The following is a 181,819-nucleotide window of genomic DNA, read 5'->3' as shown; positions in this document are numbered from 1 at the left end:
TCAACACCTTTTTTCCCTTTTTTCGCCCTTTTTACCCCCTTTTCTTTTTTACTTGCGCCACACCCCTTTTATCGCTATTTCGTTCGGATATTATCTGGAATCACCCCTATAATCACTAACATCATTCGACTAAAAAAGACACCCTAGGGTGTCTTTTAAACTTACTTGTCATCTGTTAATTCTGGCGCATCCGTTTTATAGTCGTTTACCTTACTTTTATTACCATTCTTGGCAAATACGCTCGACGGATTAGTTGTCTGATTTCGTTTTAGATTTGATAATCCAGTATCCACTTTATAAGTAATTTTTGATTTATCTACTTTAGCAAAGTCCGTTCGTTTATCAAATCGTAGAAGGTCACCCGTGACAACCTTATCAGAGTACTTTAGGACCTTATCCACGTAACTTTGTGTTTGTTTAACATATTGCTTCTGTTTATCCGTAAAATCGCTCTCAGTGATGGCCTGACCAGTCTTAGTATTATAGTAGTCACCATTGAACTTCATCATGTTTGGTGTAATCCAATCACCATCTCGCAAGGGCACAATTCCCTTATAGTTTTCAGATAACATGTCTTGACCAAACATTGTCAAATTGTTATCGGGTACGCCCATAATATCCAGTAAGGTTGGCATCATATCGATTTCTCCACCATATGTATGATTAATACCACCCTTAAGGTCTTTACCATGAATCATAAACGGTACCTTTTGGAATTGTGCTAAATCATAATTGGTGAGTTTATCCTTACCTAAAAGCTTCGCAATAGCTGGTTGATGATTCTCAGATATACCGTAATGATCACCGTATAGCATCAAAACTGAATTATCGTACAGCCCTGCTTTCTTCAAATAACTCACAAACTCAGCAAAGGCTTCATCTAAATAATGCGCAGTTTGAACATATCCATCAACAGTACTATCACCCGTTTTCGTAGCTGGGAAATTGATGTTTTCTTTATCCAACTGATAAGGATAATGGTTTGTCACTGTTACTAACTTAGCATAAAAAGGTTGTGGTAACTGTTCAATATATTTAGCAGAGTCTCTCAGGAATATTTTATCTTTCAATCCATAACCAACGTTGTAGCTTGGCTTATCTGCATTAGAATAATACCCTTTTGAGAAGTAATAGTTATATCCCCATGACTTATAGGTATTATCACGATTCCAAAAGCTGGCAACATCCCCATGAAAGGCCGCAGTAGTATAGCCTCTTTGTCCCATAATGGCTGGCAAAGCTTCAAAAGTGTTATCTGTACCATATTTAACCATTGCTGAACCAGTTGGCAAGCCATACAAAGAATTTTCTTGCATAATTTCAGCGTCAGAGGTTTTACCTTGGCTTACTTGATGATAAAAATTATCAAAGCTCAACGTATTTTGGTCATGATAAAACTTATTGAGATTAGGTGTTACTTCTTTGCCATTCACTTTATAGTCAATCAAGAATTGTTGGAAAGATTCTAAATGAAAGACAAAGACATTTTTACCCTTTTGAGTACCAAAATAAGAAACATTATTAGGTAATTTTTGTGATTTAATAAAGCTCTGAATTTCTTTAAAATCCGCTGGCTTAGCATGACTGCGACTTTGCGTTTGATTATACGTTTGCACAGCATTAAATGCGGCATATTCATTTAAGCCCAGGTATTTCACGATATAGTTATTATCAAATGATCGCGTTAGTAAACCACTACGATCCGCAGAAGCAATACCATAACCAACAAACATCAGCACAATCCCTAACAGGGTTGTCAAAACGGCAAACTTCTTTTGCACACCACGCCGGTCAATTGTCAGTTGTCGAAAGAGCAACAAAACAACTAAAACTAAGATATCCACAAAGACCAGCCAATCAGACCAATGCATAATAGCCGTGATTGATTTGCCTAAGTTATTACCCGTTGAACTTGATGAGCCTAAGATACCCATTGATAAGAAATCAGAAAATTCACGATAATAGAGAATATTGGCAAACAGCCATAACGACTGAATAAAGTTAAGTAGCACAGCTAACCAATAGCTGAGTGCACCTTTAAAATACAGCGCAATACTCAAGAAAATGATAGCTGTTGGCAACGGATTAAGGACAAGCAAAAAGTTTTGAACCGAGCCACTTACGCCTAATCGAAAATTCATATGGTAATTCACATATGTTTTCAACCAAACTAACGCCACATTAAGTACGAAAAACCATACTAATGGTGCACTGGTATCCATTGTTTGTTTTATTTTAATCCATATTTGTTTTGGGGTTGGAAAGTACTTCACAAGATGTTTCATGTCTTCACCTAAAATATTAACTTAAAATCGTGCAGCACATCATAAATTTCAATCGCAACCAAATCAATATCATCGAATTGAAACTGCCTAGATTCACGATGCTCATGAATCGTCCACACTTTTGCGTCTTGATTGTACTCAACTTGTAGGGCTTCAATACCAAATGCTTCAAACCGACGTGTTTGATTATGCCCATCTTTAGCATCAACCATGGCACGTAACCTATTGATGATTTGATTGAGTTCACTTATTTTTTCAACGTTTTTGTTCATAAGTATCCTTTACTACTTTATGGCTTGGCCATACATAAGCCACTAAACCAGCAAATAGGCCAAAGTAATAAGTAATGATACGCCAAATTAAAATGACCAATATCAATGTTGCTGGATTTTTGACAAATGGCGTAAATAGGAGCTGGAAACTTAATTCAGCGCCCCCAACGCCACCTGGAATTGGAAATAAAGAAATGACCATGACTATCATAATATGCATGGCGATAATTAACCAAGGATTAACATCTTCATATCCGAAAGCCCGAATGACAAAATAAGGAATAGTATAGAAGATAATTAATTGTGCCATTGTGAAGGCCGTCGCACTAATCAATGATTGCCAACTCCCCACCACACGCCTTGACTCTTCATGAAAATTGTTCACTTTCACTTTAATTGCGGCAATGACTCGCTGGTATCGCCTACGCGTCATCATTTTTTTGAAAATAGGACTGATAACATCCACTAATCGTAAAGTTAATGCAGGCCAAAACATGACTAAAGCAATGCCAATAATCACAACTGCATGAATCGCAATTGCAAATGGAATAAAGGTTGCAAATGTTGGATCAACTTGTGAATATATAAAACTATCTGCACTGAAATAGCCAATAATAAAGAAAAGAACAACGACAATTTGGTAAACTAAAAATTTCATTAAAACAACCGACGTTGCCCGTCCACCCTCTACACCAGCACGTGACAGTCCATATAGCTGGGCTGGCTGCCCTCCGGTAGCAAATGGTGTCAATCCTGTCCCCAATAGATTAAGCAAGGGTACTCGTAGCAAGGCTGCTAACGAGGTTTTCTTTCGATCTGATCGATTGAGTAAAGACCAAGCAACCCCTGCTTCTAAGAAAATGGTAATGATCATCGCAACCATTCCAGCTGCCAACCATCGCCAATCTAAGTGACGTAATGCTGCTTCCAACTGCCGACCACGACCGTCTAATTCGTGCCACAAAAAGTAAACCACAATTGCTGTTAACAAACCCACAACAATAATTGATAATCTATCTCGTTTAAGCATGACTAACTCCTATGCTTTTAGCGTTTTTTCATAAACTTTTTGGAGTTGTGCCCCAATTTTAGGTAAATCACGTGCAACAGCTAATGCGTGACCGGCATCTCTAACATCAGATACTTGCGCATTAAGAATACTTTGCATTTTTTCATCAAACTCATCTACATTATCCGCCTTATATACGTTAACACCTTCTTCTAGCCAATTTTGGTAAACAGGAATGTTACGAACAAGAACATGTTGCCGAGAAGCGAGTGCTTCTAATACGACAATCCCTTCTGTTTCCTCAAACGAAGGATATAAGAAAAGATCAGCACCTTGGAATGCACCCAAAAGTACATCTCCTGTAATATATCCTGGGAAAATCAGATTTTTATAGGTGTTATTTTTTACGAGGTGACGAATATCTTTTGGTACCAATCGTAAATCAGTGTAGCCAAACCAGATAAATGTATATTCTGGATGTCGCTTTGCTAATTCAGCAAAATCAAAAATGCCTTTTCGTTCAAAAAAAAGGCCGACACTCATAATGACCTTTTGTTTATCACCAAGTTGAAAATACTCACGAAACGCGCGCACTTTATGCGTATCATATTGATATTTTGCTAATTCAACACCATTAGAAATGGCGGTAATTGGTTGTGTCAAACCGTAGTTTTGTAATAATGTTTTAGAATAGGGTGTTGGCGTAATGAGTCCATCAGCCTTACCATATAGTGAAATCAAATAACGTCTATACCACGGCGCTAATAAATTAGAACCGGTAAATGAATTGCGGAAATCTTCATAGGTTGAATGCCCGTGATAGACGACTTTTTTACCCAATTGGTGTGCTTTTTTGACCATGCGATGGCTTTTGATACCATAAGTATTAATATGTAATACATCATAGTCTGTCGATTTATCATCCGTTGTTACCACAACATCAGTATAAGATAGTGATTTTTTCTGTAAGGACAGCGCGCGTCCAATACCTGATTTTGCAATCATTTTCTGATTCTCAAAGTAAAGTAAAACTTTCATGACCCTCTCCTGAATGGATTACGTAATAACTTTTTAGCATAGCCCACTTCTTCCTCATTAGGAAATTGGTCATTACCATCCGTTGGCTGATGATGATGAATAGCAGCATTATAGCACGCAAGTACGCGCTTACCAAATGTCACTGCATCAACATCGGCCATTTTTTTAATACGTTGTGCTTGATCTCGCTCATTAAATGGTCGATTGAGATAAAAAATTACAGCAGTCGTGAAATCATCAATATTGTCAACCAGCTGGCCAATTGCCACATCATCTACCAAATTATCTAAATATGGTGAATGAATTGCAACAAAGGGACGATTAGCAAACATTGCCTCAACAAAAGTTAACCCTTGTGTCTCCGTGTTGGAAGAACTCACAAAAACATCACTCATAGCATAATAATCGGCAATACAGTCATGTTCAACCATTCCGGTAAAAGTGACATATTGTGTCAAATCTAAATGTTCAACCTGCTCTTGCAAATCTTTTCGTGCTGGGCCATCCCCAACAATCACCAATCGTGCTTGTGGATATTGTGCAATAATTTTATCAAATGACGTAATTGTCATAGCAATATTTTTCTCATAAGCCAAACGTCCCAACGACAAGATGACTAAGTTATCGTCAGTAAAACCATAAGTTTCACGTAAATTCTGGTTATCCTCTTGCCGTTTTGGCAAAGCGACGCCTGTTGGAATAACGGTGATTGGTGCTGTAACACCATATTTTAATAACGTATCTCTTACTAAATCGGACGGTGCAATCACACTATCAATACTTTTCATGTAAGCTTTCATTAAAACGCCGACACCATTTGCCCCAATAAGCAAACCTTTAGCAACATAATGCGTATAATCTTCATACATTGTATGATACGTGTGAACCGCCGGTATTTTTAATTGTCGTGCAACAAATTTACCCAGTAAACCAAGAGAAAATTCTGTCTGTGTATGGACAATATCTAACTTCACAGATTTTGCAATTTCCACAGCCTGTATCAAGCCACGAAAAGCCAATCTTCTATCTTTAAATCCGACATATGGCACGCTTGAAAAACGATAAATATGCGGTTCGAATTTGTTTTTAGAAACTTTAGGATCAGTTGAAGTGAAAATATACACCTGATGTCCTTGCGCTTCCAATGATTCCTTCAACGTTTTAATTGAGGTTGCTACCCCACTAACTTGTGGAAAATACGTATCTGTAAATAAACCGATATTCATCGTTTCCTCCAGCTACCTATACTAAATTTAGTTTTTTTAATCCCCATTTGCGCGTTAAATCCCCACTGAAATTTAAATACAATACTCCTAGTATAACATTTTAAATTTAATGCAAACAACTCTCGTTTCACTAAACTTAACAAGCCATCAAGTATTTATAGATAATAAAAAACACCTCACCGGTGTTTTCCAAAAATTTAAATTAATGCACTGCGTTCTTAACTAAAGCCACAACTTCATCGTTTGTTTCAAGATCCAAAGCCTTTTGAGCAAGTGTTGCCATCGCCTTAGTGTCTAGCGTCTTCATGAGTGAGCGCGTTTGCAGTATAGATGGTGCACTCATTGAGAATTCATCTAATCCCATACCCAATAGTAACGGTACAGCAATTGGATCGCCCGCCATCTCACCACACATAGCTACAAACTTGCCTTCTTGGTGAGCAGCTTGGATAACTTGGTTAATCAAACGTAGAATTGAAGGATTATAAGGCTGGTAAAGGTATGATACACGATCATTACCACGATCAGCCGCCATTGTATAACCAATCAAGTCATTCGTACCAATTGAGAAGAAATCCACTTCCTTAGCAAACTTATCAGCTAACATTGCCGCAGCAGGAATTTCTACCATGATACCTAATTTGATATCACCAACTTGAGTACCTTGTGATTCAAGCTTTTGGCGTTCTTCCAAATAGATTTGGCGAGCAGCCCTAAATTCAGCTAAAGTTGCAATCATTGGGAACATAATCCACAATTCACCATAAACTGAAGCACGAATCAAAGCACGCAATTGTGTTCTAAATATTTCATCTTGATCCAAAGAAATACGAATTGCACGATAGCCTAAGAATGGATTTTCCTCTTGCGGCAATGTCCAATAATCAAGATGTTTATCGCCACCAATATCCATAGTACGCACAGTAACTGGCTTACCAGCCATTTTCTCGACTACTGTTTTGTAAGCTTCGAATTGTTCATCTTCAGTTGGTAAGTGATCTGATTCCATGTACAAGAATTCAGTTCGATATAAACCGATACCTTCGGCACCGTTTTCTAATACGGCATCCATGTCTTTAGGGGCACCAATGTTAGCACCAACAACGAAATGTTGTCCATCAGCCGAAACAGATGGTTCATCTTTTAACTTAGACCACTCTGCACGCTGTGCTTCATAATCCGCTGCCTTTTGTTGGTAATCAGCCAATGTCTGGTCATCAGGATTCACAATAACGTCTCCAGTCAAACCGTTAACAATCACCATATCACCTTCACAAACTTCTGATGTAGCAACATCAGAACCAACAATGGCTGGAATCTCAAGCGTCCTAGCCATAATTGAAGCGTGCGCTGTTCGCCCACCTAAATCAGTCAAAATACCTTGTACAAACTGACGATCTAATTGTGCAGTATCAGACGGTGTTAAATCCTTAGCAATCAACACAACTGGTTGATTAATTAATGCAGGATTAGGTAAGTTTACATTTAATAAATGAGACAAAATACGCTTAGTTACATCACGCACATCAGCTGCACGTTCTTGCATATAAGCATTATCTGTCATTGCCTCAAACATTGAAATATAATTGTCCGTGACTTCCTTCAATGCTTGTTCAGCATTAATCTTGTCATCAGCAATTTTTTGCTTAATGGCGCCAGACATTTCCGGATCAGCCAGGACCATCAAATGTGCTTCAAAGACTTGAGCTTCAGCATCGCCCAAACTTTTAGCAGCCTTCTCTTTAATTGCAGTTACATCTTCACTAGAAGCAGCAATAGCTTGATCAAAACGTGCTTGTTCCGCTGTAACATCATTAATTGCGACATTGTCAAAAGATAAATCTGGATCTACCAGTAAATAAGCCTTGGCAATTGCAATACCGTTACTTGCTGCAATACCACTAAACTTTTTTGTCATAATTACTTTGCGAGTCCTTCTGAGCTCATTGCTTCAACGATAGCAGTCATTGCAGCTTCTTCGTCTTCGCCTTCTGTTTTGATTGTAACGTCAGAACCTTGACCAACACCAAGTGACATCACACCCATAATTGACTTCAAGTTAACGTCCTTACCTTGGTATGACAATGTAACGTCAGAAACGAACTTTGATGCAGCTTGTACTAGCAATGTAGCTGGACGTGCGTGGATACCTGTTTCTGCGATAATGTGAAAGTCTTTTGATTGTGCCATGATTTTAATTCTCCTTTTTTTGTTGTAAAACAACTTCTGAAAACAGTGTATCAAAGCGCTTACAAAATAGCAAGTGAATTTATGCGCAAATCATTGATACAGCGGGGTGATGGCTTCAAAATGCCGATATAACCACTATTGTTTTGAAACCGGTTACAATAAAATGATATTTAACCTTCTGCGAATAGCAAATTAGGCTTTTTCATACGTAATGTGCCCATTTTGATGCGCCACACCTCGAATCGCACTTTGATAATCAAATGAAGCCCATGCTTTTTGAAAATCTGAAAATACTTCAGGTGTCACTTCAAAGGATGTTAATTCACCAGAACGCACTTGGTTAAGTAAACTTAGATAATCTGCCATACTTCATCACCTCCTACTTAATTATATCACGCTACTTTAAATGGTTATATGAATAATTTAGCACTCTTTTACAAAGAGTGCTAAAAGTGTTACAATAAACTTATCCAGAAAGGAGTACACTTTTTATGGCAGCACAAGATCCATTTGGTTTTAACAATTTAGATGATATGTTTCGTGCAATGAATGACGAAATGCAACGAACACAAGGACAACAACAGAATAATAAAAAAGGCGCATCAAAAAAGCAAAAGACATTATTAGAGGAATTTGGTATTAACCTAACGCAACTTGCACGCGAAGGTAAGCTAGATCCTGTCATTGGTCGTGATAACGAAGTATCACGTGTCATTGAAATATTAAACCGCCGTACTAAAAACAATCCTGTTCTAATCGGAGAACCCGGCGTTGGTAAAACTGCTGTGGTAGAAGGTTTAGCTCAAGCAATTGTTAGTGGTAAAGTACCAGATAAGCTACAACGAAAAGAGATCATTCGCTTAGACATGGTCAGCATGGTCCAAGGTACGAGCATGCGCGGTCAATTCGAGGCACGTATGCGACAGTTAATGGAAGAAGTCACTGATAATGAAGATATTATTTTATTCATTGATGAAATCCACGAAATCATGGGTGCCGGTAATGCCGAGGGTGGTATGGATGCTGGTAATATTTTGAAACCCGCTTTAGCTCGTGGTGAATTCCAGCTTATCGGCGCAACGACGCTTAATGAGTATCGTAAAATTGAAAAAGATGGTGCTATTTCTCGACGTTTCCAACAGGTTCAAGTCGAGGAACCAACCCAAGAAGAGACCCTCACAATCTTGCAAGGTATTCGTGAGAAATATCAAGACTATCATCACGTTACCTATACTGATGATGCATTAGTATCAGCTGTTGACTTATCTGATCGCTATATTCCCGAAAGATTTTTACCAGATAAAGCTATCGACTTAATTGATGAAGCTGGATCACGTAAAAATTTGACCATGACCGTAGCTGATCCAAAAACAATTCAAAATAAAATTGATTCTGCCGAGAAACTCAAGCAAGAAGCAATTGATAAAGAAGACTTTGAAAAAGCAAGTTATTGGCGTGATCAAGTCAACCAACTGACATCACAAAAAGCCCAAGTTGAAGCACATCCTGAAATGAGTCAACCACAACAAGTGACTGAAAAGGATATTCTTAAAATTATTGAAGACAAAACAGATATACCGGTTGGTGAGTTAAAAGAAAACGAAGCTAATCAGCTGAAAGATTTGGATAAAAATTTGTCAGATCATGTCATTGGTCAGGCCAATGCTGTTGAAAAAATTGCCAAGGCGGTCCGTCGTAACCGTATTGGTTTAACAAAATCTGGTCGGCCAATTGGTTCCTTCCTGTTTGTTGGACCAACTGGTGTCGGTAAGACAGAAACAGCTAAGCAGTTGGCTAAGGAAATGTTTGGTAGTAAAGATGCTTTGATTCGTTTTGACATGAGTGAATATATGGAAAAGCACTCTGTATCAAAGATGATTGGCGCACCTGCCGGGTATATTGGCTATGAAGAAGCTGGTCAACTAACAGAACAAGTTCGACGTCATCCCTACTCATTAATTTTATTAGATGAAATCGAAAAAGCGCATCCAGATGTGATGAATATGTTCTTACAAGTTCTAGACGACGGTCGTCTAACAGATGCACAAGGTCATACGGTGAGTTTCAAAGATACCATCATCATTATGACTTCTAATGCGGGTTCAACAGATACAGGTAATGCACCAGTTGGTTTTGGTTCAACCAGTGCGCAGAATCGTTTAGTTGCACGATTGGAAAACTATTTCCGTCCAGAATTCTTGAATCGATTTGATGATATTATTGAATTCCAATCATTAGACCGCGATAGTTTACTCAAGATTGTAGACTTACTACTAGCTGATATGAACGACAACTTAGCTGATAATAATTTGCATATCAATGTTGACGCGGATGCTAAAGCCAAATTAGTTGATTTGGGATACAATCCTGCTATGGGTGCACGGCCTTTGAAGCGTGTTTTACAAGAACACATTGCTGATCAAATTGCTGATTTCTATTTGGAAAACCCAACTGTTCACGATTTACAAGCAGTATTAAATGACAGTACAATCGCAATTAAAGCTGCATCAGCAACAGCTAACGCTGATGTCAAATCTTAATTAACCTAATTTCATATGATTGCATTAAAAATGCTACCCGTCTTAAAGATGAGTAGCATTTTTTTAATTTAATCTAATACTGTAATTTTAAATGTTTTATCGTCTTTATTGCGCTGCAATATTGCCTGCGTCTCATTAGACGTCTTGATTACCATACGAATGGGTACATTACTTGGTAAATAACGCAACCCTTCTTGTGCAACAAAGTTTGCAAAACTACTAATCTCTGTTTGACTATAGAATTGCGTTGTAATGGTCACATTCATATTCGTTAACTGTCCATTCTTAAACGAAGCGACAGCTGTTGCCCCAGCTATATTAGGGAAGAAATCTTGAATTTCCGTTTTAAAGTTAGAAAAACCATTATTTTCATCACTACCAAGACTTGATGTGTCTGTGGATAACTTAGGTAAAACAATTGATTTTTGATCAATCGATTGCCACTCACTCAGATCCGTTCCCTTGGTACTTTTCGCTTCAGCATAAAAGTTACCAGGCGTTAATGAATCAGCAGGTGCATTAGCATACATTGCAAGCACAATAGGAACGCTATCACTAATCCCCTTTAGTTGGCGTATACGAGAAATAATTTTAGGCGCAATTTTCTTACCATAAGCTTTCATATCCGCTGTTGAAATGTCTTGAGTATAAGTTGCACCATATTTTTCACGTTGGTACTGATCTTGTGTATTCATCGCAACACCGATAACCATACCCGACAATTTTAGGCTATCACCACTTTTAACCATAAAGTCTTGTTCAGTCAGACTTTGTACATAAATTGGCTCACGATCACTATCTTTTTTACCATTGTCTGCTGGATTTAATCCAACTTTATCATCCGAACTTCGGCTTAACCATGAAGTAACCGTATCTGAGCTTAAATACTGTCCTTCTTGAAAAACATATTGATTAGTCTTGAAATGATTTTTAGCTAAAGATAATAAGCCGGATTCAAAATGTTTTGTGTCTAAACTGTTGGCTTCCGAACCCGCCGTAATACCTCGTGCTTTACTTGTCAAATAACGTCCGTTCTTGATTACTGTCTGATAATCACCATCCCCTGAACTAGAAGTCACTTGTACACTACTTGTTTTTCTAGAAGTTGGTGTAATCCGATTCATATTAAAAATATACAACGATAATAACGCTATAATCAAAATTGATATCGCTATAATGACATAGCCACGAAAACCTATGCGCTTCATGATTGATTATCCTCTTCTTGCTTAGTATCAATAAATTGCTGTTCCTGCCACACTGGTATGCCTAGACCTGTTGCTTTATCTAGCTTGCTACCTGCCGAATGTCCAGCAATAACCAAATCTGTTTTGGCAGAAACAGAACCGACAACACTTGCACCATGGTTTTCGAGCCACTTAGCAATCACTGGACGACTCATTTGTTCTAGTTTACCAGTTAAAACGATCTTTTTGCCGAAGAAAAATGAATTTTCATCAATTTCTACATCAGATAGATACTTACCGTTAACACCAGCAGCCATTAAATCCTGCACTAACTGTTGTGCTTGTGGCGTACTAAAAAACTGCACCATAGAATCAGCAATCGTGCTACCGATACCATCAATACTTGCAATATCAGCTGAAGTGGTATGCATCAGTTGTGTTAAGTCTTTAAACTTTTTAGCAATTAATTTAGCAGCCTTGGCACCAACCATGCGAATACCCAGACCGAATAACAATCTTTCTAACGAATTTTGCTTCGATTGTTGAATGGCATTAAATAGATTATTCGCTGATTTCTCTTTAAATTTATCTAGTGATAATAACTGTTCTTCCTTCAGTGCATAGATTGACGCAACATCTTGAATCAAGTTATTTTTTAAGAGTTGCGCAATCACCCTTGGCCCCATACCATCAATGTTCATCGCATTTCGGGAAGCAAAATGCGTTAAACGTTCCTGAATTTGTGCTGAACAAAATGGATTAATACAGCGCAGTGCAACCTCACCTTCAATATGCACTAATTCTGATTGACAAGCCGGACACATAACGGGGATGACATAAGGCACACTGTCTATTGACCGCTTTTCTTCAATCACTTGCCCCACTTCTGGAATAATATCGCCAGCCTTATGTAAGGTAACAGTATCTCCAATTCGGATACCTTTAGCATTGAGGTAATCTGGATTATGCAAGCTCGCTCTTTTAACCACAGTACCAGCGAGTTGTACTGGATCCATCACTGCTGTGGGGGTTACGGCACCTGTACGTCCCACCGTCCACTCGATATCTCTAACAGTTGTCAGTGCTTCTTCGGGCGGAAATTTATAGGCAATCGCCCAACGCGGAATTTTAACGGTATTACCAAGGTCCAACTGTAAATCTAAAGCATTAACCTTAACCACAACCCCGTCAATACCATAATCTAAGGTATCTCTTTGTTGCGTATAGTGTGTAATATATGAAGAAATATATGACATTACTGAAATAACTTGATTCGTCGTATTAGTTGGTAATCCTAATGCTGCAAAACGTTGTAAAGCACCGCTTTGTGTCTCAGCACCAAGTGTTTCAAAGTCAGCCGTATAGTACACGAAAGCAGATAACTCACGCTTTTTGGTAACTTTAGCATCTAATTGTCTCAAAGACCCCGCTGCGGCATTACGCGGATTAGCAAATGGTGCCAATCCCTCCAACTCACGTTGCTGATTCAGCTTGGCAAAACTCTTTTTAGGCATATAAATTTCGCCACGCACCTCAATTGTTAATGGTTCACTCAACCTTTGAGGAATAGCTTGAATAGTCTTAACATTAGCCGTCACATCTTCGCCAATTGTTCCATTACCACGTGTAGATGCCTGAACCAATTCACCATTTTCATAATCTAAAGCAACTGCCAAACCATCAATTTTCAATTCTAAATTATAATCACTTTGAAAACCTAAAGCTTTAGTTGTTCTAGCATCCCAATCTTGTAGTTCTTCTAAACTAAAAACATCCCCTAAAGACAACATTGGTACCGGATGGGTAATTTTGGTTAACTCTGACTTAACATTAGTACCACCGACCCGTTGTGTCGGTGATTCTGGTGTCATAAATTGTGGAAATGCTGCTTCTAAATCAACTAAACGTGCATAAAAGGCATCATAAACATGATCTTCAACACTCGGATTATCATCCTCATAATATTCAACGCCATAACGGGTTAAATCATCTTGCAGTTTTGCAATTTCCTGTTGTGCTTGAGCTGTCGTTAGCTCACTCACTGCTTTAAATTCAGGTAACATTGATCACCTCATCATTCAATAAAATTTTTATTTAGTGGATCGTATATGATCGACATTCAACAATCTCCTATATTCTATTCCACTCGTGTAATTGGCGCAAATGCTGCAAGCAATTGTTTAATGCCGTCGGCAGGAAAAGCAACTTTCAGTTCTTGATCTTGTTGATTACCAGAAACTGCTACAACCGTACCAATACCCCATTTCTTATGTGATACTTTATCACCAACTTGCCAATTCACCTTGTCCGCACCAGATTCTCCAGCTGTTGTCTTCTTAACAGGCGTTGCTTGATAAGTTGTTGCAACAGCACGTTGTGTTTTGCGATCAAATGGTAATGATTGAGAGGCACTAACCCCACTATATTCATTAAATAATCGTTTTGGATCAATCTCATCAATGAAGCGAGATGGTTGATTACTCTGGGTACGACCATACAACAAACGTGAGAAAGCATTAGTCAAAAATAGCTTTTTCATCGCTCGTGTAATACCTACATAAGCTAATCGGCGTTCTTCTTCTAACTGATCATCATCTTGCGTCGCTCTGGCTAATGGGAAAATACCTTCTTCTAACCCAACCATAAAGACAACTGGGAACTCCAAACCTTTGGCCGCATGCAATGTCATCAGAGTCACTGCACCATCACCTTCTTCAAAGTCATCCAGATCACTCATCAGTGCAGTACTACCTAGAAAATCAATCAATGGATTCACAGCATCGATATCATCCGCATTATACTTATCATCAAATTCTTTGGTAACGGATAAGAATTCTTCCAAGTTTTCTAAACGTGCTTGGCTATCTGGATCATTTTTATCTTGCAACATCTTACGATAACCACTACGTGTCATTACCATTTCAGCTAATTCTGTTACCGTCAAAAATTCAGCTTGCTGCTGCAATGTATGCATTAAGTCAGCAAATGCCAATAATTTAGTGACCGCACGGGCTGTCAGTTCTGGTGCTAATTCAATACTGTCAATTGCTGTCATGTATGACCACTCCATACGATTAGCAAACTCACGTAAGTGATTAATACTTGTTGGTCCAATACCACGCTTTGGTTCGTTAACAACCCGTTCAAAAGCAGCATTATCGTTAGGGTTAGCAATTAAATTTAAATAAGAGATAATATCCAGAATTTCTTTTCGCTCATAGAACTTATGTCCACCAACCATGGTATATGGCATATTGGCTTTTACCAAAGCTTCTTCCATATTACGTGATTGTGCATTTGTTCGGTACAAAATGGCAAAATCACTATATGCATGTTTTTGTTCTTCACGTAATTTTTGAATTTTGGCTAGTACAAAATTAGCCTCGTCACGTTCAGTTTGCGCACGGTAATAAGTGATTTTTTCACCTTCCCCGTTTTGTGTCCAAAGCTGTTTAGGCCGACGCTCATTATTATTCGCAATGACGTCATTTGCTGCATCCAAGATATTTTGTGTTGACCGATAGTTTTGCTCCAATAAGACAACATGAGCATCTGGATAGTCCTGTTCAAAGTTCAAAATATTATTCATGTTAGCACCACGCCAACCATAAATCGATTGGTCGGCATCCCCAACAACGGCCAAATTTTTAGAACGTGCAGCTAGCATATTCACAATCGTATATTGGGCATCATTGGTATCCTGATATTCGTCTACATGTAAATATTCAAATTGATTTTGATAACGTTCTAAAACATCCGGTGATTGTCGAAATAATTCAATCGTCAACATAATTAAGTCGTCAAAATCAACACTTTGTGCGCGCTTTAGTTCGGCTTGATAAGCAGCATATGCTTCAGCCACTGTTTCCTGATAAATATTACCAGCTTGTTTGGCGAAATCTTGAGGTGATAGCATATCATTTTTAGCGTTTGATATAGCCCCCAAGATTGCTCGTGGATCATACTGATTTGTGTCTAAGTTTAAATCGTTGATCACACGCTTCATCAATGTTCGTTGTGCACTAGTGTCCACAATTGTAAAATTACGTGATAAACCAATTTTCTCACCATCTCGACGTAAAATACGCACAGCTAACGCATGGAATGTTGAAACCCATATATCACGCGCAACATCTTCATCAACTAAACGCGCAATACGTTCTTTCATTTCTTTGGCTGCTTTATTAGTAAATGTAATAGCTAAGATACGCCAAGGAAAAATATTCAAATCTTCAATTAAGTGTGCAATACGATGTGTCAACACTCTCGTTTTACCAGAGCCCGCACCAGCCATAATTAATAATGGCCCTTGTGTTGTTTGCACAGCCTCGGCTTGCTTATCATTCATACCCGCAATCAGTGTTTCAACTGTCATATTTGCCTCTTTTATCACTAAAATTTATCTAATCTATTATATCAAATAAAAAAACGAACACTAGTTCGCTTTTGGAAAAATTTATACTTAAGTTTTACGATCAAATCGATTCAGATGCCACGTGTTAATAATTTCAATGAGCTTTTGTGCATAAGTTGGATCCGTTGCATAACCATCTTGTGTTAAAGCTTTAGCCGCTGTTGCATAATCTTTCGCACTTAAAACATGTGCATATTGCTGTGGATTCCAGCTTGTTCCATGCGCTAATAACTTTGCATGTGCGTGCATGCTATCCTGCCAACTATTATATACAGCAAATCGACCGTTAATGGTTACCCACTCACCGTTTTCATACTCCTTAGTTGGGAGTAGCACACTGCGTTGATTAGCATCAGCTTTGACACCGTATAAATTATGATACTGGCTCGCCAAATCACTACTATTCCAATTAGACTCTAAAATAGCTTGCCCAATACTGATTGACGCTAACACGCCATATTTTTTTTGCAATTCACGTGCATAAGGGGCTAATTCGTTAATCCAAGCAACCCGTGCATCATAGGTTTGATTGGTCATATTCGTTGGTTTCTCAACCACCTTTTCTTCTGATTTAAACATTCCTGCAATAATGAGTATCACAAAAATAGACAACGCACCCAGCACTAACCACTGTTTCATCACTTTTTGATTTTTCTTGGGTCGCCGCCCAGTAGGTCGTCGTTTTTTAACATATTTTTTTCTAATTTGAGGAGACGGTTTTCTTTTTGTAGCCATTTTAATATTGATCAAGTTTTAATAATTGTTGGAATCGCGGTGATTCTTGCGCTAACTTTTGCGGTGTACCTGACAAAATGAATTGACCATCCTCTAAGAAATAAACATGATCAACATTTTGAATACCTGTTAAATGATGGGTGACCCAAATAATCGTACGCCCAGATAATGCTTTAAATATCCGATCAAGCACTTCTTGCTCTGTTTTCGGGTCTAAAGCAACAGTCGGTTCATCTAGTATAACAATAGGTGCGTCTTGAAGCAAAATTCTGGCTAGAGCAAAACGTTGCCGTTCGCCACCGGAAAAACGAGTACCCGCTTCATGCATAGGTGTATCATATCCTTGCGCTAAGCTTTTGAGTAAATCAGATAAACCAGCCTGTTCAACCGCCTGTTCAATCTGTTCTTGTGTTGCAGAAAGATTACCCATTCGAATATTATTACGAATAGTCGTATCAAATAAATAAGTTTGTTGATCTAAAATAGCAATTTGCGGATGCAAATCATGATACTTTTTCTTATTTAGATAAATATGACCGGTATCTGGTTGCAAATCACCAGATAATAACTTAAGTAATGTTGTTTTACCTGCACCTGATCGGCCAAGTATTGCAATCTTCTCACCAGCCGCAATGTTTAAATCTAAGTGTTTTAAAATCTGTCGATCACCGTAACTAAAACTCACTTGGTCGAACTGAATCGCTGCGTGTTGTTGTAGTGGTTGTGCTATTTTCTGCTGTTGACGTGGTTCTGGTAAATCATTTAGTCGTCGAATACTATCTTCATAAAATGTTGCCTCACTCATCCCCTGATTAACACCCAAAAAACTATCTGCCAGAGTAAAAATAGCTAACGTAAAGGCAGCAATATAATTAATCAATTGAGATTGCCCAGCAAAATAGTGATTACTCCAATAAAGTGTCACGACAACTAAAATTAACACAAGCATTTGAATGGCAAAATCACGCCACCATCCAAAGTGCATACTCTTACCTTTAATTTTAGCTAACGACCGCATCGTCGTTTGTTGCGACGCGACTAAATCAGCTTGTCTACCTGCTAATAACCAATCTTGTAAGCCTAACACTGCATCGGTGGCATCAGTATAAAGTTGGGATTGTAACTGCTTTTGCTTTTGAATACGTTGTCGGTTCATTAATAAGCTAAAGATCGGTACAGCCAGTAAAATAATGGCTAACATCAGCAACCAAAATAACATTAACCACAGGCTCATGGTTCCCAAAGCAATAATGATAAAAAGATAAAGGATAATGCCTGTTCCCAATGGGAATAGTGTTCTTAAGTACAAATTTTGCAAGCGGTCCAAGTCATCAGCTAACAGGCCTAATACTTTACCTTTTTGAATGCTACCGCGAATATAATCTGCATGACTTGCAACACTCTCATAAAGCGCCCGTCGTGTTTTAGAGACAACATTGAGTACCCAATTATGTGATACAAGACGCTGTGTATAACGAAATACGGGTCGCGAAATACCGAATAACCGTGTCAAGACAATGGGAACGTAAATAATTAAAATGTTTGAAGGCCGCTGCGCTGAACGTGAAATTAAAAAACCAGAAACAAACATTAAAGCCCCTGCCGAAAAAATCATCATAAAGTTCAAGAAGATCGACCAGAATAAAGACATTTTGCGTTGTCTTAATAGTGGCATCACCCACTTATCATGTTTAAGTAACTGTTTTAAATTATGCATGTGTCAGACCTCCATCACGTAATTGATGGCGTAATTGATTAAGCTGACTATTATCTTGTGCCAATAATACTTGAGGCTCACCGCTTTCCACAATTTTCCCCTGCTTCATGACGAGTACATAATCCATCTGATTGAGCCAGTGTAAACGATGCGTCGCAAAGAATACCAAATGATTATCTAGCACCATTTTCATTGTCTTTTTTAAGTCGATTTCTGTTTCAATATCTAAATGCGCTGTGGGTTCGTCAAATAATAAAATGCGGCGTGATGTATCCAGTAACATGCGCGCTAATGCTACGCGTTGGGCTTGTCCACCAGACAATTGACGGCCACTTTCACCAATCACCGTATCTAACCCCTCTGGTAATGCTTGTATTAAATCAGCTAGGCCAGCACGTTGTGCAGCCTTTTTAATATCTTCACGATTTGCCTTTGGGGTATAGAAAGCAATATTTTCGCGTAGGGTTGTATGGAAAATGTATGGTTGCTGTGGCATATAGAAGAATTGACGTTGCCAATCTTGTTGTGCGAGTTGCGTTAACGGCTGATGGTTGATTTCAATCCTACCGCTATCAGGTTCTAGAAAGCCACTTAATACATTCAATAGCGTTGATTTTCCTGAACCACTTTCACCTACAATCGCAATTTTTTGATAACCGCTGGCCGATAAAGTAATTGCCTTGAGCGTTGCTGTTTCTTGTTTGGGATAAGTTAATTGCAAATCAGAAATTGTCAACACGTCCTGTGCTGACCACTGCGTTAATGTTAGTTGTTGCTGTTGAACAATACTCGGTGTGTCTAAAATATCTAATACATCAGTTAAGGCATTTTTACCATCCAATGTCGCATGATAATCATCCGCAAAATTACGTAGTGGCAAAAAATACTCGGGTGACAAAACTAAAATAATAAGCGCAGGTTCAAATTGCATATGCCCATTCAATAAATCAAGGCCTAAGAATACCGCTACAATGGCAATTGATAATGTTGTAAAAAAATCTAGTGCAAAAGTTGATGTAATCGCAATACGTAACGTGCGCATCGTTGCCTTACGGTAGTCTTCAGATATGTTATAGATTTCATCACTATACTCATCAGCCAATCCCAACTGCTTTAAGGTAGGTAAACCTCTTAACGCATCCACAAAGCGATTATTTAAATTCTTAAAATTGGCAAATTCAGTATCTGCTTTACTTTGTGCTGCTAAACCAAGAATGATAAAGAATAAAATGACAACTGGGAAAATGAGAAGTAAGAAAACACCTTCATCCCATTTTAAATAAAAAATATATAACAGCACAACCCATGGAATAATGCTTAAATCAAAAACCTTAATTAAAAGTAATTGAAAATAATTTTTGACATTATCCAAACCACTGCCTAGCATTGTCACAGCGCTTCCTGTTCCTGACTGCGCAATTACATTCGGTCCTAAATCTGTATACTTTTTAAGTAGTTGTACACGATATTTCTCTGCTGCAACGTCAGCAAAATGCGCCATATAGCGATTTTTTAAAACAACAATTAAATATCGCACAATATAAGCAATAGCAAAAATAATGACACTATTTATCACCATATTAAAAGCCAGTCCTTGCCATAAACCAACAATGGCTTTTGATAGGAAAATAGCTTGCAATAATATAGCAAAAGCTTGTAGTCCAGTTAGAACTACAAGCCCGAATAGTGTTTTAAATATGTTTGGCAAAGCGAATAGTCGCCGATCAATCATGTTAAAACCTCATATCAACATATATAGTACTACGCTCTTAATCATAGCACGTTTATTTATTCAATAACTTTATGACTCACAATACGCTTACGGAAAACGTAAAAGCTCCAAATTTGATAGCCCAGCGTCAAAGGTAAGGCTGTAGCCACAACATATGTCATCACACGTAACGTATAAGGTGTTGATGAAGATGTTGCAATAAGCAAAGAATGCGCTGGATTATGAGCAACCATTAGACGTGGGAATAGACCCGTGAATAATAGGACAACAACAACTACCAAACCAAACCCTGATAATAAGAAGGGGAAAGTTTTACCATTATGGTAAGTTGAATACCAGCCTAGTAGCGTCATAACAACTAATATTGCCAATAAAATTACCGTGAGTAATGGTTTCGTTTGAATAAAGTCAGTATAGAAAAACAACAAGATAGCAAACAGTACCTCGCCTGCTAATAATACAGGATAGAGCAATTTCAACTGTGCCGTAGCGCGTGTGGTGATTTTACCTTCAATTTTCAATCGTGTAAAATTCAAGCCATGAATATAGCTCATCAATGTAACGGCAATACCTCCGACTAATGTAAATGGCGTTACGTAATCAAAGAAACCAGCCGTCAAATCACCATGTGCATCAATGGGCATACCAGATGCCATAGCTGTAAATATCATCCCCAAGAAAAATGGCGCAATGAACGATGATAAGACAATCAACCGTTCCCAAAGACGTGTTCCTTGTATGGTGGGCATGTGTTCCCTAAATTCAAAAGCACTACCACGATAAATTAAGGCTAAGAGTACGACCAATAACATCAAATAAAATCCAGAAAACAATGATGCATACCAATATGGAAATGCCGCAAACATTGCACCACCAGCTGTAATAAGCCACACTTCATTTGCATCCCAGTTAGGGCCAATAGACTGATAAAGGGCTTCACGATCATGATCATCTTTAGCTAAGCCAAAGAACTGCATACCTACACCAAAGTCGAATCCTTCTAGGAAAAAGAAGCCCGCCCACAATATTGCAATTAAAATAAACCATAGAATTTGTAATAAACTCATTATTTCTCAGACTCCTTTTGTGCTTGTAGATGTTCATAAGGATCTTGTGGTGAAAGTATTTCTTCTTCCTGTACATCTGGACCAGCATGCAAAACACGGCGTGATAGCCAGATCATCAAACCACCTAATGTTGAGAAAGTCAAAAAGTAAACAATATTTGAAATTAATAATGATGCCGTTGATACGTTCGGTGATACAGCATCGGCAATTGTCATCAAGCCATAAACGACCCATGGGTAACGACCAAGTTCAGTTACAAGCCATCCTGCTGTATTGACAACAAATGGGAAGAAAGTCATGACACCTAAAATCCATAAAAACCAGCGTTGTGTCAAAATCAAGTTCGACTTTTTACGATTAAACCATAGTGCGACAACAGCGATTAATCCTAATAATCCTGCTCCCATAGCCATCACGCGAAAGGCATAAAACAATGTGTTTTCAGGTACATAGTAATTTGCTACACCATCTTTGGGTTCACCATACTTCGCCACAAATTCTTTTTGTAATTCGGTTGTCCCAACTGTTTTACCACCAGTTAAAGAATGGTTACCTAGAATCGAAAGTACATAAGGAATTTCAATTTTGGCAATAACCTTATGGGTCTGAGGATTTGTCACAGAAATTAATGACCATGGCTGCGCTTTATCCGAACGCTTTGATGAATCAATTGTCTCATCAACACCTTCCATTGCTGCATACTTCATTGGTTGCATCGTTTGTAAATCAAAGGCATGCTTATCACCCGTAATTACAGCACCACCAACACCAATAAGACCAACAACTAAAGCTATATTAATCGATTTTCTAAATAGAATAATTTGTGGATCGCCAGGCTTTAGCTTGAGTAACTTAAACGCTGCCATACCAGCAACAATGAAACCACCAGCTACTAATGTCCCAACAATAACGTGTGGAAATTGTACCCATAATTGTTTATTGGTTAACAATGCACCAAAATCTGTGAGTTCCGCACGCCCCATATGATTATTAATAGCATATCCCACTGGATTTTGCATGAATGAATTTGCTGCTAAAATCCACAAGGCCGAAACACATGAAGCTATAGCTACAATCCAAATAAATAGGACGTGTACGGCAGGTTTCATACGATCCCAGGTAAACGACCACAACCCAATAAAAGTTGATTCCGCAAAGAAAGCAACCAAGGCCTCCACCGCTAAAGGTGCACCAAAAATATCACCAACATAACGCGAATAGCGTGACCAATTCATTCCGAATTGGAATTCTTGAATAATTCCAGTTACCACACCAACAGCAAAGCTGAGCAAAAATATTTTACCCCAGAACTGTGCCATTTTTTTGTATGTTTCATCCTTTTTGATAACATACATTGTTTCCATTACTGCAACCACAACCGCTAAGCCAATTGACATTGGCACAAAGAAGAAATGGAAAATTGTAGTCATGGCAAATTGAAAACGTGCTAACTCAAGTATGCCCACTAATGTCACAATAAATTCCTCCAACATTTTTTAAACTATACGTCTCGTTAACAGTTTATCACTTGATAAGCAAGTAATAAAGTATTATACAAAAAAAGCGCCTCAGCGCTTTTATTGGAAATTGCTATCGTCATCTAAGAAAGTATTCAATACTTCCTCAACCATGTCCCATTCTTTGTCATCTTCAATGGGTTGTAACTCGCCTTCAGTCGCTTCACCATCTTCATCTGGATCAAATACAAAGGCTTGAATATCTACTTCTTCGTCTTCTTCAACACCCTCAGGAACTAACAAAATATAGTTTTTGTTATATTCATCTGAATGAAAAGTAAACAATACTTCATGAAGGGTTTCATTCCCATCATCATCAACTAAAGTGATCTTTTGGACTTCTTCGTTATTATCGCTCATATTTAGCTCTCTTTAAATTATTTGGTTAATTTACCATTACGGTCAAGATAATTTTGTAAAATAAATTCCGCAGCAATCTTGTCGATGACCTTTTTACGCTTCTTACGTGAAACGTCAGCTTCTTCAATCAACATTCTTTCTGCTTGGACTGTTGTGAGTCGTTCATCTTGAAAATCTGTTGACAAACCAAAATTATCTTCAACCATTTTAGCATAATCTCGGGCTGCTTGGGCTCTAGGTCCTTCAGTATTATTCATATTTTTTGGCAAGCCTAATACAACACCTTTGGCCTTTGTTTCTTGAATGATTTCGCCTAAACGCTCTAATCCAAATTCTTTAGCCGCCTCATCAATTCGAATAATTTCAACACCTTGAGCCGTCCATCCCATGGGGTCAGAGACAGCAACACCTACGGTGCGACTACCAACATCTAATCCTAATATACGCATTATTTCTCCAAATAGGCATGTACAAGTTCTTCAATAATTTCATCACGCTCATGACGCTTAATCAAATTACGCGCATCATTCAAACGTGGAATATAGGCTGGGTCACCTGATAATAAATAACCAACAATTTGATTAATGGGTTGATACCCTTTCTCTTCTAAAGCTCCGTACACAATCTGCAGTGTTTCATGAATATCTTTTGGCATTTGATCGTTAAAATCAAATACTGTTGTTTCATCATTTACTGTCATAGGTACACGCTCCTTTCTCAATCATCTTCATTTTAGCATGATTAAATGTCTAATCCATTACAGAAGTAAGAAACAAGAATAACGTTTTACTTAGCAGATAAGAAATCGTTTACAGCAGCAAAAGCATCGGCAATACCTGCTGGATTCTTACCACCTGCCTGTGCCATATCAGGACGGCCACCGCCACCGCCACCAATTTTAGGTGCTATCGCTTTAATCAAATCGCCTGCCTTAATACCCGCCTGATTGCCTTTAGGTGAAACGGCAACAATCAAATTAGCTTTTCCTGACACCTCTGCAGCTAATACCAAGATATCTGATGGATAATCTTGTTTCCAATTATCAGCAACTTGGCGCAGACCATCCATACCGCTAACATCAAGTTGAGCAGTAATATAAGTCAAGTCGTTAACGCGTTCAACATGATTGAAAACTTCTGATGCTGCTTGATTGGCTAGTTGTGCTTCAAGTGATTCGTTTTGTCGCTGTGCTGCACGTAAATCATCTTGCAATTGTTGTACTTTAACACGTGATTCAACCGGTTTTTGCACCTTCAAATCAGCTGCAATCGCCTTTAAAGTATCTGATTCTTCACGATACTGTTGTAAAGCAACCAATCCCGTAACCGCTTCAATACGACGGATACCAGCACCGATACCAGACTCACTCACAATTTTGAAGAGACCTAATTCTGCTGTCGACTTGGCATGCGTACCACCATCAAATTCTTTATTAAAATCACCAATTGAAACAACACGAACCGTTTCGCCATATTTTTCACCAAAGACAGCAACTGCTCCCATCTTCTGTGCCGTTTCAATATCTGTTTCAACCCAAGAAATAGGTAGATTTTCGGCGATTTTTTCATTCACGAGATCCTCAATGGCTAGTAACTGTGTTGCATCAACTGGTCCATCATTAGTAAAATCAAAACGTAAATAATCAGGCTCGACTAGTGAACCAGCTTGATGAACATCGCCACCTATTATAAGACGTAAGCTTTGGTCCAGCATATGTGTCGCCGTATGATTCTTTGATACCGCAATATGGCGTGCCATATCAACTTGTAAGTCAACAATATCATTAACTTGAAAATCTTTGGTAACCGTTACCGTGTGTAAATGTTGACCATTAGGTGCACGTTGTACGTCCACAACTTGTGCAATGACTTCATTTTCAAATAGCACGTCTCCTTGATCGGCAATCTGCCCACCCATCTCAGCATAAAATGGTGTCTGATCAAAAATAACCTGCACAGTCTCTCCAGCCGTTGCCGTATCCAGCAAGGCATCAATACCTTGTGTATCTTGCCCAACAATAGCTGCAATTGTTGCCTGCTTTACCTCAGTTTGTGTCCAACCGACATATTCTGATGGTACATGCAAATCGGTTAGTACTGCATTTTGAACACCCATTGACTTATCATTTGAACGTGCAGCACGCGCACGCTCTTTTTGCTCTTGCAAAGCTTGATTATAGCCTACAACGTCTACATCAAGATTAGCATCCGCTGCCTGCTCTTGTGTTAATTCCAATGGAAAACCGTAGGTATCCGATAACTTAAAGGCTGCCGCACCACTAATACGCTTTTCACCACTAGCTTTTGCTTCAGCAATCACATCACGCAATAAAGCCAAACCACCAGTCAAAGTTTGATTAAAACGCTTTTCTTCACGGGCAATGATTTTTTGAATTTTATCTGTGTTTTCTTTTACTTCAGGATAATAACTAGCCATAATATCCGCAACAATCGGCACTAGTCCTGACAAAAATTCACCTTGAATATCTAATTTACGGCCATGTAATACAGCTCGACGAATGAGGCGACGAATAACATATCCACGTCCCTCATTTGAAGGAAGGGCACCGTCACCAATGGCAAAGGTAACAGCACGAATATGATCTGCAATCACTTTAAAGCTTGTATTCGTTTCTGAATCTTGTGTTGTATCGTAAACTTTATCTGTCAATTTTTCAGTTGCACGAATAATTGGCAAAAACAAATCAGTATCAAAATTAGTGCGACCATTTTGGAATACAGAAACTAAACGCTCTAGTCCCATCCCTGTATCAATGTTTTTATGTGGTAATTCTGGATATTGCGTATTATCTGTCAGACCAGGTAAATGATTAAATTGCGAGAACACAATATTCCAGATTTCCAAATAACGTTCATTCTCACCACCTGGATACATTTCAGGATCATCATCCGGCAAATCTTGGAATGCTGGTCCTCTATCAAAGAAAATCTCTGAGTCAGGGCCTGAAGGTCCCTCACCAATATCCCAAAAATTATCTTCGACTTCATAGACATGTCCGGCTGGCAAATCAGTATCATTTTCCCAAATCGTCTTAGCTTCTTTATCTCGTGGGTATACTGTGACATAAAGCTTTTCTTTATCCAATCCATACCATTCTGGACTTGTTAACAATTCCCACGCCCAAGGAATGACCTCTTTTTTAAAGTAATCGCCTACCGAAAAGTTGCCCATCATTTCAAACAATGTATGATGTCGTGCTGTTTTACCAACATTTTCAATATCATTTGTTCGAATCGCTTTTTGCGCATTCGTAATGCGTGGATTCTTTGGTACGACTGAACCATCAAAATATTTTTTTAATGTTGCAACTCCTGAATTAATCCACAACAATGTTGGATCGTCAACCGGAATCAAATTTTTTGAAGGTACGATTTCATGACCTTTAGACGCAAAGAAATCCAAAAACATTTGGCGAATCTCTGCCGATGATAATTCTTTCATATCAGCTAATCTCCTTAAATATTAAAAAACGCCTCTGCATAAGATGCGGACGTGTTACCGTGGTACCACCGCACTTTGCAAAGACGTTGTTTGTCATTTACCTTAAAACTCATAACGCTGAGACGCGGTGTGGATGAGCACACTTTTTCGTTGGGAGCATAAGTAAGCTATTGTGCACCTCACAGCTACCGGTACATTTCTGAATGTCAACTAACTTACCTATATATCCAACGATTAAAAATAATTCTCACAGAAAATTATTCTACTGTTGTCTATTCTATCACACTTACCAACCAATATGATTATCAGATTCAGGTAGCGCTAGCTGATGTGCATTTAACTCATCAAATACTTGCGCCAATATGGTTAATGCCTGATTGAGCTCTTCTTCCGTTATGACCAATGGCGGTTGAAAACGTAAAATATTGCCTCTTAAACTAATGATAATCACACCAAGTTCAAAAGCACGATAAATGATTTTAGTTGTTGCCTCAACATCTGCTTCTCCTGCTTGATTGACAATATCGACGCCACCATTTAAACCATAAAAACGAACATCCCCAATAAAAGTATACTGCGCTGCCATTTGATGGAAAAATGTCTCAGCAATCTGGCCTAGTCGTGCTGAACGTTCAATCAAATGTTCTTCTTCTATAACGTCTAGTGTTGCTAAAGCCGCTGCAGATGTGACAGGATTTCCAGCGGTTGTATATAAATTAGCTGGTGCATCTAAACTATCCATAATATCGCGTCGACCAATAACCGCACTCAACGGTAAGCCACTAGCAATCGATTTACCAATGCTCATCATATCAGGTACAATGCCGAAATGATCAATACTCCACATTTTACCAGTACGGCCTAATCCCTGATTCACCTCATCAACAGCAAACACAATACCATGCTGACGTGTAAATTCATAAACTAAATCCATATATTGCTGGGGTGCTTTAACGATGCCACCATCTCCTTGAATGGCTTCAATTAGAACCAATGCCACTTCTTCAGCTGGTAAGTAAGTTTCAAAGGGTAATTTGAATTGTTCAAATAAACGTTTTGAAAAGGTATCATCATCTTCCCCATCCAAGCGCTGATTTTGGTCAGGATAAGGTACCTTAACAATATCAGGTAATAACGGTCCCATTTTTCTGGACATGTTCAAGCTCACACCAGAAACTGACATTGATCCAAATGTTGATCCATGATAAGCACCAGTAAAACTAACAATGTAAGAACGACCAGTATAAGCACGCGCAAACTTTATAATGGCATCATTAGCGTCTGAACCTGAATTACCAAATGCTACCTTTTTATCACCATCTCCCGGTGCCAATTGAACTAACCGTTGTGCTAATGTAGCTGTCGTTGTGTTAGCAAAATACGCAGGTGTATATTGTATCAACTTGGCAGCTTGTTCTTGAATTGCTCGAACAACTTTAGGGTGTGAATGACCTGTATTGGTTGCACTTGCGCTGGCTAATAGATCAATATATTGATGATGATCTACATCAGTAATGATGGCGCCGGCACCTTTTTCAAGCACAATATCATAGTATTTAATGCGTGCTGTTTTTGCTAGATCTTGATTTTCTTGAGCTAAAATACGTTCATTATTAGACATACCATTTCTCCTCAATTGAAAACAAAAACAGCCAGTTTGTAAACTGACTGTTTGACCGTTATTTAACCATTTTGCTTACTGTGTCGTACACCATATAACAAGTAAACTAATAATCCAATTATGAACCAGACACCGGCATAAAGTTGTGCATCTCTACTTAATCCTGAGAAAACCCACATGCTCAGCAAACCAGCAATGGCAGGCGTAACAGGGTACCCTGGCATTTTAAAACCGGCTTCTGGTAAGTCAACACCTTCTCGTTTACGTAATGCATAAATACCAAATGAAACAAAGATAAACGCAATTAATGTTCCTGCAGAAATCAATTGTGCCAAGAAAGTGAATGGGAAGACACCACCAATAATCACTGCAACAATTGTTAATACAAGTAGTGCATTATTAGGTAAGCCTTTCTTATTCAACGTACCCAATGATTTAGGTAATAAGCCATCTCGACCGAATGAGTAAAGCAAACGTGAACCTGCCATCATCATACCAATCAAGGCAGTAAACATTCCGATTACGGCAATACCTTGTACAACTGTGGCCACACCACCAAATCCAGCTTCACGCAATGCCCAACCAATAGGTTCCGCATTGTCTTTATAGTTCGTATATTTAAACATTCCCACCAAAACTAAGGAAACGGCTGAGAATAATGAAACGGCAATAACTAATGATCCCAAAATACCACGTGGCATTGTCTTTTGCGGATTTTTAGCTTCAGCTGAATTGGCTGCAATCGAATCAAATCCGATATAAGCCAAGAAAATCATTGCGACACCAGCTTGGATTCCAGCCCAACCACCAAATGGTGTGCCATCAGGATTAGTACTTGGTGCTGGAATGAATGGGTGATAGTTAGCAGGGTGTACAGCGGTTAAACCAACAACAATGAAGATTAGCACTGCAATAACTTTAGCAATTACTAATATCATTTCAACACGTGATGTAGAAGATACTGAAAGTGATAACAAAACTGCGACAATAAGAATTGCAACAATGGCAACTAAGTCAACAACCCCACCACTAGGACCAGAAATTGATTCGGACCAACCAAATAGCCCATGTGTATCGAGTGCGCCCGCCAAGTTATCGGGTACTTTAAGACCTAGCATTGCCAATTCTGCACGGAAGTTAGCCGATAACCCTGATCCCACGAATGCGACAGCAATGAAATATTCAGCCAATAAGGCCCAACCGGCAATCCAACCAAATACTTCGCCAAAAATGACGTTAATCCATGAATAGGCTGATCCCGCAAATGGCATAGTTGATGCCATTTCAGCATACGCCAAGGCAACGAAGCCTGCGACAATGGCTGCTGCCAAAAATGACAATATTACAGCTGGTCCAGCATGCTGCGCTGCTACGACACCTGGTAAGGTGAAAATGGATGTTGATACAATTGTTCCGACGCCCAGCGCCAAGAAATCTTTAACGCCTAACACGCGATGTAAATGTTTATCTGATGCTAAATATCTATCTGGCGAATTCTTTTTGATGATGCGTTGCCATATGCCCATAAATTTTCTCCAACTTTAAAATATAATGAGACTATTATACACAATTATTAATTTATTTTCAAGTTACCGTTGAAACCACTGATTATAACTATCATTATATTATTATTATTTTTTAACTATAGCTAATTTCATCTAGATATAGGCCGGCCGCAGCTGCCGTAAAACGTGCTTGCGAACGATCTTTGACTTCAATTAAGCGTTGAATATCATGAACTGGTCGCTTCCCTGTCCCAATTTCCAATAAAACACCAACCATAATACGAATTTGATTATACAAAAAGGCGTTGCCTTCAAATATAAAAACAATTTCCTGTTCATCAGGCTTATTAATAATGTCGGCACGTGTAATCCGACGGATTGTTGTTTGAGTTTGATTACCAGAAGCCGCAAAGCTCGCAAAATCATGTTCTCCCAATAAGTCAGGTAACGCTTTCTCAATGCGTTGAATATCTAATGGCCAGTGAAAATGACCAGCATATTTCCGCTTAAATGGATCGACAAAATCTTGCGTTGATAAACGATAAAAATATCTCTTATGATGCGAATTAAATCTCGCATGAAAGTCATCGTTAACAATTTCAACCTCTCGAATCATAATGTCACGTGGCAATAAAGTATTCAACCCTTTGCGTACACTAGCTGCAGGTATATTAAACGGCAAGTCAAAATTAATAACTTGTCCAAGTGCATGCACACCAGTATCTGTTCGAGAAGCACCAATGACACGAATTGGTGTTGCTGGATTTTTGGCCATCTGATTGACGACTTTGTTGAGCTCTCCTTGAACTGTTCGCACATCATTTTGTACTTGAAAACCAAAAAATCCTGAACCATCATAACTTACAATTGCTTTATAACGCGGCATACTCATACTCCTTTGTACTCTAAAAAAGACGCTTAGTGCGTCCGCCTTTAAAATAAGTCAAATTAAATTAAATACAAAACTGAAAAGAAAATAATAGAAAACAGAAGTAAACTTGCAAAAGCTTGATAATCCTGTTTTTTATATTTTAAAATGCGATATTTAGTACGATGCTCGGCATCTTTAAATCCCCGGACTTCCATGGCATTAGCTAAGTCTAGTGCGCGTTGTAAGGCACCAACAAACAGCGGAATCAGTAGTGGTACAATCGCCTTAGCACGTTTCACCGGCCCACCTGTTGAAAAACTCATACCTCGTGATTTTTGAGCATTCATAATTTTTTGTGTCTCATCCATTAATAATGGTACAAAACGTAAAGCAATTGAAAGCATCAAAGCCATTTCTGCAACTGGTACTTTAAGCGATTTTAATGGTTTTAATAGCGATTCTAGCGCATTTGCAATACTGGTGGGTGGTGTTGTCAATGTCATAATTGTCGACATTAAAATAATTAAAACAAAACGAAACATGACAAACAAAGCATTAATCACACCAGGCAGGGTAACTTTAATAAAACCAAAATGTAGTAATACCGGTGTACCCCCAGTGAAAAATATCTGCAACACAATTGTGAAGGCTAGTAGCCAAAAGATTGGCTTTAAACCATCAATATACATTTTAAGCGGTTGTTGCGTTAATAAAATAGTGAACCAGACAAATATCGCCGCTACTAGATAAGTTGACCACGTATTTGCCCATAACATGAGCAAGATGAATACAAAAGTACCAATAATTTTTGTTCGAGGATCTAACTGATGAACGACTGACTTTCCAGGAACGAAACGACCAATCATAATATTACCCATGCGTTGTCCCCCTAGAATTAATGAGATCTGTTAATGCTTTAATGGTTAACGGCCTTTGCTCAAACTGCCAGTCTTGCTGTCTAAGCTTTTCGGCAAATTGCCCAGCTTTTGGTAAATCCAACTTCATGTCAGTAAACCATTGTATATCACGATTAAACAATTGTTCTGGCGCTTCTTGCGCTGCCACTTTACCTTCATGCATAACAATGACCTGATCTGCAATTTGAGCCACATGATCCATTTGATGTGAAATTAAAATCACTGTTTTATTCAACGTCTTTAATTCAATAACCAAATTTAATAATTCTTGTTGACCCCTAGGGTCTAGCCCGGCTGCAGGTTCGTCCAAAACAACGATATCAGGATTACTAGCCAACGCACCAGCAATGGCAATACGCCGCATTTGCCCACCCGATAGTTCAAACGGAGATTTCTCCCATAGCGTCTCAGATACATTTAGACGCTTTAGGGCAATTTCTGCGGCGTTTTTGGCATCAGATCGACTGTATCCAAAATTAATTGGCCCATACATCACATCTTCCAGAACAGTATTTGCAAACAGTTGATTTTCTGGAAATTGAAATACCATGCCAACCTTTTCACGAATGCGCATCAATTCTTTTTCTTTAGTGTTTGCGGTGATGTGGTGATCTGCAACGGTTACCTGCCCTTCAGTGGGCAACAATAAACCATTAATATGCTGAATCAGTGTCGATTTCCCTGATCCAGTCTGACCAACTACAGCCGTCACTTGCCCTGTTGGAAAGTTCGCCGTGATGTCAAATAGGATCGGCTGTTCAAGTGACGTCCCTGCACCATAACTAAAATTTACTTGTTGGAAGTTGATAGCCAAGAAATTAATTCACTTTCATTTAAGTATTTTTGGGGTTTTTGATTCAAATGCGCAACTACTTCACCAGAAAAAGGTAAGCCCAACCCGTTGTGATGCAAAACGTCTGCTTCTGAAAAGACTTGCGCGGGTGTACCATCTAAAATCAATTGTCCATCATTAATCACAACTACGCGATCAGCTAGTGCTGCCTCATCCATGTCATGCGTAATCGTCACCAAAGTTAATGCATCACCAAACTGCTCTTTTAACTGTGTCAGTGTTGCCATTACTGCCTGCCGTCCTTCAGGATCAAGCATTGCCGTCGCCTCATCTAAAATAATGATTTTAGGTTGTAAAGCGAGCACACTAGCTAGTGCTACGCGTTGCTTTTGACCACCAGATAACGTATGTGGTTCTCGATCCTGATATTCAGACATCCCGACAATTTCGAGCGTTTTAGCAATCATTTTTGGCATGAGTTTTGTATCAATTTCATTATTCTCTAAACCAAATGCCACATCATCAGCGACGGTAGCACCAACAAATTGGTTATCTGGATTTTGGAAAACCATACCAATTTGGCTACGAACGTCATTAACCGTTGATTCAGATAAAACTTGATTGAATACGGTAATTCCACCTTGTGTTGGCGTTAACAACCCCATAATTAATTTTGCTAAAGTCGACTTGCCAGAGCCATTATGGCCGACCAAAGCCACCCACTGTCCAGGATCAATCGTTAAATTAAAATCCTGAAATAACGTCGTCTGATTTTGGTACTGATATGTTAAATTGTTAATCTTAATCGCATTTTCCATTAGCTATTATTTTATCATAATATTATCGTATAGGCCGTAATAAAATGTAAAGCTACTTTCACAAACTTTTCAAGCGATAATTCTTTTAAAATAGCTTTTATAGCGCTATAATTGTATTGGCTTTACTATTATCATATTACATTTTTCACAAAGGAAGAGTTTTTATCATGCCAAAAAAGAACATTGTTGTCGTCGGTGCGGGGTTTGGTGGTGTTTTTGCAGCCAAACTCCTATCTCATAAGTTAAAGTCACAAAAAGATTATGACATTATCCTTATCGACAAACATTCTTACTTTACTTATATGACAGAATTACATGAAGTGGCCTCACAACGTGTGGCACCACAACATGTCCAAGAAGATCTAGAACATCTCTTTTACCAACATAAAAACGTTAAGCTTTTAACTGCCGAAGTTAATGGTGTTGATAAATCTAAACGAATCGTCAGTACAACCCAAGGTGATGTCCCCTACGAAAAGTTAATCTTAGCTGTCGGTGGCCAATCCAATGACTTTGGTACCCCTGGCGTTAAAGAACACGGATTTGAACTATGGTCAATGGAAGAATCTCTAACCATTCGTAATCATATTGAAAACACCGTTGGTCAAGGGGCTGCGGAATTAGATCCAGTTAAGCGTGAACAGATGCTAACAATAGCTGTTGTTGGTTCTGGGTTCACAGGAACTGAATTAATGGGTGAGTTCATTGAGCAACGTAAGGTCCTCGCTAAGACTTACAAGCTTGATGAGAATGAAATTAAACTTGTCATGTTAGAAGCCTCACCACAGATTTTAAATATGCTAAAAGATCGTAAATTAGCTGACAAAGCATACCGTTATATGACTGAACACGGTGTTGATATTCGCACCGATTCACGTGTTACATCAGTTGATGAAACCGGTATTACGTTTGCAGATGGTTCACGCTTAGCCACGCGTTCATTAATTTGGACAGCTGGTGTTAAAGCTAAATCATTCATCTCTGATTGGGGATTCAAATATGGCCGTGGTGGTCGTATTGAAGCAGATGATTATATGCGCGCTACTTCAGATGACGACAGTGCAGAGGAACATATTTATGTTGCCGGTGATACTTTGTCTTATGTCGATAAGACAACTGGTCCGGTGCCACAAACTGTTGAAGGTGCAGAGAATGCCGCGAAAACAGCAGTCATTAATATATTAGCTGACTTAGGATTAGGTTCACGTAAGACATTCACCGATGTTGTGAAATATCACGGATTTGCTGTATCGATCGGTTCACATTATACAGTTGCCAGTCTTTTAAAGAATATCAACATTTCTGGCTTTATGGCCGGTATGGCTAAACACGCCATTAACTTGTATTTCTATTCTCAAATTCGTTCTGCGTATTCTATTTTCAACTATACTTTGGATGAATTCTTCCGTACTGAAAATGGCCGTAATCCATTTAGAGGTACAATTTCTCGCTTAGGTAACGTTTTGTGGGCAACCCCGCTACGTCTATTACTCGGTGTTTTCTGGATCCTAGCAGCACTTGGCAATCTAAATACCGGTATGAACGACCTCTTCTGGCAACAAGGTATTGCCAGTTTCTTAGAACTTATCGTTGGTTCTGGTTTGATTTTAGGCCTATTCACTTGGCCCCTTGGTTTAGTTTCAATCATTTTGGCAATTAGTGCTTGGGCAATGAATGGTTTTGATGTCATCCATTGGTTCTTAATCTTAGGTAGCCTTGCCATCATGAATGGATCCGGCCGTGGTATTGGTTTAGATTTCTTTGTTGTACCTTTACTCCAAAAATGGTTTGGTCAATTATGGTATGGTAAAGCAAAATCATACTACGATGAAATTCATAAATAAGTTATAATGATAGAGTGTGGCAGTGATGCTACATTCCGTACATAAAGAGTTGAAAAGAGAAAACTATGGCGACGTCACCTACATTGCCAATAATTTGGGATGAATTTCCAGAATTAAAAAAACCACTAGAATTAGTGCTTCAGCAAGTTTCTAGTAGTTGGACAATTGGCTTCAAAGATATTGACACTGCGATCAAATCACAATTAAACGCTGGTAAACTTGTTAGACCTGCATTAACATTACTATTTTCTGAGTTAACTGATGAAGCTTACAATGAAAATGCTATTACATTGGGTGCTAGTGTCGAATTACTTCACTTAGCGACACTTATTCATGATGATATTATTGATGAATCTAAGTTAAGGCGCGGTCAGACAAGCATACAAACACGTTTTGGTAAGGATACCGCCGTTTATTCGGGTGATTATTTACTGACTGGTATGTTTACTTTGCTTAACAAGGTTAATAATATTGAAGTTAATCAGTACGCAAATGAGTCCTTAAAAGAAATACTATTTGGTGAATTATCACAAAAACAAAATCGTTATCGACTAGATATGACTTTTGACGAGTATCTTCTTCAAATTAAAGGTAAAACAGCTGCGCTGTTTAGAATGAGTACGTTATTTGGTATAATGAGTCGTCCAAATGACGAAATCAACAACTTTCGCGATTTAATGCAAAAAATTGGCGAAACTATGGGTATGACATTTCAATTATTAGATGATTATTTAGATTTTTCTGAATTAGGTGATAACCTCGCATTAGGTAAACCAACTGGTCAAGATATACAAAATGGTATCTACACCGCTCCCATATTGTTTGCCTTGCAAGATGAGACAAAACGTAATGACTTAAAAAAACTTCTTGCACTACGTGATGCCATCACGCCAACGCAATTAAATCAATTACATGAACTTGTTGTTAACGCGCATGCTATTGAACAATTAAATGATTTATTGATGCACAATAACGAGCAATTAAATGCTTTAATTGAATCATTGCCTGATACCAAAATCAAACAACAATTACAGTTATTAAATACCAGATTACTTCATCGACATCAATAAAAAAACGTATTGCTTATTAGCAATACGTTTTTATTTTAATAATGATTAGTCAACGAGTTCCAAGATGACCAATTGAGCGGCATCGCCACGACGTTGGACAGTCTTGAGAATTCGTGTATACCCACCATTACGCTCTGCGAAACGGGGTGCAACATCATCAAACAACTTTTGTAAAGCTGTTTGTACCTTTACATTATCATCATTTTCGATAACATCAGCAACTTCATTGCGAACGAATGCAGCAGCCTTACGACGTGCTGACAAATCACCGCGCTTACCTAATGTAATCATTTGATCAGTAGTCTTACGAACTTCTTTTGCGCGAGCTTCAGTTGTTGTAATACGACCATTAATTAGTAAATCAGTAGTCAAATCACGCAACATCGCTTTACGTTGTGAGCTTGTACGACCCAACTTACGATATGTCATTGGTGAATCCTCCTTTGTATTAGTAGTTTAAAGTCATGCGTTAATCTTCCTTGCGAAATCCAAGACCCATTTCAATGAGCTTTTCTTGGATTTCATCAAGTGATTTCCGACCGAGATTACGTACTTTCATCATGTCGGCTTCAGAACGATCAGTCAACTCCGATATGGTGTTAATGCCGGCCCGTTTAAGACAATTATAAGAACGAACTGATAAATCTAAATCTTCAATTGGTGCAGAATCCTGTACAGAAGAAACTGTTTGTTCAACATCTACCATTACTTCAGTCTCTGCAGCAACACTAGAAATATCAGTGAACAAATTCAAATGTTCAGATAAAATCTTCGCACCTAAACTCAAAGCATCACTTGGCTTGATAGAACCATTTGTCCAAATATCAAAAGTGAGCTTGTCATAATCATCACGTTGACCAACACGAGTATTCTCAACTTGATAATTAACACGTTCAATTGGTGTATAAATTGAATCAACCGCCAAAACGCCGATTGGCATTTCATCACGCAATTGCTTGTTTTCATCAGCTGATGAATAACCACGACCCTTTACTGCCGTGACTGTCATATGCAATGACTTACCTGCTGCTACAGTAGCTAAGTGCAATTCTGGATTCAAAACTTCAATATCAGCACTGCCCTGTAAATCAGCGGCAGTAACTTCTGCTGGACCTTGAACATCAATTTCAAGGCTTTTTTCTTCATCAGAATCAATAGCTAGCACAACTTTTTTCAAATTTAAAATTAGTTGAGTAACATCCTCAACAACGCCATCCACAGTCGAAAACTCGTGGACAACGCCATCAATCTGGACCGTATTAACGGCTGCGCCTGGAAGCGATGACAACAAGATGCGACGCAAGGAATTACCAAGAGTCGTACCATAGCCACGCTCAAGAGGCTCTACAACAAACTTGCCGTAGCGGGCATCCTCTTCGATGTTATGAATGTTTGGCTTTTCAAATTCAATCATCTGTTAATTATTTACCCCTTCTTTCACAGCAAGAGCAATGAAATTCGATTAAACACGACGACGCTTTGGTGGACGTGAACCGTTGTGTGGTACTGGGGTAACATCTTTAATTGATGTCACTTCCAAGCCTGCAGCTGCCAAAGCGCGAATAGCTGATTCACGACCTGAACCAGGTCCTTTAACAGTTACCGCAACAGTGCGCATGTTTTGTTCCATGGCACTTTTAGCTGCTGCTTCAGCAGCTAATTGAGCTGCGAACGGTGTTGACTTACGACTTCCTTTGAAGCCAAGTGCACCGGCTGATGACCAAGAAACTGCGTTACCTTGAACATCTGTAATCATGATGATGGTGTTATTAAACGTTGAATGGATGTGAGCCACACCAGTTTCAATATTCTTTTTCACACGGCGCTTACGCGTTGTACGACCTGCCATCTATCTGCCTCCTTTTCAATACTTTATCTATAATTTCTCGGATTATACTTTATATAATCAACAATACGTAACTAATGGTTACGATAATCATTTGCAGTATCGGTGAGGATGACTGCAGAAAAAGGTCATTATATTTATGTAAGAATAGTTTCCTATCCTATTAAAAAATAATTACTTCTTCTTACCAGCAATTGCTTTAGCTGGGCCTTTACGTGTACGGGCATTATTTTTCGTGTTTTGTCCACGAACTGGTAAGCCCTTACGATGACGAATGCCACGGTAAGCAGCGATTTCTTGCAATCCCTTGATATCAAGTGATATCTTACGACGCAAATCACCTTCCAATTGTAAGTTCAATTGGTCCACAGCTGCACGGATAGCATCTTCTTGATCAGAAGTTAAATCACGTACACGAACATCTTCAGAAACTTTTGCTTCTGTTAAGACCTTCTGTGCTGTAGTATTACCGATTCCGTAAATGTAAGTTAAGCCAATGACAATACGCTTGTCACGTGGCAAATCTATACCTGCAATACGAGCCATAACAATTTACCTCCTTATAGTATGTAATTAAGGCTAAACCTTAATTGATTTTATTTTTACTTGCCTGCACGTTGCTTATGCTTAGGGTTAGCTGAGCAAATAATCATTGTGCGACCATTACGCTTGATAACACGACAAGCATCACACATCTTTTTAACTGATGGACGTACTTTCATAATCTATTCCTCCTATTCGGTTAACTGATTATTTCAATCGCCTATTTGAAACGATACGTAATACGACCCTTCGTTAAGTCGTAAGGTGACATTTCAACAGTAACACGATCTCCTGGCAATATTCGGATAAAATTCTTACGAATCTTACCAGATACATGCGCCAAAATAACCGCACCATTTTCAAGTTGTACTTGGAACATTGCATTAGGTAATGTTTCTTTTACTTTACCTTCAATTTCGATGACATCATTGGCCACGCACTTAACCTCCTGTGCTTCATGTTATATCAAATGACAGTGTCCAACTAGCATATTCTACCAGAAAAAACAATGATATTCAATATTTTTAGTGTTTAGAAATGAATTAATCCAAACTATCTAAAACTTTTTTCACATCATGATACACGTCGTTAACTTCGCGACCACCATTAATTGCATGTAACACACCTGACTTTTGATAATAATCTACCAAAGGCAAGTTTGCTGCTTTATTAACAGCTAAGCGATTGTCAATTACTTCTGGTGTATCGTCTTCACGTCCACGTCCAAGTAATCTTTCACGCAAAATATCATCAGAAACTTCGAAATAAATAGTTGCCGAAATTTTCTTGCCGTTTTCAGCTAAATATTGATCTAAGAAAATTGCTTGTGCTTCATTTCTAGGATAACCATCTAGCATAAAGCCGGCTTCGACATCATCTTTTTCTAATCGATCAGCAACCATTGCATTAGTAATTTCATCTGGAACTAAATCACCTGCGTCCATAAAAGCTCTTGCTTTTTGGCCAAGATCAGTGTCATTTGCCAAGTTAGCACGGAAAATATCGCCCGTACTAATATGAACAAGTGGATAGTCCTTTACTATAAGATCTGCTTCAGTACCTTTACCGGCACCTGGCAAACCCAATAAAATCAAATTTTTAGCCATTAGTTGCCTCCCGAGCTGCTAATTGTTCCTTTTTAATAAATCCAATATAATTACGCTTTTGCATTAATCCATCGATTTGACGAATCAAATCTAGTGCAACACCAATAGTAATCAGTAAGCTAGTACCACCTAATCCAATGCGTTCGTTTAGCCCCCAAATATCTCCAGCGATTAATGGCACTAATGCTACGAATCCCAAGAACAAAGAACCAACAAAACTCAAATTAAGTAGTAATTGCGAAACAAAGGCTTTTGTTTCTTTTCCGGGGCGAATACTTACAATATAAGCACCCTGCTTCTGTAAATTATCAGATAGCTTTTCAGGATTAACTTGAACAAAGGCATAAAAATAAGTAAAGACGATAATTAGAACAGTATATAATATAGCACCTGGTACAGTTGTCATACTAAACAACTGTTGCATCACTTGATACCATCCTGCCGAACTGTATTTATCCTGGAAAGCAAATAAGACGGTTTGTGGTGTTGAAATAAATGATGATGCAAAGATAACCGGTATCACACCAGATACATTGACCTTCAGTGGCAAATAGGCTTCACTCCCATATGCTGCTGCTGATCGCGTATACTGCATCTGTAATCGGCGAGTGGCTTCATAGAACCATGTCACAATTGCAATGACTAAGACAATCGCAATGAGTAACACAATCATAAACACCCAACCGTTTACTTTTTCATTTGCACTGGCTTCTAATATATTCTCCTTAAAGAGCTCATATAAGCCAGATGGTACTTGTGAAATAATACCTGCAAAAATGACCATGGAAACACCGTTTCCTAATCCTTTTTCAGTAATCATTTCGCCAAGCCAAACTGCAAACATTGTTCCAATTGTCATTACTGATCCAATAATCACAAATGAACTCAAACTATTAGTTTGACTCACCAATCCGTATGCTGACAGTGAATTAAATCCAGCTGTTATACCTACAGATTGGACAAAAGCAAGTACAAGGGTCAACCATCGTGTGGCGTTGTTCAACTTTCGTCTTCCAACTTCACCTTGCTTACTCCATTCCACAAAGCGAGGCACGATATCTAATTGCAAAAGTTGCACAACAATTTGTGCCGTCACGTATGGTGAAACACCCATTGCAAACAACGAGTAATTCATCAAGCCGCCACCAGAGAATATGTTTAATATATTCATTAACCCAGAATTGGCCATATTCGTCAAAGCAGCAGGATCAACACCAGGAACTGTAATATGTGTCCCTATTCTGTAGACAAACAGAATCAAAAATGTCCATCCCAACTTCTTTCGAATATCTTTCTCACGTACTGCATTAAATAACGTGCTAAGCATTAAATCACCTCAGTAGAACCACCGGCTTGTTCAATTGCAGCAACTGCGGCAGCTGAGAACTTATGTGCTTTAACTGTTAACTTCTTTTCAAGTTGACCAACAGCAAGAATTTTAACACCTGACTTTTGGTTTTTAACAATACCGTTTTCAATCAAAAGTGTTGGTGTTACTTCATCACCATCATTAAAGCTGTTTAACTTGTCCAAATTAACAACTGCGTATTCTTTACGTGAAATATTTGTAAATCCACGCTTTGGAATACGACGGTACAAAGGCATTTGACCACCTTCAAATCCCAAACGTGTCTTACCACGAGCCTTTTGACCCTTTTGACCACGTCCGGCTGTTTTACCGTTACCAGATGATGTACCACGGCCAACACGGTTACGTACTTGACGTGAACCTTCAGCTGGTTGTAATTCATTCAACTTCATTTTCGGTACCTCCTATTTTAGTGAGTAACTTTTTAGTTAAATTATTTAACTTCTTCAACGTTAACTAAGTGTGCAATATGGAAAATTGCACCACGAGTAGCTTCGTTATTAGGCTTCACCACTGAACTATTAACGCGACCTAAGCCAAGTGACTTAACAATCGCACGTTGCTTAGGTAAGCGATGAGCCGCACTTCTGATCAAAGTGATTTTTAAATCAGCCATATTATCGCTCCTTATTCAGCTAAGTGTTCCAAAGAAACACCACGCAACTTTGCTACTTCTTCAGCATCTTTCAAGCTAATCAAAGCATCGAAAGTTGCACGAACAACGTTAACAGGAGTTGCTGAACCCAATGACTTGGCAGTCACATCAGCAATACCTGCAAGTTCCATTACGGCACGTGCTGCACCACCGGCAGCAACACCAGAACCTTCTTCGGCGGGCTTAACCAAAATCTTACCGCCGCCCCATTCACCAAGTACTTCATGAGGAATAGTTGTCTGAACTGTTGGAACAGTAATCAACTTACGCTTAGCATCTTCAACAGCTTTACGGATTGCTTCAGGTACTTCTTGTGCTTTACCAGTACCAAATCCAACGTGTCCATCCTTGTCACCAACAACTACCAAGGCAGCAAAACGCAAACGACGTCCACCCTTGACAACTTTTGTAACACGGTTAATAGCAACAACGTTTTCTTCTAATTCACCAAGTGACTTAGGATTAACGAATTCAACCATTATTTATTCCTCCTTTCTTTAGAACTTCAACCCGTTTTCACGAGCTGCTTCGGCCAAAGCCTGAACACGACCGTGATATAAATATCCACCACGATCAAAGATAACATCGCTGATACCCTTTTCTTGACCGCGTTGTGCAATCAAAGTACCAACTTTTGTTGCTTGTTCTGTTTTTGAACCACTTGAAACTTCTGTGTCAAGTGTTGAGGCACTTGCTAGCGTTACACCCGCTACGTCATCAATTAATTGCGCGTAGATGTTTGTATTAGAACGGAAAACGTTCAAACGGGGGCGCTCAGCAGTACCAGAAACCTTTCCACGAACGCGCTTATGGCGCTTTGCGCGGAGCTTATTCTTATCTGGTTTTGAAATCATAGCTGTGCTTTCCTTTTCTTAAAGACTAATATATAGCCGATTATTATTTAATCAATAAATGAATGCGTTAGGCACATAAGTAAAATAAATTACTTACCTGTCTTACCTTCCTTACGACGAACAACTTCGTTTTCGTAACGAATTCCCTTACCCTTATAAGGTTCAGGTGCACGAACAGCGCGAATTTCTGCGGCAAGATCACCAACACGTTGCTTGCTGATACCTGAAACAATAACAGTTAATGAATCTGGCACTTCAACAGTCAAATCTTCACGATTTTCGAATTCCACAGGATGTGAATAGCCAACGTTCAAAACAAGCTTGTCGCCTTGTTTTGAAGCACGATATCCAACACCAACTAGCTTCAAAGTCTTTTTGAATCCAGTTGAAACACCTTCAACCATGTTATGAACGTTTGCACGAGTTGTACCGTGCAAAGCTTTTGTACGGTTGTCATCGCTTGAACGAGTAAAGATAGCTTCTGTTTCTTCAACTTTTAAAGTAATTGCTGAAGAAATTTCGCGTGATAATTCGCCCTTAGGGCCTTTAACAGTAACAGTTGCACCATTTTGTGTAATTTCTACATTTTCAGGGATAGCAACTGCCTTATTTCCAATACGGCTCATGGTAAGTCTCCTTTCTTAGATGTATTACCAAACGTAGGCGATAACTTCGCCACCAATTTGCTTTTGACGAGCTTCCTTATCAGTGATAACACCTTCTGATGTTGAAATAATTGCAACACCCAAGCCATTTAACACTTTTGGAAGTTCTTCAGCCTTGGCATATTTACGTAAGCCAGGCTTTGATACACGCTTAATACCTGTGATAACACGCTGACGGTCTTCGCCGTACTTCAAGAATACACGGATAACACCTTGCTTATTGTCATCGATATATTCAATATCACGAACGAAACCTTCAGACTTCAAGATTTCAGCAATGCTCTTCTTAATTTTTGATGCAGGAGCTTCAACAACTTCGTGATGCGCCAAATTGGCGTTACGAACACGTGTCAAAAAATCTGCAATCGGATCAGTCATAGACATCTATCGATATCCTCCTTCATATTTTTAAGCGAGCCGCACATTACGACCCGCTTTTAACTATGAGAGAATAATTATTACTCTAACATAGTTAAAAACGCATCGCTCTATAGAGCTTCACTGCGTTTTTAAACTAATTATTACTTAGTAAATGGCATACCTAATTGTGACAACAATGCACGACCTTCTTCGTCGTTTTGAGCTGTTGTAACAATAACGATATCCAAACCACGAACACGATTAACTTGATCATAATCGATTTCTGGGAAAATCAATTGTTCGCGAATACCTAATGTGTAATTTCCACGACCATCAAAAGCTTTTGATGATACACCACGGAAATCACGAACACGTGGTAATGAAACATTAATTAACTTATCCAAGAACTCAAACATACGCTCACCACGTAATGTTACCTTGGTTCCGATTGACATACCTTCACGCAAACGGAAACCAGCGATTGACTTCTTGGCTTTTGTGATAACTGGCTTTTGACCAGAAATCAACTTCAATTCTTCAACCGCTTCATCTAAGTTCTTTGAGTTTGAAACAGCATCACCAACACCCATGTTCAAAACAATTTTATCAATTTTTGGAACTTGCATTGATGATGTGAAATCAAACTTTTTGATTAAAGCAGGTTGAACTTCATTAACATATTTTTCTTTAAGACTGTTAGCCATGAAAATGATTTCACCTTTCGAATATTAGCCTAATACATTACCAGACTTTTTAGCAACGCGAACTTTTTTACCATCTTCTACTTTAAAACCAACACGAGTTGGTTCGTTAGTTGAAGGGTCAAGCAATTGCACGTTTGAAACATGGATAGGTGCTTCGATATCGATAACACCACCTTGTGGATATTCGTTAGAAGGCTTTTGATGCTTCTTAACGATGTTCACGCCTTCGACAACGACACGGTCTTGAGAAGAAATAATTTTATTAATTACGCCTTCTTTTCCCTTATCCTTACCTGCAATGACGCGAACCTTATCACCTGTTTTTACAAACATGATTGGCTCCTCCTTGTCATTATTAGAGCACTTCTGGTGCCAATGAAACGATACGCATATAATCACTGTCACGCAATTCACGTGCAACAGGACCAAAGATACGTGTACCAACTGGTGACTTATCGTCCTTCACAATAACAGCAGCATTTTCATCAAAATTGATGTATGAGCCATCAGTACGACGAACATCTGAAACTGTACGAACGATGACTGCCTTTACGACGTCACCCTTCTTAACATTACCACCAGGAATAGCTTGCTTAACAGTTGCAACAATCATGTCACCCACACCAGCAAACTTACGGCCTGAACCACCGAGCACTTTAATCGTCAAGATTTCACGTGCACCGGAGTTATCGGCCACTTTTAAACGACTCTCTTGTTGAATCATGGTTCTTCCTCCTTATTAGCAATTAATTACGACGATTGAAAAAATCGAATTAAAGAATAACTGCCTCTTCAACGATCTTTACCAAACGGAAGTGCTTAGTTGCAGACAATGGACGCGTTTCCATAATTTGAACAATATCACCCATCTTGGCTGAGTTGTTTTCATCATGAGCCTTAAACTTCTTGGTATACTTAACGCGCTTACCATAGGTAGGGTGGTTAACATAAGTATCAACAGCGACAGTAATTGTCTTGTCCATCTTATCTGAAACCACGTGACCTTGGTAAACCTTACGAGCATTACGATCTTCACTCATCTTTCAGCTTTCTTCCTTTCGTCTTATTGTTTGGCAGTTGCCAATTCTTGTTGACGGATAACTGTTTTTACCCGTGCAATGTCCTTACGAACTTGTGCGATACGCGCCGTATTCTCTAATTGACCAGTAGCCAATTGAAAACGTAGGTTGAATAATTCTTCCTTGAATTCGGCTTCGCGCTTTTGCAAATCCGCAAGTGACAATGACTTTAATTCACTTGCTTTAGCCATTATTCAGCCTCCCGAGTAACAATTTTCGTACGTACAGGCAACTTGTGTTGTGCCAAACGCAAAGCTTCACGAGCTGTTGCTTCTGGAACGCCACCAACTTCAAACATGACCTTGCCACGCTTAACTGGTTCTACCCAACCTTCGGGAGCACCCTTACCATTACCCATTCGTACACCGACACCTTTAGATGTATATGACTTGTGAGGGAAGATTTTAATCCAAACCTTACCACCACGCTTCATATAACGTGTCATTGCAATACGAGCAGCTTCAATCTGACGATTTGTAATCCAACTTGAAGTTGTAGCTTGCAAACCATACTCACCGAATGTTACAGTCTTGCCGCCTTTAGCCTCACCACGCATGTGGCCACGGTGTACACGACGGAACTTAACACGCTTTGGTACTAACATGTTTGCTTCCCTCCTTACTTATTAGTCTTGTTTGCCTTTTTAGGCAAGATATCACCACGGTAAATCCATGTCTTGATACCCAAGTGACCATAAGCTGTATCAGCTTCGTCCCATGAGTAATCAATATCAGCACGCAATGTGTGCAAAGGTACTGTACCTTCAGTATATTGTTCAATACGAGCAATATCTGCACCATTCAAACGTCCTGAAACCATGATCTTGATTCCCTTTGCGCCAGAACGCGTTGCACGCTGAATAGCGCCACGCATTGCACGACGGAATGCCACACGGCGTTCCAAGTCTCCGGCAACTTGTTGTCCAACCAAGTGGGCAGACAAGTCAGGCTTCTTGATTTCAACAATGTTAATAAACACGCGCTTGGCACGTCCTTTTTCATCAACATCTGTTAACTTTGCCAACTGTGTACGAAGCTTTTCAACTTCAGATCCACCCTTACCAATAACCATTCCTGGCTTTGCAGTATGAATAGAAATATCAACACGTGACTTTGTACTACGTTCAATTTCAACGCGATCAACTGAGGCGTCAGCTAAATTCTTTTCGATAAATTTGCGAATACGCAAATCTTCGTGAAGTTGGTTAGCATAATCAGCCTTGTCAGCAAACCACTTTGCATCCCAGTCGCGAATAACGCCGACACGGAATCCAGTAGGGTTAATCTTTTGACCCATTACTTTGCCTCCTTCTCAGCAACCACAATTGTGATGTGGCTAGTACGCTTGTTAATAGGTGAAGCTGAACCCTTGGCACGTGGACGGAAACGCTTAAGCGTTGGTCCTTCGTTAGCAAAGGCTTCCTTCACAATTAGATCTTCTCTATCAAGAGAGAAGTTGTTTTCAGCATTAGCAACTGCTGAGTTCAAAACCTTATAAATATCTTCTGAAGACGTGTTAGGTAGGAACTGCAAAATTGCAAATGCTTCGTTAACACTCTTGCGACGAAGTGTATCAAGAACTAAGCGTGCCTTACGTGGGGCAACGCGAACAATCTTGGCTGTCGCGCGAGCTGAAGTAACTTGTTCAGCCATTTCTCAATTTCCTCCTTATTATTTAGCGGTCTTCTTGTCGTCGTTCTTGTGACCTTTAAACGTACGAGTTGGAACAAATTCACCCAACTTATGACCAACCATATCTTCTTGTACATAAACTGGAACGTGCTTGCGACCATCATAAACGGCAATTGTAAAGCCGATAAAACTTGGGAAGATTGTTGAACGACGTGACCAAGTCTTGATCACAGACTTCTTTTCAGAGTCTTGTTGTGCGTCAATCTTCTTAAGCAAGTGTGGGTCCGCAAATGGTCCCTTTTTTAAACTACGAGCCATTATTTGTCTCCTTCCTTACTTGCCTTTACGGCCGCGAACAATTAGCTTTGAAGACTGCTTCTTAACGTTACGAGTCTTCTTACCTGCTGTTTTCTTACCCCATGGGCTCATTGGACTTGGACGACCGACAGGCGCCTTACCTTCACCACCACCATGTGGGTGATCGTTAGGGTTCATAACTGATCCACGTACGTGTGGACGCTTACCACGCCAACGGTTACGACCAGCTTTACCCCAGTTAACCAATGAATGTTCTGCATTACCAACTTCACCAATTGTTGCACGGTTTGTTGCCAATACCATACGAACTTCACCTGAAGTCAAACGTACAATCACATACTTACCATCTTTACCCAAAATTTGAGCAGATGTTCCAGCTGAACGTGCCAACTGTCCACCTTTACCAGGCTTCAATTCAATATTGTGAATTAAAGTACCTTCAGGGATGTTAGCTAATGGCAAGGCATTACCAATCTTAATATCGGCATCAGAACCAGATTGGATTTTTGCACCAACCTTAAGTCCCTTAGGCGCCAAGATATATGACTTAACACCATCTTCATATACTAACAAAGCGATGTTTGCTGTACGATTTGGATCATATTCGATTGCCTTAACCGTAGCAGTCTTGTCATCCTTAATACGTTTGAAATCAACCAAACGATAAGCTTGTTTATGTCCACCAGCGTGATGACGTACTGTCATACGACCAGATGCGTTACGTGCGCCAGTTTTTGATTTTTTGGCCAACAAACTCTTTTCCGGTACACTCTTTGTGATTTCAGCGAAATCCAAAGATGTCATATTACGACGACCGTTTGAGGTTGGCTTGTATTTCTTGATAGCCAATGTCTTTTCCTCCTTTTAAGATTAACCTTCGTTAAAGATTTGAATATCTTTTGAATCTTGTGACAACGTTACCGTTGCTTTCTTCATCTTACGTGTGTAACCAACATAACGTCCTTGGCGCTTCTTCTTGCCGCGTACGTTTGCTGTATTCAAACGTGAAATTTGTACATCGAAAATTGATTCGATAGCCTGCTTAATTTGAGGCTTTGTAGCGCGCACATCAACTTCGAAGACATAGCGCTTGTTTTCTGTTTGCGCCATTGAAGCTTCGGTGATGATTGGGCGACGGATAATATCGCGTGCATCCATTAGGCAAGACCTCCTTGGATTTCTTCGATTGCTGACTGAACAATCACTAATTTGTCAGCGTTTACCACGTCAAGCACGTTAATACCCTTAGCTGTCATAACTTGTACATTGTTCAAGTTACGAGCTGACAAGATTGCGTTATCATTATCTTCGTCAACGATAACTAATACTTTTGAATCAACTGACAAGTTAGCCAAAACTTGGCCAAAAGCCTTTGTCTTTGGTGTTTCAAAACTCAAAGCATCAACAACAAGTAACTTGCTTTCTGATACTTTTTGGCTCAAAGCTGATTTCAACGCTAATTGATATGATTTACGGTTGATACGGTAAGCGTATGAACGAGGTGTAGGTCCGAAGACAACTCCACCGCCACGCCACTGTGGTGAACGCGTTGAACCCTGACGGGCACGTCCAGTACCTTTTTGTTTCCAAGGCTTCTTACCACCACCGCTCACTGCTGAACGGTTTTTAACAGCGTGCGTTCCTTGGCGAAGTGCAGCACGTTGCATCAAAACAGCGTCTGTCACAACCGCATTGTTTGGTTCAACACCAAACACCGCATCGTTCAATTCGATTTCTGTAGCTTGGCTACCATCTTGCTTTAATACAGCAACTTTAGTCATGATTGTTCTCCTTTCTAAATAATTTATATTAAGCTTCGTCTGCAGCAGCTGCTTCTACACCAGCCATCTTGATTGCAGGATGCTTTGCATTAACTTTTACAGTAGACTTAATTGTTAATAGACTCTTGTTTGCACCAGGTACGTTACCCTTTAGCAACAATAGGTTGTTTTCAACATCAACATGTACGATTGCAACGTTTTGCATTGTACGCTTGTTGTTACCCATGCGACCAGGCAAAAGCTTTCCCTTGAACACACGGTTGATGATAGCACCCATTGAACCAGGGCGACGGTGGTAACGAGATCCGTGAGCCATAGGACCACGTGATTGTCCCAAACGCTTGATAGCACCTTGGAAACCATGTCCCTTAGTGATACCAGTTACATCGACGTAATCACCAGCTTGGAATGTATCAACTTTAATCTCATCCCCAACGTTAAATTCGCCTTCCGCGTCACGGATTTCACGAATGTAGCGCTTAGGGGTCGTGTTTGCTTTTTTAGCGTGACCTTGTTCAGGTTTGTTTGACAAAACTTCGCGCTTATCTTGGTAACCAAGTTGCACTGCACTGTATCCGTCTGTTTCTGCATTTTTTAATTGCAAAACAACGTTTGGTGTAGCTTCAACTGCAGTAACTGCGATTAATTCGCCAGTTTCAGTGAAAACCTGAGTCATACCGACTTTGCGGCCTAAGATACCTTTAGTCATGACTATACTCCTCAATAGTTTAATATATATTCTCGTAATTTATATCAATTACAACTTAATTTCGATTGCTACGCCGCTTGGTAATTCAAGCTTACGTAATGAATCAACTGTTTTATCAGTTGGGTTCACAATGTCAATCAAACGCTTATGCGTGCGCATTTCAAATTGTTCACGGCTATCCTTGTGCTTATGTGGTGAACGTAGAATTGTATACAATGTACGTTCTGTTGGCAAAGGAATAGGACCTGCAATTTCAGCGCCCGTACGCTTAGCTGTTTCAACAATCTTTTCTGCTGATTGATCTAAAATACGGTGCTCGTATGCCTTCAAGCGGATACGGATTTTCTTTTGTGCCATTTTCGTGCCTCCTCGTTGATTTTCAAAACCAGCTAACTCCGTTTAAAAACCGACAACATATGCTTGTGTTTGCGCGCCCATGGCAACGCGGCCGCGCGTGTCGCAACCTTAAACATCATTGCTAAACATTGATACACCAGTGTTTTAGAGCACTTATACTCGTGCTCTTACAAAAGCGTACTTGTATATAATACTAGAAAAACCTTGCAATAGCAAGGCTTTTCTAGTATTTTTTTATAATTAATCAACGATTAACCATCTTAAACTCTAAGAAGGCATCATTGTACTTTTCAGTCCATTTCTGTCCTAAATCATCATAAACTTGCAAATGTGCGATTGTTTTATCATCTGGATAAAATTGTCGATCATTCCGAATCGACTTTGGTAATAAAGCCAACGCCTTTTTATTCGGTGTCGCATATCCAATATATTCAGCATTTTGTGCTGCATTCTTTGGCTCGTTCATAAAATTCAAGAAAGCATAGGCTGCTTTTTTATTTTTGGCAGTCTTTGGCATCACTATATTATCAAACCATACATTGGATCCTTCTGAAGGTACCGTATAACGCAAATGCGAATTATGACTCATCGCCTCTGCGGCTTCACCAGAATAAGTGACCGCAACATCAGCCTCACCTTGTGCCATATACATTTTAATCTCGTCTGCAATAATCGCCTTAACGTTAGGCATCAAAGTAGATAACTTGCCTTGTGCCGCAGCTAAATCAGCAGCCGACCGTGTATTAACTGACTTACCTTGCGTAATCAAAGTAAATCCAAGTACATCTCTTGCTGAATCAATCAGCATAATACGTTGTTTAAATTGAGGTGACCACAATTGATCCCAGTGTTGCACTTCTTTTGCACTCACGGTGTCTTCATTATAAATAATGCCCAACGTTCCCCAAAAATATGGTAAAGAATACTGGTTTCCTAAATCAAAATTCTGATTTAAAAAGCGCTGATCATAATTTTCAAGTCCTTTTAGACGATGATGATCCAACTTCAATAATAAATGCTCACGTTTCATCTTAGAAATCATGTACTCTGATGGAATGGCTAAATCATAATGCGTACCACCTTGTTTAATTTTTGTATACATCGCTTCATTAGAATCAAATGTTTCGTAATTAACTTGATAGCCTGTTTCGGCCGTGAAACGTTTCAATAACGCCGGATCAATATAATCGCCCCAATTATAAAGGTTTAAGGTTTTACTCGATTCACGTGTATTACCTGTACTTGCCAATAAATAATAACGCGCGCCAAAAGCTAATCCAACCAGCAATAAAACACAAACAATAAAAGCTAATATTTTTTTCATATTAGACGCCCTCCGTCGCTGAAGTAATTAAGCGCGTCGTGTGCTTTTTATTCTGTGATCGTGTTGAAACAAAGTAATACGTTAACACAAGTAACAATGATACAACAAACATCAAAGCACTTAAGGCATTAATTTCAAGACTAATTCCTTGACGAGCACGCGAGTATATTTCGACTGATAGCGTAGAGAAGCCATTCCCCGTTACAAAAAATGTGACCGCAAAGTCATCTAATGAATAGGTAAAAGCCATAAAAAAGCCTGCTAATATGCCCGGTGAAATAACCGGTAAAATAACGCGTGATAACATCTGCCAATTATTGGCACCCAAATCTTTTGCAGCAGCTACTAAAGATGTATTCATCTCTTTTAATTTGGGTAAAACCATCAACACGACAATTGGAATCGAAAACGCAATATGTGATAACAACACACTCATAAAGCCCAATGAAAAACCAACAACCGTAAAGAGTATCAAAAAGCTCGCACCAATAATAACGTCTGGAGAGACTAACAAAACATTATTTAACGACAAAACAATATCCTTCATCGTCCGACTGCTCTGATTATAAATATATAATGCACCTGCAGTACCAATCACACTCGCAATCAAAGAGGATAACAGCGCCACCACAAATGTATTGAGCACAATTTCAATAATACGAGTATCGGCAAAGAGTTCTTGATAATGTTTTAAAGAAAAACCGTCCCAACCTTGCATCACATCGCCAGCGTTAAAAGAATATATAACTAGGAAAAAAATAGGTAGATATAATAATATGAAGACTATCCATAAATATAGATTTGACCATCTGACTTTTTTCATTTTAACGCCTCTTTCTAGCACGATCTCGTGTCAAAATCATAGTGATCACCATCGCAACAATCAAGATCACGCCAATCGTTGAACCTAATTGCCAATTTTGTGTCACTAAAAAATGTTCCTCAATCGCTGTACCTAAAGTAATGACGCGGTTACCGCCAATTAATCGTGTAATCATGAAAAGACTCAAGCTGGGAATAAACACTGCTTGAATACCTGACTTCACACCTGGCATCGACAGCGGCACAATGACACGCCGAAGTGTTTGCCACTTATTAGCACCCAAATCATGACTCGCTTGCGTTAACTTAGGATCCAATTCAGCTAATGAATTAAAAATAGGTAAGATCATAAAAGGAATTTCAATATAACTTGCCACTAGCAAAAAACTCCAGTCGCTAAATAATAACTGTTGCGGTGCAATACCAAAAAAAGATAAAAACGCATTAACTGACCCAGTATGACTCAACAAGCCAATAAACGCATACGTCTTTAATAATAAGTTAATCCATGTTGGCAAGATGACCAGCAACAACCAAAATTGACGTTGCTTTAACTGATTTAGCAAGTATGCCGTGGGATAACTAATAACTAAAGTGATTAAGGTAATCACAACAGCATAAAAAACTGAATTAAAGGTCATACGCAGATACGTACCTGACCCAAAATAAGTCATATAGTGTCGTAATGTAAAGTGCCCGTCCGCCGTAGTTAGACTTTGCATCAATAATAAAACCAACGGTGCAATCACAAAAAGCACAAGCCAAAAGCCATAAGGAACCAGATAAAATAATCTTCGTTGTTGCTTACTATTCATCATCGTCCTCATAACTTTCTAAACGTGCATCAAAGTCATCTTCTGATTCATTAAAACGCATAATATGAATATCTTCTGGATGAAAAAATAGCCCCACACGTTCACCAATTGTCGCTGAATTTGTCGCTTGTACTTGCCATTCATTACCATCATCATCTATTGCCGTGATTTCATAAAAATCACCTCTAAATGACTGAGTTTCGATTGTAACAACCAACTTCCCCTCATCAATGGGAACTAAATCCAAATCTTCCGGTCGCAGCACAACCTCCACACGTTCGTTGGCACGCATACCAGCATCGACATTTTCGAAATCCTTACCCACGAAATGCACTAAATAATCTGAGCGCATGCTACCTTCAACAATATTACTTTCACCAATAAAATCAGCAACGAAATGATTAATGGGTTCGTCATAAATATCCTCAGGTGTCCCATTTTGTTGGATAACACCATCGTTCATAACAAAAATCCAATCTGACATCGCTAACGCTTCTTCTTGATCATGAGTCACGAAGATAAATGTAATACCTAAGCGCTGTTGGATCTCTCTTAATTCGTACTGCATTTCTTTACGCAACTTATAATCCAGTGCAGATAGTGGTTCATCCAATAACAATACTTGAGGTTCATTAGCTAACGCCCGCGCAATCGCAATACGTTGTTGCTGTCCCCCAGACAGTTCATCTATTTCACGGTTAGCAAATTCACGCAACTTAACCAAATCCAGCATTTCATACACCTTGGATTTGATTTCTTCCTTATTTAAGCCTTTAAGCCGTGGCCCAAAAGCCACATTTTCAAAAACATTCATATTAGGAAATAGCGCATAATTTTGGAAAACTGTATTCACACGGCGGTGTTCAGCAGGCACCTCATTAATACGCTGGTTTTCAAATATAATATCACCATTATCCGCCATTAATTGTCCAGAAATTAATTTTAAAATCGTTGATTTCCCTGATCCGGACGGTCCCAATAATGTGTAAAATTTCCCAGATTCAATTTCAAAATCAATATTCTTCAAAACTTCTGTATCATCAAACGATAGCGATACCTTTTTGAATTCAATCACTGGTTTCTGCTCTGTCAAAATCTCTCACCTCATTCATCTTATCCAATGTATTTCTTAATCATACAAAATTAGTGCTTGAATAGCTAGCTATGCATTTTAACTACAAACAACATTTTTATTGCTCTAATATGACAGGACAAGTGATCATATTTGTCCAAATAAAAAACCGCCGAAACGGCGGCCTTTCGTTAGAATGTGCTTATTCAGCAGCGTTCTTTTTAATAATATCTTCTTGAATGTTCTTAGGAACAGCTTGATAGTGATCAAAGACCATTTGGAAAGTACCACGACCTTGTGTTGCTGAACGCAAAGTAGTAGCATAACCAAACATTTCAGCCAAAGGAACCTTAGCCTTAACAGCCAAAACAGGACCACGTGCTTCTTGTCCTTCAATCAAACCACGACGTGCTGAGACATGTCCCATAACATCACCAAGGTTTTCTTCAGGCACAACAATGTCAACAGCCATAACTGGTTCCAAAATAACGGCACCAGCTGTCTTAGCAGCTTCCTTCAAAGCTAATGAAGCAGCGATCTTAAAGGCAGCTTCAGAAGAATCGACATCGTGATAAGAACCATCATACAACTTGGCCTTCAAGTCAACCAATGGGAATCCAGCCAATGGACCAGCATTCAAAGCATCCTTCAAACCAGCTTCAACTGAAGGAATGTATTCACGTGGCACAACACCACCAACAATAGCGTCTTCGAATTCGAAGCCAGCACCTTCATCGTTTGGTGAGAATTGAATCCAAACATCACCATACTGTCCTTTACCACCAGACTGACGCTTGAAGAATCCACGCGCTTCAACAGTCTTAGTGAAGGCTTCACGGTAGGCAACCTGAGGTGCACCAACAGTCGCTTCAACGTTAAATTCACGCTTCATACGATCAACCATGATATCCAACTGCAACTCACCCATACCAGCGATCAAAGTATCACCAGTTTCTTGGTTAGTTGTTGCACGGAATGATGGATCTTCTTCAGCTAACTTTTGCAAAGCGTTGGCTAACTTATCTTGGTCAGCCTTTGTCTTTGGTTCGATAGCCAATTCAATAACAGGATCAGGGAATTCCATTGACTCCAAGATCAACTTGTTATTAACGTCTGTCAAAGAATCACCAGTTGTTGTATTCTTCAAACCGATAGCCGCAGCAATATCACCTGAGAATACTTCTTCAATTTCAGTACGGCTAGTAGCGTGCATTTGTAGCAAACGACCAACACGTTCACGTGAATCTGAAGATGTGTTTTGTACGTATGAACCTGACTTCAAAGTTCCAGTATACACACGCATAAATGTCAAACGACCAACGAATGGGTCTGTCATGATTTTGAAGGCCAAAGCAGCGAAAGGCTTAGCATCATCAGCAATCAAATCAACTTCTTCGTCAGTGTCAGGGTTATGCGCAATATATGGCTTAACATCCAAAGGACCTGGCAAGTAGTCAACAACCGCATCCAACATCATTTGCACACCCTTATCTTTGTAGGCAGAACCTGCAAGGACTGGGTAGAATTGCAATGCCAAAGTAGCACGACGGATCGCAGCTTTCAATTCTTCAACTGAAATCTCTTCACCTTCAAGATACTTTTCCATCAAGTCATCATCAACATCAGCAACTGCTTCAATCAATGTACTACGCTTTTCTTCAGCTAAATCTTTCAATTCAGCAGGAATTTCGCGTGGTTCCCACTTTTCACCCAAATCATCAACTGGGTAATAAGCTTCTTGTGTAATCAAATCAATAACGGCTTCGAAATCATCTTCAGCACCAATTGGCCATTGGATAGCTTCAGCATTAACTTGCAAACGTTCGTGCATTGAGTCAACTGACATTTGGAAGTTAGCACCCATCTTGTCCATCTTGTTAACAAAGACAATACGTGGTACGTCATATGTTGTTGCTTGGCGCCAAACTGTTTCAGTTTGTGGCTCAACACCAGCAGCACCGTCAAGAACGGCAACAGCACCATCTAGCACACGCAAAGCACGTTCAACTTCGATAGTGAAGTCCACGTGTCCTGGTGTATCAATGATGTTAACACGGTAAGGTGTTTTTGCAAATTGATCAAAGAAACCGTGCCATACAGCCGTTGTAGCGGCTGATTGGATAGTAATACCACGTTCTTTTTCTTGATCCATGAAGTCCATTTGTGAAGCACCATCATGTGTTTCACCAATTTTATGGATTTTACCTGTATAGTACAGAATACGTTCAGTAGTGGTTGTCTTACCCGCATCAATGTGGGCCATGATACCAATATTACGTGTCCGTTCTAGCGGATATTCACGTTTAGCCATTTTGAATATTTCTCCCGATTTTTAGTCTATAGGCAACAAAAAGCGACATCTACATGTACGCTTTTTGATCTTGTTAAGTGGTCAAACACAAAACAACATCTCATCTATCGCTAACGACAGATTACCAACGATAATGAGCAAAGGCACGGTTGGCTTCAGCCATCTTATGTGTATCTTCGCGCTTCTTAACTGAAGCACCAGTATCATTAGCAGCATCGATAATTTCTTTTGCTAAACGTTCGTCCATTGTGTGTTCGTTACGCAAACGTGCATAGTTAACCAACCAACGAAGACCTAAAGTAGCACGACGTTCTGGACGTACTTCGATTGGCACTTGATAGTTAGAACCACCAACACGGCGAGCCTTAACTTCCAATACTGGCATGATGTTTTCCATAGCTTGTTCGAAAACTTCCAATGGTTCATTACCAGTTGTTTCTTTAATGCGGTCAAAGGCATCATACAAAATTGTTGATGCAGTTCCGCGCTTTCCATCAAGCATCAACTTGTTAATCAAGCGTGATACTAATTTTGAGTTATAAATTGGGTCAGGTAAAACTTCCTGACGCTTTGTGTATCCTTTACGTGGCATAGGTCAGTTTTCTCCTTAATTACTTCTTTGGACGCTTAGTTCCATACTTAGAACGTGAAGTCATACGGCCATCAACACCGGCTGTATCCAAAGCTCCACGAACGATGTGATAACGCACACCAGGCAAATCCTTAACACGACCACCACGAATCAAAACAACTGAGTGTTCTTGCAAGTTGTGACCAATACCTGGGATATAAGCTGTTACTTCGTATAAGTTTGACAAACGTACACGAGCGTACTTACGCAAAGCTGAGTTAGGCTTCTTAGGTGTCATTGTACCAACACGTGTTGCAACACCACGCTTTTGTGGCGCAACATTGTTAGTTGACTTCTTCTTCATTGAATTGTAGCCAAAGTTCAAAGCTGGTGACTTAGACTTTGAAGCTTGTGACTTACGTGGCTTACGAACCAATTGGTTAATTGTAGGCATGCTACAAATCTCCTTAATTTTTTATTATTCACAGTTCCAGGTGTATCATTAATGTTATCAAACAAAAATGCTCACTGGAATACTGCCGACATTTGCCTTTATACTGCAGTTCAGCACGTCACGCGTTATGCATGGCGCTGATTTCCTAAAAGCACGTCAAATATGATATCAGAAATACAATAAAAGTCAAGGGCACATTTAGCAAGTAAATGATGTTAATTTTACGTAATATGGCATATGATAATTTTTTACTTCATAATCAACGCTACAATCGTTTCAACTATTATGTGTCTTGCCGACCGCATCAATCACCATATCCCTTTATCAAAGCAACGCTCTTTTTGCTTTAACTGCCAACATCAATTGAAATGGTTTGATACACTTCCCATTGTTTCAGCACTGTTAACCTTAGGAAAATGTCGTTACTGTCACTACTCTTTTGGTTTATACTACGCAATCATCGAAGGTTCAGTTGCCTTTTGGTTGACCCATGTTGGGACACATCCCCATCTTTACATCACAATGCTACTATTATTATTTCTCAGTATAGAAGATCAATTTAATCATACCGCGCACACTTGGATTTTATACCCTTGGCTAGGATATTTAACCCTTCGGTATTTTAATCATCTTAATTTATGGCTTATTTTGTTTCTCGGCTTACTTCTAATTTATTTAGCTCTTTTTCGTCGTTCACTTGGTAGCGGCGATATCCCAGTCATTTTAGTCATCGCAGTAATATCCAATACCGAACAATTAATATGGATACTGTTATTAAGTAGTATCATTGCGATTATTTACAGCAAAGCAAAAGCAAAACATGTCTTACCTTTTATTCCTATAGTAACGTTAGGTTTCTCACTCGTCACAACCTATGTTGACGCTATTACATGAACAAAAAATCACACTGATTAATATCAGTGTGATTTTTATTTAATGCCGACTAGAGGACTCGAACCTCCGACCCCCTCATTACTAGTGAGGTGCTCTAGCCAACTGAGCTAAGTCGGCTTTTTGAAGCACTCGGGTATTACCTAAGTGTAATACTAGATACTTCTATACAGGTGACAGGAATCGAACCTGCACGGGTTGCCCCACTGGAACCTAAATCCAGCGCGTCTGCCAGTTCCGCCACACCTGCATTGTGCTAACACAACTCTTTAATATTATTTGATTTTACCGATTTTGTCAATAGATTTTTCAAATGAAATTTAAATATCATTTTCCAATCGATGTTCCACGTGATCCATAGCGTTTTTTAGTAAAGTTAAAACGTGTGAATCACTTAAAGCATAGACAACTTTTCGTCCCTCGCGTTTTGGTTGAACAAGTTGCGCCTCACGTAGTAATTTCAATTGATGCGATACTGCCGACTGTTCCATATCTAATATATCAATGATTTCGGAAACGGTATATTCATGTGCTCTGAGTAAAACTAGGATTGTTAGCCGTTGTTTATTACCTAATAATTTAAATATTTTTTCAGTTTCTATAATTAATTTCTGATCCATATCTTTATTATACCAACCATCCCTATGAATTAAAGACTTTACTGAACAATAAAAAAGCCTCTCACATGATGTGAAGGGCTTTTACCTTAATCGATTATATCTTAATACCAACCAGTAGCGTTGTGGTGTGCCAATGCAGCATCAGCAGAACCATAACGTGCTGAAATGTATGACTTCATAGCATTCAATTGGTCGTTATAATCAGTTGAGTTACCACCGTAAGTTGCACGTGCTTGTGGTGACAATTGCCCGATACCGTAGTAACTACCATTAGTAGCATTAACATTACCACTAGATTCACGACTAATCAATTCATTCAAAGCAGATGAGTTGTTAGATGATGAAGTTGTTGCACGGGGTGTTTCAACTTGAACTTGTTGTGCTTGTTGTGGTGCCGCAACAACTTGTGTTTGTGCTTGAGGTTGTGTTTGAACTGTCTGTTCTTGCACTTGTGCCTTTGGTGCTTCAACTGCCTTTGAGCTACCACCAATTGTTAATTGCTCACCAACATAGATGAAGTTAATATCCTTAACAGAGTTAGCACTAGCAATATCATCAACAGATGTATTAAAGTTTGCAGCAATTTTGTTTAATGTGTCACCTGACTTAATTGTATAAGTTGTGTCAGCACTTGCATTAGTTGCGCCAAATGCTAAGGCACCAGCAAATCCTGCTGCAACGGCTAAAGTCTTCTTTGTGTTATTAAACATGAATAATCATTCTCCCAAAATATAATGTTTTTAATTTATAATATACGATTTGACGTTGACTATTTATCTCAACGCCTCAACGTTTACTAGTGTATGCGTTGAATATGTACATAAAACATCTGTTGCATTTCAGAATGATTACATAATGTTATTTAATATACATTTAATAACATTATGTTTAGTATTTAAGCAAAAATTGTAAATCAGGCGTCTTCGGTAATTGATTATGCGTATCAAAATATGCAACTAATAGTTCCTGGACAGACTGATCACCAGTCAAAATGGTTTCAGATTGTGCGTAATCTTGATAATTACCACCACCAACAGCCCGATAATTATTCATTGCAACATCAAAATAATCATCTTCTTGCACATCTGTACCTTTATATTTTAACTTTGTAACACGTTGCCCCAATGGTCGCGTTATATCAAAAGCATAATCAATGCCAAAAGCCAGATCATAATTGTAATGCTCTACTTTGGGCGTTAGCCAAGCTGGATTAACAACTAATACACCATTTTCCACTGCAAAGTATTGCGCTGTATGCTCGAGGCTAGCTCTTAATACTTTGCCACTCACCCGTTTTTTAACCAACGTATTATCAAACGGATAATTTTGTAGAATATGACGTAATGTTAACTGTTGCGGTAAACTTGACGGATTATTATTTAAGCTCACTAAAGTAATATCAGCATTAGATGTTGCTAATTGAACATTAGCAATCCATTTCAAAATGGCATTACCATATTGCGCTAAATATAACGGTGCTTCCACTTTAATTGCTGAATCTAGCTGTGTTATAGGTTGATCTAGCCATGTTTCTACTTTTGATTGTAGTGGTTGTAATGCATCAACTATGTCTTGTCGATGTTGTACACCAGCGGACTTCGTCTCAGCCTGAAATTGCCATTGACCATGTTTCAAAACACCATTAATTTCAGCATACATTTTAGCCTGATTTGGCATTTGTAACGTCAAAACATCATTAATCACTTGCGGTTGTACGTTACCGTGTTGATGTCCGGTTAGCAAAATATCTAAATCAAGTTCTTGTGTTAACTGCCAAGCAATATTTTCCGTTGTGTCACTGACTAGTTTCCCTGTTGATAAATCACGTTCATAACCACCATGATAAATACCAATCACAACATCAGCTGTTTCCCGCAATTTTTCAATTGTTTTGGCTGCCTTAATGCATGGTGATTCAATTTTAATACCTTGTAAATGTTCTGGGCTTTCCCAAACATTGATATAATCGGTTACCAAACCAACCAAACCAACCTTAGTACCATCTCCGAGCACTTTAACTTGTGCTGGATATAGCGTATGCCCTGCATTATCAGTAACATTTTCAGCAATCACAGTTGCCTCTAATTGTGACAAATGCTTTTGAAGCTCACGATAGCCAAAATTAAAATCATGATTACCTAATGTTACATAGTCGTAACCTGCCATATTCATAGCTGTACTTACGGCATCAAAACTGTCGCTATGCTTTTGTAAATACTGTAATAAAGGTGAGCCTTGGTACATATCGCCACCATCGACGATAATGGTCTGTTCATCCTTGTGATAATTAGCGGCAACGTTAATTAACCCAAGTGGTTGTTGATTGGGTTGAATATAATCAGTTGGAAATAAATAGCCATGAACATCTGACGTATAATACAGTTTAAAATTTTTCATTTTCCCTCCAAAAAAAGACGACTGCAGTCGTCTCATTGCTTAACCATGTAAAATCTTTTGACGTAATTTGTCTGATAGAATTTCAACAACAAATACTAAAATAAACAACCCAATCAAAATAGCGCCAACTTGATGCCAATGATAAGCACTTAAAGCAAAAATCATTGGTGCACCAATACCACCAGCACCTACCAATCCTAAAATCGTCGCTTCACGTAAATTCATATCAAAACGATAAACTAAAATTGAAATAAAGTCAGTCCCTAGTTGTGGCAAAATACCGTAACGGATTTTTTGAAATAATGTTGATCCGAAAGCATCCAAAGACTCTAAAATACCTGAATCTAAATCCTCAATTGTTTCAATAAATAACTTCGATATCATACCAATTGATACAATAGCCAATGTCATCACACCAGCAAACGGTCCTGGTCCGGTCACACGAATAAACATTAAACCATATACCAATGATGGCACTGTCCGAATCGCCATAATAATGAAACGCGTGATAATGACAACTGGACGTGGCACAATATTTGTCGCCGAAATAAATGATAACGGCACAGCAATAATAGCACCAACTAAAGTCCCGAGAAAAGCAATCGCAATGGTTTGCAAAATAAGATAGGCAACACCACTATCTCCCAATCCAAATAACAAACTCGTATCCGGTGTTAAAATACCACCCAAGATATTGCGGCCCATTTCAAAACCTTTAGCTGTAATATCAGCACCACCTAATGCCGGCATCGAGGATGCGAGCAGTATCAAAACAATGATAATCGTAATACCGTACTGAACACCACGTCGTGGCTCTTTACTGAGAACAGCTTCTAACTTCTCACTCATGTTGTTCTCCCCTTAACTCAAATGTTTACGCAACTGCTGACTTACCGTTTCGATAATCACAACAGCCACAAAAATAGATAGTAATATCATGCCCACACTTTGGAACTCGCGCCAGCCAATCTTTTCATTCAAAATCATACCAATACCACCAGCACCGACATATCCCAAAATGGCTGCATAACGAACATTACCTTCAAAAGCAAATAACGATGTCGAAAGATATGTTGGTAAAATTTGTGGAAAAATCGTCGTTACAAAAGCACGTGATGAATTCGCACCAGTTGCAGTTAACGCCTCGTAAGCTCCCATATCAACTGTTTCGATATATTCAAATAATTGCTTACCTACGAACGAAAAACTAAATAAGAAAATGGCAACTGTTCCCGCAAACGTACCCAAGCCAAAAATATATGTGGCGATCAACGCTGATACTAATGTTGGCATTGTGCGTACAACAGTTAAAATAAAACGTGCGGTTAAATTAATTGCACGATGATTCGTCATATTACTGGCTGCTAAAATAGCAATCGGCAATGCCAATAATGCACCGAAAAATGAACCCAATAATGACATTTGAATTGTCATTAACAGTGGTCGCCAAACCTGGACAAAATACGATAGTTTTGGTGGGAACATACTACCAAAAATTTTCCAAAAACCCGCAAAATTTTCGAAAAGCGTCACAATGCTAAAGCCAGTAACCCAAACCGATACAACAATACCAATCAGCAGTAAGAAGAGAATTAATGGCAAGCGAGTAAATTTTTGTGTTACAGTTTTACCATTTTCAAGTGTAAAACTTTCAGCTTCAAATAATTTATCATACCAACCCATTATTTAGCCTCGTCTTTACTATAAATCAAATCTAACATTTCTTGTGTCACACCATCTGCTGGTCCATCGTACACGACCTTACCAGAGCGGATACCAATAATACGCTTAGAATATTCAAGAGCTAAATCAACATGATGAATGTTAATCAAAACAGTCTGTCCCAACTCTTCATTAATACGCTTAAAATCATCCATCACCTCGTGAGCTGTGACTGGATCTAAAGCCGCAACTGGTTCGTCTGCCAATAATACACTCGGATTTTGTGTTAATGTTCGTGCCAATGAAACACGTTGCTGTTGACCGCCAGACAATTGATCAGTACGCACAAATGCTTTATCTAGCATCGATACTCGATCTAGTGCTTCTAACGCGCGCATTTTTTCTTCCTTAGAAAACAAACCTAATAGTACGCGACCAAATGGCATATCCGGTACTAACGAACTCATGACATTCTTAATTACTGAAATACGAGGAACCAGGTTATATGATTGAAAAATCATCCCCACTTTACGTCGGTACTGGCGCAAAGCCTTACCTTTTAGCTTTGAAATCTCCACGCCATCAACTGTTAAGTGGCCCTCAGTAATGTCATTAAGTCGATTAATTGTTCGAATAAACGTTGACTTTCCTGCACCAGACATACCGATAATTCCAATAAACTCACCGTCTTCGATTTCTAAATTAACATCCTGTAATCCCTTTACACCATTAGCGTATGTTTTTGAAACGTGTTCAAATTTAATCATAATTGCCGTCCTAAAGTTTTATGTATGTGAGCCGTATGGGCTCAAACGCAAGAAAAGCGGCACATAATCGCGCTGCTTTTCCGACGTTTTGAAATGCGTTAGGTTGTTACTAATACCAAGTATCATGTTCTATCAACAAATACTATTGATTAATACATCACCCAACATTATTTTTGTGATGATTTCAGCAACTTTTGTGCCGCACGTTCACCATCGTAATTAGATGATTTCGCTGGTTCATATCCCTCATGTGAATACACTGCAATAACCTTTTTACCTTCTTTAGTCTTAGCTAAATTAATAAATGCTTTTGACAATGCCTTTTCAAATTCAGGTGTCATAACCTTTGATTTCTTTGATACAGAAATTGTGTCATTATAAATTTCTTGTGATACACCAATAACATTTGTTTCTTCCCAAATTGACTTTGGTTGTTTGTAATCAGTTGTCCACATTTTAGCAAAATTAACACGCGCATCACCATAAGCTGGCATAACATCAATTTGTCCAGAGGCTAAACGCGCCATCCCTGATCCATATGAATCAAGTGTGACAGTGTTCTTCAAATTCGAAACTGTTTTATTGTAATTTTTATTCAACCATAATGAAGGATAGATGTATCCAGCTGATGATGTTGTTGATGATAAGCCCCATTTAGCGGAGTTCAAATCTTCCCATGTCAACTTTTCACCAGCATTAACTTTCTTAGCTAATGCTTGTCCCTTAGCAGATGGACCTGCAATAAACAATGAACGGTACTTTGATGACTGACCATTAGTTAATTCTGTTGCCTTACCGTCATTCCATTTCGCAGCATCTGAAGAGTCTTTATTCAATGCCGCACGTGTTGCTGTCAACAAAACTTTAGCACCATCTTGATACATCACATACGTACCACCCGGAATGAAGCCAATATCAGCTGTTCCTGATGACAAAGCTTCACCGGCAGCTTCATAGCTCGTACCAACTTTGATATCAACTTTCTTAACGTCATACCCTTCTTTTTTCAATTCGTCCTTTAACAACGTCTTCATTGGCGCTGTCATCGTTACGATTTTATCAGGCTGCGTTGACGGAACAAAGTAAACCTTCAAATCTTTGATAGTCTTATCTGATGCTGCCTTTGATCCTGTATGTGTAAAGCCAAAATACGCCGCAATTGCAACAATAATGACGATAACAATACCCGCTAATGTTTTTGCATTCTTGCTCATGACACTCTTCTCCCCATTTGCCTAATGACAATTTTTCTGTAACAAATATAACTCACGGCATGATAAGCAAATGCTATCGCTGCACTATTTACTTTTAAAAGTCATTGTATATTTATCCCGCTTATTAATATAACAGAAAATTAGGCCATTAAGTTCCTTTTATGATTAGAATGTACTCATTTTGAAATGAAACGTCCGGTACATAACGAACATTATATCCTGATATGTCCTTTATTCCGAACGTTAATTTTAAAAGCGTTTTCTTTTTATCGGTGTAACAAAAAAAGCCGAATGCTACCATTCAGCTTTTTATAGAAATAATCTATTTACCTTGCTTTGCAGCAGCAACATGAATACGATTAACAGCACGCATCAAAGCCACGCGAGCACGCTTTAATTCGTCCTCGTTATGCACTTCTTGTGCATGTTGAATACGCGTTTCCGCACGATCTCTTGCGCTTTGAGCACGATTAACATCAATTTTATCTGATGTTTCCGCACTATCTGCAACAACCGTTAATACGTTATTTGAAAACTCTGCAAATCCACCATTAACAGCTAAAGAAACCGTTTTACCGTCTTTTTTTACCAATAATTCATTGATATCTAACGCTGCTAATACTGGTTCGTGATGCCGCATTAATCCAAATTGACCACCTTTAGTGTTCACAGTAGCAATTTCAATACTTTGCTCATTGTAAACATCACCTTCGGGTGTCACAATCTGGACTTGAATACCTTGAGTTGTTGTCTCATCAGCCATTATTCAATACCCCCTTATTGGGCCATTGTTTGGGCTTTTTCTACAGCTTGCTCAATCGCACCAACGTTACGGAATGCATCTTCAGGTAAGTTATCGTACTTACCATCCAAGATTTCCTTAAATGAACGAACAGTTTCAGAAACCGGTACATATTCACCCTTAATGCCAGTAAATGTCTCCGCAACAGAGAATGGTTGTGACAAGAAGAATTGAATACGACGTGCACGGTTAACTGTTGTTTTCTCTTCATCAGATAATTCGTCCATACCCAAGATAGAGATGATGTCTTGCAATTCGCGGTAGCGTTGCAATGTACGTTGTACTTCAGTTGCAACTTCATAGTGCTCTTGACCAACAATTTGTGGGTCCAAAGCTGATGAAGTTGAAGCCAAAGGATCAACGGCAGGATAAATACCTTGTTGTGTCAAGGCACGTTCCAAGTTAGTTGTCGCATCCAAATGGGCGAAAGTTGTTGCAGGCGCTGGATCAGTATAATCATCGGCAGGCACATAAACAGCCTGAATTGATGTAACAGAACCCTTCTTAGTTGAAGTAATACGCTCTTGTAACTGACCCATTTCAGTTGCTAACGTTGGTTGATATCCAACGGCTGAAGGAATACGTCCAAGCAAAGCTGATACTTCTGAACCAGCTTGTGTGAAACGGAAAATGTTATCGATAAACAACAACACGTCCTTTCCTTCATTGTCACGGAAGTTTTCAGCCATTGTCAAACCAGTCAAAGCAACACGCATACGGGCACCTGGTGGTTCGTTCATTTGTCCATAAACCATGGCAGTTTGAGCCAAAACACCTGACTCTTTCATTTCATGGTACATATCGTTACCTTCACGTGTACGTTCTCCGACACCCGTAAAGACAGAAATACCGTTATGGCCTTGTGCGATGTTATGAATCAATTCTTGAATCAAAACAGTTTTACCAACACCAGCACCACCAAACAAACCAATCTTTCCACCACGAACATATGGTGCAAGCAAATCAATCACCTTGATGCCTGTTTCCAAAATTTCGGTAGAAGTTGTTAGTTCATCATATTGTGGTGCCTCACGATGAATGGGGTTGCGCTTTACACCAGCATCAATATCGCCGGCATTATCCACAGGATTCCCTAACACATTGAAGACACGACCCAAGGTTGCTTCACCAACAGGTACTGAAATTGCTTCTCCAGTATCTGTTGCTGCCATACCACGTTGTAGGCCATCTGTTGAATCCATGGCAATCGTACGGACAATACCGTCACCTAAAGCCAATGAGACTTCAACTGTCAATGTTGTATTATCACCTTTATCAATAACTAATGCGTTATTGATATCAGGAACTGTTTGCCCTTGTTCAAACGCAACATCGACGACCGGACCAATCACTTGTACGACTTTTCCAGTACTCATTGTCGTTTCCTTTCCAATTTTAACGTGTGACTGATACTTATTTTTTATCACACTAATTGTCTTACAGTTGTTAAACAAACAAAAGAATCGTCAATAAGACTATCCTAATGCTGCCATACCACCTGTAATTTCTGTAATTTCTGTTGTAATTTCAGCTTGACGTGCACGGTTAAATTGTAACTCTAAGCGACCAATAAGATCCTTAGCGTTATCCGTTGCAGCTTTCATCGCTGTTGATGAAGCTGCATGTTCAGCCGTCTTCGCATCAAGAACTGCTTCATACACTAAACTCTGTGCAAATTGTGGTAGCACAACATTCAAAACTGCTGTGGCATCTGGTTCGATGTCATAAACACTTTGAACATCTAGCTCTGCTTTATCCTCATTAGTACCACCCATTGCATGTAACGTATCTGCAGTCAATGGTAATAACTGAACATCACGAAATTCGCTAGTTAATCTGTTGACAAAGTGATTATAAACGACGTGAAGTGCATCAAACACCTCAGAATCATATAGACTTGTCACTGTATTTACAACATCACGAATTTCGTTATAACTTGGCACATCGCTTACACCGCGATGTTCAAGGACAATGTCAAATCCCAACTTCTTATAAAAGTCGGCACCATTGCCACCAATTGCCAAAATAGCAGTGTTATCTTGTGTCAAACCAAGGCGTTCCATTAAAGCGTTAGTCTGTTTAATGATATTGGCGTTATAAGAACCAACTAAACCACGATCTGATGTTACTACCAAAATGCCAGTCTTCTTAATTGGCCGTTGGTTAATCAAAGGAATATGTGCGGCATCAGCATTATCAAATAGATGTGCTGATACAAGATGTTCCACAATTGATTCCAAACGAGCCGCATAAGCTGAATAACCACTACCAAAACGTTGAATTTGACTCAACTTAGCAGTCGAAACCATCTGCATGGCACTTGTAATTTGGCGAGTTTTTTTAGTTGAAGCAATTCGACGCTGAATATCTTGCAAAGAAGCCATATCAGCGCCCCCTCTTATTCTTGTTCATCTGAGACAGAAGATGCAAAAGTTGCTTTAAATGACTCAATTGCTTGATTCATATCTGCTTCTTCTGGCAAACTCTTGGTCTCAACAATTGTCTTATATAAGTCAGCAGCGTTCGCATCAACATAAGCAATGAGTTCATCTTGGAAACGCTGGATATCTTCAACTGCTACATCATCAATATAACCATGCGTCAATGCGTACAATACAAGTACTTGTTGTTGAACAGGCATTGGCTTGTTCAATGGTTGCTTCAAGATTTCAACAGTACGGCGTCCACGTGCTAACTTAGCTTGTGTCGCAGCATCCAAATCGGAACCAAATTGCGCGAAGCTTTCCAATTCACGGTATGAAGCCAAATCCAAACGTAGAGTTCCAGCAACCTTCTTCATCGCCTTAATCTGAGCATCACCACCAACACGTGAAACAGAAGTTCCAGCATCAATAGCAGGACGCACACCAGCGTAGAATTGATCAGCATCCAAGAAAATCTGACCATCGGTAATTGAAATAACATTGGTTGGGATATATGCTGAAACATCACCAGCTTGTGTCTCAATAAATGGCAAAGCAGTCATTGAGCCACCACCTAGTTCGTCAGACAACTTAGCTGCACGCTCTAACAAACGTGAGTGTAAGTAGAAGACATCACCAGGATAAGCTTCACGTCCAGGCGGACGACGAAGGATCAAAGACAGCTCACGGTAAGCCGTTGCTTGCTTTGACAAATCATCATACACGATCAAAACGTGCTTGCCATTGTACATGAATTCTTCACCCATTGCTGCACCAACATAGGGTGCAAGGTAAAGCATTGGTGCTGGTTCAGAAGGACCAGCATTCACAACGATAGTATAATCCAACGCACCCATTTGACGTAATGTTTCAACTTGTGTACGTACTGTTGAATCTTTTTGACCGATTGCAACATAAATAACAATCATATTTTGGTCTTTTTGGTTCAAAATTGTATCAATGGCCAAACTTGTTTTACCAGTTTTACGGTCACCAATAATTAATTCACGCTGTCCTCGACCAATTGGTACAAGGGCATCAATTGCTTTAATACCTGTTTGCAACGGTTCAGAAACTGACTTACGTTGCATAACCCCAGGTGCTTTTACTTCAACAGGTCGTGTCTTATCTGTCTTGATTTCACCCAATCCATCGATTGGTTGTCCCAAAGCATTCACAACGCGACCAATTAGTTGTTCGCCAACCGGCACTTCCATAATACGTCCGGTACGCTTAACCGTATCACCTTCACGAATGTCGTCATACTTACCTAAAATAATAATACCGACATCGTTAGATTCAAGGTTTTGAGCCATTCCATATGTGCCGTTGGTAAATTCTACCAATTCGCCAGCCATAGCATTTGCCAAACCGGTTGCACGGGCCACACCATCACCTACATAAGTGACAGTTCCCACCTCTTCTACAGTTAGCGTTGTGTCGAACTTTTCGAGCTGTTGCTTAATTAAAGCAGAAATTTCTTCAGCTTGAATAGCCATTTTTCATCCTCACTAACCTAATAATTGTGCCTTAAACTTGGCGATTTTTGTTTTCAAGCTACCATCAATCAAGGTAGACTCTGATTGTAAGATAACACCACCTAAGATGCTCTCATCTATAGTGTTTGAAACATTAACTTTCTTTGCCCCTGTTTTTTGTGCAAAGACTTTTGCCAAACGCTGTAGTCGTTCCTCATTAAGAGGGACACTAGTTGTCGCTTCAACATCAACGATACCATGCATTCTGTTATAAGCATGCATAAACTGTTCTATAACTAAATGTAAAATATTTAATCGCTCATTATAAGCCAATAGCTGAATTAAATTCTTCACACTTTCTGGTGCAAAATCAGTTAATGTAGCCAACAAAGATTGCTTAATATCGTCAGTTACCTGAGTAGATGTTAAAATCTTTACCAACGTTTGATTATCCTGCAAAACAGTTTGAATCGTTTGCAAACTTACTTTAATTGTTTCGACATTATCTTGTTCGCTTGCTAATTCAAAAATTGCTTTAGCATATTGGTCAGCAATGTCTTTATTATTCTTTGCCATCCCAATACTCCTTATTCAGACTTTTCCAAGTCCGAAATATAGGCATCAATTAATGCTTGTTGATCATTTAACGATAATTCTTTTTGCATTAACTTTGACGCAATTGCAACAGATAATGCTGCGACGTCATTCTTTGCGCTAGAAATCGCATCATCCTTGAGTTTTTGTGCCTCAACTTCAGCTTGGCTGTTAATTGCTTGTGCACGATCACTAGCTTGACTAACTAAGACATCGCTTTGCTTTTGTGCACTTGCTTTTGCATCAGCAACCACTTTTGTTGCTTCGTTGCGCGCATTTGCCAATTCACCTTGACGTTTTGACGCTAATTCTTCTGCTTGTTGACGTGCAGTTTCTGCACCATCTAAATCAGAACTAATTTTGTCCGCACGTTGATCAAGAATGTTCATCAGTGGCCCGTAAGCTACCTTAGATAAGACCCACATCAGTAAGAGGAATGCAATCAAGACAAAGAGCATTGAGCCTAACGGCACGCTCGCTAAAATTGTTGTCTCCAACATGATTCTCCTCCGCTAATCTTAATTATCTGTTCATCAACATGAAGGCGAAAACGATTGACAAAATTGGCATAACTTCGACCAACGCAACACCCAAGAACATACGCGACAACAAACGACCTTCTAATTCAGGTTGACGGCTCATACCGGCCAAAAACTGTGAAATTAAAACACCGTTACCAATACCACCACCAATGGCAGCTGCGCCGGCAGCAAGTCCGGCAGCAATAACACCTAAGTGCTCCATGAGATTATCTCCTTTATCCTCTAGCACACTGAATTGATTCATCAAATATCAGTGTACTATTCAAAAAAATTATACTTACTAATTATTGTGGGCAATAGTCTCACTATTTTTCCACTATCACACTTCATTACTTATTCGTCCCCACTCAACTGGGCGATGAATACGCCTGTCAATATGACAAAGACATATGCCTGAATGGCACCAATAAAGAGTGAAAATCCTTGCCAAATCATTTCAATTGGCAAAGCTACTACTGACCAAAAACCATTAAAGTGACCTGGCCAAGCTAGGCTGTTAGCCACCAATGTTAGCAACATTTCACCAGCGAAAATATTTCCAAACAATCGCAATGACAACGTTAAGAAATTGGCCAGTTGCTCAATGATATTCAAAGGCAACATCCAGGCATATGGCTTGAATAACATATTTTTAATATATCCACCAAAACCAAGTTCCTTAACACCAGTTCCATGAGCCACCATTAATGACATAATGGCTAAGGTCATTGTTACCACAGGATCTGCAGTTGGTGATTTAATATAAGTTACATCACCAAATTTAATCTGCAACAATAAGCCCATTTCGTTTGCCACGATTATGAAGAAAAACAACGTAAACGCGTACAAACCAAAAGTTCTTGCCTGCGACTTGCTTAATTGGCCACCAACAATATTGTTAGTGAAATCCAACAAATATTCAATTGCATTTTGCTTTTTACCTGGTCTAACACTCAAGTGACGTGTCAGCAACCAAGCGACTAAAACAACAATTGCACTCGCCAGCAACGTTGAAAGAATGGTGGTCCAATCAAATGTTAGCCCAATAAACTCAAACGTTGCCGTAGGTTCATCCATGCGCTTTCTCCTTTCTTGCTATTTGGCGAAATGGTCGAAATCGGCTATTCGTCATAAATACATAAATTTATAATACTCTTTTGAATTAAAAAAACAACATAAAAACCACATTTTTCACAAACCCTTATATCTTTACCAAAGCCACTATTAATGATAACGTTTTCATTATCTCTTTTATATTTGCCATACCCTTTAGCGTATATAAAAAAGCAACACACTAACGTGTGTCACTTTTTTAATCTTCTTTTTCAGATGCTGCAACACGTGGTAAGCAAATATTCAAGATAATCCCAAGAACAGTTGCAATTGCGACACCAGAAAAGTCCATTTGTGAACCAAGTTGCAAATGAAAGTTACCAATACCAACAACCAGTATAGGTGCTGCAATCATTAAATTACGTTTACGACTATAATCAACTTTATTATCAACAATAACCTGTAATCCTGCTGCTGCAATGACACCATACAACATAAAGCCAACACCACCAGTGACTGCACCAGGAATCGTTGAGATTAATGCAGAAAGTTTACCAACAAAACCAAAAATAACGGCGAAAAAGGCAGCACCACCAATCACCCAAACAGAGTAAACACGACTCAATTGCATAACGCCAATATTTTCACCATATGATGTCACAGCAGGACCACCAATTAAACCAGCAACAACAGAAGCTGTCCCATCTCCTGTCAATGTCCGCTTCAATCCCGGATTTTCAAAAAAATCATGTCCAGTAATTTTATTTAAGACCATTAAGTGACCTAAGTGTTCTGATAATGTAACCAAAGCAAGTGGTGCCATACTCAAAACAGCTGCCGGATAAAATTTGAAACCATCCTTATCCATAAAGCTTTCAAAATTCGGTAACGCAAACCATTGCGCATTAATAACTGGCTGTAAATCAACAAGACCGACAATCAAGGCGACAATATACCCAAAAATAATACCAAGCAATACTGGCATTAATCCCCAAAAGCCACTCAAGAACATATTAAAGCCAATTGTCGCTAGTAAGGTCACCAACGCTACCAAAAAAACACGAATATCATAATGGTTATTCAACATCGTGGCTGAGCTCGCAGCTGATCCTGCCAAGCTCAAACCAATTACCATGATAATAGGACCAACAACTTCCGGTGGGAAAATCTGATTAATCCACTTCGTTCCAGTTACTGTCACAAGTAAAGCAACTAGCAAATACACGACACCAACAGATATAATCCCCTGGGCCACTGCCGGATAGCCAATCGTCTTCATCAGTGAAGCCATTGGAATGATAAATGCAAAACTCGATCCCATATAAGCCGGAATTCGGCCACGGGTGATTAACAAGTGAAGTAATGTCCCTACACCAGATGTAAACAGCGCAACACCTGGATTCAACCCCACAAGCAAGGGTACCAATACCGTTGCACCAAACATGCTAAATAAATGTTGTAATGATAGACCAAACCACGTCCAAAACGGTGGTCGTTCTTGCACATCATAGATTGCATTACTAGCCTTTTGTCTCATGACATATCTCCTAAATTCATACTGCTTACCATTATAAGCAAAAATAAAACAATTAGCATCTATAATATTATTTTTTATAAAAATCAGAATAATAAAAAAGCACAACCATGCTTACCATCATTGTGCTTTTCCATTATTCTCATGTGAAACACGCTGCAAACGTGTTACTTAAATACGCCATTCAAATGTTATCTAGCGTGTGTTATCGGTAATTCATTCCCCTACCAGATTGTCTATCAATCAGCGCTTTCATTCACGAATTAGTGTTCACGTATCATTGACTATACATGCTATCATTTCGCTTATTGATTCGACCACCGGCTATTAAACATCTCAATTGAAGCGTTTTGTTCAAGTTGTCTTTGCGTCATCTATAGCCTCCTCTTATTTGTTAACTTAATTATAGCACACAATGTTAGCGCTTTCAATACTACTAAAAGTACTTTTTAAGTATCTAATCGAAAACATTGTATTTTAATCTTAAAAAGTATTGCATCATCAAAAAAATCATGTTATATTATTATCTGTTGTTAAAGACATGGACAGTTAGCTCAGTTGGTAGAGCAACGGACTCTTAATCCGTGGGTCCAGGGTTCGAGCCCCTGACTGTCCACTTTTTGCTCCATAGTTCAGCGGTAGAATAACGCACTGTTAATGCGCAGGTCCCTGGTTCGAATCCAGGTGGAGCAGTTCCAAACGAGTAGCTTTTGCTACTCGTTTTTCTATCATTAAAAACACCCACCATCTCATAAAATGGCGGGTGTTTTTTATCTAGCAACATTTATAATTTTTGATTAGCTGTACGACGCTCCAAAACTTCAATACCATCGTCATTCCCTACAATAACACGATTAGCAATACCCAAGAACAAGCCGTGCTCAACAACACCAACCCTACTTTCTAAATATTGCGCTAACTCATATGGGTTATTGATTACATCCAGTACCAAATCAATAATATAGTGCTGTGCATCTGTTACAATACGTCTGCCTAAATTATCGACACGATAACGTGGATTCAACCCTTTCAATGCAAATTCACGATATAAACGCCCACTGCCAAATGGTACAACTTCAACCGGAAGCGGGAAACTACCTAAAATATTGTGAACCTTACTTTCATCAACAATCCAGACATTTTCCTTTGAATTTTTGGCAACAATTTTTTCCATTAGTAATGCTGCCCCACCGCCTTTAATGCCATTAAGATAAGTATCCACTTCGTCCGCGCCATCAATCGTTAAATCAATACCATCTGTGTCATCAATATCAACAATTCGGATACCAAGTTCTTTGGCACTCAACGTTGTCTTTTCAGAAGTTGTTACGCCAACAATATCCAAATGTTCTTTTTTAATCCTTTGTGCTAAGGCAACTAAGAAATAAGATACTGTCGTGCCAGTACCAAGCCCTACCGTGGTATGATTTTGCACTAACTTTGCTGCATAATTACCAATTTGTTGCTTAATGTCGTTTTTACTCATCAGCAAGACCTCGTTCCACTAACAATGCATCAACTTCTCGCTTCAAAGGAATCGCTGCAATAGCCCCCGGCCTTGCTACAACAATAGATGATGCAGCGGTTGCGCGTGTCAATAACGCTTCGATTGACAAATCACTCGACCAGTTCGCAGCTAAAGAACCAATAAAGGTATCACCCGCAGCCGTCGTATCAACAACTTTGGCAGGAATAATAGGGACAATACCCTGCTGTTGCTTCACATCGTAATAAACACCATCAGCACCCAAAGTCACAACAATATCTTTAAATCCTTTGTCATGTAAGATATCAATAACCTGTTCTAATTCTTTTCGATCTGTTGTTGCAGGAACACCCGCCAATGCAGCCGCTTCTGTTTCGTTTGGCACCACAAGGTCTGTGTGATCAATAATTGCTTGTTCAATATAATGCGTGACAGGTGCTGGATTCAAAATAGTTGTTACGCCGTGCTGTTTGGCAATTTTAAACCCCTCTTCAATCGCTTCACGAGGAACCTCCAACTGCGCGACAACCACATCGGCTTCAGCAATGACTGATTCAGCCCGTCTGACATCTTCACGCGTCAAACTCATGTTCGCGCCACCATGTACCAATATTGTATTATGACCATCAGGTTCCAACATAATTGTTGCCGACCCTGTATGTGGTGCTTTTGTCGTAATATAACGATCATCCATTTTTTCATCTGTCATCAATTGACGAAAAGCCAAACCACGATCATCATCCCCGATCGCACCAATCATCGCCACTTGGCTACCTTGACGTTGTGCCGCAATGGCTTGGTTAGCACCTTTTCCACCAAAGTTACTCGACTGGTCGGTGACACCCAGCGTCTCACCTTGTCGTGGCAAGCGTGGCACCTTTTGAACGATGTCAATATTTAAACTCCCAATCACAACTACATTACGCATATACGCCTCCAGTTTCTTTAATCGAGTAAACCATTACAATTTCATATTAGCATTTCAACACCGATGTGTAAACGCTTTCACATTACGACATTAAAAAAGCCGGTGGTGCCGGCTTTCAAACTATTTATGAGGCATCCGTAGCAAGGGTTTTGTTCCAAACCGCACGTTGGTGCACACGATAACTGATGACAATTAACATCGTTAGGACTAAAAACCAGATAATCACAATCAATATATCGTTGGTCACCTCACCACCAAATACAGCAGACTGAATAGCAGACTGAATTTGATGTAAGGGTAATAATTGATGAAGCAATTGAAACGGCTTATCTAAAATGGCCAAATGATATAAATCAGTTGCCATAAAAGTCTGAATAGTCAGCAATACCGTTGCCAACCACCAACCAATTTGTCCTAAATAATGCTTAAATAACCAAACAATACTGGTCAACAACCACAAACCAATTACATTAATGCCCATCAGCAACCAGATATTCTCAAGTGAAATGTGCCACAATAACGGTAAAGCACCCATAACCACAGCGCTTATAATCGATAAGAGACCAACAACACGGAAAGTCTGCCACCATTGCTCAAGCGCTAATGTCTCGGCTTTAACATGTGATACTTTCAAGATAATACCAAATAAAATAGCTTGTATTGTTAAAGCAATTGCTGTAATCGTTGGCAAAGTCACTTGTCCGGACTGCTTAATCGGCCGCTGATCCACTGTATGCATGGCAATCATCTGATTTGTTCCATTAGCATCTTGATTATCTGCCTGTTGCCCCAACATTGTTTTTAATGATTTTTGAATACCATTTTGACCATCAGCAATTGTTTTAGCACCCGCTTGGATAACGCTATCTTGACTGCTTAGCATCTTCGTATCATCCAGGCTCGTGGCAATACCCGCTATTGAACTAACAATATCAGTTTGCATTTTATAAGATAATGTATTGATTTTAGTAGCCAATTCCGACATTTTTTCTTTATCATCACTAGCAACGGCTGCATTTAATGCTGAAGAATATTGTGCCAAGTCATTGGCTGTATCTGTTGCATCTTTTTGCAAATCTGCTGCCTTATCTGTGTCTAAATTACGCCCAACTGCACGTAAATTAGTCTGTAAGTCGTTAGCTTCATCCTGTAGTTGTCCACTTTGTTTGACAAGATTTTCTAAAGTACTAGCACCAGTATTTCCCATCAGCAACTGCTCACTTAATCCAGTGACAATATTAGTCAACCGACGCTGGATCTGTTCTGTCGCAAAGGCGTTACGACCAGAATCAATATATTGTTGAACAACGATAGGCTTTCCAGAGTGCTTAAATTCAGATAATCGCTGTGTTGTATTCTCTGGCCAAACCAAAACAGCCGATACTTGTTTTTGCTCGAGCTTCTGGCGCGCTTGCTTCACCGTATTGACAGATACAAAATCAAGTTGCTTTTGAGCCATGAGCCCCTGGCTTAATTGCGCACCAATATTTTGATTTTTACCTTGATACTTAGCGCCCGAATCCTGGTTAACAACAGCCACTTTTAAACGATTAGTATGTTGTGCCACGTGGCTGGTCACCCCAAGCCAACCGCCAACTAATAAAGTAGGTACAATAAGTGCTAAAAGCCAGCCATAGACTGCTCGCCTATTGTCTAAAACGGTTTTCCAACCTAACATTTTTTCATTCTCCTCATGATAACAATACTTATTATGTTACCTGCAAATTCATTGCGTTGTGAAGAACTTTATAAAATCTTAGGATTTTCCAGATTATTAGGGTAAATCATGACCAGCAGCAACGTATAAGTCATACCATTCTTGATTTGTTAAGTCATAATCTAAGTCTGTCATCTGTACAATACGCTCAACATTCATTGTGCCAATAGTGACTTGAATTTTTGCAGGATGATGTAAAATCCAAGCGACGGCGATGCTACTTTTTGTCACATCGTATTTAATGGCTAATGCTTGCAACGTTGCATTCAATTCAGGAAATTGTTCGTTATCGACAAAAACACCACCAAAATAGCCATATTGCAATGGTGACCAAGCTTGAATCGTCATTTTATTGAGACGCGAGTAGGATAAGATATCGCTATTATCCCCAAGAGTATGTGTACTATCAACGTTAACATGCAACTCATTATCAATCATATTGGTATGTTTCAATCCAAATTGTAACTGATTAATTTGTAGTTTTTGCGATAAGGCACTTTGTAACAGCGTCACTTGACCCGGATGCATATTCGACACGCCAAAATAGCGCACCTTGCCAGATTGTTCCAACTGTTGGAAAGCCTCGGCAACATCATCTAAGACCATTAATGCATCTGGACGATGTAACAAAAAGGTATCTAAATAATCTGTTTGTAGCCGACGTAATTCTGTGTCCACTGTCGCTATCAGATGTCGCTTACTAAAATCATAGCGTGGTCCCTTTAAACCATCACCATCAATTTGACCATCAGCCAAAATAACACCAGACTTAGATTGAATATAAATGTCGTGACGGGCAATACCGGTTGTCTTTAATGCATCACCAAATATTTTAGAGCTGCGCCCTGCACCATAAATATCAGCTGTATCAAAAAAATTAATGCCATTACCATAAGCTGTCTGAACAATCTTCTGGGCTTCAGATGCAGATTTATCGTTAATCCGCATAACACCTAATGCAACCTTGCTCGCTTGAATATCCGTTTGTCCAATTTGAATTTTTTGCATAATTTTCTCCCTGTTCACGTGCTTTCGCCTACAGTATACACACATCAATGTCAGAGTAGTTAAAATATGACTGCTGAACAAACTAAAAAATGAGCTGTCAAAATGACAACTCATTGATCGTACTTTTAAATATGGCGTGTAGCTTGTAAATACTCTTGTCCACCCATGTATGGCTGCAATACTTCTGGAATCGTCACTGTACCATCCTCATTTTGATAATTCTCTAGAATGGCCGCAATTGTACGTCCAACTGCTAAACCTGAACCATTGAGTGTATGAACAAGTTGTAACTTACCCTGTTCATCACGATAAGTAATATGCATGCGTCGCGCTTGGAAATCTTCGGTATTAGAGACCGAAGAAATTTCACGATAAACTTGCTGTTGTGGCATCCAAACTTCTACATCATAAGTCTTGGCTGCACTAAAGCCCATATCTCCCGTTGACAAAGCAATCACATGGTAAGGCAAACCAAGTTTTTGCAGAATATTTTCCGCATTGGCAGTCATTTTCTCTAATTCATCATATGACTGCTCTGGCTTTGTAAATTTAACCATTTCAACTTTATTAAATTGATGCAAACGAATCAAGCCACGCGTGTCTTTTCCGGCAGCACCCGCTTCTTTTCTAAACGATGGTGACAAGGCTGTAAATTTAATTGGCAAATCTTCAGCAGGCAAAGTTTCACCTGAATAGTAATTCGTCAGTGGCACTTCAGCTGTTGGAATATATGTTTGATCTAAACCAGCTACTCGATACGCATCTTCTTGAAACTTAGGGTATTGTCCCGTACCAAACATCGCTGAATCATTCACAACAATCGGCGTAATCATTTCCGTATAACCTTCTTTACGATGTTCATCCAACATAAAGTTATACACAGCGCGTTCCAAACGCGCACCATCGCCAACGTAATACAAGAAACGCGCACCTGAAACTTTAGCACCACGTTCAAAGTCTAAAATACCCAGTCTTTCACCAATATCATAATGCGCCTTAACCCATTCTGGTGTTGGTGCTAATGCTTGTGGCCGATGACCATAAACCGCTGGTTCCCACTTTCTTTGCTCAACGTTAGCTGCTTCGTCTGGCCCAACCGGTACGTCCTCATGCGCCAAATTAGGCAAATGAGCTGCCAATGATTGTACCTGTTCATCCAATTGCGCTTGTTGCGCGTCCAATGTTTTAATTTCAGCGCCAACTTCTTGCATTTGCGCAATAGCTTCACTTGCATCCTCTTTATGACGCTTAGCAAAGGCAATTTTTTCAGTTACATCATTGCGCTGTGACTTCAGTGATTCAACTTTTTGAATCGTATCACGACGTTGTTGATCAACCGCCAGCAATTCATCTAATTTTTCTGGTGCAACACCACGATCTACTAAACGCTGCTTCGCTTCTTGTGTTGATTTGCGTAAATATTTGATATCTAACATTGATTTTGCTCCCTTTTATCTCAAAATGAAAAGCGCGCTCACATCCCAAAGGGACGAAAGCGCGCTTCCGTGGTACCACCCAACTTTCGTATATCACATTCACAATATACGACACTTCATTCAACCAAATAACGGTGGTAACCGAGTGGCATTACCCACTAAACGATAATTGCTGGAGTTTCGATCGTGTTATTTCTCATCAACCAATAACTTTCTGAAGCGGATCTACTTATGGCAAACTGTAAATTCATTCTAGCTTATTTTAAGCTACTCCGCAAGGTATGGCCAAAAAATAGATGTGGTTATGATGCCAATTCAATCAACATTAGAACTGATCAAGTAATAATTGACGGATTTCTGATAGGCTTGGTTGGCGTGGATTACCAGGTGTGCACTGGTCATTGTAGACTAGATCTGTCAACTTATCCAATGACTTTTCTAAGTCAGCCTTAGATACACCGTTTCCTGATAAGGTAGTATCCACTTCAACACTCTTTACTAATTCTTGAATCTTCTTAATCAAAGCATCAACCAACGCTGCATCGTCCTTACCACTCAAACCAATGTGACGCGCAATATCAGCATAGTCCTTTTGTGCTGTGTAGGTTTCATAACGTGGGTATGGTGTGCGCTTAACGTTACCAGTAACCGCGTTGAAACGAATCACATGTTGCATAGCGATTGAGATAGCCAAACCGTGTGGCAAACCAAATTCGCCACCTGTCTTGTGGGCAAGAGAGTGATTAATACCCAAGAATGAGTTGGCAAATGACATACCAGCTAACGTTGAAGCATAGTGCATCTTTGTACGTGAATACTGTCCTTCTTTTGTCGGATTCTTAGGATCATACTGGTAAGACGCTGTTAAGTTCTCAAAGATTAACTTAATCGCTTGAAGTGCCCATGGCCGTGTGAATTCAGAAGCCATGACAGAAACATAACTTTCAAAGGCGTGTGACAAAGCATCTAATCCTGACAAAGCCACTGTTCGCTTTGGTACTGTCATAACAAACTCAGGATCAACAATTGCAACTTCAGGTGTTAATTCATAATCTGCTAATGGATACTTAACATGCGTATCATCGTCTGTAATGACGGCAAATGGTGTGACTTCTGAACCAGTACCTGATGTCGTTGGAATAGCTACCATCTGCGTCAAGCGTGCATGATAGAACTTCACAATACGCTTACGGATATCCATAAACTTCTGTTGGAGTTCCATAAACAATTCTTTAAGTGCTGCTGTATCTTCAAGGATACCCTCATGACGTGATGAGTATTCATACATGAATCGCGCAATTTTACCAGCATCAAGAGCAGAACCACCGCCCAATAGGATCACTGTATCTGGCTTAAATTCAGCCATTTGACGTGCAATATCAATAGCTTGTGACAATGTTGGATCTGGCTTAACAGAACCATAAATTGATGTCTGGACTTGATCTTGACGCAATTCTAGTTGGCCTAATACACGGTCAACAAATCCAAACTGTACCATACCAGGATCAGCAACAATGAATGCGCGTTGAACGCCTGGCAAATCTTGTAGATAAGTCAAAGCGTTGGATTCGTAATAAACTTCCTTAGGCAAACGTACCCATTGTGGTCGATTACGACGGCGTGCAACAGTCTTAATATTTAGCAAATCATAAGTTGACAAGTTATGTGACAATGAATTCTTCCCCCATGAACCAGTTCCTAGTGTTAATGATGGTCGCATTGCATCTGTATAGATATCACCGACACCACCAATTGAATCAGGTTGATTAACTAGGATACGTGAAGCACCGATAGCATCAGCATATTCCTTAACAAACGGATCATCTTGCGCACCAATTTGGATGGCTGCGTTATGACCAGCACCTTGATAATTCAATAACTTTTGAACAGTTTCGATGGCTTCTTGACGAGTATTCACTTTATAGATTGACAATAATGGGCTCAACTTTTCAGATGAAAGTGCTTCACCGATATTCTTTTGGTCTAATTCAAATAACAAGACATCAGCGTCATCTGGCATCTTTACACCAGCTTGCTCAGCAATCCAACGACCACTCATACCGGCAACTGGTCCGGCTACACCATAGCCCTCAGCATTTGCCTTAAAGACAAAGCTGGCAATCTTATCGTAGTCCTTCTTAGGGACAACATAAGCACCTTGTGCTTGTAACTGTGCTAACACGGCATCGTAAACGGGAGCTTGAATAACTGCTGAGTTTTCAGTGGCACAAATCATACCATTATCGAAACGCTTTGATAATAGCAAATCTTCAACTGCTCGGTCAACATCAACCGTCCCGTCAATATATACAGCACCGTTACCGGCACCAACACCCATTGATGGATTACCTGACTTCAAAGCTGCATTAACCATTGAAGGACCACCGGTTGCCAAAATTGAGGCAATGTGTGGGTTTTGAATTAATGCTGATGTGGCATAAAGTGATGGCTTCTCAATCCACTGAATAAAGTTCTTAGGTGCTCCGGCTGCAACAGCAGCTTCGTAAACCACCTTAGCTGCAAGTACTGACGACTTCTGAGCTTGGGGATGGAAAGCAAAGATAATCGTATTACGTGTCTTCGCTGTTAGCATTGACTTGAAAATAGCTGTAGAAGTTGGGTTGGTCGTTGGCACGATTCCAGCTAGAATACCTAGCGGCGCTGCCAATTCAACCTTTCCTTGGATTTTATCTTCATTAATAACACCAACGGTCTTATCAAATTTAATCGCGTTATAAACAGATTCCGATGCAAAACGATTCTTAGTATCTTTATCTTCAACAACGCCTCGACCTGTTTCATCATGGGCTGCATGAGCTAATCGTAATGAATTTTCAGAACCGGCTAACGCCATAGCTGCGACAATTTCATCAACCTTTTCCTGTGAGAAAGTTGAAAACTCAGTCAAAGCCCTTTGTGATTTTTCAATCAATCCGGCGATCATCGTCTCTGCTTGTTGGGTTAATTCTGCTTTTTCTTCTGGAGTTAAAACCTTTTTTACTGGCTTCTTTGCTGTTGTTTGTACCATAATTTGTACTCCTTTTTATATTGCTCATTTCTTAACAATATAAGTATATATCAGCTTTTTTAAAAAAGCAACTTTTTAATCAAAAAATCTGTGAACGCCTTAATCTGCATGCGCTTTCAACGTTGCTATAATGCTATTTACAGTTTGTAAATAAAGTCACAAAATAAATAGATTTATCTTTTGTATTTGTTCAGTGCAAAAATTTGCTATAATTTTCCTATTGTAACCAAATAAAATAATGTCTCGAAAGGACAATAAAATTATGTATATTGTAGACGGACAATATTTTGAACTCACGTTAAAACAGAAACTATTTTTCTTTGTTATTTCATTAGTCATTAATGCCTTTGGGAACGGTCTTAGTGTCGCAACTGCTATGGGTTCGGCCCCATGGACAGCAGCTGGTGCTAACTTATCCAACGCAACGCAGTGGCCAATTAGTGTTTTTTTGGCCATTATTGCTGTTAGTATTGCTTTGATTAATATGATACTTTTACGCAAAATTGATTGGCCACGATTCTTTGGCAATATCATCTTTGGTCTTTCTTTTAGCTGGCTTGTCGGCGTCTTCTCAAAGCTATTTATTGCGTATGGTATTCAAAATATTTCCTGGACACTACGCTTACCTATAGATATTTTTGCTGTTTTCTTGATTGGTGTCGCCATCTCCATTTACCAACGTGCTAACTGGATTATGCATCCTTTAGATGATTTGACCAATATCCTACGATTCAATTATTTTTTTGGTAATGCATCTAAAGCACAAATGAGCAACTTCGTTATTGCGATTACATTATCCCTCATCGCCTTTCTGTTTAGTCATCAACTTGTTGCACTAGGCGTGGGCACTGTTTTTTCATTTCTATTACAAGGTCATAATATCGCTTGGACTGATCGTCATCTCTTCAAACGCCTTGTCCATGGTGATGTTTATAAAAAAGAAGCCTAATAAAAAAGCTAAACAATGTTTAGCTTTTTTTGTTAAATAATTCAGTGATTAAATGCTTAATAATTGCATTATTTAAGAAAATATAAGTAATCAAAATCTGTATTGGCACGAAAATAATTTGCTTAATCAAACGTGGTGTAATAAAAGCATAAAATGTTTGCCAATTCGATATTGGATGATACATCATTTGCAACCACAATGTATTTGAAATTAAGTTAATAATGATTGAGACCAAGATGACGGCAATGACAACTCGCAATAACCGTGTATGTTCATAACCATAGTATGCTGTGCCATAAATCAAACCCGCCACAATAGCAGATAAGGTGAAACCAAAAAAGAAATTACCATTAGGACTAATAATCGTTGCACCAACGATATCCAAAACCGCTGCAACTAACATCGTCCATAATGGGCCGTACAACTTCGCAATCAAAGATATCGCAACAAACCCGAAGCTAATTCTAAGCATATTAGTACCGACACTTAAGCGCCCTAATACCATATCTAATGCCATCAACAAGGCAAGCACAACCAGCTGCTGTGTCCCTAATTTAGGCAGCGAAAACGACCGAAACAACGTACTTCTATTCATAAATCTGAACCTCCATTTGGAGTGGTTCACCTATTTATTGGTGAATGTGACAATGATATCGCGTAAAGCAACTGCTTCACTTCGTCGATGGCCCACATTCCGTTTCCATCACACTTAACGCATCAAAGTCTACCCCTGTTTATTTTTGTCTCCCGACAAGTCTATTTTAACACGAAAATCCGTACTTTAAATGAATAATCAATGAGAATTTAAGGATTCTATTGAAAATATCCATTTTGAGCATATTATAAGTGTTTTACCATTCGCTTTGCTACAATTAGGGTGTAGTAAAATTTAGCTAGGAGGATATATCAATGCCATTAGATGATAAGATTGACAGCACTAAAGATAAAGTAAGTGGTACTGCTAAGGAAGTCGAAGGTAAGATTACTGACGACAAAGCGCGTGAAGTCGAAGGTAAGGCACAAGGCTTCTTAGGTAAGGCCAAAGATAAACTCAGTGATGCTAAAGATGCAGCTAAGGACTTCGTTGACGATGCGAAAGAAAAAATGGAAGACGCAAAACACAAGTCTGACAAGTAATCGTCATTAATAAAATAAGAAAAAAGCCTGTTCTTCGATTGAAGGACAGGCTTTTTTATATTATGCTTCGGTTGGAAATAGTGCTGATGCATCTTTTGGTACACGTACAAGATTCAGTGCCACGAGTCTTTCGGCAATCTGAACAGTATTCCAAGCTGCTCCCTTTAATAGATTGTCTGATACAACCCACATATGGAAGCTATCATCATTTTCAACATCTGGTCGTACGCGTCCCACAAAGGTTTCGCGCTTACCTTCCGCATTAATCGGTTGTGGATAAACTTGGTGTGCCGGATCATCTTGCAAAACAACACCATCTGCTGTTGCCAAAGCCTTTTGTATTCCAGCGGCCGTGGCTTGCGTCCCACTCTCTGTTTCAAAGTAGACTGTTTCACCGTGTCCAATTGGAACAGGGACACGTACAGCCGTGGCCGTCACTTTAATTGCCTTGGTATTTTTATCACCAAACATAATCTTCTTGGTTTCATGAATCATTTTCCACTCTTCATGCGTGTAGCCATAATCTTCGAATACATCAATCTGTGGTAATAGATTAAATGCTAATGGATAATGTTGCTTATCCCCTTTGACAGGCAAAATATCAGCCGTCATTTCTTCGCCGTTAATATAAGCTTGCGATTGCGTCATTAACTCCTGCCAAGCAGTTTGACCCGCACCAGAAGCGGCCTGATAAGTAGAAACAATCACGCGCTTCAAGCCAAATTGTTGCTTGATTGGTGCCAAAGCAACCACCATTTGAATTGTTGAACAATTTGGATTAGCAATAATACCATGATGTTGATACAAAGCATCCTCATTTACCTCAGGAACCACCAATGGTACCTGATCATTCATCCGCCAAAAACTAGAGTTATCAACCACCACAGCACCGCGCTTCACAGCTTCCGGTGCAAATTTTTTCGACACCGATCCACCACCTGAAGCCAAAACCAGATCAATACCATCAAAACTCTCTGGTGTTGTTGCTTCTACGACAATATCTTTTTGCTTAAACTGTAAAGTTTTCCCAGCCGAGCGCGTTGAGGCTAACAATTTAATTGATTTTACCGGTACATTGGATTGTTCTAATTGTTGGATTAATCGTGTGCCTACAGCACCGGTTGCACCCAAAATCGCTACATTGTATCCTACTTCTGCCATGATTTTTCTCCTCTATTATCTTTAATCTACTAATATACGATGTAAACGTTCTTGGAAGCCGGTCACAATTTCCCAAGGTGCTAAATCAGCATGCGTCGCCACGTCTTCAAGCGTATTTTCTAATGCACCATCACGGCCAATAAACGTTACTGTCGTCCCGAGTGGATATTCTCTTGGTAAACGAATCATGAGTTGATCCATCGCGACTTGTCCAACAATCGGCACATACTGGCCATCGACAATGACATTAAATCCCATCATCTTTCGTAACCAACCATCGCCGTAACCAATGGGTACAGTGCCAATCCACTCATCATCGGTGGTTGTATATTTATGAGAATAACTGATACCCTCTCCTGCTGGTAATTGCTTCATAAAATTAATTTCGCTACGCAATGTCATCACAGGTTGTAAATCCTTGCCATCATTGAGTTCGCCACGTGATGGTTCCATGCCATAAACGACCGTACCAACGCGCACAACATCATGTGGTACTTCGTCAGCATGATACATTGCCGCACCGGAATTAGCCACATGATAAAATTTAGGGGCTGGTAATCCGTCCGTTAAGGCATGCCAACGTTCTAATTGCTTATGAAAATACGCAACTTCACTAGAATCGGATTCTGAAAAATGTGTAAACAAACCAGTATATTCGAATTTATCTTGATGTTGCTGCAAATAATCTATCGTCTCAGCAAGCGCATCACGATCTCGAAAACCAATGCGCCCCATACCCGTGTCGACCCCAATTGATACCGCTAAACGTTGTTCACCACTCAAATTCTGCGCTGCGGATTTTAACCAATCAAGTGAGACAACTGTTGTGATAATATTTTGAACCGCCATAAGCTCAGCTTGTTCTGCTGGCGAAATGCCTAGAATTATAATTGGCGCAGTAATTCTGGCATCGCGTAATGCCAAGGCTTCATCCATCAAGGCTACGGCTAAGCCATAAGCCCCGCCAGCAACAGCTGCTTGGCTAACTGGTACTAATCCTAAGCCATAACCATTTGATTTCACCGCTAAAAATAACTTTGTAGCGCCCGCTGTTTGTTTGACAACTTCAATATTGTGCTGGATAGCACTTTTAGAAATTTCGATGCGTGTCGGGCGTGTGATTGCTTCAACCATTATTACTCCTCAAAATTTTTATAAAAAAACCATAACGGCTCTTGGCAGTTATGGATTCTACATCATCATCGAACTGTCATAGCACCCCGCTAACGCGACAGTCTGCTAGTTATTCACTAACAGCCCAACAACTCGATCCTACAGTATCGGTGTTTCGGCTACATCCCCTTTATCCCTGTTTCACCATGTCTGTAAACATTCCACAGGATACTCATGTCAGTAGCAACCTCTATGATTTTAATCTGTTTTTATTATATTTTAATTAGATTTAGATGTCAAACACGATGACCAAAATATATGAATTTTCTTAATCTTCTTGCTTATAACTTAATGCAGCAACGTTTAATTCTTTATCAACTAATCCTGCCGTAAATGATGATTCGTGACTGACAACGATCAGATTACCTGGGAATTTGCGCAAAGCTTGTTTCAAAGCTTGTTTAGTTTGTTCATCCAAATGATTCGTTGGCTCATCCAAAATCATGAAGTTGCTGGGAACCATTTCCATAATGGCAAGCTTAACCTTGGTCTGCTCACCACCGGATAGTTGTTGCATCGGCTTCATCGCATTTTCTGCGTTAATACCAGCAGCAGCTAAACGCGTACGCAACGCCTTAGGCTCCATCGTCGGAAAGCGATCTTGCATTTCTTGTAGTGGTGTCTTTTGATCATTATCCCATTCCAAATCTTGATCAAAGTAATTAATCTTAGCTGATGGTGAAAATTGTGCTTCACCACCAAGACTAGGAATAACACCCAAAATTGACTTGATCAACGTTGATTTACCCGCACCATTAAAACCTTTAAAGGCAATTTTTTGATGCGTTGTAATACTAAACGTTACGGGTTCAAGAACTGGTGTGACGTATCCAACCGATAGATCAGTTACTGTCAAAGCATTGGCAGACTGACTTTCCACATAAGGAAAATTAAATGAAGCCTTCAAATTTTCAGATGGTGGATCAATTTTATCCATTCGCGCCAACATCTTTTCACGCGAACGCGCTTGCTTTGAAGTACTTGCTCTCGCTTTGTTCTTCGCGATAAACTTTTGGGCTTTATCGATTTCAGCTTGCTGTTTTTCATAAGAACGCAACTGTTGTTCCGTACGTTCTGCCTTTTGGCGCATCGCCTTTTGAAAACTACCACGATATTTATTGATTTTACCAAAGGCAACGTCAATAATTGCGTTAGTGACCTTGTCTAGAAAATCGAAATCGTGCGAAATAATCATTGCTGCACCTTCAAATGATTGCAAGAAATCCTGTAACCATTCAATATGAGAAACATCTAAATAGTTGGTTGGTTCATCTAAAATGATCACATCATCGTTTTCCAAGAGTAACTTTGCCAAAATAACTTTAGCACGCTGCCCACCAGACATCTCTGCCAAGACACGGTCACGACCAATGGCTTCTAATCCCAATCCCGTAATAACACGTTCTATTTGCGTATCAAGTTCGTAGAAATCTGCTGCATCCAATTCTTCCTGCATTCGTGCTGCGCGTTCTAAAAGCTTATCGTCAAAAGTGTTACCATAAGTTGCATATAACTCATTCATACGTGCTTGCTTATCGTACAAATCTTGATAAGCAGTGTGTAAAAAGTCAACGAGTTGCATTTCTTCTGGAATTTCAGCATATTGATCTAAATAACCAATTTTCAAGCCTTTTTGCCATGTTATTTTACCTGATAAAGGTAATTCTTGGCCTGTCAAGATCTTGATAAGTGTTGATTTACCAGCGCCATTTTGCCCAACAATGCCCATATGTTCATTGAGATTAAGGGTAAATTCAGCGTCTTCATATAATGTTTTTTCTGCGTAGGCCATTGATAGGCCACTTACTTCTAATAATGCCATGTTCCCATTGTACCCTATTTTCCAGCTGATACCGTAATGTTTTTCATGAAATTTCAGATAACATGACATGGCTTCATGCTACAATAAATATATTATGAAACCACGTAAATTAAATCTCAAAACAATTCCAGCTCGTAATATTGATCGCGCCTATCGCTTTTGGCGAGATGTCTTTGATTTACCGCAGTCCGGACATGAATCACAACGCCATTTAACAATTGATGGCCAAGATATTCAATTTGTTGTTGGAGAACCCACTGCTGATATTGAATTACTTGTCCGCGATCATCAAGATGTTCTCAAAGCGCACTTGCGTAATAACTTTATTCAAATCGTGCATAGCGATACACGTTTCAACCACAAAATCGCCTTTCAAATCTACGATTCAGAACATAATTTAATCACAATTGAAGCCAATCAATAAAAAGGAGCAGATTAACTGCTCCTTTTTATAAGGAAATAAATATACTAAAGTACATTAACCCCGCACCCACAAGGACAAAAACATGCCAATAAACATGACCCATTGGAATTTTGGGAACCAAATAGAAAATCGTGCCAAGAGAGTAAACAATACCACCAGCTAATAATAACCAGAAAGCTGTATGCGATAAAATCCCCCACAATACTGGCATAGCTAAAATAATCAGCCAACCCATGACAAGATAAATTGTTACCGATACCCATGGCCACCGCCCAACAAAAAATAAATCATAAGTCAGGCCAGCAATAGTTAATGCTAGAATGGCACCCCAAATACTCCATCCAATCCAATTCCCCAGCAGTAACCATGTATAGGGGGTATAGGTGCCTAAGATGACAAGATAAATTCCAGCATGATCAAAAAATTGAAATACTTTTGCAGCTTTTGTAAAAATCAATGAATGAAATAATGTTGATGCCAATAAAAAGAAACCAACCGTACCAATATAGATTGCAATGGCAACAACTTCAAGAACACTAACTGGTTCTCTGAAAATATGTAATATTAACGCTATACCACCAATAACCGCCATAATAAATCCCAAGCCGTGCGTGACAGCATTGAGCACTTCATAGACGATCTGATATGTCTTTGATCGTTTCATCGTTCTGTTCACCGCCTCAACCAATTTACTATATTTTAACCTATTTCGATAGCATTATGCAGTCAACCATTATCTAGCATGTGCATTAACTGACATCTACGCACATTTTGATAGTGTACCTTGCTATACTAAATGCATTGTGCATTATACTAATTTAACAGAAAGATCATAACTCATCATGAAAAAAGCGTCCGGTCACAGTCCATTGTTACTCTTGAGTATCGTTTTTGTTGCGGCAAATATGCGTTTGCCTATCACATTGATGCCACCGTTGCTTGATACAATTAAGCAAACCTTCCATATTCCAACTGCTTTATCTGGCCTCTTAACAACCATTCCGCTATTAACTTTTGCCATCATGTCACCCTTCATTGCTAAACTAGGAAAACGCTTTGGCAATGAAGTTATCATCTATATTTTGTTAATTGTTCTTGCCATTGGTAGTGCTGTTCGCATTATCCCCGATGTGATTGCTCTTTTTTTAGGTACATTATTCATTGCCATTGGTATTGATGGCGGTAACGTCTTAATACCAGCTGTTATTAAAGATCATTATGCCCATCGTACCGAAGCAATCACCGCAATTTTCACAATGTCAATGCTTATTGTGGGTGCCTTGGGTACTGGTTTAGCTGGTTGGCTGATTGCACGAACAACATTGTCATGGACATTAGGGTTACTCTCAATCATTGCCATCATCAATTTGATCCTTTGGTTCCCCAATTTACACTATCGTCAGACTCAGAACATATCGACAACCGCCACAGCAACCGCAGCACCCGGAGATTCCCCTTCTGTTTGGCGATTACCGACAGCGTGGTTAATTACGTTATTTTTCGGTCTGCAGTCACTTGTTTTTTACTCTTTACTCACTTGGTTACCTAGTATCCTAACAACGCAAGGCTTTTCTACAATTGAAGCTGGTAATATCGCGACCATCATGCAAGTTGGCACTTTACCCGCAGCGATTTTAGTGCCAATGTTGGTTCGTTATCACTATGGGGTACCATCTATACTCGGCCTGGTATTCATTGGCCTGTCTTTAGCGGTCGTCGGGTTATTACTGCCAATACAATCGCTCCTCATACACATGATATTGGCATTTTTAATCGGTCTTGGCTGTGGTGCATCCTTTAATTTAGCTATCATCTTTTTCACAAGTAAGACACAAACCGGGCATCAAACAGCAGACTTATCTGGCATGGCTCAATCTGCTGGCTATTTATTAGCTGCATTTGGCCCTTTGGCTTTTGGATTACTACAATCATTAACATCTTCATGGATCAGTACCATATTAACTATTGCTATATTGTCAGTTATTTTAGTGCTATGTGGCATCTCGATTCATCGTCGTGATACTATTATGCAACAAAAAACGCAGTGATTACACTGCGTTTTTTTGATCGGTTAATAACTCTTGTATCGTTGTTTCAAAACTTTTAGGTCGCGTCATTGGTGCATACCGTTTAAACAATTTACCCTCACGATCAATGAGAAACTTCGTAAAGTTCCATTTTATCGGTCCTTTTCCTGAAACTTTTTTTAAGTATACAAATAACGGATCGGCATCAGCTCCATTAACTCGTACTTGCTGTGTCATTGGAAATGTCACCCCAAAATGTAACCGACAATAGTCGTTCGTCTCTTCATTTGTTGCCAATTCTTGATGAAATTGATTGGACGGGATACCAATAATTTCAAGACCTAAACCATGATATTGCTGATATAACATTTCTAGCTCTTCCAATTGTGGCGCAAAACCACATTTACTCGCCGTGTTCACAATAAGTATTACCTTACCTTGATAGCTAGATAACTTAATACGTTGTCCACTCATCTCTGTTAGTTCAAAATCGTAGATTGCCATATTGATTAACCTTTCTTATCCATATCATTAGCAAACAACTCAATCCCAACTTCATTTTAACGAAATCTCTTTCACAATACGAATTAAAACTACGGGTTATTTCATAAATATTGTGATATAATGAACATAAAAAAGACAAGAAAGAGGTAATTTCATGAGTAAAGTTGCATTAGTCACTGGTGCTGGACAAGGTATTGGCGCTTCAATTGCTATGCGTTTAGCCAATGATGGTTTTGCAGTCGCATTGGTTGGTAGAACATTAAGCAAGGTTCAAGATGTTGCTGATAAAATCACAAGCAACGGTCAAAAAGCTGTCGCTATCGCTGCAGATGTACAAAATCGTGATGATATGTTCCGCGCAGTAAATGAAGCAACCGAACAACTCGGTGATTTCAATGTGATTGTCAATAATGCTGGCGTTGCGCCTACAACACCAATTATGGAAGTAAACCAAGACACTTTAGACAGTACTTGGAAAATTAATGTTGGTGGTACAATTTGGGGTACCCAAGCTGCTGTTGAAAAGATGCGTGCTTTAGGTCATGGTGGTAAAATTATCAACGCCACTTCTCAAGCTGGTGTCCTTGGCAATCCCAACCTGACTGTTTATGGCTCAACAAAATTTGCTATTCGTGGTATTACACAAACAACTGCACGTGAATTGGCGGCTGACAACATTACAGTCAACGCATTTGCACCCGGTATCGTTAAAACACCTATGATGAACGATATCGCACAAAAAGTAGCAGATAATGCAGGTAAAGACTTTGACTGGGGTATGCAACAATTTGCACAAGATATTTCTTTGAAGCGCTTAGCAGAACCAGAAGACATTGCTAACGCCGTTGCCTTCTTAGCAAGCAAAGATTCAGATTACGTTACTGGCCAAACACTGATTGTTGACGGTGGTATGGTTTTCCAATAAGAATATATTCACCAACCATGACTATTTCTAATCGTCATGGTTTTTTTATTGCCCAACCCTTTTTCTGGACGTATATCAGTAGACATTGTTACACTGAAAGCAAGATGATGGTAAAAGGAGGACTGTACTTTTGAAATATGAAGCACTTACAGATAACCAAGCCAAACAAGCACTGATACAATTTGGCCCCAATCGCTTAAATGAAGCACCACCTGAATCTATAGTTCATAAAATAGTCAAGCACGTTCGTGAACTCCCTTCTCTGGTCTTGCTTTTTGCACTGATTTTATCGTTTTATATGGTTCTTGCAGGCCATGGACAGTGGCTTGAGGTGATTGTCATTGCCGGTGTTTTACTCCTCAATATCGGTCTGGGCATGTATCAAGAACACGCAGCCGCTGTATCGTTAGCCAGCTTACAAGAATTTAGTATTCAAGAAGTTCTGGTATTACGCCGTGCAACAGCGGATGCTATGCCTCAAACAATCAAAATCTCAGCTGAAAATATCGTTCCCGGTGATATTTTGTCATTGAAAGCTGGCGATAAAATATCTGCCGATGCTGTATTAGTCAAAGCAGAGAACTTTAACGTTGATGAATCTATTCTAACTGGTGAAAGTGAATCAGTGACTAAAGCAGTCACTGATGACATTTATTCAGGAACACACATTGTTAGTGGTTCTGCTTTAGCAAAGGTAACAGCGACTGGTATGTCAACTCAAATTGGTAATATTGCAGAAAGCTTATCTGAGAATACTGTGCAAGAGACTAATTTGAACAAAAAAATGAATCAATTGATTCGTTATCTTAGCGTTATTGCCTTAATATCTGGTATTGCAATTGTTGTGTTACTACAGATTTATCAAGAGAGCTTTACCGAAGCATTATTAGCAGGAATCGCCCTTGCCGTAGCAGCTGTTCCAGAAACATTACCAGTCATTGTTACGATTAGTTTTGCTGTTGGTATTACACGAATTGCTCGGCGTCAAGCACTTGTTACAAGAGTTAGCGCTGTGGAAACAGTTGGTAATATTGATATTATTTGTTCCGATAAAACCGGTACCCTAACACAAAATAAAATGACCATTGTTAATTTTTGGACTGTATCTGATGGTAATATTTCACTTCAAAATGATCTTTCTCAAAATAGCGCGTTACAATATTTATTACTCAATACTGATGCCGTTTTTCAAGATGAGCAAATTTTAGGAGATGCCACTGAACAATCTATTTTGAAGTTAGCTGCTGAACATCATTTAAAACGACAAGACTTGGAAATCACTTATCCTCGAATTGCCGAATTGCCTTTTGATTCGGCACATAAATATATGGTCACCATTCATCAACTAAACGATGAAGAAAATTTACTACTTGTTAAAGGGGCACCAGAAAGTGTTCCGCTCCGTCAAAATATTTTGCCTGAACAACTCATCAATGAATGGAGTCGTCAAGGTCAACGTATTTTAGCCTTGAGCGCACGACGTATTCCACGAGACAGTGATTGGCGTGATTATCTTCAAGGTTTGCCACTAACCGCTATGATTGGTATTATGGATCCACCGAAATCAGGTGTTGCTGAAGCTATTCAGCAATTCCATCAAGCTGGTATTCGCACGATTATGATTACGGGCGATCACGTTAAAACAGCAATTGCCATCGCTAAACAGCTACATATTTATCGAAACGGTGATCTCGCATTAACAGGCCAAGATATCAGCGACCTTTCAGATCAAGCGCTGAGTCAGCGACTCACGAAAGCAACTGTTTTTGCACGTGTTACACCCCAAGATAAAATTCGACTCGTACGTTTGTTGCAAGAGCGGGGGCATACTGTGGCAATGACTGGGGATGGTGTCAATGATGCCCCAGCCTTAAAACAAGCCAATGTCGGTATTGCAATGGAACAGACTGGTACTGATGTTGCTAAAGAAGCCTCGGATGTTATTTTAATGGATGATAATTTCACGACTATTGTACCGGCTATTGCCGGTGGCCGTGGTATTCATAATAATATTATGAAAGCGACTGAGTTTCTAGTTGGTGTAAACTTTGCTCAAATTTTATTGATGTTAATTATGACATTTATCACACAATCACCACTACTAACAGCAACACAACTGTTAGTCATCAATATTTTGGCAGACGGTATTCCTGGCTTTTTCCTTGCCTACGAACAACCCGAAAAAAACATTCTCGATGCTCCACCACTTCGCAATCAGTCTGTATTTGGTGGCGGATTAGGTCACCGGTTAGCTTTTAGAGCAACAGCGTATACATTTATTCTACTCATACTCTATGTGATAACAGATATGTTAGGTTATAGCCTAGCTGTCAGCCAAACGATGAGCTTCTTAGTTCTCGGTCTCGGATCGATTATTGATATATATGCTATTAAAACAAGAGCACCCTTGACTTTAAGCGCAATCGCTCGTAATATCCGCTTAAATATTGCAGTTATTGTGGCAGTTATCATCATGATATCTACTGCTATCATACCTATCTTAAGAGAGGCGTTATCATTAACAACTTTAGATGGACAGGCTTGGGTCATCTGTACGATTGCCATTTTCCTACCTTTAGTCTTATTGGAAACACGCAAACGTTGGGTACTAGCTGCTCATACCCGTTAAAAGTAATAAAAAAGGCGAACAAATTTAAATTTGTTCGCCTTTTTTTATGATTCATTATGATTTAATAATTCTGCTTGTAGCTGCGCTAACGCTTTTGAAATATAAACTGGATAATCTGTTCGTTCTGCTAATGTTTGGGTAATCGCCGTTACATTTTTATTTTTAACCTGTTGAATATGCAAAACGTCAGGGCTTTCATACACAACTTGCCCTTGATTAAATACTTGTTGTTGCAATGGTATCGCAATAAAATGCGTTAGTGTTTCTTCTTGAGATTGAACTTTGCCATTGATTCTCTGTCCAATAATTGTATCCATCACCTGTTCATGCTTAAGTGCAATAAGATCGCCAACCATTTGCTGTGTTACACGATCGTACAATCGGTACGTCAACTTTTCTCCAGGTAATGTCACTTTACTAGCTGTACCACTAATTTTAATTTTAGGTATCACTTCTCCATGACGCCTGATGGCAGACAATTTGAACACACCACTTAATACGGGCGATGTTGCACTAGTAATCAATTTCTCGCCAACACCAAAACTATCTAACGGCACATCATCATTGATCATGTCGTGAATAATATGTTCATCCAAGGCACTTGATGCTGTAATTTTAACTTTATGCAAACCAGCCTGATCCAAAACTTGACGCACCTCGCGTGCCAATGCGGCAATATCGCCAGAATCAATCCGAACACCGATTGGCTGGTGGCCATCGGCTGCTAATTGTTTAAAAACTTGAATCGCATGTGGCAAGCCAGAACTTAAAACATCATACGTATCAATCAGCAATAAGCAATTATCAGGATAAATCTCAGCCCATTTTTTAAATGCAGTGAGTTCATCAGGAAAAGCTTGAATCCAGCTGTGTGCCATTGTTCCTGAAATAGGCAAGCCATATTGTTTAGCAGCCAAAACATTTGACGTGCTACTGCATCCACCAATAATAGCGGCGCGCGCACCCAAAACGGCAGCCGAAGGTCCTTGTGCACGACGGGAACCAAATTCCATCACCGCTCTTCCTTGAGCAGCACTCGTAATCCGATGTGCTTTAGTCGCAATTAATGATTGATAGTTAATCAAATTTAAAATAATTGTTTCTAAGAGTTGTACTTGTTCAAGTGGTCCACTTACGGTCAATAAAGGTTCACGAGGTAAAACTGGTATTCCTTCTGGAATTGCTGAAATATCACCCGTGAACTTAAAATTAATCAGCATATCAATAAAAGAGGGCGTGAAAAGATTTAAATTTTTAATATATTGAATATCATCCGCATCAAAGTGAAAATCGCGAACAGCTGTTATGACAGATTCTAATCCTGCTGAAATAACAAAATCTCCGTCATCTGGTACCTTACGATAGAACACGTCAAAAACACCCTCATCTCCAGCTAGTGATTGCTGGAAACCGTTGGCCATTGATAACTCATAAAGGTCCATCACCATTGATAAATTCATTTTTATTAACTCCTAGTGAATTGTGCTATTGCAATTCATTTTTTAGGTATTATTTACTTTTAATAGTAAAGTATAGTCGTTTCTATACTATTAGTCAAAACTTAACGCTTCAATCGGTAAAGCTTTGCTGGTCTCCCCTTCATTCCTGTCGGTTCAATACCCACTTCTTCAAAAATATGCGCATGTGTTTTACGAAAATTCGAATTATCAATTTCTTGATAAGACACACGTAAGAAAACCGCATACACTTCTCTAGCTGTCCGTAGCGTAAAATGATGACCCAAAATGTGCAAAATAGATGGTGCATAATCTAACTTATTGCGAACCCGAATAAAAGCTTCTTTCAAAATTAATCGATGATCAAAAGCTAAACGCTGATTTTCCGGTAAATCATGTTTATTTTGAGCGTAGAATTGTTCATCATTGGTATATTCAGATACCGTCTCAAAACGGTATTGCCCGTAAATGAGGTTATAATTATCATCATTAGCAAAACTCACATCAAACCAACGGGCATCCTTAGCACCATATCCAGGTACTAATTTTGGTGCGCCAGGTAAAAATGTCATGTAGGCTAATGAAAGATGACGAACAGCATTATTCACAAAGCGATTTCGATTGGTAAACGTCTTCAATTGCTCTGTATGAAATTTTGTCAATTGAATACCAATTTTATCTCGAATTAAGCGTAGTGCTGCCTCATCAGCATCTTCAGTAACACGTAGAAATGTCTCTGGTAATCCCCAATAATTTTTAAAAGGTGCTTCACTTTTTTTGACTAATAGAATTTGTATTTTTTTAGTTTCTTCTTGATATGTCCAAATCACATTATCAATGGCGACAACCGGACGTTCAATAATATCATCAATCATACTTTCTCCAATAAACTGTAGTGATTAATATTTTTACTATACCATACTCAGTTTACTGATCCAGGAATTTATCAATATGTAGTCATTAAAAGTTAAAATAAAAAATATCTTCATAGCTAGAATCACATACTTAACTTAAAGATATTTTTTATTAATAGTAATTTTGGGAATATACAACCCATTCACACTAAATAATGTTGTTATTCATAGATATAGTAACTCATCCGATTATTGATAATTTGGATAATTTTTTGTGATCCATGCCTGATTTGATTGATTATTATAAATATTAATTATCTTATCAACAAACATTTTTTGCTTATCCGGACCATCATACGCCTCATATTGACAAACCGCACTCGTTATCAAGCCGCCTTGCTTTAATCCCTTATAACCTGTTAACCCCTTAAATTCATCATGTGTTGATGCCAAAGGTACGATGCCGGTCTTACCTTTTGCGACAACACTTGGATTATGATTAACAGTATCAATATTTTGTTGCGTTAAGCCAATGCCAAAGAAAACATCTTGGGATTTCAAGGCAGATTCTAACTGTTGGACGCTATTAAATTGTTGCACCGTAATTTCATACTGGTTACCACCCAGATTTTTTACCTCGTCAGCATTTACCACGTATTGCCAAATTTTAGTTTCGTCATTGGTGAGCGTTCCCAAAGATAAGTAAACTGTCGGATTATCTGACGTTTTTCCAGGTGAATACGTCGTTAAACGATGATAAATATTGAATCCAACAATACTAATCGTTAAAATAACCAGAAGTCCTATAATACCTATTAACCATTTTTTCATGACTTAATCCTCTATAAATTCGTAACATCGATTACTTCATCAACACGTGAATAAACATTTGAATCGTGTGTTGCGATAATGACATACGTTTCTTGACTGACTTGATTCAATAAGATATCAATTATTTCTGCGCCTGTTTTCTCATCCAGAGCGCCCGTCGGCTCATCCGCTAAAATAATCTTCTTTTCCTTTAAAATCATTCGTGCAATTGCAACACGTTGGGCTTGTCCTCCAGACAATTCATAAATTTTTGATTTTAAATAGGTGTTATCTAATCCAACTTGTTCTAAAGATTGGCTGATCTGTTGGCTGTCTTTATTGACTAATTTTAAATTTTGTAAAACCGTTTTATTATCAAGTAAGGCATAGTTCTGAAAGACGTAACCCAAATAATTTTTAAAAAAGCGTTTTTCTTTAATCTGCCATATATCTTCATCGTCAATTGTAATTTTCCCGCTAGTGGGGCGATCTAATCTACCAATTGCATTTAATAAAGTTGTTTTTCCTGATCCAGATTGTCCAACCAATGCATATGATTTATTAGGCTCAAAAGACAATTCAACGTTTTCATAAACCGTTTTATGATTAAACTTTTTGCTAAGAGATTGAATAGTAATCATATGTCATTTCCTTTAAGAAGCGTGGTGTAATTATTTCTGATTTTTTGATTAAAAATAGTTGTTGTCATGATTTCCAGAATTATGATAATCACAAATGTTATAATTGCGAGCATTTTTTGTCTCTCGAATGTAGCTATGACCAAAGTCGCAATACCCACTGTTAGCATTAACGGCCACAAATAAGGTATGTAGGTTGTAATTATCGTTGTGCCAATCATTTTCTTCTTGACTATTGTGAGTAACTCAAATTTATAAATCGTGATAATATACGCTGTCACACTAATAATGACTGCACTAAACATCACTACCTGTAATATATTTGCAATTAGCAGTTGATTTTTTAAATCTTTAATATTCAAAATAACTGCCTGATACGGTTCCACCGTGCTACTCGTTAAATGGTCCTGTTCTTGACTAATCATTTTAATTGCTTGCGGACTCAAAATGCCTTTTGTATTTAAGATATTGTTGGCAAAAGTTGCGGCATTATGTTCTAACAATAGACGATCGTTTAGCCGAACTAAAATCTGATTACGTAGACTACCGTAACTTTTAGATAAGTCGTCTACACTACCTGAAAAACGAACTGCATTTTCGTTATACAAAAAAACCATTTGGCTTTCAGGAATAACCTTGATTTCAATATCATCTTTTGAGAAATTATAATATTTTAATTGTTCAACGTAGACAGTATTAATTAAGGACTGTTGCTTATTTTGATACCGTTTGGGGATATATATTGTTGCTGCTTTATTCATATGATAGGGATATGTTTGCGATGGATAATCTATCGCTTGTCGATTTATGGCAGTGTTATTTAGATACCACAATTTTTGATTCAAATCTGGATCAGTAATGCCGTCTCTTTTCAACTGATTAACAAATCCATCCTTTGCATCGCCTACCATGAATGGTGCAATATTAGCTGTAGACTGTGTCATATAAATATAGTGATGACTGCCTAATTTTTTAACTAAATCTACATCCCTTTGACTGTTTCCGCTACTATGTAGTTGACCATTTTCTGAAGTTTGGGCGGCATCAAAAGGTTGTGTTTTTTGCCAGCCTTTTAGTGCATACCAAGGCTTCAAATGATTGATTTGAGCACTTAATTGTTGTTTATTACTTTGAACCTGTTCGTTAAGTTTACCGACAGCAATAACCATGATACAGATTAATAAAAGCCAGATAACAAAGATACTTTTACCCTTGGCTTTATTCTTAATCACGTTTAATGGCTTTTCCAAATGAATCATAAATTTCACTATCACCAACGACAAAATGATCATACTACTAAAAATAATGATGTCAGTCATCACTAATGCCATAAATAATTGGGTACTAAGCGTTCGAAATCCCTGACCAAATATTACAGCATAACACAGTAGCATGGCACTACCAATTAATATAATCAATACAACAGGCGATAAAACATCATTGATATTGATAACATTTTTACCAAAAGCAAAACGGATCATACGCTCTCTCATAGATCGTGCATCGAAAATAAAGATACCAGTGAATGCTAGTGCAAACAATATTACTGTTACCACTGTCCTAAATTGCCCATTAAATTGTATCAATCCACCAACAAACCAAGGATAAGATTGATTCGCACTAACCGTAATACCCCTTGTTTTTAGTGCTTTTAATGACTGATCACTCAATTTACCTGAAGTATAGATAATCCCATTTGCACTCACCTTATGTAAAAAATGCTTCTTAGGATATTCAGATAAATTATAGTAATCAACCTCACCTGAAGTATTCACATACGACTTATACATATTTATATTGTCTTTTTTTGTGATCTCTTGTAGTGTCTGATAAGTTTTATCATTTGAGGTATTACCAACCATTAGAGAAATAGCACCATCCACCGGTAAAGGTGCTGGCATCGTCGTATTATTAATTGCTATAACCCCAATCATGACAAGCAACGCAAAGACCGTGCCAAGAAAGGTAAATTTTATTTTCAAAATTCTATCCTGTTCACTTTCGTAAAAAATATATTTACAATAGATTCTTCATATATACTCAAAAATGTCATTTTTTGACACAGTATTGAGTATAACGAACCGCAAAATAAAAAGTTACGCCCAAATGGCGTAACTTCACTTTAATTTAAGTTGGGTATGCACTAACAAAGTCGGATTAATTTCAAAATGCGTTGCGATATGAAATATTGTAAACACATCCGGTGTCCGCCTTCCAGTCTCCCAATTTGCAATAGCCTGTTGCCCGACATGAAAAATCTCTCCCAATTTTTCTTGAGATAATTTTTCTTTCTTACGCAAATATCTTAGGTTCTCCCCCAAATGAACGCCCATACTGCTCCCCCTTTTATGCTATAGCACGTTGTCTACAACGATAATCATAATAATATCATATAATACGTCACTACTATTAGGAAGTATTAACATCAAAACGCACCTACCAACATCCCATTGGATGATTTATCTTTGGATAAATTAGTCAATCTATATTCATCAATAGGCGTGTTCAAATAAAAACAGGCGCCATGTATTGCTATAATGTCAACACATGGCGCCTGAATAAAAGGAGCAGATATTTAATTTGATCGTTAAGTATGCCCAACACACCATAAGGTTCTATCTAGGATTCGTCTCTACAGTGTGATTAAAATAATCATTTAACGCCGCTGTGACGTTATTAGCAATCTGCTGCTGATAACTGACCCTGCGTATATATCTGAAATCCTTATCATTGTTGATATAACCATTTTCTAATAATACTGCCGGCTGTTGATTATCACGTAGCACTTGGAAATTACCAAAGTCAACACCACGATTCTTTAATGGCAACTTATTTAGACGCTTTGAAAGATATTGCGCGATGATCTTAGAATGATTTTGTTTATGATAATAATATTGTGTTATACCAGAAGCCGTATTAGCTTCATCTGATGAATCAAAATGAAATGAAATAAAAACATCGACATTTTGTTTGCGAGAAATTTCTGGTCGTTGTGCTAGCGAGACGAAATGATCATCATCACGCGTTAGAACAACACGGGCACCGCGTTGTTCTAACAATTTTTGAACCCGTTTTACTGTTTTGAGCGTGTAAGTTTTCTCAAAACTCTTACCATTATTTGCAATAGCACCACTATCTGAGCCACCATGACCAGCATCTAGTTGAATCGTTGCCTCACTCAAGGGCGTGCTACGCTTTAAATGCTTAGACTGTACAACCCAGCTTGCAACCCAACCGACGGTCTGGTCATCATTTTTATCGTCTCGACGCACTTTATACCATGCACTTTTGTTATCAAGTACAATCAGCTTCGTCCCCTTAGGTACTTTTGCCAAAGATTTCGCCGTTGGTTGTGGCGATTGGCGAATCTGTAAATCATCTACCTGATTCACAATCACATTAATACGTAACAATAATATTAATATCACGATAAATATTGTCAATATGACAAAGGTAATCGCAAGACCAATTTTATTATTCAAGATATAATGTTTTATCTTTGACATATGACACCTCCACACCACAATACAGTGTATTAATCGGTTACCTGATCATCATTACGGCATAAATTACATAATCCATATATCTCTAATTTATAGCCCAACACAACATAATCCGTCAACTGAGATTCAAGGTGGTCATCGATTGGTGATTCAATTTTAATGACACGACCACAATTTTGACAAATAAAATGACCGTGATGAGGTGAATGAAAATCACACTGGAATTTAACATATAATTGTCCATTATCCAAGCGTTGTTCCAATAGCCCAAGCTGTGTAAACTCTTTAATATTACGATACGTCGTCGCATGGCTGGCGTTAGGATAAATATCTTGCATATAGTGATCAACATCAATCACTGACACATAATTCTCTTCAAATGTTGCCAAATACTTTAAAAGATCCATCCGCTGTTTTGTCACTTTAAACGCACTCTTTTTTAAAATATCTAATGCTGTATCGTACTCCGTCACCATTCCCATGCCACGCCTACCTTTCTAATTATCTACCTTGTTCCAAGTCAAAGCTAAAGTATAAATCACACCTTCAATAGCTGTAATAAAGAAACTCACTGGCCAATTCGTCAAATAACTCAAGTATAATCCTAACCATGTACCGATTAAAGCAAATATAAACGTTAGAATCATCATCCCAACAACGGTTTTAGCCAAATATTTAGCTGCCGAAGCGGGTATCGTGAGTAAAGCAAAAATTAATAATGAACCGACAACTTGTGCAGTAACACTAACTGTACAAGCAACCAGTACCAAAAATAAAATTGAAACATACATATTAATCGTAGAATTATACTGCGCACCAACACCATCAAACGTTGTGTACTTCAGCTTACGATAAATTAGTGCGACCACTACTAAAATTACTATACTCAATGCAATTAATTCATGCAAGCCATGAATGTCAATTCCTACAATACTCCCAAATAAAATATTTGTAGCATAGCTGGATTGTTTATCAGACAAGGATAGAAATAAAATACCAAGACCAATAAAAATAGCGGAGAAAACGCTAATAGATGATTCGCGTCGGCTAATTTGATTACCAGAAACACCCACAAAAAGCGCACTCGTTATTGTAAACAAAATCATACCACTAATGGGTGAAATTCCCATAAAGACACCAAAAGCTGCACCTGAGAAGCTAATTTCTGACAGTGTATGTGTGAAAAATGCCGTACGTCGTGCAACAACAAAGACCCCCATCACACCACATAATATTGAAATAAACAGGCTCGCAATAAATGCATATTGCATGAAAGCATATTCAAACATCAGCATCCTCCCCCGTCAATTTTTTGAAAGTTCCTGTTTTATTTTCAATATGTAATTCATAATCACCAAATAAATCAACCAATTCAGGATCATGAGTAATGAAAATAACTGCCAAGCTTTTATTTTTAATAATTGTTTTGACTAACGCCAACAAAATATGCCGTGACTTTTTATCTAAATTGGCAGTACTTTCATCTAATATTAATAAACGTGGATCTGTAATTAATGCTTGTGCCAGATAGGCACGTTGCTTTTCACCACCAGAAGCACGCCCTAAACTTTCATTAGCAATATCTGTTAGGTTAGTATCCGATAAAACCCGCTTTAAACGTATTTTTTCTTCCTTTTTTAACCAAGGTAACATCCCTTTTTGTAAGCTGAGGGCGACAAAATCTTGGATGCGTAAAGGATATTCGTCATCGATATCTCTAAATTGCGGTACTAATTGTATATCAGACTTTTTCACTGAAAAATCAATCTGCTCATTTTTGGTTTCAACTGATCGTAATAATGTCTTAATTAATGTTGTCTTTCCAACCCCATTATCTCCAGTGATACAAGTTAATGAACCATCAGAAATCACAAAAGAAAGGCTCTTAATTAGGAGCCTTTCTTGAACAGAAATATTGAGATTGTTAACAGCTAACACGCTCTGTTTCATAACTATTTCTCTGTTTCTTGTATTTTTTTCAATTGATTATATTGTGATAACATCCATTGCTTATAATTTTGTCCCTTTGGCATTGTTTCTGTTACCTTAAGTACCGGCACATCATTTTTCTTAGCCAAACTTACAAGACTATCAACTGTCTTATCCGTTGCCTGTGTATTTTGCACGAAGAACGAAATCTTCTTAGACTTGATGTCATCTTGCATTGCCTTAATATCCTTAGGTGAAGGATCAGTACCATCTTCAACAGACTTAGAGAAGTGATTGTTATTCTTACGGTAACCCAACTCTTGCAATGAATAATCGAAGACTGGTTCGCTGACATCAGCTAACTTATTATCACTATTAGCCTTTAATTCGTCAACTGTTGTTTGAATTGGCTTCAAGCTAGCAATATATTTTTTAGCATTTGCTTCAAACTCTTTTTTGTGACTTGGCTCAATCTTACCAAATTCTTCAGCTAAGTAGTTAGCAACTGCTGGCATTGTCTTGGTACTGTACCACAAGTGTGGGTTATCACCATCTTTTTTGTTCAAGATGTCTTCACCAACACGGACTTGCTTGACTTTACCATTTTTAGCTAATTTTTTCATCCATGAATCATAGCCTATACCATTATACAAGACTAAATCAGACTTTGCGACGTTTTTCGCAACTTTGGCTGTTGGTTCATAATCATGAGGATCCAAATTAGGATTATCAATAATTGATGTTACCTTACCATGATCGCCCAACACTGCTTTCGCGGCTTCGCCATAAAAATCAACTGAGGCAACAACCTGAATTTGGTCTTTATCTTTTTGATCATTGGCATCCTTTTTATGGCCACCAAAAGCAAAAATTAATCCCAAAATAACAACCACTGCAACTAAAATCACACCATAAAATGTTTTACGCTTCATTGTTCTTTCCTTCTATATTAAGTAACAAACTTATGTATGCTAATATGACAAATTATTGTTGCCGACGCTTAGCATCTTTAATAATTTTCAAAGCTCTTTTACGTGTCTTAATATTAGGACTATGTAATCGGCGCTGTGCACTGCTGACATCTTCTCTTTCTGCCATCTGCTCACTCTCTTTCCCATTATTTTTAACTTATCACTTACCGCAACATTATCATTATAGTAATGATTACTTTTAAAGTCAACAAAAAGTAATCATTACTTTTTGAAAAAATAAAAGAACCCATCGGCGGGTTCTTTTATTTAGATAGAAATCGTGGGTGTAAGTTAATGAATGTAAATAAATCACAATGAGGATCAAAACACATATGCATGTCGCTTTGTTCCAAATGATAATGATTACTATCTATAACCAATACTATAGCACCTCTTCATTTAAATATCAACATTAAATAGTAATTATTACTTTTTAGTGTCCGTTATGGTTAAAAAATGAAAATATTCAGCAATCGAATATGACTAATTTTTGAAAACATTCAGGCTGATTTAAGCTGTGTCGTATAGATTTATCTTTTAATTTTCAGAAACTATTGCGTTTTTAATTGGAAGGGCTTACAATGCTTATATCATAATTTAAAGGAGCATTATTAATGAAAGCAGCTGTGTGGCATGGTGTCAAAGATATCCGTGTGGAAGACGTTGAGTTAAAGGCACATAAGGATAACGAAGTCGTTGTTCGTGTGGCATGGGCCGGAATTTGTGGTAGTGACTTACATGAGTACTTGGAAGGCCCTGTATTTATTCCAGTAAACAAGACTGATGAATTGACTGGTGGTCAAGCACCCTTAACTATGGGTCATGAATTCTCTGGTGTTATTGAAGAAGTTGGTCGTGATGTCACACGCTTTAAAGCAGGTGATCACGTTTCCATCAACCCAACAGTGACACGTGGTATTCATGATGATACTGTTGACGTTTATGATGGCTATAGTTTTATCGGCTTAAGTACAGATGGTGGTTTCACATCATTTGTTAATGTACCAGAAGACAACCTATATGCATTACCACAAAATTACGATCTCCGTACTGCCGCTGTTATTGAACCAAGTGCAGTTGCTGTTCAAGCAGTTAAAGAGGGTGACCTGAAGTTCGGACAAACAGTTGCAATCTATGGTGCTGGACCAATTGGTGTTCTCGTCGCTGCCGCAGCTAAAGCAGCAGGCGCAACGAAAATTATCGTTGTAGATTTATCAGCCGTTCGTCTGCAAAAAGCACTTGAAATGGGCGCAACCGATGTGATTAATCCTGCAGATAGTAATGCTGTTGAGGCCATCAAAGCCTTAGTTCCAGGTGGTGTTGATGTTAGCTTTGAAGTAGCCGGCGTACAACCAACATTCGAGCAGGCCATTGCTTCTACAAAACCTCGCGGTAATATGGTCATTGTTTCAATCTTTGCCCGTCCAATTCAATTTGATCCAATGCAATTGATGAATGCGGGTGTCAAGCTCACAACAACGATTGCCTACTCCAAAGAAACATTCCAACAAACTGTTGATTTAATTACAAGTGGACAACTAAAAGTTGAACCTGTCATTACTGATGAGATTGCATTAGACAATATCGTCACTGATGGTTTTGAATCACTCACACATGATAAGTCTCAAGCTAAGATTTTAATTAAATTAGACGAGACGCTTTAATTAACAAAAAAGAACACGATATGATATCGTGTTCTTTTTTGTTGGTTAAGATGCTTTTGGTGTTCTAAAAAATAGCCAGCAACGCCACAAAATGACGATCAATGCTAAGAATAAGACAAATAGTGCCAACTGTGAACCCAAGACTGTTGCTTTTTGATAACCTAGTTGACTGTGATTTTGAACAACATTAATAATTGTAGCAACTAGCGATGTTGCCACTGCACCTGAAAATTGTTGTAATGTATTAAAAATCGCGTTACCATCGCCACGCATTTCATCAGAAACAGCGCTCATCCCCGTTGTCATAAGGTTACTGTACGCTAATCCAGAACCCACCATATATACAACATGGCTAAACACAAATCCCCATAATGGATTAACACCAAGAATAAGCGTTAATAATCCCCAACCCAAGCTGGACAATCCTAGACCAAACAATATCGGTCGTTTAGCACCCCAGTTATCTAATAATTTACCGGATAACGGCGAAAGTAATGCGCCTACTGTGGCACCTGGTAACATGACTAACCCAGCAATAAAAGCACTTTTTCCATTTACAATCTGAATTAGATTAGGTAATACAAACGAGATACCTAATAATAAAAACTGACACACAAGAAAGCCCAACAAAAATAGCCGAAATGTTCGATTTTCCAACACTTTAATGTTAATTAGCGTTTGATCACGATGTCGTGATTGGTGCCAAAAAATCCAAGTGCCCCAGATAGCAAAGGCTAATGCTACCCACCCAAACAGAGTACCTATTTGGCTTAAAAAGATTAATGTACCCGTAAATAATAAGCCTAAGCCAAATAAGCTGACCATATCCAGCCGACCCGTTTTTTCAACCTGATGATAAGGTATAACCTTTAACCCTAATACTAACGATAAAAGTAAAACAGGTACTAAGAAAATAAAAATAAAATGCCAAGACAGTTGTGTCGTTAAGATACCACCATAAGTAGGGCCGATTGCTGGTGCAATTGATGTTGTCAATGTACCAATGCCCATCATTGTACCGCGTTGTCTAATTGGCGCATATACTAAGATGATATGAAACATTAACGGTAATGCTATGCCTGTTGCCACACCTTGCAATAACCGACCAGCCAGCAATAATAAGAATGACGGTGCTAGAAAATCAATTAATAATCCGATTAAAAATGTTAAATTAGCAAAAATAAATAATCCTCGAATACTATAATTCCTAAATAGATAAGTAGATAATGGCACCGTGACAGCAATCGTTAATAAATAAATCGTTGTTACCCACTGGACATCGGCTGTTGCAATGTTAAATTGCTGCATCAATGTTGGAAAAGTAACATTCATTGCCGTTTCAATCAAGACGCCCGCAAAGGACATCACCCCGATCGCTAATATCGCTAATCCTAAATTCATTTGCTTGTTGTTTGTCAAAATCAATTACCTCAACTTTACTATCTCGCAAAAAAGGAGAGACCATTTCTAAATTAATAGAAATCGCCTCTCCTTCTCGACATGCTATGTAGCATGTTATCTGTACGACTAAACGTATATTACTGTAACATGTTCGAAATAGATACGTCAATCACTTCTTAAATTGCGTGTTGGTTATTTGTAATAACTCGTTGTCCCGTCATCGATGGTATATGGATTTTGCCAAATACCTGCAATTTCTTCAAAGTCTAACATTAACATTAAACCAACAAATTGTTCGGTGGACAAATCATTCGTAATCAATTTCTTTTGCTGTAATTGTAATTCAAGATGCGAACGATATTGCTCCATATCAGCATTTGAAGCTAATCTTTGAACATATATCAATTGACTAAGTGCGTAATCAATTGCATCATCTGACAAATCTAACACATCGTGAAAACGATGAGATATTTTTTCTAATTTACTGCGCCGCTGCATAATATTAAAATTACTCATAATATTTCCCCTTTCGCATCCGTTCCTTATACTTATAAGAATACGCTATACAAGGGCATATCGCTAAACATATGATTTTTTTAATAAAATTATGCGTATTAATGATTATTAGCCGATTCATGCTTTGAACGTGTAGCAAAATAAATGATTGACATGATAATCAAAAAGGCAATTCCTACTAATAATGGTACTCGTGTTTCATCATTAATAAACATAAATATCAATGTGATCACCAATGATAATAGGGCAAAATAGTTACTCATAGGATACCACGGCATCTTAAAGGGATGATCCGCCATTTCGTGTAGATGACGATGTCTAAACTTCAATTGACTAATTAGAATAATAAACCAAGGCACCATTCCTGGTAACACACTCGAACTATAAACTAACACAAATATATTTGTACTGCCCTTTAGGAAATATGGTAATACCTCGTTTAAAATCATACCAATAAATATACCAACCGACATCACGATTACTGGTAACGTTGGGACACGGTGGCGTGACAACTTAACAAAGCGTTGTGGCAACTCTTTGCGTAATCCTAAAGTATATAACATACGACTTGAACTAAAGATACCAGAATTACAACCCGACATCGCTGCTGTTACCATAACAAAATTAATGATTGCGGCTGCAGCTGTAATGCCAACACGTGAGAAGGTTTCCACAAACGGAGAACCGACTTTATCCAATTGGTTCCACGGATAAATCGTTACAATCACAAAAATTGCACCAATATAGAAAATTAAAATTCTAGCTACAATAGATTTAATTGATTTTACCACGGTCACTTTCGGATTTTTGGCTTCGCCTGCCGTAATACCAATGACTTCAACACCTTGATAGGAAGCCATAATGATAGATAGCGCAAAAATGAATCCTTTAACACCACCTGTGAAGAAACCACCATGTGACCACAAATTAGAAAAGCCAATCGGTTGCCAATGATTGCCAAACCCTAGCAAAATTACCAAGGCACCCAATATCAGCATAAAGATAATCGTAACCACTTTAATTAACGCAAACCAAAATTCCAGTTCACCGTAGGCCTTCACGGAAATCAAATTAGCAATACACAACGTTACCACTACGATGGTTCCCGTAATCCACCCTGGAACACCTGGCCACCAGTAATCTAAATATTGTCCAACTGCGATAACTTCACTAATACCCACAACTAAATACTGAAAAACATTACTCCATGCTGTTAAATAGCCAGCTAATGGATGAATATATTCGGAGCCATACTTGGCAAAGGAACCTGTGGATGGGTCAAGATACAACATCTCACCCAAGGCACGCATAATAAGATAAAGGACAAAACCAGCAAAAGCATATGCTAGCAACACAGATGGCCCGGTCCATTTTATTGTGGCTGCAGACCCCATAAACAAGCCCACGCCAATCGTTCCACCAAGCGCAATCATTTGCATTTGACGCGAGGATAAATCTCTACTTAATTGTTTTTTGCTCTCCATACTACTTTCACCTGTTCGTTCTACTCATCATTTCCAATCAAAAAGCGTCCCTAGATATGCAATATATCTAGGGACGCTGACACGTGGTACCACCCATATTTAGTCAATTAAAAAATGACAACTCTATATTATTAGGATAACGGCTAATTTCCGATGATAATTTCAGTCATTAAACCAACCTAATCCTATCATAATACAAAGGTAGTTTTCATAAGTCATTGCCAACTATTCACACCAACCATAGTCTCTCTGTTCGACAAAAATACTTACTACTCTTCCTTCTCGAATTTATTACGGTTAATTGTAATATACTTTGACTCATTTATCAAACTGCATTTATTTTCCGTCATTAGTTTGTGAAATAACTTACTTATATTCACAAGCAAATTTGTTCAATTGTGCGCAATATCCTGATATATTAAGAATACGGTGATTACTATCTAAAAATTAGTAGCCACTAAAATCTCATATAATAAAGGATGAAAAATGATGAAAGTTATTGTTGTTGGTTGTACTCATGCTGGAACTGCTGCCGTTAAAGGCATTTTAAAAAACAACCCCGATGCTGAGGTTGTTGTCTATGAAAAAAATGATAATATCTCATTTCTATCTTGTGGTATTGCTTTGTATGTTGGCGGCGTTGTCAAAGACGTTTCTGGCCTATTCTACTCAAATCCTGAAGAACTAGCATCACTTGGTGCCGAAGTTCACATGGAACACGAAGTTGAAAATATTGATACTAATGCAAAGTCAGTCAATGTCAAGTCGCTTTCAACGGGTGAAACTGAAACAGTATCTTATGATAAATTGGTTATGACAACCGGTTCTTGGCCAATTATTCCGCCAATCGAAGGTATTGATTCAAATAATATTTTGTTATGCAAAAACTTTAATCAGGCTAACGATATCATTGCTCATGCCAAGTCAGCACAAAAAATTACCGTTATTGGTGCTGGTTACATTGGTATTGAATTAGTTGAAGCCTTTTCCTCATCTGGTAAAGATGTCACATTAATTGATGGCGCTGATCGTATTTTAAGTAAGTACTTAGACAAGCCGTTTACCGATGTCTTAGAAGATGAGTTACGTCAGCATAATGTTACATTAGCACTTGGCGAAAATGTTGCCTCATTCCAAGCTAATGAAAATGGTGATGTGACGAAAGTCGCAACCGCCAGTGCGGAATTCGAAGCCGATCTTGTGATTATGTGTGTCGGCTTCAAACCAATGACTGACCTGCTAAAGGGACAAGTTGACATGCTACCAAATGGTGCAATCAAGGTCAACGCGTATATGCAAACTAGCCTACCAGATGTCTTTGCTGCAGGCGACAGTACTGTCGTGCACTACAATCCTAACCATTCTGACCAATATATTCCCTTGGCAACGAATGCTGTTCGTCAAGGCATGCTCATCGGTTACAATTTAACTGAACAAAGACTAGCATATCGTGGCACACAAGGTACATCCGGTTTACATCTTTTCGGTTGGAACATTGGTTCAACTGGTATGACAATCGAAAATGCACGTTTGAACCAAATTGATGCTGCTGCAACAACATTCGAGGATAATTATCGTCCGGAGTTCATGCCAACCACCGAGAACGTATTGATGACCTTGGTCTATGAAAAAGGCACTTCACGTATCATTGGTGGACAACTCATGTCAAAATATGACATCACGCAATCCGCCAATACATTATCACTTGCAATCCAAAATCATATGACGGTCGAAGACTTAGCATTGTCTGATTTCTTCTTCCAGCCTAACTTCGATCGACCATGGAACTATCTTAATTTGTTAGCTCAGGCAGCAATGGCTGATATTGAAGCGACAGAATAAATAATTTCAACATCATTTTACGAGCGCTCAGCTTTATATTTCAATCAATTCGCTGTATACTAGTCGTAGGTAATGATAACGCTTTCAATTAATTGGATTTGGAAAGGATGTTTTCTATGATAAATACGATTGTAATTCCCACAGATGGTAGTGATACTGCACTTCGTGCTATAAAATACGGTATTGGATTAGCAAAAAAGTTTGATGCTAAAATCATTATTGTGTCCGTGATTCAGTATCCTATTGTCACCGCGCATACTGGCGGTCCAATTCTTTATGAACCAATTAGCGACGGTTTTGATAAAGCTGCCAATGAAAATGTGAGCGAAGCCATTGATCTTATCAAAGCAGAAGGTGTGGCTTACGATGCATTAATTGAGAAGGGTGATCCTCGATTCGTATTAACAACACAAGTTGTCGACCAATTCCATCCCGATTTGATTGTTATGGGAAAAACCGGAACAAATGCTCTGACACGATTATTAATTGGATCAACTGCACGTTATGTTGCTGAAAATGCTGAAACCAATGTTTTACTTGTCAAATAATGATTTTTATACACGAAAAACGTTGTTCATATGAACAACGTTTTTTAGTATCTAGCGATTCAAGTATGATGAGCGTAGCTGTTTTGTTAACTCTTGATGTTGCTGATCATTCGTTATACTTTCAATTTCAAAACGCGGTCGATGCTTTACTTCAGTAAAAATCTTGCCAATATATACACCAACGACACCAATAGCAATCAAATTAAAGCCACCTAACAACCAAATTGATATCATTAATGAGGACCAACCCGCTTGCGTGTTACCAATTATTTTTTGAGCTAATGTATATATAATTTCTACACCCGCCACACCGAGTACAATCAGACCTAAGCCAAATAAGTACCGCATCGGCTGAACACTAAAACTCGTGATACCGTCAAGTGCAAAATTCAACATTTTCTTAAGGGGATACTTAGATACACCACCTTGCCGGCGACCTCTTTCATAGAACACTTGGCTAGACTGATACCCTACTAGCGGTACCATCGCACGCAAGAATAAGTGTCGTTCTGGCATCTTTAGTAATGCTTGCACCGCTAATCGACTCATTAGGCGAAAATCAGCGTGGTTTGGTATGATCTCAACACCGAGAATAGAGAGCGTTTTATAAAAACCTAATGCCGTATATTTTTTAAACCACGTATCTTGTTCTCGACTTGAACGAACAGCGTATACAATTTCATTACCTAACTGATAGTCTGCCACCATACGGCTAATAATATCAGGATTATCTTGTAAGTCTGCGTCCAGAGTAATCACGATGTCGGCTAACTTAATGCCCTCTGACATGCCAGCAATTAGCGCTGGCTGATGACCAAAATTACGTGATAATTTAACACCTAGTATATTAGGATGTTCCTGATGAGCCGCATATATAATATCCCAAGTCGTATCTGTTGAGCCATCATCGACAATCAGAATAAAGCTATCTAATCGAACCATCCCCTTTTTAATTAAATCCGTTTTAATCTGAACTAACTTATTTAATGTCGTAGCTAAAACGATTTCTTCATTATAGGCTGGTAAAATTAAGCCAAGTCTTGGTCTTTCACTTCGCATCACCATATTCACCACGCCTTTCCTTTATTGATATATGGTTGACAGGTCATATAGTTGACTATTTTGACCTTGTCCCATGGTATTTTGGTTATTCGTTTGCTTATTTTTACTGTAATTAACTTTTACACCGTTTTTTTGTACCCAAGAGAGAATCTTACCAATCTGCCCAGAGGAACTGGTGCCTTTATTCCCCATCACGAAGTATTTGACCTGCCCTGACTTAACAAGTTGCTTAAATTCTGATAATGTCATGGTTGGATCGGTGCCATTATAACCGCCCAGTGCCATGACAGCCTCCCCAGACTTAATAATATACCCAGAAGCGGAATTAGAATCAGTTGTCGCAAACAAGTATTTTGCTTGCCCTTGACGCTGTTGTGTATAGCTTAATAGCTGAGCATCAACTTGGCTCCCCATGCTATCACTGCCACCTTGCGTCAATAATGTTGGACTGGCAAATGGTATTGCTGCCGAATTATGAGACAAGGTTGGTGTGAATGACCACCAAGCAGCCATAACACATATCGCAATAATAGATATGACTAATCGCATTTTGGCAAATAAACGCTCACCTAGCCACCACCAGATAGCTAATATAATCGCCACAATGATTAATGCAATACTAATCATTGGATAGTAAGACCATACATAATAAGCTTGTAGTGCTAATGTTGAAACGATACCAAAGCTGATCAATGATTTAGCAAAAATCCGCGTCTTAGCTGATGAATTTTGGTACATTTTGTGCGTTGCTGCAGCACCAATGGCTGTCAAAGCAGCAATTGCTGGAGCTAGCATAATCGTATAGTATGGATGAAAGAAACCAGCGATTGAGAAGAAACCATAAACCGGCACTAACCATGCAGACCATAAAATCACGTGACGCTGTTCTTCTGAAATGGTATACCATTTACTATTGCGTTTACGATAACCAAACCAACCAGCAATGATGCCTAAGATAGCTAGCGGCAAGAACCAACCAATTTGCGATCCCAAATCTGATTGGAATAATCTAAATGGACCAGCCGTTCCAATAGCAAAGGCATTGTTCATACCTACACTGCCACCCTGCTTCTGACCTTTACCATTACGCATTCCAGATGGCTTTTCTTGAGTGGGCTGTTGACCTATCGTTTTCTTCAAATCCTTTGGTGCTTGCCCTGTTGGCATATTTTGAGGCGCCTTACCTTGAGATGGTGCTTGACCACTCGGTGCTGTACCCTTTGTTACGCTCTTTTGGTTAGTTGGTACTTGCTGAGTTGGCTGTCCATTCTTTTGACCGGTTGGCTGTTGGCCAACTTTATTCGACTTTTTGTTATTCGTTGTACCGATACCCGGAAAGGCACCGCCTGTCCCGGTTGATTGACCAAGTAACCGTTCAGTACCATTGTATCCAAAGGCCAATTCTAACAACGAGTTATGCTGTGAACTGCCAATATACGGTCGATTAGACTGATCAACCGAATCAACTGCGACAGGATAAGCTAAAGTGAAGACGGTTAACGATAACAAACCTGCCCCCAACCATAGGATTTTCTTCTTCCATGGCACTTTAATAGCGATCCAATAATAAACCAACATCGCTGGTAGTATCATAAAGGCTTGCAACATTTTGACATTAAAGCCAATACCAACCAAGGCAAAGCTCATCATAACGAGCCATATGTTCTTCTTTTCAACCGCTTTTTGTAATACATATACGGCTAGCAGTAGAAAGAAGACAAGTATGGCATCCATGTTATTCGTTCGACTATTCGCAACAACTGTTGGTGTGAAAGTCAAAACCAGCGCACCTAATCTACCAGCCCATACACCAAATTTTGGTGTTAACATCTGATACATAAGATAAACGGAGCCGATACCTGCCAAAACACTCGGCAATACAACAGACCATCCATGTAAGCCAAATATCTTGGCAGATATGGCCATCAACCATAATGCTACTGGTGGTTTATCAACGGTAATAAATCCCGCTGAATCAAACGCACCATACCAAAAATTGTGCCAGCTTTCCAGCATCGATCTGATTGCAGCGGTATAGTAGCTGTTGGCACTACCAGCATCCCAAATACCCCAGCCATATAGAATGGCACTTATCAATATAATAATGACAAAATACCAATCCATATTCTTTAATTTTTTTAATATCACATGCCTACCTCCACTAATGCTAATATCAATTATCATAATGGCGTAGATTAAAATAAACTTTAAGCCTGATTTAAATGAAAATAAAAAACTGAAGTCGATGACTTCAGTTTTTTGATTCATTATATTTAAAATTAATACCAACCATTAGCTAACCAGAAGCTCTTGGCATTTGACCATGAACCATAACGATCGCTAACGTAGCTGTCCGCAACCTTTTCTTGGTTGGCTGCAGAATAATCACCGTTTAAGTATGATGCGCTTAATTGGTATTTACCAATATATTGGCCATTACGGGCGCTATAAGAATTTGTTGATTCCTTGTTAGCAATCCATGATTTGGCTGAGGCATCACTACCTGAAACAGAACTTGAGCTTGTTGCTGTTTCTTCTGTAGATGCTGCTTGCTGTGTTGATGCAGCCTGTTGCGTTGAAGCTGCTTGCTGTGTTGATGCAGCCTGTTGCGTTGAAGCTGCTTGTTGTGTTGAAGCGACTTGCTGTGTTGAGGCTGCTTGTTGTGTTGAAGCGGCTTGCTGAACAGCAGGTGCTTGTGTTTGTGTTGTCGTTGTATTACCTGAAAGGCTAGGGATAACTAGTGTTTCACCAACGAAGATTGAGTTAATATTAGAAATGCTGTTAGCTTGTGCAATTGCTGATACACCAGCTGAAGCTTGTGCGTCACCGTAAGTTGCAGCGGCAATCTTGTTTAATGTGTCGCCAGATTTGATTGTATAGTTTGAGTCAGCAGATGCTGCGCTACCGCCTGCGATAAGTAATCCTGCAGCTGCGGCTGTTCCTAAAATAGCTTTAGTAATAATAGTCAATTTGTTTCCTCCATGTGCATATCAATAACAATGTAATGATTAATATTTTGCACGATAACTATTACAGTGACATTACCCTCATTTTTTCAAATCAAGACAAAAAGTGTATTTTTTTAAACGTTTGACATATTCTTAAACTAAATAGCTCAATTAAGTCGTCTAGATGACAGCCATAATAAGAGAACTCCTGTTCGTAATATTTTATGCGATAAACAAAATATCTTCAAACGCATTTTGTAGCTTAACAATGACATCTGTCTGCATTTTCATTGCTTGTTCTTTATCCTTTGAATTACTTATGCCAATTTTAATTGAAAATAGCGCCATTTCAGCATAACCTTTGGCAATAAATAAAATCGGATATTTCGTCTTTACGTTGCGACCAGTTAAGTATTGATATGCCTCACCATATAAAATTTGTCGTATATTTTCTTCCAAATCCATATTCAAAATATGAATCTGAAAAAGCAATTGTAACGCATAACTATTGTCCTCTAAATCATTCATTATATTCAGTATGACGACATGCGCATTGTTATCATCAATGGCTTTAAACCTGTCTTTTATCATTTTTTCGAATTTTTTTGTGTAATCATGGACCACTTGTTCTAGTAAAGCAAACTTATCTTCAAAATAAGTATAAAAAGTTGATTTACTAATTAATGCTGTTTCACATATCTCAACAACAGTAATACGCGCAAAATCTTTTTTCGCAAGCAGTTCAAGAAAAGTACGGTAAATATTATCTTTAGTTTTTATAATACGTCTATCAATCATCCTATCAAAATACTCCAATCTGTTGTTTATCATACTTTTTAACGCATACCGTTTGATAACGGACATTATGCGTTAAAAAGATGATTGTTCTATCCTCTACTTTTGCCTATTCTATAGGTATTAAAAAAAAGAGGTACTATATTATGTTCAAACATTATGTTGATAATGAGCAATTCAATTTACAAATTAACCGTTTTATAAATGATGAGTATGAAAATAATCCATCTGTTCAGCAGGACTTAAAAATGATTATACCAAACTTAACAGATACTGAAAGTTGGTACCAACTGTGGTTAGAACGTGCGCAATACCGTGAAAAATTAAATGATGACGCAATCGCCGCCACTTATTATCAAGCAGCTGAATTTTACTTGGATCAACAAGATCCTAGATCAGAAGCAGCATATCAAAAATATCGTGATTTATTCTATCGTTCATACAAAGATTTTAAATATGAAAGTTATCAAGTGCCATATGAGGACCATTATCTTCCGGTAACAAAATTAATTAATCCTAACGCTACCAAAAATTTAATTATGTTTGCAGGTTATGATTCCTACATGGAAGAAATGATTAAATCTGCTAAATATCTAAAAGGCATTGATTATAATATTTATGTTCTGGACGGTCCAGGACAAGGTACGGCATTACGTAATGGTCTTCATCTCATTCACAACTGGGAAAAACCTATATCGACAATCATTGACTATTTTGATTTTAATAAGGTTAGTGTCATTGGTGTGTCATTAGGTGGCTACCTCGTCATGCGGGCCGCAGCATTTGATAAACGTATCGATAAAATTGTTGCTTTTGACATATTCTATAGTATTATGGATACCTTAACAATGCGTATGCCCCAAGACTTAACTGCCAAAATTAACATGTTACTTGACTCACACCAGGCAATTGAAGTTAATGAACTTTTTCAAAATCTAATGGATCAAAATATTGATTTAAAATGGAAAATAAACAAAGGTATGGAAAATACAGGTACGTCGTCACCTTATGATTTACTGATTTCTTTTAAAAAATATACTGTAAAAAACATACTATCACTTGTAAATCAAGAAGTTCTATTATTAGCAGGAGAAAATGATCAATATGTGCCTAGTTCACGCCTAGTCGATATTGAAAAAGGACTCATAAATGCCGGTAAAGTATCATCCATTCTATTCTCTAAAGAAAGTGGCGGTGACCAGCATTGTCAGGCTGGGCATCGTGAGTTAGGATTTAATGCCATCAAATCATTCTTAGCCTAAAAGTAATTAAAAAAGTATTCCTCATCAAAAATAATGAGGAATACTTTTTAATTACTTCTTTTCTTGATAATGAATACCGATGCCTGTAAATCCACTCAACGCAGAAAACAACGGTGATAATAGGCTAAAGAATACAAACGGCAAGTAATCCATTGTCGCAACATGGAATGTCCCTGCCACAAAACTACCAGCAACCCCCCAAGGTATGAGGTAATTAATAACTGTTCCACCATCCTCTAGCACACGGCCCAAGACAACTGGTTTCAAACGGTGCAAATCATAAACTGGTTTAAAGGCATTCCCTGGTAAAATAACCGACAAGAATTGTTCACCAACGAAAATATTAACACCAATAGCCGAGAATAGTGTTACCAATACTAATGAACCTGTTCGCTCTAGCTTTTGAGCTAAAACTGTCATTAATGGTGAAATTAATTCTAACTTCATTAATATGCCACCCAATGATAAGGTTACAATAATTAGTGCGACTGTTGGCATCATACTTTCAATACCACCACGTGATAATAGAATATTGACTTCTTCATTACCTGTGTGCGCTACATATCCATGCTCAAGCACTTTAGCAATTTCAATGATATTAAAGTGATCATTCTGAATAGCCATAATCACAATTGTTAATAAAATATTGAGTAAAATAGTGAAAATAGCTGGAATTTTTCGCCAAGCACAAAGGAACATGAAGAGAATTGGAATCACAGCTAACCATGAAATGTTGAAATTTGTCATCAAAATAGATTTAACATGTTCAATTTGATCGATTGTGGCATTACTATTCGTTAGTCCAAAGAACGTAAACAATATCAAAGAAATAATAAATGCTGGTACAGTTGACCACATCAAATTTTTAATATGTTCAAACAAATCAGCACCAACTACTGCTGATGCTAAATTAGTAGATTCTGACAATGGCGACATTTTATCACCAAATACCGCTCCTGATACGATTGCACCAACAATTAAAGGTTGGCTCAATCCTAATGATGTCCCAATACCAAAAAATGCAATCCCAATCGTTGACATAACAGTGAACGCACTACCAATCGCACTACCAACAACAGCACAGACAATGAAGACCGACGGCACAAAGAACTTAACACTCAAAATATCAAAACCAAAAACCATTAATGAAGGAATAATACCAGCTTTAATCCAGACAGCAATCAAGGCACCGACTAAAATAAAGATAAAAATTGGAATAATACCCGGCTTCACACCCGCCATAATCCCTTCATTCAGCATTGATAACGGGTAGCGTTTTACAAAAGCGTAAATCATGGTAATGACCACGGCAAAGAGTACCGCGATAACTGGTGACAAATGCAATCCAATAACCGACACAGCAATACATGTAATAATAATGCCCAGTATTATAGTAGATTCAATTAAATTATGTTTTTTTTGCATCATATTATTTTCCTATCGTTTTAAAATGACTCAATATAGCCTAACTATTACTACAATGAATAATAATATCGGCAAATACCGCCACAACCATGGTAAAATTCTTGAATTGTCATGCGTACTACTCATTTCCTTTCAAAATAAAAAGCCCTTAGCATTAAGTAAGCTAAGGGCGAATTGATCCACGGTACCACCTTATTTTAAAGACAAATGTCTTTCTCAAAAATATTGAATTGTTAAAGTTTATTTTAGTGTAATTCGATGATTAAATCTGATCGGTTCGCAGTGCCCACCGATTTCCTGATACTCAAAATATTAATCTCTACTAATCCAAAACGTTCGTATGCTTATTCTAACATCAAACGCAACAATTGCAAACTCTTAATTTACTAGACAATGCGACTAGCGCATATTAAATAATGGATACAACATGACAATGATATGTAAAATATAGTATATTTTACATATTAATTCTTGGGAGTAAAGGTATGGAAAAAAGAAAATTAGGTTTGGGTCTAGCAGCAGCTGGCCCCGTTTTATGGGGAAGTTCTGGTACAGTTGCACAAAATCTTTTTGATCATCATGATATTTCACCAACTTGGTTAGTCGCTATTAGAATGATTTTCGCGGGATTTTTATTGCTTGTTTATGGGGCAACACAACATCAAGATATATTAGCCGTTTTCAAAAACAAGCACGATAGTTTTAAACTACTCCTATTTACATTATTTGGTATGACCGCTGTACAGTTAACCTACTTTATGGCAATTAGTACAGGAAACGCTGCAACGGCAACCATCTTACAGTATCTTTCACCAATCATGATCATTCTTTATCTGGCCATTAAAGATTGGGTATTGCCAAGTCGTATCGATGCTTTATCAGTGATCATTGCTATCATCGGTACTGCCCTCATTGTTACGCAAGGTAATTTCCAATCACTGGCACTTCCATTGCCTGCCATTATTTGGGGAATTTTAGCTGCCGTAGGTGCGGCTGTTTACACTTTAATGCCACAGCAATTGTTACGACGCTACGGTGCTATCGCAGTTGTTGGGTGGTCCATGTTTTTGGGCGGTATTATAACCGGTATTTATTATCGCGTCTGGGAAGCAACACCATCAATGAATTTGAGTGCCTTTATTCAAATTCTCTTTGTCATTATTTTTGGTACAATGTTAGCTTATCTCTTTTTTTTACAGAGTCTCGAATATATATTACCAACAACCGCTAGTGTTCTCGGGGCAATTGAACCAATGTCTGCTGCCATTTTAAGCTTTTTATTTCTCCATGTTTCGTTTAACCTTTATGGCATTATTGGTATTCTGTTTGTCATCAGTGTGACCTTTTTACAATTCATTTACGCACAAAAAATGACACAAACAAATTAAACGAACATTCATTAAACTGGCTTAATCTTTTGATGTGTGTTGCTCTAAGTAAAACACATCACCCGTAACACCCAACATTTGTTCAATATGCTCTTTTAATTGGTCCATTGCCGGTGCCAATCGTTGTTGCTGTTCATCGTTAATGGCTTCCATTACTAAGATGGCATCCGTTGTTGCTTCGGTAAGCATTGTCCTTTGGGCATCACGCCAATTTAGGCAACGGCAAATCGCACCGGTTTGATCATAATAAATCACTTCACCATTTAATGCAGGTTGATCTTCATCCTCACCTAATGGTCTAAACGATTCACCGCCTTCAGCAATACCTAAGCGCATCGTACCATCTATTTTGTTTAAGTCTTCACCACCACATGGCATGGCAAAAGATAAAGAAACACTATTATAGATATCCACTAAAGGATTAATTGATTGTAACGCATTTCCTTGATCAATCCGCTTTAAAAGTGCCTCAATCGAAGAACGCGCACCCTTCTTCTTTTTAAATTGTGTAAATGCTGTTCGCCATTGACTAATCACTGCATTATCACGGAAAACATCTTCTACCAAAAATTGGCGTGACTTCTCTGCTGATGCATCTAATAGTTCCTGAAAATGATTTGTCTGCTCTGCTTTGACATGATTATCAATACCGTGAACAGTCAGTACACCAATTTTGGCATCTGGAAATAGTTGCCAAAAACCTTCATCTACATTAATTGTTGTCATATTGTCATCCTTCTTATATGTATCTTGGTTGTCAACAAGTTATAATCACAAAATTATGACCAGTTGTTTATGATTATAGGCTATAATCGTTCATTCTATCAATACTTGATATAATGCTTACCTATTTCATTACTACTTAATCATAAATCACTTAACACCTTGACTCATGTACGTTAATTTGTAACAATGGATTTAATATTTAACACCACCGGGTGTCATAGCATTTGTATAGCTCATTAGGTCAATGAAGAGCTGTATAGGTGCTTTTTATTTTATTTAAGGAGATTATACAATGACTTGGATATATTTAATCATTGCAGGTATTTTTGAAGTTGTCTGGGCAACTACTATGAAATTGAGCCATGGTTTTACTAATACTATGTTTACCCTTGCAACACTGGTTGGCATGATTTTAAGTTTTGGTTTTTTGGCATTAGCAATCAAACATTTACCATTAGGTATTGCTTATCCTATTTGGACTGGTATTGGTGCCGTTGGTTCAATTATAGTTGGCATCATCTTTTTTAAGGACCAAATTCCATCTATCACTTGGCTTTTCATTACGCTACTCATTATTGGTATCATTGGGATTAAAGTCACAACCGGTCATTAATCGACATGCAAAAAAGAGCTGTTCCGAAGAACAGCTCTTTTTTATGGAATATCCCAAAGGTCGCCAACTTTACGTCAGTGCTCCCACTAGGACTCGAACCTAGGACCTTGGGATTAAAAATCCCCTACTCTAACCAACTGAGTTATGGGAGCAATCTCTTGTGCCTTAGCACATTTATATATAATACGCCTTTTATAAAAAAATGCAAGCAGTTTTTATACTTTTTATGAATTAATTGTTGTTGTACGAACTAAATCTTGCCAATCATGTTCCCAAACAACGGCAATTGCGCCAGCACCAGTATGAACCGCGATTGAAGGTGCCATAGCACTACGTTCAAATTGGATGGTTGGGTACTCTTTTTGTAGTTCTGCTTGCCATTTATCACCAAGTTTTTGGTTATTCGCATCAATTACTGTAATACGAACCGGATAGGCTACGGTACTCAACGCTTCGGTAAGTGCTAGTTTAATTTCTTTCAGCGCCCCGCTCATTTTACGTGACTTCCCTACTGCCGCAATTTTACCATCTAGCACCAAATTAATAGATAGAATTGGTTTAATATTGAGCAAACCACCAATTAAGGCCTGTCCCGTACTAATTCTACCAGTACGTTGTAAATGGGAAATATCATTTACTGCAAAACGCACACCCATGGTTTGTCTCAATTGGTTTAATGCAGCCATAATGCGTTCTGCATCAACACCTTGATCAGCCAATGTTGCTGCTAATAAGGCTTGGTGTCCAGCAGCAATAACTGTGATGCGCGAATCCCATGTATAAACAGCCATCCCCTCATAACTGGCAGCAACATTCGTCACTGTTTGGTAACTACCAGATATACCTGACGATAGCGTCATCAAAATAGCAGTATCATAGCCTATTGCTTTGGCTTGATTTAAAGCTTCAATCCACTCACCTGGTGATGGTTGAGAAGTGGCCGGTAGATCTTTCTTTTCATCGATAAGTTTAATTAAAGCAGCAACATCTTGAATATCGCTTTCTTCGCGATAAGCTTCATCACCAAAAATAATAGGCAAGCTCACTTGCATAATATGATAACGATTGCGTTTTTCTAACGGAATAGCAAATGAGCTATCAACGATAATGGCGATTTTTGACATATTATTATATTTCTCCTAAATTAACATATTTCTTTTATCGCAAAATAAAATGGCTGAATAACAATCCTAAAGCTAAGCTGAAACATCCGCAAATTGTTTGCAATAGTAAGTAGCCAATTTGCCGTCGTAGACGCTTTTGAGCACTCTGCGTCATCATGGTACTAAATGTTGTAAAGCCACCTAAAAAGCCGGTAATCAGGATTTCGCGCCAAAAAGAGGCATGCACCTGTGTTAGGACTATTCCCAAAATAAAAGCACCGATAATATTAACCACGAAAACTGCCGTAAAATATTGAAAATGCGGTGGCCACCAGGTCATCACGGCAAATCTTAGCATCGAGGCAATGCCCGCACCTAATGCAATCCAAAGTAATGTCATCATTATGTCCTATTCACAATTCTTCTCGCAAACAAACGTCCCCAAACAACCATTAACATACCGCCGACTATTGTCATCACTAAATATAGTACGGCTTCCTCTGGTTCATCCATTAACAACTCATAGCTCTGTAAAATAAGCGCACTGAATGTCGTAAAGCCACCAATAACGCCTGTTCCAATAAATGATTGCCAATGGCTTAATCGACTATCCGTCAATAATAAGTATTCACCCAACATTGCCAAACAAAAAGTGCCGAGTAAATTAATAAAAGTAATCATGATTGGCCAATGACCAATATGCGGTATTAATTGTAGTAAATAACGTAAACTACCACCAATGGCTCCACCCAAACCAATAATTAATAATTTAATTATAAAATCACTTTGTTTTTGCATACTTTATATTCTAACAATTTTAAAGTTATTTGCCAAAAATAGTCTTGACATTTAACATATTTCTTAGTATTCTTAACCTATTCAGAAAACTTGGAGTAATATAATGCACAATTTATTATTAATTTCTAATAAAGCCTGGTGGCGTCGGTAAAACAGCTTGTTCTTAAAAGGATAAAGCTGGCGGATTTCAGTTTTATCCATACCGACTATTTTGTGTATAACTCAAAGTCTGTATGGTAATGACCATACAGACTTTTCTTTTGACCTTGAATTGTCCTGTATGGCAAATCAAGGTCATTTTTAATTGAAATAATATTCTAGGAGAAACATTATGAATAAACGACTAATGAGTGTAATAAGCATTATTGTAATCTTCTTGGCAATTGCTTTTGTCACAACTAATCGTACACAAAAAAATAAACAACAAGTACCAACGGTTGGTATTTTACAACTGGTCACCCACCCCGCACTCGATCAAATTAACAAAGGCGTAGTTGCTGGTTTGAAATCAGAAGGTTTTGTTAATGGTAAAACCGTTAAGATTGATTATCAAAATGCGCAGGCTGATCAAAGTAACTTAAAAACCATGGCCGAGAAATTTGCTAATGAGAACGCTGATATCACGGTCGGTATCGCGACGCCTGCTGCTCAGTCACTTGCTAAATCTGCTAATGGCCAAAATCCTGTCATTCTAGCTGGTATCACTGATCCAGTAGGTGGCGGACTCGTCAAATCTAATAACCGTCCCGGCGGTAATATTACAGGTACTTCTGGTGAATCACCCCTTGCCTCTCACCTTAACTTAATTAAGCGTGTTGTACCGAATGCTAAAAAACTGGGCATTATCTATACCTCCTCAGATCATGGTGGTGAATATAATGCTAAAAAAATGCAAGCTCTTGCCCAAAAAGCTGGCTACGATGTGCATATGTACACTATTTCAACCACCAATGACATGCAGCAAATTGCCGAAACAATGGCTAATCAAGTAGATGCTGTCTATGCACCACAAGATAATGGTGTGGCGTCAGCAATGAAGACATTAGTTGGCGTAACAAATAAGGAAAAGGTACCCGTCTTCCCTGCTGTTAACACAATGGTCAAAGATGGTGGTCTTGCAACTGTCTCAGTTAATCAATTTGAACTGGGTAAAGCTTCTGGTATTATGGCCGGACGCGTTCTTAAAGGTAAGAACCCAGCCACCTATCCCATTAAGTTTATTACCAAAGGGGATATGACAATTAATACTTCAACTGCTAAAACACTAGGCATCACCTTACCCGACGACATTGTGCGTGAAGCTGAAAATAAAGGAGAAATTTACAAATGAGTATGATTGTTTCCAGTATTGGTCAAGGCCTCTTATGGGCTGTCTTAGGTGTCGCTCTCTTCTTGACTTTCCGTATATTAAATTTTCCAGATATGACAGTTGAAGGTTCTTTTCCACTTGGTGCCGCAACAGCCGTCACTTTAATTAGTCATAATGTTTCACCAATTTTAGCCACGATCATTGCCTTTGGTGTTGGTGCCTTGGCTGGTTTAGCGACAGGGTTACTTTATACAAAAGGTAAAATCCCAATTTTACTAGCCGGAATTCTTGTTATGACTGCTTCTTTGTCTATTAACTTACGTATTATGGGATCAGCCAACATTTCCTTGTTGGGTAAAGATACTCTCTTTTCTGCCCATTTCTTGTCAACACTACCTAAATATTTTGACTCTGTCTTGGTTGGCTTTATTATTATCAGTGTTATTACTGCATTACTTGTCATTTTTCTACAAACAGAAATTGGTCAAGCGTTCATCGCAACTGGTGATAATCCAACAATGGCACAATCTATTGGTATTCGTACAGATCGCATGACTATCATGGGCTTAATGATATCTAATGGTTTGATTGCCTTTGGTGGCGCTGTCATTGCCCAAAATAATGGATACGCTGATATTAACATGGGTATTGGTATTATTGTCATTGCCCTTGCTTCAATTATTATCGGCGAAGTCGTTTTCGGCGAATTGACGCTAACAGAACGTCTCATCGCTGTTGTTGTTGGTTCCATTTTATACCGCCTTGTATTATTAGCTGTCTTAAGACTTGGTTTTTCAACCAACGATCTCAATTTATTGTCAGCCATCGTCTTAGCGATTGCCATGATGTTACCGCAAATCAGCAAAGCACTAAAGTTGGATAAAGTAATTAAGAAAGGATTGGCTAACCATGACTGAACCCGTATTTAGACTTCAAGATGTTGATGTTACTGTAAAGCAAGGTACATTAGCTGCAACTAAAATATTAAAAGGTATTAATTTTGATATATATGAAGGTGATTTTATCACTGTATTGGGAACAAACGGTGCTGGTAAATCCACTTTATTCAATGCTATCGCTGGCAATCTCCAATTGAGTCACGGCCACATCTTGCACCACGGTACTGACATCACACAAAAAAGTCCAGTTGAACGAACAGATTACATTGCGCGCGTTTTTCAAGACCCTAAGATGGGTACTGCCCCTCGTATGACTGTTGCAGAAAACCTGTTGCTTGCCGAAAAGCGAGGCGCAAAACGACGCTTACGCGGACGTAATCTATCTAAAGAAAAATTAGCGCAATATCGTGAATTAACGCAAACAATGGGGAATAACCTCGATACCCGTTTACAAACAGCCACTGGCAATCTATCCGGTGGACAAAGACAAGCCCTAAGCTTCTTAATGGCAACGCTTGTTAAACCAGAATTATTGTTATTAGATGAACATACTGCTGCTTTAGATCCTAAAACTTCCGAACAACTGATGACAACAACTAATCAGCAAGTCACACAAAATCAGTTAACCGCCCTTATGATTACGCACAATTTAGCTGATGCGCTAAAATACGGTAACCGTTTAATTGTTTTGAATGCTGGAGACATCGTGCTGGATGTTCGTAATGAAGAAAAAGCAAAATTATCCGAAGAACAATTACTCAAATATTTTATTGCATAACAACAAATAAGATGGTATTGTTTCCCATCTTCAAAGACCACTTTTTAGATCAAACAGGTAATATTTCTTTTGAAAAAGCTTTTGAAAAAGCTGTCACGTAAAATTTAGTTTGTTCGTTTTTTAATAAAAAGCATACTTAGGTATGCTTTTTATTTTGCTTAAAGGTCATCATAAACAAACCACCACTAATCAGAATCATCATGATAAACACTGACAAAAAAAGAGCCCTCATCCAACCTCGGTCCATCATAAATCCTGAATATAGCGGACCAACCACGCGTCCTGAACTAATCATCATTGTCACAAAACCTTGTGCCTGCCCAGCAACCGACTGTGGCGTCATTTGAGCAACCCACGCTGGAACTTGTGGACTTTGCAACATTTCACCCACAGTTAATAGTTCAAATACAATCACAATTTGCCAAAAATCTCGAACAAAAATTAAAAAGAAAAAACTAGAAGCAAAAATGACGCTCCCAATCAAAATGGATACTTCATAGCGATGTTTATTAGCCCAATTAGAAATAACTCTTTGGAACAAAATAATCGTAATGCCGTTAATCATCCATAAATCCGCATAATTTCTTGTCGGCATCCCCAATGTCTTCATATGTGGTGCCATCACTGTCTCCCATAAGATATACGACAAGTAAGTAATAAATAGTAAGGCACCAATGGCAATTAATAACGGTGTGAGTTGCAATTTCTTTGGTGTGAGATTTGTATGACGATCAGTACGTACAACAGGAACTGTTGGTATATCAACGCTCACATTGAACTTAAAAAAGACAACCAACCACAATAGTAAATAAATAAAGCTCGAAATGATCATTAGTAGATAAAAACCATAGTCAAAAAGGTAACCCACAACTAATGTACCTAAAACCATCCCTACATTTAATACGATATACAGATTATTAAAAACAACACGCGTCTTTTCAGATCGAATCGTTGTTGCATAAGCATTAACTAAAGTTAATTCGATTCCCATACCAAAATTCGCAACCCATATTAAAATCGCAAACATTGGCCAGCCATTCCAAAAAATCAGGCTTGCGACAGCCAAAAAAATAATAGCAATCGTTACTAGTAACGCCTTATAAGGTTGCCAGTGATCAAATAATTGCCCACCAATGAAAGAACCAAAGACGCTTATCATTGATCCTATCATCAAAACAAGACCTGCAGTCATAAAACTTTGATGTAGCTGGCCTGTCATATATAGGGTAGATACCGGCCATATCATTGAATTACCGATATTAGATAGCAATGTTCCAATAAGTAACCATTTTTCATCTAATGTGTGATTGACCATCTGCTTTTGTTCAATATGCATAAATCCTCCAAAACTTTAATTAGTATAGCATGAAAAAGGATTCGCTCAGCCTAGCACCATAAAAGTATGGTTTGACGTCCAAATGTACCCCTAACCCTTCTGATTTATACAAGCTTTGACATAAATTACGCCTTACAATGATGTAACCGTTTTATTCTCGTTGTTCAACAGTGAACATTTGCGTTATACTAGTACATGAAAACGATAAACTTTTAAGGGGAACATCATGGTTTCAGAAATTAAAACTTTGGTAACTTTCTTTGGTGGTACTGGTGATTTAGCAAAGCGTAAGCTTTACCCATCAGTCTTTAACCTTTATAAAAAAGGCTACCTACAAGAACACTTTGCCATTGTCGGTACAGCACGTCAGGATTTAAGCGATGCTGAATTTAAGCAATTAGTTCGTGAATCTATCGCAGACTTTACTGAAGATCAGGCACAAGCAGAAGCCTTCATCGAGCATTTTTCATATCGTGCACACGATGTAACCGATGCCGCATCATATAATGTCTTAAAGCTCGCGATTGAAGAAGCAGCACAAAAGTTTGACATTGAAGGCAATCGTATTTTCTATATGTCTGTTGCACCACGTTTCTTTGGTACAATTGCACAATATCTGAAATCAGAAGGATTGTTAGCCACAACTGGTTATAACCGTTTGATGATTGAAAAGCCATTTGGTACATCATACGCAACCGCCGAAGCACTACAAAACGATTTGGAAGATGCTTTCGATGATAACCAACTATTCCGTATCGATCACTACTTAGGTAAGGAAATGGTTCAAAATATTGCGGCGCTACGTTTTGGAAACCCAATTTTTGATGCTGCTTGGAACAAAGATTACATCAAAAACGTACAAGTAACCCTTTCAGAAGTACTTGGTGTTGAAGAACGTGCTGGTTATTATGATACTGCTGGTGCCCTACTTGATATGATTCAAAACCATACAATGCAAATTGTTGGTTGGCTAGCAATGGAAAAGCCAGAATCATTTAATGACACAGATATCCGTGCTGCAAAAAATGCTGCCTTTAATGCTTTGAAAATCTATGACGAAGCAGAAGTTAACAAGTACTTTGTGCGTGCACAATATGGTGCTGGTGATTCTGCTGACTTTTTGCCTTACTTAGAAGAAAAAGATGTCCCTGCTGATTCAAAGAATAACACCTTTATCGCCGGTGAATTACAGTTTGATCTACCGCGTTGGGAAGGTGTGCCTTTCTACGTCCGTTCAGGAAAGCGTTTAGCTGCCAAGCAAACACGTGTTGATATCGTCTTCAAGGCTGGTAAATTCAACTTTGGTTCAGCCACACCTGCACAAGAATCTGTTTTGTCTATTTTGATTGATCCAAAGGGTGGCGTTCAATTCACAGTTAATGCCAAGCGTGTATCAGACGCCTTTGATACACGAACAATTGACTTAGGTTGGCAAGCATCTGCCGAAGATAAGCAAAACACACCAGAACCTTACGAACGTATGATTCATGATGCTATGGACGGTAATGGTTCTAACTTCGCAGATTGGAACGGTGTTGCAACTGCATGGCGTTTCGTTGATGCTATCTCAGCCGTTTATACAGCTGATAAGGCACCACTTGAAACTTACAAGTCAGGTTCAATGGGACCAGATGCATCTGACCAACTACTTGCTGCTAACGGCGATAAGTGGTTCTACACTGGTCAATAATTTATTACCTACTACAAAAACGTTGATTCTCAATTGAATCAACGTTTTTTATTGACTTTATATCATAAAAAAACGGTAGCATCAAATGATGCCACCGTTTATTTTGTCATTAATCCATTACTGCACTAATCATAATCTTGCCGTCCACAAGGTCCGCTTGTAGCTGCTTCTCGCCAGGATTATCCAAGTAGAAATCCGTCACCTGATCACGAATTTGTTGCTCGATCACACGACGTAACGGCCGTGCACCAAGCGCTTCATCGTAGCCAAGTTCAATCAATTCATTTTTGGCTGCATCGCTGACGGTTAACGTTAGCGATTTTTTGGCTAAGGTCTTATTGACATCGTCTAACATCAAATCAACAATCTGCTTCAAATCATCCTTTGATAAGGCGCTAAATTCAATCACGCCATTAAATCGGTTCAAAAACTCTGGACGGAAGTAAGGAGCTAATCGGTCCATCAATGCCATATCATCATTGTCATGACCAAATCCTGCGTTAGATGTTGCAATCACAACAGTGTTCTTAAAGTTAACCACATTACCCTGACCATCTGTTAAACGACCATCATCCATTACTTGTAGTAATAAGGTCAACACTTGTGGATTAGCTTTTTCAATCTCATCCAACAAAACAATGGAGTATGGATTACGGCGAACACGCTCAGTTAACGTATTACTGTTATCGTCATAGCCCACATAGCCAGCCGTCGTACCAATCAGCTTCGATACCGCCGTCAAATCGGAATACTCACTCATATCTAAACGAATGATATTATCTTTTGACCCAAACATATCCAAAGCTAACTGCTTAGCTAACTCAGTCTTACCAACACCTGTTGGTCCTACAAATAAGAATGAACCAATTGGTCGGTTTCCTTCATCAAATCCTGCACGATTACGACGGATAGCTCGCGCAACCATTTTGACTGCTTCTTCTTGACCAATTACCTTACCTGACAACCGATCACCGATTGTCTTTAAGCGTTCAATATCAGAAGCACCCATTTGTGATACCGGAATACCCGTTAAGCGTTCCACTGCTTCAGCAACATCATTTGGCGTTGCTTTCACATTGACATCCTTGTCTGAATGCTCAAGCTTTTTTTGAATTGCTTCAATATCTTGCTTTGCTTTTAATGCTGTTTCGAAGTCCTCTTCTTGTACGGCTTGATCTTGCTTTACTTTGGCTTCATCTAATTGCTTTTGTAGTGAAACAGCATCTGAGGCTGGATACTTTGCGCTTAGATGTGCAGCAGTGACATCCAACAAATCAATTGCCTTATCAGGTAATGAACGTTGTGGAATATACTGTACGGCGTAGTCTACTGCTGCCTTCAAGACATCGTCTGGTAGTTCCACATGATGATGCTTCTCATACAACTTGGCAATCCCCTTCAAGATAAGTAATGTATCTTGTGGACTTGGGGCATTAACTTGCACTTCGTTAAATCGCCGTGCCAAAGCCGCATTCTTCATAATCGTATTACGATATTCATCCTGGGTTGTAGCACCAATCAATGAAATTTCACCACGACTTAATGCTGGCTTAATAATATCAGCCAAACCCTTACCACCATCTTCGCCGCCAGTAGAACCTGCACCTAATATTTGATGAATTTCATCAAAGAATAAGATAATGTTACCAGCAGTCTTAACTTCTTTTAATAAGTTTTGAATATTTTCTTCAAAAGCACCTCGGAATTGGGTTCCTGCCTCCAATGAAGAAATATCAATTGAATAAATCACCTTGTCTTTAATTGCAGCTGGGACATCGCCATTCACAATGGCTTGTGCTAAGCCTTCGACAACAGCTGTTTTACCAACACCGGCATCACCAACGAGCACCGGATTATTCTTAGTACGACGGCTCAAAATTTCTGCTGTTTCCTGAATCTCTTTATTACGGCCGATTACGGGATCCAATAAACCATCACGTGCTTCTTGTGTCAAGTTACGACCCAATTTAGCTAACATACCTTCTTGTGCCGGTCCTTGTGGTTGTTGGGCAATCGGACGCCCATTACCTGCTACTGGTCTTGGTTGACCAGTTACACCAGAATTACCGGGTAACTGACCGTTTTGTCGATAAGCCATAAATTCTTCAGGTGTCACTTCACGACCATTAATTAAGTAACGACGCTCAGAATTCATCCCATTCATGTTGCCCATCATATTGTTAAAAATATCATTCATGTCTGATCCAAATGGATCGTTAAAAAAGTTATTTGCCATAAATTGAACTCTCCTTTTTAATCATCTATATATAATCGTTCAAGTTCCCTCAATACCTCCCACATTGCTTTATGTTGTACTTTGGCTAATGCATCAAGGTCTCTTAAATTTAAGGGTGTCGCATCAGATTGTGCTTTATTAAACGATTTGTGAATTGTTGTATAGCCATACCCAGACTCCTTCGCTACACGATATATCGTTAATGAATTGTCGTCCAGATAAGCCTTAATATCAAATCTCATGTCATATTCGACCTCTTTTCTTTAATATATGCAGTAGCTGCATGGGTGCTTATTTATCAGTTCATCTGTCAGTGATGCACACCACTTCTGAACTTCTCTACATCATTATTATACCACATATGTGATATAACACAAACGTGTTATACTTTTTCAAAAAAGATTATCTCATGTTATGATAGAATGATTGTTTACATTGACTGCCTTTGTAGAAAGAAAGAGAAATAATGGAAAATAAAAAGAAGAAATCTTACCGTCCTTATTCACATAAACGCTCTACTCCAAAAGATGTACTGGTTAAAGTCGGCCAGAAGTTCCCGCTCACCATTAAAAGATTGGGTATTAACGGTGAAGGTATTGGTTATTATAAAAAGAAAATTGTTTTCGTGCCCGGCGTATTACCTAATGAAGTTGCTGTGGTTAAAGTAACCGAAGTTTCGCCAAAGTTTTTGAGTGCAAAAGTGATGAGTATCCGTGAAAAATCACCTGATCGTGTAACGCCCTTGGATGAACATGCGAATATTGTTGGTGGCTTTGAACTAGAACATATGACATACGCAGCGCAATTGGCATTCAAAAAAGACGTCATTGCACAAGCATTAGAAAAATTCCAACCGCGTGATTGGCAATCCATTAACTTGCGCGACACAATTGGTATGCAACACCCCTATGAATATCGTAATAAAGCCCAATTCCCCGTTCGTAAAATACAAGGTGAACTTAAAATGGGTATGTATGCTCGTGGTAGCCATGAACTCATTGATTTGCCAGTCGTACATACACAAGATCCGTTGACAATGACAGTAATGCGTAAAGTCCGCGATTTATTAGAAAAGCAATCCATCAGTATTTATAATGAAGAAAAGAATAAAGGGACCGTTAAAACTGTGGTTGCCCGTGCCTCACAAACCAGTGGACAAGTCCAACTGACATTTGTAACAAATACTGATGGTTTCCCCGGTGATAGTGAATTAATCCAAGCAATACAAAAAGAACTACCACAAGTCGTTGGTATTTTCCAAAATTATAATCCAGGTCGTACTAGCCTCGTTTGGGGTGATGAAACCATTAAGCTATGGGGACAGGATTATATTGAAGAAACAATACTCGGTAAAACATTCCAACTCTCTCCTAGAGCATTTATGCAGCTCAATCATACACAGATGACTGTTGCATATGAAACAGCTATTGCAGCACTTGATCTCAAGCACGCTGATAGATTGGTGGATGCCTATGCCGGTGTCGGTACAATTGGTATCACCTTAGCAGATAAAACCGGTGAAGTCCGTGGTATGGAAGTCATTCCGGAGGCCGTTGACGATGCCATGATTAACGCTCAAATTAATGGCATTGACAATGCTACTTATGAAGTGGGTACTGCCGAACAACTATTACCACAATGGCAAAAAGAAGGATGGATTGCTGATGCATTAGTCGTTGATCCACCACGTCCTGGCCTAGAACCCGCCCTTAAAAAAGAAATTTTACGTACTAAGCCAGAAAAATTCGTCTATATGTCTTGTAATCCTTCAACACTAGCACGTGATCTCGTTGAATTATCTAAAGTATATCGTGTCGATTACATTCAATCGATTGATATGTTTCCACAGACACCGCGTTGGGAGGGAATTGCCAAATTAACGAGAAAAAAATAATACAAGCAACAAAAAAGCTCACCGGACGGTGAGCTTTTTTATTATTCAGCTTTTGCTTTTTTAGTAAATGTTGCGAGATACTGTTGGTTCTTTTCCATATCGAATTCTTTTTCAGATTTACCAATAATCATGGCAGCCAAAGAGTTACCAACAACGTTGACCACTGTACGACCCATGTCTACTAGTCGATCAATACCAGCAATAAAGGTAAGCCCCTGAACAGGAACCCCAATAGATGAAACAGTTGCTAGCAATACGACGAATGATGCGCCTGGTACACCAGCCATACCCTTGGATGTAATCATTAATATCACAACTAAGGTAATTTGTTGACTAATCGACAAATGAATATTGTAAGCTTGCGCCAAGAACAGTGCAGCTAAGGATTGATAAATCGCTGAACCATCTAAATTAAACGTATATCCAGTAGGAATTACAAAGGAGACAATGCCCTTGCTAACACCAAACTTGTCCATTTTATCAATGATACGTGGTAATACTGCTTCCGAACTAGCAGTAGAAAATGCCAAAATCATTTCATCTTTAATCACTTTAAAGAGATCCCAAATATTTAAGTGATAAATTCTGGCAACTAAGCCCATCACAACAATAATGAAGAAAGCCATCGAAGCGTAAGCCAATAAAATAAAGTAACCCAAAGGCGCTAAGGATTGAAGCCCCATTTGTGCAACAGTTGCACCAATTAAGGCACAAACACCGATTGGCGCTGTATGCATCACCCAACTGGTCACTTTGAACATGACTTCAGAAACAGCACGTAAGAAATCAGTTAATATTTCGCCACGTTTACCAACTGCAGCAATACCTAAGCCGAAGAAGACTGAAAAGAAAATGACTGGAATCATATCACCTGCTGACAAAGCCTTGAAAATATTAGTTGGTATGATTTCCATAATTGTTGACCATATTCCAGTATGTGATGCCGTTTTGGCTGTTGCCATATACTGACTAATATTTTGGCTATGTAATTGATGAATATCAATATAGTGTCCCGGTTGGAAAATATTTCCCACCAGCAACCCTAATATAATCGCCACAGTCGTCATTAACTCAAAATATATGAGTGTCTTACCACCAACACGACCCAGTTGATGCATATCTCCCATATTGGCAATACCAACCGTTAAGCAGGATACCACAATTGGCAAAACAATCATTTGTATCAAGCTAATAAACATTGTCCCAATGTTTTGCATCGCAGTAATGGCCATCTGATTTTCATAGAAAACAACGCCCAATATCACGCCCAAAAATAAGCCAACTAAAATCTGCCATCCTAAACTTATCCGCCAAACGCGTCTTGGTTTCATTTGTGCTTTTTCAGCCATCCCAACCGTCCTCACATTGTCCGTTGATTTTCACATACGTTTATAATATTACCACACTTAATCGTTAAAATTAACTCTAATTCCGATAGATTAATTAAAAAACGCAGTAAACATTCTTTTAATCATGCTGAATTAAGTGTTATTCCTATATTTTTATGCTAAATGTTAACGTTTTGTTGTGTCATCTAAATGCCAATAGCACTAAAACAACGCAGAAAAAAAGGACAATAGCATGTATTGTCCTAAAAAATATGTCAATTACCGATTAATATCAACCTCAAGCTCGCTAAAAATTGGTCGGGCCATACTCAAATAATCTGCAATTGTAATATGCTCACTGCTGCGCAATACGTAAAAAACACCTGCTGGAATCGTAGCAGTATAGCCACTTTCCAAAATGCCATTCTTTTGATAAAATCTATAACGCTTTTGTCGTTGCTCATAATTATCTGCTGTTTCATCTAGATATTCACACTCTAATACAAAGCCATCTGGAAACATCGATTTAAAACATGATAACGCTTGTGCACCCAAACCCTCGCCACGTAAATTTGGATCAACTGCAAAAAACAGAATAAAGGCTTGATGCACATTCTGCGTATTGAGTTGATAAACGACTAATCCCACTGGTCGTGCGCCATCCAAAATAATCCCCAGATTAAGACCCTCGTGTTGTCGGGCCAATTGCTGTAGCGTTTCAAACTCAAAACGTTCAATTGCAGGGAACGCTTCTTCATATAATTGTTGCCAATACGCATTATATTGGGGCGTTAACGTTGCCACTTCTAACATACATACCTCTTAACGTTTATCTAAAATTCAATACTAATTTACCCACAGTATGCTTACGATCGTGGAATTCTCTTAAGTTATCTACATTAAATGGTTTAACTTCTGCTATTTTAACGATTAAATTATCATGAGCAATCGCTGATAATACAGCAGATAAACTCTTCCCACTAGATTTCAAGAAAAAACTAGATACACGAGGGTCATCATTACTGCCTAAAGTAGACACTAATTGACCTGTTGGCGATAGGATTGTCAAAGAATCCGTTAACGTCTGCCCACCAACTGTATCCAATATCTTATCAACAGTATCAATGACCTGATTAAACCGTACTGCTTTATAATCAATCACTTTCAAACTATGATCAAACTGCTTCAGAAAGTCCGCACCTTTACCACTGGCCGTAGTATAGATAGGTGTAGCACCAATCTTCTTAGCAAATTGAATTGCTGTAAATCCTACACTACCTGCACCACCATGAATCAAAATGCTTTCATTTGGCTTTAATTGCAACGCATCATAGATCGCTTGGTAGGCTGCTTGCGCACCCAATGCTGAAGCTGCCGCTTGCTCATAAGTCACATTATCAGGAATTTTAGCCAATAAAGATTGTCCTACTGGCACATATTCCGCATAACTTTTATGATGTGGATTAGCTGCCACACGATCACCAATATGAAAACCAGTGACTTCATGACCAACAGCAACAATATCTCCAGCAACAGAAGACCCACCAATCAGTGGCATCTCACTATCAGTACCCATTAACCCTGCTCTAAACTTAACATCATAAGGATCAATGGCCGTTGCATGTTGCATCACCAAGACCTGTTTGGGTTTAATCTCTGGAGTCGCTACATCCGCTTCAGTCAATACACGCACATCACCATAACCTGTCATTTGAATTGCTCGCATTATGTCGTCTCCTTTACTTTCTATTTTAAAGTAAAGTACTCCCAATTGCTTACGATACGTTTAATTCCCTTTGATTCGCTGCCAGAAGGATTTTTTATCTTCCTTTACTTTTGATTCATCATGACTTTCTTCTACCGATTCATGATCAATCACTGCATCACCATCTTTATCTTCACTCTTTTCATCGTCCATCGTCAATCTCAATTGCAGTTGCTGCGACTGATCGACCAATCGCGTTTGATTCGTTAATAGTTGTTTGAGGTATTCATTAGTGCTGCGCAGTTCGGCAATCAATTCTTCTTGTTGCTCAATCGTATTTTGCAAAACATCTGCAGATAAATCCTGTGTTTCTTCTGTTGCTACTTCTGTAATTTCATATTGTTCAGCCAAGGCAGCATAAGTTTTTTGACCATATTCGTTAACCTGCCGCTTATTTCTAACCGTTCGTGAAGAGTCATCTGACAAATCATGGTCTTTAATAAAACGATTGAGTGTTGATGAACTAATATTAAAAATTTTCATTAACTCATCTTTTGTATATTTTTCTTGTTTAGACATATTATCACCTTTATCATTGCTTTATCTCGATTATACAATGAACCACCTATCATATACCAGCGATAAATCATGAATATGACACAAAAATTCAAAATAAAATAATTAAACTAATATATGACAAGCTGATCATTTGTGAAAAGATTAGCAATAGGCATATAATGGTGGTGTTATTACAATATAAGTCATGGAGGAAAGAAAGATGACGCAGAAAGTTGCAATTATTACTGGTGGTGGACAGGGTATTGGTGAAGGTATTGCGCTCCGCCTTGCTGATGATGGTTATGCCATTATTATTAATGGTCGAACACAATCCAAGCTTGATAAGGTTGCCAAAAAGATTACGGATAAGGGTGGCAAGGCTGTTACCTTTACCGGTGATGTTTCTCAACGTCAAACCAACGAAGATTTAATTGCTCTGGCAGATAAAGAATTTGGTCGCCTAGATATATTTGTTGCTAATGCGGGTATTGATTGGGTTGATAGTATTGAAGAGACCCCTGCTGAAGAAATCGATACAATTCTGAATATCAACCTCAAATCACAAATTTGGGCTCTTCAAACTGCGCCATCTCTCATGCGTAAAAGTGGTGATGGTGGGTCAATTATTTTAGCTTCCTCAATAGCTGGTATGGAAGGTATGGAATTATTGGGTATCTATTCAGCCACAAAGTTTGCGACACGCGGTCTAGTGCAAGCCGCAGCTAAGGAACTCGCTACTGATAAAATTCGTGTCAACGCCTACAACCCTGGTATTGTATTGACGCCAATGTGGGATGACATCGATCAACGTTTTGCTGAACGTAAAAATGTACCAATCGGCGCAACACGTCAAGCCTTTATCGATGGTATTCTGTTAGGTCGTGGTGAAGAACCAGAGGACGTTGCTAAATTAGTTAGCTTCCTAGCCGGTGATCAAGCCGATTACATTACTGGCCAATCTATTGCTGTTGATGGTGGTATTAAGTTTTCATAAACCTGAAATAAAAAAGCAATCCTGTGTGATTGCTTTTTTATTTGACCCTCTTGTCCTCATTAAAATAACAAAGCATGTCATATCAAAATATTGAATGTAATGCCTTGTTTCACGTGAAACACTTGTAATCACTAATCCCATCTTCTGTAGCATCTAATGGTTGCATGACGATTTATAACAGATGTAAACAATCTAGTTGCAATAAATAGACTACAAATGTAGACTAACAATATGAACAATACAGAAAAAATGACGACAAGTGAATGGGAAGTTATGCGCATTGTCTGGACTCTAGGGCAAGCAACTAGCCGAGAAATTACTGATATTTTACAAAAAAAGCATTCTTGGCAGCCCTCAACAATCAAAACCTTGATTGCGCGTTTAGAACATAAAGGCTATCTCCAGCACAATGGCGCGGTTCGTGACCGTCACTATCAATCTACTATAACTGAAAACGTAGCGATGAAAAGTATCTTGATGGATACGCTTAATGCTATGTGCGCCATGCATATTGGTGCCACTTTGGCAGACATTATAAAAGATATCCCTTTATCACAAACAGATATTACCCATTTAGAGGTGCTCTTAGCAGACAAAAAACAGACAGCACCTCAAACCGTTGCCTGTAACTGTTTATCAATAGAAAGGAAGTGTTGAAATGGATCATCACAATATGGACCATCATAACCATATGTCCATGCAAGAGCAGCAACATACACCGTCTTCGCACAATAATCATCACCATAATAGTATGGATATGGATATGGATGACTTAACCAAACGTTTTTGGTGGTCTCTAATCTTAATGGTGCCAATTATTATTATGGCGCCATTTATGGGTCTAAGTCTCCCATTCACATGGACTTTTACAGGGAGCATATGGCTGGTTACAGTTTTAGCTACTATTTTATTTATCGTGGGTACACCGCCTTTTTTCAAAGGCGCTAAAATGGAACTTAGTCATCGCAAACCCGCAATGCTGAGCTTAATTAGTATGGCCTTAATTGTGACTTATTTTTATTCCATATACACCGTTATTGCTAATGAAATGTTCCATATGCATCCACATATGATGGATTTTTTCTGGGAATTTGCCACACTAACTGTCATCATGTTATTGGGTCATCGTATTGAAATGAGTGTCACTATGCAAGCTGGTGACGCCACGTCTAAACTACAAGCATTGTTGCCACGCATCGCGCATGTTAAACACGATGATATGGTTCATGACATGCCTTTGGCCGAAATTAAGCAAGATATGATACTGCAAGTGTTAGCTGGCGAAAGCTTTCCCACAGATGGCATTGTTTTGGAAGGACATAGTCAAGTTGATGAGTCATTAATGACTGGGGAAAGTCGTTTAATTGATAAGCAAAAAGATAGCGCCGTAGTAGGTGGTACGATTAACGGCAATGGTACCTTATTAGTCAAAGTAACGTTTATCGGTGATTATTCATTCATTGGTCGCTTGCAACAGGCACTTACTACTTCCCAAGATAACAAATCTCAAATTGAAACAGTAGCTGATCGTGTGGCTTCATGGTTATTCTGGGTAGCATTAGTTGTCGCTGTGTTGGCCGTTGTGGTCTGGTTACCAATTACTGGCCTCAGCAATGCAATTAATATTGCAGTTACCATACTCGTTATTGCTTGTCCCCATGCTTTAGGCTTGGCTGTTCCCATGGTTATTGCCCGAACTAAGTCATTAGCTGCAGCACGTGGCATTTTGATTAAAAACCGCAAAGCTTTACAAAATACTGACATGCTGCGCTATGCCTTAATGGATAAAACAGGTACCCTAACAACTGGTCAATTTACGGTAACTGCAGTGACAACTTACGACTTTGATGCGCAAAGGGCATTAGCTATTATGGCAGCTCTCGATCAACAATCAACGCATCCTCTAGCGGCATCCATCGTGGCACATGCAAAAGCAAAAAAAGCACCACAACTAATCGCCCATGATGTGAATAATATTGCTGGTATCGGTGTTAGTGGCATCATTGATCAGCAACGTTATATCCTAGCCTCATCTCGATATCTTGATGAACACCATATTGACTACTCACCAGTAGATACGACAGTTGGTAACAGCGTTTCTTACTTACTTGCTGATACAAAAGTTATTGGTGCTGTGAGTCAAGGCGACGCCATTAAAGAATCGGCTAAGGCCTTCATTGATCATTTGAAAGCACAACATCTGATACCAGTCCTTGTAACCGGTGATAATCTCAGTAGCGCGCAAAAAGTTGCGCAAGCATTAGATATTGATGACGTGCACGCCCTTGTTTCACCACAAGATAAAATCCAGTTGGTCACACAATATCAGCAAGATGGTCCTGTCATGATGATTGGCGATGGTATTAATGATGCACCTGCACTAGCTCAGGCAGATTTGAGTATCGCTATTGGTGCTGGTGCAGACGTCGCACAAGCTTCTGCTGATACTGTCTTAGTTTCCGACCATTTACCACAAATTATGAGTTTCTTAACACTTTGCCAACGCTCACATCGTAAACAAATTCAAAATCTCTGGTGGGGCGCTGGTTACAATATCTTTGCTATTCCACTAGCTGCTGGTGTTCTCGCACCAATTGGTTTTTTGTTAAATCCAATGATTGGTGCTATTTTGATGTCGGCCTCAACTATCTTGGTTGCATTAAATGCCTTAAGTTTCACAGAAAAATAGCATAAAATGTAAGAAGTGAGTGTATTATTTAACAACCGTTTAATCTACTATTGTATAATGGATTGTGTTATTAAATTTGTGCTTTGCACATTCATATAAGGAGAGTTAATTCATGCGTAAATATATCGCAGAGTTTATAGGAACTTTCATCTTGGTAGCAATTGGAACAGGAAGCGTTGTTTATTCAGCCGCTACTGCACAATCTCCTATCACTATTGGATTGTCATTCGCCGTTGCATTAGCTGTTGCTATCTATGCTTTCGGCCCAATTTCAGGTGGTCACTTTAACCCAGCCGTGTCATTATCAATGGCTATTCAAAAGCGCTTGAGTTGGATTGACTTCATCGGTTACATCTTCGCACAGTTCTTAGGTGCTATTCTTGCATCTGCTGCTATTTACGGTGGTGTTGCCCCTTACTTAAAGTCATCAACTGTGACTTCTGCACTTTCAGGTCAAAGTATGACTGTTTCACAGTTCGTTAACTTAGCTGGTTTGGGACAAACAAACTTCTCAAATGGTCAAGAATGGTATGCATTAGCCATTGAATTTGTGATTACTTTCTTGTTCGTATTGGTTGTTTCTATCTTAACTTTGCAACGCCATACACCAGCACCAATTATCATTGGTCTTTGGCTCGGTATCTTAATTATTGTTGTTATGCCAATCACTGGTGGCTCACTTAACCCTGCTCGTGCATTAGCTCCTGCATTGTTCGTACAAGGGAAGGCATTAGCTCACATTTGGGTTTACTTGATTGCTAACTTTGCTGGTGGCGCATTGGCTGCCGTTGTAACAAAGTTCTTCTTGACAAAGGAAGAAGAAACAGAAGTACAAGCTGAAGCTTAATCTGTTAATAAAAATCGTCTATGGACGATTTTTTTGTTGCTCTAAATCAGTGATTTGTCATGATCAATCATCGTGCATTTATTTTAATATAAAAAAGAGGACGCATATGCATCCTCTTTTTTACTCGAACTGTTTATTTTAATCAATTAATACGGTATTTTATAGCGGTCATCTAGTTCATACGTTAGTTTTTTAGAGACCATGTATAGTTCTTCTATATATTCCTGTGCCAAAGCATTTACAATTTTAACGATATACAAGTCCTTAATATCAGCAAATAGAGGGTCTACTTTAGCAAAAGATTTCCTAAAGTCATCTATTGAATATTCACTCACATCTTCAGTATTAACTAGTAAATTAGTTGAACTCAGTATCTTACTAAAAGTTTCCCAAGTGCCTCCCATATCACCTAAAGCTAAAGCCAAAGATACTGGGCGCCTAAAAGAGTCCCCTAGTTGGTCTGCCATCTCACTGACCGCCTGAGATAGTAACCTTACATCTTCTATCATTGTTCCCCCTAATAATATTATTCTAATTGCTTAATAATTATACAACATCATCAATGCCTAGTTATAATGCGCTTTCTCTGTAACATGCCATTATGAATCATTTGTTTATAATCGTTTTGATAATACAATAAATACTTTTTAATTTGTGCTTTTTTACGACCAGATATCTTGTCTTCCGAACTCAAAAAATGACCTTCTTGATCTACGATAACTTTAGCACTAAAGGTTATATCAGAGTCATTACTTTCCGATAGAATCACTTCAAAAGTGTCCCGTCCATGAACATCAACGGTTAACTTTCCTTTTTTAACAATAACATCAATCTTTTGCTCAGATAATGGAAAACCAATGAACCCCGCTGGTAAAATATAAGTCCAATACTTTGTCCCATTTTGATATAATTCATAGGCATTACCGCCTGAAGCAGGATTCGTATCTAATTTCCAACCATTGGATTGGAGATTCGCACGATAGATCGTTTCATCATGCTTTAACTTCTGATTATACCCAATATACGATACAACAATTATACTTAATATAACGAATGCAATTTTATATAATTTAAAATGTTTCGCTTTTTTACTTGTTTCCCTGACCATTATACTATCCTCTCTCAATAACTTATCAAGAGATATTTCAAAAAGATCACTAATAGCTACAATAGTCTCTAAGTCTGGATAATTGCGTCCAACTTCCCAACTTGAAACAGTGGAGCGTGATACATTTAAAAAATGAGCTAACTGTTCTTGGGTCCAAGATTTATATAAACGCTGTTCTTTAATTCTATCACCAATGTTCAACTGAAATACCTCTACCATCTATTATGAAGACAATTATCTAGTAAAACGAGCTATCAATTATACCATGGCTATAAAATCGTGATACGTAGCGTATCATGTCTCCAAAAATCATGTCAAATCAACGAACTAATAGTCATTTAAAGCATATATCTTATCTTTATCATTCAACTACCATTTCTTGGATCGCCTGGGAAAAATGTACGGTATTTTTTAGTGTTTGTTTTAATGCTTCTTCTGATGAGGTATTTACACTCAGATTATCATGTTTTTTAGAATAAGTGAGTTGATTAATCGCTGCAACATTACTTTTCGACACCGTATTGACCGCTTCTCCCGGCACAATTCTAGCTATTTTAACGTAACTCCCCTTGTGATATGCCATAACATATGGTTCCTTTAATCCTGGATTCAAACCGGTTGTCACTGTTAATTTCGACCATGATGTACCCATCTCATTATCAGAAAACCATCGTGTCCAATAACCTCTATTGATACGATTACGAGGATTAATAACATCATCATTTGGTAACTTCGTATAGCCGACTTGGTACTGCAAAAACGGATTAAAGCGATCAATTTGACTAATACCATTATGATAGCCTATCGCTAGTGTTATAGCCCAAATGGCTACTAAGCTTAATATGACACCCAAGAAAAGCGATATTCGCTTATATTTATGCTTTAATAAAATATCTGTGTCAATAGTGGTTGCAATGTTAACTTCTTTGTTGTCTGCCATAGTTGGTTTCTCTCCAAAAATAATTTGTTCGAAAGATACGTTGAATAAAAGACTTAAACTCCGCAAAACTTCTAAACTAGGATAGTTCTTTCCTGTCTCCCAAGTAGAAACTGTTTGACGGCTAACATGAATACTCTCTGCTAGCTCTTGTTGTGTTAGCCCCTTTTCTAGTCGCATACGTTTAATATCTTGTTCAAAGCCCATATCTTTCCACCCTACTTTATCTGAAGTCCCTCATCCATACTAGCAATCAGTAATAGCGTTTGTCACGCAAATAAAACTAGCGTATTTTTCATTATGGTGTTGCTTTCTTGATAGTAAGCGCATTATCTAATGACGTTTTGTGTTTTTACACTACATCGTGATGATTTATCATGATTAATCAATAATCAATACATGCGCAATCTTAATTGCTCAAAAAAAGTGGTGAATGTCATTCACCACTTCACCATTAGGCTATTAGTTTTATATTACTGTCTTTTAAACTCGTACATATAAATAAAAACACCACATTATTTACTTCATAATTTCAGTTGATTAGGAAAGTCTTTAGGTAAAGTCCCCGTTACAAAATGAGTTTGCCGGCTAAATGGCATAATCATACCAATGCTCATAGCGTGTAATAACATCCGAGGATAGACATTTTCGTCACCATATAAGCTATCCCCAACAATTGGATGTCCATGGAACGCGAGATGAACTCGAATTTGATGCATACGACCTGTATCTAGTTTCAACCGCAATAGTGTATTTTGATAAACGGCGTGCACACGATACCAGTTCGTAATCGCTGGTTGCGCTGCCAGCCCATTGACAGCCCGTTTACGCTCATCTCTTTCATCTATACCAATTGGTTCATTCATCATACCTGATCGAGCTGGTACACTTCCCGTCACCCAAGCTAAATATGTTCGTTGAATTTTTTTGTCGGCTAATAAGCGGTTCATAATAGGTACAACAACTGGATTTTTCGCCACGATAACTAGCCCGGATGTTTCACGATCCAAACGATGAATCATATAAGGTCTAGCTACCGTACCCGCGCTTGTTGTTTGCTGCACTTTAAAATATCCTGCAAGATAATGCAATAATGTATCTTGTTCAGTAGGTGAATGCGGATGCATCTTCATTCCAGCAGGTTTATCCACAATGACTAAATCATCATTCTCAAAAATAATGGGCACGGTACATGCTGTATTGGGCTGATACTGTGAATCTGATGTTCGAAAAAAGTCCGCCAAAAAATCAATTTTCAAGTCGTCGTCCTGCTTTAATAAGTAATTAGTTGGAACATACTGGCCGTTAACTTGATAAGTCCGATGAATACGTAAAGCACCCCGAATGCGTTGTGGTAGATACCATGCTTCCCACAATTCTTTAATTGTTTTACCGGCTTCCACCGCATCGATTTTAAAGTGATATGTCCACATTGTCATACATCTCCACATAAAAAAAGCCCGTAACTGATACGTGCTTTTTACATCTTTTCTTCTAATTCAACATCAGGATATTTATCCATAAACCAATTCATCGCAAACTTATTTTCAAAGAGGAAGACTGGATTATCAAAGCGGTCCTTTACCAATAAATTACGTGTTGAACTCATTTTCTCATCTAATTGATTTGGATCAATCCAACGTGCTACCTTACTACCCATTGGTTCAAACTGAATCTCGGTATTATATTCGTTTTCCATTCTGAATTGGAAGACTTCAAACTGCAATTGCCCTACAGCACCAATAATATAGTCACTACCCAACCAAGACTTATACAATTGAATCGTTCCTTCTTGCACAAGCTGGTCAATCCCTTTATGATATGATTTTTGTTTCATCACATCCTTGGCAATGACCCGATTAAATAATTCAGGCGTAAAAGTAGGTAATTCAGGGAATTGAACTGCTTTTTTACCTGAGAAAATTGTATCCCCAATTTGGAAATTACCAGTATCGTAAAGGCCAATAATATCACCAGGTACGGCTGTTTGCACGTTTTCACGTTCCTCGGCCATGAACTGTGTCACATTAGACAAGCGCATTTTTTTACCATTGCGTTGCAACGTCACATCCATGCCACGATTAAACTCACCACTGACAATACGAACAAAAGCAATACGATCACGGTGCCTTGGATCCATGTTGGCTTGAATTTTGAAGACAAAGCCAGTAAACTGTTCATCCTCTGGCTGCACTTCACGGTCATCTACTGTCTTAGCAGCAGCCGGTGAAGGGGCATAATTCAAATATTCACGCAAAAATTCGGTAACCCCAAAGTTCACCAATGCTGATCCGAAGAATACGGGTGTTAACTTGCCCTTCGCAATAGCTTCTTGGTCAAAGTCATTCCCCGCATCTTGCAATAATTCCACTTCGTCCATCGTCTCATCAACAACTTCTGGATGAGGCGTTGCATTCGGAAAATCGATTAGTTCTTGGCGACGCAAATCATAAATGCCTTGTAATATATGACCTGAACCTACTGGCCAATTCATTGGATAAGCTTGAATACCCAAGGTACTCTCTAGCTCGTCAACCAAGTCCAATGGATGACGTGCATCACGATCAATCTTGTTAAAGAATGTGAAAACTGGGATACCACGCTGTGAAACAATTTCAAATAGCTTTTTTGTCTGTGGCTCAATACCCTTTGCGGCATCGACAACCATAACAACTGAATCAACTGCCATCAATGTTCGATAAGTATCTTCAGAGAAATCTTCGTGTCCAGGTGTATCCAAAATATTAATGCGCTTACCTTCATAATCGAACTGTAAGACAGAGGAAGTTACTGAAATACCACGCTGTTGTTCAATGGCCATCCAGTCAGAAGAAGCTAACTTGTTTGAGCCACGGCCCTTAACTGTTCCAGCTTCGCGAATCACACCACCATGCAAAAGTAATTGTTCTGTTAATGTTGTTTTACCGGCATCAGGATGAGAAATAATCGCAAAAGTACGCCGATCTTTTAGTTGTTCTTGAAAGTTTTCCATAATCAATAGTTTACCTTAAAAACGTTGGTAACACTAGCCCTCGTGCCATAATTATTCATCAACATCGACCGTCATGGCCGCTGGTTCTGGTGAGACAACTTGATGTCCAGTTTGTTGTTGAATGGTTTCAAATAAAATACCTTCACGCAAGCCACTTTGTGAGAAGATAACCTGTTGACTTACCAGTCGTAACGATAGCTCAATCAATGGTAAAAGACCGCCAACAATGATATCTGCACGTTCTTTAGCTAATCCCGGTACTTGTTTACGCGCTTCCAACCCTTTACTGAGAATGCTGTGATAAATCTTTGTCGCGTCTTGACTACTCAAATGATAACCATGAATTGGCAAGTCGATATCTTGACCTTGCCGCCGAGATATCTTGGCAAGGGTTCGATTACTACCGCCCAATGCAATGATGGGCAGTCGTTTAGCATCGGCTAGCCATGACACATCGTTGAATAGTTGGCGCAATGCCAATGATGCTTGAAACAATCCAGCAGCAGAGATTATGTCCTTTTCTAAGTAGGCCTCACTAATAGATACAGCGCCCACTGGTAAGCTGATGACATGGGCTGCTTGGTTCTGACGAACTAATACTAATTCAGCTGATGCACCACCCGTATCTAGAATCAATGCATTCGGCACCTGCAACGTATTCACAATACCCACATAATCATAATAAGCTTCTTCCTCGCCTGTCAGTACCCGCAAGTCCATTTCAAGTTCTTCTTTAAAGCATGATAAGAACTCAGCCTGATTACTAGCTTGCCTTACTGCAGCTGTCGCAACTGCTACGACCTGTGCCTTTGGGTAATCCTTTAATGTCATTTTAAAGGATTTTAAAGCTTTCATCGTTCGAGCTATTGCTTCGGGCTGTAAGATCTTATGCGTTCCCATTTTTTTGGATAAGCGTACCATTTCTTGACGACGTGCCAAAACACGATACGAACCATCTTGATGATATTCGCTAACTGTCATTCTAACAGAGTTGGAGCCTAAATCAATTATTGCTATTATTGCCATATTATACCTTTCAGATGACTAAATTTATTGCGTAAATGGATTATTTAGTGGTTCAAATTTGGGTATTGTTTTTTGTTTTTGCTCATGGCGCACACGTTCTACCTGCACTTCGGCTTGTTGAATAAAGGCCTGTTGTGCATTAACAGTTGCAACGCCACGACGGTCTCTTTTGGCATAAGTGCCATCCGTTTGTGCAACGCGGGTTTTGACATTATCTTCCCACATCGTATTAAAAATATTGAGTGCTTCGTCACGTAAAGTTGCCTGTTTAATGGGAAATAACAACTCTACACGGCGATCAAGATTACGCGTCATCAGATCAGCACTGGATAGATAGATTTGTGGATTACCATTATTATGAAAACCATAAATACGACTATGTTCCAAGAATCTGCCAACAATAGAATGTACTTCGATATTTTCGCTAATACCTGGAATGCCAACTTTTAACATGTTAATACCGCGAATAATAAGACGAATTTTAACACCAGCTTGGCTAGCACGATATAGATGACGAATCATGCGCTCATCAGACAAAGAATTAAATTTCATAAAGATTTCAGCTGGGTTACCTGCTTGCGCATTTTTAATTTCATCATCGATTTTACGATAAATATACTCACGAATACCATCTGGTGACATATGCAATTGATGGAAATATTCAAGATCTGAATAGCCAGTCAAAATATTAAAAATGGCGGCCACGTCAGCTCCTATTTCACTATCAGATGTCAAAATTCCCATGTCCGTATAGAAATTGGCCGTGACATCATTATAATTCCCTGTTCCCAAATGAACGTAGCGACGAATAGTATCGTCTTCACGACGTACAACCAAGGCAGCTTTGGCATGTGTTTTGAGACCACGAAGACCATAAATCACATGAACGCCACGCTTTTCAAGTTCACGGGCCCAATGCACATTATTTTCTTCATCAAAACGCGCTTTAATCTCTACTAACACCGTCACTTGCTTGCCTTGCTCGGCAGCATAGCCCAACGCCTTAATAATAGGTGAGTTTCCTGAAACACGATACAATGTCATTTTAATCGCTAAAACCTGCGTGTCTAATGACGCCTGTCGGATGAAATCAACAACTGACTTAAATGTATCATATGGGTGATGTAATAGATAATCATGCACATGTAGATTTTCAAATATATGTTCCGCATCTAATCCAGGATTTTCATAAGCTTGAAACGGCTTATATTCTAATTCTGGTTCATCTATTAACTTAAGCCAGCTCTTAATGAATGATAAATCAATCGGACCGTTAACATCATAAACGCGTGATTCATCAATGCTTAATGGATTCAAAATTTGTTTTCTGAGATGTTTACTAGCCCGCGAACTAAACATCACACGAATCACTTGACCGCGTTCACGTTCTTGGAGCTTAGTTTGTACCTCTTGCAAGATATTTGGTGTATCTTCGTCATCGGCGACGTCTAACTCCATATCACGCAAAACATGAAAAACAGCCGTTTCTTTTACGATAAAGCCAGGGAATAATGAGGCAATGAAATGTTGAATAATATCTTCAACTAAAATACTTTGTCCCGCTTGCGGTAATTTAATAACACGCCCGGACGTATTAGGCACTTGTAACACGGCAAATTTTTTATCATCATTATTATCATTTTGCTGTTTTAAACGTACCGCAATATTCAATGTGTCGTTAGCCAAAAAGGGAAATGGTCGCGTGCCATCAATTGCCATCGGCGTTAGAACCGGTAATAATTCTTTTTCAAAAAAGCGTTGTGCAAAGGCAATTTGATCCGGCGCTAACGCTTCTGGCTTTACCAAAGTATACCCTGCTCGTTCCATTGCCGGTAGAATGCTACGTGCCAGCGTTTGATATTGATTTTTTACTTGTTTCCCAGCTAAGGCACTAATTTGTGTTAGTTGTTCGAGCGGTGTCATCCCCGCTGCATCTAACTTAGTATGTCCCAACTTCACTTGTTGACGCAAACTGGCAACACGTACCATGTACCACTCGTCTAGGTTACTTTGCGTAATAGCCAAAAACTTGGCACGTTCGAGCAATGGATTCTGTAAATCACGGGCTTCTTCCAAAACACGATCATTGAATTTTAGCCAGCTTACCTCACGATTAACGTAATATTGTGGATTTTTTAGTTCATTTGTCATGAGAAATGTTGCCTCCGTTGCTTCAATTTAACCGCACGACCAAACACAGACTCAAAAAAGCGCGCTTTTTGATTAAACACTAGGATTTCTAACTGCAAATCTTGTTCACTACTAGCCACAACGACAATATTTTGATCTTTTAATGAGATACTTAATTTCGTTATTTTTTGCCGACGACTATCATCTAATGCATCAGCTAATCTGAGTAATGCTGATAATTTAGCAATGCGAATACGCTGAACCGGTGAAAATTCTTGTACCTCTTGTAAATTACTATCTGGCACTTCTGCACTATGATAACGCGCAATGGCAGCAATCATGCGTTGTTCAGTGGTTGATAAGCCATAAAAATCAATGCCCTTCAAAATTTCTTCTGAATATTGATAGTGGCGCTGAGAATTGATAAAGCTCCCCACATCATGGACGAGCGCGGCAACACCCAACAATAAACGGTCTCTATTTTCTAAACGATGCACTCTTTTTAACCGATCAAATAGTTGCCATGCAAAATCCAAAACAACATCACGATGTTGTCGTTCCACCAAATAACGATCTGAAATACCACGAGCAGCTGTCATGATATCTTTTTCACCATTTTGATGGCGGGATAAGTTTGCTACGATACCGTCTAATACATTAAGGCGCACGATATAAATTTGCTTGGCACCAATTGCCTGACGCACATGTTCGACTAAAAGCATCTCTGTTAGTGCAAAGGGTACTTGGCTCACTTCAATATGATAGCTATCACTCACAGCTTGATCAGACATGAGATTAAAATCATGCAATAACGTATCAAGATGTTGCTGATTCAAAAATGTACTGCTGGCTTGATCCGACAGCAATATTTTCTGTAACATTTCGCTACCTTGAATAATCAGCGTTTCACTTTTCTGATGCTCAGGCAACATATGCCAGAAATCAGCCATTTTACTACTAATGTATTCATTTGTGAACGCCATTTGATCAACTGTCTCTACAGCTAATTGGTTAATCGTTTGAGCTAAACGAATTGGCCCTATCGCTGAATGTTGATTAAAGCGAAATTGTTGTGCTTCATAATAACCCAAGTCTAGTCTGTCGGATGTCATCCCCATAACAAACACATTTTGTGCCAACATATCATTGATATTATCACCGTTAGCGCGCATTGCAATTTGTCGGTAATAACTCTCTTGATTCGCATTTAACCATTTTAACCGTAAGCCTGTCTCACTTTCGATCTGATCCACTAGATAAACAGCATTGACAATACGACTCAAACGCTCAGTACCAAACAAATAAACCTCGATTACGCCATAATCACGTAAAAGTTGGTTAAAACGTTGCAGCTGTTCTAATGTACGTTGTACCAAATCAGGCGAAAATTTCTGTTTACTTTTCCTCAGGTCAACTTCTGTAAGGTTACGTTTCACAGCTTCAATTATTTTGCCACTTTGATTAGAGATTTGTAACTCCGCCATGTTACTACTTAATAAGATATTGCCAATAAAATGTTTTACCATTGCCGCTCCCTCTGACACTAGTATGCAATAAACGTGTATTTTAAATTAATCTTACCATATCCTAAAGGGCTTTATAACAACATTTATGCATTATCTGGATTGAAGTCGCACCCCACTTCATGATCATTAATAATACCAATACTCTGTAAAAACGCATATATCGTAACCGGTCCCGTAAATTTAAAGCCACGTTTTTTCATATCTTTAGCAACACGTTCTGAGAGTGCATCTTTAGCCGCTATTGCGTTATAATCGGTAACCTGATGGTTTACCACTGATCCTTGCGTAAAATGCCAAATATAGTTCGAGAAGCTACCAAATGTCTCTTGAATGCTTTGAATACATGTGGCATTGTGAACTGTTGCTTCGATTTTCATACGATTACGGATAATACCAGTATCTTGTAACAAAAGTTCAACTTCATCTGCTGTCATGTCCGCAACACGACCAATGTCGAATTGATGAAAGGCCTGTCGCAAGTTTAGACGTTTATGTAAGACAATCCGCCAATTTAAACCAGCCTGAAAAATTTCTAAACTCAACATTTCAAATAAGTCTTGATCTGTTTCATCTTGAGGATTCCCCCATTCTTCATCATGATATTGCGTCATTAATGCATCAACTGGATAATGTGACAGCCATGAACACCTTTGTACCATTTTTACGCTCACTCCTTATCATATGTACTAAAAAATCGCCCCGAAGGACGATTCTTTATTGTCATGATTACTTGCTTTGAATATTTTCGCGAGCTTGTGCTGATAAGTTATAGAATGAATGAATACCCTTATACTTAGCAACGTCACCCAACAATTCTTCAATGCGAATCAATTGGTTATACTTAGCAATACGATCTGTACGGCTCATTGAACCTGTCTTGATTTGACCAGCGTTTGTAGCCACAACCAAGTCAGAAATTGTTGTATCTTCAGTTTCACCTGAACGATGTGAAACAATCGCTGTATAACCAGCTTCCTTGGCCATTTCGATAGCGTCAAGTGTTTCTGACAAAGTACCGATTTGGTTAACCTTAATCAAGATTGAGTTAGCTGCGCCCATCTTAATACCCTTAGCCAAGTAGTCTGTGTTAGTAACAAAGAAGTCGTCACCAACCAATTGAACCTTCTTGCCTAATTCAGCAGTAATTTGTGCCCAATCATCCCAGTTGTTTTCATCGATAGGATCTTCAATTGAAATGATAGGATACTTGTCTGCCAAGTTTTCAAGGTACTTGATGAATTCTGATGTTGTAAATTCTTCTTCTGTTGACCAACGTAGCACATACTTTGACTTGTCAGCATCCCACAATTCTGAAGAAGCAACGTCAACAGCAATAGCAATATCTTGACCTGGCTTGTAACCAGCAGCTTCGATGGCACGAATCAAGTATTCCAAAGGTTCTTCGTTGTTAGCAAAGTCAGGTGCGAATCCACCTTCATCACCAACTGAAGTTGCCTTACCGTCAGCTTCCAACAACTTCTTCAAAGCGTGGAAAGTTTCTGAACCATAACGGATAGCTTCCTTGATTGAAGGTGCACCAACTGGCATGATCATGAATTCTTGGAAATCAACCTTGTTAGCTGAGTGAGCACCACCGTTGATAACGTTCATCATTGGTGTTGGCAATACGTATGAATTCATACCACCAATGTATGAGAACAAAGGCACACCTAATTCATCGGCTGCAGCACGTGCTGCGGCAATTGAGACAGCCAAAATAGCGTTGGCACCTAACTTACCTTTGTTTTCAGTACCATCCAAGTCGATCATAGCTTGGTCAATTGCACGTTGGTCTGTAACGTCATAGTTACCAACCAAAGCCTTTGCGATAACATCGTTAACATTGGCAACGGCCTTTGTTGTACCCTTACCACCAAAGCGTGCTTTGTCACCATCGCGTAATTCGACAGCTTCGTGTTCACCAGTTGAGGCACCTGAAGGTACCATACCGCGACCAAATCCGCCTAATTCAGTAATGACTTCTGCTTCAAGTGTTGGGTTACCACGTGAGTCCAAGACTTCACGTGCGATAATATCAGTGATTAAAGACATGTGTCCATTCTCCTTTTGTTTGCTGGTTTTAATGTTTAATACCATGTACATTATATCACTATTTATAAAACATTTAATAGTGAAACCTATAGGTTTGTTTACTTTACACCACTCGCCACATCAGCATGGTAAATATATGAACGTGTCATTGGCAAATTCGCACTTGATGGTCCCTTGGTCATTAAGTACTGCACAACGTCAATATTACCGGCTTCAAATGATGCTGCACAAGCTTGAAGATACAAATCCCACATTCTGTAGAAACGCTCACCATAATGCTCTAAGACATGATCTTTAACGGCATGAAAATTATCCGCCCAAATTTCAAGTGTCTTTTGATAATGACGACGCAGTGGCTCCAAATCATCAATCTGAAGTGATGTGCCCATGATGTGTTCAATATTTTCTGACAAGCCTGGAATATAACCACCTGGGAAGATATATTTGTTGATCCAGGCATCAACGCCTTCACCCTTTTGTTGACCAGTAATACCGTGAATTAAGGCAGTACCATTATCCACTAGTAATTTATCAACTTGTTCAAAATATGCTTCTAGATTTTCTTTACCAACGTGCTCAAACATGCCAACTGATGTAATGTGATCATATTGTTGCTTCACTTCACGATAGTCTTCTAGTATGACGCTGACTTGCCCTTCGAGGCCTTCAGCCGCAATTTTTTGATTAACAAGATCATATTGCTGCTGGCTAAGCGTCACGCCGGTTGCTTTCAAACCATACTCTTTAGCTGCTGTTAGGACTAATGTCCCCCAACCACAACCGATATCGAGCAATGTTTCGCCTGGTTTAACGTTTAACTTATTAAGAATATGGTGCACTTTATTCGTTTGTGCCATTTCCAAAGTATCTGATTCATTGGCAAAATAAGCACATGAATAGGTCATCGTTGGATCGAGCCACATCTTATAAAATTCATTACCAATGTCATAATGACTTTGTACATCCTCTTTGCTTGCCTTTTCACTATGGCTACGCTTAGGAATAAATTTTGCAAATTTTGAGCCACGCAAGAAACTCTGGCTTGAGAGATAAGCTGAGGTAACTAATTGCTGTAAATCACCTTGAACTTCAATTTTGCCATCCATATAAGCTTCACCCAAAGTAAGAGAAGCATGGGCCATGATGTCCTTGATAGATACTGGCTCGTGCATAATGATTTTGGCAATAGGTGTTCCCTCACCGTAGGCTTGTGTTTCCCCATCCCAAAATTCAACAGTTACTGGACTCTTGAATGACGTTTTAAAAATCTGTTTATATGCTGCTTTTTCTAACATACTTTTGTCCTTCTTGATATTTAGTTCCAATAACAAAGACTTTACGCTTACAGTTCCAAAAATTCAATATGATTTTGCATATCCATGTAAAAAAGCAACACCTAAACGGTGTTGCAATATATTAAATCACGACCTAAACTTCATCAGTATCAAATTGACCAGGCATGCTTGGTTGCTTGGCAATGTTAATTAATTCCAAAAATTTAACTGGATCTAAAGCAGCTGTTCCTACCAAGACACCATCAATATCAGGTTGTTGCAACAATGCACTAGCATTATCTGGCGTAACCGAACCGCCATACAGAATTCTTACTTGTTCAGCAATCACTGGCGAATAAAGCTTAGCCAATGTTTGTCGAATAAGGTGCGCAGCCTTTTGCGCCTGTTCAGACGTTGCCGCCTCTCCAGAACCGATTGCCCATGTTGGTTCATAAGCAATCGTGATGTTACGGATTTGATCAACAGATACACCAGCCAATGCTGAAGCAACCTGAGCAACAGACGGCTCAGCATCCATAAACTGAGCATATTTACTCATGTCTTCATCCACATCAATAATGGGGCGTAAGCCATTACGTAAAGCAGCCATAACCTTTAAGTTGACGGTTGAATCATTTTCATTGAAAAATTTACGACGTTCAAAATGACCGATTAAAACATACGTTGCACCGATATCTTTTAAAGCACGTGGTGATGTTTCACCTGTATACGCTCCCGCGTCTTCCCAGTGCACATTTTCAGCAACAATATGAATCGGTGAGTCTTGCGTTGCTCTCACCATATCAGCCAAAAATAGATCTTGGGCTGCAATACCAGTTTCAACAACTGTTTGACTTGGCACTTTACTGTTCACATTATCCAAAAATTCAGCGATTTCTGATTGTAGCTTATTAATTTTCCAGTTAGCAACGACAAAGGGAATGCGTCGTGTTTTTGTCATTTTTCTTCACCTCGTAACATCATAAACATGAATATTGCCTCAATTAGTAAAATAAGGACAATGCCATTAGCTGACTCGTTTAACCAATTAAAAAGAACATAACTTGCTAATAATACCGCTAATCCAATACTCGTTTTCACCAAAGCTCGGTGGTATTGACTATGATTCAATTGATCTGATAAGCGCTGATTTTCTGTTTTCAGTTCACTCACATCAAGCTTCAAAGCTTCAATTTCATCTAATAGTTGATCATTTTCACTTTGTAGTTGTTCTGTTTGTGTCAACATATCATCATGAACTTTTGTTGATGATTTACGATGCCACATATCATAAATTAATCCCATAGTGTCTCCTGCCTGCTACATTAAGATACTGTTTGCGCTAACAGGTCCAACGTTTCTTGATGTTGTTTACCGTCAAAGTACTGCTCTAAAGCACGCTGATACAATGATTTATCATGTGCAACATATGCAAATAAGGTTAAGCTAGCCTGTAACTTTTTAGCATCTACTTGACCAAATACTGCAACTGGATCCGTCGTTTCAAGTGACAATAGTACATTGAGAACCTTCTCTAAACGTTGCCTTAATAAGTCATCGACTAAATAAAATTTGGCTTCAGTGGCGTCCGCTATGCCATAGTAGCGTGCCCGTTCACTGCTACCTAAGCCACGTAACTGAGGCAAAACAAACCACATCCAATGGGTTTGCTTTTGTCCAGCTGATAATTCTGCCACAGCTGATACATAGTCACTGACGGCTGTCACTTTACCATCTTGAGCATCGACAAATCGTTGTAATTGACTAGATGTCGTTAATATTTGTGCCTGCTGCGTTATTTTATAATGGCGATAAATTTGATAAACTGCGCGACCCGAAAAAGTAAGGTGCATCGCTTCAATGTCTTGTGGTGATACCCACTTTTTACCGTCAATTTCACTTTCGTCAATCATGTCAGATTCAAAGGACCAGTTCTGCAATAAGAAAATATTTGAAAAGAGCTGTGTCACATCCCCATTTGGATAATGCCCCTGATAATCGGGACCTGATACCATACCAATAGCGATTAAATCGTCAGCTGCTGCATTAATGCCAGATTCTTCAAGTACTTCACGCGCTGCATTTTCCGGCCATGACAATTCAGGCTCAACATAACCACCAGGGAATGCCCAGCCATCAAAATCACGATTATAAATCATCATTAACTGACCCGCGTCATTTTCAATCACAACGTCAGATGTTGGCATAATTAATTTGAAATCATGACCAATTTTTTCACGAATTTTAGCAACATATGAATCTTTATAAGGCATTAAACTCCTCCTAGCTGATGAAGTACCTACTTCATTACTTACTTTCCTTAGCAATATAAATCGGTCTATTTTTGATTTCAAGATAAATCTTGCTAATGTATTCACCGACAATACCAAGTGATGTTAACTGTATACCACTCATAAACAAAATAACGGAAACAAGTGAGGCCCACCCATCGACACTGCCACCATACAATACTTTTCTAAGGATAATAAAGGCGATAGCAATTGCGGACAAAAGCGCAATAGCAATGCCTAATACAGAAACAATGGCTAATGGTACAACAGAAAACGATACAATACCTTCAATCGAGTAGGCAAATAATTTACCAAATGACCATGATGAACTGCCTGCAGTCCGATCAATATTTTTATATTCTAAATATTTTGTATTAAAACCAACCCAGCTAAACAGTCCCTTAGAGAATCGGTTGCGCTCTGCCAATGACAAGATTGCATCGACGACTTGTCGTGTCATCAGACGATAATCACGGACGCCAGATGGCATTGGTGTCGAAGAAATACGATTGATTAACTTATAAAACAATTCCGCAAAGAAAGAACGAATTGGCGGTTCACCTTCACGAGTTGTTCGAATCGTCCCAACAACATCATAGCCATCATTTTCAATACCATTTAGCATTTCTGGTAGCATCTCTGGTGGATCTTGCAAATCTGCATCCATCACCGCTACATAATCACCCTGTGCTGACTGTAAACCAGCATATAAAGCGGCTTCTTTTCCAAAATTACGCGAAAAGAGCACATAATGTACTCGGTCAGGATATTGCGCATTGAGACGGCGTACGACATCGGCCGTTTTATCTTTGGAGCCATCATCAATAAACCAATATTCTATGCTGTATCCTGCCGGTAACTTGACGACTTTTTCAACTGTATCAAAAAAAGTCGTAATTGTTGTCTCTTCGTTATAGGCTGGCACAACGATCGACAATACCTTATTCATTAATGTCTCCCCACGTTCTTTTAATTAATAATCTCCTTTATTATACCAGACTTCCTATGACAAATTGCGCTTGTGCATACGCGTGCGTGCAAAAAAAGCAGCCAACTGGCTGCTTTTAAATTAATAATCTTGTTGTGCTAATGTTTTAAATCCAGGAATGGATAACATCACAACTAAACTAATGATATACATTGCTGCTAAACTCATTAATACTGCAGAAACGCTGAAATTATCCATAATCCAGCCGATTACAACAGATGAGAAAGCGCCAAGTGCACGACCTGAGCCCATCAATGTATTAGCAGCTGTTGCACGAATCTCTGGTGGATATAATGCACTAATCACCGCACCATAACCGCCGTACATACCGTTAGAAAAGAAACCAACAATTGCCCCTAAAATGGTCAATGTCCACATGTTATAGGCAAATGTAAAGGCATAAATCATTAATGCCGATGCAATCAAGAAAATAGCAAAGACCCGGCGAGGGCCAATTCGATCTAGGATTGTACCAAATGTCATCATACCTGCAGCCATACCCAAAATAATTGGAATCATACCAAGATTGACATATCCAGCAGTCACTGTTGCTGTAATACCTAACTGCTTACGCATAATCGTAGGCAACCAGTTCATCAAACCATAATAGCCAGCAGTTTGTATCGTTAACATGATAATCAAGGCAAATGATGTATACGCCTTTTTAGGTGTGTTAGCAATGATAGCCAAATTGAATTTCTTTTTGCCATCTTTATATTCTTTTTGTAACGTCTTAAATTCTTGTGTCTCTTTCAAGTGTCGTCGCACAATGTAAACAACGATTAGCGGTAGAAAACCAACCAAGAATAACGCGCGCCAACCAAAGGCTGGCATAATTAATGTTGCCAATATGGCAGCTAGAATCGCACCAACTTGTCCACCGATTGCTGTAATTGAGCTCATTTTACCAACGCGACTTGCGCGAAAACTCTCAGCAATCAATGCCATACTAACGCCATACTCACCACCGGTTCCCATACCAAGTAAGAAACGTGATGCATATATTGTGTGTGCGTTATCTAAAAACGCTAGGAGGACGGTTGCAAAAGTAACCAAAAGAATTGTATAAGATAAGACCTTAACGCGACCAATACGATCAGCTAAAATACCAAATAATATACTACCAAGTAATGCACCCCAGTTAGACATTGCAGCAATTACACCTGCTTGTGTCCCTGTGATATTTAAATCAACGATCATTGGTGCTAATGCAAATGATAAGAAAGTTGCATCCATGTGATCAAGGGTGAAACCTAGTGTTGTAGAGCCCAAAACGACCTTTTGTTCTGACGTCATTTTGTTTGTATTTGTTGTCTGTTCAACATCAATGGACTGACTAATTGTCATGTTCTATTTTCCTCCAAAATGTGTGCTCGCTGACACCCGTTATTTTGTCCGTTAAATATTAAACCATAATTGACTGCAATACACAATTAAACGTTTAACATTTTAAAAAAGCATTTCTCATTGAAGACACATAAAAAAGGCTTAATGTTATTTCATTAAGCCTTTTTATTAGAATCATATCATGATTATTTTTCAGAAATAGAAGCAATACCTGGTAATGTCTTACCTTCAAGGTATTCCAATGAAGCACCACCACCAGTTGAGATATGAGATAACTTGTCTGCAACACCCAATTGTTGTACTGCGGCTGTTGAGTCACCACCACCAACGATAGTTGTGCCACCATTTTCAGTAACTTTAACAAGGTCTTCACCAATAGCCAAAGTTCCCTTAGCAAAGTTAGACATTTCAAACACGCCCATAGGACCGTTCCAAACAACTGTCTTAGCATCTGCCAATGTGTCTTGCAACAATTGAACTGACTTAGGACCGATATCAAGACCCATGTAACCGTCAGGGATACCTGCTGCTGCATCAACAACTTCAGTCTTTGCATCGTTTGAGAAAGCATCAGCAGTAATTGAATCAACTGGCAAAACAAGCTTGTCACCGGCTTCAGCCATTAATTCTTTTGCCAATTCAACCTTATCAGCTTCAAACAATGAGTTACCAATCTGATGTCCCTTAGCAGCATCAAATGTGTAAGCCATACCACCACCAACAATCACCTTGTCAGCTTTGTTTAACAATGACTTAACAATTTCAATCTTGTCAGAAACTTTTGCACCACCAATAATGGCAACAAAAGGACGAACTGGGTTAGCAACAGCATCACCCAAGAACTTGATTTCCTTTTCCATCAAGAAGCCAGCAGCTGCTTGTGAAACATTTGAAGCAATACCAACGTTTGAAGCGTGGGCACGATGTGCTGTACCAAAGGCATCGTTGATGAACAAGTCATCACCCAATGATGCCCAATACTTACCCAATTCAGGGTTATTCTTTGATTCGTTCTTGACAACTTCGCCGTCAACAACATCTTCAAAACGTGTGTTTTCAACCATCAAAACTTCGCCATCTTGCAAAGCATTGATTGCTGATTCTAGTTCTTCACCGCGAGTTTGTGGCACGAACTTAACGTCCTTACCCAATAATTCACCCAAGCGTGCAGCAACGGGTGCCAATGATAATTCTTTCTTATCATCTTCAGACTTGATACGTCCCAAGTGAGAGAAAAGAATTGCACGGCCATTGTTTTCCAAAACATACTTGATGGTTGGCAAAGCGGCCACAATACGGTTATCGTTACCAATAACACCGTCTTTAATTGGCACGTTAAAGTCAACGCGCATTAATACTTTCTTACCTGAAAGTTCCAAATCTGAAACAGTCAATTTAGCCATGATAGCCTCCAATTTTTTTAGTTACAACAACATTATAAGTCATTTCTTACTATTTGTGTTGCAAACTGTGAACTTTTGAGCAGGTAAAATAACGCAACAAAAAACGTGCTACATCGTAGCACGTTACTTCTCTCTATCATTGCCCCTGCTGGATTCGAACCAGCGCATAGCGGTACCAAAAACCACTGCCTTACCACTTGGCCAAGGGGCAATAATGATATTTTACAATATCATTATATGGGAGCGGTAGGATTCGAACCTACGAACCCGAAGGAACGGATTTACAGTCCGTCGCGTTTAGCCAGACTTCGCTACACTCCCATGTCGTCTCAAACAACTATATTATAATAACAAATATTTGCATGGTTGACAACCCTATACATCGATTTTTTTTATATTATTTTTATATGAGTTTCTAAATAGCATAAATGCCGTCCACAGTGACACAACAATAATGAGTATTTGTAATAAAGTAACGTTCAAACTCGTAAAAAATTTTGCGGCCATGAAGACACCCAAAACACCACCGACCACCATGCCTGCTAGTCCTTGCCAGGATACTCGCTTCATCTTCACAACATTCCACGCCGTCGTTGGCATAATCAATGCAGCGTCCAACATCATCACAGGAAACGCAATACTTGGATTAACACCCATCAGTGAAAAGAAAATTAATTCTGGTGCATAATTACCAAGCCCCATCGTCATTAATATACCAATGCCAAAATTGAAAGCAATACCTAACACTAACCACCACCCATGTAAGCCATGAACGCTCAAAGCATTGTTAGCACCTGGCGTTGTTACCATTCTAACGACCATAATCACGATAGCAATTAATAACGCAAACGCCATTACACGTTGCACAGTTGGTGCATGCCAGTTTTTGGTAATATGGGTGCCAAAATAAGCCCCAAGTACAGCTGCTGTCGTCATCGGAATCAAAGTCATGAGCTCAACTTTTACGGCGGTAATAAAGAATAGCGCTTCTACCATGACGGGAATAGCGTGCATCGTATTAAGCGTCCCTGGTAATTTCCGACCATCATCAATAAAGTGAGTTGCTTGAAAGGCTGCCGTTGTGGTTGCAAAAGAGCCAATACCTAAAGTATCACCAAAATCAGTAAAAAAGCCAATCAATGCCCCCAAACCAAATTTCTTAAATATGGGTGCCTTTGCTTTAAAATATTGCCAAATAAATAAGCTTAATGTTGCTAATAAAGTTATAACCAAGAGCAACTGAATCACTCTCAAGACAATGGTTTCTGTCATTTCCGTCTCCTAATCACATCTTTATATTCTATCCTGTTCTACTTTCTGCGGTCAATAAAAAAAGAACCAATCGGTTCTTTTAAGCACTTACCAAATTTGTACCCGATCCTTCGGTGATCGCCACATGCCATCTTTTTCAGTAACATGAAAGATATCAAAGAAAGTATCAAAGTTTTTCACTTGAACATTCACACGTAAGCGTGCCGGCGCATGTACATCCATTGCTGCTAACATCGCCGTATACTCTGGCTTTGCTTTTTGACGCCAAATTTTAGCATAATTCATAAAGAATTGTGTTGCATCAAATCCGACATCTTGCTTAGCGGCAGCCAAAGCAGCACTAAGTCCGCCCAAATCAGCGACATTTTCCGAAAGCGTGAGATGGCCATTAATCTTAGTTTCCCCAATCATTAAACCATCAAATTGCTGTTCAACTTTTTTCGTTCGTTCCTCAAAGTTCTCAAAATCACTGGCAACCCACCACTCATTCAAATTGCCCTTTTCATCAAACCGCGCCCCATTAGTATCGAATGCATGGGTCACTTCATGTGCAATAACCGTACCAATACCGCCAAAGTTCTGAGATGGCGTTTGCTCTAGACTGTAAAACGGTGCCTGTAAAATGGCGGCTGGGAAAACAATTTCATTATGCATCGGATCATAATAAGCATTCACTAAATCTGCAGGCATTTGCCAAATATTACGATCTGGTGCTTTGTGCCATTGACCTAAACTGTAAGCAACAGCTGCTTTAGCAAATTGCATAATGTTCCCCATAATATCTTGTGTACTATCAACCTGCCGTTGTGCCAAATATTCGGGTAATTTATCAGGATAACCAACGTGAATTGTCAAAGCACTCAACTTCTGTGCTGCTTTACGCAAAGTCTCTTGGGTTAACCATGTGTTGGTCGTAAAGCGCTGTTGATAGACACCAATCATTGTTTCAACCATTTTGATAACATCGTTTTTTGCCTTTTCACCAAAGTATGTTTTACCATACCAAAGCCCCACTTGATCTGCAAAGAATAAATGCGCCTGTCGATAAGCTGCCTTATTTTGATCAGGTGCTTGCGCTGTACCCGTCAATGTCCGACGATAAGTGCCAGCTAAGATACGGAGCTCGTTCGTCAAAAATGGTGCCGTTTCATAAGCGGCTTGTGCAATCATCCAAGCCTTAATCATATCAAAATGTTGTGCACGATAAACTTCGTTTGCATGTTCCCAAAATGGTTGATCAGACACGATAATTTTTTCTGGCGTTTGTCCCAATAATGACGTCAAAATGGTTTTCAGATCAACATCTACTACTGACTGTGACAATTCACGCAGCTGCTTTGGGTGATAAAGTTGCCAATAATCAGAAGCTGCCTCATTGCTCATTTTGTATTGTGCAATTAAGCGATCAAATGCCAGTGCTTGATCTACGATGTGTTGTGCCCACTCTTGATCACAACCTGTTGCTAAGAGCAATTGTCGTATCATATCACGCCAAACATTTAATAAAATATCTCTTTGCGGATTATCGTCAGCATACGATGTTGTATCCGGCAAAATTAATTGTGGCGCTGAGAGCCATAATTCATTAAAATCAGCCTGCTTAAAATCAGGTGCTACACCATAACTCAATGGTGTTGTATAAGCATTCTGAATTAAATCAGACCAATGTTGCTGTAAATCAGACCAGCTTTTTAGCGCTTTTAGTGGCTTTAATACGTCGACTAAAGGTTGCACACTATCTGCTTCACGTTGTTGCCAATTAGCCGTCATTTTATGAAATTGTACAAATTCTTTTAATAAATCAGGTGCTACTTGTTTACCATCATGAATAGCTTGTAAGACCCGTCGTTCTTCATCTTCAATGTCTTGATTCAAATCTATAAAGCCACCTGTAACGGGGCGATCTGCGGGAATTGTCGCATTTTGAACCCAATCACCATTAATTGTGTCATAAAAATCATCTTTTATTGCAGTCATTTATTTCACACCATTTCATATTATTTATAATTTTATTATAACGATTTTGTCATTTAGATAACATTCACTTTTATTACTATATCTTAGCCACTGTTTGCCCCATTAGCAGATGATTCGCAATACGAGTGGTATAAAGCGGTTGATTTGCCATTATATTTTGAATAATCATCCTAGTTGCCACTTCACCCATCTGATGAAAATCCTGCTGAATGGCTGTGATTCGCGGCCGTGTTAATTGCGTTAAATTAGTACCATCAATTGAGATTAAAGATAGCTGTTCTGGAATGCTAATCCCCTGATCTTTAGCGGCATTCATCACACCAAGCGCAACCATATCAGAAGCCGCAATAACGGCTGTAAAACGTTCTAATATCGTCTCACGCTGTAATAAGCGTTCTCCACTTTCATAATCAAAGGCACCAGGAAAAACAAGTGCCTCATCAAAAGAAATCTGATGTTCAGCTAATGCCTGTTGATAGCCTTTTAACCGCTGAGTTCCAACTGTTTGATCATTAACTTGGGGACCAACTAGAGCAATGCGCCGATGTCCCTGTGCAATTAAAAATTGACAAGCTTGATAGCCCAAATCAAAATCATCCGAAGTCACTGTTGCAATATCATACGGTAATGTAACGGATACTGAGATGAATGGTAATTTTGAATGTTGCAGTCGCTTAACATGTTCAACTTTTAGTTGAATCGACAGTAGTAAGATCCCTGCAATATTACGACTGACTAAGTTTTCAATGGCGGCTGATTGTGCTTTATCATCATCCCCACCCATATACGAAATGATGATATCAAAGCCATCTGCTTTTGAAGCATCATAAATCCCCTGCATTAAAGAATCAGCAAAATTTGTGTGTGATTGTGGCATAACAACGCCAATCACACGTGGGGCATTCGAGGATAAATCTGAGGCTGCTTTATTTTTAAAATAACCCAATTCAGCAGCAACTTTTCGAACACGTTGTGCCGTTGCTTCACTAAACCGACCTTTATTCGATAATATTCTAGATACTGAAGCATAAGATACCCCTGCTTCGCGGGCAACATCTTTAATTGTGACAGACATCATTAACTCCTAGTGGTTGACTTCTTAAATGTAAACGCTTACAATACTACTTGAGTAAACGTTTACTCAATTTTATTGCACAAGCACTGGAAAGGATTTGAATGGCAACATTATGACTAACACAAGTAAAAAAACCGCCGGATTACCGAATCTATCAGCACTCCAATTGTTTCTGATCACATTCGGTTATGCCGGTGTTCAAGTCGCTTTTTCACTACAAACCGGCAGTATGGGCCGTATATTCCAAACCATTGGTGCAGACCCTAATAAGCTAGGATTCTTCTTTATTCTACCACCTTTGGCCGGTATGATTGTTCAACCACTCATTGGTTATTTTTCGGATAAAACATGGCTCCCTCGTATCGGTCGACGTATGCCTTATTTAATCGGTGGGACTCTCGTCGCCGTTATCGTCATGCTCTTGCTACCCAATACCGGTTCCTTTGGTTTCGGTTATGGTTCCATGACCGCATTATGGTTTGGCGCAGTCACGGTTTTATTTATGGATTTATCTTCTAATGCTGCGATGCAGCCATATAAAATGATTATTCCTGATATGGTCAATGAATCTCAAAAAGACAAGGCTTGGACTTGGCAAAACATTTGGGGTAGCGTTGGTTCCATTGTAGCCTATATGTTTCCTTATATTTTGACACTTGTGGGTGTCGCTAACGTGGCTAAGCGTGGTTCTTTACCACCTTCAGTTATTATTTCATTCTATATTGGCGCAGCAATCTTAGTTGTTGCCAGTATCTTTACAATCGTTAACGTTAAAGAATATAACCCTAAAGACTTCGCTGCTTATCACGGCTTGAAAGAAGGTCAGCACAACAATGACCCAATTTCCGTTATTTTGAAGAAAGCACCTACTGTTTTTTGGACATTAGGATTAGTGGAATTCTTTGCTTGGATTGCTATTCAATACATGTGGACATATTCTACTGGAACACTTGCACAAAACATCTGGCACGTGAGTGATCCTGCGACACACGGTTATCAAGAAGCTGGTAACTGGTTTGGTGTTTTGCAAGCGTTATACGCCTTTGTTGCGATTCTCTGGGGATTAGTCATTCAGCGTATTAATAAGAAGACACGCAAGCCCGCCTTTTCATTTGGTATGCTTTGTGGTGGTGTTGGCTTCATTGTTCTAGCATTGGGCCATACCCAACTGATGTCATTACTTGCGTTTGCACTGATTGGAATTGCTTGGATTAGCTTAATTACCATTCCCTTTACTATTTTAACGAATGCATTAGACGGTCAACACGATGGGATGTATTTGGGACTCTTCAACTGCTTTATCTGTATTCCACAGATTTTTGCCTCTGTTGTGAGCTTCTCTCTCTTCCCTGCTTTGGGTGAATCAATGCCACATATGATTATGATTTCAGGTATCTGCTTCTTTATTTGTTCAATCTTAATCTGGGTGGTTAAAGAAACATCCGCCGAAAATCAATTATCTCAACTTTAATTAAAACAAAAGGAGTTTTCATCATGTCAGTAAACACTATCAAATGGTGGCAAAAATCTGTTGTCTATCAAGTTTATCCACGTTCATTTCAAGATACTAATGCTGATGGTATTGGCGATATCGCTGGTATTACACAACGATTAGACTACATCAAGACATTAGGCGCCAACGTTATCTGGTTGAATCCAATATACGCTTCACCCAACAAAGATAATGGTTATGATATTTCGGATTACGATAGTATCAATCCTGAGTTTGGTACAATGACTGAATTCAAAACATTGTTAGATAAGGCCCATCAGCTTGGTATCAAAATCATCATGGACTTAGTCGTTAATCATACATCCGATCAGCACGATTGGTTTATTGAAAGTCGACAATCCAAAAATAGTGACAAACGTGATTTCTATATTTGGCGTGACCCAGTAGACGGTCACGAACCCAACAACTGGGGCTCTTATTTTTCCGGTTCAGCCTGGAAATTTGATGAAGCAACTGGGCAATACTATCTACACCTTTTTGTCGATGAGCAACCAGATTTGAACTGGGAAAGTCAGCGTGTTCGTGACACTATTTTTGATATGATGAACCGCTGGGTGGATCGTGGCATTGATGGCTTCCGTATGGATGTGATTTCATTAATTTCTAAACCAGATGGTCTACCAGATGGTCATATTGCAGACGGCGCGGAATATAGTAATTCTGACAAGATCGTACCGAATGGTCCACATGTCCACGACTATATTCAAGAGATGCGACAAAAGGTGCTCAATCGTGCTGATTTAATTACCGTTGGTGAGACAACAGGTGTTAACGTTGAAAATGCATTAAAATATGCTAACCTTGACGGCTCTGAACTGAACATGGTTTTTGAAATGGAACATGTGAGTTTGGATCACAATCCTAATCCCGCATTACAAAGATGGTATGATCAAAAAGTTGATTTAAGAAAACTAAAAGCCAACATGTCAAAGTGGCAAAATAAGCTATATGGTGTTGCTTGGAACTCGCTATTTTGGGGTAATCACGATCAGCCCCGTGCAGTTAGTCGTTTTGGGGACGATCGCCCTGAATACCGTGAACGATCAGCTAAGATGTTGGCTACGTTATTGCATATGCAACAGGGAACGCCTTATATTTATCAAGGTGAAGAGCTTGGCATGACCAATGCACATTTTGATCAATTAGATGATTACGATGATGTCGAAACTAAAAACGCCTATCACTATTTGGTAGAACGTGACCATCTTATTGACGGCGAAACGATGATGCGCTATATTCAAGCACAGTCTCGTGATAATTCCCGTACACCCATGCAATGGGATAATACTAACAATGCAGGCTTTACAACCGGAAAGCCTTGGTTAAAACTCAACGCTAATTATCCGAAAATCAATGTCACAGAATCACTGAAAAATCCGGATTCCATTTTCTACTATTATCAAAAGTTAATTCAGTTGCGCTATAATGAACCACTTGTCACGACAGGAAAATACCAACTTATCGATGAAGACGATGCTGCTGTTTATGCATATCTTCGCCAAGGTAAAGATGACGCTTTGTTGGTTATCAATAATTTCACCGATCAGACCTTAACCCGTCATTATACGCAATATACGGATCAAAAACATGTTGACCTATTACTTGCCAATTATGCAGATGATACAGGCGAAACGTTACGCCCTTATGAAGCTAGAATTTATAAATTAAGTATCTAAAAAATCAATATAAAAAGCACTGTAAATACAGTGCTTTTTATATTGATTACTTTTGGTCATTGGCGTATTGCTTTGCCTCTTGTGGCGTTGCTAGAACAAAATGCCCAGGATTCACTTCAATCATTTCACGTGCTTGACCATCTGTTTCAATGCTTGCGTCATATTCAATATGCTGGCGTTGCATTTCTACTTCAGGATCTGGCACCGGTATTGCGGATAATAAGCTCTTAGTATAAGGATGCAGCGGATGATTATAAACAGCATCTGCTGTGCCAATTTCTAATAACTTTCCCCAATGCATAACCCCAATCCGATCAGAAATATACTTTACCATACTTAAATCATGCGCAATAAATAAATAAGTTAGGCTGTGTCTATGTTGCAATTCTTTCATGAGATTAACAACTTGCGCTTGAATTGATACATCTAAAGCTGAAATGGGTTCATCCGCAATAATAAATTTAGGATCGACAGCTAAAGCTCTAGCAATCCCGATACGTTGCCGTTGCCCACCAGAAAATTCATGTGGATAACGCGTAACATGATCTTCGTTCAAGCCAACAAGTTTCAAGAGTTCTTGTACTTTGTCATGACGCTCTTTTTTGCTTTTAACAAGGTGATTAATATCTAATCCCTCCGCAATAATGTCGCGCACTTTCATACGCCCATTCAAACTCGCTTGCGGGTCTTGGAAAATCATTTGTGCATCTTTTCTAAATTCAGATAGTGCTTTGCCTTTTAGATTCGTAACATCTTCATGATTAAACTTAATTTCACCACCAGTTGGCTCATAAAGTTTTAGAATTGTCCGTCCGATGGTCGTTTTCCCCGATCCAGATTCACCAACCAAGCCAAAAACTTCACCTTCATAAATATCAAAGCTCACATGATCAATCGCTTTAACTTCGTTACTTTTCCCTGGATTAAAACTCAACTGTAAATCATTTAACTCAACTAATTTCTTAGGTCTTGCTTGTGTTTCAGACATTAATTAAGCCTCATTTCCTTTTAGTTGTGCCCAATGGGCCCAGCGATTCTGAATTGGAATGGGTGGCGTCACTTTCGGCGCACGTTCATCTAACAACCATGTCGCTGCATAATGTGTCTCACTCACTTTAAAGAAAGGGGGCTCCTCTTGGCGATCAATTGCTAGAGCATATTGATTCCTTGCTGCAAAGGCATCCCCTTTAGGTGGCTCTAGCAAGTCCGGTGGCGTCCCTGGAATTGCCTGTAAGCCACCACTTTGCGTATCTGTTGTTGGCATGGAATTCAGCAATCCCCATGTGTACGGATGTTGTGGATTAAAGAAAATTTCATCTACTGTTCCGTATTCAACAATCTTTCCTGCGTACATCACGGCGACACGGTCCGCCATTCCGGCAACAACACCTAAATCATGAGTAATGAAAATAATGGCGTTATCAGTTTGTTGTTGAATATCCTTCATTAATTTCAAAATTTGTGCTTGGATTGTCACATCTAATGCCGTTGTTGGTTCATCCGCAATCAAAATCTCCGGATCAGCGGCCAGTGCAATCGCAATAACTGCACGCTGACGCATACCACCAGACCATTGGTGTGGATAATCATCAATATGTTCCGCCGCAGCTGGAATACCAACCCCTTCCATCAATGCCAAAGCACGCTTTAATGCTGCTTCCTTTGACAATTTCTGATGTTTCATTAAAGGTTCCGCGATCTGCATACCGATTTTCATGGTCGGATCTAAACTGGTCATGGGGTCTTGGAAAATCATCGCAATTTCGTTACCACGAATCTTTTGCCATTCTGATTCTTTAAGATCAAGTAAGTTTTGACCTTTAAATAATAATTGACTGCCTTCTGATATTTCAGCATTTTTGGCATTTAGCCCCATTAACGTTTTGGTAGTCACTGATTTACCAGAACCAGACTCACCAACAATTGCTAACGTCTCACCTTTTTCTAGTGAAAAAGAAACATCCCGGATGGCTTTTACTTTTCCTGCGTACGTATTGAAATCAACATGTAAATTTTCTACTTTTAAAACTTCACTCATGCTCTACTCCTTAATCCTCACTCGCACGTGGATCAAATGCATCGCGTAAACCATCACCCAATAAGATAAAGGCTAACGAAATTAGCACCAATACAAATGATGGCAATAAAATCTGATAAGGATAGAATTGCAGCATATTTTGGGCATCAGAAATCAAAGATCCCAATGATGATGTTGGTGGCTTAACCCCCAAGTTAATCGCTGACAAAACCGCTTCAAACATAATAGCAGTTGGAATTGTCATCATCACTTGCACAATGATTGTACCAGCCATATTTGGAATTAAATGCTTGAGTGCAACCTTTGTAGAACTCTCACCTAACGACTTAGCAGCTAATACATAGTCTCTTTCTTTGAGTGACAACGTCATATTTCGAACTTGACGTGCCATATTAATCCACCCAGTCATGGCAATCGCTAAGATAATTGAGAAAATACCGTTGCCTAACAATAACCCTAACATCGTCACGATAATTAAGTTTGGAATTGAGGAAACCACTTCAATAATACGTTGTAGCACTGTATCAATCCAGCCACCTTTCCAACCCGAAAAGACGCCGTATGACACACCAATAATCAAATCAATAAATGTTGCGGCAACCGCAACTAACAAAGAAATACGCAAGCCAACCACGATACGTAATCCCAAGGAACGCCCAATGGTGTCCGTTCCTAATAGGAATTTATCCTTACTGGGAACATTTTGCGTAGTATAAACATCGGTTTTTTCTGTTGCTCCTGGCTCTTTAATTTGACCATCCCATCCAGGAATGGGTAAGCCAGATTTAGGTGGTAAATTCTTATATGTCCCCACTTGATTAGAGTCAAAGGCGTTAGCTTTGCTCTGTGGAACAAAAATCGTTGACAATATGGCAAACCCTAGAATCAAAACTAAGAACCATAATGAAATCACCGCCAATTTATTGAGTTTTAATCGTCGCCAAGCATCCTGCCAGAAAGATAGTGCTGGTTTAGAGATATGTTCGTTGGCCTCTGAATTTTGGGCACCAACAATCACAAAATCATTTGTATTTGCAGCCATTTTTCAGACCTCCTATCGCAAACGAACACGTGGATCAACCACTGCCGTCAAAATATCTGTAATCAAAATCATCACCATTAACATCATGGCATATACAATTGTTGTACCCATAATAACTGGGAAGTCCTTAGATGGAATAGACGTCACAAATTGTTGACCGATTCCTGGAATGGAGAAGATATTTTCAATCAATACAGACCCCGTTAATAAATTAGCCGCCATCGGGCCAATTAACGTTAACACTGGAATCATTGAATTACGATAAGCATGCTTGTTAACAATTTCTTTGTCGCTTAAACCCTTGGCTTTAGCAAGCTGTACATAATCAGATGATAACACTTCGATCATTTCCGAACGAACGAATCGCGTTGTTACCGCTGCAGGACTAACAGCTAAGGCTAAAGTCGGTAGAATTGTTTCAGAAAAGGAATCGCCCCAGCCTGACACAGGGAACAACGCCCACTTAAAGCCAAACAAATAAACTAAAATAATACCTAATATAAAGCTAGGTACTGAGATACCCAATGTTGAAATAATCCCTAATGTACCATCAATTTTGTTGTTCTTATTTCGTGCCGAAGCAGCCCCCATAAAGAGGCCGGCGATGACACCAACAACTAGGGCTTGGGCGCCCAGTTGTGCTGATACAGGGAGACGTTGACCAATTAACATCCCCACACTTTGGTTTTGATATTGAAATGACGTTCCAAAATCACCAGTAAAAGCATTAGCAAGATAGTGCAAATACTGTTGCCACACTGGCAAGTCAAGTCCATACGCTTTATTCAATTGTGCTAACATGTCTGGCGTTAATTTAGGGTTATTAAATGGCGTTCCTGGCATAACTTGCATCAAGAAAAATGTTGCCGTAACCACTAAAAATAACGTGAAGACTAAAAGTAGTAATCGTTTCGAAATATATTTAACCATGAGTCGTCTTCCTAATAAATAAGAATTGACCATAACCATATGATCAATTCTTATTACTAATTAATGATAAGTTAATAATAGCAAAATTTTGTTATTGACGATATGCTTTTGTGACATCCATTTGTAAGCCAGTTGTGTTAATCAATACACCCTTTACATTTGAACGTTGTAATGCATATTGTGAACGGAAGTAAAGTGGGTTAATATTTCCTTCATCAAACAAAGCTTTTTCAGCTGTCTTATAATTGCTATCTCGCGCTGCATCATTCAAAGCATTCTTTGTTTCAGCTTCTTCGAGTGCTTTATCATAAGTCGTATTCTTGAATTTACCGTTGTTATATGAAGAATCACTCTTGAACAAGTCATAGTATGTTGACCCTTCAGGATAATCACCACCCCAAAGAGTAACAACTGCATCAAAGTTTTGTGTCTGTGAGTCTTTTAGACGTTGGGCAAATGGTACAAACTTTTCTTCAACCTTTAGATTAGGCAAAGCTTTTTGCAAAGAACCTTGGAGGTAGTCCAATGTCGACTTTGCAGCTGGTCTGTCTGCATCAGAAGTGATAGTGAGCGTCATTTTTGATTCACCAACTTCTTTTAATCCTTCTTTAAATAGTTCTTGAGCCTTCTTAGTGTCATAGCTATATCCTGGGTTAACATAAGCAGCCAAATCTTTGCCATTAGCTGTCTTTGCCAAAGCTTCTGGTGCTAGTCCAGTAGCGGCTGTTGAAATACCTGACGTAACCTGATCCGTCAATTCTTTACGATTTGTCGCATAGTTTAATGCTTGGCGAATCTTTTGATTAGCTAAGAACTTATTTTTACCTGTTTGATTATATTCAATAAATGATGTTGTAGCCTCCGGTTGCTTAACGGCATCCTTATTATTTTTATTGGCCTTATAAAGTTCGGGTGTATCAGAAATAGTTGTTCGATCAAGCTTACCTTGTTTATACAGTTGAACAGCTGTTTCGGGCTTTTTTACAACTTGCCAAGTAATTTCATCAGTTTTGGTATTCTTGGCGTTCCAATAATTATCATTTTTTACCATCTTGAAGCTATTATTAGTCCCATTCCAACCTTCAAACTTATATGGTCCGGAATATAACTGCGTCTTAGCCGTTGTCGCATATTTCTTACCTTGCTTATCCACAAAGCTTTCTTTTTGCGGCATAAAGTTAGCAAATGTCAGCAGATACTTAAACTGTGGCAATGGTCGTTCCAAAGTGAACGTCAATTTATTACCATCCGCCTTAACACCTAAAGTATCAACAGGTGCTTTTTTGGCTGTAATTTTATCTGCATTCTTAACACCAGAGGCGAGATAAGCATATTGTGATGCTGTTTTTGGATCAACTATGCGTTGCCAAGAATAGACAAAGTCTTGAGCCGTCAATTTTGAACCATCTGACCACTTCAACCCATCACGTAGTTCAGCTGTATAGGTTAAGCCATCTTTCGAAGCGGTAACTGACTTGGCCAAATCCATCGCTGGCTTACCGTCTTTATCAATTCTCATTAAATTAGAACCAGTGTTACCAATTATGTTACCAGAATAAGTATCTGTATTTTTTGAAATATCTAGTGTTTGAATTTCAGTAGGTAAAGTGAAATGTAGTGACTTTGAATTCGCACCGTCTTTACTATTGCCCCACAAACCAGCGGCACGTGTACCACCAGCTACGACAACAACGGCCGCAGCGCCTAGGGCTACTTTTTTCCATGTATCCATATAAAATATCCTCCCGAGACATTTCTTAACAATGAGAATATTTTATCACATCAATATCTCATATACAACTCATTATATGACACAATGAAAACGCATACAAATAAAAAACACTATATCTACTGTATAGTGTTTTTTAATAATCATTCATTTTTCTTATCTTAAGCTAATTTTGAATCAAACCATTTAGCTAATAATGATAGGCCATAGTTGACAACAAAGTACATCGCCGCAATCAATAGCAAAATCGGTACCATGTACGTATTATCTTGTCCGTAGACAATTTGTGCACGATACATTAACTCAGGTAAGACAATGGCCGTTGCCAATGATGTATCCTTAACCAAAGAAATAAATTGTGAAATCAATGGCGGAATCATCGTCTTATATGCTTGTGGCAAAATGATATGCCACATTGTTTGCGCGTTGGACATACCGGTTGAACGTGCGCCTTCTGTTTGACCAAAATCAATTGACTTTAAGCCACCACGGATAATTTCGGCAACCATCATCGATTCAAATGCTGTCATCGCAATAATTGCTGATGTCAGGATGGAAAGATGGACGCCAAAACGTGGTAAGGCGAAGTACGTAAAGAAGATAATTAACAAAAGTGGTAAGTTTCGAACAATATCAATAATCAAACCCACAAACCGTGAAAAATATGGTATTTTTTCATATCGGATAACACCTAAAATGGATCCGATAACGAAAGACAAAACAATTGATACGACTGAAACTAAAATCGTGATCCCTAGACCGCCTAGCAAATACTTTAAATTATCAGCACTGAAGGCAGAAAACATTGAAGATAAAATTATCATAATTCCTAAGCCTCCTATGCGCTTTTCTTTTCAAGATGTTGCATGTAATAAGATAGCGGCAACGTGATAATCAAGTACAAAATACCTGCAACGATATATGTGTTAAACGGATCAAAATTCAAGCCCGCAATGACGTTCGCCTGGTACATAATATCAAATCCCGCAACAAAGGCAAGAATCGAAGAGTTTTTAACTAAGTTAATAAACTGGTTCGCTAGAGATGGTAAGGCAACCACAAATGCTTGTGGCAGGATAATTCGTGACATCGCTTGTCCGTATGACAATCCGTTAGCACGCGCCCCTTCCATTTGACCACTATCAATCGATTGAATACCGGCTCTCACTGTCTCTGCAATAAATGCAGAAGTATATAGTGTCAAACCTAACGTTCCCGACCAAAATCCGGAGATTTTAATGGCGTTTGAAATCACAATATAGAAGAACATTGTAATAACCAACAGCGGTATATTTCGGAAAATTTCCACATAAGTGTGACCAAAAATGGACAACGCCTTATTTGGTAAAATTTCTAGAATGGCAAACAGCGTACCTAAAATCATCGATCCGACAAGGGCAATTAACGATGCAAGGAGTGTATAACCGAATCCTGATAAAAATGTTGAGAGATTATCTGTAAATATCGTCGTCATTTTTGCAAAGTCCTCCAATCCAATCCGGGTACATTTGAGAACCATTTCTTGATCAAACGATTATATGTGCCGTTTTTTTCTAGTTCATCTAGGGCCTTATTCATCGCCGCAATCATCCGAGGTTGGTCATTATCTGTAGCCAATCCATAAGGTTGGTTCGTAAAGTTACCACCGACAATCTTATAGCCCGGATTTTGTTGCGCTAGTCCATATAATATCGCATTATCAGTTGTTAACGCATCACCTTGCCCAGCCTTTAAAGCTGTCATGCTCTGTGCATAATCAGCTAATGAAAGCACTCTGACTTTTGGCGCAAATTCCTTCATGGTTGGTATCGCTGTAGTACCAACTGCTCCGATAACTGTTCGACCCGGCTGATTCAAATCTTTAACCGAACGAATGTCCGAATTTTCCTTAACTAACAAAGACTGTCCGGCTGGGAAATAAGGTTGCGTAAAATCAACTTGATTTTCTCGTTCCTTGGTAATTGTCATAACCGAGGCCGTTGCATCAATGTTGGCATTTTTAAGCAACTGAATTTTCGAGCTAGAAGAAACTTGAACCAGTTCTGCCTTAAGTTTAATGTTTTGGTCTTTAGCGATTTGTTTCGTCACTGCGCGAGCAATATCAACATCGAAACCTTCATATTCACCAGTTTTAGTATTCATTAAACCAAACAGGCGCGTATCAGCTTTAACACCCCATACAATACGATGCTGTTCCTTAATACGATCAAATGTATCCACATGTTTTGCTTCAGAAGCACCTTTGGCTAAACCGCCCCATACACCCAAGACAATCAATAACGCTAAAACAATCGCAGCGATTAAACCAAATCGCTTTTTTTTAGCCTTTTCCATATTATCCCTCCATTAATGACGTTCTACTTGACTCAAGAACTGCTTGGCTCGAGGGTCGTCTGGATTCGTAAAGAATTTCTCAGTTGTACTATCTTCCAAAATTTCGCCGGCATCCATAAAGATAACACGATCTGCAACCTGCTTGGCAAAGTTCATTTCGTGCGTCACGACTAGCATTGTCATATCAGAATCCGAAGCAATATCCTTCATAACATCCAATACATCACCAATCATTTCTGGATCCAAAGCAGATGTTGGTTCATCAAACAACAACGCTTTTGGCTTCATAGCTAATGAACGAGCGATGGCTACACGTTGCTTTTGCCCACCAGACAAAGCAGAAGGCATACTATCAGCTTTATCAGCTAAACCAACCTTATCAAGCAACTCCATAGCAACTTTTTTGTTCTCTGCCTCATCACGCTTCAAAACTAAGCGTGGTGCCAACATGATGTTCTCTAGCGTTGACTTATTATTGTAGAGATTGAAATGCTGGAAAACCATTCCAACATTTTTACGAATACGATTGATATCCGTTTTCGGATCATGCAAATCATACCCATTAACGATTAGCTGTCCTTCTTGAATTTCCTCTAGCCCATTAATTGTTCTAATTAACGTTGATTTACCTGAACCTGACGGTCCAATAAGCACAACGGTTTCACCAGCATCAATGGATAGATTTACATTTTTTAAAGCATGGAAGTCACCATAGTACTTCTCAACATTTTTGAATTCAATCATTGACATGATTAATCTCCTCTCTAGTACAAGGTTCTAGTATAAATTAAGAATATAAGATATTTTTCCCATATTGTATTATCAATTAAACCTTAACTATTATTGTACTAGTAAAACCTGTAAACAGTCAAAGTTAAACCACTATAAATTACAGAAAACACATAAAAAATTAACATTTCATCTCATTTTGTTTGGAATAAATGCATAAATTAAAAAAGCAAGGTTAATTTGTTAGTATTTCACCAATTAAACCTCTTCATTATCGTACATCAACAGCTCTAAAATTATTTTCATTTGTATAAATATACATTGCTTATATAATATATTGTGAATGTGATCACTAATGCCGCGTATATAAAATTTACTTTTTGCCAGATTTTAATCATACCCGAAAATTCACGTAACAGCGCAAACATTTTATATGTATATTTCGTATGTGCTCCTCTGACCGAAACATTAAGTCCCTGCTGCTTAGCCAACATTAGCGCCCTATATAAATGATAATTGCTTGTATATAGCGTAAAATTTTCCCGAATGATGCGATAAGTTAACGCTATATTTTGAAAGGTATTACGTGAATGTTCTTCTAGAATTGTTTTTTCTAACGGTATTTTATATTTTAAAACTGCATAATCCCGCATTGCCCGCGCTTCACTTAGTATTTCATCCGGTCCTTGTCCACCCGAAAACACCATTATGGGCCACTCACCAGTTGTTTTATAAATACTATGTGCATCCTGCGCCATGAGATCCACTCGTGCACCTACAATTTTGCCAACATACTGTCCTTGAACTAAACCACCACCTAGCACAACTAATGGCCCAGTCTGCGGTTGCCTAGTTAAATTCATCATTATATTACGTACTATAAAATATCCAAATTCTACAACGATTAGAAAAGAAATTGCATTAACAAGATAAATAATATTTTTATCTACTTGTTGGTAGAAAGACCAGGCATTAACAGAAATATTAGTACCTATATACATTACTAGTAAGGCTACATATCCCAATACGAGGCGTTTCATCGGATTTTTTCGCCAATATTTAAATGTATAGTAAATAATGAACGTTGTTAACACTAAACCAATAATATTTAAAACACTCAATAGCAACATTATACGCACCTCTATTCTAGAGTTACATTATAAAACAAAAAAGAAGGGAAAGAAAAAGAGAGTTACAAGAACTCTCTTCTTTATCATGGGCCTGACGGGACTCGAACCTGTGACCCCTGCGTTATCAACACAGTGCTCTAACCAACTGAGCTACAGGCCCATAAGCGAATGACGGGAATCGAACCCGCATAGCCAGCTTGGAAGGCTGGAATTCTACCATTGAACTACATTCGCAGGCTTACCTTGTCGCTTCAGTCAATCTCTTGACCTATGGCGCGGGACGGAATCGAACCGCCGACACATGCAGCTTCAATGCATTGCTCTACCAACTGAGCTACCGAGCCATCTAAGTATCTTCATACTTAAACGGTCACAACGGGGTTCGAACCCGTGATCTCCTGCGTGACAGGCAGGCGTCCTAACCAGCTAGACCATGCGACCAATTGCGGGAGCTGGATTTGAACCAACGACCTTCGGGTTATGGGCCCGACGAGCTACCAGACTGCTCCATCCCGCGATAATATTATGTCTTACCCTCTATATTTAAGGGTTAAGGAGGATGGGGGATTCGAACCCCCGCGCCGGTTTCCCGACCTGACGGTTTTCAAGACCGTTCCCTTCAGCCAGACTTGGGTAATCCTCCACTATCTCTGAAGGCCCTCTCAATGGACCTTGTTGGACTCGAACCAACGACCGGACGGTTATGAGCCGTCTGCTCTAACCAACTGAGCTAAAGGTCCTTTATCGACCTATCGCGGCGGGGGGAATCGAACCCTCGACCTCTCGGGTATGAACCGAACGCTCTAGCCAGCTGAGCTACACCGCGATCGTGCTAAACCATATCACATACGATTTAATCGGGACGACAGGATTCGAACCTGCGACCCCCTGGTCCCAAACCAGGTGCTCTACCAAGCTGAGCTACATCCCGATAGTTTCTCGAGAGCTTCAGCTCCTCAAAAACTTAAAAAAGAGATTAAATTACTCTAACCTCTATGCACCTAGCAGGAGTCGAACCTGCAACCTCCTGATTCGTAGTCAGACGCTCTATCCAATTGCGCTATAGGTGCATATATGCCGGCGACCGGGATCGAACCGGTACGATATCTCTATCGCAGGATTTTAAGTCCTGTGCGTCTGCCTATTCCGCCACGCCGGCATATTAAGCGGACAACGGGATTCGAACCCGCGACCCCCACCATGGCAAGGTGATGTTCTACCTCTGAACTATATCCGCATGTTCATGCCGACTAAAGGACTCGAACCTTCGACCCCCGCTTTACAAGAGCGGTGCTCTACCAACTGAGCTAAGTCGGCGCTACGTTTCCCGTTCGCCAGTATCTTCAGCCTTTTCCGGCTATGGAAGTTACAGGGATCGAACCTGTGACCCCCTGCTTGTAAGGCAGGTGCTCTCCCAGCTGAGCTAAACTTCCATATCTATGGAGAGGAAGGGA

General features: G+C 38.9%; 177 protein-coding genes, 21 tRNA genes, 2 riboswitches and 1 other annotated feature. Of the genes, 29 read left to right on the top strand and 169 right to left on the bottom strand.

Annotated elements, in window-relative coordinates; translation table 11 throughout:
* Window positions 1-161: 161 nt before the first annotated feature.
* From C5L23_RS03760 to C5L23_RS08500, 8 genes are all read right to left on the bottom strand, one after another.
* On the bottom strand, window positions 162-2,285 hold the full coding sequence (locus C5L23_RS03760; RefSeq protein WP_010008124.1) for an LTA synthase family protein: 2,124 nt from the start codon (window positions 2,283-2,285) through the stop codon (window positions 162-164).
* Between the two features lie 8 nt (window positions 2,286-2,293).
* Window positions 2,294-2,557, bottom strand: coding sequence for a YkuJ family protein (locus C5L23_RS03755; protein ID WP_010008125.1), 264 nt, complete (start codon window positions 2,555-2,557; stop codon window positions 2,294-2,296).
* Entirely contained in the window at window positions 2,541-3,587 is a 1,047-nt protein-coding gene (locus C5L23_RS03750; RefSeq protein ID WP_133264305.1) for a lysylphosphatidylglycerol synthase transmembrane domain-containing protein, read from the bottom strand. Before C5L23_RS03750 ends, C5L23_RS03755 begins: the two co-directional genes overlap by 17 nt.
* A 9-nt stretch (window positions 3,588-3,596) precedes the next feature.
* Window positions 3,597-4,604, bottom strand: a complete 1,008-nt coding sequence (locus C5L23_RS03745; protein ID WP_133264304.1) for an LTA glycolipid anchor biosynthesis glycosyltransferase, IagA/BgsA family — start codon at window positions 4,602-4,604, stop codon at window positions 3,597-3,599.
* The gene (locus C5L23_RS03740; protein ID WP_010008126.1) at window positions 4,601-5,830 is read right to left on the bottom strand and encodes a glycosyltransferase family 4 protein; all 1,230 of its coding nucleotides are present in this window, start codon (window positions 5,828-5,830) and stop codon (window positions 4,601-4,603) included. The genes C5L23_RS03745 and C5L23_RS03740 overlap by 4 nt, the downstream gene beginning before the upstream one ends.
* Window positions 5,831-6,032: 202 nt before the next feature.
* Complete coding sequence (ptsP, locus tag C5L23_RS03735) at window positions 6,033-7,748, bottom strand: phosphoenolpyruvate--protein phosphotransferase (protein WP_133264303.1); 1,716 nt, start codon at window positions 7,746-7,748, stop codon at window positions 6,033-6,035.
* Window positions 7,749-7,750: 2 nt separating this feature from the next.
* Window positions 7,751-8,020 (bottom strand): phosphocarrier protein HPr, encoded by a 270-nt coding sequence (locus tag C5L23_RS03730; RefSeq protein WP_010008129.1) that lies wholly within the window; start codon window positions 8,018-8,020, stop codon window positions 7,751-7,753.
* Window positions 8,021-8,212: 192 nt separating this feature from the next.
* Window positions 8,213-8,386 (bottom strand): hypothetical protein, encoded by a 174-nt coding sequence (locus C5L23_RS08500; protein WP_010008131.1) that lies wholly within the window; start codon window positions 8,384-8,386, stop codon window positions 8,213-8,215.
* Window positions 8,387-8,511: 125 nt separating this feature from the next.
* On the opposite strand from C5L23_RS08500, the gene C5L23_RS03725 reads away from it, so the two are divergent.
* Window positions 8,512-10,560, top strand: a complete 2,049-nt coding sequence (locus C5L23_RS03725) for an ATP-dependent Clp protease ATP-binding subunit (protein WP_010008132.1) — start codon at window positions 8,512-8,514, stop codon at window positions 10,558-10,560.
* 68 nt (window positions 10,561-10,628) lie between these two features.
* Here the strand turns inward: C5L23_RS03725 and C5L23_RS03720 are convergent, their stop codons facing one another.
* The 18 genes from C5L23_RS03720 to C5L23_RS03635 all read right to left on the bottom strand — a co-directional run bounded on the left by C5L23_RS03720 (window position 10,629) and on the right by C5L23_RS03635 (window position 33,276).
* Window positions 10,629-11,768: a CamS family sex pheromone protein gene (locus C5L23_RS03720; protein ID WP_010008133.1), complete on the bottom strand. Its 1,140-nt coding sequence runs from the start codon at window positions 11,766-11,768 to the stop codon at window positions 10,629-10,631.
* Complete coding sequence (gene ligA, locus C5L23_RS03715; RefSeq protein ID WP_010008134.1) at window positions 11,765-13,810, bottom strand: NAD-dependent DNA ligase LigA; 2,046 nt, start codon at window positions 13,808-13,810, stop codon at window positions 11,765-11,767. Before ligA ends, C5L23_RS03720 begins: the two co-directional genes overlap by 4 nt.
* 74 nt (window positions 13,811-13,884) lie before the next feature.
* A complete protein-coding gene (pcrA, locus tag C5L23_RS03710) occupies window positions 13,885-16,122 on the bottom strand; it encodes a DNA helicase PcrA (protein WP_010008136.1) in 2,238 nt (745 codons plus the stop codon).
* A gap of 87 nt (window positions 16,123-16,209) precedes the next feature.
* Window positions 16,210-16,800, bottom strand: coding sequence for a glycoside hydrolase family 73 protein (locus tag C5L23_RS03705; protein WP_133264307.1), 591 nt, complete (start codon window positions 16,798-16,800; stop codon window positions 16,210-16,212).
* 97 nt (window positions 16,801-16,897) lie between these two features.
* Complete coding sequence (gene cydC / locus C5L23_RS03700) at window positions 16,898-18,613, bottom strand: thiol reductant ABC exporter subunit CydC (protein ID WP_010008142.1); 1,716 nt, start codon at window positions 18,611-18,613, stop codon at window positions 16,898-16,900.
* Complete coding sequence (gene cydD / locus C5L23_RS03695; RefSeq protein ID WP_133264302.1) at window positions 18,606-20,345, bottom strand: thiol reductant ABC exporter subunit CydD; 1,740 nt, start codon at window positions 20,343-20,345, stop codon at window positions 18,606-18,608. The genes cydC and cydD overlap by 8 nt, the downstream gene beginning before the upstream one ends.
* A 56-nt stretch (window positions 20,346-20,401) precedes the next feature.
* Window positions 20,402-21,412 (bottom strand): cytochrome d ubiquinol oxidase subunit II, encoded by a 1,011-nt coding sequence (gene cydB / locus C5L23_RS03690; RefSeq protein WP_010008143.1) that lies wholly within the window; start codon window positions 21,410-21,412, stop codon window positions 20,402-20,404.
* Complete coding sequence (locus tag C5L23_RS03685; RefSeq protein WP_029508686.1) at window positions 21,412-22,890, bottom strand: cytochrome ubiquinol oxidase subunit I; 1,479 nt, start codon at window positions 22,888-22,890, stop codon at window positions 21,412-21,414. The genes cydB and C5L23_RS03685 overlap by 1 nt, the downstream gene beginning before the upstream one ends.
* Before the next feature lie 99 nt (window positions 22,891-22,989).
* Complete coding sequence (locus C5L23_RS03680) at window positions 22,990-23,289, bottom strand: DUF1292 domain-containing protein (protein WP_010008145.1); 300 nt, start codon at window positions 23,287-23,289, stop codon at window positions 22,990-22,992.
* A 17-nt stretch (window positions 23,290-23,306) separates the two neighbouring features.
* The gene (ruvX, locus tag C5L23_RS03675; protein WP_010008146.1) at window positions 23,307-23,738 is read right to left on the bottom strand and encodes a Holliday junction resolvase RuvX; all 432 of its coding nucleotides are present in this window, start codon (window positions 23,736-23,738) and stop codon (window positions 23,307-23,309) included.
* Window positions 23,738-23,989 (bottom strand): IreB family regulatory phosphoprotein, encoded by a 252-nt coding sequence (locus C5L23_RS03670; protein ID WP_010008147.1) that lies wholly within the window; start codon window positions 23,987-23,989, stop codon window positions 23,738-23,740. Before C5L23_RS03670 ends, ruvX begins: the two co-directional genes overlap by 1 nt.
* A gap of 86 nt (window positions 23,990-24,075) precedes the next feature.
* Complete coding sequence (gene alaS / locus C5L23_RS03665) at window positions 24,076-26,751, bottom strand: alanine--tRNA ligase (protein ID WP_133264301.1); 2,676 nt, start codon at window positions 26,749-26,751, stop codon at window positions 24,076-24,078.
* 286 nt (window positions 26,752-27,037) lie between these two features.
* Complete coding sequence (locus C5L23_RS03660; RefSeq protein ID WP_010008148.1) at window positions 27,038-28,372, bottom strand: aspartate aminotransferase family protein; 1,335 nt, start codon at window positions 28,370-28,372, stop codon at window positions 27,038-27,040.
* A 62-nt stretch (window positions 28,373-28,434) separates the two neighbouring features.
* Window positions 28,435-29,898: an APC family permease gene (locus tag C5L23_RS03655; protein WP_010008149.1), complete on the bottom strand. Its 1,464-nt coding sequence runs from the start codon at window positions 29,896-29,898 to the stop codon at window positions 28,435-28,437.
* 112 nt (window positions 29,899-30,010) lie between these two features.
* A complete protein-coding gene (gene truA, locus C5L23_RS03650; protein ID WP_010008151.1) occupies window positions 30,011-30,763 on the bottom strand; it encodes a tRNA pseudouridine(38-40) synthase TruA in 753 nt (250 codons plus the stop codon).
* Between the two features lie 62 nt (window positions 30,764-30,825).
* Window positions 30,826-31,626, bottom strand: a complete 801-nt coding sequence (locus C5L23_RS03645) for an energy-coupling factor transporter transmembrane component T family protein (protein ID WP_010008153.1) — start codon at window positions 31,624-31,626, stop codon at window positions 30,826-30,828.
* Window positions 31,619-32,479, bottom strand: a complete 861-nt coding sequence (locus C5L23_RS03640; protein ID WP_010008155.1) for an energy-coupling factor transporter ATPase — start codon at window positions 32,477-32,479, stop codon at window positions 31,619-31,621. Before C5L23_RS03640 ends, C5L23_RS03645 begins: the two co-directional genes overlap by 8 nt.
* Window positions 32,455-33,276 (bottom strand): energy-coupling factor transporter ATPase, encoded by an 822-nt coding sequence (locus C5L23_RS03635; RefSeq protein ID WP_010008157.1) that lies wholly within the window; start codon window positions 33,274-33,276, stop codon window positions 32,455-32,457. Before C5L23_RS03635 ends, C5L23_RS03640 begins: the two co-directional genes overlap by 25 nt.
* A 167-nt stretch (window positions 33,277-33,443) precedes the next feature.
* Here C5L23_RS03635 and C5L23_RS03630 point away from each other — a divergent pair, with 167 nt between their 5' ends.
* Window positions 33,444-35,120: an FAD-dependent oxidoreductase gene (locus tag C5L23_RS03630; RefSeq protein WP_133264300.1), complete on the top strand. Its 1,677-nt coding sequence runs from the start codon at window positions 33,444-33,446 to the stop codon at window positions 35,118-35,120.
* Between the two features lie 65 nt (window positions 35,121-35,185).
* Window positions 35,186-36,190: a polyprenyl synthetase family protein gene (locus tag C5L23_RS03625; RefSeq protein ID WP_133264299.1), complete on the top strand. Its 1,005-nt coding sequence runs from the start codon at window positions 35,186-35,188 to the stop codon at window positions 36,188-36,190.
* 45 nt (window positions 36,191-36,235) lie between these two features.
* Here C5L23_RS03625 and rplQ read toward each other — a convergent pair whose 3' ends face one another.
* From rplQ to rpsL, 35 genes are all read right to left on the bottom strand, one after another.
* Window positions 36,236-36,619 (bottom strand): 50S ribosomal protein L17, encoded by a 384-nt coding sequence (rplQ, locus tag C5L23_RS03620; protein WP_010008160.1) that lies wholly within the window; start codon window positions 36,617-36,619, stop codon window positions 36,236-36,238.
* Between the two features lie 40 nt (window positions 36,620-36,659).
* The gene (locus tag C5L23_RS03615) at window positions 36,660-37,604 is read right to left on the bottom strand and encodes a DNA-directed RNA polymerase subunit alpha (protein WP_010008161.1); all 945 of its coding nucleotides are present in this window, start codon (window positions 37,602-37,604) and stop codon (window positions 36,660-36,662) included.
* Window positions 37,605-37,652: 48 nt separating this feature from the next.
* Window positions 37,653-38,039, bottom strand: a complete 387-nt coding sequence (rpsK, locus tag C5L23_RS03610; protein WP_010008162.1) for a 30S ribosomal protein S11 — start codon at window positions 38,037-38,039, stop codon at window positions 37,653-37,655.
* A 171-nt stretch (window positions 38,040-38,210) separates the two neighbouring features.
* Window positions 38,211-38,582: a 30S ribosomal protein S13 gene (gene rpsM / locus C5L23_RS03605; RefSeq protein ID WP_010008163.1), complete on the bottom strand. Its 372-nt coding sequence runs from the start codon at window positions 38,580-38,582 to the stop codon at window positions 38,211-38,213.
* 56 nt (window positions 38,583-38,638) lie between these two features.
* Complete coding sequence (gene rpmJ / locus C5L23_RS03600; RefSeq protein WP_002816013.1) at window positions 38,639-38,758, bottom strand: 50S ribosomal protein L36; 120 nt, start codon at window positions 38,756-38,758, stop codon at window positions 38,639-38,641.
* A 41-nt stretch (window positions 38,759-38,799) separates the two neighbouring features.
* The gene (gene infA, locus C5L23_RS03595) at window positions 38,800-39,015 is read right to left on the bottom strand and encodes a translation initiation factor IF-1 (RefSeq protein ID WP_010008166.1); all 216 of its coding nucleotides are present in this window, start codon (window positions 39,013-39,015) and stop codon (window positions 38,800-38,802) included.
* Between the two features lie 106 nt (window positions 39,016-39,121).
* Entirely contained in the window at window positions 39,122-39,685 is a 564-nt protein-coding gene (locus tag C5L23_RS03590) for an adenylate kinase (protein ID WP_010008167.1), read from the bottom strand.
* On the bottom strand, window positions 39,678-41,012 hold the full coding sequence (gene secY / locus C5L23_RS03585) for a preprotein translocase subunit SecY (RefSeq protein ID WP_010008168.1): 1,335 nt from the start codon (window positions 41,010-41,012) through the stop codon (window positions 39,678-39,680). The genes C5L23_RS03590 and secY overlap by 8 nt, the downstream gene beginning before the upstream one ends.
* Window positions 41,012-41,446 carry a 50S ribosomal protein L15 gene (gene rplO / locus C5L23_RS03580; RefSeq protein WP_010008169.1) on the bottom strand — a complete coding sequence of 145 codons (435 nt, stop codon included), beginning with the start codon at window positions 41,444-41,446 and terminating at the stop codon, window positions 41,012-41,014. Before rplO ends, secY begins: the two co-directional genes overlap by 1 nt.
* Before the next feature lie 41 nt (window positions 41,447-41,487).
* Window positions 41,488-41,670, bottom strand: a complete 183-nt coding sequence (rpmD, locus tag C5L23_RS03575) for a 50S ribosomal protein L30 (RefSeq protein WP_010008170.1) — start codon at window positions 41,668-41,670, stop codon at window positions 41,488-41,490.
* An 11-nt stretch (window positions 41,671-41,681) separates the two neighbouring features.
* Window positions 41,682-42,188, bottom strand: a complete 507-nt coding sequence (rpsE, locus tag C5L23_RS03570; RefSeq protein WP_010008171.1) for a 30S ribosomal protein S5 — start codon at window positions 42,186-42,188, stop codon at window positions 41,682-41,684.
* 18 nt (window positions 42,189-42,206) lie between these two features.
* Entirely contained in the window at window positions 42,207-42,563 is a 357-nt protein-coding gene (gene rplR / locus C5L23_RS03565) for a 50S ribosomal protein L18 (protein ID WP_010008172.1), read from the bottom strand.
* Between the two features lie 89 nt (window positions 42,564-42,652).
* Window positions 42,653-43,189, bottom strand: coding sequence for a 50S ribosomal protein L6 (gene rplF, locus C5L23_RS03560; RefSeq protein WP_010008174.1), 537 nt, complete (start codon window positions 43,187-43,189; stop codon window positions 42,653-42,655).
* 24 nt (window positions 43,190-43,213) lie between these two features.
* Window positions 43,214-43,612 carry a 30S ribosomal protein S8 gene (gene rpsH / locus C5L23_RS03555; RefSeq protein WP_010008175.1) on the bottom strand — a complete coding sequence of 133 codons (399 nt, stop codon included), beginning with the start codon at window positions 43,610-43,612 and terminating at the stop codon, window positions 43,214-43,216.
* Window positions 43,613-43,749: 137 nt separating this feature from the next.
* Window positions 43,750-44,292 carry a 50S ribosomal protein L5 gene (gene rplE / locus C5L23_RS03550; RefSeq protein ID WP_010008176.1) on the bottom strand — a complete coding sequence of 181 codons (543 nt, stop codon included), beginning with the start codon at window positions 44,290-44,292 and terminating at the stop codon, window positions 43,750-43,752.
* 24 nt (window positions 44,293-44,316) lie between these two features.
* Window positions 44,317-44,625, bottom strand: coding sequence for a 50S ribosomal protein L24 (gene rplX, locus C5L23_RS03545; RefSeq protein ID WP_010008179.1), 309 nt, complete (start codon window positions 44,623-44,625; stop codon window positions 44,317-44,319).
* Between the two features lie 22 nt (window positions 44,626-44,647).
* Window positions 44,648-45,016 (bottom strand): 50S ribosomal protein L14, encoded by a 369-nt coding sequence (rplN, locus tag C5L23_RS03540; protein WP_010008180.1) that lies wholly within the window; start codon window positions 45,014-45,016, stop codon window positions 44,648-44,650.
* Window positions 45,017-45,065: 49 nt separating this feature from the next.
* Entirely contained in the window at window positions 45,066-45,332 is a 267-nt protein-coding gene (rpsQ, locus tag C5L23_RS03535) for a 30S ribosomal protein S17 (protein WP_010008181.1), read from the bottom strand.
* Window positions 45,333-45,355: 23 nt separating this feature from the next.
* Window positions 45,356-45,562, bottom strand: a complete 207-nt coding sequence (gene rpmC / locus C5L23_RS03530; protein ID WP_010008183.1) for a 50S ribosomal protein L29 — start codon at window positions 45,560-45,562, stop codon at window positions 45,356-45,358.
* Window positions 45,562-45,975, bottom strand: a complete 414-nt coding sequence (gene rplP / locus C5L23_RS03525) for a 50S ribosomal protein L16 (protein WP_010008184.1) — start codon at window positions 45,973-45,975, stop codon at window positions 45,562-45,564. Before rplP ends, rpmC begins: the two co-directional genes overlap by 1 nt.
* Before the next feature lie 14 nt (window positions 45,976-45,989).
* Window positions 45,990-46,667: a 30S ribosomal protein S3 gene (gene rpsC / locus C5L23_RS03520; RefSeq protein WP_010008186.1), complete on the bottom strand. Its 678-nt coding sequence runs from the start codon at window positions 46,665-46,667 to the stop codon at window positions 45,990-45,992.
* Window positions 46,667-47,023, bottom strand: coding sequence for a 50S ribosomal protein L22 (rplV, locus tag C5L23_RS03515; RefSeq protein ID WP_010008188.1), 357 nt, complete (start codon window positions 47,021-47,023; stop codon window positions 46,667-46,669). Before rplV ends, rpsC begins: the two co-directional genes overlap by 1 nt.
* An 18-nt stretch (window positions 47,024-47,041) precedes the next feature.
* The gene (gene rpsS / locus C5L23_RS03510) at window positions 47,042-47,320 is read right to left on the bottom strand and encodes a 30S ribosomal protein S19 (protein WP_010008189.1); all 279 of its coding nucleotides are present in this window, start codon (window positions 47,318-47,320) and stop codon (window positions 47,042-47,044) included.
* Window positions 47,321-47,335: 15 nt separating this feature from the next.
* Window positions 47,336-48,169, bottom strand: coding sequence for a 50S ribosomal protein L2 (gene rplB, locus C5L23_RS03505; protein ID WP_010008190.1), 834 nt, complete (start codon window positions 48,167-48,169; stop codon window positions 47,336-47,338).
* 21 nt (window positions 48,170-48,190) lie between these two features.
* Window positions 48,191-48,478, bottom strand: a complete 288-nt coding sequence (gene rplW, locus C5L23_RS03500) for a 50S ribosomal protein L23 (RefSeq protein WP_010008192.1) — start codon at window positions 48,476-48,478, stop codon at window positions 48,191-48,193.
* Entirely contained in the window at window positions 48,478-49,101 is a 624-nt protein-coding gene (gene rplD / locus C5L23_RS03495; RefSeq protein ID WP_010008193.1) for a 50S ribosomal protein L4, read from the bottom strand. The genes rplW and rplD overlap by 1 nt, the downstream gene beginning before the upstream one ends.
* A gap of 28 nt (window positions 49,102-49,129) precedes the next feature.
* A complete protein-coding gene (rplC, locus tag C5L23_RS03490) occupies window positions 49,130-49,810 on the bottom strand; it encodes a 50S ribosomal protein L3 (protein ID WP_010008195.1) in 681 nt (226 codons plus the stop codon).
* Window positions 49,811-49,858: 48 nt separating this feature from the next.
* Window positions 49,859-50,167: a 30S ribosomal protein S10 gene (rpsJ, locus tag C5L23_RS03485; RefSeq protein ID WP_010008196.1), complete on the bottom strand. Its 309-nt coding sequence runs from the start codon at window positions 50,165-50,167 to the stop codon at window positions 49,859-49,861.
* Window positions 50,168-50,411: 244 nt separating this feature from the next.
* Window positions 50,412-51,491, bottom strand: a complete 1,080-nt coding sequence (locus C5L23_RS03480) for an ABC transporter substrate-binding protein (RefSeq protein ID WP_133264298.1) — start codon at window positions 51,489-51,491, stop codon at window positions 50,412-50,414.
* Between the two features lies 1 nt (window position 51,492).
* Window positions 51,493-52,314 carry an ABC transporter permease gene (locus tag C5L23_RS03475; RefSeq protein ID WP_133264297.1) on the bottom strand — a complete coding sequence of 274 codons (822 nt, stop codon included), beginning with the start codon at window positions 52,312-52,314 and terminating at the stop codon, window positions 51,493-51,495.
* Window position 52,315: 1 nt separating this feature from the next.
* Window positions 52,316-53,131, bottom strand: coding sequence for an ABC transporter permease (locus C5L23_RS03470; RefSeq protein ID WP_133264296.1), 816 nt, complete (start codon window positions 53,129-53,131; stop codon window positions 52,316-52,318).
* Window positions 53,121-54,221, bottom strand: a complete 1,101-nt coding sequence (locus C5L23_RS03465; protein WP_010008198.1) for an ABC transporter ATP-binding protein — start codon at window positions 54,219-54,221, stop codon at window positions 53,121-53,123. Before C5L23_RS03465 ends, C5L23_RS03470 begins: the two co-directional genes overlap by 11 nt.
* 181 nt (window positions 54,222-54,402) lie before the next feature.
* Window positions 54,403-56,511 carry an elongation factor G gene (gene fusA / locus C5L23_RS03460; RefSeq protein WP_010008199.1) on the bottom strand — a complete coding sequence of 703 codons (2,109 nt, stop codon included), beginning with the start codon at window positions 56,509-56,511 and terminating at the stop codon, window positions 54,403-54,405.
* Between the two features lie 121 nt (window positions 56,512-56,632).
* The gene (gene rpsG, locus C5L23_RS03455; RefSeq protein ID WP_010008201.1) at window positions 56,633-57,103 is read right to left on the bottom strand and encodes a 30S ribosomal protein S7; all 471 of its coding nucleotides are present in this window, start codon (window positions 57,101-57,103) and stop codon (window positions 56,633-56,635) included.
* A gap of 19 nt (window positions 57,104-57,122) precedes the next feature.
* Window positions 57,123-57,536 carry a 30S ribosomal protein S12 gene (rpsL, locus tag C5L23_RS03450; RefSeq protein ID WP_010008203.1) on the bottom strand — a complete coding sequence of 138 codons (414 nt, stop codon included), beginning with the start codon at window positions 57,534-57,536 and terminating at the stop codon, window positions 57,123-57,125.
* A gap of 237 nt (window positions 57,537-57,773) precedes the next feature.
* Between rpsL and C5L23_RS03445 the strand changes: the two genes are divergently transcribed.
* A complete protein-coding gene (locus tag C5L23_RS03445; RefSeq protein ID WP_033192945.1) occupies window positions 57,774-58,430 on the top strand; it encodes a prepilin peptidase in 657 nt (218 codons plus the stop codon).
* A 43-nt stretch (window positions 58,431-58,473) separates the two neighbouring features.
* Here C5L23_RS03445 and C5L23_RS03440 read toward each other — a convergent pair.
* The 18 genes from C5L23_RS03440 to C5L23_RS03355 form a co-directional block, all read right to left on the bottom strand.
* Window positions 58,474-58,547 (bottom strand) — tRNA-Thr (locus C5L23_RS03440).
* Between the two features lie 48 nt (window positions 58,548-58,595).
* A tRNA-Leu gene (locus tag C5L23_RS03435) sits at window positions 58,596-58,677 on the bottom strand.
* A gap of 70 nt (window positions 58,678-58,747) precedes the next feature.
* Entirely contained in the window at window positions 58,748-59,047 is a 300-nt protein-coding gene (locus C5L23_RS03430) for an ArsR/SmtB family transcription factor (RefSeq protein ID WP_010008208.1), read from the bottom strand.
* 101 nt (window positions 59,048-59,148) lie between these two features.
* Entirely contained in the window at window positions 59,149-59,757 is a 609-nt protein-coding gene (locus C5L23_RS03425; protein WP_010008210.1) for a LysM peptidoglycan-binding domain-containing protein, read from the bottom strand.
* Between the two features lie 178 nt (window positions 59,758-59,935).
* Window positions 59,936-61,444, bottom strand: a complete 1,509-nt coding sequence (locus C5L23_RS03420) for a bifunctional metallophosphatase/5'-nucleotidase (RefSeq protein ID WP_010008212.1) — start codon at window positions 61,442-61,444, stop codon at window positions 59,936-59,938.
* Window positions 61,445-61,483: 39 nt separating this feature from the next.
* Window positions 61,484-62,293 carry a phosphonate ABC transporter, permease protein PhnE gene (gene phnE / locus C5L23_RS03415; RefSeq protein WP_010008215.1) on the bottom strand — a complete coding sequence of 270 codons (810 nt, stop codon included), beginning with the start codon at window positions 62,291-62,293 and terminating at the stop codon, window positions 61,484-61,486.
* A gap of 12 nt (window positions 62,294-62,305) precedes the next feature.
* Window positions 62,306-63,127 carry a phosphonate ABC transporter, permease protein PhnE gene (phnE, locus tag C5L23_RS03410; RefSeq protein ID WP_010008217.1) on the bottom strand — a complete coding sequence of 274 codons (822 nt, stop codon included), beginning with the start codon at window positions 63,125-63,127 and terminating at the stop codon, window positions 62,306-62,308.
* Window positions 63,127-63,873 (bottom strand): phosphonate ABC transporter ATP-binding protein, encoded by a 747-nt coding sequence (phnC, locus tag C5L23_RS03405; protein WP_010008218.1) that lies wholly within the window; start codon window positions 63,871-63,873, stop codon window positions 63,127-63,129. The genes phnE (C5L23_RS03410) and phnC overlap by 1 nt, the downstream gene beginning before the upstream one ends.
* Window positions 63,874-64,040: 167 nt before the next feature.
* The gene (locus tag C5L23_RS03400; RefSeq protein WP_010008220.1) at window positions 64,041-65,087 is read right to left on the bottom strand and encodes a phosphate/phosphite/phosphonate ABC transporter substrate-binding protein; all 1,047 of its coding nucleotides are present in this window, start codon (window positions 65,085-65,087) and stop codon (window positions 64,041-64,043) included.
* Between the two features lie 322 nt (window positions 65,088-65,409).
* A complete protein-coding gene (locus C5L23_RS03395) occupies window positions 65,410-65,850 on the bottom strand; it encodes a F0F1 ATP synthase subunit epsilon (RefSeq protein WP_133264295.1) in 441 nt (146 codons plus the stop codon).
* 14 nt (window positions 65,851-65,864) lie between these two features.
* Window positions 65,865-67,265, bottom strand: coding sequence for a F0F1 ATP synthase subunit beta (atpD, locus tag C5L23_RS03390; protein ID WP_010008223.1), 1,401 nt, complete (start codon window positions 67,263-67,265; stop codon window positions 65,865-65,867).
* Window positions 67,266-67,364: 99 nt separating this feature from the next.
* Window positions 67,365-68,273: a F0F1 ATP synthase subunit gamma gene (locus C5L23_RS03385; protein ID WP_010008224.1), complete on the bottom strand. Its 909-nt coding sequence runs from the start codon at window positions 68,271-68,273 to the stop codon at window positions 67,365-67,367.
* A 14-nt stretch (window positions 68,274-68,287) separates the two neighbouring features.
* On the bottom strand, window positions 68,288-69,811 hold the full coding sequence (atpA, locus tag C5L23_RS03380) for a F0F1 ATP synthase subunit alpha (protein WP_010008225.1): 1,524 nt from the start codon (window positions 69,809-69,811) through the stop codon (window positions 68,288-68,290).
* 12 nt (window positions 69,812-69,823) lie between these two features.
* Complete coding sequence (gene atpH / locus C5L23_RS03375) at window positions 69,824-70,366, bottom strand: ATP synthase F1 subunit delta (RefSeq protein ID WP_133264294.1); 543 nt, start codon at window positions 70,364-70,366, stop codon at window positions 69,824-69,826.
* A gap of 11 nt (window positions 70,367-70,377) precedes the next feature.
* Window positions 70,378-70,884: a F0F1 ATP synthase subunit B gene (atpF, locus tag C5L23_RS03370; RefSeq protein ID WP_010008229.1), complete on the bottom strand. Its 507-nt coding sequence runs from the start codon at window positions 70,882-70,884 to the stop codon at window positions 70,378-70,380.
* A 22-nt stretch (window positions 70,885-70,906) separates the two neighbouring features.
* On the bottom strand, window positions 70,907-71,128 hold the full coding sequence (gene atpE, locus C5L23_RS03365; RefSeq protein ID WP_133264293.1) for a F0F1 ATP synthase subunit C: 222 nt from the start codon (window positions 71,126-71,128) through the stop codon (window positions 70,907-70,909).
* 131 nt (window positions 71,129-71,259) lie between these two features.
* The gene (atpB, locus tag C5L23_RS03360) at window positions 71,260-71,982 is read right to left on the bottom strand and encodes a F0F1 ATP synthase subunit A (RefSeq protein WP_010008231.1); all 723 of its coding nucleotides are present in this window, start codon (window positions 71,980-71,982) and stop codon (window positions 71,260-71,262) included.
* A 235-nt stretch (window positions 71,983-72,217) separates the two neighbouring features.
* Window positions 72,218-73,495: a uracil-xanthine permease family protein gene (locus tag C5L23_RS03355; protein ID WP_133264292.1), complete on the bottom strand. Its 1,278-nt coding sequence runs from the start codon at window positions 73,493-73,495 to the stop codon at window positions 72,218-72,220.
* A gap of 540 nt (window positions 73,496-74,035) precedes the next feature.
* Here C5L23_RS03355 and C5L23_RS03350 point away from each other — a divergent pair.
* Window positions 74,036-74,108 (top strand) — tRNA-Lys (locus tag C5L23_RS03350).
* A gap of 5 nt (window positions 74,109-74,113) precedes the next feature.
* Window positions 74,114-74,185 (top strand) — tRNA-Asn (locus tag C5L23_RS03345).
* 91 nt (window positions 74,186-74,276) lie between these two features.
* Here C5L23_RS03345 and rpiA read toward each other — a convergent pair.
* The 6 genes from rpiA to adhE all read right to left on the bottom strand — a co-directional run bounded on the left by rpiA (window position 74,277) and on the right by adhE (window position 83,095).
* A complete protein-coding gene (gene rpiA / locus C5L23_RS03340; protein WP_420813002.1) occupies window positions 74,277-74,981 on the bottom strand; it encodes a ribose-5-phosphate isomerase RpiA in 705 nt (234 codons plus the stop codon).
* On the bottom strand, window positions 74,971-75,906 hold the full coding sequence (rbsK, locus tag C5L23_RS03335) for a ribokinase (RefSeq protein WP_010008236.1): 936 nt from the start codon (window positions 75,904-75,906) through the stop codon (window positions 74,971-74,973). Before rbsK ends, rpiA begins: the two co-directional genes overlap by 11 nt.
* A gap of 124 nt (window positions 75,907-76,030) precedes the next feature.
* Window positions 76,031-77,584 carry a YhgE/Pip domain-containing protein gene (locus C5L23_RS03330; RefSeq protein WP_010008237.1) on the bottom strand — a complete coding sequence of 518 codons (1,554 nt, stop codon included), beginning with the start codon at window positions 77,582-77,584 and terminating at the stop codon, window positions 76,031-76,033.
* Between the two features lie 96 nt (window positions 77,585-77,680).
* A complete protein-coding gene (locus tag C5L23_RS03325; RefSeq protein ID WP_133264290.1) occupies window positions 77,681-78,631 on the bottom strand; it encodes an aldo/keto reductase in 951 nt (316 codons plus the stop codon).
* A gap of 125 nt (window positions 78,632-78,756) precedes the next feature.
* Window positions 78,757-80,067 carry a serine--tRNA ligase gene (gene serS / locus C5L23_RS03320; RefSeq protein ID WP_010008241.1) on the bottom strand — a complete coding sequence of 437 codons (1,311 nt, stop codon included), beginning with the start codon at window positions 80,065-80,067 and terminating at the stop codon, window positions 78,757-78,759.
* Between the two features lie 325 nt (window positions 80,068-80,392).
* Entirely contained in the window at window positions 80,393-83,095 is a 2,703-nt protein-coding gene (gene adhE / locus C5L23_RS03315) for a bifunctional acetaldehyde-CoA/alcohol dehydrogenase (protein WP_010008243.1), read from the bottom strand.
* A gap of 262 nt (window positions 83,096-83,357) precedes the next feature.
* Between adhE and C5L23_RS03310 the strand changes: the two genes are divergently transcribed.
* Complete coding sequence (locus C5L23_RS03310; protein WP_133264289.1) at window positions 83,358-84,044, top strand: DUF6198 family protein; 687 nt, start codon at window positions 83,358-83,360, stop codon at window positions 84,042-84,044.
* Between the two features lie 19 nt (window positions 84,045-84,063).
* Here C5L23_RS03310 and C5L23_RS03305 read toward each other — a convergent pair whose 3' ends face one another.
* Window positions 84,064-84,639 carry a folate family ECF transporter S component gene (locus tag C5L23_RS03305; protein WP_133264288.1) on the bottom strand — a complete coding sequence of 192 codons (576 nt, stop codon included), beginning with the start codon at window positions 84,637-84,639 and terminating at the stop codon, window positions 84,064-84,066.
* A gap of 36 nt (window positions 84,640-84,675) precedes the next feature.
* Window positions 84,676-84,778, bottom strand: a riboswitch (THF riboswitch).
* A 175-nt stretch (window positions 84,779-84,953) separates the two neighbouring features.
* Here C5L23_RS03305 and C5L23_RS03300 point away from each other — a divergent pair.
* Complete coding sequence (locus C5L23_RS03300) at window positions 84,954-85,181, top strand: CsbD family protein (protein WP_010008249.1); 228 nt, start codon at window positions 84,954-84,956, stop codon at window positions 85,179-85,181.
* Window positions 85,182-85,241: 60 nt separating this feature from the next.
* Here the strand turns inward: C5L23_RS03300 and C5L23_RS03295 are convergent, their stop codons facing one another.
* From C5L23_RS03295 to C5L23_RS03285, 3 genes are all read right to left on the bottom strand, one after another.
* Window positions 85,242-86,342 carry an aspartate-semialdehyde dehydrogenase gene (locus tag C5L23_RS03295; protein WP_010008250.1) on the bottom strand — a complete coding sequence of 367 codons (1,101 nt, stop codon included), beginning with the start codon at window positions 86,340-86,342 and terminating at the stop codon, window positions 85,242-85,244.
* Window positions 86,343-86,363: 21 nt separating this feature from the next.
* Complete coding sequence (gene alr, locus C5L23_RS03290; RefSeq protein WP_010008251.1) at window positions 86,364-87,476, bottom strand: alanine racemase; 1,113 nt, start codon at window positions 87,474-87,476, stop codon at window positions 86,364-86,366.
* Window positions 87,477-87,547: 71 nt separating this feature from the next.
* Window positions 87,548-87,716, bottom strand: a riboswitch (Lysine riboswitch).
* A gap of 67 nt (window positions 87,717-87,783) precedes the next feature.
* Entirely contained in the window at window positions 87,784-89,337 is a 1,554-nt protein-coding gene (locus C5L23_RS03285; RefSeq protein ID WP_010008253.1) for an ABC-F family ATP-binding cassette domain-containing protein, read from the bottom strand.
* Between the two features lie 94 nt (window positions 89,338-89,431).
* Between C5L23_RS03285 and C5L23_RS03280 the strand changes: the two genes are divergently transcribed.
* Window positions 89,432-89,761 (top strand): VOC family protein, encoded by a 330-nt coding sequence (locus C5L23_RS03280; protein ID WP_010008254.1) that lies wholly within the window; start codon window positions 89,432-89,434, stop codon window positions 89,759-89,761.
* 25 nt (window positions 89,762-89,786) lie between these two features.
* Here the strand turns inward: C5L23_RS03280 and trhA are convergent, their stop codons facing one another.
* Window positions 89,787-90,425: a PAQR family membrane homeostasis protein TrhA gene (gene trhA / locus C5L23_RS03275; RefSeq protein ID WP_010008255.1), complete on the bottom strand. Its 639-nt coding sequence runs from the start codon at window positions 90,423-90,425 to the stop codon at window positions 89,787-89,789.
* A gap of 178 nt (window positions 90,426-90,603) precedes the next feature.
* On the opposite strand from trhA, the gene C5L23_RS03270 reads away from it, so the two are divergent.
* The gene (locus tag C5L23_RS03270) at window positions 90,604-91,809 is read left to right on the top strand and encodes a CynX/NimT family MFS transporter (protein WP_133264287.1); all 1,206 of its coding nucleotides are present in this window, start codon (window positions 90,604-90,606) and stop codon (window positions 91,807-91,809) included.
* Here C5L23_RS03270 and C5L23_RS03265 read toward each other — a convergent pair whose 3' ends face one another.
* A complete protein-coding gene (locus C5L23_RS03265; protein WP_133264286.1) occupies window positions 91,810-92,292 on the bottom strand; it encodes a glutathione peroxidase in 483 nt (160 codons plus the stop codon).
* A 154-nt stretch (window positions 92,293-92,446) separates the two neighbouring features.
* Between C5L23_RS03265 and C5L23_RS03260 the strand changes: the two genes are divergently transcribed.
* Together C5L23_RS03260 and C5L23_RS03255 are read left to right on the top strand one after the other, a co-directional pair.
* Window positions 92,447-93,217 (top strand): (S)-acetoin forming diacetyl reductase, encoded by a 771-nt coding sequence (locus tag C5L23_RS03260; RefSeq protein ID WP_010008258.1) that lies wholly within the window; start codon window positions 92,447-92,449, stop codon window positions 93,215-93,217.
* Between the two features lie 130 nt (window positions 93,218-93,347).
* Window positions 93,348-95,846 (top strand): cation-translocating P-type ATPase, encoded by a 2,499-nt coding sequence (locus C5L23_RS03255; RefSeq protein WP_133264285.1) that lies wholly within the window; start codon window positions 93,348-93,350, stop codon window positions 95,844-95,846.
* Between the two features lie 44 nt (window positions 95,847-95,890).
* Here the strand turns inward: C5L23_RS03255 and C5L23_RS03250 are convergent, their stop codons facing one another.
* The 12 genes from C5L23_RS03250 to C5L23_RS08495 form a co-directional block, all read right to left on the bottom strand.
* Window positions 95,891-97,306: a nicotinate phosphoribosyltransferase gene (locus tag C5L23_RS03250; protein ID WP_010007376.1), complete on the bottom strand. Its 1,416-nt coding sequence runs from the start codon at window positions 97,304-97,306 to the stop codon at window positions 95,891-95,893.
* Window positions 97,307-97,407: 101 nt separating this feature from the next.
* Window positions 97,408-98,178, bottom strand: a complete 771-nt coding sequence (locus C5L23_RS03245) for an NUDIX hydrolase (RefSeq protein ID WP_133264284.1) — start codon at window positions 98,176-98,178, stop codon at window positions 97,408-97,410.
* A 228-nt stretch (window positions 98,179-98,406) separates the two neighbouring features.
* Window positions 98,407-98,988, bottom strand: a complete 582-nt coding sequence (locus C5L23_RS03240; RefSeq protein ID WP_010007379.1) for a hypothetical protein — start codon at window positions 98,986-98,988, stop codon at window positions 98,407-98,409.
* A gap of 11 nt (window positions 98,989-98,999) precedes the next feature.
* Window positions 99,000-99,608: an ATP-binding cassette domain-containing protein gene (locus C5L23_RS03235; RefSeq protein WP_010007380.1), complete on the bottom strand. Its 609-nt coding sequence runs from the start codon at window positions 99,606-99,608 to the stop codon at window positions 99,000-99,002.
* Complete coding sequence (locus C5L23_RS03230; RefSeq protein WP_133264283.1) at window positions 99,605-101,587, bottom strand: hypothetical protein; 1,983 nt, start codon at window positions 101,585-101,587, stop codon at window positions 99,605-99,607. The genes C5L23_RS03235 and C5L23_RS03230 overlap by 4 nt, the downstream gene beginning before the upstream one ends.
* A gap of 135 nt (window positions 101,588-101,722) precedes the next feature.
* Window positions 101,723-101,938 (bottom strand): helix-turn-helix domain-containing protein, encoded by a 216-nt coding sequence (locus C5L23_RS03225; protein ID WP_133264282.1) that lies wholly within the window; start codon window positions 101,936-101,938, stop codon window positions 101,723-101,725.
* A 282-nt stretch (window positions 101,939-102,220) separates the two neighbouring features.
* Window positions 102,221-103,111 carry an N-acetylmuramoyl-L-alanine amidase family protein gene (locus C5L23_RS03220; RefSeq protein WP_010007382.1) on the bottom strand — a complete coding sequence of 297 codons (891 nt, stop codon included), beginning with the start codon at window positions 103,109-103,111 and terminating at the stop codon, window positions 102,221-102,223.
* 29 nt (window positions 103,112-103,140) lie between these two features.
* Entirely contained in the window at window positions 103,141-103,584 is a 444-nt protein-coding gene (locus C5L23_RS03215; protein WP_010007383.1) for a Fur family transcriptional regulator, read from the bottom strand.
* Between the two features lie 21 nt (window positions 103,585-103,605).
* Complete coding sequence (locus tag C5L23_RS03210) at window positions 103,606-104,397, bottom strand: metal ABC transporter permease (RefSeq protein ID WP_010007385.1); 792 nt, start codon at window positions 104,395-104,397, stop codon at window positions 103,606-103,608.
* A complete protein-coding gene (locus C5L23_RS03205) occupies window positions 104,390-105,058 on the bottom strand; it encodes a metal ABC transporter ATP-binding protein (RefSeq protein WP_133264280.1) in 669 nt (222 codons plus the stop codon). The genes C5L23_RS03210 and C5L23_RS03205 overlap by 8 nt, the downstream gene beginning before the upstream one ends.
* Before the next feature lie 2 nt (window positions 105,059-105,060).
* On the bottom strand, window positions 105,061-105,969 hold the full coding sequence (locus C5L23_RS03200) for a metal ABC transporter solute-binding protein (RefSeq protein ID WP_133264279.1): 909 nt from the start codon (window positions 105,967-105,969) through the stop codon (window positions 105,061-105,063).
* A gap of 52 nt (window positions 105,970-106,021) precedes the next feature.
* A complete protein-coding gene (locus C5L23_RS08495) occupies window positions 106,022-106,135 on the bottom strand; it encodes a putative metal homeostasis protein (RefSeq protein WP_010007388.1) in 114 nt (37 codons plus the stop codon).
* Between the two features lie 487 nt (window positions 106,136-106,622).
* Here C5L23_RS08495 and C5L23_RS03195 point away from each other — a divergent pair, with 487 nt between their 5' ends.
* Window positions 106,623-107,672, top strand: coding sequence for a 2,3-butanediol dehydrogenase (locus C5L23_RS03195; RefSeq protein ID WP_010007389.1), 1,050 nt, complete (start codon window positions 106,623-106,625; stop codon window positions 107,670-107,672).
* Window positions 107,673-107,717: 45 nt separating this feature from the next.
* On the opposite strand, the gene C5L23_RS03190 is transcribed toward C5L23_RS03195, so the two are convergent.
* From C5L23_RS03190 to C5L23_RS03180, 3 genes are all read right to left on the bottom strand, one after another.
* Window positions 107,718-109,073, bottom strand: coding sequence for an MFS transporter (locus C5L23_RS03190; RefSeq protein ID WP_033192905.1), 1,356 nt, complete (start codon window positions 109,071-109,073; stop codon window positions 107,718-107,720).
* Window positions 109,074-109,265: 192 nt separating this feature from the next.
* Window positions 109,266-109,589, bottom strand: a complete 324-nt coding sequence (locus C5L23_RS03185; protein ID WP_010007394.1) for a hypothetical protein — start codon at window positions 109,587-109,589, stop codon at window positions 109,266-109,268.
* A 98-nt stretch (window positions 109,590-109,687) separates the two neighbouring features.
* Window positions 109,688-111,073: an amino acid permease gene (locus tag C5L23_RS03180; RefSeq protein ID WP_010007395.1), complete on the bottom strand. Its 1,386-nt coding sequence runs from the start codon at window positions 111,071-111,073 to the stop codon at window positions 109,688-109,690.
* Between the two features lie 66 nt (window positions 111,074-111,139).
* Window positions 111,140-111,367, bottom strand: a binding site (T-box leader).
* A 195-nt stretch (window positions 111,368-111,562) separates the two neighbouring features.
* Between C5L23_RS03180 and C5L23_RS03175 the strand changes: the two genes are divergently transcribed.
* Window positions 111,563-112,915 (top strand): FAD-dependent oxidoreductase, encoded by a 1,353-nt coding sequence (locus C5L23_RS03175; protein WP_010007396.1) that lies wholly within the window; start codon window positions 111,563-111,565, stop codon window positions 112,913-112,915.
* A gap of 116 nt (window positions 112,916-113,031) precedes the next feature.
* Window positions 113,032-113,463 (top strand): universal stress protein, encoded by a 432-nt coding sequence (locus C5L23_RS03170; RefSeq protein WP_010007398.1) that lies wholly within the window; start codon window positions 113,032-113,034, stop codon window positions 113,461-113,463.
* A 51-nt stretch (window positions 113,464-113,514) separates the two neighbouring features.
* Here the strand turns inward: C5L23_RS03170 and C5L23_RS03165 are convergent, their stop codons facing one another.
* The 4 genes from C5L23_RS03165 to C5L23_RS03150 form a co-directional block, all read right to left on the bottom strand.
* The gene (locus C5L23_RS03165; protein ID WP_010007400.1) at window positions 113,515-114,528 is read right to left on the bottom strand and encodes a glycosyltransferase family 2 protein; all 1,014 of its coding nucleotides are present in this window, start codon (window positions 114,526-114,528) and stop codon (window positions 113,515-113,517) included.
* A gap of 18 nt (window positions 114,529-114,546) precedes the next feature.
* A complete protein-coding gene (locus tag C5L23_RS03160; protein WP_193617326.1) occupies window positions 114,547-116,649 on the bottom strand; it encodes an ArnT family glycosyltransferase in 2,103 nt (700 codons plus the stop codon).
* A 155-nt stretch (window positions 116,650-116,804) separates the two neighbouring features.
* A complete protein-coding gene (apf, locus tag C5L23_RS03155) occupies window positions 116,805-117,494 on the bottom strand; it encodes an aggregation-promoting factor (protein ID WP_010007403.1) in 690 nt (229 codons plus the stop codon).
* A 201-nt stretch (window positions 117,495-117,695) separates the two neighbouring features.
* Window positions 117,696-118,271: a TetR/AcrR family transcriptional regulator gene (locus C5L23_RS03150; protein WP_010007405.1), complete on the bottom strand. Its 576-nt coding sequence runs from the start codon at window positions 118,269-118,271 to the stop codon at window positions 117,696-117,698.
* Between the two features lie 143 nt (window positions 118,272-118,414).
* Here C5L23_RS03150 and C5L23_RS03145 point away from each other — a divergent pair, with 143 nt between their 5' ends.
* Complete coding sequence (locus tag C5L23_RS03145; RefSeq protein ID WP_010007406.1) at window positions 118,415-119,530, top strand: alpha/beta fold hydrolase; 1,116 nt, start codon at window positions 118,415-118,417, stop codon at window positions 119,528-119,530.
* 51 nt (window positions 119,531-119,581) lie between these two features.
* Here C5L23_RS03145 and nhaC read toward each other — a convergent pair whose 3' ends face one another.
* Window positions 119,582-120,958 (bottom strand): Na+/H+ antiporter NhaC, encoded by a 1,377-nt coding sequence (gene nhaC / locus C5L23_RS03140; protein ID WP_133264277.1) that lies wholly within the window; start codon window positions 120,956-120,958, stop codon window positions 119,582-119,584.
* 482 nt (window positions 120,959-121,440) lie between these two features.
* On the opposite strand from nhaC, the gene C5L23_RS03135 reads away from it, so the two are divergent.
* Window positions 121,441-122,343: a DMT family transporter gene (locus C5L23_RS03135; RefSeq protein ID WP_133264276.1), complete on the top strand. Its 903-nt coding sequence runs from the start codon at window positions 121,441-121,443 to the stop codon at window positions 122,341-122,343.
* A 21-nt stretch (window positions 122,344-122,364) separates the two neighbouring features.
* Here C5L23_RS03135 and C5L23_RS03130 read toward each other — a convergent pair whose 3' ends face one another.
* Window positions 122,365-123,069: a B3/B4 domain-containing protein gene (locus C5L23_RS03130; protein WP_010007412.1), complete on the bottom strand. Its 705-nt coding sequence runs from the start codon at window positions 123,067-123,069 to the stop codon at window positions 122,365-122,367.
* A 292-nt stretch (window positions 123,070-123,361) separates the two neighbouring features.
* Here C5L23_RS03130 and C5L23_RS03125 point away from each other — a divergent pair, with 292 nt between their 5' ends.
* Window positions 123,362-123,682, top strand: a complete 321-nt coding sequence (locus C5L23_RS03125) for a DMT family transporter (RefSeq protein ID WP_010007413.1) — start codon at window positions 123,362-123,364, stop codon at window positions 123,680-123,682.
* 78 nt (window positions 123,683-123,760) lie between these two features.
* Here C5L23_RS03125 and C5L23_RS03120 read toward each other — a convergent pair.
* The 4 genes from C5L23_RS03120 to C5L23_RS03105 form a co-directional block, all read right to left on the bottom strand.
* Window positions 123,761-123,834, bottom strand: a tRNA-Lys gene (locus C5L23_RS03120).
* 72 nt (window positions 123,835-123,906) lie between these two features.
* Window positions 123,907-124,806, bottom strand: coding sequence for a DegV family protein (locus C5L23_RS03115; protein WP_010007415.1), 900 nt, complete (start codon window positions 124,804-124,806; stop codon window positions 123,907-123,909).
* Window positions 124,807-124,840: 34 nt separating this feature from the next.
* Window positions 124,841-125,188, bottom strand: coding sequence for a fluoride efflux transporter FluC (locus tag C5L23_RS03110; protein ID WP_010007416.1), 348 nt, complete (start codon window positions 125,186-125,188; stop codon window positions 124,841-124,843).
* Entirely contained in the window at window positions 125,188-125,583 is a 396-nt protein-coding gene (locus C5L23_RS03105) for a fluoride efflux transporter FluC (protein WP_010007417.1), read from the bottom strand. The genes C5L23_RS03110 and C5L23_RS03105 overlap by 1 nt, the downstream gene beginning before the upstream one ends.
* 331 nt (window positions 125,584-125,914) lie before the next feature.
* Here C5L23_RS03105 and trpX point away from each other — a divergent pair, with 331 nt between their 5' ends.
* Genes trpX through C5L23_RS03090 form a run of 3 tightly spaced genes read left to right on the top strand, consistent with a single transcriptional unit; the run spans window position 125,915 to window position 128,569 of the window.
* Complete coding sequence (gene trpX, locus C5L23_RS03100; protein ID WP_133264275.1) at window positions 125,915-126,913, top strand: tryptophan ABC transporter substrate-binding protein; 999 nt, start codon at window positions 125,915-125,917, stop codon at window positions 126,911-126,913.
* A complete protein-coding gene (locus C5L23_RS03095; RefSeq protein ID WP_010007419.1) occupies window positions 126,910-127,809 on the top strand; it encodes an ABC transporter permease in 900 nt (299 codons plus the stop codon). Before trpX ends, C5L23_RS03095 begins: the two co-directional genes overlap by 4 nt.
* Window positions 127,802-128,569 (top strand): ABC transporter ATP-binding protein, encoded by a 768-nt coding sequence (locus tag C5L23_RS03090; protein ID WP_010007421.1) that lies wholly within the window; start codon window positions 127,802-127,804, stop codon window positions 128,567-128,569. The genes C5L23_RS03095 and C5L23_RS03090 overlap by 8 nt, the downstream gene beginning before the upstream one ends.
* A 136-nt stretch (window positions 128,570-128,705) precedes the next feature.
* On the opposite strand, the gene C5L23_RS03085 is transcribed toward C5L23_RS03090, so the two are convergent.
* Window positions 128,706-129,905 (bottom strand): MFS transporter, encoded by a 1,200-nt coding sequence (locus C5L23_RS03085; RefSeq protein ID WP_240034419.1) that lies wholly within the window; start codon window positions 129,903-129,905, stop codon window positions 128,706-128,708.
* Between the two features lie 226 nt (window positions 129,906-130,131).
* Between C5L23_RS03085 and zwf the strand changes: the two genes are divergently transcribed.
* Window positions 130,132-131,595, top strand: coding sequence for a glucose-6-phosphate dehydrogenase (gene zwf, locus C5L23_RS03080; RefSeq protein ID WP_010007423.1), 1,464 nt, complete (start codon window positions 130,132-130,134; stop codon window positions 131,593-131,595).
* Window positions 131,596-131,704: 109 nt separating this feature from the next.
* Here the strand turns inward: zwf and C5L23_RS03075 are convergent, their stop codons facing one another.
* Together C5L23_RS03075 and C5L23_RS03070 are read right to left on the bottom strand one after the other, a co-directional pair.
* Window positions 131,705-133,831: an AAA family ATPase gene (locus C5L23_RS03075; RefSeq protein ID WP_133264274.1), complete on the bottom strand. Its 2,127-nt coding sequence runs from the start codon at window positions 133,829-133,831 to the stop codon at window positions 131,705-131,707.
* A 17-nt stretch (window positions 133,832-133,848) separates the two neighbouring features.
* On the bottom strand, window positions 133,849-134,073 hold the full coding sequence (locus C5L23_RS03070) for a hypothetical protein (protein WP_010007424.1): 225 nt from the start codon (window positions 134,071-134,073) through the stop codon (window positions 133,849-133,851).
* Between the two features lie 224 nt (window positions 134,074-134,297).
* On the opposite strand from C5L23_RS03070, the gene rlmD reads away from it, so the two are divergent.
* A complete protein-coding gene (gene rlmD / locus C5L23_RS03065) occupies window positions 134,298-135,725 on the top strand; it encodes a 23S rRNA (uracil(1939)-C(5))-methyltransferase RlmD (RefSeq protein ID WP_133264273.1) in 1,428 nt (475 codons plus the stop codon).
* A 41-nt stretch (window positions 135,726-135,766) separates the two neighbouring features.
* On the opposite strand, the gene C5L23_RS03060 is transcribed toward rlmD, so the two are convergent.
* From C5L23_RS03060 to C5L23_RS03045, 4 genes are all read right to left on the bottom strand, one after another.
* Window positions 135,767-137,056 carry a dicarboxylate/amino acid:cation symporter gene (locus tag C5L23_RS03060; RefSeq protein ID WP_029508625.1) on the bottom strand — a complete coding sequence of 430 codons (1,290 nt, stop codon included), beginning with the start codon at window positions 137,054-137,056 and terminating at the stop codon, window positions 135,767-135,769.
* A gap of 276 nt (window positions 137,057-137,332) precedes the next feature.
* Entirely contained in the window at window positions 137,333-137,866 is a 534-nt protein-coding gene (locus C5L23_RS03055) for a GNAT family N-acetyltransferase (protein WP_133264272.1), read from the bottom strand.
* 16 nt (window positions 137,867-137,882) lie between these two features.
* Window positions 137,883-138,779, bottom strand: a complete 897-nt coding sequence (locus C5L23_RS03050; protein ID WP_010007428.1) for an NADP-dependent oxidoreductase — start codon at window positions 138,777-138,779, stop codon at window positions 137,883-137,885.
* A 60-nt stretch (window positions 138,780-138,839) separates the two neighbouring features.
* A complete protein-coding gene (locus C5L23_RS03045) occupies window positions 138,840-139,337 on the bottom strand; it encodes a hypothetical protein (RefSeq protein ID WP_010007431.1) in 498 nt (165 codons plus the stop codon).
* Between the two features lie 199 nt (window positions 139,338-139,536).
* On the opposite strand from C5L23_RS03045, the gene C5L23_RS03040 reads away from it, so the two are divergent.
* The 4 genes from C5L23_RS03040 (at window position 139,537) to C5L23_RS03025 (ending at window position 143,846) form a co-directional block, all read left to right on the top strand.
* Entirely contained in the window at window positions 139,537-140,310 is a 774-nt protein-coding gene (locus tag C5L23_RS03040) for a glucose 1-dehydrogenase (RefSeq protein ID WP_010007432.1), read from the top strand.
* A 231-nt stretch (window positions 140,311-140,541) separates the two neighbouring features.
* Entirely contained in the window at window positions 140,542-140,967 is a 426-nt protein-coding gene (locus tag C5L23_RS03035) for a CopY/TcrY family copper transport repressor (RefSeq protein ID WP_133264271.1), read from the top strand.
* Window position 140,968: 1 nt separating this feature from the next.
* Window positions 140,969-142,999 carry a copper-translocating P-type ATPase gene (locus tag C5L23_RS03030; RefSeq protein ID WP_133264270.1) on the top strand — a complete coding sequence of 677 codons (2,031 nt, stop codon included), beginning with the start codon at window positions 140,969-140,971 and terminating at the stop codon, window positions 142,997-142,999.
* 112 nt (window positions 143,000-143,111) lie between these two features.
* Window positions 143,112-143,846, top strand: a complete 735-nt coding sequence (locus tag C5L23_RS03025) for an MIP/aquaporin family protein (protein ID WP_010007435.1) — start codon at window positions 143,112-143,114, stop codon at window positions 143,844-143,846.
* Window positions 143,847-143,992: 146 nt separating this feature from the next.
* Here the strand turns inward: C5L23_RS03025 and C5L23_RS03020 are convergent, their stop codons facing one another.
* The 22 genes from C5L23_RS03020 to C5L23_RS02915 all read right to left on the bottom strand — a co-directional run bounded on the left by C5L23_RS03020 (window position 143,993) and on the right by C5L23_RS02915 (window position 167,247).
* Complete coding sequence (locus C5L23_RS03020) at window positions 143,993-144,355, bottom strand: hypothetical protein (RefSeq protein ID WP_010007437.1); 363 nt, start codon at window positions 144,353-144,355, stop codon at window positions 143,993-143,995.
* Between the two features lie 50 nt (window positions 144,356-144,405).
* On the bottom strand, window positions 144,406-145,155 hold the full coding sequence (locus C5L23_RS03015; protein WP_010007439.1) for a helix-turn-helix domain-containing protein: 750 nt from the start codon (window positions 145,153-145,155) through the stop codon (window positions 144,406-144,408).
* Between the two features lie 160 nt (window positions 145,156-145,315).
* Entirely contained in the window at window positions 145,316-146,098 is a 783-nt protein-coding gene (locus C5L23_RS03010; RefSeq protein WP_010007440.1) for a helix-turn-helix domain-containing protein, read from the bottom strand.
* A 317-nt stretch (window positions 146,099-146,415) separates the two neighbouring features.
* Window positions 146,416-147,330, bottom strand: a complete 915-nt coding sequence (locus C5L23_RS03005) for an RluA family pseudouridine synthase (protein WP_133264269.1) — start codon at window positions 147,328-147,330, stop codon at window positions 146,416-146,418.
* Window positions 147,331-147,371: 41 nt separating this feature from the next.
* Window positions 147,372-148,883 (bottom strand): peptide chain release factor 3, encoded by a 1,512-nt coding sequence (locus C5L23_RS03000; protein WP_010007441.1) that lies wholly within the window; start codon window positions 148,881-148,883, stop codon window positions 147,372-147,374.
* A gap of 51 nt (window positions 148,884-148,934) precedes the next feature.
* Window positions 148,935-149,909, bottom strand: a complete 975-nt coding sequence (locus C5L23_RS02995) for a Ppx/GppA family phosphatase (RefSeq protein ID WP_010007442.1) — start codon at window positions 149,907-149,909, stop codon at window positions 148,935-148,937.
* Window positions 149,910-149,933: 24 nt separating this feature from the next.
* The gene (locus C5L23_RS02990) at window positions 149,934-152,060 is read right to left on the bottom strand and encodes an RNA degradosome polyphosphate kinase (protein ID WP_133264268.1); all 2,127 of its coding nucleotides are present in this window, start codon (window positions 152,058-152,060) and stop codon (window positions 149,934-149,936) included.
* On the bottom strand, window positions 152,057-153,565 hold the full coding sequence (locus tag C5L23_RS02985) for an HD domain-containing protein (protein ID WP_010007446.1): 1,509 nt from the start codon (window positions 153,563-153,565) through the stop codon (window positions 152,057-152,059). The genes C5L23_RS02990 and C5L23_RS02985 overlap by 4 nt, the downstream gene beginning before the upstream one ends.
* Before the next feature lie 83 nt (window positions 153,566-153,648).
* Window positions 153,649-154,224, bottom strand: a complete 576-nt coding sequence (locus tag C5L23_RS02980) for a DNA-3-methyladenine glycosylase I (RefSeq protein ID WP_010007447.1) — start codon at window positions 154,222-154,224, stop codon at window positions 153,649-153,651.
* 67 nt (window positions 154,225-154,291) lie between these two features.
* On the bottom strand, window positions 154,292-155,617 hold the full coding sequence (eno, locus tag C5L23_RS02975; RefSeq protein ID WP_010007448.1) for a phosphopyruvate hydratase: 1,326 nt from the start codon (window positions 155,615-155,617) through the stop codon (window positions 154,292-154,294).
* 98 nt (window positions 155,618-155,715) lie between these two features.
* A complete protein-coding gene (locus C5L23_RS02970) occupies window positions 155,716-156,912 on the bottom strand; it encodes an SAM-dependent methyltransferase (RefSeq protein WP_010007449.1) in 1,197 nt (398 codons plus the stop codon).
* A gap of 133 nt (window positions 156,913-157,045) precedes the next feature.
* Entirely contained in the window at window positions 157,046-157,852 is an 807-nt protein-coding gene (gene tpiA, locus C5L23_RS02965; protein WP_010007450.1) for a triose-phosphate isomerase, read from the bottom strand.
* On the bottom strand, window positions 157,849-158,196 hold the full coding sequence (locus C5L23_RS02960) for a hypothetical protein (RefSeq protein ID WP_010007452.1): 348 nt from the start codon (window positions 158,194-158,196) through the stop codon (window positions 157,849-157,851). The genes tpiA and C5L23_RS02960 overlap by 4 nt, the downstream gene beginning before the upstream one ends.
* A 20-nt stretch (window positions 158,197-158,216) precedes the next feature.
* Window positions 158,217-159,164: a DUF1810 family protein gene (locus tag C5L23_RS02955; RefSeq protein ID WP_010007453.1), complete on the bottom strand. Its 948-nt coding sequence runs from the start codon at window positions 159,162-159,164 to the stop codon at window positions 158,217-158,219.
* 34 nt (window positions 159,165-159,198) lie between these two features.
* The gene (locus tag C5L23_RS02950; RefSeq protein ID WP_010007454.1) at window positions 159,199-160,131 is read right to left on the bottom strand and encodes a glycosyltransferase family 2 protein; all 933 of its coding nucleotides are present in this window, start codon (window positions 160,129-160,131) and stop codon (window positions 159,199-159,201) included.
* A 120-nt stretch (window positions 160,132-160,251) separates the two neighbouring features.
* Window positions 160,252-161,517: an MFS transporter gene (locus C5L23_RS02945; protein ID WP_010007455.1), complete on the bottom strand. Its 1,266-nt coding sequence runs from the start codon at window positions 161,515-161,517 to the stop codon at window positions 160,252-160,254.
* A 185-nt stretch (window positions 161,518-161,702) separates the two neighbouring features.
* Window positions 161,703-162,920, bottom strand: a complete 1,218-nt coding sequence (locus tag C5L23_RS02940) for a phosphoglycerate kinase (RefSeq protein WP_010007456.1) — start codon at window positions 162,918-162,920, stop codon at window positions 161,703-161,705.
* Window positions 162,921-163,059: 139 nt separating this feature from the next.
* Window positions 163,060-163,131 (bottom strand) — tRNA-Gln (locus C5L23_RS02935).
* Between the two features lie 27 nt (window positions 163,132-163,158).
* Window positions 163,159-163,241, bottom strand: a tRNA-Tyr gene (locus C5L23_RS02930).
* A gap of 54 nt (window positions 163,242-163,295) precedes the next feature.
* The gene (locus C5L23_RS02925) at window positions 163,296-164,192 is read right to left on the bottom strand and encodes a sodium:solute symporter (RefSeq protein ID WP_133264267.1); all 897 of its coding nucleotides are present in this window, start codon (window positions 164,190-164,192) and stop codon (window positions 163,296-163,298) included.
* 87 nt (window positions 164,193-164,279) lie between these two features.
* Window positions 164,280-166,169, bottom strand: coding sequence for a M13-type metalloendopeptidase (locus tag C5L23_RS02920; protein ID WP_010007460.1), 1,890 nt, complete (start codon window positions 166,167-166,169; stop codon window positions 164,280-164,282).
* 76 nt (window positions 166,170-166,245) lie between these two features.
* Window positions 166,246-167,247, bottom strand: coding sequence for a LacI family DNA-binding transcriptional regulator (locus tag C5L23_RS02915; protein ID WP_081458708.1), 1,002 nt, complete (start codon window positions 167,245-167,247; stop codon window positions 166,246-166,248).
* A gap of 109 nt (window positions 167,248-167,356) precedes the next feature.
* Between C5L23_RS02915 and C5L23_RS02910 the strand changes: the two genes are divergently transcribed.
* Window positions 167,357-168,715, top strand: a complete 1,359-nt coding sequence (locus C5L23_RS02910) for an SLC45 family MFS transporter (protein ID WP_133264266.1) — start codon at window positions 167,357-167,359, stop codon at window positions 168,713-168,715.
* A 23-nt stretch (window positions 168,716-168,738) separates the two neighbouring features.
* Window positions 168,739-170,433 (top strand): glycoside hydrolase family 13 protein, encoded by a 1,695-nt coding sequence (locus tag C5L23_RS02905; protein ID WP_010007467.1) that lies wholly within the window; start codon window positions 168,739-168,741, stop codon window positions 170,431-170,433.
* 46 nt (window positions 170,434-170,479) lie between these two features.
* Here C5L23_RS02905 and C5L23_RS02900 read toward each other — a convergent pair whose 3' ends face one another.
* The 24 genes from C5L23_RS02900 to C5L23_RS02785 form a co-directional block, all read right to left on the bottom strand.
* Window positions 170,480-171,421 (bottom strand): ABC transporter ATP-binding protein, encoded by a 942-nt coding sequence (locus C5L23_RS02900; protein ID WP_010007468.1) that lies wholly within the window; start codon window positions 171,419-171,421, stop codon window positions 170,480-170,482.
* 3 nt (window positions 171,422-171,424) lie between these two features.
* Entirely contained in the window at window positions 171,425-172,471 is a 1,047-nt protein-coding gene (locus C5L23_RS02895) for an ABC transporter ATP-binding protein (RefSeq protein ID WP_010007469.1), read from the bottom strand.
* Between the two features lie 10 nt (window positions 172,472-172,481).
* On the bottom strand, window positions 172,482-173,513 hold the full coding sequence (locus C5L23_RS02890) for an ABC transporter permease (RefSeq protein ID WP_010007470.1): 1,032 nt from the start codon (window positions 173,511-173,513) through the stop codon (window positions 172,482-172,484).
* A 12-nt stretch (window positions 173,514-173,525) separates the two neighbouring features.
* Complete coding sequence (locus tag C5L23_RS02885) at window positions 173,526-174,443, bottom strand: ABC transporter permease (protein WP_010007472.1); 918 nt, start codon at window positions 174,441-174,443, stop codon at window positions 173,526-173,528.
* 91 nt (window positions 174,444-174,534) lie between these two features.
* Window positions 174,535-176,175, bottom strand: coding sequence for a peptide ABC transporter substrate-binding protein (locus C5L23_RS02880; protein ID WP_010007474.1), 1,641 nt, complete (start codon window positions 176,173-176,175; stop codon window positions 174,535-174,537).
* A gap of 158 nt (window positions 176,176-176,333) precedes the next feature.
* Window positions 176,334-176,993, bottom strand: coding sequence for an amino acid ABC transporter permease (locus tag C5L23_RS02875; RefSeq protein WP_029508628.1), 660 nt, complete (start codon window positions 176,991-176,993; stop codon window positions 176,334-176,336).
* Window positions 176,994-177,010: 17 nt separating this feature from the next.
* Complete coding sequence (locus tag C5L23_RS02870; protein ID WP_010007477.1) at window positions 177,011-177,646, bottom strand: amino acid ABC transporter permease; 636 nt, start codon at window positions 177,644-177,646, stop codon at window positions 177,011-177,013.
* Window positions 177,643-178,506: a transporter substrate-binding domain-containing protein gene (locus tag C5L23_RS02865; RefSeq protein WP_133264265.1), complete on the bottom strand. Its 864-nt coding sequence runs from the start codon at window positions 178,504-178,506 to the stop codon at window positions 177,643-177,645. Before C5L23_RS02865 ends, C5L23_RS02870 begins: the two co-directional genes overlap by 4 nt.
* A 12-nt stretch (window positions 178,507-178,518) precedes the next feature.
* A complete protein-coding gene (locus C5L23_RS02860) occupies window positions 178,519-179,256 on the bottom strand; it encodes an amino acid ABC transporter ATP-binding protein (RefSeq protein WP_033192904.1) in 738 nt (245 codons plus the stop codon).
* A gap of 281 nt (window positions 179,257-179,537) precedes the next feature.
* The gene (locus C5L23_RS02855) at window positions 179,538-180,275 is read right to left on the bottom strand and encodes a YdcF family protein (RefSeq protein WP_170168008.1); all 738 of its coding nucleotides are present in this window, start codon (window positions 180,273-180,275) and stop codon (window positions 179,538-179,540) included.
* A gap of 176 nt (window positions 180,276-180,451) precedes the next feature.
* Window positions 180,452-180,525, bottom strand: a tRNA-Ile gene (locus C5L23_RS02850).
* 3 nt (window positions 180,526-180,528) lie between these two features.
* Window positions 180,529-180,599 (bottom strand) — tRNA-Gly (locus tag C5L23_RS02845).
* A 37-nt stretch (window positions 180,600-180,636) separates the two neighbouring features.
* A tRNA-Phe gene (locus C5L23_RS02840) sits at window positions 180,637-180,709 on the bottom strand.
* A gap of 23 nt (window positions 180,710-180,732) precedes the next feature.
* Window positions 180,733-180,806: transfer RNA gene (locus C5L23_RS02835), tRNA-Asp, on the bottom strand.
* A 2-nt stretch (window positions 180,807-180,808) separates the two neighbouring features.
* Window positions 180,809-180,882: transfer RNA gene (locus C5L23_RS02830), tRNA-Met, on the bottom strand.
* A 36-nt stretch (window positions 180,883-180,918) separates the two neighbouring features.
* Window positions 180,919-181,008 (bottom strand) — tRNA-Ser (locus C5L23_RS02825).
* Window positions 181,009-181,031: 23 nt separating this feature from the next.
* Window positions 181,032-181,105 (bottom strand) — tRNA-Ile (locus C5L23_RS02820).
* Window positions 181,106-181,117: 12 nt separating this feature from the next.
* Window positions 181,118-181,191 (bottom strand) — tRNA-Met (locus C5L23_RS02815).
* Window positions 181,192-181,222: 31 nt separating this feature from the next.
* Window positions 181,223-181,296, bottom strand: a tRNA-Pro gene (locus tag C5L23_RS02810).
* 65 nt (window positions 181,297-181,361) lie between these two features.
* A tRNA-Arg gene (locus tag C5L23_RS02805) sits at window positions 181,362-181,435 on the bottom strand.
* A 5-nt stretch (window positions 181,436-181,440) separates the two neighbouring features.
* Window positions 181,441-181,524: transfer RNA gene (locus C5L23_RS02800), tRNA-Leu, on the bottom strand.
* 6 nt (window positions 181,525-181,530) lie between these two features.
* Window positions 181,531-181,602, bottom strand: a tRNA-Gly gene (locus tag C5L23_RS02795).
* 7 nt (window positions 181,603-181,609) lie between these two features.
* Window positions 181,610-181,682: transfer RNA gene (locus C5L23_RS02790), tRNA-Thr, on the bottom strand.
* Window positions 181,683-181,725: 43 nt separating this feature from the next.
* A tRNA-Val gene (locus C5L23_RS02785) sits at window positions 181,726-181,798 on the bottom strand.
* Window positions 181,799-181,819 lie beyond the last annotated feature (21 nt).

Source organism: Leuconostoc fallax (assembly GCF_004354645.1).
GTDB classification, from domain to species: domain Bacteria; phylum Bacillota; class Bacilli; order Lactobacillales; family Lactobacillaceae; genus Leuconostoc_B; species Leuconostoc_B fallax.
The sequence above is the reverse complement of the archived record's forward strand: the minus strand, read 5'-3'. Positions and strand labels throughout refer to the sequence as shown.

Coding starts and splice junctions, on each gene's coding strand:
- C5L23_RS03760 (WP_010008124.1), bottom strand. CDS start 2,285: ATGAAACATCTTGTGAAGTACTTTCCAACCCCAAAACAAATATGGATT.
- C5L23_RS03755 (WP_010008125.1), bottom strand. CDS start 2,557: ATGAACAAAAACGTTGAAAAAATAAGTGAACTCAATCAAATCATCAAT.
- C5L23_RS03750 (WP_133264305.1), bottom strand. CDS start 3,587: ATGCTTAAACGAGATAGATTATCAATTATTGTTGTGGGTTTGTTAACA.
- C5L23_RS03745 (WP_133264304.1), bottom strand. CDS start 4,604: ATGAAAGTTTTACTTTACTTTGAGAATCAGAAAATGATTGCAAAATCA.
- C5L23_RS03740 (WP_010008126.1), bottom strand. CDS start 5,830: ATGAATATCGGTTTATTTACAGATACGTATTTTCCACAAGTTAGTGGG.
- ptsP (WP_133264303.1), bottom strand. CDS start 7,748: ATGACAAAAAAGTTTAGTGGTATTGCAGCAAGTAACGGTATTGCAATT.
- C5L23_RS03730 (WP_010008129.1), bottom strand. CDS start 8,020: ATGGCACAATCAAAAGACTTTCACATTATCGCAGAAACAGGTATCCAC.
- C5L23_RS08500 (WP_010008131.1), bottom strand. CDS start 8,386: ATGGCAGATTATCTAAGTTTACTTAACCAAGTGCGTTCTGGTGAATTA.
- C5L23_RS03725 (WP_010008132.1), top strand. CDS start 8,512: ATGGCAGCACAAGATCCATTTGGTTTTAACAATTTAGATGATATGTTT.
- C5L23_RS03720 (WP_010008133.1), bottom strand. CDS start 11,768: ATGAAGCGCATAGGTTTTCGTGGCTATGTCATTATAGCGATATCAATT.
- ligA (WP_010008134.1), bottom strand. CDS start 13,810: ATGTTACCTGAATTTAAAGCAGTGAGTGAGCTAACGACAGCTCAAGCA.
- pcrA (WP_010008136.1), bottom strand. CDS start 16,122: ATGACAGTTGAAACACTGATTGCGGGTATGAATGATAAGCAAGCCGAG.
- C5L23_RS03705 (WP_133264307.1), bottom strand. CDS start 16,800: ATGAAACAGTGGTTAGTGCTGGGTGCGTTGTCTATTTTTGTGATACTC.
- cydC (WP_010008142.1), bottom strand. CDS start 18,613: ATGCATAATTTAAAACAGTTACTTAAACATGATAAGTGGGTGATGCCA.
- cydD (WP_133264302.1), bottom strand. CDS start 20,345: ATGATTGATCGGCGACTATTCGCTTTGCCAAACATATTTAAAACACTA.
- cydB (WP_010008143.1), bottom strand. CDS start 21,412: ATGAGTTTATTACAAATTCTATGGTTTATTTTAATTGCAATATTGTGG.
- C5L23_RS03680 (WP_010008145.1), bottom strand. CDS start 23,289: ATGAGCGATAATAACGAAGAAGTCCAAAAGATCACTTTAGTTGATGAT.
- ruvX (WP_010008146.1), bottom strand. CDS start 23,738: ATGCGTATATTAGGATTAGATGTTGGTAGTCGCACCGTAGGTGTTGCT.
- C5L23_RS03670 (WP_010008147.1), bottom strand. CDS start 23,989: ATGACAGTAAATGATGAAACAACAGTATTTGATTTTAACGATCAAATG.
- alaS (WP_133264301.1), bottom strand. CDS start 26,751: ATGAAAGAATTATCATCGGCAGAGATTCGCCAAATGTTTTTGGATTTC.
- C5L23_RS03660 (WP_010008148.1), bottom strand. CDS start 28,372: ATGTCTAATAATGAACGTATTTTAGCTCAAGAAAATCAAGATCTAGCA.
- C5L23_RS03655 (WP_010008149.1), bottom strand. CDS start 29,898: ATGGGCATATGGCAACGCATCATCAAAAAGAATTCGCCAGATAGATAT.
- truA (WP_010008151.1), bottom strand. CDS start 30,763: ATGCCGCGTTATAAAGCAATTGTAAGTTATGATGGTTCAGGATTTTTT.
- C5L23_RS03645 (WP_010008153.1), bottom strand. CDS start 31,626: ATGGGTAATATTATGATTGGTCGTTTCGTTCCTGGAAAGTCAGTCGTT.
- C5L23_RS03635 (WP_010008157.1), bottom strand. CDS start 33,276: ATGGAAAATGCGATTAAGATTAACAATTTAACATATCAGTACCAAAAT.
- C5L23_RS03630 (WP_133264300.1), top strand. CDS start 33,444: ATGCCAAAAAAGAACATTGTTGTCGTCGGTGCGGGGTTTGGTGGTGTT.
- C5L23_RS03625 (WP_133264299.1), top strand. CDS start 35,186: ATGGCGACGTCACCTACATTGCCAATAATTTGGGATGAATTTCCAGAA.
- rplQ (WP_010008160.1), bottom strand. CDS start 36,619: ATGACATATCGTAAGTTGGGTCGTACAAGCTCACAACGTAAAGCGATG.
- C5L23_RS03615 (WP_010008161.1), bottom strand. CDS start 37,604: ATGATTGAATTTGAAAAGCCAAACATTCATAACATCGAAGAGGATGCC.
- rpsK (WP_010008162.1), bottom strand. CDS start 38,039: ATGGCAGGTCGTACAACGCGTAAGCGCCGTGTGAAAAAGAATATTGAA.
- rpsM (WP_010008163.1), bottom strand. CDS start 38,582: ATGGCTCGTATTGCAGGTATAGATTTGCCACGTGACAAGCGTATTGTC.
- rpmJ (WP_002816013.1), bottom strand. CDS start 38,758: ATGAAAGTACGTCCATCAGTTAAAAAGATGTGTGATGCTTGTCGTGTT.
- C5L23_RS03590 (WP_010008167.1), bottom strand. CDS start 39,685: ATGGCTAAAAATTTGATTTTATTGGGTTTGCCAGGTGCCGGTAAAGGT.
- secY (WP_010008168.1), bottom strand. CDS start 41,012: ATGCTTAGCACGTTATTTAATGCAGTACGTGAGAAAGATATTCGAAAG.
- rplO (WP_010008169.1), bottom strand. CDS start 41,446: ATGAAGTTGAATGAATTACAACCAGCTGAAGGTTCACGTCAAGTACGT.
- rpmD (WP_010008170.1), bottom strand. CDS start 41,670: ATGGCTGATTTAAAAATCACTTTGATCAGAAGTGCGGCTCATCGCTTA.
- rpsE (WP_010008171.1), bottom strand. CDS start 42,188: ATGGTTGAATTCGTTAATCCTAAGTCACTTGGTGAATTAGAAGAAAAC.
- rplR (WP_010008172.1), bottom strand. CDS start 42,563: ATGATTTCAAAACCAGATAAGAATAAGCTCCGCGCAAAGCGCCATAAG.
- rplF (WP_010008174.1), bottom strand. CDS start 43,189: ATGAGCCGTATTGGAAATAAGGCAGTTGCTATCCCTGAAAATGTAGAA.
- rpsH (WP_010008175.1), bottom strand. CDS start 43,612: ATGTCTATGACTGATCCGATTGCAGATTTTTTGACACGTGTTCGTAAC.
- rplE (WP_010008176.1), bottom strand. CDS start 44,292: ATGGCTAACAGTCTTAAAGAAAAATATGTTAATGAAGTTCAACCTGCT.
- rplX (WP_010008179.1), bottom strand. CDS start 44,625: ATGTTTGTAAAAACAGGTGATAAGGTTCGCGTCATTGCAGGTAAGGAT.
- rplN (WP_010008180.1), bottom strand. CDS start 45,016: ATGATTCAACAAGAGAGTCGTTTAAAAGTGGCCGATAACTCCGGTGCA.
- rpsQ (WP_010008181.1), bottom strand. CDS start 45,332: ATGAGTGAAGATCGTAATGCTCGTAAGGTTTACCAAGGTCACGTGGTT.
- rpmC (WP_010008183.1), bottom strand. CDS start 45,562: ATGGCTAAAGCAAGTGAATTAAAGTCATTGTCACTTGCGGATTTGCAA.
- rplP (WP_010008184.1), bottom strand. CDS start 45,975: ATGTTAGTACCAAAGCGTGTTAAGTTCCGTCGTGTACACCGTGGCCAC.
- rpsC (WP_010008186.1), bottom strand. CDS start 46,667: ATGGGTCAAAAGATTAACCCTACTGGATTCCGTGTCGGCGTTATTCGC.
- rplV (WP_010008188.1), bottom strand. CDS start 47,023: ATGGCTGAACAAGTTACTTCAGCTCGCGCGACAGCCAAGATTGTTCGC.
- rpsS (WP_010008189.1), bottom strand. CDS start 47,320: ATGGCTCGTAGTTTAAAAAAGGGACCATTTGCGGACCCACACTTGCTT.
- rplW (WP_010008192.1), bottom strand. CDS start 48,478: ATGGATGCACGCGATATTATCCGTCGCCCAATCATCACCGAAGCTTCA.
- rplD (WP_010008193.1), bottom strand. CDS start 49,101: ATGACTAAAGTTGCTGTATTAAAGCAAGATGGTAGCCAAGCTACAGAA.
- rplC (WP_010008195.1), bottom strand. CDS start 49,810: ATGACTAAAGGTATCTTAGGCCGCAAAGTCGGTATGACTCAGGTTTTC.
- rpsJ (WP_010008196.1), bottom strand. CDS start 50,167: ATGGCACAAAAGAAAATCCGTATCCGCTTGAAGGCATACGAGCACCGT.
- C5L23_RS03480 (WP_133264298.1), bottom strand. CDS start 51,491: ATGAAAAAAATATTAGCTTTTATTGTTTGTGTTTTATTGCTGGTTGGA.
- C5L23_RS03475 (WP_133264297.1), bottom strand. CDS start 52,314: ATGAAAAAAGTCAGATGGTCAAATCTATATTTATGGATAGTCTTCATA.
- C5L23_RS03470 (WP_133264296.1), bottom strand. CDS start 53,131: ATGATGAATAGTAAGCAACAACGAAGATTATTTTATCTGGTTCCTTAT.
- fusA (WP_010008199.1), bottom strand. CDS start 56,511: ATGGCTAAACGTGAATATCCGCTAGAACGGACACGTAATATTGGTATC.
- rpsG (WP_010008201.1), bottom strand. CDS start 57,103: ATGCCACGTAAAGGATACACAAAGCGTCAGGAAGTTTTACCTGACCCA.
- rpsL (WP_010008203.1), bottom strand. CDS start 57,536: ATGCCTACAATTAACCAATTGGTTCGTAAGCCACGTAAGTCACAAGCT.
- C5L23_RS03445 (WP_033192945.1), top strand. CDS start 57,774: ATGATAATTTTTTACTTCATAATCAACGCTACAATCGTTTCAACTATT.
- C5L23_RS03430 (WP_010008208.1), bottom strand. CDS start 59,047: ATGGATCAGAAATTAATTATAGAAACTGAAAAAATATTTAAATTATTA.
- C5L23_RS03425 (WP_010008210.1), bottom strand. CDS start 59,757: ATGTTTAATAACACAAAGAAGACTTTAGCCGTTGCAGCAGGATTTGCT.
- C5L23_RS03420 (WP_010008212.1), bottom strand. CDS start 61,444: ATGAAAAATTTTAAACTGTATTATACGTCAGATGTTCATGGCTATTTA.
- phnE (WP_010008215.1), bottom strand. CDS start 62,293: ATGAGTGAGAAGTTAGAAGCTGTTCTCAGTAAAGAGCCACGACGTGGT.
- phnE (WP_010008217.1), bottom strand. CDS start 63,127: ATGGGTTGGTATGATAAATTATTTGAAGCTGAAAGTTTTACACTTGAA.
- phnC (WP_010008218.1), bottom strand. CDS start 63,873: ATGATTAAATTTGAACACGTTTCAAAAACATACGCTAATGGTGTAAAG.
- C5L23_RS03400 (WP_010008220.1), bottom strand. CDS start 65,087: ATGAGCAAGAATGCAAAAACATTAGCGGGTATTGTTATCGTCATTATT.
- C5L23_RS03395 (WP_133264295.1), bottom strand. CDS start 65,850: ATGGCTGATGAGACAACAACTCAAGGTATTCAAGTCCAGATTGTGACA.
- atpD (WP_010008223.1), bottom strand. CDS start 67,265: ATGAGTACTGGAAAAGTCGTACAAGTGATTGGTCCGGTCGTCGATGTT.
- C5L23_RS03385 (WP_010008224.1), bottom strand. CDS start 68,273: ATGGCTTCTTTGCAAGATATTCAGCGTCGAATTGCTTCAACTAAAAAA.
- atpA (WP_010008225.1), bottom strand. CDS start 69,811: ATGGCTATTCAAGCTGAAGAAATTTCTGCTTTAATTAAGCAACAGCTC.
- atpH (WP_133264294.1), bottom strand. CDS start 70,366: ATGGCAAAGAATAATAAAGACATTGCTGACCAATATGCTAAAGCAATT.
- atpF (WP_010008229.1), bottom strand. CDS start 70,884: ATGTTGGAGACAACAATTTTAGCGAGCGTGCCGTTAGGCTCAATGCTC.
- atpE (WP_133264293.1), bottom strand. CDS start 71,128: ATGGAGCACTTAGGTGTTATTGCTGCCGGACTTGCTGCCGGCGCAGCT.
- atpB (WP_010008231.1), bottom strand. CDS start 71,982: ATGGATGAACCTACGGCAACGTTTGAGTTTATTGGGCTAACATTTGAT.
- C5L23_RS03355 (WP_133264292.1), bottom strand. CDS start 73,495: ATGAGACAAAAGGCTAGTAATGCAATCTATGATGTGCAAGAACGACCA.
- rbsK (WP_010008236.1), bottom strand. CDS start 75,906: ATGCGTAATGTAGTTGTGATTGGGAGTTTAAATATTGACATCGTTCAA.
- C5L23_RS03330 (WP_010008237.1), bottom strand. CDS start 77,584: ATGTTAGGTTGGAAAACCGTTTTAGACAATAGGCGAGCAGTCTATGGC.
- C5L23_RS03325 (WP_133264290.1), bottom strand. CDS start 78,631: ATGCAAAAAATTCAAATTGGACAAACGGATATTCAAGCGAGCAAGGTT.
- serS (WP_010008241.1), bottom strand. CDS start 80,067: ATGTTAGATATCAAATATTTACGCAAATCAACACAAGAAGCGAAGCAG.
- adhE (WP_010008243.1), bottom strand. CDS start 83,095: ATGGTACAAACAACAGCAAAGAAGCCAGTAAAAAAGGTTTTAACTCCA.
- C5L23_RS03310 (WP_133264289.1), top strand. CDS start 83,358: ATGTATATTGTAGACGGACAATATTTTGAACTCACGTTAAAACAGAAA.
- C5L23_RS03305 (WP_133264288.1), bottom strand. CDS start 84,639: ATGAATAGAAGTACGTTGTTTCGGTCGTTTTCGCTGCCTAAATTAGGG.
- C5L23_RS03300 (WP_010008249.1), top strand. CDS start 84,954: ATGCCATTAGATGATAAGATTGACAGCACTAAAGATAAAGTAAGTGGT.
- C5L23_RS03295 (WP_010008250.1), bottom strand. CDS start 86,342: ATGGCAGAAGTAGGATACAATGTAGCGATTTTGGGTGCAACCGGTGCT.
- alr (WP_010008251.1), bottom strand. CDS start 87,476: ATGGTTGAAGCAATCACACGCCCGACACGCATCGAAATTTCTAAAAGT.
- C5L23_RS03285 (WP_010008253.1), bottom strand. CDS start 89,337: ATGGCATTATTAGAAGTAAGTGGCCTATCAATGGCCTACGCAGAAAAA.
- C5L23_RS03280 (WP_010008254.1), top strand. CDS start 89,432: ATGAAACCACGTAAATTAAATCTCAAAACAATTCCAGCTCGTAATATT.
- trhA (WP_010008255.1), bottom strand. CDS start 90,425: ATGAAACGATCAAAGACATATCAGATCGTCTATGAAGTGCTCAATGCT.
- C5L23_RS03270 (WP_133264287.1), top strand. CDS start 90,604: ATGAAAAAAGCGTCCGGTCACAGTCCATTGTTACTCTTGAGTATCGTT.
- C5L23_RS03265 (WP_133264286.1), bottom strand. CDS start 92,292: ATGGCAATCTACGATTTTGAACTAACAGAGATGAGTGGACAACGTATT.
- C5L23_RS03260 (WP_010008258.1), top strand. CDS start 92,447: ATGAGTAAAGTTGCATTAGTCACTGGTGCTGGACAAGGTATTGGCGCT.
- C5L23_RS03250 (WP_010007376.1), bottom strand. CDS start 97,306: ATGAATTTATCAATGGTGATGGACCTTTATGAGTTATCAATGGCCAAC.
- C5L23_RS03245 (WP_133264284.1), bottom strand. CDS start 98,178: ATGATTGATGATATTATTGAACGTCCGGTTGTCGCCATTGATAATGTG.
- C5L23_RS03240 (WP_010007379.1), bottom strand. CDS start 98,988: ATGAAAAAATGGTTAATAGGTATTATAGGACTTCTGGTTATTTTAACG.
- C5L23_RS03235 (WP_010007380.1), bottom strand. CDS start 99,608: ATGATTACTATTCAATCTCTTAGCAAAAAGTTTAATCATAAAACGGTT.
- C5L23_RS03225 (WP_133264282.1), bottom strand. CDS start 101,938: ATGGGCGTTCATTTGGGGGAGAACCTAAGATATTTGCGTAAGAAAGAA.
- C5L23_RS03220 (WP_010007382.1), bottom strand. CDS start 103,111: ATGTCAAAGATAAAACATTATATCTTGAATAATAAAATTGGTCTTGCG.
- C5L23_RS03215 (WP_010007383.1), bottom strand. CDS start 103,584: ATGGTGACGGAGTACGATACAGCATTAGATATTTTAAAAAAGAGTGCG.
- C5L23_RS03210 (WP_010007385.1), bottom strand. CDS start 104,397: ATGTTTGAATATGCTTTCATGCAATATGCATTTATTGCGAGCCTGTTT.
- C5L23_RS03205 (WP_133264280.1), bottom strand. CDS start 105,058: ATGAAACAGAGCGTGTTAGCTGTTAACAATCTCAATATTTCTGTTCAA.
- C5L23_RS03200 (WP_133264279.1), bottom strand. CDS start 105,969: ATGAAGCGTAAAACATTTTATGGTGTGATTTTAGTTGCAGTGGTTGTT.
- C5L23_RS08495 (WP_010007388.1), bottom strand. CDS start 106,135: ATGGCAGAAAGAGAAGATGTCAGCAGTGCACAGCGCCGATTACATAGT.
- C5L23_RS03195 (WP_010007389.1), top strand. CDS start 106,623: ATGAAAGCAGCTGTGTGGCATGGTGTCAAAGATATCCGTGTGGAAGAC.
- C5L23_RS03190 (WP_033192905.1), bottom strand. CDS start 109,073: ATGAATTTAGGATTAGCGATATTAGCGATCGGGGTGATGTCCTTTGCG.
- C5L23_RS03185 (WP_010007394.1), bottom strand. CDS start 109,589: ATGAGTAATTTTAATATTATGCAGCGGCGCAGTAAATTAGAAAAAATA.
- C5L23_RS03180 (WP_010007395.1), bottom strand. CDS start 111,073: ATGGAGAGCAAAAAACAATTAAGTAGAGATTTATCCTCGCGTCAAATG.
- C5L23_RS03175 (WP_010007396.1), top strand. CDS start 111,563: ATGAAAGTTATTGTTGTTGGTTGTACTCATGCTGGAACTGCTGCCGTT.
- C5L23_RS03170 (WP_010007398.1), top strand. CDS start 113,032: ATGATAAATACGATTGTAATTCCCACAGATGGTAGTGATACTGCACTT.
- C5L23_RS03165 (WP_010007400.1), bottom strand. CDS start 114,528: ATGGTGATGCGAAGTGAAAGACCAAGACTTGGCTTAATTTTACCAGCC.
- C5L23_RS03160 (WP_193617326.1), bottom strand. CDS start 116,649: ATGGATTGGTATTTTGTCATTATTATATTGATAAGTGCCATTCTATAT.
- C5L23_RS03150 (WP_010007405.1), bottom strand. CDS start 118,271: ATGATTGATAGACGTATTATAAAAACTAAAGATAATATTTACCGTACT.
- C5L23_RS03145 (WP_010007406.1), top strand. CDS start 118,415: ATGTTCAAACATTATGTTGATAATGAGCAATTCAATTTACAAATTAAC.
- nhaC (WP_133264277.1), bottom strand. CDS start 120,958: ATGATGCAAAAAAAACATAATTTAATTGAATCTACTATAATACTGGGC.
- C5L23_RS03135 (WP_133264276.1), top strand. CDS start 121,441: ATGGAAAAAAGAAAATTAGGTTTGGGTCTAGCAGCAGCTGGCCCCGTT.
- C5L23_RS03130 (WP_010007412.1), bottom strand. CDS start 123,069: ATGACAACAATTAATGTAGATGAAGGTTTTTGGCAACTATTTCCAGAT.
- C5L23_RS03125 (WP_010007413.1), top strand. CDS start 123,362: ATGACTTGGATATATTTAATCATTGCAGGTATTTTTGAAGTTGTCTGG.
- C5L23_RS03115 (WP_010007415.1), bottom strand. CDS start 124,806: ATGTCAAAAATCGCCATTATCGTTGATAGCTCATTTGCTATTCCGTTA.
- C5L23_RS03110 (WP_010007416.1), bottom strand. CDS start 125,188: ATGATGACATTACTTTGGATTGCATTAGGTGCGGGCATTGCCTCGATG.
- C5L23_RS03105 (WP_010007417.1), bottom strand. CDS start 125,583: ATGCAAAAACAAAGTGATTTTATAATTAAATTATTAATTATTGGTTTG.
- trpX (WP_133264275.1), top strand. CDS start 125,915: ATGAATAAACGACTAATGAGTGTAATAAGCATTATTGTAATCTTCTTG.
- C5L23_RS03095 (WP_010007419.1), top strand. CDS start 126,910: ATGAGTATGATTGTTTCCAGTATTGGTCAAGGCCTCTTATGGGCTGTC.
- C5L23_RS03090 (WP_010007421.1), top strand. CDS start 127,802: ATGACTGAACCCGTATTTAGACTTCAAGATGTTGATGTTACTGTAAAG.
- C5L23_RS03085 (WP_240034419.1), bottom strand. CDS start 129,905: ATGCATATTGAACAAAAGCAGATGGTCAATCACACATTAGATGAAAAA.
- zwf (WP_010007423.1), top strand. CDS start 130,132: ATGGTTTCAGAAATTAAAACTTTGGTAACTTTCTTTGGTGGTACTGGT.
- C5L23_RS03075 (WP_133264274.1), bottom strand. CDS start 133,831: ATGGCAAATAACTTTTTTAACGATCCATTTGGATCAGACATGAATGAT.
- C5L23_RS03070 (WP_010007424.1), bottom strand. CDS start 134,073: ATGAGATTTGATATTAAGGCTTATCTGGACGACAATTCATTAACGATA.
- rlmD (WP_133264273.1), top strand. CDS start 134,298: ATGGAAAATAAAAAGAAGAAATCTTACCGTCCTTATTCACATAAACGC.
- C5L23_RS03060 (WP_029508625.1), bottom strand. CDS start 137,056: ATGAAACCAAGACGCGTTTGGCGGATAAGTTTAGGATGGCAGATTTTA.
- C5L23_RS03055 (WP_133264272.1), bottom strand. CDS start 137,866: ATGTTAGAAGTGGCAACGTTAACGCCCCAATATAATGCGTATTGGCAA.
- C5L23_RS03050 (WP_010007428.1), bottom strand. CDS start 138,779: ATGCGAGCAATTCAAATGACAGGTTATGGTGATGTGCGTGTATTGACT.
- C5L23_RS03045 (WP_010007431.1), bottom strand. CDS start 139,337: ATGTCTAAACAAGAAAAATATACAAAAGATGAGTTAATGAAAATTTTT.
- C5L23_RS03040 (WP_010007432.1), top strand. CDS start 139,537: ATGACGCAGAAAGTTGCAATTATTACTGGTGGTGGACAGGGTATTGGT.
- C5L23_RS03035 (WP_133264271.1), top strand. CDS start 140,542: ATGAACAATACAGAAAAAATGACGACAAGTGAATGGGAAGTTATGCGC.
- C5L23_RS03030 (WP_133264270.1), top strand. CDS start 140,969: ATGGATCATCACAATATGGACCATCATAACCATATGTCCATGCAAGAG.
- C5L23_RS03025 (WP_010007435.1), top strand. CDS start 143,112: ATGCGTAAATATATCGCAGAGTTTATAGGAACTTTCATCTTGGTAGCA.
- C5L23_RS03020 (WP_010007437.1), bottom strand. CDS start 144,355: ATGATAGAAGATGTAAGGTTACTATCTCAGGCGGTCAGTGAGATGGCA.
- C5L23_RS03010 (WP_010007440.1), bottom strand. CDS start 146,098: ATGGGCTTTGAACAAGATATTAAACGTATGCGACTAGAAAAGGGGCTA.
- C5L23_RS03005 (WP_133264269.1), bottom strand. CDS start 147,330: ATGACAATGTGGACATATCACTTTAAAATCGATGCGGTGGAAGCCGGT.
- C5L23_RS03000 (WP_010007441.1), bottom strand. CDS start 148,883: ATGGAAAACTTTCAAGAACAACTAAAAGATCGGCGTACTTTTGCGATT.
- C5L23_RS02995 (WP_010007442.1), bottom strand. CDS start 149,909: ATGGCAATAATAGCAATAATTGATTTAGGCTCCAACTCTGTTAGAATG.
- C5L23_RS02990 (WP_133264268.1), bottom strand. CDS start 152,060: ATGACAAATGAACTAAAAAATCCACAATATTACGTTAATCGTGAGGTA.
- C5L23_RS02985 (WP_010007446.1), bottom strand. CDS start 153,565: ATGGTAAAACATTTTATTGGCAATATCTTATTAAGTAGTAACATGGCG.
- C5L23_RS02980 (WP_010007447.1), bottom strand. CDS start 154,224: ATGGTACAAAGGTGTTCATGGCTGTCACATTATCCAGTTGATGCATTA.
- eno (WP_010007448.1), bottom strand. CDS start 155,617: ATGTCTTTAATCACTGATATTATCGCACGTGAAGTCTTGGACTCACGT.
- C5L23_RS02970 (WP_010007449.1), bottom strand. CDS start 156,912: ATGTTAGAAAAAGCAGCATATAAACAGATTTTTAAAACGTCATTCAAG.
- tpiA (WP_010007450.1), bottom strand. CDS start 157,852: ATGACAAAAACACGACGCATTCCCTTTGTCGTTGCTAACTGGAAAATT.
- C5L23_RS02960 (WP_010007452.1), bottom strand. CDS start 158,196: ATGGGATTAATTTATGATATGTGGCATCGTAAATCATCAACAAAAGTT.
- C5L23_RS02955 (WP_010007453.1), bottom strand. CDS start 159,164: ATGCCTTATAAAGATTCATATGTTGCTAAAATTCGTGAAAAAATTGGT.
- C5L23_RS02950 (WP_010007454.1), bottom strand. CDS start 160,131: ATGAATAAGGTATTGTCGATCGTTGTGCCAGCCTATAACGAAGAGACA.
- C5L23_RS02945 (WP_010007455.1), bottom strand. CDS start 161,517: ATGACAATTAGTCAGTCCATTGATGTTGAACAGACAACAAATACAAAC.
- C5L23_RS02940 (WP_010007456.1), bottom strand. CDS start 162,920: ATGGCTAAATTGACTGTTTCAGATTTGGAACTTTCAGGTAAGAAAGTA.
- C5L23_RS02925 (WP_133264267.1), bottom strand. CDS start 164,192: ATGACAGAAACCATTGTCTTGAGAGTGATTCAGTTGCTCTTGGTTATA.
- C5L23_RS02920 (WP_010007460.1), bottom strand. CDS start 166,169: ATGACTGCAATAAAAGATGATTTTTATGACACAATTAATGGTGATTGG.
- C5L23_RS02915 (WP_081458708.1), bottom strand. CDS start 167,247: ATGATGTCTGTCACAATTAAAGATGTTGCCCGCGAAGCAGGGGTATCT.
- C5L23_RS02910 (WP_133264266.1), top strand. CDS start 167,357: ATGACTAACACAAGTAAAAAAACCGCCGGATTACCGAATCTATCAGCA.
- C5L23_RS02905 (WP_010007467.1), top strand. CDS start 168,739: ATGTCAGTAAACACTATCAAATGGTGGCAAAAATCTGTTGTCTATCAA.
- C5L23_RS02900 (WP_010007468.1), bottom strand. CDS start 171,421: ATGTCTGAAACACAAGCAAGACCTAAGAAATTAGTTGAGTTAAATGAT.
- C5L23_RS02895 (WP_010007469.1), bottom strand. CDS start 172,471: ATGAGTGAAGTTTTAAAAGTAGAAAATTTACATGTTGATTTCAATACG.
- C5L23_RS02890 (WP_010007470.1), bottom strand. CDS start 173,513: ATGGCTGCAAATACAAATGATTTTGTGATTGTTGGTGCCCAAAATTCA.
- C5L23_RS02885 (WP_010007472.1), bottom strand. CDS start 174,443: ATGGTTAAATATATTTCGAAACGATTACTACTTTTAGTCTTCACGTTA.
- C5L23_RS02880 (WP_010007474.1), bottom strand. CDS start 176,175: ATGGATACATGGAAAAAAGTAGCCCTAGGCGCTGCGGCCGTTGTTGTC.
- C5L23_RS02870 (WP_010007477.1), bottom strand. CDS start 177,646: ATGACGACGATATTTACAGATAATCTCTCAACATTTTTATCAGGATTC.
- C5L23_RS02865 (WP_133264265.1), bottom strand. CDS start 178,506: ATGGAAAAGGCTAAAAAAAAGCGATTTGGTTTAATCGCTGCGATTGTT.
- C5L23_RS02860 (WP_033192904.1), bottom strand. CDS start 179,256: ATGTCAATGATTGAATTCAAAAATGTTGAGAAGTACTATGGTGACTTC.
- C5L23_RS02855 (WP_170168008.1), bottom strand. CDS start 180,275: ATGAAACGCCTCGTATTGGGATATGTAGCCTTACTAGTAATGTATATA.